This window comes from Pseudomonas abietaniphila, assembly GCF_039697315.1.
GTDB lineage: Bacteria > Pseudomonadota > Gammaproteobacteria > Pseudomonadales > Pseudomonadaceae > Aquipseudomonas > Aquipseudomonas abietaniphila_B.
In genome coordinates, this window is sequence record NZ_CP155619.1 from 1323943 (window position 1) to 1554628 (window position 230686).

Consider the following 230686-nt stretch of genomic DNA (forward strand, 5'->3'; position numbering starts at 1 on the left):
AAATCCCTGCCGCTGACCGCTACGTCCTGACCTGCGGCAGCAGCAAACTGGCGCGGCTGGCCGTGCCTGAAGTCGAGGCCCTTACCGGTAAACCGGTGTTTCTGCTCCGCGACGGCACCGCCAGCTGGATCGCGGCCGGTTTTGAACAGGAAAGCGGCGAAACCCACCTCGCCTCCCCGCGCATCGACCGCTACCGACGTCCGTATGAAGGCACCGAGGCGCCCCGCGAAGCCATGCAGGCTTACCTGGACTGGGAGTTTGGTCTGGTCGAGCAACTGGGACGCGACGGGACACATGGGTTTCATGTGATCTGAGCAGCGCGCCGTCGACAGAAACACTCATCAGAACGCTAAAGAATCTGAAGGAATGACGTCCGGCGCAGGACCCTGCGCCGGACAGTCCCCCTCGTTAAACGCATGGAGCCTCGTGTCATGTCAGCCTCAATCACCCCACGGCTACGCGCCAAATCACTGCTGCTCGGCACACTGCTGGCGCTTTCCCTTAGCCACAATACCCACGCGGCCGAAGCGCTGCAGCCTTTGCTCGTCGCCAATCAGAAATCGGCACTGAAAACATTGCTGGAGGTCTCCGGCGAATTGAAAGACGTGCCTTACGAGATCAAGTTTTCCGAATTCCCTTCCGCATCTCCCCTCGGCGAAGCGCTCAATGCCGGCGCCGTAGACGTCGGTGCGTTAGGTGACGCGCCTTACGTGTTCGCGCTGGGGGCCGGCGCGTCGTTGAAGGTCATCAGCATCACCCACGTCAACGGTCGCTACACCACCGCGTTGATCGTGCGCAACGATTCGCCGATCAAGTCCGTGGCCGACCTCAAGGGCAAACGCATCGTCACCGGGCGCGGTTCCATTGGCCATTACCTGGCGATTCGGGCGCTCAATGAAGCGGGTCTGAAGACCAGCGATGTCAGCTTCGTGTATCTCCTGCCGAGCGAGTCGCGGCTCATCCTCGACAACGGGGATGCCGACGCCTGGGCGACCTGGGCGCCCTATACCACGGTCGCGACGCAAAGTGGTGCGCGGATTCTGCCCAACGGGCCGGACCTGTTGACCAATCACTCCTACGTCGCTGCCACCAGCAAGGCCATCGCCGAAAAACGCGTGCAGCTGGATGATTTTGTCGTGCGACTCGATCGCGCCTATCGCTGGGTCAACGCCCATCCGAAGGAGTACGCCGCCGCACAAACCAAGGTCACCGGTTTGCCACTCGAGGTGCATCTGGCGGTCAACCAGGACACCAAAATGGAACGCGTAAGCATTGATGACAGCGTCATCAAGGGCCTGCAGAACACCGCTGATATCTATGAGCGCGAGGGCATCCTGAACAAGCATGTCGACGTGTCCCATGGCTTCGATCCGGGTTTCAATGCCATTCGCCTGGCCGCTGAGCAAGCCGCCGAGCAGACCAACCCACAAGCGGTGCGCTAAGCGAGCGATTCAGGAGAGCCATCGGATGAGCCCAGCGTTTCAACCCCCAGTCAGCGTTTTCGCTGTGAAGGTCCCGACATGAATGCAGGACTGAATCGACAACCGGCCGAATTCGCCGTTATCGAGCCCGCCCGCGCGAGCGTCAATGAGCCCAGTGAAGCCTTCCTCGCGCGTTTGCAGGGCATCACGGAGCGCCTCGCCCAGACCGCCCAGCGCTATGACGACAGCGGCGAATTCCCACACGATAATTTCCGTCTGCTGCATGAACACGGCCTGCTCGGCATGACCGTTCCTCGGGCGCTGGGCGGCGGCGAAGCGGACCTTGCTCAGGCACAGCAGGTCATCAGCGCCGTGGCCCGTGGCGAGCCGTCCACTGCGCTGATCCTGGTGATGCAATACCTGCAGCACGCGCGCCTGGCCCTGACGCCGAACTGGCCCGAACACCTGCGTCGGCAAGTGGGGCTGGATGCGGTAAACCACGGCGCCCTGCTCAACGCACTGCGTGTCGAACCCGACCTAGGCTCGCCTTCTCGTGGCGGGCTGCCTGCCACAACGGCTCGCCGCACCGCCGAAGGGTGGCGGATCAACGGGCGGAAGATTTATTCGACTGGCAGCCATGGCCTCACCTGGTTCAACGTCTGGGCCCGCAGCGACGATGACGATCCGCTCGTGGGCGTGTGGCTGGTGCGCAAAGACAGTCCCGGCGTGCGCATTGTCGAGGACTGGGACCATCTGGGCATGCGTGCAACGTGCAGTCACGAGGTCGTGTTCGACGAGGTGCTGGTGCCGCTGGATCACGCGGTCAACGTCGGCCCCTCGAGCGCGGCACAGCCAGAGCTGGACGCGTCGGGCCTGCTGTGGATGTCAGTGCTGCTGTCGTCGGTCTATGACGGCATTGCGCACTCCGCCCGCGACTGGCTGGTGCAGTTCCTTGAGACACGCACACCGTCGAATCTCGGCGCCTCGCTGTCGACCTTGCCGCGTTTTCAGGAAGCGGTCGGGCACATCGACACGCTGTTGTTCGCCAACCGCACACTGATCGAGTCCGCCACCCACGGCCTCACGCCCGCCAGCCATGCGGCGCAGATCAAATACCTGGTCACGTCCAATGCCATTCGTGCCGTCGAGCTCGCGATTGAAGCGACCGGCAATCCTGGCCTGTCGCGCAGCAACCCCTTGCAACGGCATTACCGCAACGTGCTCTGCGGACGCGTACACACTCCGCAAAATGATGTGGTGTTGCAGGGCGTGGGCAAGGCCGTGTTCGCGGCGCGCAGTAAGGCTTGAGTGAAAACGCTCCACGCTGCGAGAGTGGGCTTGGTCTGGGCGGCGTTCGACGGAGGCGGTGGGTCAGCAGCATCCTCGGTGAATGAAACACCGCGTTCGCTGCCGTCGTAACCTCCGACGTCTCCCACAGGGACCGCGTCCACCCCTGAAGCCGTAGTGTTGTAGCGTGTCGGCAATGCGTATTTACGGCGCGCAGTAAGGCTTGAGTGAAAACGCTCAACCCTGTGGGAGTGAGCTTGCTCACGAAGGCGGTGGATCAACCGATGAAGATCTGTCGGATGCATCGACGTCTTCGTGAGCAAGCTCACTCCCACAGGTCACCAGGCATCGTCCCATCCGGCGATCAACCCACCTATACGCCAGGCGCCCGACTGAGACAATCCGGGGGTGTCCGGCTAAACCAGCATCTCCGGCGGCACAAAAGCGGTGATTGGCGGTAACGCTCCCAGCCACTTTTCGACTTCGACCGACGCTGTCTGTGCCGAGCAGCCTTGGGACAGTCGAGATGAACCCATGTCCTCTGTCACCACGTTGGGATTACCGTGTTTTTCGAGGCTGTGCGGTTGCCCTTTGACCAGTGGGTCGAACCAGGCGCCTGTCGCGATCTGTGCGACGCCCGGCCGGATGTTGTCGGACACGATGACACCGGCCAGGAAGGCCCCTCTCGCGTTGAACACCTTGACCACATCGCCATGGGCAATGCCCCGCTCCTCTGCGTCCTGTCGATTGAGCGTCAAAGGCTCACGTCCCTGGATTTTCGATGCCTGACTGTAGGCGCCATGATCGTATTGACTGTGCAGACGCGTTTTCGGCTGATTCGACAGCAAATGCAGTGGGAATGCCGTCGGCGATCTGTCCAGCCAGACCGGATGCCCCGGGCAATCGGCGTACCCGAAACCGGCAATCCGCTCGCTGAAAATTTCGATCTTGCCCGAGGGCGTCGGCAATGGATGAGCCTGCGGATCGTCGCGGAATGATTTGAGCAGGACATTATCCTGCGCCGGATACTCGATCTCGAAAACGCCGTCGCGCCAGAACGCCTCGAAGTCAGGCAACGCAATGTGAAATCCGTCAGCGCGCGGTCGCGACTCTTCATAGAGAAACTGCAGCCACTGCGCCACGTCACGACCTTCGGTGAAGGTGTCTTCAAATGCCAGACGCCGCGCCAGATCCGCCAGAATCGAATAGTCGTCCCGGGACTCGCCAATGGGCTCGATCGCCTTCTTCATGGCGATCATGTAGCGGTCTGACGCAGCGCTGCCAATGTCGTCGCGCTCCAGCGCCGTGGTCGCCGGCAGCACGATGTCTGCGTATTTGGCCTGGGCGGTCCAGTATTGCTCGTGAACCACAATGGCTTCCGGTCGCTGCCACGCCTCCAGCAGGCGATTGAGGTCCTGGTGGTGATGAAGGATGTTGCCGCCGGCCCAATACACCAGCCGAATGTCCGGGTAGCGCAACTGCTGACCGTTGTAATCGAAAGAAGCGCCGGGGTTGAGCAACATGTCGCAGACCCGCGCCACCGGAATGAACGCCTTGACCGGGTTCACGCCTTGTGTCAGGCGTGGGCCGGAGAACGCCTTGCGACCGCTGCCGGTGTTGTTCATGCAGCCATACCCCAGGCCGAAGCCACCGCCCGGCAGGCCGATCTGGCCCAGCATGGCCGCCAACGTGACGGTCATCCAGAACGGCTGTTCGCCATGCACCGAGCGCTGAAGCGAATAGGCCACGTTGATCATCGTCCGCTTGCTGGCCATCTCCCTGGCAAGGCGGATGATCCGCTCGGCCGGCAGGTCGGTCAGCGCAGCCGCCCAGGCCGGCGTTTTGGCAACGCCGTCGGGCAGACCCCGCAGGTACTCGACGAATCGCTCGTGGCCCACGGTGTAGCGGCGCAGGAAATCCTCGTTGCAAAGGCCCTCTTCCACCAACACCCAACACAACGCCATCATCAGCGCCGTGTCGCTGCCAGGCCGTATCGCCAGCCACTCGTTATGCACAGGACCTTGCAGGTCATCGCGCAGCGGGCTGACATTGACGAACTGCACGCCGGCCTGCGACATCCGTTCAATAGCGCCCGGCACCAGATGATCGCTCGCGCCGCCCGGACTGCACTGGGCGTTTTTAAGCGGCAACCCGCCAAACGCCACAAACATCTCACAGTGTTCTGCCAGGTTTTGCCAGGACGTGTGAGCCGCCAGCAGCCAGTCCATATTGCCGACGATGTGCGGCATCAACACGCGCCCGGCGCCGAGGCTGTAGCTGTCGACACTGGAGACATAGCCGCCGAATCCATTGAGGAACCGATGCAGTTGGCTCTGCGCATGATGAAAACGCCCCGCACTGCCCCAGCCGTAACTGCCGCCGAAAATCGCGGTGTTGCCGTGCTCGCCTTTGACGCGGGCCAGTTCACTGGCGACCAGATCGAGCGCCGTGTCCCAGGACACCTCGACAAAGGCCTCCTGCCCACGCAGGTGCGGGTTTCTCAGTGCCGGATGATCGGCAAAGCGCTCCAGAAAACTGCGGCGAATGGCCGGGCGGCGGATGCGCGTCGGTGAGTCGATGGCGCCTGGAATCGAATCGCCGATGGGCGACGGATCGGCGTCCCAGGCAACCGGCTCCATTGCCTCCAGCCGCCCCTCCACCACCCGTGGGCGATAAGCACCCCAATGCAACGACGTGAAGCCCATGATCCAATCACTCCCGAGTCTCATGGCAGAGGGCCGCAGCAATCACAACACTGCCACCGACCCGCCGCCCAACTGCCGTTACCGACGTCGCAGCATCAACGCTGTGCCTGCGCTGCCCGCTTGTCTTCAGCGCCCAGCACCGCGCTGAACGAGTCGTCGAATACAGTGGCAGCCGGATAGGATTTAGTCAGCCCCTCCTTGTTGAAAAAATCGATGGTCTGTTGCGCCTGGGTAATGGCCTCAGGGGAAATGGGCTGCACGACCGTGGCAGAGCGTTCGAACCAGCCCCGCGCCACGTCGGCATCGGCCTTGCTCAACGCCGCCCAGGCGGTCGCGTACGCATCGGTATTCTGCTTGTTGGCCACCGACCAGGCGCGCGCCTTCTGCAGCCGCTGGATGAAATCCGTGATCTGCGCCCGTTTGTCCCTTATCGATTTATCGTTGGCGACGATGAAGCTCTGCGCCGGAATCAGCGTCTTCGCCGTGAGCAGCACCCGCGCACCCTGCCGCTCTTGCTGAATCACGTAGGGGTCCCACGTCGCGATGGCGTCCACCGAGCCGCCATCGAGTGCGTGTGACGCATCAAGCGCGGTGAGGTATCGGTACTCCACGGCGTCACGCGGCACACCCGCCTGGTCCAGCGCAGTCAGCATCAATTGCTGACTCCAGGAACCCTTCCAGATAGCCACGCGCTTGCCCTTGAGGTCAGCGACCGAGGTGATCGCCGAATCCTTGCCCACGACAATGGCCACGCCATCCAGCTTCTGCCGAGAGAGGCCAATCACCTTGATCGGCGCGCCCAAAGCACCCAGGAACAGCACAGGAGCGTCCCCCAGCAATCCCACATCAAGGGCACCCACGTTCAATGCCTCGGCCACCGGCGAGCCGGCAGTGAACTGTTTCCACTCCAGGGTATAAGGCAGATCGTTCAGCACGCCAGCCGCCTCCATCACCGTACGGGCACCGTAACTCTGATCGCCGACGGTCAGGTCAGCGGCATGGGCGCAAACCAGGAAAGAGGAGCAGAAAAACGCCGACAGGGTATTGCGTAACAGACGGGATTTGATCGACACGTGCGGTCTCCACACAGGTTCCGGCGGAACCGGTTCATTGATGAGTCCGGTCCGCCTGTGCGGTCGCCGATAAGGGATCGGCCGAAGACTACGGCGCGAAGGAATAGAACTCTATCACCTGAAAAACCATCAGCTAAATTCATTATTGTTATAAGCAAATATGCGTAACTTACAGCACGCGCCCTTGTAAAGGCGCACACATGGTCATCACAGCACGCTTGGCCTGTGCACCCATGCACCCCCTTAAGCTCGACCCGCGCCGGGAGGAAGTTCGACAAGTGCCGCCGTCTCGTGAAAAATGCGAGCTTTGCCTGAGGATGAGCCATCGCCTCCCGGGCGACCGCGTGTCCAATGAGGTCAAGAATGCTGTTCAGCGAACCCCAAACCCCTGATCACCTGCCCGATAACTGCATGAGGGTCTTGTTTGGATTAGTGACCTCGTTTCCCGGCAAGGGTAAGACGTCACTGCTCAAACTCCTGCGGCCGATGGGCGTTCAGGACTTCCATCACACGCTGGTGGATGCGCCTGCGCTGGCCGAGATGCTGGAGTGGCTGCAGCACGAAGAATGGGTCGTGCTGGTCCAGCAACCTGAGGGGCAATACTTCAGCGTCGCACCCGCACGCCGCAACCGCGTGTTGCTGGAGCTGTTGAACGCGCCGGACCGTGAACACTGGCTGGGCGAGATCATCTCCGGATTGCCTCAGCTCAGTGCCTGGCAGACGCCCACTCGACCACGCATATTGCAAGACCTCTGGCTCAGCCTGCTCATCGGCGATACGGGCACAATGGCGGAATCGATGCGACTGGCCACGTACGCTTTTGTCCATCCCAATAACGCCACTCCGCACCCCATGCACATGCTGCAGGGCGACAAGGAGGGCCTGGAGGTTTTCGCCCGACTCGATGACGCAACGCGAGCGGTGTTGCTGGAAGACCACCTCAATCTGCTCAACACACGCCTGGGTCCTGCCGGTCACACTTACGAACTGGCCCTGCGTGAGATGGAGGTCCAGCCTTCGCCGTCGCTGGCCATGGAGCTTTCGCTTCAGGCACTGTGGCGCGGCGACTGGGAGACACTCGAGTACCTGGGCGCGGACGAGCTGGAGCTGGTGCACCCGACCATCAACTTGATGATCCGAGGTCAGGTGACCGAGACACTGCTGCTCATGCGCAACTGGCTCACCGAAATGCGCAGGGTCCTCAAGAAACGCAAGATCGATCTGCCGCCCCTGCTCAACGCGTTTTATTGCCTGGCACTGTTCGCCGAGAACGATCCGAAACAACATGCGCAGCTCAAGCAAGCCATCACCTTAGGAAAGAAAGAGAATTACGGCGCGGCCTATGACGTTTTTGAATATCTGCTGGAACAGTTAAAAGGCGAAAAGTCGTCCATGTCGTCGTCGCATCTGCCTTCCACGTTGAATGGCCTGGATGGCCTGGTGGTGGCCCTCGCGCTGTATTGGCTGGACGCCCCCCAGGCGCGCAAGGACCAATGGCACACGACCCTGGAAGATTATCGCGATCAACTCGACCGGGAAGGCTATGCCTGGCTGGCAGCAGAGTTCGACGCGCTGATCGCCGTGCAATTCGGATCGCCCCGGCAATTCACCGATGTTCACCTGAGCGCCGATCTTCAGCCACTGGTGTCACTGCTCCACCGCCAGGAAGCCTGGCAGCACGCACTCAATGCCCTGAGTCAGCTGCGGCCCGGCAAGGTGACTGCGACCGCCACTGTTGAAGAAAAACCCACCCGTCTGGCCTGGATGATTACGTTCAGCACCTATCACGTACAGGTCGAGCCACGGGAGCAGAAGCGTAATGCCAAGGGCCAGTGGAGCAAGGGTCGCACCGTCGCGTTGAAGCGCCTGATGGACGACAGCGCCGTCATGGATTTCCTGTGCGAACAGGACCGCCAGGCCATCAGCGCAATTGTGGTCAGCCATTACCATTACAGCAGCGTTGATTACGAACTGCCCGCCGGCCTGGCCTTGCCCCGGTTGGTCGGTCACCCCGCGCTGTACTGGCAAGACGCGCCTGATGTGCGGATTGACCTGCAAGCAGGCCAGGCTTCACTGAACCTTCAGTCCCGTGGCGGACAGATTCATCTGAAGCTTGAGCCCCAGGGCATTGTCGGCGCAGAGGACGTCTACCTGCACAAAGAAACCCCGACCCGCCTTCTGGTGTATCCGATCAGCCGTGAATTGCGCAAAATCGCCGAGATCGTCGGCAAAGGCCTGAACGTGCCTACCGAGGCTAAGGCGCAACTGATTGAAGCCGTCAGCGCAATCGCCCCGCTGTTGCCGATTCACTCGGACATCCCGGAGCTCACCGGGCACCTCGATCAGGAACCCGCCGACACCCGCCTCTACGCCCACTTGCTGCCTCTGGCCGAAGGCGTACGTTTGCAACTGTTGGTGCGTCCACTGGCGGACGGCAGTTGGTTCCGCCCCGGCCAGGGCGCAGAAAATCTGTTAGGCGATCGGGATGGCAAGCCACTGCAGGTCATCAGGGATCTGGACGCTGAACGACAGGCCCTGCAGCAGGTGCTGCACGCGTGTCCGGGACTCGCCTATGCCGACACCGATGGCCAGGAATGGCAACTGGATCAACCTCAGCACGCCTTGCAACTGCTCAGCGAATTGCACGCGCTGGACGGCGAACAACTGCACTGCATCTGGCCCGAAGGCGAACGCATGCGCATCAAGGGCCGCTCCGGCCTGAGCCAGCTCAAACTGGGGCTTCGTCAACAGGGTGACTGGTTTGTCCTGCAAGGCAGCATTGCCCTGGACGACGGCCGCGTGCTCCAGCTCAAGCAGATACTGGAACTGCTCAAGGCCAGTCCCGGACGGTTCCTGAAACTCAACGAACATGACTGGCTGGCCTTGGATGACAGCCTGCGCAAGCGCCTCGACGAACTGGCTCACCTGGCTGACCGGGTCAACGATCAGGGACTGCGCCTCAGCATGCTGACGACCCCGCTGCTGGCCAGTCTGGCTCAGGAGGCCGGTGAGTTCGAAGCCGATGCGAGCTGGCAAACGCACCTCGACAGACTGGAATCCTTGCGCGACTACCTGCCCCAAGTGCCAGGCACCCTGCAGGCCGAATTGCGTGATTACCAGCACGATGGCTTCGTATGGCTGGCGCGTCTCGCACAATGGGGCGTGGGCGCCTGTCTGGCCGACGACATGGGTCTGGGCAAAACCGTGCAGACCCTGGCCCTGCTGCTGCAACGGGCAGGTTTGGGTCCGCAACTGGTCGTTGCGCCGACCTCCGTCACTCTGAACTGGCAAGCCGAAAGCGCCCGTTTCGCGCCCAGCTTGAAACTGCGGCTGTATCAGCAGCAGCGCAGTCTGGACGACCTTGGCCCCGGCGATCTGGTCGTCGTCAGTTATGGACTGCTGCAACAAGAGACCGCTGCCTTTACCGCGCAGCATTGGAGCAGCGTGGTGCTGGACGAAGCGCAAGCGATCAAGAACGCACAAACCAAGCGTTCTCAAACCGTCATGGCACTGGACGCCGATTTCCGCATGGTCGCCACCGGCACGCCGCTGGAAAACCACCTCGGCGAACTGTGGAACCTGTTCCGCTTCATCAACCCCGGCCTGCTGGGCAGCCAGGACAGTTTCGCCGGGCGCTTCGCAACGCCCATCGAACAGGGTGATGTCGCAGCACGACGAGCGCTCAAAGCACTCATCCAGCCATTTATTCTGCGTCGCCTGAAAAGCCAGGTGCTGGAAGAACTCCCGGCCCGCACCGAGATCACCTACAAAGTGCCGCTGTCGGACGAAGAAGCTCATCAGTACGAGGCTCTGCGTCAGCAAGCGGTCGACACGCTCTCGCGTATCGATCCGCAGGCGGTGAAATCCATGCAAGTGCTGGCGGAAATCACCCGTCTGCGGCGCTTCTGTTGCCACCCTTCTCTGGTCCTGCCGGGCTCGACGCTGCCAGGCAGCAAGTTGCAGGCCTTCAAGGAGATAGTCGAGGAGCTGCTGGAGAACCGTCACAAGGCGCTGGTGTTCAGCCAGTTCGTGGATCACTTGAGCATCGTGCGCGCCTGGCTCGACGAGCAGGGTATTGCCTATCAATACCTGGACGGCGCGACCCCGGCCAAGGAACGCCAGAAACGCGTCGAAGCCTTCCAGGCGGGCGTGGGTGAAATCTTTCTGATCAGTCTCAAAGCGGGTGGCAGCGGTCTCAACCTGACGGCGGCGGATTACGTGATTCACCTCGACCCTTGGTGGAACCCGGCCGTGGAAGATCAAGCCAGCGACCGCGCCCATCGCATGGGCCAGCAAAGGCCAGTGACGATCTATCGATTGGTGACCGAAAACAGCATCGAAGAACAGATCGTCGCCCTGCACGGGCGCAAACGCGATCTGGCGGACAGCCTGCTGGACGGTGGCGAGATCAGCGCGAAACTGGACGCCGATGCGCTGTTGAAGCTGCTTAAAGGCTGAATGCCATGGTGTGGGCCTGATGCGGTTGTCAGGCTCACATCGACCCCGCACGCTCGGGGCTGATGCAGAAGATAAAACGCGCACAAACAAAAACGCCGCTCTGGTGAGCGGCGTTTTTGTGAATTTGGAGCGGGAAACGAGACTCGAACTCGCGACCCCGACCTTGGCAAGGTCGTGCTCTACCAACTGAGCTATTCCCGCAATATGGCGTCCCCTAGGGGACTCGAACCCCTGTTACCGCCGTGAAAGGGCGGTGTCCTAGGCCACTAGACGAAGGGGACACTGCCTGAAACACCATGGTGTTGTGTTTCAGTTCCAGAAATCCATCCGAAGATGCTTCCTGGTTTCACTCAGCCTCGCTCAAGAGCGAAACTGCTTAAAATTGGAGCGGGAAACGAGACTCGAACTCGCGACCCCGACCTTGGCAAGGTCGTGCTCTACCAACTGAGCTATTCCCGCAATGGCGTCCCCTAGGGGACTCGAACCCCTGTTACCGCCGTGAAAGGGCGGTGTCCTAGGCCACTAGACGAAGGGGACACGCTACAACATTCACTCCCTGCCGCGCTTCGCTGTGTGCTTTACGCTGCAAGTGGCGCGCATTCTATGGATGGTTGGAGGGGTCGTCAACCCCCCAATGAAAATTTATTCAAATCAATGACTTCGCCCTCTATTTCGGTAATGGACGGCCGATACAGAGTTGTCAGTGGTCACTGCATTAATAAGCAGCTGACCATTACCCTTTCCGCGATAGTGCTTAGCCACTACACTCGGCGCAAATAACCTGACGTGAGGCTAGTACGGTGACACCACTCTTTATCACCCTGTTGGTTGTAGCAGGCATCGTACTCCTGATTGCTGTTGGCTATCTGAATCACGTAGCCGAAAACAAGAAGGTTGAACGCGCCCGCACACTGGTTGAGCTCAACGACCGCCTGCGTCGTTGCAGCGAACTGTCTGAAACCTTCCCCGGCCAATTGATGAGCCCGGCACTCAAGCTGTTGCTGGTGCGCCTGGAGCTGAACGTGGTCAAGCGCCTGATTGCTCTGGAAAGAAGAAACAACCCAGGCATTCAGGAACGCGAAACCGAGCTCGAAGCACTGGTTGCCCAAGGCGACGCCATCAAGGTGACCAACCCGGTCAGTCCGATTCAGACCGAAGCCAAAGCCAAGGACGTGCGCTTTCTTCTGGAAGCCATGCATGGTCAGGTCACACGCGCGGCCCATGACGGTGCCTTGCAGACCGCCGAAGCCAAGCACTGGATTCGTGAGATTCGCAACATGCTGGTCCTGCTGCATATCGAGTTCTTCAATAACCTGGGGCTGCAAGCCTTGAACCAGGAGCAGCCTGGCCAGGCGCGTCTTGCGTTTGAACGGGGCGTGCAATACCTGAAGAATCAGGCAGAACCTGCGCCGTGGAAAAACCACTTGCAGGCGATGGAGCGGCAACTGGCACGAGCCAACGCCATGGTGCTGGACAACATTGCACCGACCGAAGACGACCACAACGAACTCACCGAAGGCCTGAAAGCCGACGACGCCGATGCCGAATGGAAAAAGAAGGCGATCTACGACTGACGGTTCTGTGACTGTGGAGCGAAGCCTTCGCTCCACAGCCCAAAAACGCTCCTCAGCAGTCAGTGGCCTTGAGGAAAATCGCCGCCAACTGCTCGATACCCGCCTGATCCGCCTCGCTGAAACGCGCCAGACTCGGACTGTCCAGGTCCAGTACGCCAATCAACCGCCCTTCCTTGACCAACGGCACGACCAGCTCGCTGTTCGACGCGCTGTCGCAGGCGATGTGCCCCGGAAATTCGTGCACGTCCAGCACGCGTTGCGTCTCACGGCTTTGCGCCGCAGTACCACACACGCCCTTGCCGAATGGAATCCGTACACAGGCAATTTGCCCCTGGAACGGACCCAGCACCAGTTCCTCATCACGATTGAGGTAAAAGCCGGCCCAGTTCAAGTCATCGAGCTGGGTATAAAGGAAGGCGGAAAACTGCGCGGCATTGGCGATGAAGTCGCGCTCGTCCGCCAGCAGGGATTCCAGTTGCGCAGCCAACAGGCGATAGCCGTCGAGCCCCTCGCCCGCTGCATTCAAATCGATCATGGATGTTGCTCCAGCATTTTCAAACCAACCCAATAACGGGCGAACTGATACGCACAGCGGCCGTTACGGTTACCGCGCCCGGTCGCCCAACGCACGGCCAGGATGTCGAGCGCCTGGTCGCGCTGCCATTTCAGGCCGGCCTTGGCGGCCAGTTCGCCGACCCAGTGTTCCACCACGTCAAGAAAGTGTTCCTGCGTGAAGGGATAGAAGGACAGCCACAAACCGAAGCGGTCAGACAGGGCAATCTTGTCCTCCACCGCTTCGCTTGGGTGAATCTCGCCATCGTCGCCGCGCTGCCAGTGCGCATTGTCGCTTTCCTTTTCCGGCACCAGATGGCGACGGTTGGACGTGGCGTACAGCAAAACGTTGTCCGGCGCCTGCTCCAGCGATCCATCGAGCACGCTCTTGAGCACGCGATAGTCGCCTTCACCGGAATCGAAGGACAGGTCGTCGCAGAACAGCACGAAGCGTTGCGGCAGCTTCTGCAATTGCTCGACAACCCTCGGCAGGTCGCCCAGGTGATCGCGCTCGATTTCAATCAAACGTAAACCCGCCTTGGCGTGCTCAGCAAGGAGCGCGCGCACCAGCGAGGATTTGCCCGTACCGCGCGATCCCCACAGCAACGCGTGGTTGGCGGGCAGACCGTCGATGAACTGCTGGGTGTTGCGCCCCAGCTGTTCGCGCTGATGATCGACGCCGATCAAGTCGGACAGGCGCATGTCCAAGGTCACTTCAAGCGGCATCAGATAACCGACGCGACCTTCACGCACCCAGCGCGCAGCCAGTGCCTTATCCCAGTCCACCGGCTCGCGCACGGCCGGCAACAGAGGCTCGAGGCGCGCCAGGACCGATTCGGCGCGTTCCAGAAATGCGTTCAACCGAGAATCCACAATGTCTCCTTGATTTAACTGGTTAAAGCCAGTGTGCGATCAGCTATGCTTGGCCGCGAAGGACGCATGACGTGCAAGTGCCCTCTGGATCAAATGCCCATATGGATATACCCGTCACACACCGATTGTCGTTCAAACAGGCCCGCTTGACGGTTCTGATCGGTTTCTTGTTGGGAACCCTGCTCAGCCTGGTCCAGATTGCGATCGATTATGCCAGCGAAGATGCCTCCATCGATCGTGAAATTCGCTCTTTGCTGCAAATCAGTCACAACCCCGCCTCCCGCATCGCCTACAACATCGACGCCGAACTCGCGCAAGAGCTGACCATGGGCCTGCTGCATTCGCCCGCCGTGGTCGGTGTACGCCTGATCGACAACAACGACGTGACCCTCGCTGCCGTGTCGCGCCCACCGGCGGAAAGCCCCTACCGCATGCTCAGCGATCGCCTGTTCGGTAAACACCGTCAGTTCGAAGACGTGCTGCATCTGGACCATATGCCAAATGAGGCGATCGGCACGCTGTACCTGGATGTCGACACCTTCGAATTCGGCAGCCACTTTTTGCAACGGGCGGAAATCACGCTGCTCAACGGCTTCGTTCGCAGCCTCCTGTTCGCGGCCATCCTGATGGGACTGTTTTACCTGACCCTGACCAAGCCGCTGACCGGCGTGATCCGGGCCCTGGCCGACCGGGATTCACGCAGCGCCAGGCAGGTCCCGCTGCCCTGCCCGCCCGGGCATGAAAACGACGAAATCGGTGTCCTGGTGCAGGTCGCCAACCAGCAGTTCGACAATGTCGCCTCTGAATTCGGCCGCCGGCTGGACGCCGAAAATCGCCTTACCGATCACCTGAACGAGCTTGAGGACATCGTTTCGGCGCGCACGCTGGAGCTCAAGTCCAGCAACGCACGGCTGAGCCAGTCCAACGAAGAGCTGCAGATCGCGCGCAGCACCGCGCTTGACATGGCCCATGCGCGCTCGGCGTTTCTGGCGAACATGAGCCATGAGATTCGCACGCCACTGAACGGCCTGCTGGGCATGCTGGCGTTGTCGCTGGATGGACCGCTCAGCGCTGAACAACGCCAACAACTGTCGATTGCCCATGACTCGGGCAAGGTGCTGGTCGAGTTGCTGAACGACATCCTCGACCTGTCGAAATTCGACGCAGGGCAGCTTGAGCTGGAGCGCATTCCCTTTGACCTCGCGACGCTGATCGAAGACACCGCCAACCTGCTGTCACAGAATGCCGCGCCGAGCGTCGAGCTCACCTGCCTGATCGATCCTCGCTTCCCGGCGTTGGTCCTCGGTGATCCGACACGGGTTCGCCAGATCGTCAGCAACCTGCTGTCGAACGCGCTCAAATTTACCCGCGAGGGTCGCGTTGACGTGCGGTTGAGTCAACATGAGGACAAGGTCCGCATCGAAGTCTGCGACACCGGTATCGGCATCGCACAGGACGCGCAGGCGAAAATCTTCCAGCCGTTCACCCAGGCCGAAGCAGCGATCACCCGTCAGTATGGCGGCACGGGCCTGGGTCTGACCTTGACCCACAACCTGTGCGACGCCATGAACGGTCAGTTGAATATCGAATCCACGGCGGGCGTCGGCAGCCGCTTTTACGCCGATCTGCCCCTCCCTGCACACACCCCGGCACCCATCTGGCCCGGGCTTAACGGGCGAGTGGTGGTGGTCAGCCCGGCGGACAGCGGCCTGGTTGAGATGTTGAGTCGACTGCTCCCGGACTGGGGCATCGAATACCGGCATTTCTCGGCCGTCGACCCACACCCGGACGTGCAACCGGATTTGCTGATCACCGACTGTCCCGAATGCCTGATCGGTATTCGTCCGGCCACAAAGATTCCCATTCTGCTGGTCACCGCGTATGGCAACTTCATGCCTGGCCAGCAAGTGGTGTCACTGGCGCCACTGCAGCAACAGGCACGGCCGTTGTCCCGCAGCGTTCTGCATCAGGCGCTCAAGCGTGTTCTGCTCGTGGACGAACAACAGGCCGGCGATCGGCTCGCCAGCGGTCTACCCGCGGCGCACCGTACGCGCATCCTGCTGGTGGAAGACAATCCGGTGAACCAGTTGGTGGCCAAAGGCATGCTGGGCAAGCTCGGTTGCGAGGTTGTCGTCAGCAGTCACGGGGGCGAGGCGTTGCAGCAGTTGGAACGCAGCCGTTTCGATCTGGTGCTGATGGATTGCAACATGCCGGTGATGGATGGCTATGAGGCTACGCGCCTGATACGCCAGAGCGGGAAGTGGCCTGACCTGCCGATCATCGCCCTGACCGCCAACGCGATGCCGGAAGAGCGCGAGCACTGCAAGAACGCGGGGATGAACGATTACCTTGCCAAACCGTTTCATCGCGAAGAACTGGTGAATCTGCTGGATCAGTGGATCACGGCGCCAACCCTCAAGCCGCACACTACAGGTTAAAGTGCGCGCAGTGACCTGCAGCTTGAGGCTTGTGACCGCTTCTATTTCAGCAACGCTTCGATGTCGGACTTCAGCTCTTCAGGCTTGGTCAACGGCGCGTAACGCTTGACCAGTTTGCCGTCTCTTCCGATCAGGAATTTGGTGAAGTTCCACTTGATGCGCTCAGACCCCAGCAGACCGGGCGCCTCTTTCTTCAACTGCACGAACAGCGGATGGGCATCGCCGCCGTTGACGTCGATCTTCTTGAACAACGGAAAGCTCACGCCGTAGTTCAACTCGCAGAACTCGGAAATCGCGCCCTCGTTGCCCGGCTCCTGCTTGCCGAACTGATTGCACGGGAAGCCCAACACCACCAGCCCCCGGTCCTTGTAGGTCTGCCACAGCTCCTCAAGGCCTTTGTACTGAGGCGTGAAACCGCATTTGCTTGCAGTGTTCACCACCAGCACCGCTTTGCCAGCGTAATCGGCAAGCGTCTTCTGCTCGCCCTTGATGGTCTGCACCGGAATGTTCAGCAACGTCTCGCTCATGGCGATGCCTCGAATAGGATCCAGCGGCCAAATTAGCGCGCCATTGGTTGGCGCGCTATTTAATTATCGACGGTGATACCGGGCCATACATTCCGGGCACGACAGTCCGGGCTTAGGGTCAGGCTTCGCGGGGCACCAGGTCCAGGCACACCGAGTTGATGCAATAACGCAGGCCTGTCGGCGGCGGACCGTCCGGGAATACATGCCCCAGATGCGCATCGCATTTGGCGCAAACCACTTCGGTACGGATCATGCCGTGGCTGACGTCCCGCACTTCCACCACTGCACTGCCCTCGATCGGCGCGTAAAAGCTCGGCCAGCCGCAGCCGGAATCGAACTTGGTGGTGGAGTCGAACAGCGCTTCGTTGCAGCAGATGCAATGGTAGACGCCGTCGGTCTTGGTGCTGTTGTACTTGCCACTGAAAGGCCGCTCGGTACCTTTCAGACGACAGACGTTGTATTGCTCTGGATCGAGCATCTGTTTCCATTCTTCGAGGGTTTTTTCCAGCTTTTCCACGGGTACACCTCCACAACTGAAAAAGCCCGATCTGCGTCTTTTCCACGGATCGGGTGGCACGTATGATTGCGCCTTCGTTAGACGCCAGTCTGTCACCCGCGTTTCTCGCATACAAACCCATTTTGATGGCGTTGTGCTCAGCGGTCCGCCTTCTTCGTCTGCAGCGGACCGCCATTTTCGGGATCAATCACCATGCAGTTCAGCAAATCGAACAAGCTCGCCAACGTCTGCTACGACATTCGCGGGCCCGTGCTCAAGCACGCCAAGCGCCTGGAAGAGGAAGGTCATCGCATCCTCAAGCTGAACATCGGCAACCCGGCGCCGTTTGGTTTCGAGGCGCCGGACGAAATCCTGCAGGACGTGATCCGCAACCTGCCGACCGCGCAAGGCTACAGCGACTCCAAAGGCCTGTTCAGCGCGCGCAAGGCGGTGATGCAGTATTACCAGCAAAAGCAGGTCGAAGGTGTCGGCATCGAAGACATCTACCTGGGCAACGGCGTCTCCGAGCTGATCGTGATGTCGATGCAGGCCTTGCTGAACAACGGCGACGAAGTGCTGGTTCCGGCACCTGACTATCCATTGTGGACAGCGGCCGTTGCCCTGTCCGGCGGCAACCCGGTGCATTACCTGTGCGACGAGCAAGCCAACTGGTGGCCCGATCTGGACGACATCAAGGCCAAGATCACGCCCAACACCAAGGCCATGGTGATCATCAACCCGAACAACCCGACCGGCGCCGTGTATTCGAAAGAGGTGCTGCTGGGCATGCTGGAAATCGCTCGCCAGCACAATCTGGTGGTGTTCTCCGATGAGATCTACGACAAGATCCTGTATGACGACGCCGTGCACATCTGCACCGCCTCGCTGGCGCCGGACCTGCTCTGCCTGACCTTCAACGGCTTGTCCAAATCCTATCGGGTCGCCGGTTTCCGTTCGGGCTGGATCGCGATTTCCGGCCCCAAGCACAATGCTCAGAGCTACATCGAAGGCATCGACATCCTGGCGAACATGCGCCTGTGCGCCAACGTGCCGAGCCAGCATGCCATCCAGACGGCGCTGGGCGGTTATCAGAGCATCAACGACCTGATCCTGCCGCCGGGCCGTCTGCTGGAACAGCGCAACCGCACCTGGGAACTGCTCAACGATATTCCCGGTGTCAGCTGCGTGAAGCCGATGGGCGCGCTGTACGCCTTCCCGCGCATCGACCCGAAGGTCTGCCCGATCCACAACGACGAAAAATTCGCGCTGGATCTGCTGCTCTCGGAAAAACTGCTGATCGTTCAGGGCACCGCGTTCAACTGGCCATGGCCGGACCATTTCCGTGTGGTGACACTGCCGCGTGTGGATGACCTGGAGCAGGCGATCGGCCGAATCGGCAATTTCCTGAAGTCGTACAAGCAGTAATGCTGCTCGTTTAGGAGCGCGCTTGCCCGCGATAGCGGTTTGTCTGTGAAGTATTGATCGCCTGACAAAGCGCAATCGCGGGCAAGCGCGCGCCTACAATCCATGTCGTCACAGTCGATCACGCAACAAACGCTTTACCTCCAGCCTCTCGCCAAGGGTCCATAATTGCCTTGGTGATGCCAAACGACACAGTTTGAAATAGTCGCCCGGTTGAATACGCACCGACATCACCTTATATACCCCGCAACACGTTACACATTCTTCACGAGGAGAAATTCCACACCATGATGCGCATCTTGCTGTTTTTGGCCACTAACCTTGCGGTCGTGCTGATTGCCAGCATCACCCTGAGCCTATTTGGCTTCAACGGGTTCATGGCGGCCAACGGGGTTGATCTCAACCTCAATCAGCTGCTGATCTTCTGCGCCGTATTTGGTTTCGCCGGCTCGCTGTTCTCGCTTTTCATCTCCAAGTGGATGGCGAAGATGAGCACCGGGACCCAGATCATTACCCAACCCCGCACCCGTCACGAACAGTGGCTGATGCAAACCGTAGAGCAACTGGCTCGCGAAGCGGGCATCAAGATGCCGGAAGTCGGGATCTTCCCGGCGTACGAGGCCAACGCCTTCGCCACGGGCTGGAACAAGAATGACGCGCTGGTCGCAGTCAGCCAGGGCTTGCTGGAACGCTTTTCCCCGGATGAAGTGAAAGCTGTGCTGGCCCACGAAATCGGCCACGTCGCCAACGGTGACATGGTCACGCTGGCGCTGGTGCAAGGCGTGGTGAACACCTTTGTGATGTTCTTCGCCCGGATCATCGGCAACTTCGTCGACAAAGTCATTTTCAAGAACGAAGAAGGCCAGGGCATCGCTTACTACATCGCGACCATCTTCGCCGAGATCGTACTGGGCTTCCTGGCCAGCGCCATCGTCATGTGGTTCTCGCGCAAGCGTGAATACCGTGCCGACGATGCCGGTGCCCGCCTGGCCGGTACGGGCGCGATGATCAGCGCCCTGCAGCGTCTGCGCTCGGAACAGGGCGTTCCGGTGCAAATGCCTGACAGCCTGACCGCGTTCGGCATCAACGGCGGCCTCAAGCACGGCCTTGCTGGCCTGTTCATGAGCCACCCGGCGCTGGAAGACCGCATTGAAGCACTGCGCCGTCGCGGTTGATTGACCTGCAATAACGAGAAAGGGCGACGCGAGTCGCCCTTTTCTTTTGCCTGAAACTAACGCCGGAACATCCGGTATGCCGACTCGATCAGCCGGCTGGCACCGGCATCCAGGAACTTGCGGCTTTTTTGCAGCACGTCCTCGTCGGCAATCAGCTTCACCCGCCACTCGGGTGACAGCAGTTGCATCACCTCGTCGTCTGGAACCGAGAACGGTGGGCCTTCGATCTCCGACTGCTCGTAATCCAGAGAAATCAGGAGGCCGCGACAATCGGCGGGCAGGATACGGTTGAGGTGCTCAACGTAGCGCCAGCGCATGTCAGGCGGCAGTGCGATCAAGGCGGCGCGGTCGTACAGCGCCGAACAATTGCCGATGTCTTTGGCTTTAAGCGCAAAGAAATCACCGCACCAGATCTCGCAAGCCCCATGGCTGTACACCTTGAACCTGCCCTTCTCTTCCAGCCCCGGCTCGACCCGGGCCTCGCTGAAAAAGTCCTGAACCGCCTTCTCGGAAAGCTCGACACCCACCACGTGAAGGCCTTGCTGGCTTAGCCAGTGCAGGTCGATGCTTTTGCCGCACAAGGGCACGAGCACTCGCTCGCCGGGTTTGAGGTTCAATTCCGGCCAGAACTTCTGAAGGTATGGATTCACCTCTGACTGATTGAACCCAATCTGATTGATCGCCCAGCGCTCATGCCAAAACTGCGGCTCCATAAATGCTCCTGATAATTCGATCAAACGGCACTAAAACTTATATTAGATTTAGATCAATGATCTGCCTGATCATGCGGCTTATCTTATACGCTCAGGAGGCCCGACATGTTCCCCAGCCTGTTCATTTCTCACGGCTCACCCATGCTCGCGCTGGAACCCGGCGAGAGCGGCCCGGCGTTGAAGCGTCTGGCGGCCGAACTGCCCCGGCCCAAGGCCATCGTCATCGTGTCGGCCCATTGGGAGAGCGACGAGTTACGGGTCAATGGTAATCCGCAGCCGGAAACCTGGCATGATTTCGGCGGATTCCCGGCCGCCCTGTTCGCCGTGCAATACCCAGCGCCCGGCCTTCCGACAATGACCCGCCACGTGATGGACCTGCTCGCTGCGGCGGATTTGCCCGCGCAGGTGGACACACGTCGCCCGTTTGACCATGGCGTCTGGGTGCCGCTGTCGCTGATGTACCCACAGGCCGACATCCCGATCGTTCAGGTGTCGCTGCCTTCTCGCATGGGCCCTGCGCTGCAAACACGCGTGGGTCAGGCATTAAACCGCCTGCGCGAGGAAGAGGTTCTGGTCATTGGTTCGGGCAGCATCACCCACAACCTGCGCGAACTGGACTGGCACGCCGGACCGGAGAGCGTTGAGCCGTGGGCACTGACGTTTCGGGACTGGATGGTCGAGAAACTGGCCACCAACGACGAAGAGGCGCTGCACGACTATCGCCGCCAGGCACCGAATGCCGTACGCAATCACCCGACAGACGAGCACCTGCTGCCGCTCTACTTCGCACGCGGCGCGGGCGGTGCATTCAGCATCGCGCACCAAGGCTTCACCATGGGCGCGTTGGGGATGGATATTTACAGGTTCGGATGAGCCGTCAACTTGCGCCGAGGCGATTACCATCTTTGGGGGATTCTGTGGTTCTCAAACCAATGATGTGGGTGCGTTTCTTGAGCGTCGTAAAGCCTGACAACATGCGCCACATTCTGGATGACGCAGAGCGTCATGGACTGTATTACCACGCGGAGCGTGGGAACCATCAGCTTGCTCGCGATGGGATTCTGCCAGTTTCCTCAAAGGTGAATGACACACCGTATTCGTCAGCAAGCTAACTCCCACAGGTTTTGTGTTCAGCCTGCCAGCGTTGTATAGAACCCAAAAAACCTGTGGGAGCGAGCAAGCTAACTCCTACAGTTTTTATGTTCATTCAACGATTGAGATGTTGAATCTCACAGCGCAAAGCGCGCTCTGGCTTTTGATCTTCATACCGCAGCAGGCCAGACACCACAAAACGCGACTTGGGTGCAGGCTGAACGTAGGCGGCGCGGAGTGGGTCGAGCGGCATGGATGCCGCGAGAGCGCTGCTAGGACATGGATGTCCGTTCAGCGCGGGCCCACGGAGCGTCGCCGGAGTGAGGGAACGACGACGAAGGAGTCGCCAAACCAGGAGCCAGGACATGAACTGCCTCCCGAAAGTTGGACAAAATTATTGACTCATTACCTGCTTTCGAAATTGCACCGGACTGAGGCCGTTGAGCGTCATGCTGATCCGCTCGTGGTTGTAGTAATGGATGTACTCGTCGAGCCCGGCCTCTAATTGCTCAACGGTGTCGAAGCGCTCAAGGTAAAAAAACTCGCTCTTCAGGGTACCGAAGAAGCGCTCCATCACAGCGTTGTCGTAGCAGTTCCCTTTGCGAGACATGCTTTGTTGAAGGCCTATTTGGGCCAGCCGATGCCGGTAGTTGAGCTGACGATACTGCCACCCTTGGTCCGAGTGCAGCAACGGAGTCTGTCCTGGACCCAGTCGTGCCACAGCTTTTTCCAGCATTTTTGACACCAGTTCAAACACCGGCCGCCTGCTGGTCTGGTAAGCCACGATCTCTCGGGTACAAAGATCCAGCACGGGCGACAGGTACAGCTTTTGCCCGTTGACCTTGAACTCGGTGACATCGGTTACCCATTTCTGGTCGGGAAGGTCGGCCTTGAATTGGCGCGCCAACCGATTAGGCGCCGTCTCGCCCTCAGGACCTTTGTAGGAGCGATATTTCTTGATCCTGACCAACGATTTGAGCCCCATCATCTGCATCAACCGCTGTACCGTCTTGTGATTGGCATGTTCGCCTATCTGTCCCAGGACCGCAGTGATACGGCGATAGCCGTAGCGTCCCTTGTGCTCTTCATAAATGCGTCGCACGTGAGCCTTGAGCCCGGCGTATTTATCGCGGGCAACTGCCTTGGCCTGATAGTAGAACGTGCTTCGGGCCAGGCCAGCAGCACGCAACAGCCATTGCATCGAATGCTCATGCCTCAACCCCTGGATTATTTGCGCTTTTTGGCTCGCGCTGCATTCTGCTCCCGGATCAAGGCATCGAGCTTTTTTAAGTAGGCATTCTCCGCTCGCAGGTAACCCAGCTCATCGAGCAGTTCCTGACGAGTACGCTCGTCATCGTCAGGGCAGGACTGTAGAGGTGTTTCAGGCGGTTTTTGAGGCATGGCAGGTTCTCTCTCGCGATGCGGTTTCAGCGCATTGATCCCTGCGGCATGGTACAGCCTCTTCCATTCCCCGATGCTGTTTTGCCCGCGGATGCCAAAGAGAATGGCGGCTTGCTGGTCCGACAATCCATCCTGATCAATGCGCCGTAAAACATTGAGTTTGAACTGGGCGTCATAGCGGCTGTATTGCTTGGCAAGGCCGGGCAGACCGTGTTGCTGATAGCTGCGCACCCAGCGCTGCAGGATGGAGTGACCGATACCATTTCTAACTGCAACCCTATTGGTGCTGTTGCCGGCCAGGCATTGTTTAACCAGCTTGAGCTTGAAGGCTGGATTGTACTTCGTCATGACTGTCCCCTCGGTTGGACTGGGTGTCCAACTTTTGGGGGTCAGTTCAGACACTTGGTTACTTGGTGTCTTTTCAAGTAACCCGCCGAAGGCGGAACAGTTTGGACGTTAGGACAAACCAAACCATCAGCGTCACCCGAAATAGTGGAAATGCACACCATACAAGCAAGCTCGCTCCCACATAAACCTTCAGACAAAAAAAATCCCCGAACCAGTCGGGGATTTTTTGTTCAGACGATCAGCTCAGCGCTAATCAGTCTTCGCGATAACGACGCAGTTTCAGCTGCTTGCCGGCAACGCGGGTGTCTTTCAGCTTGGCCAGCAGACGCTCGAGGCCATCTTCTGGCAGCTCGACGAGGCTGAAGCTGTCACGCACCTGGATGCGACCGATCGCTTCGCGAGCCAGACCACCTTCGTTGAGGATGGCGCCCAGCAGGTTTTTGGCAGCGATACCGTCACGCGCGCCCAGCGCGGTACGGCAACGTGCACGGCCTTCAGCCAGCGGCATTGGCGCACGACGTTCACGATCACCACGATCAGGACGGTCACCCGATGGGCGCTCAGCACGATCGCCACGCGGCGCGCTGTTCGGCACCAGTGGACGTTCTTTCTCGATGGCCGCCAGGGTCAGCGCCTGACCGTTGGTGGCCTTGCGCAGCAGCGCAGCAGCCAGTGCACGCGGGGTGCAACCGATGTCGGCGGTCAGACGGTCCAGCAGATCACCGTGGCTGGCTTCAGCGTCGGCAACCAGCGGCGCCAGGCTGTTGGTCAGCTTCTTGATGCGGGCATCGAGAACGGCTTGCGAGTCTGGCAGGCGAACTTCGGCAACTTTCTGACCGGTCACACGCTCGATCACTTGCAGCATGCGGCGCTCACGTGGAGTCACCAGCAGCAGCGCACGGCCTTCGCGACCGGCACGGCCAGTACGGCCGATACGGTGAACGTAGGATTCCGGGTCGTACGGCATGTCGACGTTGAACACGTGAGTGATGCGCGGAACGTCCAGACCACGGGCAGCCACGTCGGTCGCGACAACGATGTCCAGACGGCCATCTTTGAGCGAGTCGATGACGCGCTCACGCTGGTTCTGGGCGATGTCGCCGTTCAGCGCAGCGGCCTTGTAGCCTTTGGCTTCCAGGGCGCTGGCCAGATCCAGGGTGGCTTGCTTGGTGCGTACGAACATGATCAGGGCGTCGAAATCTTCGACTTCCAGCAGGCTCAGGACGGCAGAGGTCTTCTGGTCAGCGTGAACCAGCAGGTGAGCCTGCTCGATCGCGGTAACGGTCTGGGTCTTGGTCTGGATCTTGACGTGCTGCGGATCACGCAGATGGCGCTCGGCGATGGCACGGATCGACTGCGGCAAGGTGGCCGAGAACAAAACGGTCTGACGGGTTGCCGGCAGCGACTTGAAGATGACTTCCAGGTCGTCCATGAAGCCGAGTTTTAGCATTTCGTCGGCTTCGTCGAGAACCAGGTGGTTCACGGTCGCCAGGACTTTTTCGTCACGACGCAGGTGGTCGCACAGACGACCTGGGGTGGCGACGACAATTTGAGCGCCGTTACGGATAGCTTTCAACTGTGGGCCCATCGGCGCGCCGCCGTAGACAGCCACAACAGTCACGCCCGGCATCTGCTTGGCGTAGGTTTCGAAAGCGGTTGCTACTTGCAGCGCCAACTCACGGGTGGGCGCCAGAATCAGGGCTTGCGGTTCGCGCTTGGCAGGATCGATGCGATGCAGGATTGGCAGGGCGAATGCGGCAGTTTTACCTGTACCGGTCTGCGCCTGGCCGATCATGTCCTGGCCGGCCATGATGATCGGGATCGATTGCTGCTGAATGGCCGAAGGCTCTTCGTAGCCAGTCGCGGCGACGGCTGCAAGAATATTCGGATTAAGATTAAAAGCGGCGAAGCCGCAGGTTTCCTGGGTCATGGGTCTGCCTCTGAGTGCATCCGCAAAGACCCATGCTTCAAAGCTGCGCGTGCCGTGTAAGACCCTAGAGTCACCCTGGCTGCTTTGTCGGCGGGGATTTGCGAAAACGTATTGATGAATGGATCGTCAAGGATAGTTCGTTACCGAACCAGCTTGCGAAGATGGCTTCGCAAACCCATACCGTGACGAGGGCCCTATGAAAGGCCGGCGCGCACTATACCGGAATTGCTGAAAAAAGTGAGGATTTTTTTCAGAGAAAGAACACCTTGCGTCCAACTGTCACAGGCTTTGCGCAAACCTGTGTCAGTGTCTATTTTTCAAGAGCCCGGTATTACTGGCGGCGGGGGCTTAAACGATTCACCTCATCAGTCAGGCAGCCCACCCTCCACTTCTCCTCTGCACGCAGGAATTCGGACATGACCTCTTCGATCAAAGGCCACGTCAGCCGGGAACAGCGTGGCGCCATCATGCTTATCGGGCTGGACCGAGTCGCCAAGCGCAACGCCTTCGACATGGAAATGCTCAACCAGCTCAGCCTCGCCTATGGTGAGTTCGAGCGCAACGATCAGGCCCGGGTGGCGGTGGTGTTCGCCCACGGCGATCATTTCACCGGGGGACTGGATCTCGCCGAGGCAGGTCCCTCGCTCAGAGAAGGCTGGAAAGTGCCACCGGGAGGCTGCGATCCCTGGGGGTTGTTTGTCGGTCCCAGGGTCAGCAAGCCGGTGATCGTCGCTGCCCAAGGTTACTGCCTGACGCTGGGTATCGAACTGATGCTCGCCGCCGACATCAACCTGTGCGCCAGCAATTCGCGCTTCGCCCATCTGGAAGTCCAGCGCGGCATTTTCGCGTTCGGCGGTGCGACGCTGCGTCTGCATCAGATCGCCGGCTGGGGCAATGCCATGCGCTGGCTGTTGACCGGCGATGAATTCGACGCGCACGAGGCCTGCCGCATGGGGCTGGTGCAGGAAGTGATGGCACCCGAAGAACTGCTGCCTTCAGCTCTGCGGCTGGCCCAGCATATTGCCGATCGGGCCCCGCTGGGCATTCGCGCCACGCTGGAGTCGGCGCGCCAGGCGCTGCTCGAAGGCGAGGAAGCGGCGGCGCGAACCCTGCCGATGCTGGTCAAGCGGGTGATCGACAGCGACGACGCTAGAGAAGGCCTGAACGCTCTGCTGGAAGACCGTAGCCCGGTTTTCACCGGACATTGATCAGGTCGCCGGGCGCAGGGTCTTGATCAGCGGCAACAACGAGTAACCCAGTTGCGGCGCCAGACGTTCGGCGCGCTCGATCAGCGCATCCATGTCCAGGTTCTGTTCCAGATCGGCGGGCACGATGAGAATCACGTTGCCTTCCTTCACGGGCAGCTCCCAGTAATGGCGATGGTAAAGGCCACGCAAGAGCGCCGCGCCCAGCGGCTTGCCGTCGTCCGAGGCCCATTGGTTGATGATCAACCAGCCACCAGGGTGCAGGCGTTGCTGGCACTTTTCCAGAAAGCCCCACGCGAGATGCCCTACTGCCGGCCCAGTGTCGGTGTAGAGATCGACGAAAATCAGGTCGGCGCTTTCCGCCGTCGGCAGCAGCTCCAGAGCATCGCCGATGCGCACGTAAAGCCGGGGATCGTCTTCTAGGCCCATGTACTCCATCGCCAGACGGGGCACGTCCGGGCGCAGTTCAATGGCCTCGACGTCTTCCAGCGGCAGGAATTTCAGGCAAGCCTGGGTCAGCGTTCCTGCGCCGAGCCCCATGAACAGTGCGCTCTCCGGCGACTCATGGCACAACGCGCCGATCAGCATTGCACGGGTGTAATCGTACTCCAGCCACGCCGGATCGGCTGTGAACGTGCAGCTCTGCTCGATGGCATCGCCAAACTCCAGGAAGCGGTAATCGTCCACTTCCAGCACGCGAATCATGCCGAAGTCGTCATGAACTTCAGCCAGCACGCGCTCTACACGCTCCTCGGTCATTGCTGCTCTCTTGCCAAAAGTTTTGGGGATTAACCCTGTGGGAGCGAATTCATTCGCGATACGGTGGCCCAGCCAATACAGATGTGTAGGCTGAACGGCTGTCTCGCGAATGAATTCGCTCCCACAGATTCCAGACCGCCGCGCGCGCTGTTAAAGCGATCAGAGCGCGGGAAAGCGCGGATTGTCAGGCATGCAGCCCCGGCAGGTCACGCAAATTATCGGGATGAACTGCTACCATGGCCGTCCGATCGCATGGAATTCGAGTTCATCATGAGCCAACCCTGGAGCCCCGACAGCTGGCGGGCGCTGCCTATTCAGCAGCAACCTCAGTACCCCGACGCCGATCACGTGCTGCGTGTCGAGCAGACCCTGGCCAGTTACCCGCCGTTGGTGTTCGCCGGTGAAGCGCGCGAGCTGCGCCGACAGTTTGCCGAGGTCACCGAGGGTCGCGCGTTTCTGCTGCAAGGTGGCGACTGCGCCGAGAGCTTCTTCGAATTCTCCGCGGCGAAAATCCGCGACACCTTCAAGGTGTTGCTGCAAATGGCGATCGTCATGACCTTTGCGGCGGGCTGCCCGGTGGTCAAGGTCGGGCGCATGGCGGGCCAGTTCGCCAAACCGCGCTCTTCCAACGACGAAACCGTGGATGGCGTGACGCTGCCGGCCTATCGCGGCGACATCGTCAACGGCATCGGCTTCGATGAAAAAAGCCGCGTCCCGGACCCGGATCGCCTGTTGCAGGCCTATCACCAGTCCACCGCGACCCTGAACCTGTTGCGTGCGTTCGCCCAGGGCGGCTTTGCCGACCTGCATCAGGTGCATCAGTGGAACCTGGACTTTATCGCCAACTCGGCGCTGTCGGACAAGTACAGTCAGTTGGCCAACCGCATCGATGAAACCCTGGCCTTCATGCGCGCCTGTGGCATGGACACGTCGCCGCAATTGCGCGAAACCAGCTTCTTCACCGCGCACGAAGCACTGCTGCTGAATTACGAAGAAGCCTTCGTGCGTCGCGACAGCCTGACCAACGATTTCTACGACTGCTCGGCCCACATGCTGTGGATCGGCGACCGCACCCGTCAGCTGGACGGCGCGCACGTCGAGTTCCTGCGCGGCGTGAAGAACCCCATCGGGGTGAAAGTCGGCCCGAGCATGAACACCGACGATCTGATTCGCCTGATCGACATTCTCAATCCGGACAACGATCCCGGTCGCCTGAACCTGATTGCGCGAATGGGCGCCAACAAGGTCGGCGATCACCTGCCGGGGCTGATCCGTGCGGTCGAGCGCGAAGGCAAGAAGGTGCTGTGGAGTTCGGACCCGATGCACGGCAACACGATCAAGGCGAGCAGCGGCTACAAGACCCGTGACTTCGCGCAGATCCTGGGCGAGGTGAAGCAGTTCTTCCAGGTGCATCAGGCGGAGGGCACGTATGCCGGCGGGATTCACATCGAGATGACCGGGCAGAACGTCACCGAATGCATCGGTGGCGCGCGTCCGATTACCGAAGACGGCTTGTCGGACCGCTACCACACCCATTGCGATCCGCGGATGAACGCCGATCAGTCGCTGGAGTTGGCGTTTCTGATTGCCGAGACGTTGAAGCAGGTGCGCCGGTAACAACACTCAGCCCTGTAAAGCGCGTTTGGTATGAGCCGAGTTCGTACGATCTGCCGGGCACCGGCAGCAACGTTGCAAATGCGGTGTGACTGACACACCGCATTCAACCGGTTTACTGCCGCTTCGCGCCAGATCGCGGGACAAGCCACGCTCCTACAGGAACCACGCAAACCTCCAACGGTTATAGATGCCGTGATCCCTGGGCGAGAAACGCCACCCGCAAGCGCGCCGCACTGGCGCGCTGGCAGTTAATCAACACGTCCCGCAACCCTAACCAGTCCGCCAGTTGCCTCAGATTCGCCGCCAAGGCGTGCATGCCCTCCTCGTCCAGTCCTGGCTCCTCTTCATGCACGGCGTGCACCGCCAACCGTCCCGCCGCTCTTTCCGCACGCAGGTCTATGCGCGCGGCGATGCGTTCGTGGTGCAGAAACGGCAGCACGTAGTAGCCGTACACGCGCTTGTGCGCAGGGGTGTAGATCTCGAGTCGGTAATGAAAATCGAACAATCGCTCCGTGCGGGCCCGCTCCCAGATCAGTGAATCGAAGGGCGAAAGCAGCGCGCTTGCAGTGACTTTTCTTGGCACTTTGAGTCCCGGCAGCACATACGCCGGTTGCTTCCAGCCTTGCACCTGAACCGGCTCGATCGCCCGCTCTTCCAGTAATTCAGCAAGCCTCGCCTTCGCCGGTGCAGGGTCCTGACGAAAATAATCGCGGATGTCTTTTTCGGTTCCAACGCCCAATGCCGTGATCGCCCGCAGCAATAGCCCGCGTTGCGCATCGGCCTCACTGATCGGCGGGTGATTGAGGATGGAAAACGGCAGCACCCGCTCAGGCAAATCGTAGAGCCGCTCGAAGCCGCGACGGCCTGAAACGGTGACCTCGCCCGCGGCAAACAACCATTCCAGCGCGTGTTTTTCTGCGCTCCAGTCCCACCAGGGGCCTGCACGCTCCTGACGTGTGCTGAGGCTGCCCGCCCCCAACGGGCCCTGATCGCGGACGGCTTGCAGCACCCTGGCGATGGTCGCCTGTTCTTCGCGTCCGAATTTGGCGAGTTGCTGATAAATGCCCTCGCCCTGAGACGCGCGTTGCATGCGCCAGCGCATCAAGGGGTACAGCTCGACCGGCAGCAACGAAGCCTCGTGCCCCCAGTATTCGAAGAGTTTGCGTTGACGGCCCTGACTCCATGCGGCCTGATCCAGCAGCTTTTGCGGGTAGTTGCCCAGTCGTGAATACAGCGGCAGGTAATGCGAGCGCACCAGCGCGTTCACCGAGTCGATCTGCAGGACGCCGAGGCGCTCGATCAGTTGCATGACATGGCTGGACTTAATTGTCGTCGGCGCCTGGCGGCCATTAAAAGCTTGGGCCGCCAGCGCCACACGTCGAGCTTGTTTGAGGGACAGTTGAATTTGGGTCGGCAGTTCTGCGGGCATTCAGACCTCCTGATCGATTCGCAAAGCTACCCGATCCCCCCTGCCCTGTCAGTGCTTCATCGGGTCATCCCAGAACGGACGATCAATTTCCTCATAGACATCGGCGCGGCTCAAGCCGATGTCCTTGAGCGCGTCGTCACTCAGGCTGGCCAACTCGATGCGTTCGCGGTGCAGCTTACGCCAGCGGGCGATCTGCGACGTCGCGGCATGCCAGGCGCGCTCGATGGCCGAATCGTGGGACAGGGTTTTCAGTACCAGTACATAACCTTTTTGACCTTTCATCGTCTTGCCCTCCAAGTGGGGATGGCTAGATTTTCTGCCCAGGCTTAAGATCAATCCAACGAATGTTTCTGATGCACTGCATCTGGGAGATTGATGCAATGGCCACCTATCCAAGTATCGACAGTGAACTGCTGAGGACCTTCGTCGCCATCGCTGACCAAGGCGGCTTCACCAAGGCGGGCGAGGTGGTCAATCGCACCCAGTCCGCGGTGAGCATGCAGATGAAGCGGCTGGAAGACGACGTCGTTCAGCGGCCGCTGTTCCAGAAAGACGGCCGGGCCCTGAACCTGACGGCCGAAGGGCAGGTGCTGCTGGGCTACGCCCGGCGCATCCTCAAATTGCACAGCGAAGTGTTCAATACCCTGCGCGAACCGCACATGATCGGCACCGTGAAGATCGGCACGCCGGACGACTACGTCATGCGTTTTTTGCCAGGCATTCTGTCGCGCTTCGCGCAGGCGTATCCGCTGATTCAAGTGGAGGTGCATTGCGAATCATCGTCGCAGCTGCTGCAACGTCAGGACCTGGACCTGAGCATCGTGACCCGCGAGCCGGGCAAGGAGATCGGCCAGATTCTGCGTCAGGAGCGTTTCGTCTGGGCCGAGGCCGCAGGGTTCTGCCCGCACGAGCAAACGCCGATCCCGCTGGCGATGTTCAACAGTGACTGTTTCTGCCGTCTGTGGGCGAGCAACGCGCTGGATGCGGCAGGTCGGGAATATCGCGTGGCGTATACCAGCGCCAGCCTGTCGGCGATCATGGCGGTGGTCAGCGCCGGGCTGGCGGTGACGGCCCAATTGCAGAGTCTGATCACCTCGGACCTGCGCGTTCTTGGGGAAGCCGAAGGGCTGCCACAGCTGCCCTCGGCGAGCATTGTCCTGCTGCGCAACCCCAATAACCCTTCGCCGATCACCGAGTGCCTGGCCGATCACATCGCTGAAGGCTTCAAGCTGTAGCCTGCGTCAAACCCTGAAGCACAGCATGATTGCGCAGATCACCAGGAACACGCAGAACAGCGAACGCAGCAACCGCTCCGGCAGACTGTGGGCCAGCGCCACGCCCCAACTGATGCTCGCCAGCCCGCCGACCGCCAGCGGGATGCCCATCAGCCAGTCGACATGACCGTGCACCGCATAGGTCGTCAGGGTGATCACTGTGGCAGGTGCGGCCAGCGCGAGCGCAAGGCCCTGAGCGACCACTTGGGTGGCGCCGAAAATGCCCGTCAGAATCGGCGTCGCAATCACCCCGCCCCCGACACCGAACATCCCCGCTGTCACGCCGGAACCCACGCCCAGCAACCACAGCCATTTGCGATGACGTAATTCAAGGCCTGCATCGCCTTTTCGCCAGTACATCTGAATCAGGTTGAAGAGCGTCAATACCATGAGGAACGCAACGAAGCCGATGCGCATGCTCTGCGCCTCGACCCGTACCGCCCAGAGCGACGTCAGCCATGAGACGAAAAAACTGGGACCAATCAGCATCATGGCGTTGCGCACCGAAATCCGGTTGCGCTGGTTGTAGCGCCACAATGCGAGCAGCACGTTGGGCAGCACCATCAACAATGCCGTGCCTTGCGCCAATTGCTGATCAAGTCCGAACAGCACGCCCAATGCAGGGATGGCAACAAGCCCGCCTCCAATGCCAAACAGCCCGCCTAAAGTGCCCATGGCAGCGCCCAACAGCAGGTACATCACAACATCGACAATCACGCGCGGTCCTCAATTTAATCCTGCGCGCATGCTACGCAGTCGAGCGAAGCGGGGAAATCCGCAGACAAACATTACGCTCAACGAAACGTGATCAGTCGGTTCACGATTCGTGTTTCAACGTCTCCAGAATCAAGCCCTGGCATTACGATAGAGAAACACCGCACCACCGATTACCGAAATTATCTGGTGCAATAAAGATCATGGCACTAAATTAGTGATCACTACCGATCAACCGAGGAACACCCGATGAACGCCGACGAGAGCTCCACCACGGCGGGCGCTGGCAGTTGCGACGATTTGCTGCTGGATAACCAGCTGTGTTTTGCCTTGTACTCCACGTCACTGATGATGACCAAGGTGTACAAGCCACTGCTTCAAGAACTGAATCTGACCTATCCGCAATACCTGGCGATGCTGGTGCTGTGGGAGCGGGATGGTTTGACGGTGGGCGAAGTCAGCACGCGGCTGCTGACCGACCCGGGATCGCTGACCCCTTTGCTCAAACGACTGGAATCCGAAGGCTTGATCAGTCGTACGCGCAGCAAGGAGGACGAACGCGTCGTGCTGCTCACGCTAACCGAACAGGGCAAGGCACTGCACACCAAAGCGCAGAGCATTCCGCAATGCATCCTGGCGGCCAGCGGCATCAGCGTTCAGCAACTGCAAGCGTTACAAAAAGATTTGCTGGGGTTGCGCGGTAACCTGCACGCCAGCATCTGATTACCTTCTCCTCCACCTTAGGGCCAGCCTTATTGCTGGCCTTTTTCATTTCAGCCAAACCTTGCCACAGATCTCTGTAGGAGCGCGCTTGCCCGCGAAGCGTCCCCCCAGATAACGCGAGGGCGCCTGCATGAATGCCTTCGCGGGCAAGCGCGCTCCTAGAAGTTGGGCGGTGATAGCGCGGTAGCAACACGGTCTGGTGGCGGCAGCGGACCCAAGAACGTTTCAGCCGCAAGCAGGACTGCTAAAGACCTCGACGTCGCGCCGAAAATCTTATTTAAAATAAATCTTTATTTATCAACCAGTTACATCAGTGACAGCCCACGGAGCACGATTTTTTTGAAAAACCTCAAAAATTTATCTTGCGCACTAAACATTAGCGCAGTACATTTCATCTCACTTGCTTAGCGCACAAACTTTTAGCGCTAAGCACAACCGGCCTAAACCAACATCGTTAAGTGAGGAAATATCATGCAAGCTCTCTATACCGCAGTCGCAACCGCAACCGGTGGCCGTGATGGCCGTGCTGTTTCCAGCGACAAGATCCTGGACGTGAAACTGGCCACCCCGAAAGAACTGGGCGGCGCCGGTGGTGAAGCCACCAACCCTGAGCAACTGTTCGCAGCCGGCTACTCGGCCTGCTTCATCGGCGCACTGAAATTCGTTGCCGGTCAAAGCAAACGCAGCATCCCGGCCGACGCCTCGATCACTGCCCACGTCGGCATCGGCCAGATCCCTGGCGGTTTCGGTCTGGACATCGACCTGAACATCAACCTGCCAGGTCTGGAACAGGCTGACGCTCAAGCGCTGGTTGACGCGGCTCACCAGGTTTGCCCTTACTCCAACGCCACTCGCGGCAACGTTGACGTACGTCTGCACGTAACCGTCTAACTCACCCGACCCCGTAGGAGATAAACATGAACACTTTCGGCAAGATTCTGGCTGGCTCGCTCCTCGCCCTGTCGGTCGGCAACGCTTTCGCAGCGACCGACACTGGTGTCGAGCACAACACGCAGGCATTCCTCGATGCGCTGAATTCCGGTGGTGGCAAGCCGATCGAACAGCTTTCGCCCAAGGATGCACGTGCGGTACTCACCGGTGCTCAGGCCGGGGTCAAGCTGACCCTGCCCAAAGCCGATGTCAGCCAGAAGACCATTTCGGTCGATGGCCAGAACATCAGCCTGACCATCGTGCGTCCAGCGGGCGTGAAAGGCACCTTGCCCGTGTTCATGTACTTCCACGGCGGCGGCTGGGTGCTGGGTGACTACCCGACGCACGAGCGCCTGGTGCGGGATCTGGTAGAGGGTTCTGGTGCGGTGGCGGTCTTCGTCAACTACACGCCTTCCCCTGAAGCGCACTACCCGACCGCGATCAACCAGGCCTATGCGGCGACCAAATGGGTGGCTGAGCACGGCAAAGAAATCAACGTTGATGGCAAGCGTCTTGCCGTCGCGGGCAACAGTGTCGGTGGCAACATGGCGGCGGTCGTCAGCCTGATGGCCAAAGACAAAGGCACCCCTGCGATCAAGTATCAGGTGCTGCTGTGGCCGGTGACCGACGCCAACTTCGATACCGGTTCGTATGACCAGTTCGCCGAGGGTCACTTCCTCACCCGCAACATGATGAAGTGGTTCTGGGACAACTACACCACCGATCCAAAACAACGCGCGGAGATCTATGCCTCACCGCTGCGCGCCACGCTGGATCAGTTGAAAGGCCTGCCGCCTGCACTGGTGCAGACCGCCGGTGCCGACGTCCTGCGTGACGAAGGCGAAGCGTACGCTCGCAAGCTGGATCAGGCCGGCGTGCCGGTCACCGCAGTGCGCTACAACGGCATGATTCACGACTACGGTCTGCTGAACGTGGTCAGCCAGGTGCCGGAAGTGCGGTCTGCGATGTTGCAGGCTTCGCAAGAGCTGAAGGTTCATCTAAAGTAAAAACGATGTCGGCCGGATGCGGCCGGTATGTTCGAAAACGATTCAGGACCCAGGGACGAACACCATGAATTGGTAATCGAACACACCCCCCACAAAAAAGCCCGACTCAATGGTCGGGCTTTTTCGTATCCGGCGTTACGAAAGCAATGCTTATTTAGCACGGCCTTTGTAGGAACCGCCTTCACGGGTATCGATCTCGATCTTGTCACCGATTTCGATGAAGTCAGCCACTTGCAGCTCGGTACCGTTGCTCAGCTTGGCAGGCTTCATGACCTTGCCCGACGTGTCGCCACGAGCCGAACCTTCGGTGTAGTCAACGACGCGAACGATGGTGGTCGGCAGTTCTACGGAAACCAGACGGCCTTCGAAGAATACGGCTTCGCAGACGTCGGTCATGCCTTCTTCGATGAAAGGCAGAACGCTTTCGATGTCTTCGGCGTTCAGTTCGTACATGGTGTAGTCAGTGGTGTCCATGAACGTGTAGGAATCACCGCTGATGAAAGACAGGGTGGCTTCTTTACGGTCCAGGATCACGTCGTCCAGCTTGTCGTCGGCGCTATAGACGGTTTCAGTCTTGTAGCCGGTCAGCAGGTTCTTCAGCTTGGTCTTCATGATCGCGCTGTTACGGCCCGACTTGGTGAATTCAGCTTTCTGAACCAGCCAAGGATCGTTGTCGATACGGATCACGGTGCCGGGTTTAAGCTCTTTACCAGTTTTCATTACGAGTATCCGAATTTGGATTGAAGTTCTTTCTAAGCCCTGTACGAAAAGCCACTTTTCGTACAGGGCTTAATACAAGGCCGCGTATCATATCCAATTTCGGTAAAACGTTACCAGCGCAGTCGTCAGATCGTCTTGCAAGGCCTGTTCCAGACACCACCGCTCAGCGTGCGCGACCAGCTCGCCACGGTGCTTTTCCAGGGTATTCCAGCTTTGCGTCATGGTCTGACCCGCGTTCCAGTGACGCCAGACCTCGGTCAGCGCCTGCCCTGCCTCTGTGGATAACCCTGCCAGATACAGCTCGAGGAACGCGTCCAGCTTCGCCCAGTGGGCATCGTCGTCCTGCTCGTAGATGTGCCAGATCAGCGGGCGACCTGCCCATTGCGCGCGAACAAACGAATCTTCGCCACGCACGACATTGAACTCGCAACACCACAGCAGCCGGTCGTAATCTTCCTGGCGCACGAACGGCAACACTTGAATCGTAAGGGCGTTGCGCTGATTCAAATCACCCGCTTTCAAGGCATCAACGCCCAGCCAGCGCTCCAAGTCTCCCAAGATCCGCCCTTCCGGCACCAGCAAATGGGTTTTGCGATCATCGAACGCCAGACAGTCGAGCCACGAACCCAATCCTGCGTGTTCGTAGGCGAACAGCGAAATCAGCCGGGTCGGACCCTGTCCAGCGTCTGCCTGTGGATAAATGCCCAGGCTGGCTAAAAACGCCTGCTTCGCGGCAGGGTCCTGTTCGAAGGCGTGCCGGCGTTCGATCAGCCCGGCTTCGCGCAGCAAACCCCCGGTGCTGGTCCGGAAACCCGGAAAGAAAAAGAATTTCTGGATGCCGCTGGACTGCAACGACGGCAAACCATGGCAGCCGGTGACCCATTCTTCGGCGCTCAGGTATTCAAGGTTCAGCCACAGCGGGCGCGGATTGCGGGCCTTCATGGCGTCGATGTAAGCGGCAGGTAGATGGCAGGCAAAGGCCTCAATGACCACGTCGGCAGGCTCGGCCGGTTGCCAGTCCTTCGCCCAGAAGCAGACGTTGACGCCGTCATGCCACTGCTGCAATGCCTGCGCGTCGGCACCGGGACAGAGGCGCGCAAACGCCGACAGGTCGTCGACCCACAGGCGCACGTCCATCCCGTGCTCGGCGACCAGTTGCCGGGCCAGACGAAACGTCACGCCGACATCGCCGAAGTTATCCACAACGGTGCAGAAAATATCCCAAGAGGCTTTCATCCGGGCTCCCTGAGGATGTTCAAAAAAGCGGATTGTCCTTCATAACAGCGCAGAATCACCAGCCCCGGTCGTGCGACAATCGGCGCCAACGTCATACAAGTAGGGAGTCTGCTATGTACGTCAACCATCGCCAATTGTCCGTTACGCTCCAACCGCTGAAGCTGATTCTGTCCATTGCCGCCGGCATCTGGCTGGGTTTCCTGGCCGTGGCACTCACGGGCTGGCTGATCTACAAAGCGCTGCCCGCCGAACAGACCCAGGCCCTGAGCAATGCGGCCACGCAATTGACCAGCCCGCCCGCCGCCAAAGCCAAGCCTGAAAGCGACAACCCGATGTTTGACCAGTACCGGCAGATTTTGCGCGACAGCGAGGCCCGTCAGACGCAGGAGGCCGAGCAGGCTGAACGCCAGCGCAACTTCAATGGCCCCAAATGCCAGTTCTGGATGCAGCAGAATCAGACCGCACCCAGCGAGAAGAGCCGCGCCGCGATCTACCAGTTCTGCGGTTGATTCCTTACACGAGACAAGCAGCACTCATGAACAAGCAACAGGTCCTGCAACGGATCATTGAAAAACTCGAGGTCGATCTGGACATCGCCATTCGTGCCGCGCAAACCGCGTACGAAACCGCGACCCATGAAGAGAACATCGCCGAAAACAAGTACGACACGCTGGGCCTGGAGGCCTCGTACCTGGCGGCCGGACAGGCGCGTCGCGTGGAGGAGATTCGCCAGTCGCTGACGCTGTACCAGAACCTCGTGCTCAGGCCTTTCGACGACAGACGTGGCATTCAATCGGGCGACCTCATCGTTCTGGAATCCGTGAGCGGCGTCACGCAGCACCTGTTCCTGGGGCCGGATGCGGCAGGCTTGAAAATCAGCGTCGATGACACGCTGATCACCGTCATCACCGCCAAAGCACCACTGGGCCAGAACCTCCTGGGCAAGTTCGATGGCGATGAGGTGGAGATCAGCGTGAATGGCAGCCGGCAATCGTTCGAGATCACGCACGTCGTGTGATCCATTGATCATTTGCAGGGTTGAAGGGTCTGACTTTTTGTGGGTAAGGTGCGCAGTCGCACGACAAACGGTGAACCCGGAAGATGGAGCCGGGCACACGGATTTAACCAAGGAGATTTTTCATGACGAACGTCATCACTTTCCCTGACGCCCATGAACGTGATCGCCTCAAGTCCAGTGACCACCAAGGGTTGAGATACCTGAACAAGAAAGAGCGACAACTGATCGACCGCCTGCGCATGACCAGCCATGCAGGCCGCCAATACGTGTACGACTACGCCAACATCATGTCGCGGTCCAAGCCGTTGCACCCCGATCCCGTGGATTGACGTTCAGGTCGTTACCGAACCTGTGGGAGCGAGTTTGCTCGCCAGACGCCAGCGCAGCGAACGCCGGTGCGGTGTAAATGATGACATTTGCCAGCGCGCGCTCTACGGCCGTCACACGCGGCGCCAAAGTCGGGTGATCCGGGCCTATAGTGGGCAGATGTTTTTTGCCTTCAGGAAACTGTCATGCCCGTTGCCACGCCCGACCCCGTCACCACAGACGTACCTTCCGCCGCCCCGGCGAAAGTCGATCACCTGCGCTTTCACAAAGCTCACGCGCACCTGACGCCCACATTTGGTAACGACGCCTTTGCACTGAAGGCAGAAGCGTTTGCGCGTTTCTTCGGGACGCCAGCGTTCCTCGGCGCACAGACACTGATCGTGCTGCTGTGGGTGGGCGCCAACATGAGCGGCCTGGTGACGTTCGACCTGTACCCTTTCATCCTGCTCAACCTGGCCTTCAGCCTTCAGTCGGCCTATGCCGCGCCGCTGATCCTGCTCGCGCAGACCCGCCAGTCGGCGCGTGATAAAGCCAATGCCGATGCCGACGCGCAGCACCGGGAAGCCCTGGCCGTGGCCAACGAAGAACGCATGGCCCGCGCGGCGGAGCACACCGCGCAGATGCTTGAATTGCTGGAGCAGAACACCCGCCTGACCGAAATGACCAAAGTGCTGACCGAACGGGTCGAAGCGCTGACCGCCGATATGCACAAGCATTTTGTGAAGAAGGACGGGCACGCTTGATCAGGGCTTGGCTTCGTGCATCTCCTTGAAGCCCGCCGCGGCCTGCTGCACTTCCGGCGCGAAATCCTCGAAGCCCATGACCTTGCGCACTTCCACGGTCTCGTTGTCCCCGGCCGGGCAGCGTTTGGCCCATTCAATCGCCTCATCGAGCGAGCCCAGTTCGAGCATCCAGTAACCGCCAACGACTTCGCTGACACCGGGAAACGGCGCCTGGATCACTTTCGCCTGCCCCTCGCTGAACGTCACCCTCGCCCCCACGCTCGGCGGGTGCAAGCCATCGAGCGAGAGCAACACGCCCGCCTGTTGAAGCGCTTCGTTGTACTTCATCATTCGTTCGACCGCTGCGGCGTCCGGTTGAGTGCCGGGGGCGGCGGTTTCATATCCCTTGGGGATCATCAACATCATGAATCGCATGGCAGGCTTCCTTCTGTAGACGGCTTCTGACAAGGCTCCTGGACACCATAGTCCAGGGTTTCGAACAGTAGTCGAACGGCGCCAGGCCAAATCGACAGCCCTTATCCCTCCTTATTCAGAAAATCCGTGGGCAGCCCAGTCGGCTAACGTTGAACAGCGGATTGAGCGCTTTGGCCACTGCTGGACATTTATGATATTGCGGTTGTCATGGAACAGCGGGATTATGACCGTAATTTTTCCCCACTGAACAACTCGATGCTTCCCCGGAGCGAACGCCATGCAGACCACCCCTCGTGAAGAAACCCTGGCCCTTTGGCTCGCTCAGGAGCAAGACATGCGCGCCCGGCTGGGCAAGGCCGGCAGCATGAGCCTGATGGACGTGGCGCAGCTCACGCCGCAGGAATTTTTCGACGGGATCGGCAATGGCCAATATCCGCATCCGCCGATCGGCGAGCTGATGGATTTCGTGCCCATCGAGTGGACGCCCGGTCGGTTCGTCTTTCAAGGCACACCCGGTCCACAGCACTACAACCCGCTCGGCAGCGTTCACGGCGGCTATGCCGCCACCCTCCTCGACTCGTGCATGGGTTGCTCGATCCACACCCGGCTGAACAAAGGCCAGGGCTACACCACCCTCGACCTGCGCATCAGCTACATCCGGGCGCTGACCAACAAGACGGGTCCGATACGCGCCGAAGGCACGGTGGTGCACCTGGGCCGTTCCACCGCGCTGGCTGAAGGCAGGATCTATGACGCCGAAGGCCGTCTGTACGCGACCGGCACCACCACCTGCATGATCCTCGACATGAACCGCTGATCGTAACCGACTGCCCACGACCACCTGGAGAATCGCCATGCAACCCGCCACTGCCTCGATCGTCATTGCCGGCTATGCCCGGTCGCCGTTTCACTTCGCCAAAAAAGGCGGCCTGATCAACCTGCGTCCCGACGACCTCGCTGCGCAAGTGCTCAAAGGCCTGGTCGACAAGCTGGACCTTGACCCCGCCGCGCTTGAGGACGTCATCATGGGCTGCGCCTATCCCGAAGCCGAACAGGGCATGAACATCGCCCGCATCGCCAGCTTCCGCGCAGGCTTTCCCGAGACGCTGGGTGGCGCGACCATCAACCGCTTCTGCGGCTCTTCGATGAGTTCGGTGCATTACGCAGCCGGGCAAATCATGCTCGGCGCGGGGGATGCGTTTCTCTGTGCGGGCGTCGAATCCATGACCCGCGTGCCCATGGGCGGCTTCAACATTTCACCCAATCCAACCCTGATGCAGGACATGCCGCAGGTGTACATGCCCATGGGTCTGACCGCCGAAGAAGTCGCCAAGCGCTTCGACATCAGCCGCAGCGAACAGGAAGCCATGGCCGTTGACTCCCACGCCAAAGCAGCCAATGCCCGTGAGCGAAGCTTCTTCGTCGATGAAATCGTACCGGTGACGACACCCGACGGCGTGGTCGGCGAAGACGGCTGCATCCGACCCGGCACCAGCCTGGAAGGTCTTGCGGGGCTGAAGCCTGCCTTCGGCGGCACGGTCACGGCGGGCACGGCTTCACCCTTGACCGACGGCAGTGCGGCGGTGCTCGTCTGCACCGAGGACTTCGCGCGCACGCATGGCCTGGAGATTCTGGCGCGCATCAAAGGCGTCGCGGTGGCTGGTTGCCCACCTGAAATCATGGGCATGGGCCCGGTTTACGCCACTCGCAAACTGCTGCAGCGCGCCGGTTTGAGCATTGCCGACATCGATCTGGTGGAGATCAACGAAGCCTTCGCCAGCCAGTCCATTGCGTGTGTGCGGGAGCTGGGTCTGGACATGGCGAAGGTCAATCTGGACGGTGGCGCGATGGCGATGGGTCACCCGCTGGGCGCGACAGGCGCACGGATCACGGGCAAGGCGGCGTCGTTGCTCAAGCGCCAGGGTGGCCGTTATGCGGTGGCGACCCAGTGCATCGCGGGTGGTCAGGGCATTGCGACGTTGCTTGAGGCGGTTTGATGTTTTCCGTCAGGTCGATTGTCTGCGCCTGATAACTCTTTCGCGGGCAAGCGCGCTCCTACAGCTGATCGCATTCTCCGGTGGGAGTGAGCTTGCTCGCGATGACGGCGGAACATCCCCCGCTTAACCCGACTGAACGAACCCGACTGATAGCTGCCCCAATCTCCACTGCATTCATGATTCCCGGTCAAAACTCCCTTTCCGATCCCCCGGTTTTTCCGCAGGGATCGAATCGGGATACTGGGCTTCAGATTTCTACCCTTCGCAATGGAGAACCCCATGACTGTTCCTGCATTTGGCCTTGGCACCTTCCGATTGAAAGACCAGGTCGTCATCGACTCGGTCAGCAACGGCCTGGACCTGGGTTATCGCGTTATCGACACTGCGCAGATCTATGGCAACGAGGCCGAAGTCGGCCAGGCCATCGCCCAAAGCGGTATTGCGCGAGACCAGTTGTACATCACGACCAAGATCTGGACTGATCACTACGCCGCCGACAAGCTGATCCCGAGCCTGAAGGAAAGTCTGGCGAAGCTGAAAACCGACTACGTCGACCTGACGCTGATTCACTGGCCATCGCCGCAAGGCAAGGTGCCGGTCGCCGAGTTCATGGGCGCGCTGTTGGAGGCGAAGAAGCAAGGCCTGACGCGCGAAATCGGCATCTCCAACTTCACCGTGGCATTGATGAAAGAAGCGATCGAAGCGGTTGGCGCCGAGAACATCGCCACCAACCAGATCGAACTGCACCCGTACCTGCAAAACCGCACCGTGGCAGAGTTTGCCCAGCAACATGGGATCAAGATCACCTCGTACATGACCTTGGCGTATGGCGAAGTGCTGAAAGACCCGGTGATCCAGCAGATCGCCCAGCGCCATCAAGCCACCCCGGCACAGGTGACACTCGCCTGGGCGATGCAGTTGGGTTACGCGGTGATCCCATCCTCAACCAAACGCGCCAATCTGGAGAGCAACCTCAAGGCAGTGGACCTGAAACTGACCGACGAAGACATGGCGCAGATCGCCGGCCTGGATCGCGGCCATCGCCTGACCAGCCCGGCCAGTCTGGCGCCGCATTGGGATTGATCGAGCAACTTCGCCACTCTTGATACTGCTCGGGTGACCGTGACTCGGAGGCGTCTGACCCGCACGGTCACCTCGGCAACCCATCTCGCTCATGCGCCCCGTAACAATGCACCCGAACCATAATCAGGCACTTGCGTAACATCCTCAAAAAATTGGTTCGCCCACTCCCGAACCAATGTCACGTCATCCGCTGAACCAACGTTCCGAACCTTTGACGATTGGCCCAGAACCTCACGCCACCTGACATCCTGACGTCCTCATCGTGCTTTCAAACAGTGAACCAATTTCCATTGGCATCGCTATTGCACTCATCCCTGCATCGTTGCTTGCGGCTCTCGCTGCCAGCGGCCCTCTGTTTTCATCCTGTCACGAGAGACCAAGATGGAAAGGTTCGAGACTGATGCGCTCCACGACAACTCGTCGAAAATGGCCCTGGATGCGCTGCGTCAGATGGTGGCGCAACACGCGGCATTTCCCCAGCGTGCACTGCCGACCGAGCGTGAACTGGCGGTGGATTTCGGTGTAAGCCGCCGAGCGATTCGCCGGGCGCTGGCGGTGCTGGAGGCTGAAGGGCAGATCTGGCGCCGGCAAGGCAAAGGCACGTTTGTCGGTCCGACGCCACCCAGTGCGTCGATGAGTTTTGCCAAGCTGTCGAGCCGGACCAATTTCAGCGAGGTCATGGAAGCGCGCCTCTATCTGGAGCCTGCGCTGGCATCCCTGGCCGCGCTGCGCGCCAACGGCGAACAGATGGCAATCCTGCGTCGCCTGGCCGAACGCACCGAGCGCCAGCAGCACGCGACCGAAATCGACGCCGAAGGCATCGAACTGTGGGACAGCGCGCTGCATCGCGGGATCGCCGAAGCGGCAGGCAATCGACTGATGCTCGACATCTTCGAAATGCTCGACGCCATTCGCCTCGACCCCGCCTGGCGAGACCTGCGTCAGCGCGCACGCAATGCCGATCGCCTGGACACCTACAGCCACGATCACGACGACATCGTCAGCGCCATCGAAACCCGTGACCCGATCAAGGCCGCCACCGCCATGCGCGGGCATCTGCGTGCGCTGCAGCAGGCGCTGAACAACGTCATCCAACAAGACCTTGAGGCCAGCGTATGAGCAGCAATCCGATACTCGGCGTCAGCGACCTCACCGTGCGTTTCAACGAGGCGCCGGCCAACGTGGTCGATGGCGTTTCCTTCTCCATACAACCCGGCAAGACCTTGGCCATCGTCGGCGAGTCCGGTTGCGGCAAGAGCGTAACGTCGATGGCGTTGATGGGCCTGCTGCCCGACACCGCCACCGTCACCGCCAGCGCTTCCACCCTGCTCGACGAGCCTTTGCTCGGCATGTCCGATGAACGTTTGCTGGACGTGCGCGGCAACCGCATGGCGATGATTTTCCAGGAGCCGATGACCTCGCTCAACCCGGTGTTCACCATCGGCGATCAGATCGCTGAAAGTGTCATCCGTCATCAAGGCTTGTCTGCCAGCGCCGCCCGGCAGCGCGCACTGGAGATGCTGGAAAAGGTCCGAGTGCCCGACGCTGCTCAGCGCCTGAACGCCTATCCCCATGAACTCTCTGGCGGCATGCGTCAGCGCGCGATGATCGCGATGGCGCTGGCCAACGATCCGGCGTTGATTATCGCCGACGAGCCCACCACCGCGCTGGACGTCACCATTCAGGCGCAGATCCTTTCTCTGGTCGCCAGCCTGCAAGCGGAGACCGGTACCTCGATGATCCTCATCACTCACGACCTCGGGGTGGTCGCCGAAGTCGCCGACGAGGTGATGGTGATGTACGCCGGTCGCGTCGTCGAAAGCGGCTCGGTGAAGACGCTGTTCGACGATCCGCAGCACCCGTACACCATCGGCCTGATGGGCTCGATGCCGTCGGTCGGGCCTCGCGAGGGACGTCTGGCGACGATTCACGGCCGCGTTCCCACGCCCGCGGAAATGCCCAGCGGTTGCCGCTTTGCCAGCCGCTGCCCGTTCGTGATTCCAGCCTGTCGCGAAGCCCGTCCGCCGCTGCTGGAAATCTCGGAAGGTCATTTCGCCGCCTGCATTCGTGCGCCACTTGAACAGCACCTGGGAGTCAGCGCATGAACCCGTCGCAGAACGAAATCCTCGACGCTGCATCGCCGGAAAAACCGATTCTGGAAAGCATCGCGGTCAGCAAACATTTCCACAGTGAAACCGGCTTGTTTCAACGCAAGAAACCGCCTGTGCAAGCCGTCAACGAAGTCTCGCTGGCCGTGCGCCGTGGCGAAACGCTGGCGTTGGTAGGCGAGTCCGGTTCAGGCAAATCGACGTTGGGCCGTGTGCTGTTGAACCTGCTCAAACCCACGGCCGGGGACGTGATCTACGAGGGTCGCAATCTGGGAAATCTGCCCGCCGACAAACTGCGCCAGGTGCGTCGCGACCTGCAGATCATTTTTCAGGACCCGTTCGCTTCCCTGAACCCGCGCATGAACGTCGAATCGATCATCGGCGAGCCGATCTGGCTGCACCGCGACGACAGCCGCAGTGCGCGTCAGGACAAGGTCGCCGAGCTGCTGCGCACGGTCGGGTTGGCACCTGAACACGGCACTCGTTTTCCTCACGAGTTTTCCGGCGGCCAGCGGCAGCGCATCGGCATCGCGCGTGCCCTGGCGTCCGAGCCACGTCTGATCCTCGGCGACGAACCGGTGTCGGCGCTGGACGTGTCGGTGCAGGCGCAAGTGGTCAACCTGCTCGAAGACCTCAAGCATCAGTTCGGCCTGACCTTGCTGATCGTCGCCCACGGTCTGGCGGTGATTCGCCACATGAGCGACCGGGTCGCGGTGATGTACCTCGGGGAAATCGTCGAGCTGGCGCCGGTGAACGCGCTGTTCGAAACGCCTTTTCATCCCTACACCCAGGCGCTGATGGCCGCTGTGCCCGTCAGCCACCCTGACTTGCGCCGCCCTCGCCCGCTGCTCGGCGGCGACATGCCAAGCCCGAGCAAGCCGCCGTCCGGTTGCCGTTTTCATACCCGTTGCCCCCACGCCAGGCCGCTGTGCCGTGAGCTCAAACCGGCATTCGAAACCGTCGAAGCGGGACGTCAGGTCGCCTGCCATTACTGGCGCGAGATCGCCAACGCTGGCGCCGGTTCGCTGATCGTACCGACGCCCAGCGCCGCCTACAGCCAACGCCTGAATTTGTTCAAAAGCCATCAAGCCCTTTCTCTGGAGAGTCAGCCATGAAGTTCGCCCACCTGATGACAACCACGTTGTTGCTGCTCGCTGCGAATGCGGCTGTCGCCGACACCACGCTGCGCATCGGCATTCAGGACGACCCTGACGTGCTCGACCCGCATCGCTCGCGCACCTATTCCGGCCGCCTGGTGTACACCGCGCTGTGCGACAAGCTGGTGGACATCAGCCCGGACCTGACCTACGTGCCGCAACTGGCGACCGCTTGGAACTGGAGCGAAGATGGCAAGACCCTGACCATGACCCTGCGCGACGGTGTGACCTTCCAGGACGGCGAAGTGTTCGACGCGGCCGCCGTGAAGTTCAACCTGGACCGCGCACGCACCCTGCCCGACTCCTTGCGCAAGAGCGAACTGTCGTCGGTGGAAAGCGTTGACGTGATCGACGCAAAAACCGTGGCGATCAAGGTCAGGCAACCCGACGCCACGCTGATTTCGCAGCTGTCAGACCGCGCCGGAATGATGCTGGCGCCCAAAGCGTCGGCGACCGATGTCGGCTCAAAACCGGTGTGCTCAGGCCCCTACAAATTCGTCCAGCGGGTGCAGCAGGACCGCATCGTGCTGGAGCGTTTCGACAACTACTGGAACAAGCAGGCGTACCACTTCGACAAGGTGATTTTCCTGCCGATTCCTGACACTTCCGTACGCCTGGCCAACTTGCGTTCGGGGGATCTGGACATCATCGAACGCGTCGCTCCGACCGACGTGAAGACCGCCAAGGCCGACAGCCACGTGCAAGTGTTCAGCACACCGGGGCTGGGTTACATGCAGCTGATGTACAACACCAACAACGGCGACAAGGCCAACAACCCGCTGGGCAAGGACAAGCGCGTACGAAAGGCGTTCGAGCTGGCCATCGACCGCGATGCGATCAATCAGGTGGTGTTCGAAGGCCTGTACGCGCCCAGCGCGCAGCCGTTTCCGAAAAGCAGTCCTTACTACGACAAGGACCTGCCGATCCCAGCCCGCGATGTCGAGGCCAGCAAGAAACTGCTGACTGAAGCTGGCGTGAAAACACCGGTCAATGTCGAGCTGAAAGTCGCCAACAACCCGATCGCACAGCAGGTCGGCCAGATCATTCAGGCCATGGCCGAAGAGGCCGGTTTCAAGGTCAATCTGATCGCCACCGAATACGCGACATTGCTCAGCGAACAGCAGGCCGGCAACTTCCAGATCGGCATGAGTGCCTGGTCCGGCCGTCCCGATCCGGATGGCGACATCCATCAGTTCGTGACCTGCAAGGGCGGCCAGAACGACGGCCATTTCTGCGACCCGAAACTCGACGAATTGCTGAACAAGGCCCGCACCGTGAACGACCAGGTGCAGCGTCAGGCGCTGTACTTCGAAGCCCTGCGCCTGCTCGCCGAGGACGTGCCGACCAGCTACCTGTACTTCGATCCGCGCATCATCGCCATGCGCAGCAACCTGACCGGTTTCGTGCCGAACCCCGATGGCCTGATCCGCCTGAACAACGTCGCCTTCAAATGATCACGGCCCCTGTGGATAACCGCTTCGGCCGCGAGGAATCGCCATGCTGATTTTCATTCTGCGACGCTTGCTCAGCGCCATTCCGACGCTGATCCTGGTCTCGCTGTTCGTCTTCACCCTGCAAAAGCTGCTGCCGGGCGATCCGGTGCAAGCCATGGCGGGCGAAGAGCGCGACCCGGCGGTGATGGAATACCTGCGTGAAAAATACCGGCTCAACGACCCGGTTCCGCTGCAGTACGTTCACTGGGTCGGCAACGTGCTGCAAGGAGATTTCGGCACGTCGCTGCGCACCGAACAGCCGGTGACCACGCTGCTCGCGTCCAAGCTACCGGTGACCCTCGAGCTCGCGGTGCTGGCGTTGATCATCGCGCTGCTGATCGGCATTCCCACCGGGGTGATCTCTGCGGTGCGCAAAGGCACTGCGACGGATTACGCGGCCAACGTGTTTGCCTTGTCGGGGATCTCCATTCCGCACTTCTGGCTGGGGATTCTGTTGATCATGATCTTCGCCGTGAAGCTGCAATGGCTGCCCGCCTCGGGCTTCGTGCCGCTGGGTGAAGACCTTGGGCAGAACCTCAAGACCCTGATCCTGCCCGCCTTCGTGCTCGGCGCCGGATTGTCTGGCGTGCTGATGCGCCACACCCGAAGCGCCATGCTCGAAGTGCTGCGCGCCGATTACGTCCGTACGGCGCGGGCCAAGGGTCTGTTCCCGCGCACGGTGATTCTCAAGCACGCGTTGCGCAATGCATTGATGCCCATCGTCACCCTGACCACCCTGCTGTTTGGCGAGTTGCTCGGCGGCGCGGTGCTGACCGAACAAGTGTTCAGCATCCCGGGCTTCGGCAAGATGATTGTCGATGCCGTGTTCAACCGCGACTACGCCGTGGTGCAAGGCGTGGTGCTGTGCGTGGCCATCGGTTTCCTGTTGCTGAACCTGCTGGCCGACGTGCTGTACCGCCTGATCAATCCACGTCTGAGGACGGCCTGATGACCTCGATTGCCGTTAATCCTGCAGTGCCCCACAAAGAACCGTTGAAGCCACGCACACGCTCGCCGTTCGTAAAGAAATTCCTCGCCAACAAGGGCGCGGTGATCGGCGCGGCGGTGTTGATCGTCTTCATCCTCGCCGCCCTGCTGGCGCCCTGGATTTCGCCCTTCGATCCTCTGAAAGCCAACTTCCTCGCGGTGCGAAAAGCGCCGTCGATGATGCACTGGCTGGGCACCGATGAACTGGGCCGCGACCTGTTTTCCCGCCTGCTGTGGGGCGCGCGCAGTTCACTGCTGGCCGGCGGTGTTTCCGTCGCCATCGCCATGATCATCGGCGTGCCGCTGGGTCTGCTGGCGGGCTACTTCGGCGGCAAGCTGGACGCCGTGATATCTCGCATCATGGAAGCGCTGTTGTCCTGCCCGTTTCTGGTGTTGGCGATTGCGCTGGGCGCGTTTCTCGGCCCGAGCCTGACCAACGCGATGATCGCCATCGGCCTGTCGGCAATGCCGATTTTTTCCCGCCTGACCCGTGGTCAGGTGCTGGCGATCCGTCACGAGGATTACCTCGAAGGCGCGCGCGCCATCGGCCTGCCGGACCGCTGGATCATCCTGCGATACGTACTGCCCAACGTGCTCTCGCCCTTGGTGGTGCAGGCGACGCTGACCATTGCGTCGGCGATTCTGGCCGAAGCCAGTCTGTCGTTCCTCGGCCTGGGCCAACAACCGCCCTCGCCGTCCTGGGGCTCGATGCTCAATACCGCGAAAAACTTCATGGAGCAGGCACCGTGGATGTCGATTGCGCCCGGCGTGGCGATCTACATCACGGTGCTGTGCTTCAACCTGCTGGGCGACGGGCTGCGTGACGCACTCGACCCGAAAAGCTGATCAACTGCCGAAGAGAGTCATTCATGTTCGATGATCTGGATTACAGCCAACCTTACGCGTCCGCCCGCTCGCCGGTGATGGGCAACAACATGGTCGCCTGCTCGCAACCACTCGCCGCCCAGGCGGGCCTGGACATGCTGCGCCGTGGCGGTAACGCCGTAGACGCCGCCATCGCCGCCGCCATGGTCCTGACCGTGGTCGAACCGACCGGCTGCGGCATTGGCAGCGACGCCTTTGCCATCGTCTGGGACGGAAAAAACCTGCAGGGCCTGAATGCCTCCGGTCGCGCGCCGCAGGGCTGGACGCCGGAACACTTCGCCGGGCAGTCAGAGATGCCGCAGCGCGGCTGGGAATCCGTGACAGTGCCAGGCGCCGTCTCCGCCTGGGTCGCGTTGTCCGAGCGCTACGGCAAACTGCCGTTCGCGACCCTCGCCGGCCCGGCGATTGGTTATGCGCGCAACGGTTATCAGGTCACGCCGATCATTGCCGAACTATGGCGTCGCGGCGGCGCATTGCTGAAGGATCAACCGGGCTTCGCCGAGTGTTTCCTGCCCGGCGGCAAGGCACCGGCCGCGGGCGAAAAAATCACCCTGAAAGACCACGCCAACACGCTGGAGCTGATCGCCGAAACCAAGGGCGAGTCGTTCTATCGGGGTGAGCTGGCACAGGCCATCGTCGCCCATGCCAACGCCAATGGCAGTGTCATGAGCCTCGACGATCTGGCGAACCACAGCGTCGACTGGATCGACACGATATCGGTGCCATACGCCGGCGCGGTCGTCCACGAACTGCCACCGAACGGCCAAGGCATCGCCACACTGGCGGGCCTGACCATGCTCGAAGCCCTCGGCGTGGGCGAACACCCGGTGGACAGCGTCGAGACCGTTCACCCGGTACTGGAAGCGATGAAACTGGCCCTCGCCGACCTCAATCACCACGTCGCCGACTTCGACCACATGCGCGTGGCATCCGAACACCTGCTGGACTCTGCCTACCTGATGGAGCGCGCTTCGCAGGTATCCGAACAGGCCGCCGACCCGCAACACGGCTCGCCCAAGGCCGGCGGCACGGTGTACCTGTCCGCCGCCGACGAGAGCGGGATGATGGTCTCGTTCATCCAGTCGAACTACATGGGCTTCGGTTCCGGCGTCGTGGTGCCGGGCACCGGGATCAGCCTGCAAAACCGTGGCGCCGGGTTTAGTCTCGACCCCGAACACGTGAACATCGTCGCGCCCGGCAAGCGCCCTTTCCACACCATCATTCCCGGTTTCGTGATGAACGCCGACGGCACGCCATTGATGTCTTTCGGCTTGATGGGCGGCCCGATGCAGGCACAGGGTCATCTGCAAATGATGATGCGCATCCTGCGCTACAAACAGAACCCACAAGCCGCCGCCGATGCACCCCGCTGGAGGATCGAAGCGGGACTGAAAGTCGCCGTTGAGCGCTCGTACGATCGTCTGGTGGTCGAAGAGCTGCGCGCCAAAGGCCATGAAGTGGAAATCGAAGACCCAAGCGGCGTGTTCGCCTTTGGCGGCGCACAGATCATCCAGCGCACCGCCCATGGGTACGTGGGTGGGACCGATCCGAGGAAGGATGGGCTGGTGGCGGCGTATTGAGGCAACTGGCACGGACCAGACCGATGCAAGGACTGTGGGAGTGAGCTTGCCCGCAAGGACTCAGCCTCATGGGCCGAAGATGCAGAGAGTGCATCGGTTCCCTGGTGTGATGGCGGGTCTGGGCAGGCTTACTTCAACGGGACCGGTATCGGGATGAAAATGCTTGAAGGACCGCGCGGCCTACAGGGCCTCGCGGTCTTTCAACATCACACTAAAGACACATCCAACTGCCTAGGCACTAATAAAAGCCACAAGCTGGTTTTCAAACATTTGAAAAAGTTACCAAAAAAGCTTTCTAAACCATCTTTTTTCGGTAGTTTGTCCAGAAGAGGCATTGCGCTCACGGGGGTGAATCAGATCTCCGGGATAATGCTCCAAGCCCAAACAAAGCGAGTCATCGATACTGAACGCCTTCACTACGCCAACCGCCTCAGTGCACCACCGCCCAAAGTAACTACCCATGGATAAAGGATTTTTCGCAGGGTCACCAAAGCTGTACCAGTACGGTTCAATCATCCCGGACTTACTTTTTTGCTGTTGGGGGCGCTTCAAACCTTTATACCAATTTTCGACAAACAACTTTAATAAGCCAGGTTGGACGTCAGGATCGGCATCAACACAATCCAGTAACTTAGTATAAGGGACGGGGTGAAGTATAGCCTCACCGATGCGCCTGCTAGTATCACGAGAGCCTATCACTTTATCCAGCAGCACATCTTCTCCTTCACCGCCCACCAGTTTCACCAACCTATCCCACAAAGAACTTTGGATATTGAGCGCTAGCGCTAGCCCAATCAACCTGAAGCACCAATTGTAGTGATTTAAATTATCTAACCTGAACACCCAATCCCTGCAGCTTTGAATGCTTTCTTTTTCGCAGACCTCAGTTGCTTTTTGATTTGAGCGCTCCCATGCTTCGATAAGATCTGGAAAATTCCGACCTATATTGGCAACTTGATCCCCTCTGGAATACTGTCTCATCATAAGCCGTAGATGACGCTCGGCGAGATCGAAAAGATACTGTGGTTCGTATACAGGATTAGCAACGGGCATAGAGAGACGCTGGTTACTGTTAGCGATTGAAGCTAAATCAGCTTCTATTCGACTCGACCAGTAGGCTTTATCTCCCATCGTGTCTCTAATCATGGCTTTGCTATTACCTCAGAAAATAACCGCCCTACAGCTATATAATGATATGTTAAATCAGTGCATCAAACCCAGCCAAAACTTCTTGTACAGGTACAACCCATTCCGATATGCGAGCTCCGTCTTCATTGTGCGTTTCCCTCTGCCCGATATAGCTATTGACACTGTTCGGATTAAACTCACCACCATAGTCCTGGAGAAATAAAATCTTATTCTGCACAAAGCACTCTAAGCCGCCATGGTAAAATATCCATACAGGTATAAAATTGGCGTTTTGGGGATCCCGCATTGATGTGATTATGGCTGTATGCTGCCCTATTTTTAATCCAGCGTTTATAGAACACCTCCAGCTCTCCAGGTACTGCCCTCTACTCCAATACGAAAGTGCTAGTGAAAATTTTTCGTGACTTCCCGACAGATCAAACGAGCCTTCTATTACAGGCTCATTGTACTGATGAGACACATCATCACTCAAAACCACAATAAAACTCATCAGCTTTCCATCCGAAACACCTTAAAATCGGACCTTTTAACCATGACTCCATGGTCAAATTTTACATCTCAAAACTCAGGCCTAACCACATCTGGCATGTCATCATACCCATTGACTACACACTGAAATGGTGACGATACAGCTCCCAAGTTCCAATATACAATCTTCAGCCAAGTCATTGCGCGAATATACTGCCCTTTACTCAACCACTCTCGATCAAGATGAGACTTTAGGACCCTCCTGCCGACAGCAATAAAATCCACCTCCAGAAACTCGCCATGTGCTTCGCGCAAACATAACGCATAACCTAAGTCCCGAGGATACCTTATCGCTTTTACAGTTAGATCCTTTACTCCATGATATTTTCGATACGCAGCGATGCCAGCATCGTATTCGCCAGCCAGATAGCAAAAAGCTAAATGATCGTCTAAATATTTTGTGGCCATCTGCTTAGGAGACCACCCCGCATAAATTGTCTGTTGTTTATCGTCGTACGATTTGACAATCCTCCACGTTTCCGTAGCGTTGATATTTTCTCTTGCCCAAATCGCAAGCCCTTGACCCCACAAAATATCAGCATTGTAGAGATGTTCATGCTCACCAAAATTCTCTGAACGCTTTATCGCCAGATCGATCCATTCAATAGCTCTTGGAAAGATATGAGAATACATTTTCTCCAATCCTGCAAACCACGCAGCAAACACATCAGAAACCATCGACTTGGCAATCTTCCCCATGGGCAATTCAGGCTGATACTGAATGCTTGATAGCCTTTTTAATCCATTACTCGCTAAATACTCAACACGTTCTCTGTAATCGTACATATCACTACCCACAGATCCTAAAATTGCATATTTTAGTTTGAATCGAATTTTTTGCCAATCCAGCACCTGCAGTATTCGCAATATAGTTTACTTACCAAATTTAATCAGTATCTTATCTTTCAAGTCAGCATCTATTCCGCCTCTTTGAAGCCCCGCCGTCAGATCACCGATGGCTTCGTTACCGATCGCCACACCGAGATCGATGCCCTCGCCATAGTGGTCAGCTGCTGGTACACACTGGTATTGCCAAGTGGCATATCAGTAAGACCTATCATTTTAATGCTAAGCCCGACCGCAGGATCCAACGCACACCACAATACAGCTTTAATCATCCTACAAGCACGATTGACAACTTCTCCTCCACTAAAATATCCTTTGGTATTTCGTCATAAATATAAAATTCGTCGCCCAAGTTTAAAATTGAAAATCCTCTTCCATCAAAATTGATAACAACCCCTATAGTTGCCTCCTCACGATTCGATATAACTACTGCTACAGAACTAATTTTTTTGATATAAACTGTGAAAAAGGATGACTCTGACTAAGCTCCAAACGAACCATCCGCCCAAACTCTTGCATATCCACCTCAGACATGCATTGCTCTGACATACGTATTGAAACGCCGTCCCCGCCCCCAAAAAGCTTGAATGGTTGGAGAGTATCAACCACGAAACAAAACTGCTGCGCCCGACGATCTCGGTCAGCTTCATACTCGTGAAACAATCCCATAACTTACTGCAGCCGCTTCCCCTGGATACTTCTCAACCAAACTTCCATCATGACGATACCTCAAAGTCATTTCGCCGCATTCAAAGCAGCCTTAACTGAAGGTTATTGATACCATCCTTCATGATCGTGACGAACACTCCGTTTGGCTTAGTCATTACCACATCATCACCCCTGACTCGAAATATAACCTCTCCACGAGTGCCATTAACCCCTTGTCCTGCAAATGTTCCGTTCACAACCCTGTCTGGGCTGGTGGCAATATCATTAATTTTGTCGATGACGAATTGACGATCTGCTGGATTTGAAGGATCAAGCCCGAAATCTTCCACGTGCTTTCCAAGTTTCTTCCCAATCTGCTGCGAATTAAAGGAAATCTCACTGGCGACGTCACCCTCTCCAGCAATTGCGTCGCTAGTGCCTGTGCCGATATCAACCAAGGAGCCGCCAGACACGCCCGATCCAGCAACGGCTGCCTCATCTGCTGGCACACTGAACATTCCAAAAACGCTTGGAAAATTGCGAGAAAGGAAGCCGCCCAGCCCCGCAGCTAGCTCCTCCGTCCACAAGCCAGAGATCAGCCCGAGCAAGAGTAAAGAGCCTTTTACTCTCGGATCCTCAGGTTTTTCCGCGATCGGTAGTTCATCGTCATCGAATGAATTGGTCGGATCGAGATGGAAGCCTTGGTCAACAATCGGGAAGGACGGTTAAACCCCGTAGGAACCTGCGACGTAATCAGCCGCCTACTTCCACGGCGGTTGGAGGATCGAACCAAAACACGAAGGCGCCTTTGTGTTCGCTGCTCGCTTACGCCACAACAGGAATCATCGGGTCAGCCGCCGCCAGTGCCGCTGCCCGCTCGGCCACGGGTGGGTAGATCCATACTGAGTTGATCTGCTGTTTGAGTTGCTTGGCTTCTTCCTTGATCAGCTTGACCTGACGGTCCCAGCCTTCGGTGTACACCGCGCCCCAGGCGCCGAGGTCCAGGCAGGTGACGTATTTGACCTGGCTGTAGGGGATTGGCGTCTCGCCCAACAGGTCGGCGGCCACGTTGTTGCCGGCCGAACGGCCCAGCGCGATGGCGTGCTGGCAGGTCATGAGGGCGTAGTGGCCTTCGTCGTCGGTGGCCGCGTATGCCGTGTCGCCAGTGGCGAAGATGTCGTTCTGGCCGATGACTTTCAGGTTGCGGTCTACGTGCAGACGGCCGTAAGCATCACGCTCGCCCGGAATCTGCTCGGTCAGCGAGCTGGCCCGCACACCGACAGTCCAGACCACGGTGCTGGCGTCGATACGACGACCGTCGGCCAAGGTCACGCCGTTGGCATCCACGGCAGCAACCGATGCATTGACGACCCACTCCACGCCCAGCGCCTCGGTGGCTTCGATGATCGACGGGCTGATGTTCTGGCCCAAGGCCGCGCCGACTTTCTCGCCGCGATCCACGATGATCACCTTAATAGTGGCGTCCGTACCCAAGGCAGCCCGCAGACGCGCTGGCATTTCAGTCGCGGTTTCGATACCGGTGAACCCGCCACCGGCGACGACCACGGTGTTGCGCATCGCCGACTCTGGCTGTTGCGCCAGCGACTTGATGTGCTGTTCAAGGCGGGTGGCTTCTGCCATGAGGTCAACGTCGAATGCATGCTCGACACCCGGCACTGACGCAGGACGAACGACGCGGCTGCCGGTGGCCAGAACCAGTTTGTCGTAGTTGATCGAGGCTTGTACGCCGTGAGCGTCGGTGTAGCTGACCGTTTTGCCTGCGACGTCGATGGTTTGCGCCATGCCTTTAATGAAAGTCACGCCGACCGCATTGAACAACGGCCCCAATGGCGACTGCATCTGATGCACTTCCTGCTCGTAGTAACGCGGGCGAACACCCAGCACGGCTTCAGGGGCCAGCACGGTGACGTCGACGTCGTTGCGACCGTGCATGTCCAGTAAACGCGTAGAACTCAGTGCGCTCCACATCCCGCCAAAACCCGCGCCGACGATCAGGATTTGCTTTTTCATTGTGTGCTCCAAAGAAGAAAAAAGTCGTTTTCACATTGAGTACGTCATGGGCAGGCTCAGGTAAACGCTGTAGCGCCCCCTGCCGGTGCGTCCAGGTCGGAGTTCCCGACCCACCCAACATAACTACGACTCTATTGATCGTAGTTAATTTCGGCAAGCCGTTTTTCACTCAACTTTTCCTCCCAGCTTCAGACCGATCAATAAAATCCCTTAATTTCAATCAGATAAACGCTATTACCGGCCGTCTACTGATTGATTCGTGCTAATAACGGTCATTGCCGCCGGTCATCAAAACTTGCCGCTCCTTGCGGCCAACGCGTCAAATTGTTAGGTTTCGCACGATCAACTCAGTCGGAGATCGACATGTCTCTCTATAGCGCGGGGGTCGAATACGGCATTCACTGTCTGCTTTATCTGGTGGATGAGCGTGGCGACAGCCGCGAAGCCAGCGTGCGCGACCTGGCCGAACTGCAAGGCGTGCCTCAGGAATACCTGGCGAAGGTGTTCACCAAGCTGGCGAAAGCCAGGCTGGTGGTGGCGACCGAGGGTGTGCGGGGCGGGTTCAAACTGGGCCGGCCTTCGGACGAAATCACCCTGCTCGACATCGTCACGGCCATCGACGGGCGCAAGCTGATTTTCGATTGCCGGGACATTCGCGGCCGTTGTGCGGTGTTCGACGGGTGCGCGCCGGAATGGGCGACCGAAGGGATCTGCGGCATCAACGCTGCGATGCTGACCGCGCAGAAGCGTATGGAAGAAGCGCTGGACCAGCAGACCATCCTCGACCTTGCGCGGCGCACCGGGCGCAAAGCGCCGCCTGAATTCTCCGGTCAGATCAGCAGCTGGCTGAGCGAGCGCAAGGAAAGTCGCGCCGCGGGCGCGGACAGTCAGCACATTGCGGTGACGCAGGTAGACGAATAAACGGCGGTAATGCCAAACCTTTGGGAGCCGGCTTGGTGCGGGTCGCGTTCGGACGAATGCAGTGTGTCAGTCACCATGGAGGTTAGCGACTCATAGCATTCGCCAGCAAGCCGGCTCCCACGGCCTTCGGCCAGAAACGTATCGTGGTACGACGAGAAGTGGAGGTCACCGTCGTGAGGCATTACAGCCGAAAAGTCCGAAGTGTTGGGAAACGCGGCCCGTTTATCCGCACGGGGAAATCGCGTGTACTGGTCTCAAGCGCCCCGAACGCGAAAGTCCTCACGGCTTTCGGCACGGGCAACGGTTTTTCTTTTTGCACTTGCGACCGAGGCAATCATGTCCACACTTCATTCTCCCGTTAACGTAGGCCCTTTCACGTTTGCTCACCGCGTCGTGCTGGCTCCCCTGACCCGCATGCGTGCCGAAGAAGGCGCTCGCCCGGGTCCACTGATGGCCGAGTACTACGCTCAGCGCACCTCCGAAGGCGGTTTCCTGATCGGCGAAGCCACCATCGCTGCGCCCAACGGTAATGGTTACCTCGGCGCACCGGGCCTGTTTGATGACAGCCAGATCGCGGGCTGGAAACAGGTCACCGACGCGGTACACGCTAAAGGCGGCAAGATTTTCCTGCAGCTCTACCACGCCGGTCGTCAATCCAACGTCGATGTGCAACCTGAAGGCAGCCTCCCGGTTGGCCCGTCCGAAGTGCCGCACGGCGGCGTGGCGTACACCACTGAAGGCTGGGTGCCGAACACACCCAACCGCGCACTGACCGTCGAAGAAATCGCAGACCTGGTTGAAAGCTTCCGCACCGCAGCCGAGCGTGGCGTCAAAGCCGGTTTTGATGGCGTGGAGTTGCACGGCGCCAACGGTTATCTGGTCGACCAGTTTCTGCAGGACAACAGCAACAAGCGCACCGACAGCTACGGCGGCTCGTTTGAAAACCGCACGCGCTTTTTGCTGGAAGTGACCCAGGCACTGATTTCAGTCTGGGGCAGTGAACGGGTTGCGGTGCGCATTGGCCCAAGCGGCACGTGGGGTGACATGGGCGACAGCGACCCGGAAGGCCTCTTTACTTACGTCGCGCAGCAGTTGGCACCGCTGAACCTGGCGTACCTGCACCTGATCGAGCCGCGTATTCTGGGCAACATCGAAGATGAAAATGCCGACCCGGCGCCGGTGGCGGCTCAGTTGATCCGCAAGCACTATAAAGGCGTGATCATCGCGGCGGGCGGGTTCGACGGCGAAAGCGCAGAAGCCATTCTTCAGGCGGGCGACGCCGATCTGGTTGCCTTCGGTCGCCACTTCATCGCCAACCCTGATCTGCCAGCGCGCCTGCGCCATCACCTGCCGCTGAACGCGTACGACCGCCCGACGTTCTTCGGCGGCACGGAAGTGGGTTACACCGACTATGCGTTCTATAAAGAAGAGGCGACGGCGTAAACCACCTTCCAATGGCGTTAAGGTGGTGATTGAACAATCACCACCGCTGTACACACCGAATGCGAAACAACCGGTGGGAGCGAATTCATTCGCGAGAAATCAATGTGGACGACAGCGCTTCATCGCCTGAAATAACGCCTCGCGAATGAATTCGCTCCCACCGTTTTTTCAGCGTACGACCAGGATATTTGCCATCAAGCAGACACCACCGCATAAATCCCCACCACGCTCAGCACCATCACCGTTGCGCCCAACACCACCACCTCACGCAGCGGCGCCGGGATGCGCTCGTTCTTCAGACCGCGGGCACTCTTGCGGTAGCGGGAATTAAGGGCGATCTGGATCAGCAGGCTGGCCGCCAGCGACACAATGATCGGCAGCAAGGCAACCAGACCGAAATGAGGAATCCAGCGAAGGAAGATCGTGCAGACGACGATCAGCGTCAGCAGCGTGCGCCGCCACGCCAGCAGCGTGCGTTCCGGCTGTAAACCCGGATCGTCGTGCCCCAGAGAGACCGGACCTCGGCGACTCACGACGCGCCATATATAAGGAAGACGATCAACCCCGCCGCCACCAACGCCCCACCCAGCGACAGAATCGGCACCAACACCGGCAACGGCAGCGGTTTGCGCTGACGCATCGCGCGCTCGACTTTCAGCCAACGGATGCAGGCGCTGGCGCTGACCAGCATCGCCAGCAACAGCAGCGACAATGCCACCGCGCGACGCAGGCCCGGGCTGAACACGTCGCCGGTGAACGCCTCGACGGCAATCCCGCCCGCCAGGAATGCCAGCGCCGTGCGAATCCAGGCCAAGAAGGTCCGTTCGTTTGCCAGGGTAAAACGCGGGTCGGGCTCGCAACCGCCGCCCAGCAATGACGCGGAGAGGCGATCACGGTCTGGAGCGGGAATTTTGCCAGGATCCGGAGAATTCATGTCACACCGAGGTCGGGTAGATGATCCCGATCATACCGGTCATCACCGCGAAAGGCCCGTATCGGCAGCGACATTGGTGTGTCTGTGGCCGTAACTCATTTGTAGGAGCGCGCTTGCCCGCGAAAGCCGACTTCCAGGCGATACATCTCTGTCGGACGTTCTTACGTCTTCGCGGGCAAGCGCGCTCCTACAAAGGTCATGCCTGGTGACGTTGCGCCAGATCCACCCATACCGGCCCGTTCGGGTACTCATAGCGCTCCAGCGTTTCGGCGGTCATTTCGATGCTGTAACCGGGACGTTGGGGCGGCATGTAGCGGCCACGGCGAATTACCACCGGGTCGAGAAAGTGTTCGTGCAGGTGATCGACGTACTCCAGCACGCGATTGTCCAGCGAACCTGACACCGCGATGTAGTCGAACATCGAGATGTTCTGCACGTATTCGCACAACCCCACGCCGCCGCCGTGCGGGCACACCGGCACATTGAACTTGGCAGCCATGAGCAAGACGATCAGCACCTCGTTCAGGCCACCGAGACGCGCCGCATCCAGCTGGCAGAAATCCAGAGCCTCGGCCTGGAACATCTGCTTGAACATCACGCGGTTGTGGCAATGCTCACCCGTTGCGACGCCAATGGGTTTGATGCGCTGGCGAATGGTCGCATGGCCGAGAATGTCGTCCGGGTTGGTCGGCTCCTCGATCCACCACGGTTCGAACGCCGCCAACCGACGCATGTTGCTGATCGACTCTTCGACGCTCCAGACCTGGTTGGCATCCATCATCAGCGTGCGGTCCCAGCCGAGCTCATCGCGCAGAATCGCGGCGCGACGCAGGTCTTCTTCAATGTCCGAGCCAATTTTCTGTTTGATGTGGGTCCAGCCGTCGGCGATGGCTTCGCGGGCCAGACGACGCATTTTCTCTTCGGAGTACCCCAGCCAGCCGGGCGCGGTGGTGTATCCCGGATAGCCTTCTTCAAGCAGGTGCGATTCACGTTCGGCTTTGCCGGGCACTTGCCGACGCAGCAACGCGATGGCTTCTTCCGGCGTGATCGCATCGGTGACGTAGCTGAAATCCAGGCATTTCACCAACTGCTCGGGCGTCATGTCGGTGAGCAGTTTCCAGACCGGTTTGCCTTCGACCTTCGCCCACAAATCCCAGACCGCGTTCACCAACGCTGCCGTGGCCAGGTGGATCACGCCCTTCTCCGGCCCCAGCCAGCGCAACTGGCTGTCGCCGGCGGTGACGTCGTGCCAGAACGCGCCCATGTCAGCGGTGATCTCTTCCAGGCTCAACCCGACGATACGCGGCGCCAGCGACTGGATCGCCGCCACACAGATCTCGTTGCCCCGGCCGATGGTGAACGTCAGGCCGTGCCCTTCCAGACCGTCGCGGGAATCGGTGTGCAGAACGACGTAGGCGGCCGAATAGTCCGGCGCGCTGTTCATGGCGTCGGAGCCGTCGAGGGACAGTGAGGTGGGGAAACGGATGTCGCGGATGGAGACGGAGGTGATGATCAGCGTCATGGATAGCTCTCTTGTTGTTCTGAAAGATCGATGCGTCCGTATCGCCGTCATCGCGAATGAATTCGCTCCCACAGGAGATTCGCGTTAATCCTGTGGGAGCGAATTCATTCGCGATAATCGTCGGCAGGCGATGCTGTGACTGTAGACCCATCACCGATACAGGCATAATCGCGAAATCCTAATCATCGATATCAAATCCGGTATGTCAGACCTGCCTGAAAAATTTGCCACGCTGAAGATCTCCAGCCGCCAGATCGCACTGCTCAACGCGTTGGGCGAACTGGGCAACCTGCGCAAGGCGGCGTCGGCGATTCACACGACGCAACCCGCCGCGAGTCTGTTGTTGCAGCAGCTGGAAGAGCGCCTGGGCGTGCAACTGTTCGAGCGACTGCCCAGAGGCATGCAGCCGACGCTGTTCGGGGACGTGATGATCCGTTACGCCCAGGGCGCGCTGCATGAGTTCGAGTACGCCGAAGCGCAGATCGCTGAACTGGCGCGCGGCGCGGCAGGGATGGTCCGCATCGGCACGGTGATGGGCCCAGTGCCGACCTTGCTGACCCGCGGTGTGCTGGCGTTCAAGGCTCAACACCCAAAAGTGCGGGTGGCGATCGAGGTCGGCACCAGCGACACGCTGCTGCCGGCGTTGATTCGTGGGGATTTTGACCTGGTATTGGGCCGGCTGCCGGATCAGCTGGACAGTCAGGGGCTGGACATTCAGTTGTTTGAACAGGGCGAACGCATGCGCATCATTGCTCGCCCCAGCCATCCATTCGCCAACAGGCCCGACACGGGTCTGGCAGACCTGGCGCCACTGACCTGGATCCTGCACCCGATCGACAGTCCGATGAGGCGGCAGGTGGAAAACGCGTTGAAAGCCGCGCAGTTGATCCAGCCGCTGGACATCATCGAAACCAGCTCGATCCTCGCCACAACGGCCATGCTGGAGTCGTCCGACATGATCGCCGTGGTGCCCAACGACGTGGCCGAGCACTACGCCCGCTATGGAATGATCACCATGCTGCCGGTGGAACTGCCGCTGGCCATGGCTAATCTGGGCTTGCTGACCTCGAAGGCCAGGCCGATGTCGGCGGCGGTGAAAGAGTTGTTGGGCTATCTGAAAAAGACCGACGAACTGCAGGCGCAAGGACCTTCGCCATGAAAAACGAACCGTTTTCATGTTTTTTTGATAACCACCCGTTATCGATCAATCGAAACCTTTCATTGGGAAATTATCAAAACGCTTCATAGAGTGATTCACAACGGGGGCCGGGCTGTGCCTGCGCCAGTCCGCCCAATACGAACAACAAGAACTTTGGCCGCCTGTAACGGCGTCGTTCCCTGTCCGGGAGCCGTTGTGCTGCGTCGTCGCGACTTGTCACGACGCAGACGCAGGGGGTAACCGTCCTGAGAGGCCGCATGGAACTCATCGCCAAAACGCCAGCGTTCGACAGTAGCGCCCTGGTCATCCGCCTCAACCCCCTCGACAACGTGCTGGTTGCCAGGCAAGCGCTGAGCGCAGGCACGCGCCTCGAAGAAGAAGGCATCACCGTGCTGCAGGACATACCGTCCGGGCACAAGGTGGCGACGATCCGCGTCGAACAGGGCCAGGCGCTGCGCAGGTACGGGCAGATCATCGGTTTTGCGTCGCAACCGATCGAGGCCGGTCAGCACGTGCATGTGCAGAACGTCGAGATGTCGGATTTCTCTCGCGACTACGCCTTTGGCGTAGACGTCCACGAGACGCCGAAAACCGAGGCGTTCTTTCAAGGCATCGTGCGCGCCGACGGTCGGGTCGCCACGCGTAACTACATCGGCATTCTCACGTCGGTGAACTGCTCGGCCACCGTGGCCCGGGCGATTGCCGACCAGTTTCGTCGCGACATCCATCCCGAGGCCCTCGCCGACTACCCCAACATCGACGGCGTTGTCGCACTGACCCACGGTTCAGGCTGCGCCATCGACTCCAAGGGCGAAGCCATCGATCTGCTGCGCCGCACGCTCGCGGGTTATGCCGTGCACCCTAATTTCGCTGCGGTGCTGGTGGTGGGGCTGGGCTGCGAAACCAATCAGATTCAGGACCTGCTCGACAGTCAGGGGCTCAAGGCCTCGGACCAATTGCGCGCGTTCACCATCCAGGGCACGGGTGGCACGTCGAAGACCATCGCCAGCGGCATTGAGCAGGTGAAGTCGCTGCTGCCGCAGGCCAATCAGATCAAGCGTGAAACGGTCAGCGCCCGGCACCTGATCGTCGGCCTGCAATGTGGCGGCTCGGACGGTTATTCGGGCATCACCGCCAACCCGGCACTGGGCAACGCGGTGGATCGGCTGGTCGCGGCGGGCGGCACCGCGATTTTGTCGGAAACCCCGGAAATCTATGGCGCCGAGCACTTGCTGACACGTCGGGCAGTGAGCCGCGCGGTGGGTGAAAAGCTCGTTCAGCGGATTCATTGGTGGGAAGACTACTGCAAGCGGATGAACGCCGAACTGAACAACAACCCGTCCGCCGGCAACAAGGCAGGCGGTCTGACGACCATTTTGGAGAAGTCGCTCGGCGCCGTGGCCAAAGCCGGTTCGACCAACCTGATGGGCGTCTATGAGTACGCCGAAGCGGTGCATGCGCAAGGTCTGGTGTTCATGGACACGCCGGGATACGACCCGGTTTCGGCGACGGGTCAGGTCGCAGGCGGTGCCAACCTGATTGCCTTCACCACCGGCCGTGGCTCGGCGTATGGCTGCGCGCCGACGCCGTCGATCAAGCTGGCGACCAACAACCGCGTGTTCGAATTCCAGCAGGAAGACATGGACGTCAACTGCGGCGGCATCGCCGATGGCAGCACCACGATTGAAGAACGCGGCGCGTACATCTTCCAGATGATGCTGGACATTGCTTCCGGCACACGCAGCAAAAGCGAGCAACACGGCTACGGGCAGAACGAGTTCGTGCCGTGGCAGATCGGCGCAATCACCTGATTCACGTACACCCGGGCGACACAGGGTAAAAATCCGCGGCGGCCTCGTGATCCGGGTCCGCCGCCAGCAACCTTAACAACAATAAAAAAGGTGCCTATGAAAAGCCTCAAGACCTACCAGACGATCACGATCGTCTTTCTGATGCTGTTCGGGATCGTCAATTATCTCGACCGCAGCGCCCTCTCCATCGCCAACACCACCATCCAGAAAGACATGCTGATCAGCCCTTCCGAGATGGGCATTCTGTTGTCGGCGTTTTCACTGGCCTACGCGTTCGCACAGCTGCCGATGGGCATGATCATCGACAAGCTGGGCAGCAAGATTGCGCTGGGCGGCGCGCTGTTGGTGTGGTCGGTGGCGCAAACGGCATCAGGCTTCATCAACAGCTTCAGCGGCTTCTTCGCGCTGCGGGTGTTGCTGGGGATTGGCGAGGCGCCGATGTTTCCTTCGGCGGCGAAAACCCTCAATGAATGGTTCGAAGAACACGAGCGCGGTACCCCGACAGGGATCGTCTGGTCGGCGACCTGCATCGGACCGTGCCTGGCACCACCGATCCTGACGCTGTTCATGGTCAACTTCAGCTGGCGCGGCATGTTTATCATCACCGGCGTGCTCGGCATCGTCCTGGCGCTGTGCTGGCTGATGTTCTACAAGAGTCGTGCGCAATACCTCAAGGAGCTGGAAGCACGCGGCGAACAGCCGGTCACTGCGGCACGCGAACCCGTGGTGGTCGACGCGGCGCCCCAAGGATCATTCTTCGCGGGCTGGCTCGACCTGTTCAAACATCGCAGCACCTGGGGCACCTTCCTCGGTTTCATGGGCGTGATCTACATGCTCTGGCTGCACCTGACCTGGCTGCCGGGTTACTTCCAGCGCGAGCATGGTCTTGATCCGTACTCGACGGCCTGGGTGGTGTCCTTCGCCTACGTGTTCGGCGCCATCGGCACCATCGCCGCCGGCCGGATCTGCGACCGTCTGGTGAAACGCGGCGTCGGCGTGCTCAACAGCCGCAAGTACACGGTGATTGGCGGTCTGGTGTTCGCGGCCGTGTTCACCCTGCCACTGACCTTCGTCACGAGTCTGGGCGGCTGCATCGCCCTGCTCTGCCTGGCGCTGTTCGGTATCAATCTGTCCAGCGCCACGGCGTGGATGGTGGTCAACACGGTGGTCGACACCAAGCGCGTGGCCTCACTGGGTTCGATCCAGAACTTCGGCGGCTACATCGCCGGCTCCGTGGCACCGATCGTGACGGGGTTCAGCGTGCAGTACTCCGGCACCTTCGCCACCGCATTTGCCGTCAGCGCCATCGTCGCACTGCTCTCGGCCGTGGCGTACTTCGTCCTGCTCAAGGCACCGATTCCGGTGCACACCACCCACACGGGGCAGAAGAACTGGCAGCCGAAGGTCGATGAGGTGCCAGGACGGCAGGTTTAAGGCGCGACTCGTTCTTGAACGTTGAATGAGCTGGACGGCCCCAAAAAATTGGATGGGTGTCCAACTTCTTGAGGCAGTTCAACGTGTGGGAGCAATCGGAGGTTACGACGGTCGCGAATGCGGTGTGTCAGTCGACATTGAGGCAACTGACCCACCGCGCGGGCAAGCCGCTCATCACGTGCTGTGCCATTCGATTTCCACGCAGAGCGTGGGCGGATGCATTCCCACGCGGAGCGTGCGGAACGATCATTGGCTTGAGTTCCGTGTCTGCCACAGGTCTGCGGATCAACAAAAAACCTGGGCTCCCAGAAAACTGGATGGGTGTCCCACTTCTTGGGGCAGTCCAGCGGGTCTTCACACCTCCGCCACAGTGTCTTCTGCCGAAGTCTCACCTTCGGCACACTTTTTCCTTCAAAATCCCCGACTTGTCCTACTCTCTGTGTCAGACGGTCGCTGTTGCGATACCGTGTGCCACGAATGAGGGAGCGTTCGTCACACGGTGGGTCTGAAATCGTGGGCGTCAGTGGGGGCGGGGATTGAGACAAGTAGAAGGAACGGTCTTCGACGCCAGGAACAGGCGCCTGAAGCGCATGCCTGTGTTGTGGCTGGCGGGATTCTTTACCGTGCTGGTGTGCCTTTCCATCACCAGCATCACGTTGTGGCAATTGCGTCAGACGCGCAGCCATGAACTGGATATCGCCAACACCACGGTGGCCAACCTTTCGCGTTCGATGGCGCAGCAGGCCGACGACACCTTCGATCAGGCGGACATTCCGGTGGCCGGAATCGTCGAGCGTCTCTCCTACGACGGCTTTGGCGCCGCCACCAGTTCGCGCATGCACGAATACCTGCGCGCCACCGCCGCCGGCGTCGAGCAAATTCAGGGCCTGTTCATCTACGACAAGGACGGCAATTGGGCCGCTACCTCGCTGAGTCATGCGCCGCCAAACGCCAATAACGCCGACCGCGAATATTTCCAGTTCCATAAAGCCATCGACAGCAATCTGCCGCACATCGGCCAGGCCATTCGCAGCCGCACCACCAACGACTGGATCATACCGGTCTCGCGACGGGTCAACGACTCCGAAGGTCGTTTCGCTGGCGTGGTACTGGCAACCATAGAGCTTGCGTATTTCGATCGTTTCTTCGACCGCTTCGACATTGGCAAGCGAGGGGTGATTACCTTGACGATGGCCGACGGCACCGTCCTGGCGCGTCGTCCGACCATGGAAAACGTGCGCGGCGCCTCCATCGCCGACGGTGAACTGTTTCGCAAATACCTCAAGGAACACTACGAAGGCACGGCGACGGTGCAGTCGATCCTCGACCACGAAATCCGGCTGTACGGCTACAAACGTCTGGACCGCTACCCGCTGGTGGTCCTGGCGGGCCTGTCCGAATACGAGGTGCTCGACGAGTGGCGCCAGTACGCATGGCGCTCGCTGGCAATCATCGTGTGCGTGGTGGTCGCCAACCTGCTGTTCGGTGTGCTGCTGTTTCAGCAGATTCGTTACGGGCTGAACGCTGAATCTCAACTCAGAATCGCCAGTCACTCACTGGAAAAACTGGCCTTGCAAGACAGCCTCACCGGGCTTGCGAATCGGCGTCACTTCCATGAAATCCTCGGGCTCGAGTTCTCCAAAGGCCAGCCCAACCTGCACCCGTTGAGCCTGATCATGATCGATATCGACTTCTTCAAGAGCTACAACGACAACTACGGGCACGTCGCGGGCGACAAATGCATCGTCGCCGTAGCCGAGTGCATCCGCGGCAACCTCAACCGGACAGGCGACCTGGCCGTGCGCTACGGCGGAGAAGAGATGGCTGTGTTCCTGCCGTACAGTGAAGCGCCAGGCGCCTTTCTGCTTGCGGAGAAAATTCGTCAGGCGGTGCTGACACGCGCCATCGAACACCAGGGCAACCCGAGCGGCATCGTCAGCATCAGCCTGGGCGTCTACGGCTGTCAGGCGCAGGAATGCTCCACCATGGAAACCTTCGTGGAACGTGCGGACGCCGCGCTGTACGTCGCCAAGCATGAAGGACGCAACCGAACCGAAATCTGGCAAGGCACGACGACGATTTAGCGCAAATGCCGGTCAGGCACCCGGCTGCGCGTTGACGATCTGCGCGACCTTGCCGCGAAACAGTTCCAGCCGGTCCGTCGGCGCATCGTGCTCGACCACCAAGGCGCCCACTTCCTCGCACGGCGCGACCTGATAGTGGGCGATGCTCGACAGTTTCTCGTTGATCACCGCCACCACCACCTGCCCGCTGCGCGCCACCACTGCTCGCTTGAACTCGGCGACGTCCATGTCGAACGCCGTCACGCCCTTGACGGCGTCCAGCGCGCAAGCGCCCAGGAAACACAGGTCGAAATTGAAGTGGGTCAACTGCTGAATCGTCGTGAAGCCGTACGTGCTTCCCGCAATCGGGCTAAGGCGACCGCCCAGCAGAATCACTTCCACCGACGGCAACTTCATCAGCTCAACGGCCAGCACAGGTGAATTGGTAGTCACGGTCAGCGCCATCTGCGGATCGATGGCTCTCACAATCGCCAGATTGGTCGAGCCGCCGTCGATGAACACATGTTGCCCGGCGCTGATCAGCCCCGCCGCCGCCACGCCCAGCGTGCGTTTGCGGTTGGGTTCCTGCTCGATGCGCGCAGTCAGCGGCCCGTCCGACGCCAGCGAAATCGCCCCGCCATACACCCGCTTGCACAACCTCGCTGCGGCCAGCGCGCCAAGGTCACGGCGAATCGAATGCTCGGACACATTGAACTCAGCCGCCAGATCGGCGGCAATCACCCGACCGTGCACGGCCAGACGCTCCGTGATCAGACGCTGACGCTCGCCAGGAAAGGCTTCGGGGTTGGCAGACATAAAAGACCTCGACAACATGCTGAACCGATCATAAACGAGCAGGATCATGCGGTTGCGGCGGCGAAAAAGTCAAACAGGCCTACAGGACATCAGGGGCGAGACCTCTGTCAGCCATTGAGAAGCACCTTGCGATAGAGAAGGTTCTCATGGGCCTCGCCCTGAAACTCATACATCGGCGATCCGATGTGGGCATAACCCTGCCGAGGATAGAACTGCAACGCGCGCTCATTCCCCACCCAAACGGTCGCCCACAGCATGGAAGCGCCCTGTGAAGCGGCTTCCGTTTCTCCCCGACGCAACAACTGCCAGCCAATCCCGAAGCCCGTGAAGCGTTCCTGCACGTACAGACGCTTCAGTTCGGCTGCCTGAGGATCACCGATCATGGGATGGGAGGTGTGAGTGGTCAGGTGAGCAAAGCCGACCAAATGATCGTTGACCTCGGCGACAATGAACGTGGTGTCGGCACGAGCGATCAACGCTGAGATGGCGGTGACAGAAAACGATTCGAGCACCTCGCGCGCAATGGCATCACGAATACCGTCGGTGGCATAGGTGTCGAGAAAAACCTGCATGCCCAAGACGGCGATACACAGCGCATCGGCCGTCGTGGCGCTGCGAAACGTGACGTCGAGTGTTTTCCGGTCACCCATTGCAGTGCGTCCTTGAAGAAAGCTGAAGTTTCGATATTGAGTACGGCCGTAGCCCGGCAGTTTAAGAGCAGAGCCTTCTGGCGAACAGGGTGGATATGTCGCGTCGTATCGAAGATTGCAGACGCTGCCTGATCGTTTCGCACGCTCCGCGTGGGGATGCATCTGCGGACGCTCTGTGTCGAAATCGAATGACGCAGCGCTTCATGGGCGGCTTGATCACGCGGAGGGTCAGTTGCCTCAATGTCGACCGACGCTCCGCATTCGCGACCGTTGATCGTTCCTCACGCTCCGCGTGGGAATCTGCCGACGCTCTGCGTCGAAATCGAATGGCGCAGCACGTGATGAGCGGTTTTACCCTGCAGTGGGTCAGTTGCACCAATGTCGCTGACATAAAGCATTCGCGGCCGTCGTAACCTCCGACTGCTCCCACACGTTGAACTGCCCCCAAGAAGTGGGACGGCCATCCAATTTTGGGGGGCAGTCCAGGTTGTGTGTTGATCCGCAGAATCGTGACGAGCCCGAACACCGAGGGACTGAGGGACTGAGCTTGCTCACGAATGCCTTGTTGATCGTTCCACACGCTCCGCGTGGGAATGCATCCGCCGACGCTCTGCGTCGAAATCGAATGAAGCAGCGCGTCATGAGCGGCTTGCCTGCGCGGTGACTCAGCTGCGTCAATGTCGCTGACAGACAGCATTCGCGACAGTCGTAACCTCCGATTGCTCCCACAGGTTGGACTGCGCCCCTAGAAGTGGGGCACCCATCCAATTTTCGGGGCAGTCCAGGTTTCGTGTTGATCCGCAGACCTGGGGCAGACACGGAACCCAAGCCGATTCCAGCACTCCATCTTTCTTTCGACCATAACGGAGACATCCGACATGAAAATCGATCTGACCGGTAAAACCGCTCTCGTAACGGGTTCCACGCTGGGCATCGGGTATGCGATTGCCAAAGGCCTGGCTGAAGCGGGGGCTGAGGTGATCGTCAATGGTCGTAAGCAGGAGGCGGTCGACGCCGCAGTAGCTCGGCTGAAGCAGGATGTCCCCGGCGCGACACTGCGGGGTGTGGCGACTGACGTCGGCACCGCTGCTGGCTGTGAAGCGTTGGTCAAGACGGTGCCGCAGGTGGACATCCTGATCAACAACGTCGGGATCTACGGCCCGCAGGATTTCTTCGAAACGCCGGATGACGTCTGGCAGCGCTTCTTCGACGTCAACGTCATGTCGGGTGTGCGGCTGTCCCGCGCCTATGCGGACGACATGGCCAAGCGCGGCTGGGGACGCATTGTCTTCATCTCGTCCGAATCGGCCCTGAATATCCCGGCCGACATGATCCATTACGGTTTCACCAAGACGTCCAACCTGTCGATCTCGCGCGGTCTGGCCAAACGCATGGCCGGCACTGGCGTGACGGTAAACGCCGTGCTACCGGGTCCGACCCTGTCCGAAGGGGTGGCGGACATGCTCCAGGAGGAAGTCAAGAAAACCGGCAAGTCGCTGGAAGAAGCCGGCGCGGCGTTTGTCATGGAACATCGCCCCAGCTCGATCATTCAGCGCGCGGCCACCATCGACGAAGTGGCGAACATGGTGGTCTACGTGTCATCGAAACAGGCGTCGGCGACCACCGGCGCGGCACTGCGCGTGGACGGCGGCGTGGTCGACACGATCGCGTGATGCGTTCGGGGAGGGGTTGCAAGAAAGGACGGAGAATGTGACGCGGGAGACCAGAGGCGCACGACAGTGACACCTCTGGTCTTTCTCGGCGGTATCAAGGTGTCTATTCCTCCTCTTCTTCCTCGTCGTCCACCAACGTGAACCAGGGTTTCAGTTCGCTCAGCTCGAAATTGTCTGACTCCGCTCTGGCCCTCCCGATCCGGGGAAAGTCAGTAGGTTTAAATGACACGGACGAGTCGAAGATCTCCGCGCTCGCCAATACAACGGATTTGTCAGCCATGTTTGAGCCTCCCTGTCCAAAGATGCGCGTAAGAACGCTGGGAAACTATAGACCAGCTTTGTGAACCGCTCGTCGATTCACGACCCGCTGGTCATGAAGTGAAAGCTCTCCCCTCAGAACTCAGCGTATTCCGCACGCATGCGCCCGTTGCGTTTGACGTGGTACAGCAGGCCATCCACTTTTTCGATGAACGAAACAACGTTTTCCCCAGCCGAGGGAACCAGGGTGCCGACGCCCAGACTGAGCGTCAGCAGCGGAGACACTTCTGACTTTTCATGGGGAATCTGCTGCTGACGAACCAGCTGCATGCACTTCTCCGCCACCCTGCGTGCCTGCTCCTGCGTGGTCTCGGGCAGCAGCCAGACGAACTCTTCGCCACCGATACGGGCGATAAAATCACGCGGGTTATTAGCGGCCTGCGACAACGTCTTCGCGACCGTGCGCAACGCCTCATCGCCCTTGATGTGGCCGTAGTGGTCGTTGTACTGCTTGAAGTAGTCGATATCCATCATGATCAGCGACATTGACTTCCCGGTTTCCTGAGCACTGGTCCACTCACGCTCAAGCACGGTATCGAACATCCGCCGGTTGGCAATGCCCGTCAGGCCGTCCTGATAGGAAAACGCCTCCAGTTGTTTCTGCAGGCGCACCAGATGCTCTTCTGTCTTTTTGCGCTCGCTGATGTCGAACATGAAGCCGACCAACGCCTCGACTTCGCCGTTCTTGCGGACAACGTGCACCACGTCGCGGATCCAGACGTATTCGCCGTCCTTGGTCAACGCGCGGTAATCGGCTTCGTGATCGACACCGGCCTCGGATTGCGACACGCAAAAGTTGACCACGTAATCCCGATCATCCGGGTGCATGCGCTCGACCCAGTCATTGATGCCGACCCAACTGCCCTGCTCCCAGCCCAGCAATTGTTCGATCTGCGGACCGATGTAGCTGAACGTCATGCTCTGCCAGTCGATCCGCCACGGGATGGCCTTTGTCGATTCAAGCAGGGTTCTGTAGACATCGCTGTCAGTGCCTGAGGGCAGAGATTCGTCACTCATGGTCGACCGGTTTCCAGAGAACAAGAAGGTGGCGACATCATGTTGCCACCATCCATGCCGCGCAAGCGGGGACCGTGCAGCGGATCGTGTTTCCAGACGGTCGGTGAAGCAGGCTGTGATGGCTTGGCTCATGCCGCGAGCAAGACACGCGCACCCTTTAGAGAGGCGCACGCTACGCTGCTACAAAGATGAACAGGCAAACAACGAGAAGAGGCGGGCCGTGCAGACATTCAGGGTGCTCATCATTGGCAGCGGGTTTGGCGGTCAATGCGCAGCAATCAACCTGCTCCAAGCCGGAATCACCGACTTCCGTCTGCTGGAACGACGCGATTTCTTCGGGGGGACCTGGTGCCAGAACACATACCCCGGTGCAGCAGTGGATGTCCCCTCGCCGCTCTATTCGCTGTCGTCAGCGCCTTACCCGTGGACGCAGATGTACGCCGAACAGGACGAGTTGCATCGCTATACCCGGCACGTCGTCGACAGCTTCGGGCTGGAGGAAAAGATCGAACTGGGCGCCGATGTCCAGTCGATGTCCTGGGATGACGCGTCGCGGCAGTGGGTGGTTCAAACCGCGAAAGGCGTGTTTCAGGGTCAGTTCGTGATCAACGCGTCCGGCCCCTTGAGCCAGCCGAAACTCCCCTCGTTCGAGGGAATGCACCTGTTCGAGGGTAAAAGCTTTCACAGTAATCGCTGGGAACACGATTTCGATTACCGACGGAAACGGGTGGCGATTGTCGGGAACGGCGCGAGTGCGGCGCAGATCATTCCAGCGATCGCACCGCAGGTCTCGCACTTGCACGTCTTTCAACGGACCGCGCACTGGGTGCTGCCCAGGCCCGATCACCGGTTCAAATCCTTTGAGAGCAGACTGCTCAGGTGGCCGCTGTTCTACCGACTGTTGCGCAGCCTGATCTACCTGAAGCTGGAGAGCCGCTTCATCGGTTTAAAGTATTCAAAAGCAGGGATCGCCGTGTTTGAGCGGATGGCCCGACGTCACCTTGAGCGGCAGGTCAAAGACCCCGAGCTGCGCCGCCAGTTAACTCCCGACTTCACCTTGGGCTGCAAACGCGTGGTGCTGTCCAGCGAGTTATACCCCACGCTGTGCCGGGACAATGTGACCCTGCACACGGAAGGCATCGAGCGTCTCGACGCGTCCGGGATCGTGACGTCGCAAGGCCAACCTGTCGACGTGGACCTGATCGTCTGGGCCACGGGTTTCAATGCCACAGACGACGCCATCCCTTACCCCGTCATCGGTCAGAACGGCAGATCGTTAAACGATGCCTGGCAGCCGTTCCCCCGCGCCTATCTGGGCACCAGCGTGCCGGGCTTTCCCAACCTGTTCGTGCTCGCAGGGCCGAATACCGGCAGCGGTCATACCTCGGCGCTGTTCATGCTCGAAGCACAGATGCGTTACGTGATGGCCTGCATCAACGCCGTCAACGATCAAGGCATGCGAAGCGTCGAGGTGCGCGAAGAAGCCGAAGCCGCGTACACCTCCCGCGTGCACCGCGAGATGACCAAGACCGTCTGGTCATGGGGAGGATGCCGCAGCTGGTATCAGAACAGCAGCGGCAAAGTGGTGGCGATGTTTCCGGGGTTCAGTTGCAGTTTCTATTGGCTGACCCGAAAGATGAAACGCAACGATCACCGCTTGCGCAAGTGAGATGTTCGACTCGTCACCTGCAGGAGAAGTCCGAGATTACGAGGGCAGAGAATGCGGAGTGTCATGCGGCTTCAATGTTGTTGATCCATCGCATTCGTCAGCAAGCTAACTCCCACAGTATCCGCGTCGTCCCCGAGTCTTTGGAACGACGCGCACCCTGTAGGAGCAATCGGAGGTTACGACGGTCGCGAACGCGGTGTGTCATGCGGCTTCAATGTTGTTGACCCATCGCATTCGTCAGAAGCTAACTCCCACAGTATCAGCGTCGTCCCCGAGTCTTTGGAACGACGCGGACCCTGTAGGAGCAATCGGAGGTTACGACGGTCGCGAACGCGGTGGGTCATGCGGCTTCAATGTTGTTCACCCATCGCATTCGTCAGCAAGCTAACTCCCACAGTATCAGCGTCGTCCCCGAGTCTTTGGAATGACGCGGACCCTGTAGGAGCAATCGGAGGTTACGACGGTCGCGAACGCGGTGGGTCAGCCAATACATCAAATGCCTGACACACCGCATTCGTCAGCAAGCTAACTCCCACGAGTTTGAGGTCTGAGCACACGTTTGCGCATCGACCCGTTCCCCTGTAGGAGACGTCCGAGGTTACGAGGGCAGCGAATGCAGTGTGTCATGCAGCATCAATGCAGCTGAACCACCGCACCAATCCCCTACCCCACCGTTACGGCAGCAACGAATAAACCAGCGCCGAGATCGACACCAGACCCACCGCCACCACGAACACGTTGGACAGTTTGCCAGCGTACTGACGCATGGCCGGCACCTTGCGCACGGCGTACATCGGCATTAGGAATAGCAGCGCCGCGATGACCGGGCCGCCGAGGGTTTCGATCATGCCGAGGATGCTTGGGTTAAGCGTTGCCACCAGCCAGCAGACCACCAGCATGAACGCTGCCGTCAGGCGATCCAATGTGCGTGGCGACGGACGACGCCCGCTCTTCACCACCAGGCCTTTCAAACCTTCGCTGGCACCGATGTAGTGACCCAGGAACGATTTGGTAATTGCCACGAACGCGATCAACGGCGCGGCGAACGCAATGGTCGGGTTGCTGAAGTGGTTGGCCAGATACGACAGGATCGACAGGTTCTGTGACTTGGCCTCGGCCAGTTGCTCAGGCGACAGGGTCAGCACGCAACTGAAGACGAAGAACAGCACCATGACGACCATCAAACCGTGGGCGCGAGCGAGGATCTGCGAACTGCGCTGCTCTGCCTGCTCGCCGTACTGACGCTTTTGATCGACCGCGAACGCGGAAATGATCGGCGAGTGGTTGAAGGAAAACACCATCACCGGAATCGCCAGCCACAACGTGCGCAAAAAGGCCGAAGGCGCAGGGACGCTGGAGGCGGTGGAAAGGATGCCGCCGGTCCAGTGCGGGATCAGGAACACCGCCAGGAACAGCAGCGCGACGATGAACGGATAGACCATCAGGCTCATCGCCTTGACGATGAGTCGCTCGCCGCACCGCACCACGGCCAGAAGGCCCAGGATCAGCAGGAACGCCAGCACGGCGCGTGGCGGCGGCTGAACGTGAAGTTGATGTTCGAGGAAGCTGGTGACGGTGTTGGTCAGCGCCACGCTGTAGATCAGCAGAATCGGGAACACGGCGAAGAAATACAGCAATGTGATCAGCGCGCCGGCGTTCTTGCCGAAGTGCTGCTCGACGACCTCGGTGATGTCGGCACTCGCGCGCCCGGACAGCACGAAACGGGTCAGCCCGCGGTGCGCGTAAAACGTCATGGGGAATGCGAGCAAGGCGAGAATCAGCAGCGGCCAGAAACCTCCGATGCCTGCGTTGATCGGCAGAAACAATGTGCCGGCACCGATGGCGGTGCCAAACAACCCGAGCATCCAGGTGGTGTCGTGGCGGCTCCATGCGGTCAATTCCGTCGTCACGCTCGCGGGCGCGGCGTCGATGCGTTGTTCGACGCTGTTGGCCTGATCATTCATCCGGTCGATTTCTCCGTTGCCGGTGATAGCTACAAGGTCAAAAGCGCGTCGAAAAGCTCGGCAGTCAGCGCCCCTGACCGGTTCTCTACAGGGAAAGGGGCGCGATTGTCCGGGATTAGGGAACAGAATCAAAGGGTTGTCGGAGGGATGGTCGTCGTTTCGGAGGTTTCGCACGGGGAACTGCGACAAGATTACCGACGGGTTTCACCAGGGTTTGGGCTTTTTTCACGATCTTATGGAACGGTTTCCAGCCCCGCTGATGCATAGCGGGTGAGCAGGCTAACAAACGTCCGGCGCTATTCGCCTCCTCAGGATAGTGAACAAAACCTTCCCCCCCGGTCCCCTTGGATGTCGCTAAAGGTTAACGCTGTTCAGCCGACAATCTGACGTGCTGACACAGGACGCTGCGCGCGTGCATTCGTTGCCCTGGTTGTATAACTGCAGTTGATACAGGTTCATGTAAATGCGTATGACATGGATGTTGAAGAAATTAACCCCGAGTTCAATCGGCGTATTTACCCGGTCCAGATTTACTGATGCGTTGGCATCTTTGGCTCTGGTCTGTACATGCTTGCTATTGGGTACTCCATCCGCGTACGCGCTGTCGTCTGCCTGCTCGACCCTCAACGCGCAGAGTGGCGTGAGCGCTAGCTATTCTCATTCTTTTCCAGCCGCATCGTTCGACTCCGGCGAGAGTGTGAACGTTACGTTTAACGATAACGGCAATAACGCGGGCAATAGCAACCCGGCTGGCGCGGACTCCGTGATCCTGCGCAACCCCACCACTTTCGCTGCGTACTATGACTACCGAAGTAACACGGGTAGCGCAGGCAATCACACGGGCAGTGCATCCTCCGCGCAACTGAGCGCAGGCCTGTTCATCAGCGTCAAGGCAGGGACTTATCTTGGCCCTGTAACGATTTCCTGCAGTTCGGCAGCGTCCAGCGACGCAACGCTATCGAGCCTGATCCCTTCAACCGGGACGCTTTCGCCGACATTCTCATCCGGAACCGACAGCTACAACGTCGCTGTTCCTAACAGCGTGGCGACAATCGCGTTCACCCCGACAGCCCGTGACAGCAACGCCACGATCACAGTCAATGGCAACACTGTTGCTTCGGGTGCAGCATCCCCTGCCATCAGCTTGAGCGAAGGCGCCAACGCCGTCAGCGTGGTGGGCACGGCACAAGACAACACCACTCACACCTACAGCATTACGGTGACCAGAGCTGTCAGCCCGCCGATCGCCAATGCGGTTTCGTCCACAGTCGCGGCAAACAGCTCAAGCAATCCCATCACGCTTTCCACCTCAGGAGGCAGTCCGGTGTCGGTCGCGATTGCATCCGGTCCGGTACACGGCACGGCTTCAGCCAGCGGCACATCGATTTCCTATACACCGATGGCAGGTTACTCGGGGACCGACAGTTTTACTTACACCGCCAGTAATGGTTCTGGTACATCCAGCGCTGCCACCATCTCGATCACTGTAACAGCCCCTGTGTTAGTGATGACCCCTGCGTCCGGCACACTGTCTGCAGGCCAGGTGGGAACCGCCTATAACCAATCTTTCGCAGCCGCTGGGGGTACTGCCCCCTATGGATATGTGGGCTCTGTCGTTCCTGCCGGCTTGAGTCTTGATTCGGCGACCGGGTCGCTCAGTGGGGTACCGACCAGCGCCGGCACCTATAGCTTTTCAGTCACAGCCACTGACAGTCATGGCGCTACAGGAAGTGCGAATTACACGCTCACTGTTGCTGCCGGTGCATTACCCGTCGCAAACCCGGTTTCGCTAACCGTAGCCGCCAATAGCAGCAACGCCGTATCACTGTCGCTGTCCGGTGGGACGGCGACCTCGGTAGCAGTGTCCTCAGCTCCGACACACGGCACCGCAGTGGCGAGCGGCACTTCAATTACCTACACGCCAACGGCTGGCTATTCAGGTGCAGACAGTTTCACCTACACCGCCAGTAACGCATCCGGCACCTCTTCCCCCGCGACAGTCATGCTGACAGTCACGGCGCCTACTCTGACCTTGGCGCCAAGTGCGGGAGCACTACCCGCCGGGCAAGTTGGCAGCGCGTATAATCAGTCGTTCCACGCCTCCGGCGGCAACGCCCCCTATCGCTACGTCAGTGCTGGATACCCGACGGGAATGACTTTCGATTCCTCCACCGGAGCACTGAGCGGTACGCCGAGTAGTCCAGGCACCTTCACCCTTTCGGTCACGGTCACGGATAACCACGGCGCCACGGGCAACGCGACCTATACGCTGAACGTCGCCAGCGCACAGGCCCCAGTGGCAGGCCCGGTTTCCGCCACCGTTTCCGCGGACAGTGCCAGCCCTCTCACGCTGTCGCTTTCAGGAGCAGCCGCTACCTCAGTAGCAGTGGCTTCTGCACCGGCACATGGCAGCGCGGTGGCAAGCGGCACTTCGATTATCTACACGCCCACAGCGGGTTATTCGGGTACGGACAGTTTTACCTACACAGCCAGCAATGCGACGGGTACATCATCCGCTGCAACGGTGAACATCACCGTGACAGCCCCAACGCTCAGCGTGCTACCGGCTTCAGGTGCGCTGCCAGCCGCCTCAATAGGTGCTAGTTATAGCCAGTCAGTGAACGTCTCTGGCGGAACGGCTCCTTACCATTTCACTGCCACAGGCCTGCCCGCAGGACTCAACATCGATCCATCCACAGGGACGATTTCCGGTACGCCCTCGGCAGCCAGTTCGGCCTCTATCTCTGTAGCGGTGACTGACGCTTTCGGTGTTTCGGCAACGATGAGTTACAGCCTCGTGATCGGCGGATCTACCCCAAGCGGCGCCGATCGCAGCGCTTCGCTTCTCGCTGGACAGTCCGTCACGGTAAACCTGAGCGATGCAGTCAACGGTGGTCCGTTCACGAGCGCGGCACTGGTAAACACTCCACCCAGGTCCGTGGGCCAGACCACACTCAATGGGTTGAACCTCACCTTCCTCGCTTCGGCTCAGGCATCCGGTGCAGTTGTCATCCGATACACAGTGAGCAATCGCTGGGGCACTTCGCAACCCATTAGTCTTACCTTACAGGTAACCGGCCGGTCAGACCCCAGCAAGGATCAGGAAGTGATCGGGATGCTCGCTGCCCAGGCGCAGAGCGCAACACGATTTGCTCGCGCCCAGATCGACAACTTCAATGATCGCCTTGAGCAACTTCACGACAATGACAGCCGGCGCAACAGGAGTTTCAATCTGCAGCTGGGCTTGCCGCAGTCCCGTCAGTCCCGCACGGACAGCACAAGTGCCGCGCAGATGTACCAAGCGCTGTCTACTCTAAAGGCCTCCAGTGCGCCAGCAACGCCGCAACAGGCTTCCTCAGAAAAGGACGCCGATTGGTTTGGCGACGGGAACATTTCGGTATGGAGTGGCGGCTACGTCAACGTCAGCGACGCGCACCGTGACGATGTAAAACTCGACAGCACCATGGTGGGCATCAGCGTCGGTGCTGACTATCTGTTCCTGGACTCTTTTACCGCTGGCATCGGATTCGGATACGGCAGAGACTCCAGTGATATCGGCTCCCAGAATAGTCGCAGCAAGGGCGACTCGTTCAGCACGGCTCTTTACGGGAGCTTCCACCCGGGTCAGATTTTTGTTGACGGGTTGCTGGGCTACAGCAGCTTGTCGTTCGACAGTCGACGCTATGTGACTGACACCGGTGGCTATGCCAGAGGATCGAGAGACGGGGACCAATATTTTGCCTCTCTAAGTTCCGGGTATGAGTTCCGAGACGCTTCCTGGCGACTGGCCCCCTACGGAAGAATGGACGTGTCTTCGACAGAGCTGGATGGCTTCCGCGAAACCGGCAGCGGCAGCTTTGATCTAGCCTATGCCGACCAGCGCCTGACGGTACTTTCGGGTGTTGGCGGCCTGCGCGGGCAGTACGGCATACCGTTAGCGCATGCCGCGATGACACTGCGCGGACGTGTCGAGTACAGCCATACCTTTAGCGGGGACAGCACGGCACGGGTCGGGTACGCCGACATCAGCGACTCGACCTACTCGATCTCGACTATTGGGCAGAGCGAGAACACGATGACGTTGGCGATGGGGGTCGACTTCGCTTTGAAGTCAGGTGTGACGACCGGAGTGACCTACCAAGGCTCCTACGGGATGGGTGACGATTCCAGATCAAATGCGCTGATGTTCAGGGTAGGCACCCATTTCTAAAACGTCGTTTCTCCACAATGATCTCGCCAACAAATGTCAGGCGAGCGCTGGACAGATACCCGGAAATCCAGAGGGACCTCGCTCGCAGCTTAAAAATGGTGCATCCGTAGTTGCGACGCACACGATCGCCGAGAGAGTCTCTGCAGACAAGCTTGAGTCAGCCAAAGTCGCGTGACGCCATGCATCGTGAGTGAATTCGCACCACCGTTCAGTCCGCATGCCCATGGATCACTGCACTCTTCGCAGCGGCACGCTCAACTCAACCCGCAACCCGTCGCTGCGGCTGTCGAACTTCAACGAGCATGCGCAGCGCTGGACGATGGCCTGAACGATCGCCAAGCCGAGCCCGGCGCCAGGGCTTTTGCCATTTCGCCAGAAGCGCTGGGTCAGCTTGTCCAGATCGGGTTCGGGAATGCCGGGGCCGTAATCGCGCACCCGGAAATGTGCCTGGCCGTCGAACGTTTCCAGGCTCAACTCCACCCGTGCGCCGGGTTGCGTGTGGCGCAGCGCGTTGTCCAGCAAGTTACGCAAGGCCGCGACGGCCAGCGCTGCCGGCATTTCCACGGGCGCTGTGGATAACTGCGACGGCAGAATCAGTTCGATGCGCTCATCATCGCCGTGGTTGGCGTCGTGAATCGCCAGCCGCGCGACGTTCTCGGCATCGCACTGCACGCCATCATCGAACGACAGACTGCCCTCCACCCGCGCCAGCAACAGAAGCTGCTCAAGGGTGCGGTGCATGCGATCGGCGCCCTCTTCGGCGTGTGCAAGCGCCCTGTCGCGCTTCTCGCCCTCGGTCATGCGCGCCACTTGCAGGTGGGTCTTGATCGCGGTCAACGGGCTGCGCAACTCGTGCGCCGCATCGCCGGTCAGCCGGCGCTCGCGCTCCAGTGTCTGGGCGATGCGTTGGAACAGCTGGTTCTGGCTCTTGAGCAGCGGCTGCAACTCGCTCGGCAGGTTGGGCACATCCAGCGGCTCGACCGAGTCCGCGCTGTGGCGGTTCAAGGCGTCACGCATTCGGTTGAGCGGCGCGAGCCCGCGACCAATGCCGAACCAGACCAGAATCAGGCTGCCGAACAACGCCACCAGCACCGGCACCGAGGCGGCCAGCAACACCGAGTGGCCCAGCACGTCGCGCTCGATCTGCCGGTCCGCGGTGCTTACCCGTACGTTGCCGTGCATCATGGTGTACACGCGCCAGTGTTCGTTGTTGATCATCTGGTCGTGGAACCCGCTGGAATCCGCTTTCAACGGCTCAGCGGGCGAGCTGTCGGTCCTTGCCAGGACCTGTCCGCGCAACGAGCTGAGCTGACAGGCCATGCCGTTGGGAATGCTCAACTCACCGGCTCGCAGCGAACGGCCTTCGGCGTCGGCGGGCATCTGAATCTGTTCAAGCAGCCCGGCGACCATGCGCGCCGACGCTTCGAGGCGCTGATCCAGTGACTCCATCATCTGCGTGCGCAAGTCACGCAGCATCCAGGCTGCGGCCAGCACCCAGATCACGATGAACGCCGAGCCGAGGATCAGGCTCAGGCGTGTTCTCAAGCTCATCATCCGTGATGCTCCGGGGGTTCACCGGCGGGGCCAAGTCGATAACCCAGGCCGCGAACGGTTTCGATGATGCCGCCGCCCAGCTTGCGTCGCAGGTGGTGAATATGAACGTTGAGGGCGTTGCTTTCGACCTCGTCGCCAAAACCGTAGACGCAGTCTTTGAGTTGTTCGCTGGACAGCACCCGCCCGTGGTTGTTGAGCAACGCCTGAAGCAACGCCTGCTCGCGCCGCGACAGGTCCACGGGCTGGCCGGCGAGACGGGTTTCACGACTGCTCGGGTCGTAGGTCAAGGCGCCATGCTCGATCACGTTGACGCTGCGCCCGGCCATGCGCCGGACCAGAGTGTGCAGGCGGGCACTGAGCTCGCGCAGATCGAACGGTTTGAGCAGGTAGTCGTCGGCACCGGCCTGCAGACCATCGACCCGATCGGTGACGGTGTCGCGCGCGGTGAGGATCAGGACCGGAATGTCGGTGCCCTGATGGCGTAATTGGCGCAGCAGCTTGAGCCCGTCTTCGTCGGGCAAGCCGAGGTCCAGGACCATGACGTCGAAATGCGCTGCCGCCAGCATGGCGCGCGCCGCAGAGGCGGTCGCCACACGGTCCACGGTCAGGCCTTGGGCATCGAGCCCGGCCACGATGCCGCTGGCAATCAGGTCGTCGTCTTCACAGAGCAATACGTGCATGAAGCGGCCTCGAAAAAAAGGCGATTGAAACAGTCCGGGATTAACGGCGGATTATGCAGCAGCCAGGAAATATCTGCTGTTGATCGTTCGACGCGGAGCGTCGGCGGAGGCATTACCACGCGGAGCGTGGGAACGATCAGACTCAGGCACCTGCAAAGGGGCCGACACGCCGTTAATCGGCCCTTAATCACCGCCCGTCACCCTCGCTTCATTCATGATCTGCCGGGTGTGTGCATGCGCAAGTTGTTGGTACTGATGCTGATGTTGTTTCCGTTGCTGGCGAACGCGCTGCCCGGCGGGGACCTGTTCAAGAAGCCGGAATTCCTGGAGGTCGGACAGGCCTTCATGTTCAGTTCGGAACGCCTGGAGTCCGGCGAAACCCGGCTGTACTGGCAAATTGCTGATGGCTATTACCTTTACCAGAAGCGCCTGAAATTCGAGGGCCTGAGCGCCAATCAGCAACCCGCGCTACCGGTTGGCGAAGACCATAACGACGAATATTTCGGGCGACAACAGGTGTACCGCCAAGGCCTCGAACTGGTGATTCCGGCATCTGCCCACGGTCAGGTCAAGGTCGGTTGGCAGGGATGCGCCGATGCCGGTTTGTGTTATCCGCCGCAAAGCCAAGTGATCGATCTGGGCGACGCCGCCGTGAAGGTCGTTAACGGCCAGGCGCAGGACCAGGCACTGGCGAGTACGCTTCAGGAGCGTTCGCTGGGCTGGAGCCTGTTGATCTTCTTCGGATTGGGACTGCTGCTGGCGTTCACCCCGTGCTCGTTGCCGATGCTGCCGATCCTGGCGGGCGTCGTCGTCGGGAGCGGTGCCGGGCCGCGCAGAGGGTTGGCCTTGGCGGGCGTGTACGTGCTGAGCATGGCGATGATCTACGCGGGCCTCGGTGTGATCGCGGCGCTGCTGGGCGGCAATCTGCAATCGACCCTTCAACAGCCGTGGCTGCTGGGCAGTTTTGCGGGGCTGTTCGTCATTCTTTCGCTGCCGATGTTCGGCTTCTTCGAGCTGCAACTGCCTGGTTTCCTGCGCGATCGCCTGGAGACCGCCGGTCGCCAGCGTCAGGGCGGCAGTTTGCTCGGCGCGGGTATGTTGGGCGCGTTGTCGGGGCTGATGGTCGGTCCGTGCATGACAGCGCCTCTGGCGGGCACCCTGCTCTACATTGCGCAAAGCGGAAACGCCCTGCACGGCGGCCTCATACTCTTTGTGCTGGGGCTGGGCATCGGCTTACCGCTCTTGCTGGTCGTCACCGTTGGCAACCGTTTCCTGCCCAAACCGGGCGCGTGGATGGACCTGGTCAAAGGCGTCTTCGGCTTCTTGTTGCTGGGCACTGCGCTGTTCATGATCCGGCCATTGCTGGCTGAGCCCCACTGGTTGGCGCTGTTCGGCGTGTTGTTGCTGATCGTTGCCTACAGCGCGATCGTTCAGACGCGAGCGCTCAAGCGCGCCGCACAGATTTGCGCCCCGTTCGGTCTGGCGGTTGGCCTGTGGGGCGCAATGATGCTGATTGGCGCAGGCGCTGGCGGCGACGATCCGTGGCAGCCGTTGAAGATCTACAGTGGTTCACGTTCGCAGGGCGACAGCGAACGGCACGATGCTTTTCTGACGATCAAGGATCCCGCCGTACTGGACCGCGAGCTCGCCTCCGCGCAGGCTGAAGGTCAGTGGGTGCTCGTGGACTATTACGCCGACTGGTGCGTATCCTGCAAGATCATGGAGAAGAACGTCTTCGGTAAAGGCGATGTGATTCAGGCATTGAACGGCGTGCGTTTGCTGCGACTGGACGTGACCGTCGATAACGATGCCAGCCGAGCCCTGCTCAAACGCTATCAAGTGCCCGGACCGCCCACGATGCTGTGGCTGGGCCCTGATGGAAGCGAGCGGCGCGAGCGACGCATCACCGGCGAAGTAGACGACACGCAATTTGTCGAGCAATGGCAGACCACTCGGGAGCGCGGCTGATGCTCAGCTTCTCCCTCGGCCCCTTTGCCCTGGCAATGAACCACCTGCTACTGCTCGTCGCCCTGGCGCTGGCGACCGTGGTGGGCTGGATCAGCGGGCGCCGACAACGCATCAATCCTGAACGCGAGCTGTTCGGTCTTTTTGTGCTCGGGTTGGTGGTGGCCAGACTTGCTTTCGTGATTGCCTACTGGTCGCAGTACCGAAGCAGTCTGCTGAGCGTCTTCGACATCCGTGATGGCGGTTTTTGGGTCTGGCCCGGCGTGATTGCCGTCCTGACCGGCGCCGTGCTGCGAGCCTGGAAGCAACCTGCATTGCGAATCCCGATGGGCCTGGGCGTGGCGAGTGGGTTGCTGTTCTGGTGGCTGGCCAATCTGGGCCTGAGCGCCCAACACCAGGACGCGCACCTCCCGGGCCTGACCTTGCGCAATGCCGCCGGTGAACCCGTGCTCCTGAGCGACTATCGGGGCAGACCGCTGGTCATCAACCTCTGGGCCACGTGGTGCCCGCCCTGCCGGCGCGAGATGCCCGTGTTGCAGGCTGCGCAACAGGCCAATCCTGACGTGACGTTCCTCTTCGTCAATCAGGCAGAAAGCCCTCGCGAGGTCGCGACTTTCTTCACGAGCCAAGGTCTGCATCTGGACAACGTCTTGTTCGACGGCCATGGCGAACTGGCGCAACAGGTCGGTTCGGCCGCGTTGCCCACCACCCTTTTCTACCGTCCTGACGGCCGCCTGCTCGGCAGCCATCTGGGCGAACTTTCCAACGCCAGCCTGAAGCGTTCTCTGGACAGCCTCGGTGAAACGGCAACACCTGTTTCCTCCTCAAGGAGCCCTCTATGAAGGCGCAATTCACTCGACGTTTGAATCTCTCCATTCTGGCCGCCGCCAGCCTGCTTGCGCTGCAAAGTCCGCTTCTGCAAGCCGAAGAACTGCCCGGCCCGATCAAGGCGCTGGAGGCCAAGGGCGCGACCATCAAAGGGAGTTTCGACGCGCCGGGCGGCCTCAGAGGGTTTGCCGCCGAATATCAGAAACAAGGCATGGCGCTGTACCTGACGCCCGACGGCAAACATGTGCTGGCCGGAAATTTGTTCGACGAGAACGGCCAGGACCTGAGCGAAGCCCCGCTGCAGAAACTGGTGTATGAGCCCATGACCAAGGCGATGTGGACTCAGATGGAGAGCAGCACCTGGATCGCCGACGGGGCCAAGACCGCGCCCAAGGTGATCTATCTGTTCAGCGACGCCAACTGCCCCTACTGCAACATGTTTTGGGAACAGGCACGGCCGTGGGTCAAGTCGGGCAAAGTGCAGTTGCGCCACATCATGGTCGGGGTCATTCGTGAAGACAGCGCCGCCAAGGCCGCGGCCCTGATGTCCGATGCCAACCCTGAAGTCGCGCTGCAAAAGCATGAGCAGGCCGGCAGTAGCAGCACGCTCAAGGCACTGGATAAAATCCCGAAAGACATCCAGGCCAAGCTCGATGCCAACATGAAATTGATGGAAGACATGGGCCTTTCGGCTACGCCATCGATTTTCTACAAGGATGAGAACGGCAACGTGCAGCAGCAACAGGGCGCGCCACGACCCGAGGTGCTGGCCAAAATGATGGGGCCCAAATAAGCCTTTGAACCTGTGACCTTCTGACCAATGGCAACCTGGCCCGAAAAGTGGATACTGCACCGACATGTCATACGTGTAAAAATGTCGATCACCATTTCAAGAGCCATAGTCAGGAGGCTCGTTCAATGCGTTACGCCGAAGATCACAAAGCCCAAACCCATCAGCGCATCCTCCACGAAGCCGCGTCACGCTTTCGTCGCGACGGCATCGGCGCAACCGGTTTGCAGCCACTGATGAAGGCATTGGGCCTGACCCATGGCGGTTTTTATGCCCATTTCAAATCCAAGGATGACCTGGTCGAGAAGGCCCTGCGTTGCGCTGTGGATCAGCTGAACGAGTCGCGGGAAGCCAAGTTGGCCGGTGACCATTCCGCAGAGGCCTTCATCGACCTCTACCTTTCGCCTCAGCATCGCAGCGAACCTGAGCGTGGGTGCCCGTTGCCCACCATGTCATCGGAACTGGGCCAGCGCGGTCAGCCGAGCGAAATCACCGACGAGCTGATCGGCCGCATGCTGGCGACACTCGAAGCGGGCCTGCCCCCCGGGAAGGAGAACAGCGACAAGAGCGTGATGATGATGTCGAGCCTGGTCGGTGCACTGGTGCTCGCTCGCAGTGCGAAAGATCCGGCATTGGCCGAGCGGATCCTGCAAACCACGCGCGAACAGCTCAAGCAGCAAATCAACGAAGCCTGAAATAAAAAAGCCCCTGCCGTCACCGACAGGGGCTTTCTGTTTTACAGGTTCACGCCTGATAGCGACGGAACAGCACGCTCGCGTTGACGCCGCCGAATCCGAACCCGTTCGACAGCGCGTACTCGATCTTCATCGGACGGGCCTTGCCATGGACGATGTCGATGCCGGCAGCCGCTTCATCCGGGTTGTCGAGATTCAGCGTCATCGGTGCGATCTGGTCACGTATCGCCAACGCGGTGAAGATGGCTTCGATACCGCCTGCCGCACCCAACAAGTGCCCGGTGGCCGATTTGGTTGACGTCACCGCCACTCCGTTCTGATCCCCGAACACCGTCTTGATCGCCGCCATCTCGCCTTTGTCACCGACCGGGGTCGACGTGGCATGCGCATTCAAGTGCTGAATGTCCGACGCCTTGATGCCAGCCTGACGAATCGCCGCCTGCATCGCGCGCCGCGCTCCGCTGCCGTCCTCAGGTCCGGCCGTGAGGTGATAGGCGTCGGCACTGGTGCCGTACCCGACCAGCTCGACGATCGGCTTGGCGCCACGCGCCAATGCGTGTTCCAGCGTTTCGATGACGACAATGCCGGCACCCTCGCCCATCACGAAACCGTCGCGATCACGATCGAACGGGCGCGAGGCACGTTCCGGGGTGTCGTTAAAGCCGCTCGACAGCGCACGGGCTGCGGCGAAACCGCCCAAGGCCACGCGGTCGATACAGGCCTCGGCACCGCCCGCGATCGCAATATCAGCCTCACCGGCCTGAATCATCCGCGCAGCATCGCCAATCGCTTGTACACCGGCCGCACAGGCCGTCACGGGTGCGCCAAGCGGACCTTTGAAACCGTGCTGAATCGACACATGCCCGGCCGCCAGGTTGACCAGAAACGATGGGATGGTGAACGGCGACAAGCGACGTGGCCCACGCGTATCACTCGTACGTACCGCGTCTGCAATCGAGACGAAACCGCCGACGCCAGAACCGATAATGGTCGCCGTGCGCTCGCGCTCTTCATCGGTCGATGGTGACCATCCTGCTTGCGCCACGGCCTGCTGAGCAGCTCCAAGGGCGAACAGGATGAAGCGGTCCATCTTCTTCTGTTCTTTGGGCGGCGCCGCGGCGTCGGCGTCAAATCCCGCTTCGGGATCGTCGGCCATCATCGGCACGAGTCCGCCGACCTTTCCCGGCAAATCGGCCACGGTTTCGTCAGGCAACTGTACGATGCCGGAGCGGCCCTCGAGCAACCGGCGCCAGACAGCTTCGACACCGGTTCCCAAAGGCGTAACCAGCCCCATCCCCGTCACTACGATGCGACGTTCGCTCATGCGCTCACCTTTTCAACATTCAGGACATTCACAGGTGCGGACTCAAGCACCTGGCGTTTTGTAGCGGGCTGCCGCGTGCTGCAACGACAGATTCGGACCCAAGGCCAGACGAGCATTCACAAACGCATCCCAGTCTGCGGCGTTGGACAGCGATGGAATGGTCACAAGTTCCTTTTGATCGAAGCCGGCCAGTGCAGCGTCGACCATTTCGTTGACGTCCATCACCATTTCAGGCGGAAAGGCACTGAGGTCCATGCCTGCGCGCTCCCAGATCTCGGTACGCGTCGCGCCCGGCATCACGGCCTGAACTTGAACACCCTTCTCACCGATCTCCGCGTTCAGCGATTGCGTCAAGCTCAGCACATACGCTTTGCTTGCGGTGTACACCGCGTTGAAGCGCTCTGGAATCATCGGCACCACCGACGCAATGTTCACGATCGCACCGCGACCACGGGTGACAAAGCCCGCAGCGGCAGCAGACGCCAAATGAGTCAAGGCGACGATGTTCAACTGAATCAGACGATCAACCTCGCCCATGTCAGCCTCAGCCAGGGCACTGTTCGACGCGACCCCCGCGTTGTTCAACAGCAGCGTGATCGACGCGTCGGTGCGCAAGCGTTGCTCAAGCTTGGAAACGTCCGACGCGTCAGTCAGATCAGCCTTAAGCACCTCGACCTTGGCCGACGTCTTTGTGCGCAACTCGGCGGCAAGCGCCTCCAGACGCGCTTGATCCCGTGCGACCAGGAGCAGATCGAAACCGCGCTTGGCCAAACGATCAGCGTAGGTGGCGCCGATGCCTGACGAAGCGCCGGTGATCAGGGCTGTACCTTGAGTGTTAGTAGTGCTCATGAGCATTTCTCCGTGGACATTGAGAGTAGCAACCGGAACATATTACGCCCGTAATTTTACAGATTATATGGTAGGTGTCATTTTTATTGTCAAGCACCCGAATCCCGGACTGCTTTTCTGCCGCCAAACGACAGGCAAAAAAAGACCGATCATTGATCGGTCTTTCTGTGCCATGGGCGGGTCAATCGATGGCGAGCTTCTCGCGATTCTTGTCCAGCAAGGCTTTACCGATGCCCTTGACCTCAATCAATTCATCCACCGAGGTAAACGCCCCGTTTTCATCGCGATACGCGACGATCGCCGCTGCTTTACCTGCGCCAATACCGGACAACTCCTTTTGCAACGTGTCTGCACCGGCCGTATTGATATTGACCTTGGCGCCCACCTCGGCGGATGCCGATGCGACAACGGGTTGAGCAGCGTTCGCGGGCGCAGCGGGTGCGGCCGTGACGGCTATCGAGGTGCTGGTGAGCAGGGCGAAGAGCAGAGAGGAAAGATAGGTTCTACGCATGAGTAATGCTCCATGACATCGTGAGTGGGTAGCAGCTTTTCCTGAGCTGCCACCCAAACCTAGACGATGCTCAAGGAGCGTCAATGCCGGGAAAGGTGACGAGATGTTTGGTGCGCTGCGCCCCTGTAAAACCAGGGGTCAGGGCCAATGAACGAGCGAGACGGGTGCGTTAGCAAAGATTTCGCAGGCTTAAAGCTTCACGGTTCGTTACGACGTTGCTGATGAATCCAGTCCACGATATCGCCCTCGGGCGCATACCCGCTGACCGTATCGCTCAGTATCTGACGGACCCTGTTGTAGTCGTCTTCATCCAGTGCCTTGAGCAAATGCGACAAGCTCTGCTTGAACGCATCCCACGACAGGTAATCTTCCTGGGCACTCATGATCATCGGATGGCTGGTGACCGCCACGTTATCGCCAATCAGTAACTCTTCGTAGAGCTTCTCGCCGGGCCGCAGGCCGGTGAACTCAATGGAAATGTCGCCATGGGGGTTCTTCTCGGAGCGAATGCTCAAGCCGGACAGATGAACCATTTTCTCAGCCAGTTCGATAATCCGCACAGGCTCGCCCATGTCGAGCACGAACACATCGCCGCCCTGCCCCATGGAGCCGGCCTGGATCACCAACTGAGCCGCTTCCGGAATGGTCATGAAATAACGAGTGATCTTGGGGTGCGTCACCGTCAACGGCCCACCGGACTTGATCTGCTGGTGGAACAACGGGATCACCGACCCGGACGAACCCAGCACATTGCCAAAGCGCACCATGATGAACCGCGTCTTGTTAACCTGATGCACGTTTGCACGGTCACCGAACATCACCGGAGCCGCTTCTCGGCTCAAGGCTTGAAGAATCAGTTCAGCCAGGCGCTTCGTGCTGCCCATGATGTTGGTAGGCCGCACCGCCTTGTCGGTAGAGATCAGCACAAAGTTGGCAACGCCTGCCTGGAGCGCTGCCTGCGCCGCGTTCAGCGTGCCGACAACGTTATTCATAACGCCCTCGGCGATATTGTGCTCGACCATCGGCACATGCTTATAAGCGGCTGCGTGGTAGACCGTGTTGACACGCCAGGTCTTCATGACATCCAGCAACTTGGAATGGTTGCGCACGGAGCCAAGGATCGGCAGGACCTTCACCTTGAGCGATTCACGCTCGATGCGGCGCTCCAACTCGGAAAGGATGGTGTAGAGATTGAATTCGCTGTGGTCCAGCAGCAGCAGCGTCGTGGGCTTGAGCATGACGATCTGTCGACACAACTCCGAACCGATCGAGCCGCCCGCCCCTGTCACCAGCACGCATTGGTTCTTGATGCAGTGCTCCAGCAGCTCTTCCTGCGCGGGAACCGAGTCGCGACCCAGCAGGTCCGCGATGTCCACTTCCTGCAGATCGTCCACTTTGACCCGGCCGGCGGCCAGGTCCGAGAAGTTCGGGACACTGCGCACATGCAGCGGAAAGCCTTCCAGAAACCCGAGGATTTCCCGGCGACGCGTTCTCGCGGAAGACGGAATCGCCAACAGGATTTCCTGCGCGCCGGTCACATCGATCATTTGCTGGATGTGCTTGGGTTTGTAAACCTGCAGGCCGGAGATCACCCGATTGGAAATCGAGTCATCGTCATCGATGAAGGCCACCGGGCGCATTGAACGGCCCATTCTGAGGGCGGCCACCAGCTGGTTGCCCGCCGCCCCGGCCCCATAAATGGCCACTCTGGGCAGACCGTCATCTCGGCTGGTGAACGGCATGTGCTGCGCGGCAGCAAACCAGTCACCCATAAAATACTGGCGCATGGCGAGACGCAGACCGCCAATCATGATCAGGCTCAGCCACCAGTAGTTGAACATCACCGAGCGAGGTACGACGTGCTGGTGATTGCTGTAGAGATAAACGACGACGCCCAGGATCAACGCGGAAAGACTGACCGCCTTGATGATTGCAACCAGCGCGTCATTGCCGAAGTAGCGCATGACGGCGCGGTACATGCCAATCCGGACGAAGAGAGGGATTGCGATGACGGGAGCACTGATAAATAACCACGTATGGATTTCAAGCGGGTTGATGAGGTCATCAATCCCTAGTCGAACCACAAAGGCCATCCATAGTGCAAACCACACCAGACAGATGTCGGTGGCAACCTGGATTATGCGCTTCTTACGACGGGGCAATCCCACCAGCAAAACGCGTACTCTCTCCATGCTTCCCTCAAACAAGAGTTCAAACTCCTTCCTATCGACCCACACGCCGACTGTTGATTCCTGGCACGGTCAAACAATCTGACCGAATGACGACGACGCTGCATCCCTTCAATTGGCTTCCAGCGTGCCAGCTTTGAACCTGATGGCCAAAATGACGAGCGGGATGTACGCAATAATCAGGCCCAAAGCACCGTCCAGCCCGAATTGGGTGACGCACAATGCCATGGGCAATAGCCAAACCAGATTGATTACACCGACTGCGGACGTCACAGGTAGATGCCGACCAAACCGCCGTGAAGCGAACTGATAAGCGTGACTTCTGTGAGCCTCATAGATCTTGTCGCCTCGGACGAGCCGACGAATGAGGGTAACTGTAGCGTCTACGATGAAAACCCCAAGCAGGATAAGCCATGCCCACAGTAACTGCGAGGAAATCCAGGCGGCCTGCAGCGATAAAATACCCAGAATGATGCCCAGAAAGCCGCTGCCAGCATCGCCCATGAAGATTCTGGCGGGCGGAAAATTCCAGAAAAGAAACCCCGCCACCGCGCATCCGAGCAACACCGGTAGGCCGATCAGACCGGAAAACCCGCTCAACGCGTAAATTAGCACCGCGCCCAGGCACACGGTGATGGCCTCTACACTGGCGATACCATCAATGCCATCCATGAAGTTGTAGAGGTTAAGCAGCCAGACCAGATAGAACGCCGCAAGCACATCGCCGATTAAACCCAGATCGAACTCGTTACCGAATAGATGAACCGGGGGAAGTCCACCCAGCCAGAACAGCCCCCAGGCTGCCGCCACAAAATGCCCCAGAAGACGCCAGCGGGCGGCGATATGGCCGTGATCATCCAGAAAGCCAAGGGCGGCTATGAATAGACCTGCACCCAGCAGCGCGATGAACGAGGATAAATCCAGCAGATCTCCGCTGTAGACATACACCAACGCAGCCAGGTAACTCATTACAATCGCGACCCCACCTCCACGTGGCGTAGGGACTGTGTGTGAGCTTCGGCCATTGGGGATATCAAGCAAACTCTTATGCAAGGCATACCGCCGCAGACAGTAAGTCAGCAAATAAGAGATTCCGATAACGGCAATTGCCAACCACCAATGATTCATTGTTGTCCTGCTGTAAAAAGGCCGGCCGCAGGTCAGTGCCCTGATATCCATGATATTCGGAGGACAGGAGTGACCAACAGAAATGAGTTAGCGCCGCTTGCCCCGCGGAGTTTGCTTAGAGCGTTGGCGAAGGGCCGGAAAAACGCGCGAAAGATACCACGGACGGGCCTCAAAACAACGCTGCCCTGGAGGGTTTACCCAACGAAGTGCCTGTCGCCTCCGGTGTTGACCAAAGGCGACAGGCGATGAATCAGGAAGCTTTCAACAAGCCCTCGATCTCCTTGACCTTGGCGTCCACCAAGTGCGGATCGCGACGACTTTCCACGTTCAACCGCAACAGAGGCTCCGTGTTCGAACCCCGCAGATTGAAACGCCACTCGGCAAACTCAAGACTGATGCCATCCGTTTTATCGATGTTCGAACACAGTGGGGAATAGTGCTCCAGCACCTTGTTCAGCACTGTCTTGACGTCATCGACCTTGTAGTTGATTTCTCCACTGCAGGGGTATGCCGCCATGCGCTCATCAACCAACTGAGAAAACGACTTCCCGGAGACGGACATCAGCGCAGTCACCAGCAGCCACGGAATCATTCCGCTGTCGCAATAGGCGAAATCACGGAAATAATGGTGCGCACTCATTTCGCCGCCATACACCGCATCTTCCTTGCGCATGCGCTCTTTGATAAACGCATGGCCGGTCTTGCACAGCACCGGTGTTCCCCCTGCCAACTGAACCTGGTCGATCGTGTTCCAGGTCAGGCGAGGGTCGTGAATGATCTTTGAGCCAGGGTGTTGCTTAAGCAGCATCTCAGCCAGCAGCCCCACCAGGTAATAACCTTCGACAAAGCGGCCTTGCTCATCGAAGAAGAAGCAACGGTCAAAATCGCCGTCCCACGCCAGCCCCAGGTCACAACCGTGCTTGAGCAAGGCGTCCCGGGTGATACTCCGGTTCTCTGGAAGGAGTGGGTTGGGCACCCCGTTGGGGAAGTTGCCATCCGGCTCTGCGTTGATGATGACCCAGTCGAATGGAAGATGCGTTCTGATCGCCTCCAGCGCAGGACCTACCGCGCCGTTGCCGGGATCAGCCAGAATTTTCAAGGGGCGCAGCTCTGCGCCTTCCACATAACCCAAAAGGTGTTTGATGTAGGCGGATTTATCCGGAGCGGACGTGGTGCTGCCGCGTTGTGACGCGACTTCGCCGAAATCACCGGCATCGACCCGTTGCCGGATAGCATCCAGGCCGGTGTCGCCACTGATCGGACGAGACTCGCGCTGGACCAGCTTCATGCCGTTGTAGCCTTTCGGATTGTGGCTAGCCGTTACCATAACTCCGCCATCTGCGGCGTAGTGACTGGTTGCAAAGTAGACCTCTTCGGTTCCACAAAGCCCGATGTCGATCACATCGGCACCCGCTTCAAGGATACCGCTCATCAGTGCCTGAGCCAGGGCTGGGCTTTCGAGACGCATGTCCCTGCCGACTACGATATTTTTGGCACCCAGTTCCACCACCATGGAGCGCCCAATCCGATAGGCGATATCAGCATCCAGGTCATTAGGGACCTGACCACGAATATCGTAGGCTTTAAAGCAACGGGTCTGAATAACGGGATAGTCGGGATTCATGTGTAAAAAACCTATGCGACGAAAAAACCCGAAGGTTCCTCTGTTCAGTATGAAGCAGCCCGGCGCGCGGACTGCACGCTACCCTCGCGCATAACAGCTTGAGGCGAGGGTTAGGCAGTCAAAAAGACGATTAGTTATATGGAGGGAACATAATTATCTTTAAGCGGTTGCGCTGACTCATTGCCTAGCGCGTGATGATATCGGATCAGGGCACATTCCGCCCGCAGCCTGGCGAGGATGACACTCAAAAGGTTAACTGTCGGTCATGCTGATCAAGCCAGCGTAACGCTGCGCTGCTTTGCTTCCAGCATCAGCCTGAGCCGCCTTTTGGCCTGCTCTTCGCCATGCACCAGCTTGATCTCGGAAGGCCACACCGGCATACCCGCTACGAAATCTACCAGCCCTCGCTGATCCGCATGCGCCGAATACCCTCCGATCGTCTCGATGCCTGCCTTGATCTCATAGCGTTCACGGTTGAGCTCGACGTAACCGCCCTTCGGACCATGCTGTTGAATCGCGGCGCCGGGCGTGCCTTTCGCCTGGTAGCCGACGAACACCACGTTGTGACGCGGATCGCCCAGCATGGCTTTCAGATAATTGACGATGCGCCCGCCTGCGCACATGCCGTGCCCGGCAATGACGATCGCCGGACGTCCGGTGCTGGCGAGATAGTTGACGGTTTGATGGTGTTGGGTGGCTGTGTCGATGGTGATCAACTGCTCAAAGCGCAGTGGCTGGCGCCCGCTTTCTTGTCGGGCACGGGCGTCGTCGTCCCAGATGTCATCGAAGGACTGGTAAACCTCAGTCAGCCGGCTGGCCAGAGGCGAATCAAGAATGACGGGCAACTGTGGCCAGTTGACCGGCAGCGAGGCATCCGTAGCGTCGCTGCCTTCGGCTGAACGCGACAGCGACCTGCGGTGAAGGATATCTTCGATTTCATACAGCAGTTCCTGAGTTCGCCCCAGGCTGAAGGCGGGGATCAGCACCGTGCCGTGATCGGCCAACGCTCTGTCGATGACGGCTTCAAGTCGTGCTTGTCGGGTGGCTCGATCCTCGTGCAGACGATCACCGTACGTGCTCTCCAGCACCAGTACATCCGCACGCTCCGGAGACTTCGGACCGGGAAGGATGGGCGTATGGGAGGCACCGAGATCACCGGAAAACACCACGCGTTTACTGCGCTGTTCCAATGGATATTCGACGTCTACCTCGACATAAGCCGACCCAAGGATATGGCCAGCGCGCTGTAAGCGGATTCGACCCTGGAGTGCGGGCGTACTCACCACGTTGAACCAGGTATCGTATGGCAGGGCAATGACGCGCTCCATCACCTGAGTGAGATAGCGTTCAATCTGACGCTCGTCACGACCATGTTCAAGCCTGAACGCATCTTCCAGCACCAACGGCAGCAGCTTGGCGGAAGGTTCACTACAGAGGATTGGACCTTTGAAGCCCGCTGCGAGCAGTTGGGGAATACGCCCGACATGGTCCGCGTGTACGTGCGTCACGATCAGCATCTTGATCGTTGCCAGGGAGAAGTCGATTGCCGAGGCAGATTCGCCGAAGCGTTCCTTGAGATCAGCATCGCGCCCCTGAAACAACCCGCAGTCAACCAGCAGGCCGTGCTTGGCATCCATCTGCAATTGATGACACGAGCCGGTGACACCCTCGCCCGCACCCTGATGGATGATGTCTGGATAATTCATGAAGCTCCCTTTCGATCCGCACACTAAAAGTCGCGCAGCTTAGTCGCACTGAGCGCCAGGTTCAGCCGATAAGGTTTTGCGGGATTTTTCGGAAACACTGGGAACAGGTTTCGACATTGGATCGAATAAAGAGAAGCGCCACGCCAGACAGAGGCCGTCGGTGCCGCAGCATGGCCTGAGAAACAGGCACACGATGAAAAACATCAGTGGGGTGCCGCCAGCCTTCAGGCCATGCGAGACGGCTTGTTTCTTTTACGCAATCGGGCAATTGAAAACAGGACTGGCCCGATCACCATACCCACCAGCAACGCCAGGATGACCGGCACGGCAATTGACATCTCAGGTGCCGACCAACCAAAGAACACCAGCGCAACGGACTGCTGGTTTTCCAAGACGAACACGACCGTCGTCGCCACGATCAGCAGGACGGCCACAAAAAAAATCAGGCGTTTGATATTGCGCATCGAGTACTCCTTTGACGGCTATTGGAGCTCGTGCTCCTCCTCTTCGTTCACCCGATCACGCAACTCTTTTCCGGGTTTGAAGTGGGGGACAAATTTTCCGTCAAGGCTGACGGACTGCCCGGTTTTTGGGTTGCGGCCTACGCGAGGCGCGCGATAGTGCAAGGAAAAGCTGCCAAAGCCCCGTATTTCGATACGGTCGCCTGTGGCAAGACATTGCGACATCTGCTCAAGCATGGTCTTGATGGCCAGCTCCACATCTTTGGATGAGAGCAGTCCTTGATGGGTGACAATTCGTTCGATCAACTCCGACTTCGTCATATTTTTCCCTTCTTTTTCAAGCAGCTAGGTAAAGCGCTTTGAAGGTTTTAGCATGACCAAGCGAATTTGAACAGCCCATGTTTCGAGTTATGTGAACACGGATTCCAGGCAACAGGCCATTACGTCGCGAAGCCCTTGCGAATCGGGGCCTAGAGGGATTGCGCAATCGTGAACCTCAGCAACATTAGGAGCGTGCTGGTCGCGATTGGGTTGTGTCAGACACAGATAGATCGACGGAAACGACGAAATCGCGGGCAAGCGCGCTCCTCACAGCCTGCGCGCTAGGCGTGGGACAACGCCCTTGAAAAACCCGCGCCCACAAAAAAGGGCGACCGAAGTCGCCCTTTTTCAATGGTCAGACAGAACTCAGTTCTGTTTTTCCATTTGAGCACGCAGCAGGTCGCCCAGAGTGGTCGGACCTGTGTTTTCTGCGGTTTCAGGCTTGCTACGCAGGCTCTGAATCGCTTCTTTCTCGTCTTCAACGTCTTTCGACTTGATGGACAAGCTGATCACGCGGCTCTTGCGGTCAACGCTGATGATCTTGGCTTCGATCTCTTCGCCTTCTTTCAGAACGTTACGCGCGTCTTCAACGCGGTCACGGCTGATTTCGGAGGCTTTCAGAGTAGCTTCGATGTCGTCGGCCAGAGTGATGATGGCGCCTTTCGCGTCAACTTCTTTAACGGTACCGCGAACGATAGCGCCTTTGTCATTGACAGTGACGTACTCGGAGAACGGATCGCTTTCCAGCTGCTTGATACCCAGCGAGATGCGCTCACGCTCTGGATCAACAGACAGGATCACGGTGTCGAGTTCGTCGCCCTTCTTGAAGCGACGTACGGCTTCTTCGCCCACTTCGTTCCAGGAGATGTCGGACAGGTGAACCAGGCCGTCGATGCCGCCGTCCAGACCAATGAAGATACCGAAATCGGTGATCGACTTGATGGTGCCGGAGATCTTGTCGCCCTTGTTGAACTGGCCAGAGAAATCTTCCCACGGGTTAGATTTGCACTGCTTGATGCCCAGGGAGATACGACGACGCTCTTCGTCGATGTCCAGAACCATGACTTCCACTTCATCGCCAACCTGAACGACTTTAGATGGGTGGATGTTCTTGTTGGTCCAGTCCATTTCGGAAACGTGTACCAGGCCTTCCACGCCTTCTTCCAGCTCTGCGAAGCAGCCGTAGTCGGTCAGGTTGGTAACACGCGCGGTCACGCGAGTGCCTTCTGGGTAACGTGCCTTGATAGCAACCCATGGGTCTTCGCCCAGTTGCTTCAGGCCCAGGGAAACACGATTGCGCTCGCGATCGTACTTCAGGACTTTTACATCGATCTCATCGCCAACGTTGACGATTTCCGATGGATGCTTGATGCGCTTCCAGGCCATGTCGGTGATGTGCAGCAGGCCATCGACGCCACCCAGATCGACGAATGCGCCGTAATCGGTGAGGTTCTTGACGATACCCTTGACCTGTTGGCCTTCCTGCAGCGATTCCAGCAGAGCTTCGCGCTCGGCGCTGTTTTCGGCTTCCAGGACACTGCGACGGGAAACGACAACGTTGTTGCGCTTCTGGTCCAGCTTGATGACCTTGAATTCCAGCTCTTTGCCTTCCAGGTGCGTGGTGTCGCGCACTGGACGGACGTCAACCAGAGAACCTGGCAGGAACGCACGGATGCCGTTAACGTCGACAGTGAAGCCGCCTTTAACCTTACCGTTGATAACGCCCTTAACCACTTCTTCAGCTGCGAAAGCCGCTTCCAGAACGATCCAGCACTCTGCACGCTTGGCTTTTTCGCGGGACAGCTTGGTTTCGCCAAAGCCGTCTTCGACCGCGTCCAGCGCAACGTGGACTTCGTCGCCGATCTTGATGGTCAGCTCGCCAGCATCGTTGTGGAACTGCTCCAGCGGGATGAGGCCTTCAGACTTCAGACCAGCGTGAACGGTGACCCAACCAGCCTGGTAATCGATATCGACGATGATCGCGGTGATGATCGAACCGGCCTGAAGGTTAAGAGTCTTTAGGCTTTCTTCGAAAAGTTCAGCAAAGCTTTCGCTCATTTTAATTCCTGTTGATAAGGGCGAAGAATACGCCCATCTGCCACGCTCCAGACAACGTGGGTTTCGTTCATATGAAAGAAAGCCTGCGGGACTATGACTGGTCTCCCACATGGCTTCCTGATCATCCGGCGAGATCGCGAAGTGCGACTTCACTCAGGATGCGTTCAAGCACCTGCTCGATAGACAATTCGGTGGAATCCAGCTGAATGGCGTCATGCGCCGGCTTGAGCGGGGCTACCGCTCGCTGGGTGTCTCGCTCGTCGCGAACACGTATCTCATCTAGCAGACTCGACAGACTAACATCGTCACCCTTGGCCTTCAACTGCAAATATCGGCGACGAGCACGCTCTTCGGCACTGGCGGTCAGAAAAACCTTCAACGGCGCGGCCGGGAACACCACGGTTCCCATGTCTCGGCCGTCGGCAATGAGACCTGGAAACTCCTGAAATGCCCGCTGGCGCTGCAGCAATGCTTCGCGCACCGCGGGTAAGGACGCCACTTGCGACGCACCACTGCCGATCTGCTCGTTGCGGATCGCCAGCGTCACGTCTTCGCCCTCAAGAATGATGCGTTGACCGTGATCGTCCGTGGCCGCTTCGAATTGAACGTCCAGATGCGCGGCCAGAAGCTTCAACGCCTCCTCATTCGTCAGGTCGACACCGTGGTTGCGGGCGGCGAACGCCAGCAAACGGTAGAGCGCGCCGGAATCCAGCAGGCACCATCCCAGACGTTTGGCCAACAAGCCAGCCACTGTCCCTTTCCCGGAACCGCTGGGTCCATCGATCGTAATGACCGGAGCTTGAGCTTTCACGATTGCCCCTCTTGCGCTACACGAATACCCACCTGGCTGCACAGCGCCAGGAAATTGGGGAATGAAGTCGCCACGTTGGCGCAGTCCCGAATACGAATCGGAGCTGCCGCGCGCAACGACGCGATACTGAATGCCATGGCGATGCGATGATCGCCCTGCCCGTCGACGTCACCGCCACCGATCTGACCCCCTTCAATAATGAGGCCGTCTGCGGTCGGTTCAACCTCGATGCCGAGGACAGTCAGACCGTCGGCCATGACCTGGATACGGTCGGACTCCTTGACGCGCAGTTCCTGCGCCCCTCGCAACACCGTCCGACCTTCAGCGCAGGCTGCTGCGATGAACAGCACTGGAAACTCGTCGATCGCCAGCGGCACAAGCGCCTCTGGAATCACGATGCCCTTGAGCCTTGCGTGGCGAACGCGCAGGTCAGCCACGGGCTCACCGCCCACTTCACGCAGGTTCTGCACGGAAATGTCAGCGCCCATCAGGCGCAAGATGTCGATCACACCGGTGCGCGTCGGGTTCACGCCGACGTGTTCAAGCAGCAGGTCGGAGCCTTCGGCAATCGACGCGGCCACCAGAAAAAAAGCGGCCGAAGAGATGTCCGCCGGGACTTCAATGCGCGTCGCCGTGAGCGTGCCTCCCGAGACCACCGACGCTGTCGCACCGTTGCCGGCTACGGGATACCCAAAGCCCCGCAACATTCGCTCGGTGTGGTCCCGCGTCGGTGCGGGCGCAGTGACGGTCGTGGTGCCATCGGCGTACATCCCGGCAAGCAGCAGGCAGGATTTGACCTGAGCGCTGGCCATCGGCATGACGTAGCTGATGCCGGTCAGCAGTTTGCCGCCGCGAATGGTCAAGGGAGGCCGACCTTCGGCCGCGGTCTCGATAACAGCGCCCATCTGGCGCAGTGGCTCGGCAACGCGGGCCATCGGACGCCTGGACAACGAGGCGTCGCCGGTCAACACGCTGTCGAAACGCTGCGCCGCCAACAGCCCGCACAGCAGACGCATGGACGTGCCGGAGTTGCCCAGATAGATCGCACCGGGCGCAGGCTTGAGGCCATTGAGCCCCACACCGTGAATGGTCAGACGCCCATGGTGCGGACCTTCGATGACCACGCCCATGTCGCGAAACGCCTGCAACGTCGCCAGGGCGTCTTCGCCTTCAAGAAAGCCTTCTACTTCAGTGACGCCATCCGCCAGCGAGCCGAGCATGATCGAGCGGTGGGAAATCGATTTGTCGCCCGGCACGCGAATCTGCCCACGGACACTGCCGCCGGGCTGCGCGACGAAGGACAGCTCCTCTGCCGCCGCTTTTTCGACGTAAGCGCGACGGGCGAGAATTTTGCCGAAATGCTCACGCGCTACCCGGGCACGGGTGAACACGCCCAGCAACTGATGACCGTCTCCGGCATCCACCGCATCGCGCAACGCATCGAGATCACTGCGGAACGTGTCCAGCGTGCGCAGCACCGCGTCGCGGTTGGCCAGAAAGATGTCATGCCACATGACCGGATCGCTGCCGGCGATACGCGTGAAATCACGAAAACCGCCCGCGGCGTAACGGAAAATCTCGAGGTTTTCGTTGCGCTTGGCCAACGAATCCACCAGACCGAACGCCAGCAAATGCGGCAGGTGACTGGTGGCCGCCAAGACCTCGTCGTGACGCTCGACGTCCATGTGCTCGACGTCGGCGCCCAGCGCCGACCACAGGCGATCCACGAGGGCCAGGGCCGCAGGATCGGTCTCAGCCAGCGGGGTGAGAATCACTTTATGGCGACGGAACAGCTGAGCGTTGGAGGCCTCTACCCCGCTCTGCTCAGAGCCGGCGATCGGATGCCCTGGCACGAAACGCGCCGGCATGGCGCCAAACGCCTCACGCGCCGCGCGGACGACGTTGCCTTTGGCGCTGCCGACGTCCGTCAGCACAGCGTCTCCAAGGTCGAGACCGGCGAGCACGCCCAGCAGTTTTTCCATGGCCAGGATCGGCACGGCCAATTGAATGACATCCGCACCGACGCAAGCTGTCGCAAGATTGTCTTCACAGCGATCGACGACACCCAGTTCGACGGCCAGCTTACGTGATTGCGGGTCAAGATCGACGCCGACCACTTCGCGGCACAGGCCACTTTCCTTCAAACCCTTGGCGAACGAACCTCCGATCAAACCGAGGCCGACCACCACCAGGCGGCCGATAATAGGCGCAGTCGATTGCACTGCCGTGACATCAGCCATGACATCAACCACGCGCCAGAACCTTGCTCAGGGCTTCCAGGAAGCGGCTGTTTTCAGCGGGCAAGCCAATGCTCACGCGCAGGTGATTCGGCATGCCGTAACCGGCGACCGGGCGCACGATCACACCTTCACGCAACAGACCTTCGTAGACCGAAGCGCCTTCACGCCCCAGATCCACGGCAATGAAGTTGGCCTTCGACGGGATCCAGCTCAGACCCAGTTCGCGCAAGCCGTCTTCCATCTGTTGCATGCCGGCCTCGTTGAGGCGACGGCTCTGTGCAACGTACTCGGCATCGTCCAGTGCCGCACAGGCGGCCGCCAGGGCGAGGCTGTTGACGTTGAACGGCTGACGCACGCGATTCAGCACGTCCGCCACGACCGGCGACGACAGCGCGTAACCGACGCGCAAGGACGCCAGACCAAAGGCTTTGGAGAAGGTCCGCGACACCAGCAGGTTCGGGTGATCGGCCAGGAATTTCAGGCCATCTGGCAGTTCAGCGCCTTCGGCATACTCGATGTACGCCTCGTCGAGCACGACGAGCACGTCTTTCGGCACATCGGCAAGGAAGTCAGCCAGCGCATCTGGCCCGAACCAGGTACCGGTCGGGTTATTCGGGTTGGCGATGAAAACCACCCGGGTGTTGCTGTCGATGGCCGCCAGCATGGCAGGGAGGTCGTGCCCCCAATCCTTTGCCTTGGCAACGCGAGCGTCAGCACCGACCGCCTGCGTGACGATCGGGTAGATGGCGAACGCGTGCTCGCTGAACACTGCGTTCAACCCCGGCGCCAGATAGGCACGGGCGACGATCTCAAGGATGTCATTGGAGCCATTGCCCAGCGTCACTTGATTCGCATTGACGCCATAACGTTCAGACAGGCGCTGCTTGAGGTCGAAGCCGTTGCCATCGGGGTAACGGGTCAGCTCGGCCAGGGCATCACGAATCGCCGACAACGCCTTTGGACTGGCGCCCATCGGGTTCTCGTTGCTGGCCAGCTTGATGATGCGAGCCGGATCGATATCCAGCTCACGCGCCAGTTCGTCCACCGGCTTGCCGGGAACGTAAGGCGATAGTTTTTGCACGCCGGCCTGCGCCAGCGCGAGGAAGTCGCCGCTCATGTAACGCTGTACCTCTTCAGAGAACCGCTTTCGGGTAGGAACCGAGCACTTTCAGTGCCACGGCTTCCTGACTGATCCGCTCCAGCACCGCCTTGATCAGCGGATCACGGTGGTGACCGACGAAGTCGATAAAGAACACGTAGGTCCATTTACCGCTGCGTGAAGGTCGCGTCTCGATACGGGTCAGGTCGATTCCGTTCTCATGGAAAGGCACCAAGAGTTCATGCAAGGCGCCAGGCTTGTTGCTCATCGACACGATGATCGACGTCTTGTCATCACCGGTCGGTGGCACTTCCTGGTTGCCGATCATCAGAAAGCGCGTCGAGTTGTCGGGACGGTCTTCGATCTTTTCGGCGATGCGCGACAGGCCATACAGGCCTGCCGCCATGTCGCCGGCAATCGCTGCCGAGTTCCACTCGCCCTTGACCCGCTTGGCAGCCTCGGCATTGCTCGACACGGCCACGCGCTCGACATTGGGGTAATGCGCGTCCAGCCACTTGCGGCACTGGGCCAGCGACTGGGCGTGGGAGTAGATACGGCTGATGCTGTCGGTCTTGGTGTTCTCGCCCACCAGCAAGTGGTGATGAATACGCAGCTCGACTTCGCCACAGATGACCATGTCGTGTTCGAGGAAGCTGTCCAGCGTGTGGTTAACGGCACCTTCGGTGGAGTTCTCCACCGGAACCACACCGAAGTTGACCGCACCGGCGGCCACTTCACGGAACACTTCGTCGATCGCCGCCATGGGCTTGCTGATCACCGCGTGGCCGAAATGCTTCAGCGCCGCGGCCTGGGTAAAGGTGCCTTCAGGGCCCAGATAAGCGACCTTGAGCGGCTGCTCCAGCGCCAGGCACGACGACATGATTTCGCGGAACAGACGCGCCATCTCTTCGTTGCTCAGCGGACCACGGTTGCGTTCCATGACGCGCTTGAGCACCGCAGCCTCACGCTCGGGACGATAGAACACCGGCTCTTCACCCTCGGCGAGGCTGGCCATCTTGACCCGCGCCACTTCCTGGGCGCAGCGTGCCCGCTCGCTGATCAGTTCCAGGACTTTCTCGTCCAGGCTGTCGATGCGGACGCGCAGCGCTTTGAGCTCTTGTTCAGACATTAGCCGTGTTCCTTCTCGAATTCGGCCATGTAGGCCACCAGCGCTTCGACGGCGTCCAGACCCAACGCGTTGTAGATCGAGGCGCGCATGCCGCCCACCGAACGGTGGCCTTTGAGGTTGAGCAACGCACGCTCATCGGCACCGGCCAGGAACGCTTTGTCCAGACGCTCGTCGGCCAGGCGGAACGGCACGTTCATCCACGAACGGGCGTTGTGGCTGATCGGGTTGGTGTAGAAATCGCTGTTGTCGATGAAGCCGTAGAGGCGCTCTTTCTTGGCGCGGTTCCGCTTCTCCATGGCCTCGACACCGCCCTGCTCCTTGAGCCATTCGAACACGAGGCCCGAGAGGTACCAGGAATAGGTCGCCGGGGTGTTGTACATCGAACCGTTATCGGCCGAGACCTTGTAGTCGAGCATGGTCGGGCAGCTGCTGCGAGCGCGGCCGAGCAGGTCTTCACGAACGATCACCACCACCAGGCCGCTTGGGCCGATGTTTTTCTGCGCGCCTGCGTAGATCAGGCCGAACTGCGAGACGTCGATCGGACGCGACAGAATGTCGGAAGACATGTCGACCACGAGCGGCACGTCACCGGTCTCCGGCACCCAGTCGAACTGCAGACCACCGATGGTTTCGTTAGACGCGTAGTGAACGTAGGCGGCGTTTTTGCTGAGGTTCCAGTCGTTCTGACCAGGAATGGCCAGGTAGTCGAGGGGTTTGGCGCTCGCGGCGACGTTGACGTTGCCAAAGCGACGCGCTTCCTCGATGGCCTTCTTCGACCAGATACCGGTCTCGATGTAGTCGGCCGTGCCGTTTTCCGGCAACAGGTTAAGCGGGATCTCTGCAAACTGCTGGCTGGCGCCACCTTGCAGGAACAGAATCTTGTAGTTGGAGGGAACGGACAGCAGCTCGCGCAGATCCTGCTCGGCTTTCTCGGCGACGGCGGTGTAATCCTCGCTGCGATGACTCATCTCCATCACTGACAAGCCCTTGCCGTGCCAGTCCAGCATCTCGGCCTGGGCGCGCAACAGAACAGCATCAGGAAGCGCGGCAGGGCCGGCGCAGAAGTTAAAGGCTCGCTTGCTCATATCCACTCTCATCAACTCGTTGAATTCGAAACGGCTGCTGCAGCCAACGGGCGGGGCTGCAGTTCTGCCAAAAGCCAAGAGGGCCCGCGAAGGGCCCTCAAATACAACGTCTATCAGTCCTGCGATTCTTCTTCGTCAGCGCCGTCAGCCTGCAGGTCGCTCGGGGATTCGTCGGCATCGGAGAGGTTTGCAACCTCGCCCTCCACCTCTTCACCGTCGAACGCCTCGCCTTCCAGCTCTTCGCCTTCCACTTCCGAAGGCTCCTGAACGCGTTCAAGACCGACCAGTTTCTCGTCCTTGGCCAGCTTGATCAGGGTCACACCCTGGGTGTTACGGCCCAGACTCGACACTTCGTCGACACGGGTACGAACCAGCGTGCCCTGGTCGGAGATCAGCATGATCTCTTCACCGTCCTGCACCTGAACGGCGCCGACCAGGCGGCCGTTGCGCTCGTTGCTGACCATGGCGATCACGCCCTGACCGCCACGTTTGTACTCAGGGAACTCGGTGATCGCGGTGCGCTTGCCGTAACCGCGCTCGGAAGCGGTGAGAATCTCGCTGCCTTCTTCCGGAATCAGCATGGAGATCAGCTTCTGCCCTTCTGGCAGACGCATGCCACGCACACCGCGAGCGGTACGGCCCATGGCGCGGACTTCGGATTCCTTGAAGCGGGTGACTTTGCCGCCATCGGAGAACAGCATGATTTCCTGCTCGCCATCGGTGATCGCGGCGGAAATCAGGATGTCGCCTTCGTCCAGCTCCAGCGCGATCAGACCGACGCTGCGCTGACGGCTGAAGGCCACGAGCGGGGTCTTCTTGACGGTACCGTTGGCGGTCGACATGAAGATGAACGGCGCCTTCTTCTTGTCTGCAGCCTTGATACGCGCTTTGCGCTCTTCTTCGGTTTCGTTGGCGTTCTCGATGTCTTCGACATCGGACTCGACACCTTCAGCCTCTTCCTCGTCTGCCTGCTTGCGCATGGCTTCCAGGTCGACCGGCAGCATGGTGGTGATGTATTCGCCTTCGCTCAACGGCAACAGGTTGACCAGCGGACGACCACGGGCCGCGCGGGACGCTTCCGGAATCTCGTAGGTCTTGAGCCAGTACACCTTGCCCTTGCTGGAGAACATCAGCAGCGTGGTGTGGCTGTTGGCGACCAGCAGGTGAGCGATGTAGTCCTCGTCCTTGACGCCTGTCGCCGACTTGCCTTTACCACCGCGACGCTGAGCCTGATACACGGCCAGCGGCTGGGTCTTGGCATAACCACCGTGGGAGATGGTCACGACGCGCTCTTCTTCCGGGATCATGTCACCCAGGGTCAGGTCCAGACGCGCATCGAGAATCTCGGTGCGGCGCACGTCGCCGTATTCGGCACGAATCAGTTCCAGCTCTTCGCGGATGACTTCCATCAGGCGCACGGAGCTGTTGAGGATGCGGATCAGCTCGCCGATCTGGGTCAGGATTTCCTGATACTCGGTCAGCAGCTTTTCGTGTTCCAGACCGGTCAGGCGGTGCAGACGCAGTTCAAGGATCGCCTGAGCCTGTTCCGGCGACAGGAAATACTTGCCATCACGCAGACCGTATTGCGGATCGAGGTTTTCCGGACGGGACGACTCGGCGCCTGCGCGCTCTACCATCTCGACCACGGCACTCGATTCCCACGGCGTGTTGATCAGGCCTTCTTTCGCTTCGGCCGGTGTCGGCGACGCTTTGATCAGCGCGATGACCGGGTCGATGTTCGACAGGGCGACCGCCTGACCTTCCAGAATGTGGCCGCGCTCGCGCGCCTTGCGCAGTTCGAACACGGTACGGCGGGTGACGACTTCGCGACGGTGGCGAATGAAGGCTTCCAGCAGGTCCTTGAGGTTGAGGATCCGCGGGCGGCCGTCGATCAGCGCAACGATGTTGATGCCGAAAACGCTTTGCAGCTGGGTCTGGGCGTACAGGTTGTTGAGGATGACCTCAGGGACTTCGCCGCGACGCAGCTCGATGACCACGCGCATACCGTCCTTGTCGGACTCGTCGCGCAGTTCGGTGATGCCTTCCAGCTTCTTCTCTTTGACCAGCTCGGCGATCTTCTCGATCAGACGCGCCTTGTTCAACTGGTACGGCAGCTCGGTGATGACGATCTGCTGACGGCCACCTACCTTGTCGATGTCTTCGACAATGGAACGTGCGCGCATGTAAATGCGGCCACGGCCGGTCTTGTAGGCTTCGACGATACCGGCGCGACCGTTGATGATCGCGGCTGTCGGGAAGTCGGGGCCAGGGATGTACTGCATCAACTCGTCGACGGTCAGGTCGCTGTTGTCGATGAGGGCCAGGCAACCGTCGATGACTTCACCGAGGTTGTGCGGCGGGATGTTGGTCGCCATGCCCACGGCGATACCGCTGGAACCGTTGACCAGCAGGTTCGGGATACGGGTCGGCATGACCGCCGGGATCTGCTCGGTGCCGTCGTAGTTCGGGACCCAGTCCACGGTCTCTTTGTGCAGGTCCGCGAGCAGTTCGTGGGCCAGCTTGGTCATGCGCACTTCGGTGTATCGCATGGCCGCGGCGTTGTCGCCGTCCACCGAACCGAAGTTACCCTGGCCATCTACCAGCAGGTAGCGCAGGGAGAAGGGTTGAGCCATACGTACGATGGTGTCGTAGACAGCCGTGTCGCCGTGCGGGTGGTACTTACCGATAACGTCACCGACCACACGAGCGGATTTCTTGTACGGCTTGTTCCAGTCGTTACCCAGTTCGCTCATTGCGAACAGTACACGCCGGTGCACGGGCTTCAAGCCGTCGCGCGCATCGGGCAGAGCTCGTCCGACGATGACGCTCATCGCGTAGTCGAGGTAGGACTGCTTCAGCTCGTCTTCGATATTGACCGGGAGGATTTCTTTGGCCAGTTCGCCCATGAGAAGCCTGATTCCTTTTTCTGGTGAAACCTCGTACATCCATCCGGGATGAACGAAGCTCGCCGCTGCCGACGATTGCCTGGCAACGACTTACGACAAATCAGCGAGTTATGCCATGGATTTGCGCAGTAAAGAGGGCCGCATTGCGCCCCCTTGGAAACCGCCGGATGTTACCACAATCGCCGTCAGGCACGAAGCCTTTGAGAGCGCTGAAAACGAGCCATTTCGCCAGCAGGCCCCTGAGAAGCGCTTACAGGGCCTGCCAGCGCTTTCCCGGCAGGCGGTATTGCTGACGATGGAGGGATCAATGCAGGCGCTTACGGCACATGAGTTGCGCCATTTTCACCGTATCAGGGCGTTCGACGATGCCTTTTTCAGTCACGATGGCGTCGATCAGGTCGGCAGGCGTCACGTCGAAGACCGGGTTGAAGGCATCGACCTCGGCGCCAACGCGCTGGCCACCGACTTCAAGAAGCTCTTTGCCATCACGTTCTTCGATGGGGATGTCTTCACCGCTGGCCAGGTTCATGTCGATGGTCGAGCTGGGCGCCACGACCATGAAGCGCACGCCATGGTGCATGGCAGCGACCGCCAGCTGATAGGTGCCGATCTTGTTGGCGACATCACCATTCGCCGTGATGCGATCAGCCCCGACGATGACCCAGGTGATGCCTTTGGTCTTCATCAGGTGCGCGGCGGCGGAGTCCGCATTCAGCGTGACCGGAATGCCTTCGTTGACCAGTTCCCACGCTGTGAGTCGCGAGCCTTGCAGCCAAGGGCGGGTTTCGTCGGCGTAGACGCGCTCGATCATGCCTTCTATATAGGCGGCGCGAATCACCCCCAGCGCCGTGCCAAATCCGCCCGTCGCCAGTGCGCCGGTGTTGCAGTGGGTCAGAACGGTCTGCAGATTGCCCTGATGCTTGCGGATCAGTTCGGCGCCCAGTTGTGCCATGGTCAGGTTGGCTTCGCGGTCGCTGAGGTGAATGGCGACGGCTTCGGCTTCCATGACCTTGCGCGGATCTTCGTGATCCTTGAGGCGATACAGGCGCTCGCGCATGCGGTTCAGCGCCCAGAACAGGTTAACCGCCGTCGGGCGGGAGTTGGCCAGAAGGTCGAAGTCTTCTTCAAGGGCCATCTGCCAGTCGCCGCCGGCCTCATAACGGTCAACCACCGCGAGCACAATGCCGTACGCCGCACTGATACCGATGGCGGGCGCGCCACGCACGACCATCGTGCGAATGGCGTCGGCCACGCCGGCAGCAGACTGATAGGGATGCCAGGTTTCTTCGAACGGCAGGATTCGCTGATCCAGCAGATACAACGTGCCGTCCCGCCAATCGATGGCCTTCACCTTCTCCGCAGCCAGTAATCGATCGCGCATTGCACACCCCACATGATGAATTGTTGAAGACCTGAGGAACCGGTGCGCGCGCCACATTACAGAGCGCCATCACGTCGGCAATCGCGAGCAGCCTCACGCCTGCAGGGCCGCATGGCCAAGAATCAGATAGCCAGCAGCTGAAAAAGCGGCCGATTATAGCGAGCCGACCGCCAAGACGCTCGGGTATACTTCGCCGTCCCCGTAATAAGCCATTGGATGCCCGCACCATGCCCGACGCCGCTGCCCCGCTCGACCTCCTGCTTCTGCCGGACTGGCTGGTACCGGTCGAGCCCGCTGGCGTCGTCCTGCAACAGCACGGGATCGGCATTCGCGACGGCGTCATTGCCTACATCGGTCCTAAGGCCGAAGCCCTGCGCCAGCACGCCAGGGAAGTCCGCGAACTGCCCGGCATGCTGCTCAGCCCCGGCCTGATCAACGCCCATGGTCACGCGGCAATGACCCTGTTCCGAGGTCTGGCGGACGACCTGCCATTGATGACCTGGCTGCAGGACCACATCTGGCCAGCCGAGGGCAAATGGGTCGATGAGGACTTCGTTCGCGACGGCACGGATATCGCCATCGCCGAACAGCTCAAGGGCGGCATCACCTGTTTCTCTGACATGTATTTCTTTCCAAAGGTCGCCTGCGAACGGGTCCACAACAGTGGCATTCGGGCACAGATCACGGTCCCGGTGCTGGATTTCCCGATACCCGGTGCTCGTAACGCTGACGAAGCGCTGCACATCGGTGTCGAACTGTTCAACGATCTGGCGCATCACGACCGCATCAAGATCGCCATGGGCCCGCACGCGCCGTACACGGTCAGCGATGAAAACCTGGAGAAGATCCGCGTCATTGCCGACGAGCTCGACGCGATGATTCACATGCATGTCCACGAAACCGCCTTTGAAGTGCATGAAGCGGTCCAACAGCGCCAGGAACGCCCGCTGGCCCGCCTGCAACGCCTGGGCCTGCTGGGCCCACGCTTCCAGGCGGTGCACATGACCCAGATCAGCGATGAAGACCTGGCCATGCTGGTCGAAAGCAACTCCAGCGTGATCCACTGCCCCGAGTCGAACCTGAAACTGGCCAGCGGCTTCTGCCCGGTCGAGCGCCTGTGGCAGGCCGGCGTCAATGTCGCGGTCGGAACCGACGGTGCGGCGAGCAATAATGACCTGGACTTGCTGGGCGAAACCCGTACCGCCGCATTGCTGGCCAAAGCGGTCGCCGGCTCGGCGACCGCGCTGGACGCCCACCGCGCCTTGCGCATGGCAACACTGAACGGCGCGCGCGCCATGGGCATCGAAGGCATCACCGGGTCGCTGGAGATCGGCAAAGCTGCCGACATGGTTGCCTTCGACCTGTCGGGTCTGGCGCAACAGCCGATTTACGATCCCGTCTCGCAGCTTATTTATGCCAGCGGCCGCGACTGCGTCAGCCACGTATGGGTCGCGGGCAAACAATTACTTCAGGACAAACGTCTGACACGCATGGACGAAGAAGCGCTGACCCGAACGGCCAGGGCATGGGGCAATCGCATCGCCGCCGCAGACTGATTTTTTAGCGTTGTCATGGCGACAGGCCGTGACCGAATACCGCATTCAAGCTTTAGAGGGATCACACATGAGCAACGTCGACCACGCCGAAATCGCTAAATTCGAAGCCTTGGCCCATCGCTGGTGGGATCGCAACAGCGAGTTCAAACCGCTGCACGACATCAACCCGTTGCGCGTGAACTGGATCGACGAGCGCGTCAGTCTGGCGGGCAAGAAGGTGCTGGACGTCGGATGTGGCGGCGGCATTCTCAGCGAAGCCATGGCGTTGCGCGGCGCGACGGTGACCGGCATCGACATGGGCGAGGCGCCCTTGGCGGTCGCCCAGCTGCATCAGCTCGAGTCAGGAGTCAGCGTTGAATACCGGCAGATCACGGCGGAAGCGCTGGCCGAAGAAATGCCGGAGCAGTTCGACGTTGTGACCTGCCTCGAAATGCTGGAGCACGTGCCCGATCCGTCCTCGGTCATCCGTGCCTGTTACAAGATGGTCAAGCCTGGCGGTCAGGTGTTCTTCTCTACGATCAACCGCAACCCGAAGGCGTACCTGTTCGCCATCATCGGCGCGGAATACATCATGAACCTGCTGCCGCGCGGCACCCATGATTTCAAGAAATTCATCCGCCCCTCCGAGCTGGGCGCCTGGAGCCGCAGTGCAGGCCTTGAGGTCAAGGACATCATTGGTCTGACCTACAACCCGCTGACCAAGCATTACAAGCTGGCCTCCGATGTCGACGTCAACTACATGATCCAGACGCTGAAGGGGGCCTGACCCATGCGCTTGAGAGCAGTTCTTTTCGACATGGACGGCACCCTGCTCGATACCGCTCCGGACTTCATCGCGATCTGTCAGGCCATGCTGGCCGAGCGTGGTTTTGCGCCGGTCGACGACAAACTGATTCGCGATGAAATCTCCGGGGGCGCCAAAGCGATGGTCTCCGCCGCCTTCGCGATGTCGCCGAACGAGCCGCAGTTCGAGGCGCTGCGCCTTGAGTTTCTGGAGCGCTATCAGAAGGACTGCGCGGTCCACAGCAAACTGTTCGACGGCATGGCGGAACTGTTGGCCGATATCGAGAAGGCAAAACTGATCTGGGGCGTGGTCACCAACAAGCCGGTGCGCTTCGCTCAGCCAATCATGGAACAACTGGGGCTGTCGGAGCGTTCGGCGGTGCTGATCTGTCCCGATCACGTGACCAAAAGCAAGCCGGATCCTGAGCCGCTGCTGCTGGCCTGCAAGATGCTGGACCTGGACCCGGCCAGTGTCTTGTTCGTCGGCGACGACCTGCGGGATATCGAATCCGGTCGGGATGCAGGCACCAAGACCGCGGCCGTGCGTTACGGCTACATTCATCCGCACGACAACCCGGATCACTGGGGCGCGGATGTGGTGGTGAATCACCCGCTGGAATTGCGCCGCGTGCTGGATAATGCGCTCTGCGGTTGTTGAGATCGCGTCTAAACACGAAACCTTGTAGGAGCGTGGCTTGTCCCGCGATCTGCCGCGAAGCGGCAGTAAAATCAGTCGCCCGCGTCTTGCCAGGTACACCGTATTCGCCGGGTCTGCTGCCGCTGCGCGGCAGATCGCGGGACAAGCCACGCTCCTACGCCTTCGGCAGAAACAGATATATGCCGACCGTGCGTTTAGGGAGAACTGAAAGGAGGCCCCATGTTCAACTACTCTGCCCGCCCCGAACTGCTCAAGGACCGCGTCATTCTGGTCACCGGCGCTGGCCGCGGAATTGGCGCTGCGGCCGCGAAAACCTATGCGGCCCACGGCGCGACCGTTCTGCTGCTGGGCAAGACAGAATCGAACCTCACGGCGGTCTACGACGAGATCGAAGCTGCAGGTCATCCACAGCCTGTCGTCATACCCTTCAATCTGGAAACCGCCCTGCCCCATCAGTACGACGAACTGGCGGCCATGATCGAGGCCGAGTTCGGGCGCCTCGACGGCTTGTTGCACAACGCGTCGATCATCGGCCCGCGTACGCCGATCGAGCAGTTGTCCGGCGAGCACTTCATGCGCGTGATGCACATCAACGTCAACGCGACGTTCATGCTCACCGCCACTCTCTTGCCGCTGCTGAAGCTGTCGCAAGACGCCTCGGTGGTCTTCACCTCCAGCAGCGTGGGGCGCAAAGGCCGTGCGTACTGGGGCGCTTATGGCGTGTCCAAGTTCGCCACTGAAGGCCTAATGCAAACGCTGGCCGACGAGGTCGACGGCGTCGCATCGGTTCGCGCCAACAGCATCAACCCCGGCGCCACCCGCACCGACATGCGCGCCCAGGCGTACCCGGCAGAGAACCCGCTGAACAACCCGACACCTGAAGAGATCATGCCGGTCTACCTTTACCTGATGGGCCCGGACAGCACCGGCATCAACGGCCAGGCGTTCGACGCGCAGAAGAAATGATGTCCTCTCAGACGCACGACCTGTGGGAGCGAATTCATTCGCGAGGGGCGAGTACATCCAATAGAGCATCACCGGCTGTATAACCGTCTCGCGAATGAATTCGCTCCCACAGGAGACCCGGAACCTCACCGCCCTTTATCCACTCGGCGGTTTTCCGTCGCCTCTTTGTAGTCCATTCGCGTGTAAACCGGTACGTTAGTCAATCCAAAGGCGCGGACACCCCGGGTTTTCGCGAGCGCATGTGCTAACCCTTTGATTTATTTGACGATCTACTCCGGAGAACGAATTGGCACGAGTTTCGCTCTACCGACATCAGGCCCGATGAGAGGCGCAGGAGCGAAAACATGAGTTTTCCGACAAGTACCAACGCCATTGATTTTGACAGCGCGAGGCTTCAACGCTTTGGCTTCGCGCCTGCGCACGGGTTCGCGCATCAACCACTGGACTATGAACAGCTGCAGCGCAGGCTTGAATTGCAACTGCAAACCAGCCTGGAAGCGGACAAGATTCTGGCGATGTTCTTTCAGAGCGTGCAGCAGTTCATTCCTCTTAAGGCGCTGAACTACAAGCACGTGGGAACAGACTTGCGTCTGGAATTTGGGGAGCGTTCGCGGCATAACGCCAGCTACTGCATCACCCATGACGGCGAACAGATGGGGGAACTGGCGTTTCAACGAGACAGACGCTTCGCCGAGCAAGAACTGACGCAGCTGGAAGCCCTGCTCGCGACCCTGCTCTACCCGCTGCGTAACGCTCTGCTGTACCGCAACGCGAACCTGAGCGCCCTGCGTGATCCATTGACCGGCGCGGGCAATCGCATTGCCATGGAACAGTCGCTGACGCGGGAAGCTGAAATTGCCCGACGCCAACAGCAGCCTCTGTCGGTGCTGATGCTGGATATCGACCATTTCAAAGGGATCAACGATACCCACGGGCATGCCACGGGCGATGTTGTGCTGAGGGGCGTTGTGGACGCGATCAAGGATCGTCTGCGCAACATCGATCAGGTGTTCAGGTTTGGCGGGGAGGAGTTTTTGATCGTGCTGACCAATACCGGTCGTGAGTCAGCTGCGCTGGTAGGCGAACGCCTGCGCAACGCCGCACTGCAACTCACGTATCCGGTCAATGGAAGGCCGGTGGAACTGACGGTCAGCCTGGGCTGCTCGACGCTGCTGCCGGGGGAATCCCCCGACAGCTTGTTGCGCCGCGCCGACACCGCCCTGTATGCCGCCAAACGTCAGGGCCGTAACCGGCTGGAAATGGCAGGTTAAGAGCGGCTCAGGCGCGAACCGCAAACCGGCGCTCGCGCATCGGCGCGTTTGCCTCCTGCGGCTGCTCCAGGACCATGCACCGTTCCAGAAACAGGTACATGTACTCGTAACTCTTGCACACTGCCATTCTCAGGTCCGCCTGCAACTGCTCGCTGGGATTGTTACCGGCCAGCGTGCAGATGATCTCCAGGGCTTCCCAAGGGTGGGAGTCGTCGTACTGCGCATGCATCTTCAACCACTTCATGGCGCGCTTTCGCAGATCCGGCGGGAACATATCTGCGTATGTCTCTTGCGAACATACGACAGCAGACCATTCGCCGGTCGCGCCTTCAATGGCGTAGTTAGTGGCTGCGATCGCGACAACCAACGGCTCCGATGAACAGCTGTGCCAGCACCAGTGATTGAGTGCGTGCAACTCTGACGGAACGCGTTGCGCTTGCAGGTCCTCCAGCGTGACCCCGTGGGCCGCGCTCCAGTTCACCCAGTAATCGGCATGATTGAGCTCCACCCGAATATTGCGCATCAGCCAGCGACGCGCCATGTCTTCGCCCGGATGACGGGCAAAACGGGTTTTGGTCAGGTTATGCGCCATGTAGACCGCAAACTGTTCAACAACAGGCCATCCACCAATCAGGTACTGGCGCATGGTTCTCGAACTGAGCCGCCCATCTCTCATACGTTGATAAAGTTCATGCCCTACCACGCGTGCCTTGGCTTCGCTGCAATCCTTGATCAACTGCTGCGCCCAAGCGGGGTAACTGCTGGCATCCATCAGCGGACCGGTTCTTATGAACATATCGATCACTGTGTAGCTCCTTATGTTGTGTTGCATCGAGGTTATTCAGCGAAAAGTCCCGGGTGCGCTGAACAACATTGGGGTCTGCCTCGCGGGCCGTGCGTGCAGACATTCACAGGTGAATAATTGCGGTCGCTCGATAACGTACCCCTGAGCGTAGTCCACACCGATTTCCAATAACGCCTGCTCTATCTGTGGGCTTTCAACGAACTCAGCGATCGTCTGTTTGCCCATTACGTGCCCGATATGGTTGATCACTTCCACCATCGCCCGGTTGACCGGATCGTCGAGCATGTCTTTTACGAAGCTGCCATCAATCTTCAAATAATCCACAGGCAAGTGCTTCAAGTATGCGAATGACGACATGCCTGCACAGAAGTCATCCAGTGAAAAACGGCATCCCAGACTTTTGAGTTCGTTAATGAACCGAATAGCACTGCCCAAATTGGCGATCGCACTGGTTTCGGTGATTTCGAAACAGATAAGTTCAGGAGGTATTGCGTAGATTTGGAACTGCTGTCGCAAATATTCGAGAAAAGCGTCGTCACCGATGCTGGTGCCGGACAGATTGATTGCGCAGGTGGCCATGGGCCCGGTTCGGTGGTTGTCCATCAGGCAATCGGCAATGATCTTGAAGACGTTTTGCACCACCCAACGATCCAGCGTGGTCATCATCCCGTAGCGCTCGGCGGCCGGGATGAAGCTGTCCGGCAGGATCATGCGCCCTGACTCGTCGCGCAGCCGCAGCAGGATCTCTACGTGGCCGTTGCTGTGGGCCGCGTCGCGACTCAACGCCGCGATCTCCTGTGAGTACAGGCAGAAGCGATTGTCTTCCAGCGCCATGTGCAGGCGTTGAATCCAGGCCATTTCGCCGAAACGGGTGGACAATTCCGAGTCGTCGTCGTGATAGACCTGTACCCGGTTGCGACCTTTTTCCTTCGCCATGTAGCACGCCATGTCAGCCGCACGCAGCGAAGCTTCCAGGGTGGTAGGCGCGTCAGACACATGAACCAGGCCGACGCTGACGGTCGTCATGAACGGTCGCCCCTTCCAGACAAAATGCAGGCTCTCGACCGTCTGACGCAGGCCTTCGGCGATCTTCTCGGCAGCCTCCGGTGAACAATGCTCGAGCAGAATGCCGAACTCGTCGCCGCCCAGACGCGCCAGTGTGTCTCCCTCCCGAATGCCCTGTTGCAGCAATGCACAGATGTGCCTGAGCAGCTCATCGCCCGCCGCGTGGCCGCTGGTGTCGTTGACCAGCTTGAACTGATCCAGGTCCAGGAACATTACCGCGTGGCGTCCCGGCAGGTGAGTCAGTCCATTCAGCGCCAATTCCAGTCGGTATTCAAATTCGCGACGGTTGGCCAAGCCCGTCAGGGCATCGTGGGTTGCCTGCCACGACAGATTGGCGATGTACTGCCGCTCCTGGGTCATGTCGTGCAGCACCAGGACGGCGCCGCTGACCTTGCCTTCGGTGCGAATGGGCGAGCCGACCAGCGCCACCGACACCGTACTGCCGTCAAGCCGCTGAATCAGTTTTGAGTTTTCACTGCCACCGCCCAACTTGCCGCCGAGAATGTGCTCGATCAGGGTGGAGCTGTCTTTCTGGTCGTTCTCATCGAGCAGGTTGAACAGCGCCGCCAGGGGAAGTCCGACCGCCTGGTCGGTTTTCCAGTGCGTCATCTGCTCGGCCGCCGGGTTCATGTACGCGATGGCGCCATCGACATCGGTGGTGATCACGCCGTCGCCAATAGACTCCAGCGTGATTTGCGCCCGCTCCTTCTCCATCTGCAACGCCGTGGCAAAGGCATGGCGCTGCTCAAGCAGTTTGTGGGTGCGCAGCAGCGCCAGGATAATCAGCAGCACCGCCGTGGCGAGGTTCACCGCCAGCAGGATTCGCAAAATGACGCGCGACCCCTCGCCCAGCGCGTTGCTGAAGGCCATGGCCGCGGGCGTCACGCCCTCGTTGATCGCGTTGATCCGCTGCCGCCAGGCCAGCACGTCGCCGTTGGTGGCGGTGCCTTCGAGAATGCGGCCGTGCATTTCGCGGGCGACTTCATCGAGTTGAACGAGGTAGTTGTCACCGATCTTCCAACGATCGATGGCCTTCTCCAGATAGCTGAAATGCCGGAAATTGAGATAGAGCCAGATGATGCCCTGCGCATCGTCAGGATGGTTACCACCCTGCAGGATGCCTGCAGTCGCGCGTGCTATGTCGGGAACCGGTTGATCCATCGCCACTCGCAGGTCGTGTCCGCCCTGGGGGATGGCGATGGCCTGCTGGTATTTCAGGTAGTTGATCTCGTCGCGACTGTTGGCATAGAGATTCAAATAATAGATAGCGTCCTTCTGGCCCTTGGACCAAAGGCTTTCCCCGCCAACATAACTGCGCACAGCCGACATCATGTACAGGCTGACGCAGCCGAGCAGCGCCTGCAGCAGCACCACCGCGATAAATGGCCAAACGATACCGAGAAGACGAGGCTTCTCCAGGATCCGCTTTTGCTTCATGGTGTCCCTTTCATCAGCACTGCCAGTACTCACTCCCTTCGTTCAGGCGACCTTCCTGACCAGACAAGGGACTCGGCTAATTTCCACGATGCAGCGGGGTAATACTCACATCTCGTACAAGACCTTAGGCGTTAACCTGGACCGGAGAGACGTAAATATGACGCTTTTCACACTTTCCTGAAATACACGGGTCAAGCATAGCCTAAGAATTGACGTGTTCCACTGGCGATACGCCATTTAGGACTCGTTATGCAAAAAACCGACAAGATGTATCAGAGCTGTTGCAGGTGTCCGTAGAGACGTGCATACAGCCCGCCGTCAGCAATCAGTTGTTGATGGTCGCCATCCTCGGCGATGCTGCCGCCATCGAACACCAGGACCCGGTCTGCTTGCTTCACCGCCGACAGGCGATGCGCAATGATCAGCGTGGTCCGGCCACTGAGAAAGCGATTCAACGCTTGATGCAGGTTGTACTCGGTCGCGGCGTCCAGTGCCGAGGTCGCCTCGTCGAGGATCACCACCTTGGGATCGGCGAGCACCATGCGAGCGATCGCCAGGCGCTGACGCTGGCCGCCGGACAGCCGCACCCCGGAACGCCCGACGACACTGTCCAGCCCCTGCGGAAGCGCGCGAATGGTCGCGTCCAGCTGAGCGATTTCCAGCGCCTGCCAGCACGCCTCATCGCTGCGCTCGCGACCCATCGCCAGGTTGGCCCTGACGGTGTCGTTGAACAATGCAGGGTGCTGCAACACGACCGCCACGTGCTCTCTAACGGTTTCAAGCCCGATGTCCTGCAGGGTAGCGCCACCGAAACGGATGGTCCCGGCCTTGGGGCTGTAGAGGCCCAGCAGCAATTGCACCAGGGTGCTCTTGCCCCCGCCGCTGGCGCCAACGATTGCCACTTTCTCACCGGGTGTGATCGACAGGTCCAGATGATCGAGGACCAGCTCCTCGTTGTAGCCGAAGCACAGGCCACTCACGTCGATGCTGACAGTCTCACGCCCCACGAAGGGATTGAGCTTCCCTTCGTACTGAGGCTCGTCGGCGCGCGCCAGCAGTTCGTTAATGCGCGTCAGCGCGCCGCCCGCCGCATAGAACGCGTATTGCAGATTCAGCAATTGCTCAACGGGACCGATCATGAACCACAGGTAGCTGAAGACAGCGAGCATGTGTCCAATGGACAGGTCGGAAAACAGCACGGTGAGCATTGCCGCTGCGCGAAAGATATCGATGCCGAACTGGAACAACAGGCCACTGGCACGGCCCGACGCATCGCTCTTCCACTGCGAGGCGACGGCAAAATCGCGCACTTCTCTGGCCCGCAAGTCCAGACGGCCGAGGAAATAACCCTGCCGGTTGCCGGCACGGATTTCCTGAATGGCGTCCAGGGTTTCGGTCAGCGCCTGGGTAAAACGCGAGGTGCTGTCGTTCTCCAGCTTTTTGAGGTGTTTGACGCGCTTGCCCAGCTTGACCGTGGCGTAAATCACCAAGGGGTTGAAGAGCAGGATCAACAGCGCCAGCTGCCAGTGCATCCAGACCAGAATCGCCGCGGTGCCGGTCAATGTCAGCATGGCGACGAGGAATTTGCTGAGGGTTTCGCCGACGAACTTGTCCACCGTATCCAGATCGGTGACCAGATGGGCGGTGACGGTCCCGCTGCCCAGACTTTCGTACTCGCCCAGCGAGATACGCTTGAGTCGTTCGATCAGTCGGATGCGGATGCGATAAACGATGTCTTTGGCCAGCCCGGCGAACAGGCGCGCCTGAATCACGTTGAACAGCAACGCACCGAGCCGCAGACATAGCGTCGTGACCAGCATCAAGCCAATGTAGCCCACGGGCTTGTGGAGGCTGGCGGGCAGGAACTGGTTCATGAAAATCAGCGCGGTGTCGCCCTTCCCCAGCAACACCTCGTCCACCAGTAACGGCAGGAGCAAAGGAATCGGCACCGAGCAGAGCACCGCCAGTACGGCGACTCCGTTAGCGATCCATAGCGCTTTTTTGTGCCGGAGGGCAAGACGACGAATCTGCTGCCAATCCAGGCGATCCGTCTGGACAGCATCTGCGGTGTGAGCGGAGCTTTCTATCTCGTGGGAATCACGCACTGGCTGCGCGCTCCAGCCAACGGCTGAGCATGGGCGCCAGTTCTTCCAGCGATTGGTAACCGTTGGTCAGCAGAGCCAATTGGCCGTTACGTTCGGCCAGCAAGGTGGGGAAACCGGCGATGCCGAGGTCCTGCACCCAAGAGAAATCGGATGCCGTGGCGGCATGCTGTTCCGCGCTGTCGAAGGCATCGGCGAACTCGATGCGTGGCAAACCGGCTTTTTCCGCCAACTCCGCCAGCACCGACGCCTTGGTGACATCACGCCCCTCAAGGTAAAACGCGTGCTGAATCTCCTTGACCAGTTTCCAGGCGACGTCTGGCGCCAGACTGCGCGCCGCGACGATGGCACGGCACGCGGGTTCGGTGTCATAAACGAAGCCATCGGGCAACGCGCCCTCGAACTGAAACGCCTGGCCGGTGGTGTCGTGCACCGCCTGCCAGTGCTCAAGGATGTAACGACGGGTGTTCGGTTCAAGTGCCGCCCCGCTGCCGGTGCGCAAGCCGCCCACCACCAGATGCAACGGCAGGCCCGCCGCCTTCGCCTGTTCGACCAATGCGTCCGCCAAGGGTGCAAACCCCCAGCACCACGAACACATCGGGTCCATCACGTAGAGCAGGCGGGCGTGCATGGGTCAGGCCTCGTTGGTCTGTTTTTCGTGGGTCTGTGCTTCGTTGCCATCCAGCAGACGATAATTACGGCCGATCGGGTGCGGCTGGTTACGCGCCTTCGCCAGTTCGATCTGCTTTTGCCGGTCGATGGCGCTGCGGCGGGTTTTCTCGCTCAGCGTATCCCAGCAATGGGGGCAACTGACACCGGGCGAGTAGTGTTCACTGGCCCGGTCTTCAGCACTGATCGGCGTGCGGCAGGCATGACATTGATCGTAGTCGCCTTCGGTCAGGTCATGACGTACGGTCACGCGGTTGTCGAACACGAAGCAGTCGCCCCGCCACCGGCTTTCTTCCTGCGGCACTTCTTCCAGGTATTTCAGGATGCCGCCCTTGAGGTGATACACCTCTTCGAAGCCTTCGCCAAGCATGTAGCTCGAGGCTTTTTCACAGCGGATCCCGCCGGTGCAGAACATTGCGACTTTCTTGTGCCTGGCCGGATCGAAGTTGGCTTTGATGTATTCGGGGAACTCACGGAACGTGGTGGTTTTCGGGTCAATGGCGCCCTCGAACGTCCCGATGGACACTTCGTAATCGTTACGGGTGTCGATCAGCAGCACTTCCGGATCGGCGATCAGGTCGTTCCAGTCCTGCGGCTCGACGTAGGTGCCGACCGCTTTGTTCGGGTCTACGCCTTCGACGCCCAGGGTGACGATTTCTTTCTTGAGTTTGACTTTGGTGCGATAGAACGGCTGCTCGTCGCAATACGACTCTTTGTGATCGATGTCGTCCATGCGCGGATCGTTCTTCAGCCAGGCCATCAGCCCGTCGATGCCTTCGCGGCTGCCGGAAACGGTGCCATTGATGCCCTCTTCGGCAATCAGCAGCGTGCCTTTGATGCCGTTGTCGACCATCGCCTTGAGCAACGGCTCGCGCAGCTCGACGTAGTCCGAAAGGGTGACGAATTTGTACAGCGCCGCGACGACGATGGGTGCGGTTTGGGTCATGTTGCGTCTCCAGGTGGTGACCCTCGCAAAGGGCCTACCGGATGAAAATTCAGGTGAAAGCGTGCCGACCCGGCAACGCGGCGCGGATTCTAGCAAAAATCGGAGGGAAGCAGACAGAGAGGTGGATCAGCGGAGAATGATGCAGGTCAACAGAAGTGCCTCAGGCGTGCAGCTTGCCTGTGGGAGCGAATTCATTCGCGAAAAACAGAGCAGGCGACGCGGATGCATGGACTGGAACACTGTCTCGCGAATGAATTCGCTCCCACAGGGAAACGCATTCATCCACGAAGACGGGCCGAAACCGGGTTACGTACCCCGCTCAGTCATGTCCACCGGCGCAGGTCGGCGAAGCCGGCGCAGCGCCGAGCTTCGACCATTCTTCCGGGGTGTAGGTGTGCAGCGCCAGCGCATGGAACTCACCCATCAAACCGCCCAGCAGGCCGTAGACCTTCTGGTGACGCTTGACGGCGTTGAGGCCAGCGAACTGCTCGCTGACCACCACCGCTTTATAGTGAGTGTCCGAGCCACGACTGTGCATGTGGCTTTCGTTGAGCACCTGAAGGTACTCGGGCTGAAAGACCGCCAACGCGGATTCGATTCGCTGTTGCATGCTCATGTCGTGATTTCGCTTATGGCTTCTTGGCAGGGGCAGCCGGTGCGGTGCCTTTGGCGCCAGCAGGTACCAGCTCTTTGGTCATGGACTCCAGCAGACCGGTCACCACAGGCACTGCAGGCTGCAGTTTTTCCTGGGTCATCTGGAACGATTGCTGGCTGATCTGTGGCATCTTGGCCTGGACTTTCTTGCCCAGCGGCGACTGATAGAAGGCAACCAGGTCTTTCAGCTCGGATTCGGTGAAGTTATCGGTGTACAGCTTGACCATGTCAGGCTGCAGTTTGTCCCAGCCAATGGCTTTGTCCAACGCAGCATTGGCCTTGGCCTGATAGCTTTCCAGCACCGCTTTCTTGGAATCAGGGGCTTTGGTTTCGGCGAAACGCTGGGCGAACATTTGCTGCGCTTGCATGTAAATCGGCGCACCCAACTGATCGGCATGGGCCAGTTTGAGGAACGCTACAGCGCTGGCTTCATGGCTGGCGGTGGCGGCGAGAACCTGGCCGCTGGCGCATGCCAGAGCGACCGCAGCACAGATGGCGCGAAGACGGGTCATCGAGTTTCCTTATCTAGCAGGCGAGGCTGAACCCCAAGGCCGAGCATTCTGCGCCCCTTTTCGCCTTGCGCTCAACCCCCGGTGCTACGAGCGGTTAAATAGCCGCCACATGGCACGGGCTTGCCATGAAGGTTTCACGCGACCAGATCTTGCGTTTTGTCGCACACTAGAGGCTCATGTTCTTACCGCGCAGCCCGTACCGGGAACCGAACCCGCTCCGCGGGTACTAAACTGCGCTAACGATCTTAAGGAGTGAGTCCAGTGAGCCGTACCGAAACCGACAGCATAGGTCCGATCGAAGTCCCCGAAGACGCTTACTGGGGGGCACAAACTCAACGATCCCTGATCAACTTCGCCATCGGCCAGGAACGCATGCCGTTGCCGGTGCTTCACGCCCTGGCGCTGATCAAGAAAGCGGCGGCCCGCGTCAACGACCGCAATGGCGACCTGCCTGCCGACATTGCCCGCCTGATCGAACAGTCCGCCGATGAGGTGCTTGGTGGCAAGCTCGACGACCAGTTCCCGCTCGTGGTCTGGCAGACCGGCAGTGGTACGCAGAGCAACATGAACGTCAACGAGGTCATCGCCGGACGGGCCAACGAGCTGGCTGGCAACGGTCGCGGCGGCAAGTCGCCGGTCCATCCGAACGATCACGTCAACCGCTCTCAGAGCTCCAACGATTGCTTCCCGACCGCCATGCACATCGCGGCGGCGCAAGCGGTAAAAGAGCAGTTGCTGCCCGCCATCGCCGAGCTCTCCTCGGGGATCGCCGAACAGTCGTCGCGCTACATGACCCTGGTGAAAACCGGCCGTACGCACATGATGGACGCGACCCCGATCACCTTCGGTCAGGAGCTGTCGGCCTACGTGGCACAGCTCGACTATGCCGAAAAGAGCATTCGTGCGGCCCTCCCCGCTGTCTGCGAACTGGCTCAGGGCGGCACCGCCGTCGGCACCGGCCTCAATTCTCCGCATGGTTTTGCCGAAGCGGTGGCCGCTGAACTGGCGGCTTTGTCGGGGTTGCCGTTTGTCACAGCACCCAACAAATTCGCCGCGCTGGCAGGTCACGAGCCGTTGACCGCACTGTCCGGCGCACTGAAAACCCTGGCCGTGACGTTGATGAAAATTGCCAACGACCTGCGCCTGCTGGGTTCGGGCCCGCGTGCCGGTCTGGCAGAAGTCAAATTGCCCGCCAACGAACCTGGCAGCTCGATCATGCCTGGCAAGGTCAACCCGACGCAGTGCGAAGCACTGTCGATGCTGGCGTGCCAGGTCATGGGCAATGACACCACGATTACCTTCGCGGCCAGTCAGGGTCACCTGCAACTGAACGTGTTCAAACCGGTGATCATTCACAACCTGTTGCAATCGATCCGGTTGCTGGGCGACGGCTGCCGCAACTTCAACGAACACTGCATCGCGGGCATGGAGCCTGACGCCGGGAAGATGGCTGAGCACCTGGAGCGCGGCCTGATGTTGGTCACGGCGCTGAACCCACATATCGGTTACGACAAATCCGCGCAAATCGCCAAGAAAGCCTACAGCGAAGGGCTGACCCTGCGCGAAGCTGCGCTGCAACTGGGCTTCCTCACGGACGCCGAGTTCGACGCCTGGGTCCGTCCGGAGAAGATGCTCGAGGCCGGTAGCAATGGCTGAGCCGATCAGCGGCGCCACCCCACTGGAAGGGTATGGCAAACGCATCCTGATGGTCATCGGTACGCCGAAGACCATCAGCCTGGGTCACGCGCTGGGTGAGGCTTATGCCCAAGGCGCGCGGAGTCAGGGTCATGTGGTGCGCGTGCTGAAGCTGGAAGAACTGGATTTTGACCCGGTGCTGCGTGGCGGCTATGAATCAAGTCAGACGCTGGAGCATGATCTGCTGGAGGCTCAGCGAGAGATTCATTGGGCCCAGCATCTGGTGTTCGTTTATCCGGTCTGGTGGGGCGGGCTCCCCAGCCTGCTCAGTGGATTCTTCGACCGGGTGTTCATGCCCGGTTTCGCCTTCAAGGCCCACGGCCGTCATCATCCGTCGAACGAGCTGCTCAAGGGCCGGACCGCCGAGTTGCTGGTGACGCTGGACACGCCTTCACGCTACTTTCGCTGGGTGCTCAAAGCCCCGGCGCATCGGCAGATGACGAAGGCGATTCTGGAGTTCTGCGGGATCAAAACCACCCGCCTAACGGAATTTTCCCCGGTTCGCACGTCGACCGAGGAACAGCGGCAGCAGTGGATTCATCAGGCTGAAGCGCTGGGTAAACGCTGACCCCTCATCGTGTGAAAGCCAGTCATCCTCACAACACCGCAATACCTGTAGGAGACGTCCGAGGTTACGAGGGCAGCGAATGCGGTGAATCAGTCGACATCCTCATCACTGACCCACCGAATTCGTCCGAACGCGGCCCGCAGCAAGCCGGCTTATATGGTGTGTATTTCCACCATTTGAGGTGATGCTGAGGGTTGGGTTTGTCCTAACGTCCAAACTGTTCCGCCTTCGGCGGGTTACTTGATAACTCCAAGTAACCAAGGTTCTGGACTGACACCATTGGTTTGAGAACCATAGAATTTCCCAAAGACGGTGTAAAAGCCGCAAATCCCCATCACACCGCAGTCCCTGTAGGAGACGTCCGAGGTTACGAGGGCAGCGAAAGCGGTGTATCAGCCAACATCTTTATCGCTGACGTACTGCATTCGTCCAACCGCAGTCCACAGCAAACCTGTTCCTGGCGTGTGACCGTGCATTTCATTGAACCGAGCTCACCGCCCTGCATCCAACGCCTGCAGTTCGGAGTAAAGTGTCATTCGGCCAGCCGATTTTTCCGTCTCACGCTGTGGAGAAATCGTTGGGCAGCCGGACACAGGTTTAGCCGTCCTGAATCGTTTTTCAACCATCCTCCCCAGCGCGGAGAAGGCTATGTTAAGCAAGCGTGAGCAAGATCCCGAGACCGCCGTGCACTTTCGCAGCGACCGCGTCTCTCGCGTCAACGGCCTGTATTTTTTCAGCACCCGGGAAAACACCCTGGAAGGCCCTTTTTTCAGCAAAGAGGACGCCGCGCGGGAGACGGAAGCGTATATCCGACGCATGCAGGGCGCGCGACTTTCACAGGCTGAGCACCCTTCGTCCTCCCTTAATGGCTGACCCTCAGGAATGATTGCGGCGAAACGTCTGCTCCCCCATCGCCGCAATCTGTCCTTCGATCAACGCATCGAACGGCGTTAGCAGCGGCTCGAACGAACGATCCGGTTCCAGCGTGCGCAGCGCGTGGGTAATCGCTTCCAGGGTGGACAACGCCTCAGCGCCCGGTGCCTTGCGCAACCGGTAACGCGAGGGCGGTGGATTGTCCAGCGTCACTCGCGGCAAAGCAGCCAAGAGTGGATTGAGGTGCAGCAGTTTGCGGGCCTTGCGCCAGGTGCCGTCGGGAATCACCAGCAACACGGGTTCCGCCTCGTCCGCTTGCGCGATGAGGGTCGTCGCGCCCTCCCCCGGAAATAACAGCCTGGCCTGATAACCCGGCACGTCGAGCAGCGTCTCAAGATCGTCGAACACCTCGCCCACGACCAACTCGGCATTGTTCAAGCCCAGCACCGCAAGGCGCGCCGTGTTCAAGGCGTGATTGACCTCGCTGGGGTGCTGCAGGATCAGCACGCGGGTGCGACTGTCGAGGGCGGGAATCAGTGCGCACAAGCAATGATTCTCGGGACGCAGGCAACGCTCACAGCGAGCACGGGACATGGGCAGGGCCTCTTAAAGCGGGTTGAGCTGCGCTTTGAGCAGGTCGCGGAAGGTCTGAATCAGAGGCTCGCGGCTCCGTCCCCGGCGCAGGATCATCGAGAATGGCGCCTGGTAGCCGAACGTCGCTGGCAACAGCACACGCAGATGCCCGGAGTCGACCCAGGACTGTGCGTAATGCTCTGGCAGATAACCGATGTACGCACCGGAAAGCACCAGAATCAGTTGCGCCTCCATACTCTCCACAGTGGCAGCACTGTGTTTGAAACCGTGCCGGGCCAGTTCCGCCTGACTCCAGTAACCACGACCGACCATGCGCTGCTGAGTGATCACCGGCTCCGGGATCCGCCGTTCGGCAAACAACGGGTGGCGGCTACTGCAATACAGCCAGTGCTGTTCGCGGTAGAGCGGCTGATAGAGCAGACCGTTCATGCGCGTGGAAAAAGAACCGATGGCCAGGTCCAGCCGGTTATCCAGCACACCCAGCTGCAGTTCATAAGGGCTCATCACCGAGAGGTGCAAATGCACGGCCGGGTGCTCTTCGCTGTACGCGCCGATCACCTCTGCAAACGGCAGCGCCCGATCACTGACCGTCGAGTCCAGCACCCCAAGGTTCAACGTTCCGCGCAGCTCGCCCTTGAGCGCTGCCGCATAGAGCTCGAAACCCTCAAGCTCACCCAGCAGGCGCAAGGTTTCCTGATGGAACAACTCGCCCTTGCTGGTCAGACTGAAACCGCCCCGACCACGGTGGCACAAGACGATACCCAGCGCCGACTCGAGCTGACTCATGTACGTGCTGATCGCCGACGTCGACAGATTGAGTTCCTGTTGCGCGCTGGCAAAGCCCTGATGGCGCACCACACAGACGAAGATACGCAGCAGTTTCAGATCGGGTAGTGCGTTGGCCATGATGGTTCCGGGACAGGTTGTCGCTGTAGCAATTCGCGCAGCTTACCCGATACTTCAGAAATCTCTGAACTAAGTATTTTGCCTCAGCGATTGTTCGCAGCCCGCGCGGTTCGCAGAATCGGCACAGCTTCTGCAACGCACGACGTGCTTCCAACAATTATTAATCACCCACCGATGAGGCAATCCCGTGGACAAGATTTTCCACCAACCACTGGGCGGCAACGAAATGCCGCGCTTCGCCGGCATCGCCACCATGATGCGTCTGCCACACCTGCAATCGGCCGAGGGCCTTGATGCCGCCTTTATTGGCGTGCCATTGGACATCGGCACGTCGCTGCGGGCGGGCACCCGCTTCGGACCTCGCGAAATCCGCGCCGAATCGGTGATGATCCGTCCGTACAACATGGCCACGGGCGCTGCGCCTTTCGATTCCCTTTCCGTTGCCGACATCGGCGACGTGGCGATCAACACCTTCAATCTGCTGGACGCCGTTCGCATCATCGAAGAAGCCTACGACGGCTTTCTCGAACACGGCATCATCCCGCTGACGCTGGGTGGCGACCACACCATCACCCTGCCGATCCTGCGTGCCATCCACAAGAAACACGGCAAGGTCGGCCTGGTCCACATCGACGCCCATGCTGACGTCAACGACCACATGTTCGGCGAGAAGATTGCCCACGGCACAACGTTCCGCCGCGCAGTGGAAGAAGGCCTGCTCGATTGCGACCGTGTGGTGCAGATCGGTCTGCGCGCTCAGGGTTACACCGCGGAAGACTTTAACTGGAGCCGCAAACAGGGCTTCCGCGTGGTGCAGGCTGAAGAGTGCTGGCACAAGTCGCTGGCGCCATTGATGGCTGAAGTGCGCGAGAAAGTCGGCGGAGGCCCGGTGTACCTGAGCTTCGACATCGACGGCATCGACCCGGCTTGGGCGCCAGGCACCGGCACGCCGGAAATTGGCGGTCTGACCACCATTCAAGCCATCGAAATCATCCGTGGCTGTCAGGGCCTCGACCTGATCGGTTGCGATCTGGTAGAAGTCTCGCCGCCTTACGACACCACCGGTAACACCTCGCTGCTGGGTGCCAACCTGCTGTACGAAATGCTCTGCGTGCTGCCGGGTGTGGCGCACCGCTGAAAGATTGAGGTCCGTCGCTGGCCCAAGGCCTCAATGAGGGATGGCTGGCGAACCCGAATCCGGTGGGAGCGAATTCATTCGCGAAAAATGGTTCAGGCGATGGAAATGAATTGCCCTACCGGCCCTTCGCGAATGAATTCGCTCCCACGGGTTCAACTCAGCGCAGACCTGCGAACCAGACTGAATAAAAATTCACCCGCTGACTGCCCGCGCCGTCTCAGCCGGATGAAGTGCGATTCACTATAAAAACAATGATCGGAGACACCCCATGGCTTTAGATATTTTTGTCGTGCTGATTTACGCAGCCGGCATGCTGGTGTTGGGCTGGTATGGCATGCGCAAAGCCAAGACCCATGAAGATTATCTGGTTGCCGGTCGCAACCTCGGCCCCAGCCTCTATATGGGCACCATGGCCGCCACCGTTCTGGGCGGCGCTTCCACCGTCGGCACCGTTCGCCTGGGTTACGTGCATGGCATTTCCGGTTTCTGGCTCTGTGCCGCACTGGGCCTGGGCATCATCGCGCTTAACCTGTTCCTCGCCAAACCGCTGCTCAAGCTGCGTATCTTCACCGTCACCCAGATCCTCGAAAAGCGCTACAACCCGATGGCCCGTCAAGCCAGCGCCGTGATCATGCTCGCCTACGCGCTGATGATCGGCGTGACCTCCATCCTCGCCATTGGCACCGTCATGCAGGTGCTGTTCGATCTCCCGTTCTGGCTGTCGGTCGTGTTGGGCGGTGGCGTGGTCGTCGTGTATTCGACTATCGGCGGCATGTGGTCGCTGACCCTGACCGACATTGTCCAGTTCGTGATCAAGACCGTCGGCTTGATGTTCATCCTTTTGCCGATCTGCCTGTACCGCGTGGGCGGCTGGGACGAGCTGGTCGCCAAGCTGCCCGCGTCGAGCTTCAGCTGGACCACCATCGGCTGGGACACCATCATCACCTACTTCCTGATCTACTTTTTCGGCATCCTGATCGGTCAGGACATCTGGCAGCGCGTGTTCACTGCCCGTACCGAAAAAGTCGCCCAATACGCCGGTTCCGTGGCCGGCATTTACTGCATCGTCTACGGCCTGGTCTGCGCCCTGATCGGCATGGCGGCGCACGTCTTGCTGCCTGACTTGAGCAACGTCAACACCGCATTCGCCGCGATCGTCAAAGCTGCCCTGCCAGACGGCATCCGCGGCCTGGTCATCGCCGCCGCGCTCGCCGCCATGATGTCCACCGCCAGCGCGGGCCTGCTGGCAGCGTCCACCACGCTCACCGAAGACCTGCTGCCGAAACTGCGTGGCGGCAAGCAATCGAGCCTGGGCATCAACCGTCTTTTCACGGCCCTGACCGGCCTGGTTGTGCTGGCGATTGCGCTGGTGGTCAATGACGTCATCAGCGCGCTGACGCTGGCGTACAACCTGCTGGTGGGCGGCATGCTGATCCCGTTGATCGGCGCGATCTACTGGAAACGCGCCACCACGGCGGGTGCGATCACCAGCATGACCCTGGGTTTTATCACGGCACTGGTATTCATGTTCAAGGATGGCCTGGACGCCAACACACCGATCTACTACAGCCTGGCGGTAGGTCTGGTGAGCTTTGTACTGGTGAGCCTGGTATCGCCACGCCCGGTCGCGTTGCCCCGTACAGCGTGATTGCGCAATCGCCTCAGGCGTAACGCGTCTGAAACACATCAGGGTGCCTTCGGGCACCCTTTTTTATTCGCCGTTACAAAAAATCGGCACGAACGAAGCAATCCCATCCCCGAAAGTTGGACTAGCCTTGATCAGGACAGCACGATGGCAAGGGGCCGTAACAGTGCGTTAATAAGGGAGAAGTGACCGTTCAGGCTGTCCCGCGACAACCCTCTGTTTTTGAAGTCGGGGTGATTTTCGAATACGTCAAACCAGAGGATTGCCATGAACCGTACCGAGGTCAAACAGCACGTTATCGATACACTCGGAAAAATCCTTGTCGACAAGTCCCTGATCCAGGAGAAAGACGACGCTCTGTTGAGTGAGCTGGTGCTGGACGAGGAAGATTTCACCGAGTTCTTCACCAGTCTGCAGGCCGACTTCAACATCGTTCTGCCGCATCGGATCAAGGCCGATATCTCCCACCTTCCCGAACATTCGGCTTACAGCCAATTGACGCTTCAAGGTCTGGTCGACTTGATACTGACGCAAATGAAAGGCAGGAAACATCATTGAACGCAGATGCGTTCGATTCCGGTATGAGTGGAGTGTGCGAGGAAACGTCGCCGACTCAATCCGTGGCGAATCGTCTGACTACCCAAGCGGGGAGCCTTGGCGGGCTATCGGGCGATAGCACCGCTGTCAGTTACGTTGAGATCTGACCTGAGATCAGCGGCGCGGACGACGACGCTCTTCATCATCGCTACGCACAGGAATGGGCTGCAATTTTGGCCGCTCTATCAAACCCAATGCGACACCCACGTCGTGAAGCCATTCTTGCAATTTACTGTTCATATAACGCCCCCTTCAGGGAAATACCCGGCAGCCAACTTCTGATCCACCTAAGCAGATCATAGTGCTAAGTCGCACTTTACGCCTGCTACCGAGTGTCGCGGCAGGAAATTTTCCCTTTCTTTACGTTAAGACATTTCAGAGCCAGGAAAACCGACGCCGTGCGACCCGCGGCGGCGGTCCATCGAAAACGTTTCAGCCAGCCACCGCCGTGGACATCGTCACCCCTTCATGGGCCTGGCTGTATCGGGCAAACAGGAAGAACAAGCCGCCGCCGAGAAAGCAGCCCGTGAACCAGGCGAAGTTCGCCATTGGCTGCAGCGCCGGGATGAAGGTGATTGCGATGCCTGCCAGTGTCGCCAGAATCAGCGCCTTGACGGCGGTGTAGTTAACGCCGCCGTTGTACCAGTACCGGCCGGTCGGACCGTCGTTGAACAGGGCATCCACGTCGATTTGTTGTTTCTTGATGAGGTAGTAGTCCACCAGCAGAATGCCGAACAGCGGGCCGATGAACGCCGCCAGGACGTCGAGCGTGTAGTGGATCACTTGCGGGTTATTGAACAGGTTCCACGGTGTGATGAAGATCGACGCCACGGCCGCGATCATGCCACCCACTCGCCAGCTGATCTTGCTGGGTGCGACGTTGGCGAAGTCAAACGCCGGGGATACAAAGTTGGCGACAATGTTGATACCGATGGTGGCCGTCACGAAGGCGAAAGCGCCCAGCAATACCGCCACGTTGTTGTCGATCCGCGCCACGGTGGCGATCGGGTCGTGCAGCATTTCGCCGAACACCGGTAACGTGCCTGAAACGATGACCACCGTTACCAGCGAGAACGCCAGGAAATTCACCGGCAAGCCCCAGAAATTGCCCCGGCGTACCTCAGACATGCTGCGGCAATAGCGACTGAAGTCGCCGAAGTTGAGCGTCGGGCCGGAGAAGTAGGACACCACCAGCGCGGTGGCCATGATCACTTGCGAAAACGCTTCCCAGCCCGTCAGCGACTTCTCGGACAGCGTGAAGCTGATGTTCGCCCAACCGGCTTTCCAGACGATCCATCCTGCCAGCAGGAACATCACGGCGTATACCACGGGGCCGGCCCAATCGATGAAGCGACGAATCGAGTCCATGCCCGTCCAGAAGACTGCGGCCTGCACCACCCACAAGGCCAGGAAACCGAACCATCCCAGGTAGGAAAGCCCCGCGAACTGGGATTCAGCGTAAACCGACATCTGCGGGAAAAAACGCAGCACCACAATGATCAACGCACTGGACGCCAGGTAAGTCTGAACGCCGTACCACGCGACCGCGATCAGGCCACGAATCACGGCCGGAATGTTTGCACCGAACACGCCGAACGCCAGTCGGCAAATCACCGGGTACGGCACGGCCGCTTGCTGGCTTGGTTTGGCGAGCAGATTGGCGATCACCTGAATAATGCAGATGCCGACCAGCAGCGCGATCAGCACTTGCCAACTGGCCAGTCCCAGCGCGAACAGGCTGGCGGCAAATACATAACCGCCGACGCTGTGCACGTCACTCATCCAGAACGCAAAAATGTTGTACCAGGTCCACTTCTGCGGCAGTGGCCCCAGGTCCTGGTTGTACAAGCGGGGGCTGTAACCTTTGGGCATTGGCTCGGTCATCGCAATTCTCCCTGTGAGGACGAACGGGCTCCCGGAACAGCACTGCCGACACACTGCGTACGGGAGCGCGTGTGGGTTGTATACGAATCAATAGGCAGAATGCGTGCCATGGCGTTTTTTTGAACGCCAAATTATTTCTAAATAGCGGTTTTCAAAGCGCTGACAGGGTGTGAATGAGCGTACAGCCGACATTGGGACGGACACCGTGGCGCACGTTCGCAGTGCAGCCGTGCCTGATGGCGGTGCGAAATTGGGAATAATTTCCGAACCACCCAAAGGTTGTATACAAAGATCTATTTAATTGTCTGAATCAAAGCCGGAGTTTCATTTCACATCGACGGTGGCGATGGTGAATCGCCCCGTTCGGTCAAGCCAATGCCTTAACAGCAGATTCAATCCGGCAACTGCACCAGTCCGTCTTCATCGGTCATCGCGCGTTCAAGCAAATCGGCTGGCAGATTCTTGCTCGCCCGAGCGCCCAAGAGCTTCAGTTGCTCGCTACGACTGACAAGGTTGCCGCGTCCTTCGACCAGCTTGTTCCGCGCTGCACCGTAGGCTTTGTCCAGCTGCTGCAAGCGACTGCCGACCTCGTCCAGATCCTGGATGAACAGCACGAACTTGTCATACAGCCAGCCCGCTCGTTCGGCGATCTCTCGTGCATTCTGACTCTGACGCTCCTGTTTCCACAGGCTGTCGATGACACGAAGCGTGGCCAGCAGGGTGGTCGGGCTGACAATGACGATGTTGCGATCAAAGGCATCCTGAAACATGGTCGGTTCGGCCTGCAGCGCCGCCGAAAAAGCTGCTTCAATGGGTACGAACAGCAAGACGAAGTCCAGGCTGTGCAAACCTTCCAGCCGTTTATAGTCTTTACCGGACAACCCTTTGACGTGATTACGCAGTGACAGGACGTGCTGCTTCAGCGCGGCCTGCGCGATCACGTCGTCGTCGGCCGAGACATACTGCTGATAAGCCGTCAGGCTGACCTTGGCGTCCACAACGACCTGTTTGTCGCCTGGCAGCATGATCAGCACATCGGGTTGGAAGCGCTCGCCATCCGGACCTTTCAGACTGACCTGCGTCTGGTACTCGCGGCCCTTCTCAAGGCCGGCGTGTTCAAGCACCCGTTCAAGAATCAATTCTCCCCAGTTACCCTGGGTTTTCTGGCCCTTAAGGGCGCGGGTGAGGTTGGTTGCCTCATCGCTCAAGCGCTGATTGAGCTGTTGCAGGCGCTCCAGTTCCTTGCCGAGGGAGAACCGCTCGCGTGCTTCCTGTTGATAGCTCTCTTCCACACGTTTCTCGAACGACTGGATGCGCTCTTTAAGCGGGTTGAGCAACTGCCCCAACTGCTGCTGGCTGGTCTCCGCGAAACGCTGCTCACGCTCATCGAAAATTTTCCCTGCCAACTCGGCAAACTGCGCGCGAAGTTCATCCCGCGAGCCCTGCAGGTCATTCAGGCGTTGCTGGTGGCTCTCTTGCTGCTCACGCAGTTCGGCGTTGAGTGACGCGCACTGCGAATCCAGGCGACGTAATTCGACTTCCTTGTTGCTGCGCTCCTGCGCCCAGTCTGCCTGTGCCTGACGCGCCGCGTCATGTTGCTGGCGCAGCAACTCCACCTCACGGCGCAACGCTGCAAGATCCGCCTGTTTGACGGCATTGGCCTGGCCCAGATCGCTGATTTCATCGCGGCAAGCATCGAGCTGCGCGTTAAGCCCGTCCTGAGCCATCTGCGCGTTGCTCAAGCGCTCGTCGAGCAACGCCGACTCTGCCTCTTGCAACGTCACGCGGCGCTGCAGTTGCCACGCCAGCGCCAGCAGCGGCACCGCCGCCGCACCCAATCCCAGCAACAGGCTGGTGAGGTCCAAAGCCATCAACATTTCCCGACTCCACAATTCATGCTGGCGGCATTATGCGCAGAAGCGGACATGAATTCAGATTCCGATTCAGTGATCGAGGCGTGAAAGCAATGAGAAATGAGCGGCGAGAAAGAAAGCGTCGTTCAGCTTCGCAAAGGCGCGGACTAGAGCAACCCAATGGGACAATCCACAGAACCTGTGGATAACTCAGTGGACAACGCCCCTTTAACCCCCGCAAACGCAGGTAGAATGGGGCCTGCGTTCAAACTGACGATTTTTTCACCAACAAAAAAAAGCGATGCTTTTCATTGACTTAATAAATCGTTGCCTGAAATCAGCCTCTTACGAGCGAATATGACAGTAAGATGGCAGCTAAACGCGTTAATGTGCACAAGTCAATTCCCCATCGCTATAAGCGACGCTTCGAGCAGCGTCAGTCGTATCTTAACCCTCGAAAATGCGGCAAATAGCCACCTAAGCACTGCGCATCGCGACGCTTTTTTTAACAGCGCCCTTCCCTTCGGCTGTCAAATCCGTTAGCATCGCCGCCGTTAGTACCAAGCTGAAAGTCAATTCTGATCGAACAAATCCCCCAGCCATGATTTGCTGCTGAGCAATCAGACTGAAAAAAGGGATCGATCACCTCGATGGTTTCCAGACATGAACTTGCACAGCCTGACGAATAGTCGCAGGTGTGAAAAAGCGTTCATGGCCTGCTCAAACCAGCCTGCAAATTGATCAGGATCTTCACCCCGAGCATCGAACCTTTGCTCCTGTTGTGTCGCCTGCCCTCCTAAGTACCTACCAGTCAGCCCAGCGCCACATGATAACCGCGCTTCAACTGGCTGCTTTTGTTCCAGACAGGTTCTGCGCCCTACCCTGACTCGCATTCGAGCATCGGTCCGCGTTTACTGGAACGTTTTTATTTTGCACGCCTCTTATTGCGTGTCGATTCAGGAAACACCATTACATGACTACTCATATTCAGACTCAAAACGCTATTCGTACCCTTACAAACGCCTTCGCACCGATGGACTGCCTGATCATGGCGGCCCGTAAAGGCTGCTTCAGCTTCACCATCGTCAACGAACACGGTATCGCGCGCCACAGCGAGCGCCTGTATCCCGATCAGTACTCCAGCGCCGAACCGCTGCAGGCCGTGATCGAGCGCACGCGTCAGGCACTGACAGCCTGATACCGTTCGTCGGCTGAAAAAATCGGGCACCCGAGCCTCACCCTTAAACGGTGGGGCTTTTTTGTGTCTGTTTTCCTTATGGAAAAGTGTGCAGCCTAATCGCTGGGCGACCTATGGCGCGCGATGCAAATCGGGAAATATTTTAAAAACAGCCCTTTACACCGTAAATATGACACTACACTTCAAGTCAAGCGGTCTGAGCCGCTTCCGGTGGGCCCAACCCAGATCACCGCTGCCAAGCACCAGGGCCCACCGGCTCATTCACTTCCCGAGGGTGTTATGGGAATCGCCGCCAGTGACCTGTGCCGTCATGTGATCCGCCCTACGCTGATCTATCTCGGCCGCCATCATCCCAGAGCAGAATCATTCCTGCTTGCGGTTGCCGCCAGCCAGTCCGCACTGGGCGCAGAACTCGACACCCAGCGGGGGCACGGCCTCTACAGCATCTCCGACACCCTTCACCACAAAGTCTGGGACGAATACCTGGCGAAGGACCCCGACCTCGCCAGCCTGGTCAGAGGGCTGGCCAGCCAGCACGCCTTTCTGAGTGGTCCGGACCTGGAACTCACCGTCAACCTGCGTTACTCCACCGCGATTGCCTGGCTGATGGTCGAGGCCAGCCATCTCTCGTTGCCTGCCGAAGATGATTTGCTGGGGATGGCCCGAATTTGGCGCCGGATATTTCAGCCCCAGGGTCGCCTCCAGGATTTCACGACGGCTTGGCAAACTACAGTTCGCCCCCTGTTTCAGGCCGAACCGGCCATTTTGTGACTTTGCGGTTTCGCTGACGTTCGCAGCAATTCTTCCGGATTGTCCTACAAGAACTGCTCTATCTCGGGTGATCCAGCCTATAGCGCGTTATGAAAAATATTGGTAATTTCCGCGCGGTGATCAACAAGGAGTTCTAACAATGAAAAAAACAATGATCAAATCCAGCCTCAGTCTCGCCATTACACTCGCCTCCACCCAGATTTTCGCATCCGGTTTCGCCCTTAACGAACAAAGCATCAGTGGTATGGGGACCGGCTATGCGGGCCGTTCCTCCTCGGCCGATGATGCCAGCACCGTTTACGGCAACCCGGCCGGCATGTCGCGCCTCAAACGCCAGCAAGTGACTGTGGGCGTTGCCGCGATCGACGCCAAGACTGACATCTCCGATACAAGCGGCAGAAGCAGCGGCACCAACAAAGGCGACATGGTTCCGTTCATCGCTGTGCCAATGGGTTTCTACGTTAACCCTGTCGATGAACACTGGGCCTTCGGCCTGGGCGTTTACGCCCCGTTCGGTCTGGTCACCGACTACGAAAGCAGCTTCCAGGGCCGTAACTTCGGCAGCAAGAGCATCGTTAAAGTCGTCACCTTCCAGCCAACGATCAGCTACGCGTTCAACGACAAGGTGTCGATCGGTTTTGGTCCGACCATCAACCGCATCTCCGGTGCTCTGGAATCGAACCCGAACCTGAGCGGCATCACCGCTCCAATCACCGGTCGTCCAGCGGGCGACGGTCGCGTTCAGGTCAAAGGCGACGACGTCGGCTATGGCTTCAACGCCGGTATCCTCGTGCAGGCGACCGACACTACGAGCGTGGGCCTGACGTATCACTCGAAAGTCACCTACAAGCTTGATGGCCACACTGAGGTCACTCCCGGTGCAGGCGTTCCTCCAGCGCTGCTGAGTGCAGGGCGTTATGACGCCAAGCTCAGCCTGGACACGCCAGAGTCGGTCGACTTCTCGGTCACGCAGTCGATGAACGATGCGTGGAAGGTCTATGCGGGCGCGACCTGGACTCGCTGGAGTCGTCTGGAAGACATCACCGTCAAGAACTCCGGCGTGAGCGGTGGTGCTCTGGCACCTCGTCTGTTCGGCACCATCACTGAGGAGCAAAACTGGCACGACACCTGGGCTTACGCCATCGGTACCTCTTACCAGTTGAATAAGCAGTGGGTGCTGCGTACCGGCCTGTCGTTCGACCAGTCGCCTACCAACAACGAGAACCGCTCGCCACGTATCCCGAGTGGCGATCGTACAATCTTCAGCCTGGGCGCCGGCTACAACCTGTCTGACGACCTCACGATCGATGTTGCTTACTCCTACCTGAAAGAAGAAGACGTCAAGGTTCGCAACGTCAGCCCACTGGGTCAGACGTACAACGCCAAGTATGAAAACAGCGCCAACGGCTTCGGCCTGGGCCTGACTTACCGCTTCTGATGCAGTCGGCGGGACCGGCAGATCACCGGTTCGCCAGACAGAAAACCCCGCAGCCAGCAATGGCTGCGGGGTTTTTCGTTATGGAGGGGACAAACCTGTCGCTTGAGAATCAGGGCCTGGACGCGATCGCTTTCTCGATTGCCGAAATCAGCTGCGGATCGTCCGGCGTGGTTGTGCTCGGAAAACTGGCGACGACGTTGCCTTTGCGGTCCACCACATACTTGTAGAAATTCCAGCGCGGCGCATTGCTCTGTTCTGCGAGCACCTTGAACAGATTGATCGCATCGGATCCCCGAACCGGCTGGGGCTCGGTCATGGTGAACGTCACACCATAATTGACATAGCAGACCTTGGCGGTTTCAGCGGCGTCGTTGGACTCCTGCTTGAAGTCGTCAGAAGGCACGCCGAGCACCTCCAGCCCTTGGCCCTTGAAGCGTTGATTGAGGGCTTCCAGGCCTTTGAACTGCGGCGCGAAGCCACAGAAACTCGCGGTATTGACCACCACCATCGGTTTGCCGGCGAATTGTTTACACAGGTCGATATCCTGCTTCGCCCGCAGCTTGGGCAAGTCACCTTGCAACAACGGCGGGCAGTCGGCCGCCATCGCAGCGCCGCTGATGGCGAACATTAGAAGAGGAAGGCAGATCCAGCGAGTTCTCATGGTGGCGTCCATTCAAGGCAGGAAGTTCGTCCCACGCTACTCCCTGCCATCGCGGCTGCCTAGCCGGTCGTATGATTTACACGACACACCGACCTGTGACCTCCCTGCAGGAGCGACTCGCGCCTAGAGGCATTGCATTGAGCAGAATCCAGATCAAACCGACAACGCCAACACCACCAGAACCAGCACCTCAAGCAGCTCCAGCGTCGCGCCGGCGGTATCTCCGGTGCTGCCGCCCAGACGCCTGAGCATCAGTCGCCGCAGCCAGAAAAAGCCAGCGGTCGCCGCCAGCACTGCTGCAACACCTGCCCAGCCGGCGATCAGCACACACGCGGTGGCAGTGATCCCCAACACCTTGAAACCCAGCGGCCGCGGCAGGTGCTCGGCCAATGCCTGGCCCAGCCCGCCCGCGCGCACGTAAGGCGTGTTGAGGAACAATCCCAGCATCGCCGCCCGGCCGATGACCGGCGCCAGCAGCAATCCCACACTGTGACGACTCTCGATCAACGCTAGCAGCGCCGTGAATTTCAACAGCAGCACGATCACCAGCGTCACCACCGCGATCGGCCCGCTGCGAGGGTCTTTCATGATCGTCAGGGTCCGCTCTCGGTCGCCGAATCCACCGAGCCAGGCGTCGGCACTGTCCGCTAGCCCATCCAGGTGTAGACCGCCGCTCAACAACACCCAGGCAGCCAGCAACAAGGCAGCGTGCAGAAACAGGGGTGCGCCGTGGAGCAGCAGATTCAGCGCCATCAGCATGGAACCGAATAGCACGCCCACGGCGGGATAGAACAGGAGTGATCGGCCCAGCTCTTGGGGCGTTGGCATGCCCGGCAAACGAATCGGCAAGCTGCTGAGGAATTGCAAGGCGATCCAGAACGGCAGCATCTAGACCTCCGTCAACGAGCCGTCAGCTGCAACATTCAAGCTGAACAACCCACCATGACCCACGATCACTTGCAGCAGCTGTTCACGAGGCAACCCTCGGGCCTGAGCCAGCAACAGGCGCATCACCCCGCCGTGACTGACCACCAGAAGGCGCTCGCCCTCATGGCTGCGCTGCAACCGCTCCACCGAACCCAGAACCCGTTCGGAAAAGGCCAACACGGGTTCGCCATTGGGCGGCGTGAAGGTGTAGGGATTTTCCCAAAAACGGCCGAGCCCCTCGGCGTCTGTCTCCATCAATTGCGCGGTGCCAATCCCTTCCCAGTCGCCAAAATGCAGCTCCTGCAGATCGCTTTCCAGATGCAAAGGCAACGACAGCCGCGCCGACAGCTCTTCAGCAAACCGCGCGCAACGTTGCAGTGGCGAACTCACGATACGATCCCAGGGCCCCGCCTCGCTCACTGCGGCACGCATCTGCTGCCAGCCGAGGTCGGTCAGGGCATCATCGAGACTGCCACGCAGACCGCCGCCGAGCACGGTTTCGCCGTGACGAAGCAGGTCAAGACGCAAGGTCATGCCGGACGGTCCGCCACGGCCGCTTCAGCGAAGGTCGCCATGCCGTTGTGCAGCTCGCAGGCCAGTCGCAGCAACGGCACGGCCAGCGCAGCGCCACTGCCCTCGCCCAGGCGCAAACCCAGTTCCAGCAGCGGCTCGGCCTGCAACGTTTCAAGCACGTGGCGATGGCCTGGCTCGGCGCCACGGTGACCGAAGAACAACCACTGACGACACGAAGGATTGATACGCACCGCCACCAGCGCGGCCACCGTGCAGATAAAACCGTCCACCAGCACGGCAATGCCTTCCTGCGCGCACGCCAGATACGCGCCCACCAGCGCCGCCATTTCGAAGCCGCCCAACGCGCGCAGGCTGCCCAGCGCGTCACCGGCCTGTTCGGCGTGCAGTTGGAGCGCCTGCTCGATCACCTTCGCCTTGTGATGGATGCCCTGCGCATCAAGCCCTGTACCCGGCCCGACCAGCAACGGGGCCGGGCAATTGAGCAGCGAGCACGCCACCGCGCTGGCCGCCGTGGTGTTGCCGATGCCCATTTCGCCGCCGATGAACAACTCGGTGCCGGCCGCCTTGGCGCGAAGTACGCTGTCGCGACCGCCCGCCAGCGCGGCCTCCAGTTGCGCCTGGGTCATCGCCGGTCCTTTGGCGAAATTGGCGGTGCCCGCTCCCAGATTGAGATGGCGGACACCCGGCAGGTTCAGCGGCGACACCGTGCCGAGATCCACCACATCCAGTTGCGCGGACAGTTGCCGGGCCAGCACGCTGATCGCCGCGCCGCCCATGATGAAGTTGTGCAGCATTTGCCCGGTGACGGCTTGGGGATAGGCCGAAACACCTTCAGCAACCACGCCATGATCCCCGGCAAAAATGGCGATCCAGACGTTGCCGACGCTCGGTTTCACTCGACCTTGCAGACCGGCCAGTTGCACGGCCACCGCTTCCAGCTGGCCCAGTGAACCGGTCGGTTTGGTCAATTGCTGCTGTCGGGCCAGCGCCTGCTCGCGGCTGTGTTCGTCGACTTCTCGTGCGGGGGCGAGCCACCAGGCATTACTCATAGTGCGGATCCTTTCAGGGTCATGGGCAGTCCGGCGACGGTGAATACCACGCGCTGGCAATGCTCGGCCAACGCCTGATGCAACCCGCCGGCTTCATCGACATAACGACGGGTCAGCTTACCGAGAGGCACGACGCCCAGCCCGGTTTCGTTGCTGACGAAAATGATTTCGCCGGGCAATTCAGCCAGGCAATCGAGTAGAGATTCGCGCTCCTGCGCCAGTCGCTGCGGATCATCCAGCATCAGCAGATTGGTCAGCCACAGGGTCAGACAGTCCACCAACAGGCAACGGTCAGGCCCCGCGCTTTCCTTTAATACACGTGCCAGCTCAACCGGTTCTTCGATCAGCCCCCAGTGGTCCGGACGGCGCTGACGGTGCAGCGCCACGCGTTGGTTCATTTCACCGTCCAGCGGTTGACTGGTGGCGATGTACATCACCTCAAGTCCGCTGTCGCTGGCGAGTTTTTCCGCCAGCCGACTCTTGCCGGATCGCGCCCCACCCAGAATCAATTGCAGCATCAGGCTGGCTCCAGTCCGCAGAGTTCACGCAGCAACGGGCCATCCAGGTGCTTCTCCACCAGGTCGGCCAATCGGTCGATGTCGCGCTCGCGCAAGGCGTGGTAGTCCACCGTCTGAACGTTCTGCAGACCGGCCCAGCGCAGCAGCGCACTGCTCGACGCCGGGTTTTCGAACAGTCCGTGTAGATAGGTGCCCAGTACCTGGCCATCGGCACTGCGTGCGCCGTCGCAACGACCATCGCCGAGCTGCACCAGCGGGTTCTCCAGCGCAGGCCCTGTCGTCACGCCCGCATGAATTTCATAACCGCTGACGTCCGCGTCTTCCAGCGTCAGACGGCCGCGCACGTTGCACAGTTGTTTTTCCTGCTCCAACACCGTACTCATGGCCAGCAATCCCAGACCGGGGCTTGACCCCGCTGCGCCCTCGAGGCCCAGCGGATCGTGCAGTTCCTCACCCAGCATCTGCAGCCCGCCGCAAATGCCCAGCACTTTGCCGCCGTAACGCAAGTGACGGCTGATCGCCGTGTCCCACCCGTTATTACGCAAGTAGGTCAGGTCGCTGCGCACGCTCTTGGAACCCGGCAGGATGATCAGGTCCGCCGCCGGAATCGGCTGGCCGGGCCCGACAAATTGCAGGTTCACTTGCGGGTGCAGGCGCAGCGGGTCGAAATCGGTGTGATTGCTGATGCGCGGCAGGACGGGCACGACGACGTTGAGCACCTGTTCGGCCTTGTCGGTCTGGCGCTGATCCAGACCGTCTTCAGCCTCAAGGTGCAAATCCATCACGTACGGCAACACACCCACCACCGGTTTGCCGGTGCGCTGTTCCAGCCAGTCGAGGCCCGGTTGCAATAACGCGATGTCCCCGCGGAAACGGTTGATGACGAAGCCTTTCACCCGCGCCTGCTCGCTGGGCGACAGCAGCTCCAGCGTGCCGACCAGATGGGCGAAGACGCCACCGCGATTGATGTCGGCCACCAGCAGGACCGGACAATCCACAGCTTCGGCGAAGCCCATGTTGGCGATGTCACCCGCACGCAGATTGATTTCGGCCGGCGAGCCCGCGCCCTCCACCATCACCACCGGCCACTGTTCGCTCAGCCGTTGATGCGACGCCAGCACCGCTTTCATCGCGATTGCTTTGTAATCGTGATACGCCACGGCGTTCATGGTGGTCACCGCGCGACCGTGAATGATCACTTGTGCGCCGGTGTCGCTGTTGGGTTTGAGCAGGACCGGGTTCATGTCGGTGTGCGGTTCAAGGTGACAGGCCTGGGCCTGCACGGCTTGGGCACGCCCGATCTCGCCGCCGTCTGCGGTGACCGCGCTGTTGAGCGCCATGTTCTGCGGCTTGAACGGCACGGTGCGCACACCCTGACGCGTCAGCCAGCGGCACAGCGCGGTCACCAGCGTGCTCTTGCCGGCATCCGACGTGGTGCCCTGCACCATCAGGGTCTTGCCGGTTTTCGGAGTGTTCATGCACGCTCCCGGGAAAATTCGCTCAAGGCCTTTTCCAGTCGCAGCCAGTCGGCCTCGTCCCGGGGCAGGCCAAACCGCAGGCTGCTGTTGTGCGGCCCGGCGTTCAGAAAGATGCGCAGCAAAATGCCGCGTTGCGCACAGAACTCATGCAGCTCGGCGGCCAGCGGCGTGATCAGCCATTGAAACAGCGCGCAGCCGCCTTGCGGTGCAAAACCGTGATGCGCCAGCAATGCTGCCAGCCTTTGACTGGCCTGCTCCGTTCGCTCGCGCTGCACGCGATGCCCTTTGACGTCGTCCAGACACGCCTGGCCGAGCATCCGCGTCGGCCCGCTGACCGACCATGGGCCGATCTGCCTGGCCAGCACTTTGAGAAAGCGTGACTCGGCAAGCACGAAACCGAGACGCACACCCGCCAGGCCGAAAAATTTACCGAACGAACGCAGCACGATCAGCCCGGGGCGCTGGGTTTCAGCCGCCAGACTCAACTGTGGCGTGTTGTCCATGAACGCTTCGTCCACCACCAGCCAGCCGCCGCGCTGCGCCAGCTTTGCGTGCCATTCCAGCAAACGCTCCGGTGTCAGGCTCAGGCCCGTGGGGTTGTTCGGGTTGACGACCACCAGCACGTCGAGGGCGTCAATGAAACGCTCGACCTCATGCTCCAGCACCTCGCGCACCAGAAAGCCGTTGCTGCGCCACGCTTCGGCGTGTTCGGCATAGCACGGCGACAACACACCGACCTTGCCCGCCTGACGCAGACGCGGCAGCGCCTGGATAGCCGCTTGAGAACCCGCGACCGGCAGCAGATCGGGTGCGCCGTAATACAGACGCGCTGCGCTCTCCAGACCGTCATCGGTTTCCGGGAGACGCGCCCACGCCGAGGCGGGGATCGGCGGAATCGGCCAGGCCCACGGAGAGATGCCGCTGGACAGGTCGAGCCAGCCGCCCTCGGCGATGCCGTACTTCGCTACCGCGCCGCGCAGCCGGCCGCCATGCTCAAGCATAGAATTCAGTCCCCAGACAGAGGATCAGCAGCCACAGCCAGACGCCGCGCTGCACCAGTTGCCAACCACGATCAATGGAAGTCGCGTCGGCGGGTGCGCCTTCGCCCAATTGCGGACGCTGATGCAGTTCACCGTGGTAGATCGCCGCACCGCCCAACTCCACACCCAATGCACCGGCGCCCGCCGCCATCACGGGACCGGCGTTCGGGCTGTCCCATTTCGGCGCTTGGGTCCGCCAACAGCGCAAGGCGAGCCGGGTCTTGCCCAATAGCGCGTAGGTCAACGCCACCAGACGCGCAGGAATGTAGTTAAGCAGATCGTCGATCCTGGCCGAGGCCCAGCCGAAACGCTCGAAGCGCTCGTTGCGATAACCCCACATCGCGTCCAGCGTGTTGCTCAGGCGATAGAGGACGACGCCCGGCGCGCCAAGGACCACAAACCAGAAAATGGCTGCGAATACCGCGTCGCTGCCGTTCTCCAGCACCGACTCGGTGGCGGCACGGGCGACTTCGGTGGCGTCCAGTTCAGAGGTCTGGCGACTGACCAGGTAACCCACACGACGGCGGGCTTCTTCCAGATCGTCGCCGCGCAGCGCCTGAGCCACCGGCTCGACATGCTCGCCCAGACTTCTCAAGCCGAGCGCGCAATACAGCGCCGCCACCTCCACCAGCCAGCCGATGTAGGGCAGCCAGCTGAAAAAGGTGATCACCACCGTCAGCGGCACGACGGCGATGAACCAGGCCGTCACACCATGGCTGCGCCAACCGCGACCGCCTGCGTTGAAACGTTGCTCGATGCGCTCGGCATAGCGCCCGAACGCCACCAGCGGGTGGTTTCGTTTTGGCTCACCGAGCAGCGCATCCAGCGCAACCCCGGCGACGCTCAACAACGCCACACTCATGGACTCACTCCCCATTTGTTCTCGTAAACCAGATCCTGCAACGGACGCGCCTGCGCCCAACCTTCCAATACCAGCATCGGCGCCGGATAGAATTCCTTGACCGGCCCCAGGCACAGAATCGCCAAGGTTTTTGAACCACTTGGCATCTCCAGCAATTGGCCGAGGGAAACCGGGTCGAACAGCGACACCCAGCCCATCCCCAGACCCTCGGCCCGGGCTGCCAGCCACAGGTTCTGGATCGCGCAGGACAACGACGCCATGTCCATTTCCGGCAACGTGCGCCGACCGAAAATGTGCTTCTCGCGGTCATCCATCAATGCAGCGACCAGCACTTCGGCGCAATCATTGATGCCTTCGACCTTGAGCCTCATGAAGTCATCGGAGCGCTCGCCCAGTGCCTCGGCGGTTCGAATCCGTTCTTGCTCGACCTGCGCCTGAATGCGGGAACGCAGTTGACGGTCAGTGATGCGGATGAAGCGCCACGGCTGCATCAAACCGACACTAGGGGCCTGATGGGCCGCTTCCAGCAGCCGCGCCAGCAACTCGGGGGCCACCGAGCCACCGCTGAAATGACGCATGTCCCGACGCTCGGCGATGGCCCGGTAAACAGCAGCGCGTTCTTCGTCGCTGAAGGCGTGGTCAGTCATGGCGGCAATCTCGGCCAGTTGGCCCACCGCGGAAATCTGATCTGTGTGAATAACCTGTGGGAGCGAATTCATTCGCGAGAAGTCGGTACAGCCGATACAGAGCCGTAGCCTGTAACACCGTATCGCGAATGAATTCGCTCCCACAGGGCACAGCGTTCCTACACCCAGACCGCGTAAGGGTGGCGATGGAAAGTGTCAGAGCGCTATTCATGGCCGTAAGAGCGCCGCCATCGCCTTAGGATTGGACGGAAAATAAAAATGCACGTACGAGGCCGTCATTCTGCCGTCCCGATACACCGCTTCGGCGCCGCGACCGCCGTTGGGGCTGACGCCTCGGGCGATGGGGGTCAGCTCGGTGCTGGTCAGCGAATGGTGATAGGTGTGGCCGCGCAGCGTGCCTTCCGGCAACTCCACCGCTTGCAACGCCAAGGCAGCCAGACGCTTCTGCATCACAGCCTCGCCGTCGAGCAAACCCACCAGCTCAGCCCGTTGACCGTCGACATCGGTCAGCGCATTCAGCAGGTACAGCATGCCACCACACTCGGCGAGCAATGGCTTGCCTGCGGCGTGATGAGCGCGAATCGCGTTGAGCATCGAGACGTTCTGCCCGAGCGCCACATGATGCAATTCGGGGTATCCGCCAGGCAGATACAGGCTGTCCGCGTCAGGGATCTGCGTGTCCCGAATCGGCGAAAAAAACGACAGTTCAGCGCCCATCGCCCGCAGCACATCCAGGCTCGCGCCATAGGTGAACGCGAAGGCTTCGTCATGGGCGATGGCGATGCGCACGCCCGCCAGCAAGGGCTCGGCCGGCACGAAATCAGGCGCCGAGAATGTCACGGCCGGCGGCAGCGTTGCATCGCAGGTGCTGGCCAACGCATCGGCGGCAGCGTCCAGACGCACGTCCAGATCGTTCAGTTCACTGGCTTGCACCAAGCCCAGATGGCGGCTCGGCAGTTCGATACCGGTTTCCCGCGACAGGGCGCCATACCAACGCAGGCCTTCGGTCAGACTGCCTTCGAGCAATTGGGCATGACGCACCGTGCCGACCCGGTTGGCCAGCACACCGGCGAACGGCAAATCCGGTTGATAACGCGCCAACCCCAAGGCGAGTGCACCAAACGTCTGCGCCATGGCCGTGCCGTCGATGACGCCCAGGACCGGCACGCCAAAATGCCTCGCCAGGTCGGCGCTGGACGGCGTGCCGTCAAACAACCCCATGACCCCTTCAATGAGAATCAGGTCAGCGTCGGCGGCCGCTTCCCACAGCAGACGACGGCTCTCGTCCTCGCCCACCATCCACATGTCCAGTTGGTACACCGGGTTGCCGCTGGCGCGTTCGAGAATCATCGGGTCAAGAAAATCCGGCCCGCATTTGAACACACGGACCTTGCGACCCTGATTGCGATGCAGGCGTGCCAACGCGGCGGTGACGGTGGTCTTGCCCTGACCGGACGCGGGCGCGGCGATCAACACCGCCGGGCATTGCCGAGGCTGACGCTCACTCACAATTCGATGCCCTTCTGCGCCTTGATACCGGCCTGGAATGCATGCTTCACCACGCCGATGTCAGACACGGTGTCGGACAGGTCGATCAACTCCTGCTTGGCGCCACGCCCGGTGATCACAACGTGCTGCATGGGCGGGCGCGCCTGCAGATCGCTGAGCACGCGCTCCAGATCGAGGTAACCGTGCTTGAGGGCGATGTTGAGTTCATCGAGGACCACCAGACCGATGCTCGGGTCGTTGAGCAGTTGCTGCGTGACGGCCCAGGCGGCTTCGGCAGCGGCGATGTCGCGCTGGCGATCCTGAGTTTCCCAGGTAAAGCCTTCGCCCATCACGTGATAGCGCACCTGTTCCGGGAAGCGGCGGAAGAACAGTTCTTCGCCCGTGGCATTGCGGCCCTTGATGAACTGCACCACGCCGCACTGCATGCCGTGGCCCATGGCTCGCGCCAGCATGCCGAAGGCGGAACTGCTTTTGCCCTTGCCGTTGCCGGTCAACACCAGCAGCAGGCCGCATTCATTCGGGGCGCTGGCAATGCGCTCGTCCATCACCGCCTTTTTGCGCAGCATGCGCGCCAGGTGGCGTTCGTCACGTTCAGGGGATTCGCTCATCTCAGCTCTCCGCTTGAGGGCAGGTGTGGCAAACGGAAGGCACAGGCAAAGACTGACAGCAGGCGCCGGGAGCTGAAAACCCGAGCCTGCGCAGAGCATCGCCCTCCGTGATGCTGTTTGAATGGATCAGGCCGGTCTCCGGACTCATGAGTTGAAACACAAGCCACGCGCCTTCCCATGCTCCATGAACACAGTGGCATCGTGCGTGACCTTGACTCATTTACCGTTGCGGAGGCAGCGCCGGGATTGAGCGTGAAATGCGCGCACCGGCTTCCCTGTTTCACCCTGTTGAACGACCGTGGTCGCGGGCACCTGAAACAATCGGCGAAGGTTAGAGGGTTGACTCCAGAGCGTCAATCAAAGCGGCACGCCATGCAGCAATTGAACGAGCGGTTGAACCCACCGCTCAGCCACGTCTCTATTCCTGTACATGCCTTTGCATGACTGCCAGATGCCTCACTGCGAGCAAGCGGAGATCGATCATGTTCAAACTCAGACCCCAGATGGTGGTTTTACTGTTGGTCGCCGGAGGGCTCGCGGCCTGCGGCGAGTCATCCAGGTTGCAGGTTTCGGACGGCACCGGCCCGTCACCCAAGCTTCCCGAACCGAACAAGACCCTTATCCCCACCGTGAACATCGCCCCGGCTGTTGGCTGGGCGGCGGGCGCAAAACCCATCGCCGCACCCGGCACACAAGTCGCGGCGTTCGCGGAGAACCTCGATCACCCTCGTTGGCTGTATGTGTTGCCCAACGGTGACGTACTGGTGGCGGAGACCAACGCGCCGCCCAAGCCTGACGATGGCAAAGGCATTCGCGGCTGGGTCATGAAAAAAGTCATGGGACGGGCGGGCGCAGGCGTTCCCAGCGCCAACCGCATTACGCTGCTGCGTGACAAAGATCACGACGGCGTCGCCGAAACCCGCACCGTGTTCATCGATCACCTCAATTCGCCGTTTGGCATGACCCTGGTCGGCAACAACTTTTATGTCGCCGACACTGACCGCCTGTTGCGCTTCAACTACGAACCGGGCGAGACATCGATCAAGGGCGAACCGCTGAAAGTCACGGACTTGCCGGGCGGCACGATCAATCATCACTGGACCAAGAACGTCATCGCCAGCAAAGACGGCAGCAAGCTGTACGTCACGGTGGGCTCAAACAGCAATGTCGGTGAAAACGGCCTCGACGCGGAAGAAGGCCGCGCAGCAATATGGGAAGTGGACGCTGCCACCGGCAACCACCGCATCTTCGCCTCAGGCCTGCGCAATCCCAACGGCATGGATTGGGACCCGCGCACCGGCAAGTTATGGACCGCCGTCAACGAGCGAGACGAGATCGGCAGCGATCTGGTGCCCGACTACGTAACCTCCGTTCAGGATGGTGCTTTCTATGGCTGGCCCTTCAGTTATTACGGCCAGCACGTGGACATTCGGGTTTCGCCACAGAATCCGGAACTCGTGCAGAAGGCCATTGCGCCTGACTTTGCGGTAGGTCCCCACACCGCCTCGCTGGGCCTGGCCTTCGCGGACGGCAAGTCGTTGCCGGCACCGTTCAACGAAGGCTTGTTCGTCGGCCAGCACGGCTCGTGGAACCGCAAACCTCACAGTGGCTACAAGGTGCTTTTCGTGCCCTTCAAGGACGGCAAGCCAAGCGGAACGCCGGTTGACCTGTTGACCGGCTTCCTCTCCCCCGACGAAAAAGCGCAAGGTCGCCCGGTGGGCGTGGTGAATGACAACAAAGGCGGGGTGTTGGTGGCCGATGACGTCGGCAACAAGATCTGGCGCGTGACGGCGGCACGGACGGTGCAGGCGTCGAACTCAGCGCCATGAGCCGAGAGCGGGTCTGCGTGGCTCATTCCAGGTGTGGGAGCGCCACTTGGGCCAAACCTGTTCTTGCGGAGGTTGAGATCCAGGATCGTTCCAACGCTCTGCGTGGGAATGCCTGCCAGGACGCTCCGCGTCGACGTTGACGCAGAGCGCCAGCCCCTGCGTTACCACGCGGAGCGTGGGAACGATCAGCAAACCTGAGATTTACTGCCGCGCCAGATTCGACGGCGTAATCACACGCTTGGCATTCAGCCAGGCCTTCTGCCAATACGGCTTGTCCAGACTGTCGAGTTTGACAGTGCCACCCGTGGCCGGCGCATGCACGAAGCGCCCTTCTCCCACATAGATCCCGGCATGACTGACGTTCGACCCGCCACCCGTGGCGAAGAACACCAGATCCCCGGTCTGCAACTGGCTGCGATCGATGTCAGGACCACGCAGGTTGATCATGTCGCGGGTCGAGCGCGGCAGCGTAATGCCCGCTGCGCCCTGATACACGTAACCGATCAGACCACTGCAATCAAACCCCGAATCCGGCGTATTGCCGCCCCAGCGATAGGGTGTGCCGACCAGCCCGATGGCACGCAAAAGCACGTCATCCGCGACCGGAGAGGAAAATTGAGAAGGAGCGGATACCACAGGCCTGGAAACGACCTTGGGAGGGGCTGGCGGTGGAGTGCTGGAACAGGCGGCCAGCAATACAGCCAGTGAAGCAACAACCAGGCGAACCGTAAACGACATAAACACAACAACCTTTGCGGGATGCGGCTTACTCTGCCGGGAGCTGGGACTGCGTGCAATCAGGGTTTCCCCGGTTGCACGCCCGGTATTAACGGTGTTGGCGCTTGAGTGTAGTCGAGGTCATCGCGGTTGTGGTTTCCGGAACCTTGGAAGGTGCCATGGCCAGCGCGCGCTTGGCTTCGATGAACGTACGGGCCCAGTAAGCGTCGTCGAGACTGTCGACACGAACGCCACCGCTGCGACGGCTGCTGGAGTGGATGAACTGATCATCGCCCAGGTAGATGCCGGCATGGCTGACGCGACCGCGGCCTGCGGTGCTGAAGAACAGCAGATCGCCCGGCTTGAGGTCGTTACGCTTGACCAGAGGTGCGTCGATGTTGATCATTTCGCGGGAAGAACGCGGCAGGCTCATGCCAGCCTCTTCACGGAACAGGTAACCGATGAAACCGCTGCAATCAAAACCGGACGTGGTCGACGTGCCGCCGAAACGATAGCGGGTACCTATCAACGACTTGCCACGTTCCAGGATGCTGTCTGCCAGTACCGGTAACTGGTAGGGCTTGTTGTCAGCAAACTGAGCCAGTTCGTCTTCGGTGGCGATTTCGTCATCCAGTACGGAAGCCGAATAATCAGCGCGTTTGGCAGCGGTTTGCGCGGTGACAGAATCCTTGAACTGAGGGTTCTGCGACTGCTGTTGCGACGCTGGCATCTGGGCCGCGCAGCCGAACAGCAGCGAAACGAGTGCGAGAGGCACGAGGGGTGCGAAGCGATTTAGCATGGGCACGACCGTGGCTAAGGTGTAAAGAAGCCGAGACTATGCCTTCTATCGTCATCATTTGCAAATTCAATCGAATCAAATGTGACTTACCAGGTCCTCCATCACATCTAAGGCTCTACACCTCAGGAACGCGTCCATGTGAATGGAGTGATCTGTCGACGATGGATTTATCTCGGCGGTAAAGCCTCCCGCGACCCGCGTGCGCAGCATCGGCTCGTGGATATAGGGGAAGCCGGCGGTGGTTCCGATGCTGAGCACAGCGTCAAAGCCTTTCGCCATTTCCTCATACAGCACGTTCAATGCCAGCTCTGGCAGCATCTCTTCGAACAAGACGACCGGCGGTCGCAATACGCCGTGGCAGCGTGCGCATAACGGCGGCAGCGGCCGTTGCAGATGTTCGCTCAACTGCGGATCTTCAGCGCCACACGACTGGCAGTAGAGCGGCGCCAGTTGCCCGTGAATCTCGATCAGCCGTTCTGGCGGACTGCCTGCCGCGCGATGGTAGCCGTCCACGTTCTGCGTCAACACCCAGCACTCAGGCTTGCGCCGTTGCAATTCGGCGATCGCATAATGCGCCGCATTGGGCTGTCCGCCCAGGCAAGCGCTGCCTAACTGTGCAATGTATTTCCAGCACAGCGCAGGATCGCGACGCAGCATCGGACCGGACAACGCCATTTCAATGGGCAGTCCGTCGTCGGTATGACCGTTATAGAGGCCGCCGACGCCACGGTACGTCGGCAATCCGGAATCAGCAGACAGGCCTGCGCCGGTGATGATCAGAATGCGGTTGGCGTGGCGCAGGGCCGCTGCCGTCTGCCGCACCAGGGCGGGGTCGACGACAGACTGCTTCACTGGCCGCTCCCCACTACCAACCCAGCGTTTCTTTAAGGAAGGGGATGGTCAGCTTGCGCTGTGCCTGAAGCGACGCCTGATCAAGCTGCTCCAGCAGATCGAACAGTGCGCTCATGCTGCGTTTGCCACGGGTCAAGATGAAATGACCGACCTCGTCGGTCAGGTGCAATCCGCGGCGCGAGGCGCGCAATTGCAGGGCACGGAGTTTTTCTTCGTCGGAGAGCAGGCGCATCTGGAATACCAGCGCCATGGTGAGTCGCGATTTCAGGTCGGCCAGCTTGACCGGCAGCTCGCGAGGCGAACAGGACGCTGCAATGAGCAAGCGACGACCGCTGTCACGCAGTCGGTTGAACAGGTGAAACAGGGCTTCTTCCCATTCCGGCTTGCCGACCACCGCCTGCAAGTCGTCCAGACAGACCAGTTCGTACTGTTCCAGGTGATCGAACAGCTCGACGCCTTCATCGATGACTTCGGCCATGGGCAAATAAACGGCAGGCTCGCCCATCTGCTCGAAACGCAGACACGCCGCCTGGAGAAGGTGCGTGCGCCCCACTCCCTGCTTGCCCCACAGATAGATCAGGCTTTCGGTCCAGCCGGCCTCGGCTTCGCACAGCCGCTCGACATAGCCGAGTGCAGCGGCATTGGCGCCTGGATAGTAATTGATGAAGGTGGCGTCATCACGCAGACGCACACTCAGGGGCAGCTGAACTGGTTTCATGCTGGCTGAACGGTTCGGTGACAAACCGCCAAGGGGCCTCTGTGTAAAGTGTGCAAAGTTTATACCCGCAAGCCGGGGCGCACAATGCGCCAGACCACCTGCAAAATCAAAGGGTTGCGTCTACACCGGGCCAGGCCGCGGATTACCGGTAAAAGAAAGGCGTTAAATAGTGAAGACAAGGCCACGCTCTCTGACCAGCCGGACCCAAAAACCTGTGGGAGTGATCGTGCTCCCACAAAGGTCTTGAGCGCTCACTCGGCTATTTACAGATCCGGGTCTTCCATCCCGCCATAAATGTCCGAGTCCTTGTAAAGGTCATGGACGTGACGCACCAGCACCATGATCACCGCCGCCACTGGCAGCGCCAGCAAGATGCCGGTGAAGCCGAACAGCTCGCCGCCGGCCAGAATCGCGAAGATCACCGCCACCGGATGCAGTCCGATGCGATCGCCGACCAGCAGCGGTGTCAGCACCATGCCTTCCAGCGCCTGACCGACCATGAACACCGCCACAATACCCAGCATCGGATACAGGTCGCCGCCAAACTGAAAGAAGCCCGCCAGAATGGCCGAGCCGATGCCGATCACGAAGCCCATGTACGGCACGATCGCCGCCAGTCCCGCGATGACCCCGATCAGCAGCCCCAACTCAAGGCCGACCAGCATCAGACCCGCCGCATAGATCACACCCAGCGCCACCATCACCAGCAACTGTCCGCGAATGAACGCGCCGAGCACTTCGTGACACTCGTCGGCCAGTGCAACGATCTTCTTCTCTTGATGACGCGGCAACAGGCTGCGCACCTTCGCCATCATCACGTCCCAGTCGCGCAGCAAGTAGAAGCAGACCACCGGAATCAGCACCAGGTTGGTCAACCAGCCGATCAGCGCCAGCGTGGACGTCGTGGCTTGCGCCAGCACGATGCCAACGATATCGCCGGTCTGGCCCATGTGCTCGGAAATCGCCGCCTTGACCTTGTCAAACTTCCAGAACCCGTCCGCCAGCCCCAGCTTGGCCTGCGTCCAAGGCAATGCCGTGTGCTGCAACCAGTCGAGAATCTGCGGCGCCAGTTCGTACAAGCGATACAACTGCTTGGCGAGCATCGGCACCAGTACCAGCAGCAAGCCCATGAAGATCAGCGTGAACAGGACAAACACCGTCACCACGCTGAGCGTGCGCGACATCTTCAGTTTTTCCAGCCGATCCGCCAGGGGATCGCCCATGTACGCCAGCAACAGCGCCACCAGAAACGGCGTCAGGATGGCGTGCAGCAACCAGACGAACAGGCACAGCAGAATGACTCCGCCCAGCCAGAACCAACGACGCGTATCAGTCATTACTGCCCCTTAACCCAGGATGATTGGCTTCGTGCAACGTCGCTATGAACACATTCACCAGCGGAAGTGCAGTGTCTGTGCAGCAGGTTGTTGCGGCGCAGGCGCGGGAGCCGTGCCTGGCGCAACGCCCGGAGCAGGCACTTGTCCGGCGTCGACCGGCGCACTGGCGACTTCACCGGCCGGCACTTCCTGCAACTTGGCCAGCGACAATTGCGAACGTAGCTGATCCGGACTGCCGCTCACATCGAACACCACACGGTCCGCGTCCACTGATTTCAAACGACCCCCGAAAGGCTCCAGCAAGCGACCCAGTTGAGCGTAACGCTCCAGGTTCATGCCCTGAACTTCCAGCGCCATGCTCGACGACGCCCCCGGCTTGACCACAAACCGTGGCGCCAGACGCTGACTCACGGACAGCAGGACGGCATCGGCAAGCTCAGCCGAACTGGCGCCGGTCGCACTGCCTTGCTCCATCTTGTCGCCCAGCCACAAGTGCCATTTACCCTGCCATTGCCCGCCGTTTTCCTGCGCATGAACGGCCAGAATCGCATCGGAGCCATAACGCTCGGACGCTTGCTTCAGCGCAGTGACGTCATTGCCATCCAGGGTCTTGGCGTTGCCGATCCCTTGCTCACCCAGATCAGCCAGAGGCAGACGCAGAGGCAAGCCACGGTGCTGCGCGGCTCGGCGCAGCGGCTCGGCCGAAGCCTGACCGTCGCCGACCAGGTTCGCACCGTCGGTTGCATCGTTCAGCCACCACGCCATGATCACCGGGCGGTTGGAGCCCCAGAGCGACAACCCTGCCTGACGCAAGGCGCGATCGGTGCTCGCCGGGTCGAAATCCACCTGCAGCGACTCGGGCGGCCCTGCGTCATAACCGTACTGACTGATGATTTGCTGTGGATCCTTGCGCACTGCAGCAAGGCCCGGACCTTGAGCGGCCTTCGGGTCACCGGTCAGACGACCGACCAGCGTTTCAAGCGCGGCCTGCGTCGCCCGGGTTTTCTCGTCCGGGGTCTGTCCGCTGACGGGCTCGCGCACCTGATAGAGGTTGTTCACCGTTTCGGCCAGGGCCGGCAGACTCATGAGGGACAGACAGCCTACGAACAGGCAGTTTTTCAGGCGCATAGAAGATTCCCAAACGAAGCGTATTAATAGCTGCATAAATGTGACTGGCTCGACTCAGACCGCACGGCGGCACAAATCGCTCACTCTGGCGATGAAGTTACACCTTTTATAGCTGCCGACGAACGGCGAAACCCTGAACAGGCGCGTTATTTTTTCTTCATGATGGCCCTGCCCGTCGGCCCAAGGATGGCCGCTTTGGCCCAACCCTGATAAAATCGCGCGCCTTCGCAGACCGGCGATGACATGGCCCCGCGCCGTTCCAACTCGGTCGTTACCCCGAATCCCCCCTAAAGGCCTGGATAATGAGCAAGCAACCCTCCCTGAGCTACAAAGACGCCGGTGTAGACATCGACGCCGGTGAAGCATTGGTCGAACGCATCAAGAGCGTCGCCAAGCGCACCAAGCGCCCGGAAGTGATGGGCGGCCTGGGGGGCTTCGGCGCTCTGTGCGAAATCCCGGCCGGCTACAAGCAGCCTGTCCTGGTGTCCGGCACTGACGGCGTTGGCACCAAGCTGCGTCTGGCGCTGAACCTGAACAAGCACGACAGCATCGGCATCGACCTGGTCGCCATGTGCGTCAACGATCTGGTGGTCTGCGGCGCTGAGCCGCTGTTCTTCCTGGACTACTACGCCACCGGCAAACTGAACGTCGACACCGCCGCTCAGGTCGTGACCGGTATTGGCGCGGGCTGCGAACTGGCCGGTTGCTCGCTGGTCGGCGGCGAAACCGCTGAAATGCCAGGCATGTACGAAGGCGAAGACTACGACCTGGCCGGCTTCTGCGTCGGCGTCGTGGAAAAATCCGAAATCATCGACGGCTCGAAAGTCGTGGCGGGCGACGCCCTGATCGCCCTGCCCTCTTCCGGTCCGCACTCCAACGGCTACTCGCTGATCCGCAAGATCATCGAAGTCTCCGGTGCCGACATCGAAACCATCCAGCTGGACGGCAAACCACTGACCGACCTGCTGATGGCGCCGACCCGCATCTACGTCAAGCAACTGCTCAAGCTGATCAAGGACACGGGCGCGGTCAAGGCCATGGCCCACATCACTGGCGGCGGTCTGCTGGACAACATCCCGCGCGTCCTGCCTGAAGGCGCACAAGCGGTGGTCGACGTGGCCAGCTGGACGCGCCCGGCCGTGTTCGACTGGCTGCAGGAAAAAGGCAACGTCGACGAGCATGAGATGCACCGCGTCCTGAACTGCGGCGTCGGCATGGTCATCTGCGTCGCCCAGGAACACGTCGAAGCCTCGCTCAACGCCCTGCGTGAAGCCGGCGAGCAGCCTTGGGTCATCGGCCAGATCGGCGTTGCAGCCGAAGGCGCCGCGCAAGTCGAGCTGAAGAACGTCAAGGCACACTGATGCCCGACGTTGCGATGCCTGACACACCTCAAACGTGTGATGTCGTGGTGCTGCTGTCCGGCACCGGCGGTAACCTGCAAGCGATGATCGACAGCTTTCAGGACAGTTCGAGCCCGGCTCGCATTCGCGCGGTGATTTCCAACCGCGCCGATGCCTACGGGCTGGAGCGCGCCAGGAACGCGGGCATCGAAACCCGCGTTCTCGAACACACTGCCTACGAGGGTCGAGACGCCTTCGATACGGCGCTGATCGAGCTGATCGACTCATTCGCACCGAAGCTGGTGGTACTCGCCGGTTTCATGCGCATTCTCACGCCGGGCTTCGTGCGTCACTACCACGGTCGCCTGCTGAACATTCACCCTTCCCTGCTTCCAGCGTATAAAGGCTTGCACACGCACCAACGCGTGCTTGAGGCGGGCGACACCGTTCACGGCTGCAGCGTGCACTTCGTCACCGAGGAACTCGATGGAGGGCCTCTGGTCGTACAAGCAGTTATTTCGGTAGAGTTGCACGACACGCCTGCCACACTGGCGCAAAGGGTTCACACCCAGGAGCACCTGATTTACCCGCTGGCGATCCGCTGGTTCGCCGAAGGCCGATTGGCCCTGAGCGAACACGGCGCTTCACTGAACGGCCAGCCACTGGGGCCTGGCGGTCATTTGATCCAGGCCACTTAATTTAGCTCTTTCGTCCAAAGACAGGAGATTCTATGCGTCGCGCTTTGCTCTTCGCTTTCGCTCTGTTCGCAATCCCTGCGGTCAATGCGGCAGACCTTCAACCCTTCTCCGCCAGTTACACCGCTGATTTCAAGCAACTCCCGGTCGGTGGCGGCAGCGCCACCCGCAGCCTGGAAAAAAACGCCAACGGCACCTGGACCCTGAGTTTCAAGGCATCGATGATGATCGCCAGCCTGACCGAGGTCAGCACCCTGAAATCCGAAAAGGACACACTGCTGCCGCAGACCTATCACTTTGAACGCGGCGGCCTGGGCAAGAGCAAGACAGTCGACCTGGTGTTCGACTGGCCGACCAAGTTCATCACCGGCACCGACCGTGGCGACGCGGTCAAGATCCCGCTGAACACGGGCATTCTGGACAAGTCCACGTACCAGCTGGCGCTGCAGCACGATGTCGCGGCGGGCAAGAAGAGCATGACGTATCAGGTGGTCGATGGTGACGAGGTCGACACCTATGACTTCCGCGTGCTGGGGACCGAGAAGGTCAACACCAAAGTAGGATCGGTCGATGCCATCAAGGTCGAGCGCGTGCGTGATCCAACGCAGAACAAGCGCATCACCGTGATGTGGTTCGCCAAGGATTACGATTACCTGCTGGTTCGTTTGCAGCAAGTTGAGACCGATGGCAAGGAGTACAACATCATGCTGCAGGATGGCACGGTGAATGGTAAGGCTGTGAAAGGCAGCTGATCCGGATTGTATTGAGTGCTCTGAGAACCCCGCTGATTGGCGGGGTTTTTTATTGGGGTTGGGGTTGGGGTTGGTGATCGCTAGCACGCTCTGCGGGGGAATGCAGGGCAAGACGCTCTGCGTTCAGGTCGACGCGGAACGTCAATTAATGCGTTACCACGCGGAGCGTGGGAACGATCAGAAACCCTCCTCGCTTTTTTTCGTGCATTTACCTTCCGCACGCCGCTCTCACCTCCCGTACGCCGCTCTTAACTGTAGGAGCGTGGCTTGTCCCGCGATCTGCCGGGAACCGGCAGCAAGACCTGTGCATGCGGCGTATCAGGCACAATTGAGTCGCCTGGTTTTGCTACCGCTGCGCGGTAGATCGCGGGCAAGCGCGCTCGTACACGTACCTCGTCAACCTCCCTGATCGTTACCATGCGGAGCGTGGGAATGTAGGGCAAGACGCTCTGCGTTCAGGTCGACGCGGAGCGTCAATTAATGCGTTACCACGCGGAGCGTGGGAACGATCAGAAACGCTCCTCGCTTTTTTTCGTGCATTTACCTTCCGCACGCCGCTCTCACCTCCCGCACGCCGCTCTTAACTGTAGGAGCGTGGCTTGTCCCGCGATCTGCCGGGAACCGGCAGCAAGACCTGTGCATGCGGCGTGTCAGGCACAATTGAGTCGCCTGGTTTTGCTACCGCTGCGCGGTAGATCGCGGGACAAGCCACGCTCCTACACGGGCTGCGTCAACCTGCATGATCAGGCCCACGCTCTGCGGGGGAATGCAGGGCAAGACGCTCTGCGTCCAGGTCGACGCGGAGCGTCAATCAGTGCGTTACCACGCGGAGCGTGGGAACGATCAGAAGAGCTCCTCGCTTTTTTTCGTGCATTTACCTTCCTCACGCCGCTTTCGACTTCCGCACGCCGCTCTTAACTGTAGGAGCGTGGCTTGTCCCGCGATCTGCCGGGAACCGGCAGCAAGACCTGTGCATGCGGCGTATCAGGCACAATTGAATCGCCTGGTTTTGCTACCGCTGCGCGGTAGATCGTCCGGATGCGGCCCAGACACAAGCCACGCTCCTACACGGGATGCGTCAACCTGCATGATCGTTACCACGCGGAGCGTGGGAATGCAGGGCAAGACGCTCTGCGTTCAGGTCGACGCGGAGCGTCAATCAAGTAACCCGCCGCAGGCGGAACAGTTTGGCCGTTAGGCCAAACCTAAAACGTGAGCATCACAGCGATTGAATGAACATACGGATAAAGCATCCCTGCTCACTTCACCTGACAAACGAAAACCGCCAGTTTTGCGGCACCGAACCCTCCCCAAACGAACATGAAACTTTCTTCACCCCCTCCAAACGAGTGCGACAACTCGCCGCATCTCCCTTTAAAACAACCCCTTAGCGATTCTTTCCAAATCAGAAAATAACCTTTACCAAAATCGTCGGTTTACTTAGCAAGCTACCAAAACCTATAAAGGAACCACTGCGACGTCCTGCCGCAGATTTCAAAGAGTCAGGAGTTTTCAATATGACGGTAACTGTTACTGAACGCGACGACGCCCATATCTCTCACGAAAGCATCGCGGATGGCATTCAGATCTGGGATGTTCGCCAGCAAGACCAACTGGTAGGGATGTTTCACCACGAATCGGACGCACAGCGTTACGCAGCAGAGCTCGCAGAGCTGGAAGCCAAGAAGGCAGCGAGCAACTCGCAATAACGGAATCGCGACAAAACAAAACCCGCCTAGGCGGGTTTTGTTGTACTGGGGTTTACCACATCAGATCGTCAGGGATCTTGTACGCAGCGTACGGATCGTCGCCATCCGGCTCCTCCGTCGGCTCACTGAGCAACACGATGCGGCGAGGGTCGCGCTCCTGCACTTTCAGCGCTGCTTCGCGAGGGATCACTTCATACGTGCCACCGTGGTGCACGATCGCCAGCGAGCCGTTACTCAGCTTGCTGCGCATCAGCGCGTTGACCGACAGGCGCTTGACCTTCTTGTCGTCGACGAAGTTGTAGTAATCCTCGGTGGTCAGCTTCGGCAGACGGGTCGCTTCGATCAACTGCTTGACCTGCGCGGCACGGGCTTTTTGCTCGGCCTTTTCTTGCTGCTGCCGGTTCAGTTCCTGGTCACGCCTGGCCTTCTCGGCCATAGCTTCCTGGGCGGCGCGCTGGCTGGCGTCGTCGGCGACAGCCTGGCCTTTGTGCACCAGACGCTGTTCTTTCTGCTTGGTTTTGGCGACCTGTTTGGCCTGCTTTTCGTTGACCAGACCTGCCTTGAGCAACTGGTCACGAAGGGAAATACCCGCCATTTATCTTCTCTCTCTAAATAGTCAACTCAACCGCAGTTGGGCGTGTTCTTTTCCTGACGCTTGGCTTCGCCCCAGAGCGCATCCATCTCTTCGAGGCTGCAATCTTCGATGGGGCGAGCGCTGTCGCGCAAGGCCTGTTCGATAAAACGGAAGCGCCGCTCGAATTTGCCGTTGGCGGCGCGCAAGGCATTTTCCGGATCGACCTTGAGGTGACGGGCCAGATTGACCACGACGAACAGCAGGTCGCCAATCTCTTCCTGGATGCCCTCACTGTCGTTGTCGGCCATCGCTTCGAGGACCTCATCGAGCTCCTCGCGCACCTTGTCGATCACGGGCAACGCGTCTGGCCAGTCAAAACCGACCTGGGCTGCGCGTTTCTGTAACTTGGCCGCCCGCGACAAGGCAGGCAGCACGTTCGGTACATCGTCCAGCAAAGACAACTGCTGCGGAACGCGCGCCTTCTCGGCACGCTCCTCGGCTTTGATCTCTTCCCAGCGGTGCTTGACCTGATCTTCGCTCAGGCGCGGCGTTTCCAGCGGCGCGTACAGATCACCCGTGGGAAACACGTGGGGATGACGGCGAATCAGCTTGCGGGTGATGCCGTCGACCACGCTCTCGAACTCGAACCGCCCTTCTTCCCGCGCCAGCTGGCAGTAATACACCACTTGAAACAGCAGGTCGCCCAGCTCGCCGCGCAGGTCATCGAAGTCCCCGCGCTCGATGGCGTCGGCGACTTCGTAGGCCTCTTCGAGGGTGTGCGGCACGATGGTCGCGTAATTCTGCTTCACGTCCCATGGACAGCCGAATTGCGGGTCGCGCAAGCGGGCCATGAGGTTTAGCAGATCCTGGAGCTTATACATGGGGTTCAACTCATGTCATGCGGCGCTAAAACCAACGTCATCGCGAATGAATTCGCTCCCACAGGAGAAATCCGATCACCTGTGGGAGCGAATTCATTCGCGATGCGCCCGTGCAGACGCCATAAATCGTCAAGGCGTACGATTACGCCGCGTCTCGATGATGTTCGGCAACTGCGAAATCCGCCCCAACAACCGCCCCAGCGCGTCCAGCCCCGGAATCTCGATGGTCAGCGACATGAGTGCGGTGTTGTCTTCCTTGTTCGAGCGGGTGTTGACGGCCAGCACGTTGATGCGTTCGTTGAGCAGCACCTGGGACACGTCACGCAACAGACCGGAACGGTCGTAAGCACGAATAATGATGTCCACCGGATAGGTGAGCACCGGCACCGGGCCCCAGCTGACCTGGATGATCCGCTCGGGCTCACGCCCGCCCAGTTGCAACACCGACGCACAGTCCTGACGGTGAATGCTCACGCCGCGGCCCTGGGTGATGTAACCGACGATGGCATCGCCCGGCAGCGGCTGGCAGCAGCCGGCCATCTGGGTCATCAGGTTGCCGACGCCTTGAATCTGAATATCGCCCCGCTTGCCCGGCTTGTAACCGGAAGCCTTGCGCGGAATCAGTTCCAGTTGCTCGTTGCCACGCTCAGGCTCAACCAGTTGCTGCGCCAGATTGACCAGTTGCGCCAGGCGCAGGTCGCCGGCACCGAGGGCCGCGAACATGTCTTCGGCGGTCTTCATGTTGGCTTTGTCCGCCAACTTGTCGAAGTCCACCTGCGGCAGCGCCAGACGCGCCAGTTCGCGCTCGAGCAAGACTTTGCCGGCCGCGACGTTCTGATCGCGCGCCTGCAGCTTGAACCAGTGGACGATCTTCGCCCGCGCCCGCGAGGTGGTGATGTAACCCAGGTTCGAGTTCAGCCAGTCGCGGCTCGGCGTGCCGTGTTTGCTGGTGATGATCTCGACCTGTTCACCGGTCTGCAGGCTGTAGTTGAGCGGTACGATACGGCCGTTGATCTTCGCGCCACGGCAGTTATGGCCGATTTCGGTGTGTACGCGATAGGCGAAGTCCAGCGGGGTCGCGCCTTTGGGCAGGTCGATGGCGTGGCCGTCCGGGGTAAATACGTAGACCCGGTCAGGCTCGATGTCGACGCGCAGCTGCTCGGCCAGACCGCCGATGTCGCCCAGCTCCTCATGCCACTCCAGCACCTGACGCAGCCACGAGATTTTCTCTTCGTAATGGTTGGAGCTGGATTTGACGTCGGTGCCTTTGTATTTCCAGTGGGCACACACGCCGAGCTCGGCTTCTTCGTGCATGGCGTGGGTGCGGATCTGCACTTCCAGCACCTTGCCCTCCGGGCCGATCACGGCCGTGTGCAGCGAGCGGTAGCCGTTTTCCTTGGGGTTGGCGATGTAGTCGTCAAACTCCTTGGGAATGTGCCGCCACAAGGTGTGGACGATCCCGAGCGCGGTGTAGCAGTCACGCATTTCAGGAACCAGCACCCGCACGGCGCGAACGTCGTAGATCTGGCTGAATTCCAGACCCTTGCGCTGCATTTTGCGCCAGATCGAGTAGATGTGTTTGGCCCGGCCACTGATGTCGGCGGTCACGCCGGTGGCCAACAGTTCGTTTTCAAGCTGACACATCACGTCAGTAATGAAGCGCTCGCGATCAAGGCGACGCTCATGCAGCAGCTTGGCGATCTGCTTGTACTGCTCAGGTTCCAGGTAACGGAAGGACAGGTCCTCCAGTTCCCATTTGATATGACCGATGCCGAGGCGATGCGCGAGTGGCGCATAGATGTCGAAGACTTCCCGGGCCACACGGTTGCGCTTCTCGTCGTCGGTGTTCTTCACGGCGCGGATCGCGCAAGTACGCTCGGCCAGCTTGATCAGCGCGACGCGAACGTCGTCCACCATCGCGACCAGCATTTTGCGCAGGTTTTCGACCTGCGCCTGAGTGCCCAAGACCAGCGATTGACGGGGACTGAGACTGGCGCTGATGGCGGCCATGCGCAGCACGCCGTCGATCAGCTTGGCTACCGTGGGCCCGAAACGCTGGCTGACATCCGGCAATGGAATCTTGCCTTCACGCACGCCCCGATAAATCACGGCCGCAATGAGCGAGTCCTGATCGAGCTTGAGATCGGCCAGAATTTCCGCGATTTCCAGGCCCGTCTGAAAACTCGACGTGCCTTCCGCCCAGAGGTTCTTGGCGGCGTTGTCCTGTTGCTCGGCTTGCCGGGCAAATTCACAGGCTTCTTTCAACGCCTGTCGGTCCACTGCGAGGTCGACGCTGACCACATGATCAAGCCACGCGTCGAGATTGATACTGCCGTCTGTGTTTATCGGCTGGTGTGCTCTCACCTGTACCATGTTGCTTACCTTCCCTACGGCGCGATGAAATGCGCCATCAGTCGCCAGCCTTCTTCAGCGCACACACCTTGCGGGCCATGCAAGATCGCGTGCGCGGGCCAGTCGGATTAAACGAGAATCCCTGTAAGGCACCGGTCCGTTTCCTTGAACCGCACCGCCTCACTTACTCGCTTCAAATAACGCCATCGCCTCGACATGCGCTGTCTGCGGGAACATATCGAGGATTCCGGCACGTTTTAATCGGTAGCCCTGCTTGATCAATTCGACCGTGTCGCGCGCCAAAGTTGCCGGATTGCACGACACATAAAGTAACCGTTCAGCACCCAACGACTTGAGCTTGCCGACCACTTCAAACGCCCCGTCTCGCGGAGGATCGAGCAGCACTGCGCGGAAACCTTCCGCCACCCAAGGCGCCTTGTCCAGCGGCTGCGACAGATCCGCCTGAAAAAACTTCACATTGTGCAAATCATTACTGATTGCGTTGTCGGTTGCACGCTGGACCATGGTCTCAACGCCCTCCACCGCCACCACCTCGCGCGCAATCTGCGCCAGTGGTAGAGCGAAGTTACCAAGCCCGCAGAACAAGTCCAGTACTCGTTCGTCCGGACGCGGTGCGAGCCACTCCAGTGCCTGTCGGATCATCGCGGTATTGACCTGCGCGTTGACCTGCACGAAGTCGCCCGGCCGGTAGGCCAGCTCCAGATTCCAGGGTTCAAGACGAAAACCCAGCTGCGCCGAAGCGTCCACAGGCTGCGGGCCACTTTCGCCGTGCAACCACAGTTGCGCGTCGTGGGTGTCGCAGAAGGCCTTGAGAATGTCGAGGTCCTTGTCGGCCAGCGGCGCGGTATGCCGCAGCAGCACGGCGTTGGCCGAACCGCTGAACAACTCGACGTGCCCCAAGGCTTGTGGCTTGCTCAAACGCCTCAGCATTTCAGGTAACGCAGTCATGATCGGTTGCAAGGCCTGTACCAGCACCGGGCATTGGTCGATGGCGATGATGTCCTGACTGGACGCGGCACGAAATCCGACATCGAGGCGTTTGCCTCTGGCGTCCCAGCGAACGGCGACGCGGGCACGCCGACGGTAGGCGAACTCGTCTCCGGTCAGGGGCGCGGCCCACTCGTCGGGCTCGACACCGGCCACGCGGCTGTACTGCTCCGCGAGCATGCGCTGTTTCAGGGCAAGCTGTTCGTCGTGGGGCATCTGCTGCACGCTGCAACCGCCACAGCGGCCGAAGTGCGGGCACGGTGCCGGACGGCGCAAAGGGCTGGCGGTGAACACACGCTCGGTGCGCGCCTCGACCACTTTGCCGTGGGCGCCAAGCACACGGGCTTCCACCTCTTCGCCGGCCAGAGAGCCCGCCACGAACCAGGTGCGACCCTCGACAAAACCGATGCCGCGGCCGTCGTTGGACAGCCGCTCGATGGTCAGACGTTGTTTTTTACCGGTAGGAACCTGCGTTGTCCGGGTGCCACCGCTGGGCTGGAAACGCAGGCTTTTATCACGCTTGGCCATCAGTTGGGCGCATCGTAGACACCGGTCGACAGGTAACGGTCGCCACGGTCACAGATGATCGCGACCATGACCGCATTCTCGACTTCCCGGGACAGACGCAACATGCCAGCGACGGAACCGCCAGACGACACGCCACAGAAGATGCCTTCTTCACGGGCCAGACGCCGCATGACGTCTTCGGCTTCGCTCTGAGCCATGTCCATGATCCGGTCGACGCGCTCGGCCTGATAGATCTTCGGCAGGTATTCCTGCGGCCAGCGACGAATGCCGGGAATCGCCGAGCCGTCCATGGGCTGCAGGCCGACGATCTGGATGTTCGGGTTTTGTTCCTTCAGGTAACGCGAGGTGCCCATGATGGTGCCGGTGGTGCCCATGGAACTCACGAAGTGAGTGATGGTGCCGCCGGTCTGCCGCCAGATTTCCGGGCCGGTGCCGACGTAGTGAGCTTCCGGATTGTCGCCATTGGCAAACTGATCCAGCACCTTGCCACGGCCTTCGGCCTGCATGCGCTCTGCGAGGTCACGCGCGCCTTCCATGCCCTCTTCCTTGCTGACGAGAATCAGCTCGGCGCCATAGGCGGTCATCGCCGCCTTGCGCTCGGCACTGGAGTTGTCGGGCATGATCAGGACCATGCGATAACCCTTGATCGCCGCAGCCATGGCCAGGGCGATGCCGGTGTTTCCGGAGGTGGCTTCGATCAGGGTATCGCCCGGATGGATCTGTCCACGCAGTTCGGCGCGGGTGATCATCGACAGTGCCGGGCGATCCTTCACGGAGCCGGCCGGGTTATTGCCTTCAAGCTTGAGCAGCAACGTGTTGCTGGTGTTCCCGGCCATGCGTTGCAGACGCACCAGCGGGGTGTTGCCGACGCAATCGGCGATGGTTTGATACTGCAGGGTCATGGCGTGTTCGCGATCCAGACGTGCGGGGGTCGCCTATCATACCGGCAATCGCTCCAAGCCCATATCACGCAAAGTGAGTTGGATATGGCGAAAAGGAATAAGGGTGCTGAAATCTCAAGCCGCGCGCACGTCCCACAGAATCGGGGTACAACCCCGACTCAAACAACCGCTTCGAACTCGCGCGCCGGTAGTCGCATGATCATCCGCAACCCGTGCGCCGTGTTCTCGGCCCACAAGTCGCCGCCCTGAAGCCGCAGCGAGTTGCGCGCGATGCTCAGGCCCAGTCCGAAGCCGCCGTCACCCGGTCGAGCGCCATCAAGGCGAATGAAGGGTGCAAAGATCCGTTCCAGGTCGCTGTCGTCGACACCACCGCCCTGGTCTTCCAGCCACAGCAGCCAGTCGTCACCGTCACGCCGCCCGCCAAGACGCACGATGCCTTCGGGCGGTGAGTGACGTATGGCGTTGCGCAGAATGTTTTCCAGCGCCTGTGCCAAGGTGTTGAGATGGCCGCGCACCCAGCATTGGCTGTCCAGGTCGCACACCAACTGACGAGAAGGCCAGCAGCTTTCGAAACAGGCGTTGTCCACCAGCATGTCCCACAAGGCCAGGACCTCGATGTCCTCATCCGGCAGTTTCTCCCGCTCAGCGTCCAGCCAGGCCAAGTGCAAGGTGTCATCCACCAGCCGACGCATGCCTTCGACTTCACGGCTCAAACGTTCGCGCAACTCAGGGAGGCTTTGTTCGCTGTCACACGCCACACGGAGCCGACTCAGGGGAGTGCGCAACTCGTGGGACAGGTCGCGCAGCAACTGTTGCTGAATCTGCACGGTGGACTGCAAGCGGCTGGCCATGTGATCGAATGCCCGGTTGAGCTCGCCCAGTTCGTCCTGACGCGATGTCATTTGCGCTGACAAGCGGTTGGAGAGGCGGTCGGCACGCCAGGCGTTGGCTTGTTCGCGCAGTTGATTGAGCGGACGAATCAGCAAGCGGTACAGCCCCACGCACAACAGCAGGGTGAACAACGCCGGGATCACCACGCTGGTCAGCATCTGCCAGACCAACGCATATCGCCCCGGCTTGAAGCGCTCGGGCAATTCGATGACCAGACTGCCCGCGCTGGGCAGGTCAGGGAATGGAATCTTCAGCCAGGGCATGGTTTTTTGACGCCTGCTCATGGGCCAGTCGACGCCGCGCATGAACGTCAGACGCTGCATCTGACTGTCATCCAGGGGCACGCTGCTCAGCGAATGCAAGTCACGGCCGATCACCCCGACCCAACCCGGTTCCTGAAGACGGATCTCTTGCAGCCAACGGTCTACTCCGCGCTGGCCGCCTGCACGCCAGGCTTGCTCAGCCTCGGCGGCATAACCGTTGAGCACCTGACGGGCATCCGCCGTCAGGTAGGCGTTCTGGGTTTCGACGTAACGGCCCCAGTACCAACTGAGCCCGATCATCAGCAAGCAGAACCCCACCAGCAGGAAGGCCAGTTTCCAGAACAGCGAGTGCCTGCCCGGCAGGCGTGAACGCTGCTCACGCATCCGGTTCGGCTTCCGTCAGCACATAGCCTTTGCCCCACACCGTGCGCACCTGATGCGCTTCGTAGCCGATGGCCTTGAGTTTGCGACGAATCTGGCTGATGTGCATGTCCAGGCTTCGGTCATGCTGCGCGTAGCCACGCTGCAGGACATGCTGATAAAGGAAGGGCTTGCTGAGCACGTCCTCCGGATTGCGCCACAGGGTTTCCAGCAATCGGTATTCGCTGGGCGTCAGCTGCGCAGCCTTGCGACCGAAGCTGACATCGCACAGGCCCTCGTCGAACCGCAGTTCATCCGGGCGTGGCGCGGCGGCTGCAGCGACCGGGGTGTGAAAGCGACGCTCAAGCTCCACCCGACGCAAGATCGCTTCGATACGGACCCGCAATTCATCGACGCTGAAGGGTTTGGGCAGATAATCGTCCGCCCCGTTGCGAAAACCGGTGATGCGATCGGCTTCGGCCCCAAGCGCGGACATCAGAATGATCGGCATCGTATGGCGACGACGCAGGCGGGACAAAATGTCCAGGCCGTTCATGCCCGGCAGCAGGATGTCCATCAGGATCACGTCGAAGGGCTCACGCTGGGCACGTTCCAGTCCTTCCGCACCGTTCTGGCACCAGGTGACGTGGAAACCGCAACGGCCCAGCGAGTCGTGTACAAACGCACCGAGCACGGGATCGTCCTCGATGGCGAGTATGCTGGGGCGGTGAATGATGGCGGGATTCATTGGCGTCTGCGACTGATTCTCAGGACGCGATTATTCAAGATTGCGCGGCTACCGGCAATGGTGACTGATCGACAAGCGTTGTCAGTGTATTCGCTGACCACCATTTAGCCGGGATTAGCCGCGCGCAAGTGGCTACACTGCGCACATCACCAAAGGCGCTTTGCAGCGAAGAACAGGCAACCATGGCGCAGGTCTTGCTAAACGCCCTGTGTACGTGACTCAAGATTGCCGGAGAAAACAGTGTGCTGACCAAACTGGGCATTAAAGGCCGCGTATTGCTGCTGACCCTGCTCCCGGCCTGCCTCATGGCGGCGCTGCTGGGCGGTTATTTCACCTGGATGCAACTTTCGGAGTTGCAGACCCAGTTGCTCAAGCGCGGCGAAATGATCGCCAACGAGCTGGCCCCGCTCTCTGCCACCGCCCTGGCCAGCAGCGACAAGGCGATGCTCGAACGCATCGCAGGCCAGGTGCTGGAACAGGCCGATGTGCGCGCGGTGTCCTTCCTCGACGCTGACCGCAACCCGCTCGCCCACGCGGGTCCGACCATGATCAATCAGCCGCCGGTCGGCAACAGCACGCACATGCTGCAACGCTCCGACAACGACGCCACGCGCTACCTGATGCCCGTGTTCGGGCGCAATCGCCACCTGACCGGCGACGTCGTTCCGGCCGAGGCCGACCGTTTGCTGGGCTGGGTGGAACTGGAACTGTCCCACAGCGGCACGCTGCTGCGCGGCTATCGCAGCCTGTTTGCCAGCCTGATACTGATCGTTGTCGGGCTAGGCCTGACCGCCAGCCTGGCCTTGCGCATGAGCCGCACCATCAACGGCCCCATTGCGCAGATCAAACAGGTCGTGGCCCAACTGAAGGACGGCAATCTGGAAGCCCGCTTGCCGCCGATGGGCAGCAACGAACTGGACGAACTCGCCTCCGGCATCAACCGCATGGCCGCAACCCTGCAGAATGCGCAGGAAGAACTGCAGCACAACATCGAGCAGGCCACCGAAGACGTTCGCCAGAATCTGGAAACCATCGAGATCCAGAACATCGAGCTGGACCTGGCGCGCAAAGAAGCACTGGAAGCCAGCCGGATCAAGTCCGAATTCCTGGCCAACATGAGTCACGAGATTCGCACGCCGCTCAACGGGATTCTTGGCTTCACTCACCTTTTGCAGAAGAGCGAACTGACGCCGCGCCAGCACGACTACCTGGGCACCATCGAAAAATCCGCCGACAGCCTGCTGAGCATCATCAACGAGATCCTCGACTTTTCGAAGATCGAGGCCGGCAAACTGGTGCTCGACGCGATCCCGTTCAACCTGCGCGACCTGCTGCAAGACACCCTGACCATTCTTGCTCCCGCGGCCCACGCCAAGCAGCTGGAGCTGGTGAGCCTGGTCTATCGCGACACGCCGTTGTCGCTGGTGGGCGACCCGCTGCGACTCAAGCAGATCCTCACCAACCTGGTGAGCAATGCCATCAAATTTACCCGTGAAGGCACCATCGTCGCGCGGGCCATGCTCGAAGACGAGCAGGACGACAAGGTCCAGCTGCGCATCAGCGTGCAGGACACCGGCATCGGCCTGTCCAGCCAGGACGTGCGTGCCCTGTTTCAGGCGTTCAGTCAGGCGGACAATTCGCTGTCGCGTCATTCCGGCGGCACCGGCCTGGGGCTGGTGATTTCCAAGCGGCTGATCGAGCAGATGGGTGGCGAGATCGGCGTGGAAAGCACCCCCGGCGAAGGCTCGGAATTCTGGATCAGCGTGACCTTGCCGAAAACCCGCGACGATCTCGAAGACCTGCCTGCCCCTCCGTTGATGGGTCGCCGCGTGGCGGTACTGGAACATCACGACCTGGCGCGTCAGGCACTGGAACACCAACTGGAAGATTGCGGCCTGCAGCCGATGGTGTTCAACAACCTGGAAAACCTGATCAATGGCGTGACCGTGGTGCATCAGACGCCGCACGCCATCGACATGGCCGTGCTGGGTGTCACTGCCCACGAACTGCCACCCGAGCGTCTGCGTCAGCAGATCTGGGACCTTGAGAACCTGGACTGCAAAGTGCTGGTGCTGTGCCCGACGACGGAGCAGGCGCTCTATCAAGTCTCGGTGCCGGACGCTTACAGCCAGTTGCAGGCCAAGCCGGCGTGTACGCGTAAATTGCGCCGCGCGCTGTCGGAACTGATCAACCCCAAGCAGCTGCGCAACGAGGTGCCCGAACCCCTGTCGAGCCGACCGCCGCGGATTCTCTGTGTCGACGACAACCCGGCCAACCTGTTGCTGGTGCAAACGCTGCTCGAAGACATGGGCGCCAAAGTGCTCGCGGTGGACAGCGGCTATGCCGCCGTTCAGGCGGTGCAGGAAGACACCTTCGATCTGGTGTTGATGGACGTGCAGATGCCCGGCATGGACGGGCGCCAGGCCACCGAGGCGATTCGCAGCTGGGAACTGGAACGTCAGGCGACCTCGCTGCCGATCGTCGCCCTCACCGCCCACGCCATGGCCAACGAGAAGCGTGCGCTGCTGCAGAGCGGCATGGACGACTACCTGACCAAGCCGATCAGCGAGCGTCAGCTGGCACAAGTCGTACTGAAATGGACCGGTCTTGCGCTGCGCAATCAGGCGCCGGAGCGCCACCCTGAAATCAGTCAGGGCAGCGTCAATCTTCAAGTGCTGGATCACGAGGAAGGTTTGCGTCTGGCCGCCGGCAAGGCCGATCTGGCCGCCGACATGCTGGCGATGCTGCTGGCGTCACTGGAAACCGACCGCGAGGCCATTCAGGCCGCACGCGAGGCGGGTGATCATGTGGCCCTGATCGAGCGGGTCCATCGCCTGCACGGCGCGACCCGCTACTGTGGCGTGCCACAACTGCGCGCCGCCTGCCAGCGCAGCGAAACCCTGCTCAAACAGGACTCGCCGGACAGCGACAAAGCGCTCAATGATCTGGAGAAAGCGATCACGCGGCTGGAGATCGAGGCGCGGGTGAGTGCGTGATGTGGGTCAGTGCGCCGTCGAGTCGAAATGGATGAATATCCCGTAAGCGCGCTAGCCCGCGATTCGGTGGTGAATCCAAAACATGTGCGTCAGATGTACCGGCCATTCGCGGGCAAGCGCCTGCAACAGTGATGGGTTGACTGCGAGACTTCTAGAAAGGAACCACGATGCGCACCCTCCTCTACAGCAGCCAGACCTACGACCGTGACAGCTTCCTCTCGGCCGATGCGCCCGCTGACATCGAGTTGCACTTCCAGCCTGCACGGCTGACGCTGGACACGGTCGCCCTTGCGGACCAATACCCGGTGGTCTGCGCGTTTATCAATGACGACCTGAGCGCGCCCGTGCTTGAACGCCTGGCGGCGGGCGGCACGAAACTGATCGCGTTGCGCTCGGCGGGTTTTAACCATGTCGACCTGCCGACCGCCCAACGCCTGGGCCTAAGCGTCGTTCGCGTCCCGGCGTACTCACCCCATGCCGTCGCCGAACACGCCGTGGCCTTGATCCTGTCGCTCAATCGCCACCTGCACCGCGCCTACAACCGCACCCGCGATGGGGATTTCACTCTGCACGGGCTGACCGGGTTCGACCTGGTCGGCAAGACCGTGGGTGTGGTCGGCACCGGGCAGATCGGCGCGACCTTCGCGCGGATCATGTCCGGCTTCGGCTGTCAGTTGCTGGCGTATGACCCCTTCCCCAACCCCCAGGTCGAAGCGCTGGGCGCACGGTATCTGCCGCTGGATCAACTGCTGGCCGAGGCGCAGATCGTCAGCCTGCATTGCCCGCTCAACGAGCACACCCGCCATCTGATCAATCAGACGTCGCTGCAGCGCATGCAACGCGGTGCCATGCTGATCAACACCGGTCGCGGCGCGCTGGTCGATACGCCCGCGCTGATCGAGGCGCTGAAGAGCGGGCAATTGGGTTATCTCGGGCTGGACGTGTACGAGGAAGAAGCGCAACTGTTCTTCGAAGATCGCTCGGACCTGCCGTTGCAGGACGACGTGCTCGCACGCCTGCTGACATTTCCCAACGTGGTGGTGACGGCGCATCAGGCCTTCCTGACCAAAGAAGCACTGGGTGCGATTGCGCAGACGACGCTGGATAACATCATGGGTTGGGCAGCGGGGACTCCGCAAAACAGTGTCTGAACCACTGCTCACCCCAACGAACAACCTTCTGTGAACACGGCACCTGTAGGAGCGAATTCATTCGCGAAACATCTTTCAGGCGACGGTAATGTGTCGACTGTACGGACGTCTCGCGAATGAATTCGCTCCCACAGGCGTTCGTATTTAACCTCACGATGCCAACCGGGCCGCCCACCGGCAGCGGGCATCGGCGATCTAAAGTGTTAGCATGCGCGCCTATTTGGAGACCCCCATGGCAGAACACGATTTTCGCTACAGCATGCTCACCCCGCAACACACCCTGATCGAATGCCGCAGCCTGGCCATCGGCCGCTATCAAGTGACCGGCAACGGCGGCTCGATCAAGCACGACGATGTGCTGCTGGTCACCGTCAAAGGCAGCAAAGACCTGTACATGCGCCTGAACGTGGAAAAAGTCCGTCACCTGATCAACCCACCCGGGCAATGGGTGGCCGTCGCCAATGGTCCGGCGTTCACCGAGCTGGCGATCCATCAGTGGAAGGTCAACTGCAACGGGTGCGGCAAAGAGCAGGACATCGAGTTCATGGTCGACGGCAAGGACGGCAAGAAAGCCTTGAAACCTGCCGCCACCGCGCGCATTGCCGAACTGGGCTGGAAAACCGTCGGTGAGCACCACCTGTGCCCGGCCTGCGCGAAAAAAGCCGCATGAAATCGCGTGTGCTGACCGTGCTCGCGGCCGCCGCGCTGGCGGGTTGTGCAACCGACACCGACGCGCTCAAGCGTGATCACGGTTATGTGCTGGAGTGGATTGGCGAACGTCCGCTGATCGACAACAGCCACTTGACGATGACCCTGGGCAACGATGGCCGCGCCTACGGCAATGCGGGGTGTAACCACTGGTTCGCGTCGTACCGGCTGGAAGGCGACAGCCTTAGCTTCGGCCCGGTGGGCAGCACCCGCAAGCTTTGCGCACCGGCATTGATGGAACAGGAACACCGCTTCCTGGACGCCATGGGCCAGGTTCAGCGGTGGGATGTGTCAGAGGTTGAGCAGCTGCAGCTGTGGCCTGCGCAAGGGTTGCCGCTGCGGTTCTGGCCGGAAGAAGACTAAGCCACGTCACTACGCACACTGTAGGAGCGTGGCTGGTGTCTGGGCCGCATCCGGACGATTGCGGCGGATCAGCCGCTCATCTATCGCCTGACACACCGCAATCGCGGGACAAGCCACGCTCCTACAGTTGAAATACGTGGCCAGCCAGCTCAGCCCTTCCCTTTCAACTCCGCCAGTTTCTGGGCGACGCCTGCGGCGGTCTGTTCGCCCATCAACTGCTCACGGACCTTGCCCTTGTCGTCGATGATGTACGTCACCGGCAGCGCCTCGCTCTTGGGCAGGTCGTATTGCTCGGCCGGGTCCTGCGCCAGCACGGTGAACTTGATGCCCAGCGCATTGCTGGCGGTTTTCAGGTCTTCACCCTGCAGGTTGTCGAAATTGACCCCGAACACGCTGACCTTCTGGCCGCTCATCTGCTCGGAGAGTTTGTTCAGTTCCGGGATTTCCGTGCGGCACGGGCCACACCATTCCGCCCAGTAGTTGACCACCAGCCAATGCTTGTCGACGCGGTCGCTGGCGACCTTCTGACCGTTCTGGTCAGTCCCCAGATCCACGCCACACCCGCTGAGCAATACACTCCCGATAAGCGCTAACGCCGCTGCCAACCGCCTTGCCATGATGCTTGTTCCTTTTAGAGAGACGCGACGCAGACCTGATGTTCGTCCGGGTCGTCACCTATGTAGAATAGCCGCCACCTCACGCAAGATGCGACCTGCAAATGACCGATCTGACGCTTTATCACAACCCGCGCTGCTCCAAATCACGTGGCGCGCTGGAATTGCTTGAAGCCCGTGGCCTGACGCCGACTGTCGTGCGTTATCTCGAAACCCCGCCCAATGCTGCCCAATTGCGTGACCTGCTGGGCAAGCTGGGCATCGGTGCGCGCGATCTGCTGCGCACCGGCGAAGACGAATACAAAACCCTGAACCTGGCAGACGCCAGCCTGAGCGACGATGACGTGATCGCCGCCATGGCCGCGCACCCCAAGCTGATCGAGCGCCCGATCCTGGTCGCAAGCAACAACGCCATGATCGGCCGTCCACCGGAGAAGATCCTGGAGATCCTGCCGTGAGCACGCCCTACATTCTGGTTTTGTTCTACAGCCGCAACGGTTCGACCAGTGAAATGGCCCGCCAGATTGCCCGTGGCGTCGAGATGGGCGGCTTGGAAGCGCGCTTGCGCACGGTGCCGGCGATCTCCACCGAGTGCGAAGCGGTGGCGCCGAGCATTCCGGAAACGGGCGCGTTGTACGCCACGCTCGATGATCTGAAGAACTGCTCCGGCCTGGCGCTGGGCAGTCCGACCCGTTTCGGCAACATGGCGGCGCCGCTCAAGTACTTCCTCGACGGCACCAGCAACCTGTGGCTGACGGGTGCCCTGGTCGGTAAACCGGCCAGCGTATTCACCTCAACCGCCAGCCTGCACGGCGGCCAGGAAACCACGCTGATGTCGATGCTGCTGCCGTTGTTGCACCACGGGATGCTGGTTACCGGCCTGCCTTACAGCGAATCGGCATTGATCGAAACCAGCGGCGGCGGCACGCCGTATGGCGCCAGTCATCACGCAGGCGCCGACGGCAAGCGTCCGCTGGATCAGCACGAAACCACGTTGTGCCGCGCGCTGGGTCAGCGTCTGGCCAAGACCGCGTTGCTGCTGGAGCCGTCGCGTGGCTAAACAGCCCAAGGTACTGCCCGCGCTGGAATGGCTGGAACCTCGCGTCCGCTGGAGCCGGGTCGCTGCCTTGCTGTGCTTTTTCGGGCTGATCGCGCTGCTCGCGGTGTATTACCTCGGGTTCGCCGACCTGCACGGCGCCCGTCCCTGGGTGATCCTGTCGATTGAACTGGTGCCGCTTTTGTTGCTCTCACCGGGGATGATCACCGGCAGCGCACGCGGGCATTCGTGGACCTGTTTCGTGGTGAACCTGTACTTCATCAAGGGTGCGCTGGCGGCCTATGACCCGAACCGCGCGTGGTTTGGCGTGCTGGAAATGCTGGCGAGCCTGGCGGTATTCACCAGCGCGCTGCTGTACGTGCGCTGGCGGTTTCAGTATAACCGCAAGCTGGCCGGCGAAGGCGCCTGACACGTAGCTCTCAACTGTATCGCCGCCCCCCTGTGGGAGCGAGCTTGCTCGCGAAAGGGCCGTGTCTGGCAAAGAAAATGTAATGGGTGCAAGGCCGTCTTCGCGAGCAAGCTCGCTCCCACAGGTCGTGTGTTGCACCTGAAATCTGTTTTTGGAGAGGGCATGCAAGACTACAAATGGCTCAATGAATACTGTTTGAATCGCTTTGGTTCCGCCGCCGCCCTCGAGGCGCATCTGCCGACTCCCGCCACGTCAAAACAGCTCAAGGCCCTGAGCGACGACCGTTATCTGTCGACCATGGCCCTGCGGGTGTTTCGTGCAGGGCTGAAGCACAGCCTGGTGGACGCCAAGTGGCCGGCCTTCGAGCAGGTGTTCTTTGGCTTCGATCCGGAAAAGGTCGTGCTCATGGGCGCCGATCATCTGGAGCGTCTGATGCAGGACGCACGAATCATTCGTCATCTGGGCAAACTCAAGAGCGTGCCGCGCAACGCGCAGTTGATCCTCGACATCGCTCATGAACACGGCAGCTTCGGCAACTTCATCGCCGACTGGCCGGTGACCGACATCGTCGGGCTGTGGCGTTATCTGTTCAAACACGGCAATCAGATGGGCGGACTCTCGGCCGCGCGCTTCCTGCGCATGGTCGGCAAAGACACGTTTATCCCCAGCTACGATGTCGTGGCAGCCCTCAACGCGCAGAACATCGTCGATAAAGTGCCGAGCAGCCAACGAGATCAGGCAGCCGTGCAAGCCGCATTCAACCAGTGGCACGCCGAAAGCGGCCGCCCGTTGTGCCAGATTTCGATGATGCTGTCGTACACGGTCAACCACTGATCTTTTTTTCGTCAGGCAGCGGCGACATCAGATGTAACAAATCGAAGGTCGTATACAATATCCGCTATTCGTCCCTTGCCTGAGTCGCTCGCGTGCCCTTTCTTCTTCCTGACGCCCCCAACCTTGGTGTCGCACCGTCTGCGTCCGAGGTGATTTCAAAGTACCTGCGTGAGTCGATCATTTCCGGCCAGTTCGCCGAAGATGAGCCGATTCGCCAGGACGACATCGCCCGTGTATTCAACGTCAGCAAGATCCCTGTGCGTGAAGCTTTGAAGCGCCTGGAGGCCGAAGGGCTGGTGCAGTTCCAGCGCAACAAGGGTGCAGTGGTCACGCGGATCTCCGAACCGGAACTGGCGCAGATCTTCGAAGTGCGCGTGTTGCTGGAGGTTCAGGCCATTCGGCTGGCCGTGCCGCGGATGACCCAGGCGCAGATCGATCAGGCCACGGCCATCTGCGACGAGTTCGTCGGTGATGACGACATCGGACGCTGGGCAGAGCTGAACTGGGCGTTTCACACCTGCCTCTACGAAGCGGCGCAACGGCCGTTTCTGCTGAACATGATTCGCTCGATCCACGACAAGGTCGAACGTTACCTGCGCGTGCAGATGAGCTTCGACGAGGGCAAGGAACGCGCAGACCAGGAACACCGCGAGATCCTCAACGCCTGTGCCGATCGTGACGTGGACAAAGCCGCGGAACTGATCGAACACCACATCATCGGCGTCTGCCGCGCGCTCTACGCGCACCTTCCCAACGCGGCGCTCAGCGAAATCTGAGTCAGCCGCGACTGTGCCGATTTCGTCATTTTCACCGGCGAAATCGGTCAAGACCCTGCCGTGCTTTAGCGCCAATCTGGATGCCAGTCCTCATCACTCTCCGGGACTCGACGGGCAACACATAACCTGTGGGAGTCAGCTTGCTGACGAATGCGGTGTGTCATTCAACATTGATGTTCCTGATCCACTGCATTCGTCAGCAAGCTGACTCCCACAGGTACACGATCTGCCAGGCAACCGGGGCCATTTCCTCAGCACGCAGGGTGAACCATGAAGCGCATCCAGATCCTCGACTCCCACACCGGCGGCGAACCCACGCGTCTGGTGCTCGACGGTTTTCCTGATCTTGGCAACGGCAGCATGGCGGAACGTCGCCAGCTGCTGGCGAATGAATTCGATGACTGGCGTGCGGCCACGGTGCTGGAACCCCGCGGCAGCGATGTGCTGGTCGGCGCGCTGCTGTGCACGCCGGTGGACCCTGAAGCCTGCGCCGGGGTGATCTTCTTCAACAACACGGGCTATCTGGGCATGTGCGGTCACGGCACCATCGGGCTGGTGGTGTCGCTGGCGCACCTGGGCAAGATCGGCCCCGGCGTTCACCGCATCGAAACCCCGGTCGGGACGGTGCAAGCCACCCTGCATGAAGATCGCTCGGTCAGCGTCAACAACGTGCCGTCGTATCGCTGTCGCAAAAACTTCATCGTCGATGTCCCGGGGATCGGTAACGTCACCGGCGACATCGCCTGGGGCGGCAACTGGTTCTTCCTGATTGCCGATCACGGGTTGAGCGTCACCGGCGACAACCTCGACGCACTCACCGACTACACCTGGAAAGTCCGTCAGGCGCTGGACAGCCAGGGCATCCGTGGCGAAGACGGCGGCCTGATCGACCATATCGAATTGTTTGCCGACGATGACGTGGCCGACAGCCGCAACTTCGTCCTGTGCCCCGGCAAAGCCTACGACCGCTCGCCGTGCGGCACAGGCACCAGCGCCAAACTGGCGTGTCTGGCGGCGGACGGCAAACTGGAACCGGGCGCGATCTGGCAGCAAGCCAGCGTGATCGGCAGCCAGTTCGAGGGCAGCTTCGAATGGCAGCACGGCGAACGCCAGATGGGTGACCGCATCGTGCCGACCATCCGCGGTCGCGCCTACATCAGTGCCGAAGCGACCTTGTTGCTGGACGAGGAAGACCCGTTCGCCTGGGGCATTCGTCCTTGATTCAGGGCGCCAGCATTCAAGGCCAGGCCGCCGATGTGATCATCATCGGCGGCGGCATCATTGGTGCTGCCTGTGCCGATGAACTGGCCAGCCAGGGCCTGCACGTGTGCGTGCTCGATTGCCAGCGACCGGCTGCCACCGCCGCCGGCATGGGCCATCTCGTGGTGCTGGACCACAGCCCCGCCGAGTTGGCGCTGGGCGAGTACTCGGTGCGACTGTGGCGCGAACTGGCGCCGCAGATGCCCGAGAACTGCGCCATGCGCAACAACGGCACGCTGTGGCTGGCCTGCAACGAAGAAGAAATGGCCGAGGCCGAACGCAAGCAGGCCGCGCTGAGTGAGTTCGGTCTGGCGTGCGAATTGATGTCAGGCGCCGCACTGGCAGAGGCCGAGCCTTCGCTGCGTTCCGGCTTGCTGGGCGCCTTGAGAGTGACCGGCGACGGGATTCTGTATGCGCCCAATGCCGCGCGCTGGCTGTTGCAGCGTCAGCCCGAGCGCGTGCATCAGCAGCACGCCGAGGTGGTGGAGGTCCAGGGCAACCGCGTGAAGCTGGCCGATGGTCAGTGGTTGCAGGCCAGCGCCGTGGTCCTTGCCAATGGCATCCATGCCCGCGACTTGTGCCCGGACTTGCCGCTGCAAGCCAAGAAAGGCCATCTGCTGATCACCGACCGCTACCCGATCCAGATCACCCACACGTTGGTCGAACTGGGTTATGTCACCAGCGCGCACAAGGGCAACGGCCCTTCCGTGGCGTTCAACGTGCAACAACGCCCGACCGGTCAGTTGTTCATCGGCTCGTCCCGGCAGTTCGACAATGAAGACCCGGCCATCGACGCCGCGATGCTCGGTCGCATGTTGCGCCGGGCCATGGATTTTCTGCCTGATCTCGGCCAACTGAACGGCATTCGCAGCTGGACCGGGTTTCGCTCGGCGAGCCCTGACGGCCAACCGCTGATTGGCGAGCACCCCGAGCAACCGGGTTTGTGGCTGGCCGTGGGGCATGAAGGTCTGGGCGTCACCACCGCCACCGGCACCGCGAAACTGTTGGCCGCGCAACTGCTGCGCACACCTGCGCCGCTCGACCTCGACGCGTTCCTGCCACAGCGTTTTATCGGAGCCCATGCCCATGCTTGAGTTGAGCATCGACGGTCAGCCGTTGCGCGTTGCCCCAGGCACCACCGTCGCGGCGGCCTTGATGGCCAGCGGCGACCATTGCAGTCGCACGTCGGTCAACGGCCAGCGCCGGGCGCCGTTGTGTGGCATGGGCATCTGCCAGGAATGCCGGGTGACCATCGACGGCCTGCGCCGTCTTGCATGCCAGACCCTTTGCCGCGACGGCATGCACGTAGAGACCCAGCCATGAACCGACCTGTGGACCTGTTGATCATCGGTGCAGGCCCTGCCGGTATGGCGGCCGCTTTAGCGGCGGCACCGAGCGGCATCAGCATCGTCCTGCTCGACGACAACCCGCTGCCTGGCGGACAGATCTGGCGTGACGGCCCGAATGCGCAACTGCCGACCCTGGCGACCGATGTGCGCGCGCAGCTGCAGCACTACAGCAATATTCATCTGCACAGCGGCACCAAGGTGGTCGCACTTGCCGGCCCCAAACGGCTGCTGCTGGAAGACGCCGAACGGGGCTGGGTGCTGGCATACGACAAGCTGATTCTGTGCACGGGCGCTCGCGAGCTGTTGCTGCCCTTTCCTGGCTGGACCTTGCCCGGTGTCACCGGCGCCGGTGGGTTGCAGGCGCTGATCAAGGGCGGCTTGCCAGTGTCGGGTGAACGCATCGTGATCGCGGGCAGCGGGCCCTTGTTGCTGGCTTCGGCTGCGACCGCAAAGAAGAACGGTGCCAAGGTCGTGCGCATCGCCGAGCAGGCGGGACGCCGTGCGGTCAGCGGCTTTGCGATGGGGTTATGGCGATGGCCGAGCAAAGCCCTTCAAGCCCTGACGCTGGCCAGCGGCGCCTATCGACTGTCAGCGCACGTGATTGAAGCCTTGGGCTCGGATCGGCTGGAAGCGGTCCGCGTCCAGACAGGCTCGCGCATTGAAGACATCGCCTGCGACCGGCTCGCGTGTGGTTTCAGTCTGGTGCCAAACACCGAGATGGGCAGCGCACTGGGTTGCGAGGTGCGCAATCGCGCGATCGCGGTGAACGAGTGGCAAGCCACTGGCCTTACCGATCATTACGCGGCCGGAGAATGCACCGGGTTTGGCGGCAGCGAACTGGCGCAGGTCGAAGGCAGGATCGCCGGGCTGGTGGCCGTCGGCAAACAGGACGAAGCGCGGGCACTGTGGCCGGAGCGCCAGCGTTGGCAGCGGTTTGCCGACCGGTTAAATCAGGCGTTCGCCCTAAATCCTGCGCTGAAAAAACTGGCGAAGGCCGACACGCTGATCTGTCGCTGCGAAGACGTGCCCTACGCCGAACTCGCCGACCACAGCGGCTGGAACACCGCCAAACTCAACACCCGCTGCGGCATGGGCGCGTGCCAGGGCCGTATCTGCGCCACCGCCGCGCAAACCCTGTTCGGCTGGGAACCACCCCACCTGCGCCCGCCCTTCAGTCCGGCGCGCATCGCGACGTTGGCGGGTCTGGATGATGCGGGCACAGCGATATAACCCTTGTAGGAGCCGGCTTGGTGCGGGCCGCGTTCGGACGAATACGTGGGGCAGTGGCGAAGGTGTCACCCGACCCGCCGCATTCGCCACCGTCGTAACCTCCGGCAGCTCCCACAGTTGCAGTGCTGGGCTTCGGATTTGCGGCTGCCTCTTCGTCTGTAGTAGCGGTTTGTTGCGGGCTGGCGCCTACAGTGAGTCTCTAGCGCTCCCAATATCGGAACGCATGCCGCATTATCGACCTCGTCCTCCGCTCTGGCCGACCCGCTGTGAACATGATTGACCTGCTCCCCGCCTCTCCTCTGCGTAACCTCGATCAGCTGTTGACCAGCCTGGAAACGGTCGCGCCGCTGTTCGATGCAATCCCGGGAGTGGTGTTTTTCGTCAAGGACGCGCAGGCGCGGTATGCGCTGGTCAACCAGACGCTGGTGCAGCGCTGCGGCCTCAAAGAGAAAAGCCAGGTCGTCGGGCGCACGGCGGAAGACGTCTTTCCGGCGCGCTTCGGGCCGTTGTACACCGCGCAGGATCGACGGGTACTGGCCGATGGCCGACAGCTCAGCGATCAGCTCGAACTGCACCTGTATTACGGCAACCAGCCCATCTGGTGCCTGACCCACAAGATCGCCCTGCGCGATGCCCATGGCACCATCATTGGCCTGGCCGGCATTTCCCGCGACCTGCAAGTGCTGCAATCGCACCCGGCGTATCAGAAGCTGGCCGAGGTCGACGCCCACATCCGCGAGCACTTCGCGCGCCCCATCACCCTCCAGGAACTGACCTCCCTTGCTGGATTGTCGATTGCGCAACTGGAACGTCACTGCAAACGCATCTTTCAGCTCACGCCGAGACAGATGATTCACAAGGCTCGGCTGGGCGAAGCTTCGCGGTTGCTGCGTGAAGACCTGTCGATCACCGAGGTCGCCCTTCGCTGCGGCTACACTGATCACAGCGCGTTCAGTCGGCAGTTCAAGGCATTGACCGGCGTCTCGCCGAGTGAATACCGGGAATCGCAAGGTTGAACTTCGCGCAGTCCGTTATAAGGGTTGAACGTGCATCAATGAAGCACCGCCCCCGGTTTTGCTCCTTTATGTAACACCGTCGTCGTCCCGCACACGCGGGCAACTCCCGCAAGCCGCCGATCCAAAGCCCTTCAGCCATAGTGGCAAAACGGGCACGCACCGTGCATATAAAATATCGTATACGAAATTACTTATCCGGCCGTTCCATTACTTGCATCCACCGAGGCTTCTATGAAAAAGCATGCTGTTGCCGTAGCCCTCCTCGCTGTAATGAGCTCCTCCTTTATCAATGCCGCCTTCGCCGACAAGCTCGATGACATCATCGACTCCGGCAAGCTGCGTTGCGCCGTGACCCTCGATTTCCCGCCGATGGGTTCACGGGACGAGAAGAACAACCCGGTCGGATTTGACGTCGATTACTGCAACGATCTGGCGAAGGTGCTGGGCGTCACGGCTGAAGTGGTCGAAACCCCCTTCCCTGACCGCATCCCTGCACTGGTGTCCGGGCGCGCCGACGTGATCGTCGCCTCCACCTCCGACACGCTGGAACGTGCCAAGACCGTGGCGATGACCATTCCGTACTTCGCCTTCCAGATGGTAGTGCTGACCCGCGACAACACCGGCATCACCAAGTACGAGGACCTCAAAGGCAAGAACGTGGGTAACACCAGCGGCACCTATGAAGCCATCGCGCTGGAAAAAGACCAGAAAGCCTGGGGCAGCGGCACCTTCCGCGCTTACCAGACCCAGAACGACACCATCCTCGCCGTCGCACAGGGCCATATCGATGCAACCGTGGTCACCAACACCGTGGCCGCCGCAACCCTCAAGTCGGGCAAATACAAAGGCCTGAAAGTCGCGGGTAACGCACCGTACGTCATCGACTACGTGTCGCTGGCGGCCAAACGTAATGAATACGGCCTGATCCATTACCTGAACCTGTTCGTCAACCAACAAGTGCGCACCGGCCGTTACGACGAGCTGTGGAAGAAGTGGGTCGGTGATGAAATCAAGCCTGCGAACCTGACCGTGCCGGGGGTTTATTACTGAGGTTCGGGTTGCGCTGAGTGGCGGGATTGGCATTTAACCTGTAGGAGCGTGGCTTGTCCCGCGATTGAGGTGCGTCAGTTTTGATCGTTACCACGCAGAGCGTGGGAACGATCAACAACCTGTGGGAGCGAATTCATTCGCGATATGCCCGTACATTCGACACATGACCGTCGCCTGAAAGATTTTTCGCGAATGAATTCGCTCCCACAGGATCTTCATTGGCCGCAATAACGCGAGTGGCCCCACCCCAATCAAGGAGCCCACGATGTCTGAAGTTTCGTTAAACGGCCGTAGCCTGGTCCCTGGCAGCGCTCAGGGCGAGTTGCTGTATGCCGACGTGGCCTTGAGTTTCTGGGGCGGGGTCGAGCCGTTTACCGGTGAGGTGATCGACCGTCACCACCCTCTCAGCGGCCAGATCATCACCGGCCGCGTGCTGGCGATCCCGAGCGGGCGCGGATCGTGCACCGGCAGCAGCGTGTTGCTGGAACTGATCCTCAATGGCCATGCACCCGCTGCCCTGGTGTTCGAACGGGTCGAAGACATCCTGACCCTCGGCGTGCTGATCGCCGAACAGATGTTCGGGCATTCGATTCCGGTCATCAGTCTCGGTGAAGCCGGTTTTGCGGCGCTGCGCGAGGTGAAATTCGTGCGGGTGGAGGACGCCCAGGTCACCTGTTTCGACAGCCCGCCGCCTGCGCTGCCTGCCGCTCGATCTCCCCGCGCTGCCCACCGTGTCAGCACCCACATCACACTGACCGAACTGGATCAGGGCTTTCTCGACGGCGCCTACGGCAAGGCTGGACAAGTGGCAATGGGCATCATCCTGCGCATGGCCGAACTGCAAGGCGCGACCGAGCTGCTGGACATTACCCAGGCGCATATCGACGGCTGCATTTATACCGGCCCGGCGAGCCTTCGGTTTGCCCGCCAACTGGTTGACTGGGACGCCAAGGTGCGTGTGCCCACCACCCTCAACTCCATCTCCGTAGACAAACGCCGCTGGCGCGAACTGGGCGTCGACCCGGCGCTGGGCGAACCCGCCAGTCAGCTGGGCGATGCCTACCTGGACATGGGCGCGCGCGTCAGTTTTACCTGCGCGCCCTACCTGCTGGACAGCGCACCGGAATTGGGCGAACAGATCGTCTGGGCCGAATCCAACGCGGTGGTCTACGCCAACAGTGTGATCGGCGCGCGCACCCTGAAATACCCCGACTACCTCGACATCTGCATCGCCCTGACCGGCCGTGCGCCGAAAATCGGCTGTCACCTGACGCAACAACGCCTGGCGACGCTGCGCATCGACATCCCCGAGCTGGGCACTCTGGATGACAGTTTCTACCCACTGCTGGGCTATCACGTCGGCCTGCTCTGCGGTGCTGACATTCCTGTGGTCTGCGGGCTGGAACACAAGGCGCCCACGCTCGACGACCTGAAAGCCTTCGGCGCGGCGTTCGCGACCACCTCCGCCGCCCCGATGTTCCACATTGCCGGCGTCACGCCGGAAGCCACCACCGTTGAACTCGCGTTGGGCGGACACGCGCCCGCCAGAACGCTGAACGTCAGCGCTGTCGATTTGCTGAGCAGTTGGCGCGAACTGAACAGCGCACAGAGCCCGGAAGTCGATGCCGTCACACTGGGCAACCCGCATTTTTCGTACAGCGAATGCGCCACCCTCGCCCGTCTGTGCCACGGCCTGCGCAAGCTCGATAGCGTGGCGATCGTGGTCACCTGCGGCCGCGCCACGCTGGAACGGGCGCAGCAGGCCGGGTACGTGACGACGCTGGAAAACTTCGGCGTGCAGTTCGTCACCGACACCTGCTGGTGCATGCTCGGCGAGCCGGTGATTCCGCCCACCGCGCGCAACCTGATGACCAATTCCGGCAAGTACGCGCACTACGCACCCGGCCTGGTGGGCCGTCGAGTGCACTTCGCCAGTTTGGCCGAATGTGTCGAAAGCGCTTGCACCGGCCTTGCCAGCGGACGTTTGCCGGTCTGGCTGCAGGCCGCCGAAAAGGCGGAGGCGCTGACGCATGTTTGATTACAACTTTCACTGGCGGGCCGCGTTCAAAGCCTTGCCGGACATGCTCAACGGCGCGATGGTCACCTTCGAAACCGCGGCCCTGTCGATGATCCTCGGGGTCACCATCGCCCTGTTTCTGGTGTTCATGCGCCAGGGCAAGAACCGGCTGTTTCGCGGTTTTGCCGCCACCTGGATCTCCATCGCCCGTAACACCCCTTCGCTGTTTCAGGTGTACATCCTGTACTTCGGCCTGGGCTCGTTCGGGCTGCATATCAGTTCATGGGCTGCCCTGCTCGCAGGCATCACCATCAACAACGCGGGCTATCTGGCGGAAAACTTTCGTGGCGGGCTCAAGGCTGTGCCGGACACCCAGTTGCGTGCAGCGCGCTCTCTGGGCATGAGCGCACCACAGGCCTATCGGCTGATTGTGATCCCGCAACTGCTGCGCATCGTGTTCTACCCGCTGACCAACCAGATGGTCTGGGCCGTGTTGATGACCTCAATGGGCGTGATCGTCGGCCTCAATAACGACCTCACTGGCGTCACTCAGGACTACAACGTCAAGACGTTCCGGACCTTCGAGTTCTTCGCCATCGCAGCCGTGCTTTATTACCTGATCGCCAAGCTGATCGTGGCCGTCGCCCGACTGTTGTCCTGGCGGCTGTTCCGGTACTGAGGAATTGACCATGTTCAATAGCAGTTTCAGCTGGAGCGACATGCAATTCATGCTGCAGGGCGCGTGGGTCACGATCCTGCTCACGATCATCTCGATGATCATCGGCACGCTGGCCGGCGTGGTCTGCGGCATGGCGCGGGCCCTGTTGCCGCGCAGCACCATCCCGCTGGCGTGGTTGCTGGACGTGTTTCGCAGCGTGCCGTTGCTGATCCAGTTCGTGCTGTTCAACGCCCTGAAAAGCATCGTCGGCCTGAACTGGAGCGCCTTCGCCGTGGCGTGCGTGGTGCTTGGGCTGTACGTCACCGCGTACTGCACGGAAATCGTTCGCAGCGGCGTGTTGTCGGTGCCGCTCACCTTGCGCCGCGCCAGCCGTTCGCTCGGCCTGACCTACTGGCAGGACCTGCGTCAGATCGTCATGCCGATGGCGACCCGCGTCGCGTTCCCGGGCTGGGTCAACCTGTTGCTCTCCGTGATGAAGGACACCGCGCTGGTGATGTGGATCGGCATCGTCGAACTGCTGCGCGCCTCGCAGACCATCGTCACGCGTATTCAAGAACCGCTGCTGGTGCTGTGCATCGCAGGCCTCATTTACTACGTCATGAGTCTGGTGATCGCCCGTCTGGGTGCGCGCCTGGAAACGAGGTGGCAGGAAAATGATTGAGATCGACAACGTACACAAATCATTTGGCGAGCTTGAAGTGATCAAGGGCGTGAGCCTGCAAGTGCAGAAAGGCGAAGTGGTGTCGATCATCGGCGGCTCGGGCTCGGGCAAGTCCACGCTGCTGATGTGCATCAACGGTCTTGAGTCGATCAAGAGCGGCAGCATCCGCGTGGACGGCACCGAGGTGCACGCCAAAAGCACGGACATCAACAAGCTGAGGCAGCGGATCGGCATCGTCTTTCAGCAGTGGAACGCCTTTCCACACCTGACGGTGCTTGAAAACGTGATGCTCGCGCCGCGCACCGTTCTGGGCAAAAGCAAGGCCGAAGCCGAGGCGCTGGCGGTCAAGCAACTGACCCACGTGGGCCTGGGCGACAAGCTCAAGGTGTTTCCCGGCAAGCTGTCGGGCGGTCAGCAACAGCGCATGGCGATTGCCCGCGCCCTGGCGATGTCGCCGGATTACATGCTGTTTGACGAAGCGACTTCAGCACTCGACCCGCAGCTGGTGGGCGAGGTACTGGACACCATGCGCATGCTTGCCGAAGACGGCATGACCATGATTCTGGTGACCCACGAGATTCGTTTCGCCCGTGATGTGTCGGACCGCGTGGCGTTTTTCCGCAATGGCCTGGTGCATGAGATCGGTACGCCCGATCAAGTCATCGGCAACCCGCAGCGGCCGGAGACGGCTGACTTCTTGCGGTCGATCAATTAAAGGATCTGAGGCCCGGCTGGGATGTCCAGGCGTGTGGAGATTGAAACTGTGGGAGCGAATTCATTCGCGAGAGGCCGGTACAGCCGACACAGATACGTCGCCTCTGCCATTTTTCGCGAATGAATTCGCTCCCACAGGGGCCAGGCTGTTTCGTCAGATCAATCGAGTTCAACAGGAGGGCTTTAACGCATGCGCTCATCGAAAGTGATTCACGTGGTCAGTTGTCACGCCGAGGGTGAAGTCGGCGATGTGATCGTCGGCGGTGTCGCGCCGCCGCCGGGCGATACGATCTGGGAGCAGTCACGCTGGATCGAGAAGGACAACGTGCTGCGCAACTTCATGCTCAATGAGCCACGGGGCGGCGTGTTCCGCCACGTCAACCTGCTGGTCCCGCCGAAGAACCCGAAGGCGCAGATGGGCTGGATCATCATGGAGCCCGCCGACGTGCCGCCGATGTCCGGCTCCAACTCCCTGTGCGTGGCCACCGTGTTGCTGGACAGCGGGATCCTGCCGATGACCGAACCGGAAACCCGCCTGGTCCTCGAAGCGCCGGGCGGCCTGATCGAAGCCATCGCCCAGTGCCGTGACGGCAAGGTGCAAAGCGTCGAAGTGCACAACCATCCTTCGTTTGCCGATCAACTGGACGTGTGGATCGAGGTGCCGGGGTTGGGTTCGATTCAAGTCGACACGGCGTACGGCGGCGACAGTTTTGCCATCGTCGACTCGGTGAAGCTTGGCTTCTCGCTGACCGCTGATGAAGCCAAGGACCTGGTGGAGACCGGCCTCAAGATCACTAAAGCGGCTAACGAGCAACTGGGGTTCACCCACCCGCTGAACAAAGACTGGAACCACATTTCGTTCTGCCAGATCGCAGCGCCCATCAACTATGACGGCGGCGTCGCGAATGCCGCCAACGCCGTGGTCATTCGTCCCGGCAAGATCGACCGCTCACCTTGCGGCACCGGCTGCTCGGCGCGTCTGGCGGTGTTGCATGCCAAGGGTCAGTTGAAGGTGGGTGACCGGTTCATCGGGCGCTCGATCATCGGCTCGGAGTTCCACTGCAAGATTCAGAGCGAGACCGAGATTGCCGGGCGTAAAGCGATTGTGCCAAGCCTGTCGGGCCGGGCGTGGATCACCGGCACGCACCAACACATGCTGGACCCGAGCGATCCGTGGCCGGAGGGGTACAAGCTGACAGATACCTGGCCGGTTGGGTTGAAGCTATGAACACGAGGTGATTCGGGCCGAAGGCCGTGGGAGCCGGCTTGCTGGCGAATGCATTTGACCGGTCGTATTGGCATCGACTGACACTCTGCCTTCGCCAGCAAGCCGGCTCCTACGGGCTGCGCCCAGAAACAGATAGGCGTCACTAAGAATTTGAGGCATGCAGAAACAGATTTTCAAACCGGGCCTGATACGCCCAAACAAAAACGTATACGAAATACCTTAATCCGAAAAAGGAGTCACTCATGAGCCAGTCCGTATCCTGGAGCGGTGTTTTCCCCGCAGTTACCACCCAATTCAACGATGATTTCTCCCTGAATCTGGAGGCGACGCACAAGGTCATTTCCAATCTGGTGCGCGACGGCGTATCGGGTCTGGTGATCTGCGGTACCGTCGGTGAGAACACCTCGTTGAGCGTGGCCGAGAAAATCAGCTTGGTTGAGGTTGCTAAAGATGCCTCGGCCGGGCGCGTGCCGGTGATTTCCGGGATCGCCGAATTCACCAGCGCCAACGCCAGCGCTGTCGCCAAGGACGTCCAGAAAGCAGGCGCCGACGGGATCATGCTGATGCCGGCACTGGTCTATTCGTCCAAACCCTTCGAGACCGCCGCGCACTTCCGCACCGTGGCGGCGGCCACCGACCTGCCGATGATGGTCTACAACAACCCACCGATTTATAAGAACGACGTCACCCCGGACATCCTGATTTCCCTGGCCGACTGCGACAACATCGTCTGCTTCAAGGATTCGTCGGGCAACACCAACCGCTTCATCGACGTGCGCAACGAAGTCGGCGACCGTTTCGTGCTGTTCGCCGGACTCGACGACGTGCTGGTGGAAAGCGTGGCCGTGGGCGCGGTGGGCTGGGTGTCGGGCATGTCCAACGCCTTCCCGAAAGAGGGTGAAACCCTGTTCCGTCTGGCCAAGGCAGGACGTTTCGCTGAGGCGATGGCGCTTTACGAGTGGTTCATGCCGCTGCTGCACCTCGATGCGCGTCCGGACCTGGTGCAGTGCATCAAGCTGTGCGAAGCGATCATGGAACGCGGCAGCGCCCTCACCCGCCCACCGCGCCTGGCGCTGCCGGACAGCGACCGTGAATACGTCGAGAAACTGATGAAAACCGCGCTGGCGAACAAGCCGGTGTTGCCGGATGTGGGGTTGTAAAGCACGTCCAGAGGACTAGCGCATCATTCTTTCTTACGCAGATCCCTTGTAGGAGCGCGCTTGGCCTGGGTCGCATGCAAAATTGCGTGTGACCCAAGGCGCTTAGAGATTCACTACATTCACAAACCGCGACGCCGCAGTCTCGTCGATCTTCAGGCTGGTGAAGTCGAACAGGTTGCGGTCCGCCAGTTGCGACGGCACGACGTTCTGCAGGCTGCGAAAGATCATTTCGGAACGGCCCGGGGTCTTGCGGTCCCATTCCTGGAGCATGTCCTTGACCACCTGGCGCTGCAGGTTTTCCTGCGAGCCGCAGAGGTTGCACGGGATGATCGGGAACTGCTTCATGTCCGAATACGCCTGGATGTCCTTCTCGGCGCAGTAGGCCAATGGACGAATCACCACGTTGCGGCCGTCATCGGCGCGCAGCTTCGGCGGCATCGCTTTGATCGTCCCGTTGAAGAACATGTTCAGGAAGAACGTCTCGACGATGTCGTCACGGTGGTGACCGAGGGCCATCTTGGTCGCGCCGATTTCGTCGGCGAAGGTGTACAGCGTGCCTCGACGCAGCCGCGAACACAGCGAGCAGGTGGTCTTGCCTTCCGGAATCAGCTCCTTGACCACCGAGTAGGTGTCTTTCTCGACGATGTGATACTCGACGCCTAGCTCTTTCAGGTACGCCGGCAGGACGTGCTCGGGGAAGCCCGGCTGTTTCTGGTCCATGTTCACGGCGACGATGTCGAACTTGATCGGGGCGACCTTTTGCAGATGGATCAGCACATCGAGCATGGTGTAGCTGTCCTTGCCGCCGGACAGGCAGACCATGACCTTGTCACCCTCTTCAATCATGTTGAAATCGGCCACCGCTTCGCCTGCTAGCCGACGCAGACGCTTCTGCAGTTTGTTCTGGTTGACTGAAAGGGTGCCCATGGCGCTGATATCCGCTCGCTGTGACTCTGGAAAGGGTCGGCATTTTACGCATAAACGGGGCGGCTGGTAATGCCTGCGTGGGTGCCACACAACCCTGTGGGCGCTGCCGGAGGTTACGACGGTGGCGAAAGCGATATGACTGAAACGCCCCATTCGCCACTGTCGTAACCTCCAGCAGTTCCCACAGGTCGAAGCGCCTGAAGAATACCGTTCATCCGCCCATATTCTTCTGCTGATCACCATCGGCTATTAACAGCCTCGGGATAGTCCCAATTACTCTAAAGGCCACGGTTTTCGTGGCTTCCAGCTTTCTATACTGCCATTAAGGTCGCAGCCGTTCCCCTGTAGAGATTGTGACCTTGCCCTGACGGCATCTGGCCGGTCAGGTGCGACGGCACTTCATCAGGAGTAACGGGCATGATCCATCACGTTTTGGGGCTGTTCACGCACCCCGATCAAGAATGGCAACAGATACGTGGCGAAGAAGAAGAAAGCATCAGCCACATGTACCTCACCCACACGTTGATTCTGGCGGCGATACCTGCAGTGTCCGCCTACATCGGCACGACCCAGGTGGGTTGGGTCATCGGCAGCCGCGCGCCGGTCATGCTGACCAGCGAAAGCGCGATCTGGATGACCCTCATGTCCTACATCGCCATGCTCGCCGGGGTCGGTGTCATGGGCGGGTTCATTCACTGGATGGCACGCACGTACGACGCAAGCCCGAGCCTGGCGCGTTGTGTGGCGTTTGCCACCTACACCGCAACGCCTTTGTTCATCGGCGGCCTGGCGGCGCTTTACCCGCACATGTGGCTGGGCATGATGGTGGGCCTCGCAGCCGTCTGCTACACGGTTTACCTGCTGTACGTCGGGCTGCCGGTGTTCATGAACATCCACCCGGACGAAGGGTTCATGTTCTCCAGCTCGGTGCTGGCGGTGGGCCTGGTGGTGCTGGTGGCGATCATGGCCTTTACCGTGGTGCTGTGGGGCATTGGGGTCGGGCCTGAATATACGAATTGATGCCTGTAAATGAATGCGAATCTAATGTAGGAGCGGCAGATTTAAGACCATTCGGCAGCTCATGTTTTCGACAAGGACGCGCTTTACGGCATACTGGCTTCATCTGGAGACCGATGAAGCATGCTCGAACCACTCAATACCCGTGTCGAATCCTGTTACCAACAAGCCGAAGCCTTTTTCAAACGCCCTTTCAAACGCCCTGTCGTCAGCCTCAAATTGCGAGGCCAGAAGGCCGGTGTCGCGCATCTGCACGAAAACATGCTGCGCTTCAATCCGCAGCTGTACCGCGAAAACAGCGAAGACTTCCTGCGCCAGACCGTGGCTCATGAGGTTGCGCACCTGGTCGCCCACCAATTGTTCGGTGACACCATTGCCCCCCATGGCGAAGAGTGGCAACTGATCATGCGCGGCGTGTACGAGCTGCCGCCCAACCGCTGCCACAATTATGAAATCCAGCGCCGCCGCGTGACCCGCTACATCTACCGCTGCCCCTGCCCGGAAAGCGATTTCCCGTTCTCCGTGCAGCGGCACAAGCTGGTGCGCAAGGGACGGCGGTATCTGTGCCGTCGCTGCCGGGAGATTTTGGTGTTCAGTGGTGAGACGCGGGTGGAGTAAACGTCACCCCACCGCTCCCGACTCCCGCAACGCTGCAATTTGATCTGCACTGAAGCCCGCCTCCCGCAACACCTGTTCACTGTGGGCGCCCGCCGCGACACCGATATGCCGGGGTGGCGGCAAGCCATCTGAGAATTTCAGTGGGCAGGCCATCTGCGGCTGCGCGCTGCCGTCGCCTCTTGGCACTTGGGTCACCACCGCCCGGGCCCGTAGTTGCGGATGCTCGACGGCTTCCGAAAAGTTCAACAACGGCTCGACACAGGCGTCTATCTTCGCGAAACAGGCTTCAAGTTCCTCAAAGCTGCGGCGTTCGAACTCGATGATCAGTTCCTGCTTCAAGGCCATCTGGTCCACCGATGCCAGGGACAGCCCCTGCTTGGCCAATTCAGGCCGATCCAGTGCCTCGCACAGCGCCTGCATGAACGCCGGTTCAAGGCTACCCACCGAGAACCAGCGTCCGTCGCGACTGCGGTAGTAGTCATAAAAGCTGCCGCCGTTGAGCATCTGGCCTTCGGGTTGCGGCTCGACGCCTGCGGCCAGCCAGCCTGCCCCCGACAAGGCATTCAGGCTGAACGCGCAATCGGTCATGCTGACATCGACGTACTGACCCAGCCCGGTCTGATTGCGCGCCACCACGGCCGCCAGCAGACCGATCACGCCATGCAGCGAACCGCCCGCCACGTCGGCAACCTGCACACCCAATGGCAACGGCCCGCTGTCCTTGCGCCCGGTGTGACTGGCCAGCCCCGCCAGCGCCAGGTAATTGATGTCATGCCCGGCGCGCTCGCGGTACGGACCTGTCTGCCCGTAGCCGGTGATCGCCACGTAGATAAGCCTTGGATTGATCGCCTTCAGCGCTTCATAACCGATCCCCAGACGGTCCATCACGCCGGGACGGAACTGCTCCAGCACGATGTCGTATTCCGCGACCAGCCTTTTGACCACCTCAATCGCCTGAGGCTGCTTGAGGTCCAGCGCCAGACTGCGCTTGTTGCGGTTGAGGTAGGCGTGGCTGGCTGAGACGCCTCGGTCATGGGGAGGGAGCACGCGAAGGAGATCCAGTCGGGTCGTTGATTCAATGCGCAACACCTCGGCGCCCATGTCCGCAAGCAACAGGGAAGCGAACGGGCCAGGCAACAGCGTGGAGAAATCGAGGACTTTGAGCGAAGACAGCGGACCTTGCATGCGGCGGCTTCCCTGATGAACGGCGACTGGGATCAGAGTAGGCAGTGGCGCGGGATGCGGCAATGACACAACACGCCATCCGCTTTGACGCCGATGAGGATAATCGCGGGCAAGCGCGCGCCTGCATGGGATTGCGGGCATCTGTAGGCGCCCGCTTGCCCGCGAGACGTCGGCTCAGGCGCCAGAGATTCCTGCCAACAAAAAGCCCGCCCAAGGTTTCCCTTGGGCGGGCTTTTCACATCAGCCTGAAGCTAATCGATTATGAACGACCCACCGGTGCAGGGCCTTCGGCCACGCCCAGATCATCTTCATAACGGGTTTCTTCAATGGCACGACCGCCAGACGCCAGCTCGGCCTGCATTTGCGGAACGTCCAGCTCTTTCACCCACTTGGCGACAACCAGCGTCGCCACGGCGTTACCGACCAGGTTGGTCAGCGCGCGGGCTTCCGACATGAAGCGGTCGATACCCAGGATCAGCGCCAGACCGGCCACCGGCAGGTGACCTACGGCCGACAGGGTGGCCGCCAGCACGATGAAGCCCGAACCGGTCACGCCCGCAGCGCCTTTGGAGGACAGCAGCAGCACCAGCAGCAGGGTGATCTGGTGGGTAATGTCCATGTGGGTGTTGGTCGCCTGAGCGATGAACACCGCCGCCATGGTCAGGTAGATCGAGGTGCCGTCCAGGTTGAACGAGTAACCGGTCGGGATCACCAGACCCACGACGGATTTCTTCGCGCCCAGGCGCTCCATCTTGATCAGCATGCGTGGCAGCGCCGATTCAGACGACGAGGTACCCAGCACGATCAGCAGCTCTTCGCGGATGTACTTGATCAGTTTCAGGATGCTGAAACCGTGCGCGCGGGCGATGCTGCCCAGTACCAGCAGCACGAACAGCAGGCAGGTGATGTAGAAGCACAGCATCAACTGACCCAGTTGCACCAGCGAGCTCACGCCGTAAGCACCGATGGTGAAGGCCATGGCACCCAGCGCACCCAGCGGCGCCAGTTTCATGATCATGTTGATGATGTTGAACATCACGTGGGCGAAGCGATCGATGAAATCCAGGATCGGCTTGCCGTAGGCACCCAGGCGATGCAGGGCGAAACCGAAGATCACCGAGAACATCAGCACTTGCAGGATGTCGCCGTTGGCGAACGCGCCGACGATGGTGTTCGGGATCACGTTCAGGATGAAACCGATCACGCTCTGGTCTTTACCGGCGGTGACGTAGGCAGCGACCTTGGAGGCGTCCAGGGTCGATACGTCGATGTTCATGCCGGCGCCCGGCTGAACCACGTTAACAACGATCAAACCGATGATCAGCGAGATGGTCGAAACGATTTCGAAGTAGAGCAGCGCGTAACCGCCAGTCTTGCCCACGGATTTCATGCTCTGCATGCCAGCGATGCCGCTGACCACGGTGCAGAAGATGATGGGGGCGATGACCATTTTGATCAGTTTGATGAACCCGTCACCCAAGGGTTTGAGCGTTACGGCAGTGTCGGGATACCAGTGACCGAGTGCGATACCGATGATGATTGCAACGATCACCTGGGCATACAGGGATTTGTAGATTGGCTGACGAGTCGTCATTGCAGTTTCCTCAAGAGCATCGGTTACATCATTCCTGATGCCACGACGCCTAAAGTGCGAACCCTCCTGCTCGGAGGGATTTGTTTTTGTCGAGCTGCGCGGAGCAGACCTCTGCGTCTTCTATCGCAAGCGCCGTGCCATTTATTGAAATCCCCCTGCAAGCCCCGAACGGCATGGACCGCTCAGTTAACACTAGCTAAAAAACCGCAGTCTCGATGGCGGATTTCCGCCCAATCTCGACAAATAATCCCTTCCATTGGCGGGTATCCGCCTTGCCGCTGCGTCCGGCCACTGCCTACCATTCGTCTACGCAACCGCATCGAAGCACCCAACGAGCCCTCCATGCGCCATCGAACCATCGCCAGCCATTTCGCGCGCGCCGTCCTGCACGGCGCGGCGCGTTATGGCCTCGACTGCCAGCCGATTCTGGCGCAGGTCGGCCTGCAGCCGGAGCTGTTGAACGAGCCCAAGGCCCGTATCGCGCCAGAGCAGTTCGCGCAGTTGATTCAAATGGTGTGGCGGGCGCTGGACGATGAGTACATGGGGTTCGGGCTGGCGCCGAGCAAGCGCGGGACCTTCGCCATGATGTGCCACGCGCTGATCCACTGCCGCACGCTGGAGAAGGCCCTGCAGCGAGGCTTCCTGTTTTACGGGCTGTTTCCCGGCTCGCCACGGCTGAGCCTGGAACGTGATGGCGAGTGGGTGCGCCTGTGCCTGGACGACTCAAGCCTGCGCGACCCGATGCATTTTCTGAGCGAGTCGCTGCTGGTGATCTGGCACCGCCTCGCCAGTTGGCTGATCGGTCAGCGCATTCGTCTGGAGCAGGCGACGTTCGCTTACGCCAAACCTGCCCACAGCGCCGAGTACGATTTGCTGTTCGATTGCCCGATGCAGTTCGAGGCTCCACAGACCGCGCTGACGTTTCACTCGCGTTATCTGCACCTGCCGCTATTGCAGGACGAACGCACGCTCAAGCGCTTCCTCGAACGCTCCCCCGCTGACCTGCTGGCCCGCCCGGATGACGGCGACAGCCTGAGCAGCCAGTTGCGTCGGCTGCTCAGTCGCGATTGCAACCAATGGCCTGACCTGGAAACCGTCGCCGACCATCTGCACGTCAGCCCACAAACCCTGCGCCGTCATTTGCGCGACGAGGGCACGAGTTTTCAGGGGCTGAAGGATGAACTGCGGCGGGACATGGCGATTTATCACCTGGGGCAGGCGAACCTGTCGTTGCAGGAGATTGCCGAGCAGCTGGGGTTTTCAGAGCCGTCGGCGTTTCATCGGGCGTTCAAGAAGTGGACGGGGCTGACGCCGGGGGCGTATAGGGCGCAGGAGGTGTAATGCGACGCGCTCCTACAGGGCCGGTGGACGGGCGCTTCAAGACACCCTCAAATCGCAAACTGAATCCTGAACGCCGCGCCGCCCAGTTCCGAATCGCCCAAGGTCAGCTGCGCGCCGTAGCTTTCGATGATGTCCTTGACCACCGCCAGCCCGATGCCCTGCCCCGGATTCTTTTGATCCAGCCGCTCGCCGCGCTCCAGAATCCGCGCGCGTTGGTCGTGCGGCACGCCGGGGCCGTCGTCTTCGATGCACAATTCGTCGCCCATGATCGACGGCTGCCAGCGGACACGCACTTCACTCAGGCACAGGCGGTAGGCGTTTTCCAGCAAGTTGCCGAGCATTTCCAGCAAGGCGCCCTCTTCCATCTGCACCTGACAATCGTCCGGTAGATCGAGCACGACGTTCACCTGTTTGTCGCGGTAGACCTTTTCCAGCGTGTTGCACAGGCTCTCCACCACCGGCTTCAACGCCACGTGATGCCGCACCAGACCGCTCTTGCGCAGGCTCGCCCGCTGCAATTGATAGCCGATTTGCTGACTCATGCGTTCGATCTGCGATTGCAGAATACGCGCCTGCTCCAGGTCTTCGGGGCGTTTGGCGATCGTCTCGCTGACGCCCTGCAACACCGCCAGCGGGGTTTTCAGGCTGTGCGCCAGGTCGCCCAGCGAATCGCGATACCGAATGCGCTGTTCACGCTCGCTGCGCAACAGCCGGTTGAGCGAGCCGGTCAGGCGCAGCAGTTCGCTGGGGTGTTCCTCACTAAGCCCTTCCCGGGACCCGGCTTCCACCTGGTCCAGCTCCTGACTCATGCCCTTGAGCGCACGCAAACCCCAGGTCAGGCCGACCCACAGCAGAATCAACAGCACCAGCAACGCGCCGCCGAAGCCCAGATAAAGCTTCTCGCGCAAACCTGAAATGGTTTCCTGGTACTCACGCACCGGCTGCAAGGCCACGATGCTGTACGCCGCGTTGCGCCCGCCAAGGAGCTTGATCTCCACGTCGTACACGAAAAACTCTTCGCCGTTGGGTTGGCGAATCTTGGCGAATTCAGTACCACGGCCGTCATAACGAGGCTGGTAATCGATGGCTTCGTCCTCGGTCGCCCGAGAACGCCACACCAGCTTGCCGGCGCGGTTATAGATGTAGCCGAGCAAACGGCTGTCAGGGAGGCTGAATTGTTCGCCGGGGAGCAGCGTCGGCATCAGCAGCCGGTCGTCTTCGACCCGCGCGGCGGAAATCAGCGTGGTCACGTCCGAGGCCAGACGTTTTTCGATGGAGCTTTCAAGCGCCAGACTGAAGGCGCTTTGCAAGGCAGGCAGCATCAACAACATGAAAATGACCGCCAGGGTGGCGGCGGCCAGCATCAACCGTACGCGAAGCGAACGAATCATCGACAGCGCTCAGTGAACAGGTACCCCAGACCGCGCACGGTATCGATCGGCTTGAAGCCGTCCGGACCTTCCAGCTTGCGGCGCAAGCGGCCGACCAGCACCTCGATCACGTTCGGATCGCGCTCGTCGTCATCCGGGTACAACTGTTCCATCAAGCGCTCTTTGGGCACCACTTGCTGATGGTGACGCATCAGGTATTCCAGAATCCGGTACTCATAGGCCGTCAACGCCAGCGGCTGTTCATCCAGCGACGCCTGCTTGCGGTTGAGGTCCAGTAACAGAGGACCGGCCACGATCGTCGACTGGGTGAAACCGCTGGAACGACGCAGCAAGGCGTTCATGCGCGCTTCGAGCTCTTCGAACTGAAACGGCTTGACCACGTAATCGTCGGCACCGGCGGCCAGGCCTTCGACCTTGTCCTGCCAGTTGCCACGGGCGGTCAGGATCAGAATCGGGAACGCCTTGTTCTGCGCCCGCAGCTGACGAATCAAGTCCAGACCACCCATGCCTGGCAAGCCCAGATCAATGACCGCCAGATCGTGATTGAACTGGCCGGCTTGATACAACGCCTCCTCGGCATTGCCCACCGCTTCGACCACATGACCGCTTTCGGTCAGGCGGGTCTGCAAGTGATGACGCAACAGGGCTTCATCTTCGACAACCAGCAGTTTCATGACGCTCTCCCAGGCACAGGCATAACTCTCGATGGGTGATCCTTGGACGCTGACGACTTACAACCGGTGGTAAACGGGCAAATAGCTGTCGGGGCTTTCAGTCAGGCTCGTCGACGGTGAAGCATATGCCGCGCTCATCGCTGGCGCCGCGTCGGACAGTTTAGCCGTGCTTGCCATCATTATTCCTGTCAGTTTTTTATGGCTTCTGGCGACGTCGGTGCGCGACACGTCGACATTGCCATCCGCCGCCTGCGCAGCAGCGCTGCCGCCCAGAAACGCCAGGGCCAGGAAAAACTTGTTGAAATTCAGCATGTGCAGGTCCTCCGGCGCCAGGCGCCTTGTCAGGTACGGAACCGAGAATACGCAGCCAGCGCTGAACCCCTCCTGAACGCGGTCTGAACCGGCGCTGAACATCCGGGCAATGGGCGAGTCGGAACCTGAACGGCACCATCGTCTAGGCTGAATGCCAGACGCGCCCCTCAACAGAAGGAGAACACCATGCGGCTGCTGATAGCGTTCACCCTCATCTGCCTTGCGAGCCTGGCTCAGGCCGAGGTAAAAACCCGCACCATCGATTACCAGAGCGCCGACGGCACCAAGCTGGTCGGCTATTACGCCTACGACGACGCGATCAAGGGCCCGAGACCCGGCATTGTGGTGGTTCACGAGTGGTGGGGCTTGAACGACTATGCCAAGCGCCGCGCCCGCGATCTGGCCGCTTTGGGTTACAGCGCCATGGCCATCGACATGTACGGCGAAGGCAAGAACACCGAGCACCCGAAAGACGCCATGGCGTTCATGCAGGCCGCAACGGCCGACGCGGGCGCCTCGAAGAAGCGTTTCGATGCCGGGCTTGAGCAGTTGAAAAAGCAGCCCGAGACCAATCCACAGAAACTGGCTGCCATCGGCTACTGCTTTGGCGGCGGCGTGGTACTGGATGCCGCACGACGGGGCGAACCGCTGGATGCCGTCGTGAGTTTCCACGGCGCGCTGACCACCAAGACCCCGGCCAAGGAAGGGGTGACCAAAACGCCGATGCTGATCGAGCACGGCAATGGCGACACCATGGTGACCGCCCAGAACGTCGCCGACTTCAAGAAAGAAATGGACGCCGCCAAGGCTGACTACAAGTTCGTCGGCATCGACGGCGCCAAACACGGCTTCACCAACCCGGACGCCGACAAACTGAGCCACGGCGACCATGGCGGGCCGGACATTGGCTACAACCAGGCGGCCGACATGAGCTCGTGGGCTGACATGAAAGCGTTTCTGAAAGAGCAGTTTGCGAAGAACTCGACGATGTAATGGCTAAAGTCCTTTATAGGAGCGTGGCTTGGTGCGGGTCGCGTTTGGATGAATGCGGTGTGTCATTCAACCCAGATGTTTCTTGATCCACCGCATTCGCTGCCCTCGTAACCTCGGACGTCTCCCACAGGGACCGAGTTGATGCATAAATCTGTGTACCGACCTCTGACCGGTGGGAGCCGGCTTGGTGCGGGCCGCGTTCGGACGAATGCGGTGGGTCTGCAGCATCAATTTTGGCTGACACACTGCATTCGCGGCCCTCGTAACCTCGGATGTCTCCCACAGGTATTGGCGGTGTTCCGGAAATCTGAGGCAGGCATCGAGCCGGTGGGAGCCGGCGGGGTGCGGGTCGCGTTCGGACGAATGCGGTGCACGCGGTCGTTGATGATCACCCCGTTCCCCCGGCAAAATGCCGCCCATGACTCATTCTAGCGACCTCCCGCCCTGCTGCCCCGTCCTCACTGCGCACTGGCCACTGCCCAAGGCGCTGGACCGTGTGGTGCTGGTCAGCAGCCCGTTCGATCCGCAGAAACTTGCCGATGGCGATTTCCAGCGGTGCCTGATCGAACCGCCCGCGAGCATTCAGCGCTCGGTTGCCAAACGTCAGACGGAGTTTCTGGCCGGTCGTCTGTGTGCTCGTGAGGCGATGCGCCTGCTCGACGGCCGGCTGCATGTGCCGCTGATCGGCGACGACCGTGCGCCGGTCTGGCCGCAAGACCTGTGCGGCTCGATCACCCACAGCACCGGCTGGGCCGCCGCCGTCGTGGCCAGCAAGCAGCATTGGCGCGGGCTGGGCATGGATGTGGAACAGGTGATGAGCAGCGAACGCGCTTCACGGCTGGCGGGTGAAATCCTCACGGCCGATGAAATGCAACGCATGGCAGACGGGCCTGAGCATGAGGTTGCGCTGCGGGTCACCCTGACCTTCTCGCTGAAAGAGGCGCTGTTCAAGGCGCTGTACCCCGTCGTGCTCAAACGGTTCTATTTCGAAGACGCCGAGGTGCTGGAGTGGTCGGAAACCGGCCATGCACGGCTGCGTTTGAAGATCGACCTGTCAGAGGAATGGCACAGCGGCAAGGTGCTGGAGGCGCAGTTCAGTGTGCGGGATGGGCAGTTGTTGAGTCTGGTGGCGATCGCGAACTGATCCAATGCCGAAGGCCACCGGAGATCTCCTGTGGGAGCGACCTTGGTCTGCGCTGCATCCGAACGAATGCTACGCGCCAGACCCATCACGGCTGAATGACACTCCGCATTCGTCAGCAAGCTAACGCCCACCGTTTGATGTACAGCCAGCCGTGGATGCATTGCACTCAGATCTGTGGGAGCGAATTCATGCGCGATTGGCCGGCAGGGTCGACACATGCAGGTCGTCTGCCAGATGCTTCGCGAATGAATTCGCTCCCACAGATTTACTCCCATGGTCCGACCCCGCGATCCTGATCGTTCCCACGCTCGGCGTGGTAACGCAGTGGTTGACGCTCTGCGTCAACTTGCACGTAGAGCGGCCCGACAGGCAATTTCACTCAGAGCGTGGGAACGATCGTAGCGCGCTCCTGCAGGTCAGCGTGACAACGGACAATGCTCACACCGCCCCACCCACTCAACCCGATGACTCAAGCAGCAACTGCGCCGCTGCCTGAGCGACTGCCCGTCGTTCCCTTCTATATAGGTAATCGCGTTGAACAGCGGATTACGCGTGCCATCCGGCTTTAGTCTTTCGCGCAACAACCCGTAACCGGGTGCCAGCGACACGTCGCTGACCGCCGCTAACTCACGCAGACAGGTTTCCAGATAATCTCCGGCATTGCCCCACAGCACGCCGGGCGCGACGCTGCCGTAGGCGCTCAAGCGGTCAATCACTTGCTGCAGGTTGTCGAGCAGCGGCGCGAAACGCTCGAACGGATCACCCGAGTTCGACGCGTCAAACAGAGCCCCTTCAAAACGCACGCCATCGAGAAAACCTCGCTCATGCAGTGCGAACGACAGTTGATCAACAGCTAACGGCCAACTCACGCCATGCACCAGACTCGCCACCATTACCGGCGGAATCAGCTGCATCGCGTAGTACTTCATCCATTGCGACACCAGCACCGGTTGCTGGTCAGGCATCAATTCCGGACCGTACACCTGCAATAGCAGGCGATCCAGCGTCTCCCGGCGCAGCAACTCAGCCAAGGGCACAACCGGGCGCGCCTCGTCGAGCACCAGGGTTTTCGCAAAGCCGGCCAAGGCCCCTTCAAACACATCGCGCCTCACGCATCACCTTGCTGACGCGGCCAGGCCAGGCTGAAACACGCCCCGCCCAATGCCTGGCTGCGCCCGATCAGCGCGCGCCCGGCGTGCCAATAAATGATGCGTCGCACGATCGACAACCCGAGACCATGCCCGCCCGACGCCCGCGTGCGGCTGTCGTCCAGGCGCATGAACGGGGTGAAGATACGGTCCCACGCGCTTTCCGGCACGCCGGGGCCGTCGTCTTCGACATCAATGCGGCAGCGTTCCTGACTCAATTGATAACCCACCCGCACCTCGGATTCGGCATGACGCATCGCATTGCTGACCAGATTCTGTAACGCCCGATGCAAGTAACGCGGCTCCGCTTCCACCCAGGCCTCATTTCCTGACGAGGCATCGTCGCTGACAGAGATGCACTGCCCGCGCGTCACCGTCACATTGGCCCGCAGCGGCGACAGTTCGGCGATGACCTGATTGATCAAGGCGTCGAGGTCGATGCGCTGGAAGTTCAGGGTCGGCGAGCCCTGCTCCAGCCGCGCGTAGGTCAGCATCTCGTCCACCAGCTTGTCGAGGTCCTGAATGTCGTTGTCCATGCCGACCATGTACTTGTGCCGCGCCTCCGGGGTGCTGGCGTCGGCGATCATCTCCAGCCCGAAACGCAGACGCGCCACCGGCGTGCGCAGTTCGTGGGACACCGCGCGCACCAGTTCACGCTGAATCGTCAGGGAACGCTGCAAATGCTCGGCCATGCCGTTGAAAGCTTGCGCGAGTCGCCCCACCGAGTCCGTGCCCGTGGTCGGCACGCGGGTTTCCAGGCTGCCCTGGGCGATCTGCGTCGCGGCCGCTTCAAGGCCGCGCAGGCGATGCTCCAGACGGCGCACCAGCAAATACACCACCAACCCGATCAGGCACAGGCCGAGAAAGGCAATCAGCACCAGTAATTCAGGTGGATAAGGGTTGAACTGGTACAGCGGGCCTATCTCCAGCACCCATGGGGTTTCGCCGACACCAGACAGCACGCGGATCGCGTCGCCGCCCTTGCCCAGCGCCATCACCGTGTCGCCTTCATCGAGACGCCGACGCTGGTCATCATCGACATCGACCTTATCCAGCTTGATCAGGTGCATGTCGAACCCGAAACCCTTGCTCAGACGCAGGGTTTCCAGCCTCACCGGCTGCTCATCGACGGGATAGCGCACTAGTTCGTCGAGCAGCAGGAAAATCGTCGCGCGAGCCAGTTGCTCGCTGATCTGTTGCACTTCGCCGGTCAATAACACCGCGCTGCCCGGCTTGCCGGACACGGCAGCCTCGACTTCACGGAACACCCGCGCGGCGTGAGGGCCGGTCTGTTCCACCACCACCTGGCCGCGACTCAGGCGATTGCGCGCGCCGCCGTCCAGATGCGCCTGTTCGGCGGTTTCCAGCACCAGCGGAATGCCCAGCAAACGTTCCCACACCGCCAGCGCCCGCGTGCGCTCGATGTTGTCCATCAACTTAAGGTTGTCGGCCATCAGCGTGAAGGTGCCTTGAGCCAGATGCTCGCGGTACTGCTCCCCGCGCACCTTGTTCGCCAGGTGCAACGTGAGCACGCCGAGCAGCGCCACCAGCACCAGGACGCCGAGCATGCCGCCATAGATACGCAGGAAGATGGAATGCATGGGTCAGCCGTTGAGCATGAAGTTGTTCATGTCCCTGGCGGCTTCCGGCACGAACAGATACCCCTTGCTGCGCACGGTCTTGATCAGGCGCGGATGAATCGGGTCATCGCCGATTCGGGGGCGGATTTTCGAGATGCGCACATCGATGGAGCGGTCCTGACCGTCGTAGCCAACGCCTCTGAGCGCGGTGAAGATTTCCTCGCGGGACAGAATCCTGCCGGCGTTGGCGACCAACAGCCACAACAGGTCGAATTCGGCGCTGGTCAAGTCGATGCTTTTTTCATTGAGCCACGCTTCGCGCAACGCGTTATCCACCACCAGCGGACCGAAGACCAATCGACGCTGCTCCCGGGTCGGCGCCTCGGCCGCTTCGCTGCGCCTCAACAGCGCATGAATACGCGCCAGCAGCACACGCGGGTGAACGGGTTTGCAGACGAAATCATCGGCCCCCATGTCCAGCCCCTGAACCTGATCGCTGTCGTCGGTGCGCGCAGTGAGCATGAGGATCGGGCCGTCGTATCGATTACGCACCTTGCGGCAAATGCTCAGACCGTCCTCGCCCGGCAGCATGAGGTCGAGAATCACCAGATCCGGCTGCTCCTCGATAATCCGCTGCGCCGCCTGCGCGCCATCGCTCTCCACACCGACACGCAGGCCGTTGCTCTCAAGGTAATCGCGGGTCAGCTCGGCGAGTCGTTGATCGTCCTCGACGATCAGCACCTGCCAGGGTTCTTGCTGCACGGTCCGTATCTCCTGGTGTTTGTTCTTATTAATAGCGCCGCGATATATCCATTGTAGGAGCGTGGCTTGTCCCGCGATCGGCCGGGAACCGGCCGTAAAATCGGACAACGCTTTTTGTCTGAAACATGCATTTGCTGGATGGACTGTCGCTGCGCAACAGATCGCGGGACAAGCCACGCTCCTACAGAACGGTGTTGATCCGACGCAATAGTACCCACTCACCCAACATGACACACGACATGCCAAACCACCCGTCCGTCGTCCTTGCCAACCCCATATTTTGTGATAGGGTTCGCGCCCGCAAAAAACCGGGAAATTGATTTTCACCCTCGAAAAATCACGCGTCGGCGGCTCATCCCAGTCCCCATGCGGCCTACACGCGACTTCGTCGTTTCGCACACAAATTACACACAGCTTTATCCACAGGTTAAGCCTGTCAGGAACGTTGCAATTGGTGTCCGAAACGCATTATCTTGTACCCCGTCGCTCGTGGAGACCCTACATGTAGGGGTTGGCTCGAAAAACCAAACACAAGTGACCGAGAGATTTCAAGCACTTTTTCTCGCATCAAACGGGTTGAAATGCCCCGGTTTTACCGCCTGACCGCTCACACGCGAATGGCAGACACTCAGGCTTCATGATCTGCGCGTAACGGTACAAGTGTTGCAACATTAAGTGTGCATTCTGCATCGAATTTTTACAGGGCGACGGACTCAGAACCGCGCCCTTTTGGACTTCAAAGCCAGGGTCGGCCTCCTTCAGCCTTCCCATCCGTTTTGAAGTCATTGGACTGGCGTTTGTCAGTCAACTGCCTCAAGACGGAACGGTGGACGCCTACAGCGTCCAAATAAACATAGAGAACGTGGAGACACCCATGCAAACAGACACAACTCGCGAGAATCCTCAGGCCATTGCGCCGCAGACAGGTGCGACCCAGCAGGACCTGTCCGCGACCGCACCGGGTCAGCTGCGCGTGATCAAGCGTAACGGCACCGTTGTTCCGTACACCGATGACAAGATCACCGTCGCCATCACCAAGGCTTTCCTCGCAGTTGAAGGCGGTACCGCCGCCGCGTCGTCGCGTATCCACGACACCGTTGCACGCCTGACCGAACAAGTCACCGCGACCTTCAAGCGTCGCATGCCGTCGGGCGGCACCATCCACATCGAAGAAATTCAGGATCAGGTAGAACTGGCGCTGATGCGCGCCGGCGAGCAAAAAGTGGCTCGCGACTACGTGATCTACCGCAACGAACGCTCCAAAGAGCGCGCCGGTCGTGGCGGCGAAGCCCCTGTACAGGCTCACCCGTCGATCCGTATCACCACCAAGGACGGCAGCCTCGCGCCGCTGGACATGGGCCGCCTGAACACCATCATCACCGAAGCGTGTGAAGGCCTGGCCGAGGTTGATGCCAACCTGATCCAGAATGAAACCCTGAAAAACCTGTACGACGGCGTTGCGCTGACCGACGTCAACACCGCCCTGGTGATGACCGCGCGTACCCTCGTAGAGCGTGAGCCGAACTACTCGTTCGTGACCGCGCGCCTGCTGATGGACACCCTGCGTGCCGAAGGCCTGGGCTTCCTGAACGTTGCGGATAGCGCCACTCACCACGAAATGGCCGACCTGTACGCCAAGGCCCTGCCGGCTTACGTCGCCAAAGGTATCGAGTTCGAACTGCTGAACCCTGTTCTGGCCGAATTCGACCTGGAAAAACTGGGCAAGGCGATCAACCACGAGCGCGACCAGCAGTTCACCTACCTGGGCCTGCAGACCCTGTACGACCGTTACTTCATCCACAAGGACGGCGTGCGTTTCGAACTGCCGCAGATCTTCTTCATGCGCGTGGCCATGGGCCTGGCAATCGAAGAGAAAGCCCGTGAAGACCGCGCCATCGAGTTCTACAACCTGTTGTCGTCCTTCGACTACATGGCCTCGACCCCGACACTGTTCAACGCCGGCACCCTGCGGCCACAGCTGTCGAGCTGCTACCTGACCACCGTTCCGGATGACCTGTCGGGCATTTACCACGCCATCCACGACAACGCGATGCTGTCCAAATTCGCAGGCGGTCTGGGCAACGACTGGACACCGGTTCGCGCGCTGGGCTCGTACATCAAGGGCACCAACGGCAAATCCCAAGGCGTCGTGCCATTCCTGAAAGTGGTCAACGACACCGCTGTGGCAGTGAACCAGGGCGGCAAGCGCAAAGGCGCTGTCTGTGCCTACCTGGAAACCTGGCACATGGACATCGAAGAGTTCATCGAGCTGCGCAAGAACACCGGTGATGATCGTCGTCGTACCCACGACATGAACACCGCCAACTGGATCCCTGACCTGTTCATGAAGCGTGTCTTCGACGACGGCAAATGGACCCTGTTCTCGCCATCCGAAGTCCCTGATCTGCACGACCTGACCGGTAAAGCCTTCGAAGAGCGCTACGAGTACTACGAAGCGCTGACCGAGTACCCAGGCAAGGTCAAGCTGTTCAAGACCATCCAGGCCAAAGACCTGTGGCGCAAAATGCTGTCCATGCTGTTTGAAACCGGCCACCCTTGGCTGACCTTCAAAGACCCGTGCAACCTGCGTTCGCCGCAGCAGCACGTGGGCGTGGTCCACAGCTCGAACCTGTGCACCGAGATCACCCTGAACACCAACAAGGACGAGATCGCGGTCTGCAACCTGGGCTCGATCAACCTGCCGAACCACATCGTCAACGGCAAGCTGGACACCGACAAGCTCAAGCGCACCATCGACGTAGCCGTTCGCATGCTCGATAACGTCATCGACATCAATTACTACTCCGTGCCGCAAGCCAGGAACTCCAACTTCCGTCACCGTCCGGTCGGTCTGGGCATCATGGGCTTCCAGGACGCGCTGTACCTGCAGCACATCCCTTACGGTTCCGACGCTGCCGTGCAGTTCGCCGACCGTTCGATGGAAGCCGTCAGCTACTACGCGATCCAGGCTTCCTGTGACCTGGCGGATGAGCGCGGTGCCTACGAGACGTTCCAGGGTTCGCTGTGGTCCAAAGGCATCCTGCCGCTGGATTCGCAACAGATCCTGATCGAAGCCCGTGGCCAGAAGTACATCGACGTTGACCTGGAAGAGACCCTGGACTGGGCGCCAGTGCGTGCTCGCGTTCAGAAAGGCATTCGTAACTCGAACATCATGGCCATCGCACCGACCGCAACCATCGCCAACATCACCGGCGTGTCGCAGTCGATCGAACCGACCTACCAGAACCTGTACGTGAAATCGAACCTCTCGGGCGAATTCACCGTGATCAACCCGTACCTGGTTCGCGACCTCAAGGCACGCGATCTGTGGGACTCGGTCATGATCAACGACCTCAAGTACTACGACGGTTCGGTACAACAGATCGAGCGCATCCCGCAGGAACTCAAAGACCTGTACGCCACCGCGTTCGAAGTGGACACCAAGTGGATCGTTGACGCCGCCAGCCGTCGTCAGAAGTGGATAGACCAGGCTCAGTCCCTGAACCTGTACATCGCTGGCGCTTCGGGCAAGAAACTGGACGTGACCTACCGCATGGCCTGGTACCGTGGTCTGAAAACCACCTACTACCTCCGTGCCCTGGCCGCGACCAGCACCGAGAAGTCGACCATCAACACCGGCAAGCTCAACGCCGTTTCCAGCGGCGGCCACGGCCCGGACGACTCGGCGATCACCGCCCCGCGTCCAGCCGAAGCAGCGCCAGCCGGTCCAGCGCCAGTGCCTAAAGCCTGCGCGATCGACGAGCCGGATTGCGAAGCCTGCCAGTAAACAGAATGGCGCTACGCAAGTAGCGCCGTCATGGCCAACGCGCTTCTGTAGAAGCGCGTTGGGTCTGGGCCGTAACCGGACGAAGAGGCCGTCACCTCCAACCTCTTTGCCTCAGCCCTACCGAGATACCGTCTACCCCACATGACCTGTGGGAGTGAGCTTGCTCACGAAGAGGTCCGCACAATCACCAAAGATTGCCGCCAAAGCCTCCCACCGAAGCCCCCCTCACCTCTTCATGTGCTTTGCTCACGACACCCCGCGACACCCTCCCCGCATCGAATCCGCTACAATTGCCTCATCGCGAAACGAGGCCTGTTTATGCCAACTCCCTCTCTCGAAGCCAAAAAGGCCTATTGCGCCAAAACGCGCAAATCCAACTACGCTGCCAGCCTGCGCCTGGAAGGTTTCCCCAGCACACCCGCTGATGCTGAACGTCCTCTCCTCACTCGAGAAGAACTGTTGAAAATCTACAGTGGCAAAAAGGCGTGACGCTCGACAAATACGGCACCGGCCAAGATCCCTATTGCTTTCCCGATACAGCGATCCTGCGTAACCGTTTCGGAATCCATGACGAACAGATCCTGGCTGAAGCTGAACGCGCGCTTTCCGAAGTAGCAGCCGATTCCATCGACTTTGCACCGCCGCCCTACGATCTCGCCTACCTCCAGCAAATCCATCACAGGCTATTTTCAGACTTGTACGATTGGGCAGGCCAACTGCGCATCGTCGACATTTCCAGGAATGACACCCACTTTTGCGTCACCAGCCGCATCGAGCCCGAAGCCAACAAACTGTTCAAGATGCTTGCCGACGCCAACGGTTTTCAGGGCCTGGACCGCGTCAATCTGATCAACGCCTGCGCGGAACTGTTCGGCGACCTGAACGTGGTTCATCCCTTCCGCGAAGGCAATGGCCGTGCACAACGGATCCTGTTCGAACACATCATCGTCAACGCAGGGTATGAAATCAGTTGGTGGCCGGTCCAGCCCGCCGAATGGATACAAGCCAATATCGACGCCGTGGGATGTGATTATGAGGGGCTGGTGAGGGTGTTCGAGCAGTGTGTGGGTCAGGCAATCCGTAGCTGAATATTCGCCGATTAGTCCTGACGGCCGACATCGCCTGATAGGGGCCACTCGTCGATTACGTCACAATTTGGCTCTTCATTTCCAATGGGTATCCAATACTGATTTTCGAGTCCTGTCCCCTGCACGCCTCTGGATACGCAACCTCAGCGCATTATCAAAAGCCTTGATCCCAATCAGCACGGATGAATTCGTCGAAATCCGATCTGATCCGCTGATTGCCGATGGCCAGGACACACTATATGATGTGTCTCGCTTCAGCGTTAAACACTAGATACGTGATTAACCTCTAATCTCAACGTGTTGTTCTTCAAGCACGGCTTGGCGAAGGATGCGGAGGAAAATGAAGGCAATTCGACCCTCAAATTCCGTCAGGGACGAACCCGCGCAGGGCAAAATCTGTATAATCCCGCGCTCACCCAGGGTACTCAAAATGACCGTTTGCACATTGCAAAGCTGGCACTCTGAAAACAGCCCCGTTGACCCGCTTCGCCGGCCTGCCACAGGTGGCCTTCGCAGCACGTTCGCCGATCGATCCGAAATGACGATTCTCGTCTTCGTTGATCAGTCACAGTAAGACCCTGAGCTACACCCAATCTATTCCCGTTGCCAGCCTATGCGACATGCACCGCTGGCAACGCCGACTTTAAAATCCAATCGACCGCCAACGCGGTCCTCAAGCAGGAGCCTCACCACCATGCTGAGCTGGGACGAATTCGACAAAGAAGACGCCGCTGAACCCGCCAAAGGCGCCAACGCCGGCCACGCTTCTGAAGCTGCCATGGACAAACTCGACAGCGCCGGTGGTGCTGCCGCGCTGGAAGCACGCGCTGCCAACGCCAACGACTCTGCCGCCGTGGCCCGCGCCAAGGCTGCCCTGAACAAACTCGACATCGCCGAAGGTCTGGCCGAACTCGAAGGCTCCGCTGCCCGCGTTGCCGTCGACGAAAAGCGCATGATCAACTGCCGCGCCGACCTCAACCAACTCGTGCCTTTCAAGTACGACTGGGCCTGGCAGAAATACCTGGACGGCTGCGCAAACCACTGGATGCCGCAAGAAGTCAACATGACCGCCGACATCGCCGTATGGCGTAACCCGGAAGGCCTGACCGACGACGAACGCCGTATCGTCATGCGCAACCTCGGCTTCTTCTCCACCGCCGACTCCCTGGTTGCCAACAACCTCGCGCTGGCCGTGTATCGCCTCATCACCAACCCTGAATGCCGCCAGTACATCCTGCGCCAGGCCTTCGAGGAAGCGATCCACACCCACGCCTACCAGTACTGCATCGAATCGCTGGGCATGGACGAAGGCGAGATCTTCAACATGTACCACGAGATCCCGTCGGTCGCTAAAAAAGCGGCCTGGGGCCTCAAATACACCCGCGCCATCTCCGACCCGGAATTCAACACCGGCACCGTCGAGACCGACAAAGAACTGCTGCGCAACCTGATCGCCTACTACTGCGTTCTGGAAGGCATCTTCTTCTACTGCGGCTTCACCCAGATCCTCTCCATGGGCCGCCGCAACAAAATGACCGGCGTCGCAGAACAGTTCCAATACATCCTGCGCGACGAGTCCATGCACCTGAACTTCGGCATCGACGTGATCAACCAGATCAAAATCGAAAACCCACACCTGTGGGACGCCGAACTGAAGGAAGAAGCCAGCCAGATGATTCTGCAAGGCACCCAGCTCGAGATCGAATACGCCCGCGACACCATGCCTCGCGGCGTACTGGGCATGAACGCAGCGATGATGGAGGACTACCTCAAATTCATCGCCAACCGTCGCCTGTCGCAGATCGGTCTGAAGGAAGAGTACCCAGGGACCACCAACCCGTTCCCATGGATGAGCGAGATCATGGACTTGAAGAAAGAGAAGAACTTCTTTGAGACGCGCGTGATTGAGTATCAGACAGGTGGGGCTTTGAGCTGGGATTGATTTGATCCTGGGTTAACTGCTTCAAGCGAAAGGGCTGCCAGCGATGGTGGCCTTTTTTTGTTTCGTGCACCTCATTCTCAAACGCTTTATAAGGAACAGGGGTCCGGCCTCCTTGCTTCCGGAGTTTGGTATCGAAGAAAATCGGACACACGAAATAACCACCTGATGGTTGTAAGTTAAGAGGTAGAGCCAGCAACAGCTCGCCCAGAAAATAAAGAATGGAGAGTGACGATGGGTTTCCATCCCGAATGGAGCGAGATTTCTACACTGGTCAATGAGAGCAAGAGCATCTTCATCAAGAAGCTGTCTCGCAATGATACCTCGTGGGCCGACGACCCAAAGAATGGTCATCAGAATGGTTTTTTCATCCCTCGCGCTACGGCAGAATCTGATTTCTTTCCGGTGCTAACAAGCTCAAACCCTGAAAAACCGCACATCTTCGACATTAAATATCCGACGTTTTGGCCAGCCTCAGGAGAGCTGAAGACGTCCACAATCAAGCACTTCTCGAAACGTCACCCTGGCGACATAGAGAAGGAAAGGCCAAGATATGAGTGGCAGCACACAGGTGTTCCCCGTGAGCAATTCCAGTCACTCAACCCGGCATCGTTACTTCTTGTTGGAAAGCTGAAGGAAACAAAAGCCGGGGCTGAATACTGGGTCATCGTCGTGGATTCTGTGAGCGAAGAAGCGGAGATAATCGAGACTGTATTCAAACTCGAGTCCGACTTTCATTTCGGCACGTTCGACCCGGCCCTGCTTATAGAACCTGCGTCAGACACCGATCTGCTCATCGCAGAACTGACGCAGGCGATCCACGATAGAACTCTGGAGCAATTCATCAAGCAGCAGACGCTGCCTTCCCCGGAATTGCTGGCAGGACAGGCACAGGCCAAATGGCTGGCAGATAATAAATTCGATGACATGAATCCGTTTTCCCTTCCCGAGCCTGGTAACGCAGTCATGCGTATCAGCCGAGATATCGAGTACTCCATCTATAAACAGGCTGAATTGCGAATCAGGACGGCGCAAGTTGCCAAGCTACTGCTTCACGGCGTCGGCGATCCTGTGACCAACCTGGTGCGAGGTTTTTCCGAACTGGATTCAATTTTTCTCAGCGCAGCCCAGACACGAAAAAGCAGAGCTGGCCTATCGTTTGAACATCACGTGGGCAGGCTTTTCAGGGATGGCCGGATTCGCCATGAAGCTCAGGTGGTCTTCGGTGGCCGCCGTCCGGATTTCGTACTGCCGGGAGTCAAAGCGCTGAACACCAATGGTGATGCAATCATCGTCTCGTTGAAGACTACCTTGCGCGAACGGTGGAAACAGCTGGCATTGGAGAAACCACTCGGAGCAATTTTCCTGGCCACAGTCGACGACAGAATATCAGGCGAGGCCATCGACGAAATGGAACGAAATTCCATTCACCTCGTTGTGCCTGAGTCCCTTAAGAAAGCTAAAGAGAAAGAAACTGCCTACTCGGCATACGAGAACGTAATCACTTTCAAGCAGTTCTTCGACATTGAGGTAAATCTGAAACGCCCCTCGTTGGTCCTCCCGCTGTAGCCTGGCTGCTGACAAACAGCGATTGCGCGTAGCACCTCCACCCCACCGAGGCGCTGCGCCAAGGTCAGCGCCCGACCGCTCTGTTCATGGCTTGAGCCTTAACGGTGCAGCCAACTCGATGTGCAAAGCACCCGACTCCAAGCCATCCTCGTCCATCTGGAAGTATTCACATTTGCTGGTAAGCCATTCCGCTATGAGGTCGACCAGCGCCGTACTCTTTTGCTTTTTCATTGACCGCACGGCACATTCCCAGATCACAAGGACCCTCCAGCCGGAAGCGCGCAAGGTCGCGATCTGCTGATCATCTCGCATACGATTTTTGCCGATCTTCTCAAGCCAGAAATCAGACCGTGTCTGAGGGACCTTGAAGAAGCGGCAACGATGTCCGTGCCAAAAGCACCCGTGAACGAAGACCGCTGCCTTGTGTTTGGGCAGCACAAGATCGGGCTTTCCGGGGAGCTCATCAGCATGAATTCGAAAGCGAAAACCTCTGCCGTGCAAAGCTTTACGAATGAGGATTTCGGGAGAGGTGTTTTTGCCTTTTATACCGGACATCATCCGGGAGCGGGTTGCCGCATCTACTACGTCGGTCAAGAGAACCTCCACTCCGGAGCGCAATGCTCCGGGTTAGAAAATAATCTATTTGGACCTTAGGCAGGCAGGGCAAATTCCAGCTGAGGACGATGCTCTTCGTTTTTGGCCTTGGCGCGAAGGATTCGGTCCTTCATCAATCTAGCCACGGCCTCAAAAACCGGAACCGCAACCGAGTTACCAAATTGCCGATAGGCTTGGGTATCCGAAACGGGGATGACGAATTTGCTCTCACCCGGTTTGTCGAACCCCATCAGCCGGGAGCATTCATGCGGGGTAAGCCTGCGCGGCCGGTTCTGCTGATTCAACTCGCTGTTGAAGTCCTGATCTTCCGAGAACCCACGGTCCACCAGAATTTCTGAACCGTCTTTGTGATAACGAGCGGACAGCGTACGTGCAACATCGTGAGCCCGGGTCAAGCCGAAGCCAAAGCCGTTACCCTTCTGCCGATGCTTCTCGGCGTACCTGTAAAGGTAATCCCACAGCTTCGGCGTGAGGATGTATTTGTCGTCCACTTCTTTGTCCAGCAGATCACCGAAGGTAGGTCGCTGCCTGGGAATGAGCTTGTCGATATCTTTTAATGTGAAACCGCCATGGACATTCAGATCACGGCGAAAGCCGACCAAGACAATTCGTTCACGATGCTGCGGCAAGAAATGCCTTGCGTCGATGACCTTAGGGTCTGCCCCCTTGGGTGCGTTGACGTCCGCAACCTCATAGCCAAGCTCGTCTAACGCCTCGCAGATAATGCGGAAAGTGTTGCCTTTATCATGGCTTTTCAAGTTTTTGACGTTTTCCAGTAAAAACGCGGCGGGTTTTTTGGCGGCGATAATTCTCGCTACGTCGAAAAACAGAGTGCCTTGCGTCTCGCACTCAAAACCATGCTTGCGACCGAGAGAATTCTTTTTGGACACGCCTGCCAAAGAAAACGGCTGACAAGGAAAACCAGCGAGCAGAACATCGTGATCAGGAATTTCCCGATCGATGTTGTGATAGGCCTCGTCCTCACTAACGTCAGGTCGATCAGACAGAGTCACTGTGCGGATATCTTGGTTGAATCGATGATGGACCGGGTCGCAATAGTGATTTGCTTTATAGGTTCTCACAGCGAACGGGTTCCACTCAGAGGTGAAAACACACTCACCACCAATCGCCTCAAAACCTTTGCGAATGCCACCTATTCCCGCGAACAGATCGATAAACGTAAACGAGGTTTTGGTCGTTGGCTTCTCAGGCAACAGCGATTCAAGGTGCTTGAATTCCCGGTGCGACAGCCGAGGCGACGCTTTCCCCTTGACCCAGCGATTTATGGTTTCACGGCAATGAGAGGAACCGATCTCATGGAGTTTTGCTGCCAACTGGCCTTGATCGTAAATTTCCAGCAGTTTGTGAAGAAGCGCCATGTCTTCGGCAGGATGTGGATCAGGTGACGGAGCGGAATGGCCCAATGAGTGAAAATCTGTGGGTATCGTTTCAAAAAGATTCATGGGCCAAGCTATCCTCTGGGTCAAAGCTGTGACGAGCGGTCACCATTCTATCCCTATGCAGCGAGATGTAAATTCTTCATTTGCCCTGATAAGCAAAATCACTCGCGAGCTTGGATAGATAAGGGGTGGCTCAATACTGTATATAAAAACAGTACACATTAAGCCCTGCCTCTGTCTACTCCGCTATCAGACAACCTACTTTTCAGAAATGCCCTACAGCTTTGTTCCTTGTCCGCTCGACCAGACCTCTCTACCCTTGCACCGCGCCTAAGAAACGCACCAGAGAAATCTACAGCAGCGGCCAGACCGCTTCCGATATCATGCGGCTTTTTTCGAACCTGCAGCCTTTGCCTGTGCGTCTGAAAACTCTGTTATGTCGGGAGTGGACCAATACAAGACCCGTAAGGGGAATACGTCCGGCCTCTCTGCTGTAGGTTTCTTAGCTCCCGACACCTTGCTCAACCAAGAGAACAGCAGTGATAACAACATGCAGTTTCTATTTCTTCCATGCTCTGCCCCCGACTGACTCCCACTGGGGTTTGGAGGTCGCAAATGAGTAATTCACTAACCCCTACCACCTTCCACCGCCACAATCGCCCTCTGCGCACCCTTCTCCTCGAATCCCAAGTCTGGTTCTGTGCCCGCGACATGGGTCGCCTCATGGGCTGGCCCTTGAACGATCGTACGACGCGCAAGCTGGATGCGGATCAACGCCGGTTCGTCACGCTAGTGGATGCGTGTGGCGAGGAAAACGAGTTGATGATCAGCGAATCAGGCGTCTACACGATGTTGGTGCATCACTATCACGCCGAGAATCGCGCTTTGCGGCAGTGGATTACCAATGAGGTGGTACCGTGTCTGCGGGATGAAGGGATAGCGCCGGACGCGATCAGCCCTTGTTTGAGCTATTTGCAGTGGCCTGGGCTGTCGGTGAGCCTGTTGCACTGGCGCAGCGAGCCGTGGATTCGGTTGCGGGATATGCCGAAGGTGTTGACGGTGGATGAGAGGCGGGGTCATGAGGTGGCGCTTGAATCGCGCGCGTCTTGGTGGCGGCTGGCAGTGCAGGTTTTGCGATTGGGGTGATCCTTATCAGAAGTATCGGGGCGTCCGGCCGTTTTTTTGCGGCGATGGCAGTGAGGTGAATGCCAGTTTTATCGATGTCAGCGTCTGATAAGACCGAGGCGGACGGATTGGCTGGAAACCCGCATGACGAGGCGCTCAGCCCTTGCGGTCTAGAAGGGGACTTGATCAAAGCGTTGGGGCATAGCCAGCGGCCTGACCAACAGGAATTACCTAACCTACGACGCCCTTGGGATACCTCTACCCTTTGTGCGGTCATCAGGGCCGGCCATTGACATTGCAAATGTGCAGCCGCTCTTGAGTCGCGGCGTCTCCGCGGAAAGTGGGAACAGCTTGGTGATGCTGTGGTTGGTTACCGGCACAAGAACGTTGCGATGCCACGTCCGCACCTGTACTGCGACCGTTACCGCATTCAGTCGCTGAGCCGCAGTCACATAAGCTTAAACTCAAGCTGGGACTACTTAAGCAGTTTGGTCGTTTGGAATACTGACAGCTGGAAATCATTAGGGCGAATGTTTAAGTGGCCGGAACGTCGAAGGATTTGAACCCGCCAAGTCAATCTCACTAGAAGTTTTAGCACCACGGCTGCGCTAGTTTGCAAGCTTCAGTCTCGCCCCTTAGAGCATTCATGAACTCCCTGCACTGCTTGAGTCACGGCAAGTGCAGAAGGATCAATACTTTCAACTTTGGGAATTACCAAAGATTGATTACAAGCGCTCTGAATATATATTGCAGTCAGCATTCCTTTTTTGCGATCTATGAAGTCATTACTGGTAACTGCAGTCCGATTTAAACTTCAGAAAACAGACTCTATATAATTTTTCAGCTGCATTCGCAATGCGACACGATCCCTGCTGTGATGTTGCTGGCGGTGGCAATGAGGGCAAAGAGCTGCAACATTATCGAGGCTGTCTAGGCCTTTTTCGCTTAGAGGAATAATATGGTGCGCTTCAAGATATGAACTTCCGTCATCTCTTTCAAAAAGCTTTGCGACGCAACCAGGCATTTCGCAGGTGTTCTGGGCCCTATGGAGAGCTGCCGCAACAACGTATGGGTTACGAGCAAACTCACTCCTAATAACGTCTTTCCGTACAGGCCCTGCTGCTGCTTCTAAGGCGAGCGCCAAAACCATAGAGTGTGGTGATCTGCGAGCGATCTCTTGCATAACTTCCGCGGTTGTCATGTTCTCGACCGAGTCGATCTTGATTGCATAAAGCGTTTGCCCGATGTTGCCGATAAGCACGGCGTCATTCACCTGTAGCCAAACTCTAATGAGCTCGCGGCCCATCCGCGGTTCCGGCTCCCTGCTCGCCTTGGCTGATCTTTTAGCGTTATAGAAAGAGCTGATGACGGTCTGTCGGTAAGGGCTCAGTGGTGTCACCACTGTGATGGGAGTAGCTGGCCGCTCCAGAGAGGGTGCAATATCTGCATCAATAACCGCTGCGTGCTGTTCCGCAGACAGGACATATGCTTGCTTGCTTTTGTCGGTCGGGGCTACGCTTTTGATACCCCAATTGTCGAAGATTAGATTCCAATCGACAGCAGTCATTTCTGACGCCCCCCTGTCTAAAATATACCGCAGCATAGATGGCAACGTGCCACTTGTCCACGCCGACAGTTTACAGGTATTCTCTTGGCTCATCTCCTCTGGCAGCCGGAACTTTACCGGACGAAACTTCGCCAAGGCGTCGCAGCCAACTATCTGTCGACCGTTGATGCAGCACCTCGGCAAATCACAGAGGGGTAGGCTCCAACGATTTCGTGCAGATCTTTCGTAATCCGGGTAAAAGGCGGATCCGGAGGAAGCATTTCTAGTACGCAGGAGCCTGCAATAAGTATTCATCAAACGTGCGAGATGGAAGCTCAAGGGATGGCGCTGGTCGGGCGTGCGCAGCACCACAATTCCAATACCACTCCCCAGGGGTCCTAACTTTAGAACCTCTGCTCCTAGATTGCGCTTATAAGTGCCAACTTCATGAGGTGCCGTGAATGATGACGCCGCTGGGAGCTCTAGCGTCGCTTGACCTGACAGATCCCAATACCTGCTTCAATGTTCTCTCCCACGACAAGCATCAGGTTGCTGAAGGCATGGTCGTGGAAAGTCTTTTCGACCAGATAATCGAGCGGATTCCTGCCGCGGTGGGAGGCGAGAACGTGCACATTCTGGACGTGGACACATTCGTTGTGCGTCATCCGAGCTCATTCAAACAGAGCTATGCCTTCGTTCTGTCGTGGAAGGAACGGAAGCAGACCGGCCTGAAGCGGTATCTAATAGCGCTCGGCAAAGTCTTTACTACCTACCAAGTTGAGTACATAGGTGGGACGGGATTTAGGGCGAGACTTGTAAGGGAGGGCAGACCTGCAAGCAACTGGGAGGTACTGGAAGACCTGTTGGGAACGCTGAGTGTCAGGAGTACCAAGGTCTACGCGGTCGATAATAGTGTTCGCAAGCCCGACCGCCAGTTGGCCTCCTTCTGGGGCTATCTTCGCGAGACCTACGGCAATCGGTTGGCGGAAAAGGTTGCAGTTCCGCGGCTGCTGGTCAACTGGGGTATACAGCCATGGTTTCGCTCGGTCTGGAATATTGACCGGGTCTTGCTGGTGGGGGATTTGCTCTGGGTGCTGGAGGCAAAGCACAAGTTTCCCTACGAGCATTCGGGAAGATTGCAGTTCGGACTCAACAACGGCGAGGCATACCTCATTCGGGACTTGGTCAGTTGTGGGATAAACGTCATCCACACTATCGTGGTGAAGCCATACTGGGACATGGATGTCGGCTCTTCGTACCTGATAAGTAGCTACAACGCAAGGCAGAGCGCAATCGTTGTTGGCCGAACAGTCGGAAAAGCAGAAATTGAGCAAATAATAGGATCTGCAACCGCCTGTTCTCCCGGACATACCACCATGACCGGGGACGGAAAGCTGAAGTACAAGCCAATGACCGCAAGCGATTTCGGCCTGCTGTCGAATCTGGCTGATCCGGACGCAGTCGCCCGTGGCATCGCGCAGCTGCTGGAAGGCAGCATGGAAAATTACTGCAGGGACGAAAATCTGAGGGCTGCTCGCATCGCTTGCCCCGTTCGGCGAGAGAGGGAGCAGCCTGAGGTTTGACTTTGCCGTAGGCCACCGCTTATTCCTAATGAAAATACCTGTCTTCGCTTCTCGGTAGTCGGGTGCTGCGCACTCTGTTCGGGCGCAACAAAATTGTTCACGTAGGGCTAGGTTCACCATGGTTAAATTCGGGCAAACGAGCCAAGCCACTCAGTTTTTTACTTGATAAAAGGATGTATTAAGAATGCACGGATCGCCCCCCACGAGACGAGCTGATGCCACACCCCATGCAGCTTCTCTTGTCGAGGGTCTGAGGGACATTGGGTATTCACTGGAGACCGCTATATCCGACATCATCGACAACTCCATCACGGCGGGTGCTAATCGGGTTCGGATCATAACCGAAGTACATAACGAAGAACCCCTGATGGCGGTAGTGGATGACGGCAAAGGGATGACCGAAGACGAGCTCATTGCAGCAATGCGACCGGGAAGCCGTAATCCTCTTGCAGCCCGTGATGAGCCAGACCTTGGAAGGTTTGGACTTGGCTTGAAGAGTGCGAGTTTCTCGCAATGCCGACGTATGACAGTTGTGTCTCGGAAGGACGGCAGGACTTCCGCTGCCGTCTGGGATCTCGATGAAGTTGCGGAGCGGAACGAATGGGCGGTGCAACTACCTGATCACGTTGAAGAGATTCCAGGATTGGACCAGCTTGGCACCACGGGGACGTTGGTTCTGTGGCAAAAGCTTGATCGGTTGAGTGGGGGCCTTTCACATAACACCGCACGACGCTCAGAAATCATCAACCGGAGAATTGCCGAAACCGAACGACATTTGCGTCTGGTGTTTCACCGCTTTATGCAAGGCACGAAGTCACTCCGAATTTTCTTGAACGGCCGTCAGCTTCAGGCACTCGATCCTTTTGTAAAAAATCATCCAGCGACGATAGTCGATCCAGAAGAAAGGCTTGCTCTGGCGGGCGGTGTGGTCGAGATCCAAGGTTTCACTCTCCCTCACCACAAGCAGATGACCAAGTCAGAATGGGATGATATCGCCGGCCCTGAGGGGCATCTGAAATCGCAGGGCTTCTACCTCTACCGAGGTGGGCGCCTTATCGTATATGGAACTTGGTTCGGCCTCTGCCGGCAGTCCGAGCTGACCAAGCTTTCACGGGTAAGGATCGATATCCCTAACAGTATGGATGCTGACTGGAAGATTGACGTTAAGAAATCCTCTGCCCAGCTGCCGCCTGCCGTCCGTGACCGCCTCCGGCAGGTGATAGAGCGCATTCAGAGCGCGTCGAAGCGGACCTATATCAAGCGCGGTCAGAAGCTCGTCGACCAAGAGCGGCTCCCCATGTGGAATCGCATTCAGGCTAACGGGCAAATCCGGTATCGACCGAATATCGATCATCCCGCATTTTCGGATTTTGCCGATAACCTTTCACCTGCACTGCAGCGCGGGTTCTTCAACTGTATAGCCTTGGTAGGCGCTTCGTTACCCCTAGAAGCCCTCTATGCCGACATGGCTGGCACGGCCGAGCAGATAGTTGCTGATCATGTCGATGAAGCCACGCTGGCCCAAGCTGTTAAAGCTACGCTCCAGGTACTTATGGGAGCCGGGAAGGAGATCAACGAAATCATATCGCTGATGAAGGATGTCGACCCCTTCCGTTCGGCTTGGCTTGACACTAATCGCATCATCGAATCAACGTTAGAGATGAAGGAACACAAATGACTCCCTTCCTGAGCAGCCTTGAAGGCATGGCAACGATGTACATGGCGTCACAACAAGGGCCCCACACTGCGCAGTCAATCCGCGACATTATCCGGCAGTTGCGCGACACGCCGATGTTTGCGGGGAAGATCGAAGACGACGATGCGGAGAAGCTCGCTCGGCTCATTGAGGAGAAGCACGGCATTAGCATGGGCCTTGGCGCCGTAGTGGATGCGGAGGATTTCCGCCCGTGGCTGCATGATGCGCGTATCAAAGGCGAAGTTGGGGATTTCTACTGGAGCCGCTATCGGAAACTCCTCAACCTCAAAGGGCTGCCGAAATCAGTGATCGATGGAACTTACGAAGTGACCGATCGCATTCTAGACCGCCTCGGTGATCCGAAGAACATGACTCCGTGGAGCCGCCGTGGCATGGTCGTCGGGCATGTCCAGAGTGGCAAGACGGCGAACTACACTGGCTTGATATGCAAGGCTGCCGACGCAGGCTATCGTCTGATCGTAGTGATTGCCGGCATCCACAACAATCTGCGCAACCAGACGCAGGCCCGAATCGACGAAGGATTCATTGGTCGTGATACAGGGCGGCTTGCTCATGCCGACAGGGCTCAACGCCAGAAGATCATCGGTGTCGGCCAGTTCGACCAGCGCGAATTCCCGGTTGCACTGACCAATACCCTGCGCGACTTCAACAAGGCCACGGCCAGCACTAACACCAGCCAGATCGGGCAATACAATGTCCCGGTCGTGCTGGTGATCAAGAAAAATTCCAGTACTCTGAGAAACCTGCTGGAGTGGCTGAAGGAACACTCCGTTCATCAGGGCACGCAGATGGTCAGCCAGCCGATGCTTCTGATCGACGACGAGGCTGACAATGCCTCGATCAATACCGCATATTCCCGCGACGAGGTCACCCGTATCAACGGTCAGATCCGCGAACTGCTCTCACTTTTCCACCGCAGCTGTTACGTCGGATACACGGCCACACCCTTTGCCAACATCTTCATCGACCCTGATACCGATGACGCGGCACTGAAGCAGGATCTTTTCCCCCGTCATTTCATCATCGGCCTAGACGCGCCGTCGAACTATTTTGGCGCTCAGAAGGTTTTCCTCGATGCCAGCAGCAGGCACGTTCGCCTGATCGACGACAACGAGGACATTCTGCCGATGAGACACAAGATCAATCAATCGATCGATGTGTTGCCAGACAGCCTAATACGGGCTGTGCGTTCCTTCATCGTCGCGCGTGCTATCCGCAATGTACGAGGTCAACAGGCGTCGCATGCCTCAATGCTGATCAATGCCTCGCGCTTCACTGATGTCCAAGGACGACTCCGATCGAAGGTGGCCGATGTGGTCAGCCTGATTAGGGAGGCGGTTGCCGTTGACGGCGGCAAGGGCCGTGCCGCTTTGCAGAATTCGCAGATCGCGGCCCTCCATACGGTCTGGAAAGAAGAGTACGCAGACGCGGAGGGCGCCGAATGGGCTGCGGTTCAGGCCAGACTGCACGAGGCTCTGGTTGCGGCAAGAGTTGTCGAGGTCAATGCATCGAAACGGTCTCAACGACTCGACTATGACCAAGGTGGCGAACATGGCGTGACTGTCATTGCTGTCGGTGGCTTCTCCTTGTCGCGCGGGTTGACGTTAGAAGGGCTGACGGTCAGCTACTTTCTGCGGAACTCGATGATGTATGACACGCTTATGCAGATGGGACGATGGTTCGGCTACCGCCCCGGATATGAAGACCTCTGCCGCGTGTGGATACCTGCGGATGGCGTGGGCTGGTATGCACACATCCACGAGGCGATGGACGATCTACAGGCCCAGTTGAAGCGCATGGAGTTGGCGAATGCCACGCCGGAACAGTTTGGGCTGGCAGTTCGCAGCCACCCGGAATCACTCATAGTGACCGCACGAAACAAGATTGGAACCGGCCGAGAGTTCCCCATGAAGGTCGGTCTGGCAGGCAGACTTATCGAGACTACGCGGATTCGAATTGACAGCGTTCAGTTGGAGCGTAACCGGAAGGCCGGGCAGGACCTAGCGGTGGCCATAATGGCTCTTGGGATCGTGGTGGATCATTCTTCGAAGGGCACCCTTTATCGATCGGTTCCCGTCGATCTGGTGCGAGACTTCCTGCGGGTGTTCCGTGCCGATGCAGCCGATCCATTGACGGATCCGCGGCTCATGAGCGACTACATTGACGCCCGCGCTGATGGCGAGTTGAGGGAATGGGACGTCCTGTTTGCCAGCGCCCATAATGCAGATGCGCCGGATGAGCTGGCGGACGGCCTCAGGATGAGAGCCTTCACCCGATCGGTTGGCGAGCCCGATATGCGCCAAGGAGTGCTTGCGATCAGCGGCACAAGCAGGCGGGTAGGCTCGCCCGGTGACGAGCGCGTCGGCCTCAAGGAAGAACAGATCGATACCGTGACCGCGGCTTTTAGCGATGAATGCAACCGCTTGGGCAAGGTAGTCCCTAAAACACTTCCTCCGCGCATCTTCTGCGAGGTGCCTGGTCGCCAACCTCTCATCATCCTTAGATTCGTGGCTCCCACAGTCTTAGACAAAGTGCTGATCGAAAAGCTGCCACGAGTTGTCCTTGCCTGGAGCATCTGTTTTCCACCGTCCAACATACAGGGCGGCACCGTCGAGTACGTCGTGAATACCATTCGCATGCGCGAGATGTTTGGCGAAGAGGAAGTCGAAGAGGAGGCGCACGGTGATGCTGAATGACACACCATGGTCCGGTCTCGAGGCAGGCAGGGTCGACACGCGACGGGTTTCTGCCTCCGCACGGTGGAACTGGTTCTGGGCGGTGATGCCAAGGACCGATGCTGCGCTTCTTCTGCAATTAGGAAGTCTGCCGGAACCGGGGCCGGATCTCCCAAAGCTGAGGAACATTGAGGTTCAGTTCCAAACCCTCATGGGTGGGCCGATCCTCTACATACGCCTCAAAGACACGTCACAACTCGAGCTCTTCGAGACGCTCTGCCGCGACGTCATGGCCTCGAGCGAGCTTGCGAGCACCGAGCCCGAAGCGCTTGAACGAGTGATTGGACGGACCTTCCGTTGGCACTACCTACTGCGAGGCGGGAGACCTGACGTGCTTTCGGAGGAGGCACAGAAGGGCCTGATCGGCGAAATTGAAGTTCTAAAGCTACTGATGGGAAGCTTGGGTGCGAAGGCAGCTCTTGCAGCATGGACTGGTCCATCTGGAGCCCCGAAGGACTTCGAGCTCAAGGTTGGCTGCATAGAGGTCAAGGCAAGGCGCGAAGCCTCACAGCCATTCGTAAGCATTGCCAATGAGCATCAGCTTGCTGACGTTCCGGGTCGTCATCTCTGGCTGGGAGTATTGTCGGTTGACAGGGCCCAGCTACCCCATGGTCTAACACTTGCGGACCACATAAAGGAGGTAACGGAACTCCTCGAACGGACAGAGCCATCGGCAAGAATGGACTGGGATCTACACCTAGCCGATGTGGGCTACGATTTAATGCACGACTACTCCCCTTGGCGCTGGGTCGTGTCGCATCCAGAGTTTCATCACGTCGTGGATGACTTTCCCCGTATTACCGCTCCCGTCCCGCTTGGAGTTTCGAACGTGAACTACACGCTTTCGCTGTCAGCCTGCGCTCCCTTCAAGACGGACTGGGATGCTGTGCGTTCTACTCTGGTACAGGAGATCCAGTCATGAGCGAGATTCAGGACTATTATCGAGGTCTTATGGCCGACATCCGCCGTGAAGCAGATACAAGCGGAGTGCTCATGGTGGAAGCGTTCTTCGATCAGATGACTGCCCGCTTGACAGAGGCCGGTGAAATCGAGACGGCCGACCGTGCCTTCTATAACTACGGTGAGGGCACTCAAAGGATCAGGATCGACGGTTACGCCGGCGACCCGCGAGACAGCGAGGGAGTCCTTGGTCTGATCGTCTGCGACTTCGTCGACGGTGACGAGCCGCTGACATTTGGCAAGGCCGACATTCCGCCCATTCTCAACCCTCTTATCCGCTTTTTGAAGAAGGCTCGGACCGAGACTTTTCGCGATGCTCTGAATGAGGTGAGCCCTGCATTTCAGGTCTCCGACTTGATCATCGCGACGTGGTCTCAGATCACCAAGGTCAAGCTTATTCTGATCTCAAACCGCCGGTACATCAGCCGCGATGACTCTGTAAAATTACAGGACCTAGATGATATTCCGGTAACTTGGTCTGTCTGGGATCTGGCCCGGTTTGAGCGATTCGACCGTTCCGGCCAAACACGCGAAGATATACTCATCGACTTTTCGGGTGACTTCGGCACTCCGCTTTCAGCGCTCAAGGCGTCGCAGACCGGTGCAGCTCTGGAAAGCTATCTTCTGATCATCCCCGGTCGGCTGCTCGCCGCAATCTATGATCGTTGGGGCTCTCGCCTTCTTGAGGCCAATGTCCGCACCTTTCTTCAGGCCAGAGCCAAGACCAACAAGGGTATCCAGAAGACCATTAGGGAGGAGCCGGAACTCTTCTTTCCCTATAACAATGGCCTGTCGGCAACGGCCGAGTATGTGCAATGCTCCTCGACGGACTCCGGCTTGGCGATCTCCTCGATCAGCAATCTTCAGATCGTAAACGGCGCGCAGACAACAGGCTCGATTCATGCGGCACTTAGAACCGCTCAAGAGCAGTTGGAAAGCGTCTTCGTACAGATGAAGCTGACGGTCGTGCCTCCGGATCACTCTGAGGAAATTGTGCCGAAGATCTCGGAATACGCGAACACCCAGAACAAGGTAAACGCCGCTGACTTCTTCTCGAATCACCCGTTCCACATCCAGATGGAAAAGTGCTCGCGAAACGTTTTTTTTGCCGCTCGCGAAGGGGAACGACATGAGAGCAAATGGTTTTACGAGCGTTCTCGTGGCCAATATATCAACGAACGTGGGCGACGTTCGGGCAGTAATCAGAAAAAGTTCGACCTTGAGTTTCCCAAGATGCAGCTTTTCAGCAAGACCGATCTGGCCAAGTACGAACAATCTGCGGGAGGGCAGCCTCATATTGTTTCGCGTGGCGCACAGAAGAACTTCGCGGCATTTTCCAAGGATATAGGTGAAAACTGGTCACGGCATCAGTCAAAGTACGATGAACTTTGGTATCGCAGATTAATTGCAAAGGCAATCATCTTTCGAAAGCTCGAAAATGAGATCCCAAAACAAATCTGGTACGAAGGGGGGTATCGCGCGAATATTGTAACTTACGCTATGGCAAAGATTTTTCACGATGCGAACAGGGCAAATGAAGTGCTGGATCTCGATATTATCGCGAAACGGCAACTGGTCTCCGACGAGCTTTCCGCTGCTCTTCTCATTGCAGCAAAAGAAGCCCATATAGTCATTACTCAGCCTGCTGCGGGCATGCGCAACTTCTCGGAGTGGGCGAAGCAACAGGCCTGTTGGAGCGAGCTTCAGTCGCGAAAAATCGTCTACGCATATGGATTTGAGCGGTGTCTGACGTCTAAGGAAACCGTAAAGAGGAACGAACACGATGCGAAGGAGCTTCAGCGCGAGATTGCGGGGATCCAAGACCAAACACAGGTAGTGAAGCTGGGGGCGGACTTCTGGCGTAGTGTGTGGGAGCAAGGCATGGCCACGGGTAAGCTGACAACGAAGGACGAGCAGATCCTGAGGCTCTGTGCTTACATGCCGCGACAAGTTCCCTCCGAAAAGCAGTCCAGGCATGCGCTCATGGTTTTGGAGCGACTAAAAGCTGTCTGTCCTGGGCTGCGTGGATGCTGACGTAAGGTGGATGCCCCGCTGGAAATGGTTATGATCCAAATCTAAGACCTGCTAAGGCTCTATTTCCTCTACTTAAATTCAATAGAGACGGCCCTCTAACCCACATACAATGTTAGTGATCGCCATCAGTACTCCACCTTTAATTGGGAGTGTGGATCTCATCGCGCGTAAGGACGGCGAGACGTACCTGGTGCAGTGCAAGCAATGGCGTTCGGTGCAGGTGGGTGTGCCGGTGGTGCGTGAGTTGTATGGGGCGATGGCGGCTGAGGGCGCTGTCGGTGGTTTCGTGGTGACGAGTGGGACGTTCACCCAACCGGCGCGGGCGTTCGCGTCGGGGCGCAATGTGCAGTTGGTGGATGGCGCGGTGTTGAAGCAGTGGATTGCGGAGACGAAGAAACCGGGTCCGGGGCCGACGGTTGAGGTGGTTGCGGAGCAGGTTGAGCCGGTGGTTGCGCCGATAGTGGAAGCCCCCGTGGTGAAGGAGATGGTTTCGCGGGCATTGCCTGAAGTGAAGGAGGAGCCCAAGGCGCCAGCATGTCCGTTCTGTAAAAAATCGATGGTGACCAAGCTGGCGCGAACCGGGAAGAATGCGGGCGGGCACTTTTGGGGCTGTGTGGATTATCCAAAGTGCCGAGGGATTAGGCCGATTTTTGCGGCGATGAAGGTGAAGTGAACGCCAACTGTGTTTTCGTCTGATAAAGCCGAGGTGTCCGGGTTTACTGCCGCTGCGCGGCAGATCGCTAGCAAGCTTGCTCCCACGGCCTTCGGCCAGAATCAAAAACGGATCGAGTCAGTCTGCAGTACAGCCGTTGAATGTGCGCCGCATCGGTTTACTGCCGCTGCGCGGCAGATCGCGAGCAAGCTTGCTCCCACGGCCTTCGGCCAGAATCAAAAGCGGATCGGGTAAGTCTGCAGTACAGCCGTTGAATGTGCGCCGCATCGGTTTACTGCCGCTGCGCAGCAGATCGCGAGCAAGCTTGCTCCCACGGCCTTCGGCCAGAATCAAAAAAGCCATCAATCAGAACCCGTCATCGCGGCTCCGGCCAGAATCGAAAGGAGAGAGGGTGTTCTGTGCTGTTAATTAATTCCCTGTCACCCACATAACATTTTCGCTAATCAATATTTACCCGGGTTTCATTTGATCCTGAGCCGCTGGATTCTTAAAGTGGCCTCACCTAATCGAACTTGCACGAGCAAGAAGGTTTATTCAAATGTTCAAATCCATTGGTATTGCCAGCGCTCTTGTTATTTCTTCTTTGTTGGCCGCGCCTTTTGCCATGGCGGAAGAGTCCTCAGCGTTCGTTGCCCGTAATGATGTGATTCATGCAAGCCTGGAGCAGCACGCGGAAGCCCTCACCGCCCAGGCGAAGGAGCCGAGCAAGAATCAGCAGGCCTCGACCTATAACCCTCAAGCGGAGAATGCCAAGCACACCTAACCTGTACGCCGTTTCAGCTTCTGTCCGTTTCACGTAGTTGTTTCAACCTGTTCCGCGTCGTTGCTCCCGGCGTGGGGCCTCAAAGCTCCAAACTTCAGCCGCTGTCCCCAGCGGCTTTTTTTTGATCGCGAGAAAGTTAGAACATCATTAACAAAAACAGGGCTTCTTTTATCAAGCCGCAGCCCATCGTCAATACAATCTGCGGAAAATATTTAACAGTGAACGACGCTTTCAACTACAACGCGTTATTCATTGCGATGACGGCGACGCTGTCGACGTCAGCGCAGAATCCGAACAGGGACAATCTGTAAGCCGTCCGGCGAACCGGGCTGCCACTGAGATGCACGGCGTCTGAATCTTGGGCATGAACCTATCTACGGCTTCTCTCCCTCAGGCAAAATGCCGACCCTCTGTAGGAATTGGCTTTTAACGAGGTAGGAATGCGCTCGCTCAATCTGAAAACTGTCGTGGTCTGCAGTGTTCTGGCTTTGTGCCTGGGCATGACGGGCGCGCAGGCGGCGACTGACACGCCGCAGCCGGCCACCTCGACCACACCCAAAACCACTCAGCCCTCCAAAACCTCGAAGACCTCAACCCCTTCGAAGACTGCCAAGAGCTCAAAGACGTCCACAACGTCGAAGACCGCCAAAAGCTCGAAAACCTCAAAAAGCTCAAAAACCGCCAAGACCTCCGCGACCTCCAAGACGTCGAAAACCACAAAAACATCGAAGACGACGAAGACGTCAAAGTCCGCCAAGACCGCGCCCAAGCCCGTCCCCGCGCCACCCGCGACACAGCAGGTCACGATGCTCGGCGGCAAGTACGTCTTCGCGCTGCCTAAGGATTACGTCGAAGGGCCGATGGAAGAGATCGACGACAAGGCCCGCGCCGCTGGCGTCACCGGTTCGCTGTACATGAACAAACCTGCGAAACGCGTGGTGATCGTGACCGAGACACCGTTGCCGGATGCGCAGAACGTCCCTTCCAACGACACCCAGACGCTCGACAACATCATCGCCGAGACCCTCGTCCAGCAGCAGTCCAGCTACAAGGACTTCAGCAAACTGGGCGAGAAAAAGATCGTCCGCCAAGGCCTCGACCTGCGCCAGCTCGACATCTCCGGGAGCGTCGAAGGTGGCAAGGTGCTGAGCACGACGATTGCCGCCGTGTCAGGCACTCGCACTGCGGTAGTCAACGTGATTTCCCTGGAAAAAGACGTGAAGGCACACGAGGCGCTGGTGAACAGTTTGACGGGCGGCAAGTGAGGATCGCTGCTTTTTTGGCAGCGATTGCAGCCTTAAAAGCAGCGAATAATCAAACGTCATTGGCTATTTTTTAGCCAGACTGTTATGTCATTCATGAGGGCTTGGGCTTGGCCTAGAGCGTCTTGGGCCATCGATTCGCTAACGGGATCGCCGGAGTAATCGCTGAGATTGCGCTGTTTACGCAGCCCATCCAGGGTAATCATCCGAGTCCTCTCCAAACCAATCGTCAACGGTAATGTCTGGATCATCGTCTGGTGATGCCCGGGTTTACTGGTTAACGTGCGAAAGCCGTTCGCCTGCAAGACAGCGTTGGCGGCTTGCATGATCGACTTGTACGCCATGTCGAACCGCCCTTCACAACTCATTCCCGGAAGCTGCGCGTCTTCAAGACTTCTCCTCGCGGCCGCTACGAGTCGCTCTACATTTCCAACATCGGTGGGAATGCTTTCCAAAGCCCTGCCAAGCAGGTTATCCAGTGTCATTGCTCACTCCTTGTGATGGGTCAGATCGTCCTCCGAACCGATGATGAACATCTTAGGCTTCGCCATCAGATCGCGCACGAAACCACCTTGCTCTGTTAACAATTGGAACCACTCTTGCTGTTGGTACTGCTTTGGATTGATCTCCCGCCCCACGCTGTCCTGCAATGAATACAGGTGGGTCAGCAGCTCGCTGAAACCGACGTCGCCGATTACCATCAGATCAATGTCACTTTCGGAGGTCGCTTTGCCGTTCGCCATCGAGCCGAACACGAATGCGCAGGCAATTCGATCTGACAACGGAGCGAGCGCTTGAGCCAAGGCTTCGGCCACACCGTCGGTCTTGCGCAAGATACTGACGAGCTCGGGGAAAATAGGGCATTGCTGGTTCGCCCGATACTGCACCTGGTTGCCGACACGCTCCTTGAGCAGCACCCCAACCTCTACCATTTTGCTCAGCTCGCGACTGAGCGTTCCTGACAGGGTGTCAGTCAGCCTTGCGATCTCTCGCAGGTGATATTGCGTCTCAGGGTGCAGCAATAGCAGTGCCAGCACTTTTCTGCGGTATTCAGAGAACAGAAATGTAGACAACACGTTAATCACCTGAATGCTGCTTTAAAGGCAGCAATTGAAGCCTTAAAAGCAGCACTTTTTCAAGCTTGGCACCATCACGCCTCACCTGCGCCCCTCCACCGCCATCCGTACCGCAAATCCAAACAGCACCGTCCCCATCAGGTAGCGCTGAACATTGGCCCAGGTCGGCTTGGTGGAGAGGAAGACCGCGATCGAGCCTGCGGCCATGGCGACCATCGCGTTCACGGTCAGGCTGACGCCGATCTGCACGCTGCCCAGCACCAGCGACTGGCTGAGGACGCTGGTGCCGTTGCCGACCGTGATGAACTGCGGCAGCAGTGACAGGTAAAGCACCGCGACTTTCGGATTGAACAGGTTGGTCATCAAGCCCATGAGGAACAATTGTCTGGGGCTGTCCTGTGGCAGGCTTTTGACCTGGAACGGCGAGCGGCCTCCCGGTTTGACGGCTTGCCACGCGAGGTAGAGCAGGTACAGGGCGCCAGCGATGCGCAAGGTGTCGTACGCGTAAGGCACCGCCATGACCAATCCGGTGATGCCGAACGCCGCGCAGAGCATATAAAAGATGAAGCCGATGCCCACGCCGCCTAGCGAGATCAGACCGGCCTTGCGACCTTGTGAGATGGATCGCGAGATCACGTACATCATGTTCGGCCCCGGTGTCAGGACCATTCCGAGTGAGATGAGGGCAAAGGCAATGAGGTTGGCGAGTTCGGGCATGACCACGTCCAGCGGCAGGTTTGGGGAGCCGGCGAACGGCGTTCGGCGGGTGGCGCCATTGCATCGCAGCGCCGGCAGCCAGAAAAGACACAGATCACGGAAAAATTGACCCTGACAGATGAGCAACCCGGTGGTGGATCGCCCCATCACGACTACGCTTGGCGCATCCGCCTGCGTGCGCTGGACTGTCAGGGCGACAGCCGGTGTCGTTTATTTGGCCAATAGTGGCAAATGGCTCTTCCCAGCATCCAGCAGGCAAGCGACACTCTGAATCGTTGGTGTGGCCGATGTATCAGTCGGGATGCTGC

Annotated in this window: 203 protein-coding genes, 4 tRNA genes and 1 riboswitch (1 of these 208 cut by a window edge); of the genes, 101 read left to right on the plus strand and 106 right to left on the minus strand. The window is 59.7% G+C overall.

Annotated features, from left to right (window positions below; all coding sequences use genetic code 11):
* The 3 genes from ABDX87_RS05855 to ABDX87_RS05865 form a co-directional block, all read left to right on the plus strand.
* Window positions 1-314 carry the 3' portion of a rhodanese-related sulfurtransferase gene (locus ABDX87_RS05855; protein ID WP_346832023.1) on the plus strand. It extends 1267 nt beyond the left edge of the window, so only the last 314 of its 1581 coding nucleotides appear in the window; the start codon falls outside the window, past its left edge; it ends in the stop codon at window positions 312-314.
* A gap of 117 nt (window positions 315-431) precedes the next feature.
* On the plus strand, window positions 432-1442 hold the full coding sequence (locus ABDX87_RS05860; RefSeq protein WP_346832024.1) for an ABC transporter substrate-binding protein: 1011 nt from the start codon (window positions 432-434) through the stop codon (window positions 1440-1442).
* 78 nt (window positions 1443-1520) lie between these two features.
* Window positions 1521-2729: an acyl-CoA dehydrogenase family protein gene (locus ABDX87_RS05865; RefSeq protein ID WP_346832025.1), complete on the plus strand. Its 1209-nt coding sequence runs from the start codon at window positions 1521-1523 to the stop codon at window positions 2727-2729.
* 395 nt (window positions 2730-3124) lie between these two features.
* Here ABDX87_RS05865 and ABDX87_RS05870 read toward each other — a convergent pair whose 3' ends face one another.
* Together ABDX87_RS05870 and ABDX87_RS05875 are read right to left on the minus strand one after the other, a co-directional pair.
* The gene (locus ABDX87_RS05870) at window positions 3125-5413 is read right to left on the minus strand and encodes a molybdopterin guanine dinucleotide-containing S/N-oxide reductase (RefSeq protein ID WP_346832026.1); all 2289 of its coding nucleotides are present in this window, start codon (window positions 5411-5413) and stop codon (window positions 3125-3127) included.
* A gap of 95 nt (window positions 5414-5508) precedes the next feature.
* Complete coding sequence (locus tag ABDX87_RS05875) at window positions 5509-6468, minus strand: ABC transporter substrate-binding protein (RefSeq protein ID WP_431061312.1); 960 nt, start codon at window positions 6466-6468, stop codon at window positions 5509-5511.
* A 381-nt stretch (window positions 6469-6849) separates the two neighbouring features.
* Here ABDX87_RS05875 and ABDX87_RS05880 point away from each other — a divergent pair, with 381 nt between their 5' ends.
* Window positions 6850-10944, plus strand: a complete 4095-nt coding sequence (locus ABDX87_RS05880) for a DEAD/DEAH box helicase (protein ID WP_346832027.1) — start codon at window positions 6850-6852, stop codon at window positions 10942-10944.
* A 125-nt stretch (window positions 10945-11069) separates the two neighbouring features.
* Here the strand turns inward: ABDX87_RS05880 and ABDX87_RS05885 are convergent.
* From ABDX87_RS05885 to ABDX87_RS05900, 4 genes are all read right to left on the minus strand, one after another.
* A tRNA-Gly gene (locus ABDX87_RS05885) sits at window positions 11070-11145 on the minus strand.
* 4 nt (window positions 11146-11149) lie between these two features.
* Window positions 11150-11225, minus strand: a tRNA-Glu gene (locus ABDX87_RS05890).
* 102 nt (window positions 11226-11327) lie between these two features.
* Window positions 11328-11403, minus strand: a tRNA-Gly gene (locus ABDX87_RS05895).
* Between the two features lie 2 nt (window positions 11404-11405).
* Window positions 11406-11481, minus strand: a tRNA-Glu gene (locus ABDX87_RS05900).
* 263 nt (window positions 11482-11744) lie between these two features.
* On the opposite strand from ABDX87_RS05900, the gene ABDX87_RS05905 reads away from it, so the two are divergent.
* Window positions 11745-12518: a hypothetical protein gene (locus ABDX87_RS05905; protein WP_346832028.1), complete on the plus strand. Its 774-nt coding sequence runs from the start codon at window positions 11745-11747 to the stop codon at window positions 12516-12518.
* Between the two features lie 52 nt (window positions 12519-12570).
* Here the strand turns inward: ABDX87_RS05905 and ABDX87_RS05910 are convergent, their stop codons facing one another.
* Both ABDX87_RS05910 and ABDX87_RS05915 read right to left on the minus strand, forming a co-directional pair.
* A complete protein-coding gene (locus ABDX87_RS05910; protein ID WP_346832029.1) occupies window positions 12571-13053 on the minus strand; it encodes a GAF domain-containing protein in 483 nt (160 codons plus the stop codon).
* Window positions 13050-13943, minus strand: a complete 894-nt coding sequence (locus ABDX87_RS05915; protein WP_346832030.1) for an ATP-binding protein — start codon at window positions 13941-13943, stop codon at window positions 13050-13052. Before ABDX87_RS05915 ends, ABDX87_RS05910 begins: the two co-directional genes overlap by 4 nt.
* Before the next feature lie 101 nt (window positions 13944-14044).
* Between ABDX87_RS05915 and ABDX87_RS05920 the strand changes: the two genes are divergently transcribed.
* Entirely contained in the window at window positions 14045-16381 is a 2337-nt protein-coding gene (locus ABDX87_RS05920) for a hybrid sensor histidine kinase/response regulator (protein WP_346832031.1), read from the plus strand.
* Window positions 16382-16422: 41 nt separating this feature from the next.
* On the opposite strand, the gene ABDX87_RS05925 is transcribed toward ABDX87_RS05920, so the two are convergent.
* Together ABDX87_RS05925 and msrB are read right to left on the minus strand one after the other, a co-directional pair.
* Window positions 16423-16908: a glutathione peroxidase gene (locus ABDX87_RS05925; protein ID WP_346832032.1), complete on the minus strand. Its 486-nt coding sequence runs from the start codon at window positions 16906-16908 to the stop codon at window positions 16423-16425.
* A gap of 118 nt (window positions 16909-17026) precedes the next feature.
* Complete coding sequence (gene msrB / locus ABDX87_RS05930) at window positions 17027-17425, minus strand: peptide-methionine (R)-S-oxide reductase MsrB (RefSeq protein ID WP_346832033.1); 399 nt, start codon at window positions 17423-17425, stop codon at window positions 17027-17029.
* 192 nt (window positions 17426-17617) lie between these two features.
* Here msrB and ABDX87_RS05935 point away from each other — a divergent pair, with 192 nt between their 5' ends.
* Window positions 17618-18829 carry a pyridoxal phosphate-dependent aminotransferase gene (locus ABDX87_RS05935; protein ID WP_074757687.1) on the plus strand — a complete coding sequence of 404 codons (1212 nt, stop codon included), beginning with the start codon at window positions 17618-17620 and terminating at the stop codon, window positions 18827-18829.
* 284 nt (window positions 18830-19113) lie between these two features.
* On the plus strand, window positions 19114-20001 hold the full coding sequence (gene htpX, locus ABDX87_RS05940) for a protease HtpX (RefSeq protein ID WP_062380349.1): 888 nt from the start codon (window positions 19114-19116) through the stop codon (window positions 19999-20001).
* Between the two features lie 56 nt (window positions 20002-20057).
* On the opposite strand, the gene ABDX87_RS05945 is transcribed toward htpX, so the two are convergent.
* Window positions 20058-20714, minus strand: coding sequence for a thiopurine S-methyltransferase (locus ABDX87_RS05945; protein ID WP_346832034.1), 657 nt, complete (start codon window positions 20712-20714; stop codon window positions 20058-20060).
* 105 nt (window positions 20715-20819) lie between these two features.
* Here ABDX87_RS05945 and ABDX87_RS05950 point away from each other — a divergent pair, with 105 nt between their 5' ends.
* Window positions 20820-21587 carry a DODA-type extradiol aromatic ring-opening family dioxygenase gene (locus tag ABDX87_RS05950; RefSeq protein WP_346832035.1) on the plus strand — a complete coding sequence of 256 codons (768 nt, stop codon included), beginning with the start codon at window positions 20820-20822 and terminating at the stop codon, window positions 21585-21587.
* A 613-nt stretch (window positions 21588-22200) separates the two neighbouring features.
* Here ABDX87_RS05950 and ABDX87_RS05955 read toward each other — a convergent pair.
* Together ABDX87_RS05955 and ABDX87_RS05960 are read right to left on the minus strand one after the other, a co-directional pair.
* Window positions 22201-23555, minus strand: a protein-coding gene (locus ABDX87_RS05955) for an IS3 family transposase (protein WP_346832036.1) whose coding sequence is annotated in 2 segments (ribosomal slippage) — window positions 22201-23096 and window positions 23096-23555 — 1356 coding nt in all. Because the reading frame shifts where the segments join, the coding sequence is not laid out codon by codon here.
* A 253-nt stretch (window positions 23556-23808) separates the two neighbouring features.
* Window positions 23809-25485, minus strand: a complete 1677-nt coding sequence (locus tag ABDX87_RS05960; protein WP_346832038.1) for a DEAD/DEAH box helicase — start codon at window positions 25483-25485, stop codon at window positions 23809-23811.
* A gap of 416 nt (window positions 25486-25901) precedes the next feature.
* On the opposite strand from ABDX87_RS05960, the gene ABDX87_RS05965 reads away from it, so the two are divergent.
* Window positions 25902-26693, plus strand: coding sequence for a crotonase/enoyl-CoA hydratase family protein (locus ABDX87_RS05965; protein WP_346832039.1), 792 nt, complete (start codon window positions 25902-25904; stop codon window positions 26691-26693).
* On the opposite strand, the gene ABDX87_RS05970 is transcribed toward ABDX87_RS05965, so the two are convergent.
* Window positions 26694-27449: a spermidine synthase gene (locus ABDX87_RS05970; RefSeq protein ID WP_346832040.1), complete on the minus strand. Its 756-nt coding sequence runs from the start codon at window positions 27447-27449 to the stop codon at window positions 26694-26696.
* Window positions 27450-27719: 270 nt separating this feature from the next.
* Here ABDX87_RS05970 and ABDX87_RS05975 point away from each other — a divergent pair, with 270 nt between their 5' ends.
* Window positions 27720-29066 carry a class II 3-deoxy-7-phosphoheptulonate synthase gene (locus ABDX87_RS05975; protein WP_346832041.1) on the plus strand — a complete coding sequence of 449 codons (1347 nt, stop codon included), beginning with the start codon at window positions 27720-27722 and terminating at the stop codon, window positions 29064-29066.
* Between the two features lie 181 nt (window positions 29067-29247).
* Here the strand turns inward: ABDX87_RS05975 and ABDX87_RS05980 are convergent, their stop codons facing one another.
* A complete protein-coding gene (locus ABDX87_RS05980; protein WP_431061210.1) occupies window positions 29248-30495 on the minus strand; it encodes a winged helix-turn-helix domain-containing protein in 1248 nt (415 codons plus the stop codon).
* A 48-nt stretch (window positions 30496-30543) separates the two neighbouring features.
* On the minus strand, window positions 30544-30777 hold the full coding sequence (locus ABDX87_RS05985) for a DUF1127 domain-containing protein (RefSeq protein ID WP_346832042.1): 234 nt from the start codon (window positions 30775-30777) through the stop codon (window positions 30544-30546).
* Window positions 30778-30875: 98 nt separating this feature from the next.
* On the opposite strand from ABDX87_RS05985, the gene ABDX87_RS05990 reads away from it, so the two are divergent.
* Window positions 30876-31730 (plus strand): LysR substrate-binding domain-containing protein, encoded by an 855-nt coding sequence (locus ABDX87_RS05990; RefSeq protein ID WP_346832043.1) that lies wholly within the window; start codon window positions 30876-30878, stop codon window positions 31728-31730.
* Window positions 31731-31736: 6 nt separating this feature from the next.
* Here ABDX87_RS05990 and ABDX87_RS05995 read toward each other — a convergent pair whose 3' ends face one another.
* A complete protein-coding gene (locus ABDX87_RS05995) occupies window positions 31737-32468 on the minus strand; it encodes a sulfite exporter TauE/SafE family protein (protein WP_431061313.1) in 732 nt (243 codons plus the stop codon).
* 264 nt (window positions 32469-32732) lie between these two features.
* Between ABDX87_RS05995 and ABDX87_RS06000 the strand changes: the two genes are divergently transcribed.
* The 3 genes from ABDX87_RS06000 (at window position 32733) to ABDX87_RS06010 (ending at window position 35143) form a co-directional block, all read left to right on the plus strand.
* Window positions 32733-33206, plus strand: a complete 474-nt coding sequence (locus ABDX87_RS06000; RefSeq protein ID WP_346832044.1) for a MarR family winged helix-turn-helix transcriptional regulator — start codon at window positions 32733-32735, stop codon at window positions 33204-33206.
* Between the two features lie 471 nt (window positions 33207-33677).
* A complete protein-coding gene (locus ABDX87_RS06005; RefSeq protein ID WP_062380296.1) occupies window positions 33678-34097 on the plus strand; it encodes an organic hydroperoxide resistance protein in 420 nt (139 codons plus the stop codon).
* A 26-nt stretch (window positions 34098-34123) separates the two neighbouring features.
* Window positions 34124-35143 (plus strand): alpha/beta hydrolase, encoded by a 1020-nt coding sequence (locus ABDX87_RS06010; RefSeq protein WP_083370773.1) that lies wholly within the window; start codon window positions 34124-34126, stop codon window positions 35141-35143.
* 150 nt (window positions 35144-35293) lie between these two features.
* Here ABDX87_RS06010 and efp read toward each other — a convergent pair whose 3' ends face one another.
* Together efp and earP are read right to left on the minus strand one after the other, a co-directional pair.
* Entirely contained in the window at window positions 35294-35863 is a 570-nt protein-coding gene (gene efp / locus ABDX87_RS06015) for an elongation factor P (RefSeq protein ID WP_346832046.1), read from the minus strand.
* Between the two features lie 87 nt (window positions 35864-35950).
* Window positions 35951-37099, minus strand: a complete 1149-nt coding sequence (earP, locus tag ABDX87_RS06020; RefSeq protein WP_346832047.1) for an elongation factor P maturation arginine rhamnosyltransferase EarP — start codon at window positions 37097-37099, stop codon at window positions 35951-35953.
* A gap of 113 nt (window positions 37100-37212) precedes the next feature.
* Between earP and ABDX87_RS06025 the strand changes: the two genes are divergently transcribed.
* The 4 genes from ABDX87_RS06025 to ABDX87_RS06040 all read left to right on the plus strand — a co-directional run bounded on the left by ABDX87_RS06025 (window position 37213) and on the right by ABDX87_RS06040 (window position 39187).
* On the plus strand, window positions 37213-37608 hold the full coding sequence (locus ABDX87_RS06025) for a hypothetical protein (protein ID WP_346832048.1): 396 nt from the start codon (window positions 37213-37215) through the stop codon (window positions 37606-37608).
* A gap of 26 nt (window positions 37609-37634) precedes the next feature.
* Window positions 37635-38117 carry a GreA/GreB family elongation factor gene (locus ABDX87_RS06030; RefSeq protein ID WP_346832050.1) on the plus strand — a complete coding sequence of 161 codons (483 nt, stop codon included), beginning with the start codon at window positions 37635-37637 and terminating at the stop codon, window positions 38115-38117.
* Between the two features lie 122 nt (window positions 38118-38239).
* A complete protein-coding gene (locus tag ABDX87_RS06035) occupies window positions 38240-38446 on the plus strand; it encodes a hypothetical protein (RefSeq protein WP_346832051.1) in 207 nt (68 codons plus the stop codon).
* 183 nt (window positions 38447-38629) lie between these two features.
* The gene (locus ABDX87_RS06040; RefSeq protein ID WP_346832052.1) at window positions 38630-39187 is read left to right on the plus strand and encodes a DUF1003 domain-containing protein; all 558 of its coding nucleotides are present in this window, start codon (window positions 38630-38632) and stop codon (window positions 39185-39187) included.
* Here ABDX87_RS06040 and ABDX87_RS06045 read toward each other — a convergent pair whose 3' ends face one another.
* The gene (locus tag ABDX87_RS06045; protein WP_346832053.1) at window positions 39188-39601 is read right to left on the minus strand and encodes a YciI family protein; all 414 of its coding nucleotides are present in this window, start codon (window positions 39599-39601) and stop codon (window positions 39188-39190) included. It abuts the gene before it with no gap.
* A gap of 277 nt (window positions 39602-39878) precedes the next feature.
* Here ABDX87_RS06045 and ABDX87_RS06050 point away from each other — a divergent pair, with 277 nt between their 5' ends.
* From ABDX87_RS06050 to ABDX87_RS06095, 10 genes are all read left to right on the plus strand, one after another.
* Complete coding sequence (locus ABDX87_RS06050) at window positions 39879-40418, plus strand: PaaI family thioesterase (protein ID WP_346832054.1); 540 nt, start codon at window positions 39879-39881, stop codon at window positions 40416-40418.
* 37 nt (window positions 40419-40455) lie between these two features.
* Window positions 40456-41598 (plus strand): thiolase family protein, encoded by a 1143-nt coding sequence (locus ABDX87_RS06055; RefSeq protein ID WP_346832055.1) that lies wholly within the window; start codon window positions 40456-40458, stop codon window positions 41596-41598.
* A 279-nt stretch (window positions 41599-41877) separates the two neighbouring features.
* Entirely contained in the window at window positions 41878-42681 is an 804-nt protein-coding gene (gene dkgB, locus ABDX87_RS06060) for a 2,5-didehydrogluconate reductase DkgB (RefSeq protein WP_346832056.1), read from the plus strand.
* A gap of 381 nt (window positions 42682-43062) precedes the next feature.
* Complete coding sequence (locus ABDX87_RS06065; protein WP_346832057.1) at window positions 43063-43800, plus strand: FadR/GntR family transcriptional regulator; 738 nt, start codon at window positions 43063-43065, stop codon at window positions 43798-43800.
* Window positions 43797-44786, plus strand: a complete 990-nt coding sequence (locus tag ABDX87_RS06070; protein WP_346832058.1) for an ABC transporter ATP-binding protein — start codon at window positions 43797-43799, stop codon at window positions 44784-44786. Before ABDX87_RS06065 ends, ABDX87_RS06070 begins: the two co-directional genes overlap by 4 nt.
* Window positions 44783-45904 (plus strand): ABC transporter ATP-binding protein, encoded by a 1122-nt coding sequence (locus ABDX87_RS06075; protein ID WP_346832059.1) that lies wholly within the window; start codon window positions 44783-44785, stop codon window positions 45902-45904. Before ABDX87_RS06070 ends, ABDX87_RS06075 begins: the two co-directional genes overlap by 4 nt.
* Window positions 45901-47400: an ABC transporter substrate-binding protein gene (locus tag ABDX87_RS06080; RefSeq protein ID WP_346832060.1), complete on the plus strand. Its 1500-nt coding sequence runs from the start codon at window positions 45901-45903 to the stop codon at window positions 47398-47400. The genes ABDX87_RS06075 and ABDX87_RS06080 overlap by 4 nt, the downstream gene beginning before the upstream one ends.
* A 43-nt stretch (window positions 47401-47443) precedes the next feature.
* Complete coding sequence (locus tag ABDX87_RS06085; RefSeq protein WP_092407040.1) at window positions 47444-48388, plus strand: ABC transporter permease; 945 nt, start codon at window positions 47444-47446, stop codon at window positions 48386-48388.
* Window positions 48388-49272 carry an ABC transporter permease gene (locus tag ABDX87_RS06090; protein ID WP_346832061.1) on the plus strand — a complete coding sequence of 295 codons (885 nt, stop codon included), beginning with the start codon at window positions 48388-48390 and terminating at the stop codon, window positions 49270-49272. The genes ABDX87_RS06085 and ABDX87_RS06090 overlap by 1 nt, the downstream gene beginning before the upstream one ends.
* A gap of 23 nt (window positions 49273-49295) precedes the next feature.
* Window positions 49296-50891 carry a gamma-glutamyltransferase family protein gene (locus ABDX87_RS06095; RefSeq protein ID WP_346832062.1) on the plus strand — a complete coding sequence of 532 codons (1596 nt, stop codon included), beginning with the start codon at window positions 49296-49298 and terminating at the stop codon, window positions 50889-50891.
* 279 nt (window positions 50892-51170) lie between these two features.
* Here ABDX87_RS06095 and ABDX87_RS06100 read toward each other — a convergent pair whose 3' ends face one another.
* The 5 genes from ABDX87_RS06100 to ABDX87_RS06120 form a co-directional block, all read right to left on the minus strand.
* Window positions 51171-52022 (minus strand): PoNe immunity protein domain-containing protein, encoded by an 852-nt coding sequence (locus tag ABDX87_RS06100; protein ID WP_346832063.1) that lies wholly within the window; start codon window positions 52020-52022, stop codon window positions 51171-51173.
* A gap of 67 nt (window positions 52023-52089) precedes the next feature.
* Window positions 52090-52530, minus strand: a complete 441-nt coding sequence (locus ABDX87_RS06105; RefSeq protein ID WP_346832064.1) for a hypothetical protein — start codon at window positions 52528-52530, stop codon at window positions 52090-52092.
* Window positions 52531-52598: 68 nt separating this feature from the next.
* Window positions 52599-53420, minus strand: coding sequence for a hypothetical protein (locus ABDX87_RS06110; protein WP_346832065.1), 822 nt, complete (start codon window positions 53418-53420; stop codon window positions 52599-52601).
* A 743-nt stretch (window positions 53421-54163) separates the two neighbouring features.
* Complete coding sequence (locus tag ABDX87_RS06115; RefSeq protein ID WP_346832066.1) at window positions 54164-54670, minus strand: hypothetical protein; 507 nt, start codon at window positions 54668-54670, stop codon at window positions 54164-54166.
* Between the two features lie 217 nt (window positions 54671-54887).
* Complete coding sequence (locus ABDX87_RS06120) at window positions 54888-56093, minus strand: NAD(P)/FAD-dependent oxidoreductase (protein WP_346832067.1); 1206 nt, start codon at window positions 56091-56093, stop codon at window positions 54888-54890.
* A 363-nt stretch (window positions 56094-56456) separates the two neighbouring features.
* Between ABDX87_RS06120 and ABDX87_RS06125 the strand changes: the two genes are divergently transcribed.
* Both ABDX87_RS06125 and ABDX87_RS06130 read left to right on the plus strand, forming a co-directional pair.
* Complete coding sequence (locus ABDX87_RS06125; RefSeq protein WP_346832068.1) at window positions 56457-57014, plus strand: RrF2 family transcriptional regulator; 558 nt, start codon at window positions 56457-56459, stop codon at window positions 57012-57014.
* A 336-nt stretch (window positions 57015-57350) separates the two neighbouring features.
* Window positions 57351-58457: an alkene reductase gene (locus ABDX87_RS06130; RefSeq protein ID WP_346832069.1), complete on the plus strand. Its 1107-nt coding sequence runs from the start codon at window positions 57351-57353 to the stop codon at window positions 58455-58457.
* Window positions 58458-58651: 194 nt separating this feature from the next.
* Here the strand turns inward: ABDX87_RS06130 and ABDX87_RS06135 are convergent, their stop codons facing one another.
* From ABDX87_RS06135 to ABDX87_RS06145, 3 genes are all read right to left on the minus strand, one after another.
* Window positions 58652-58990, minus strand: a complete 339-nt coding sequence (locus tag ABDX87_RS06135) for a DUF202 domain-containing protein (RefSeq protein ID WP_346832070.1) — start codon at window positions 58988-58990, stop codon at window positions 58652-58654.
* Window positions 58987-59391 carry a YidH family protein gene (locus tag ABDX87_RS06140; RefSeq protein ID WP_346832071.1) on the minus strand — a complete coding sequence of 135 codons (405 nt, stop codon included), beginning with the start codon at window positions 59389-59391 and terminating at the stop codon, window positions 58987-58989. The genes ABDX87_RS06135 and ABDX87_RS06140 overlap by 4 nt, the downstream gene beginning before the upstream one ends.
* A gap of 196 nt (window positions 59392-59587) precedes the next feature.
* Window positions 59588-60913 (minus strand): L-fuconate dehydratase, encoded by a 1326-nt coding sequence (locus tag ABDX87_RS06145; RefSeq protein WP_346832072.1) that lies wholly within the window; start codon window positions 60911-60913, stop codon window positions 59588-59590.
* A gap of 202 nt (window positions 60914-61115) precedes the next feature.
* On the opposite strand from ABDX87_RS06145, the gene ABDX87_RS06150 reads away from it, so the two are divergent.
* From ABDX87_RS06150 to ABDX87_RS06165, 4 genes are all read left to right on the plus strand, one after another.
* Entirely contained in the window at window positions 61116-62072 is a 957-nt protein-coding gene (locus ABDX87_RS06150; protein WP_346832073.1) for a LysR family transcriptional regulator, read from the plus strand.
* A 257-nt stretch (window positions 62073-62329) separates the two neighbouring features.
* Complete coding sequence (locus ABDX87_RS06155; RefSeq protein ID WP_346832074.1) at window positions 62330-63883, plus strand: UxaA family hydrolase; 1554 nt, start codon at window positions 62330-62332, stop codon at window positions 63881-63883.
* A gap of 96 nt (window positions 63884-63979) precedes the next feature.
* Window positions 63980-65317 (plus strand): MFS transporter, encoded by a 1338-nt coding sequence (locus tag ABDX87_RS06160; RefSeq protein ID WP_346832075.1) that lies wholly within the window; start codon window positions 63980-63982, stop codon window positions 65315-65317.
* 590 nt (window positions 65318-65907) lie between these two features.
* Entirely contained in the window at window positions 65908-67401 is a 1494-nt protein-coding gene (locus ABDX87_RS06165; RefSeq protein WP_346832076.1) for a sensor domain-containing diguanylate cyclase, read from the plus strand.
* Between the two features lie 12 nt (window positions 67402-67413).
* Here ABDX87_RS06165 and ABDX87_RS06170 read toward each other — a convergent pair whose 3' ends face one another.
* A complete protein-coding gene (locus ABDX87_RS06170; protein WP_346832077.1) occupies window positions 67414-68196 on the minus strand; it encodes a DeoR/GlpR family DNA-binding transcription regulator in 783 nt (260 codons plus the stop codon).
* A 107-nt stretch (window positions 68197-68303) separates the two neighbouring features.
* A complete protein-coding gene (locus ABDX87_RS06175; protein ID WP_346832078.1) occupies window positions 68304-68846 on the minus strand; it encodes a GNAT family N-acetyltransferase in 543 nt (180 codons plus the stop codon).
* An 878-nt stretch (window positions 68847-69724) separates the two neighbouring features.
* Here ABDX87_RS06175 and ABDX87_RS06180 point away from each other — a divergent pair.
* On the plus strand, window positions 69725-70519 hold the full coding sequence (locus ABDX87_RS06180) for an SDR family NAD(P)-dependent oxidoreductase (RefSeq protein ID WP_346832079.1): 795 nt from the start codon (window positions 69725-69727) through the stop codon (window positions 70517-70519).
* 103 nt (window positions 70520-70622) lie between these two features.
* Here ABDX87_RS06180 and ABDX87_RS06185 read toward each other — a convergent pair whose 3' ends face one another.
* Together ABDX87_RS06185 and ABDX87_RS06190 are read right to left on the minus strand one after the other, a co-directional pair.
* Window positions 70623-70799, minus strand: coding sequence for a hypothetical protein (locus ABDX87_RS06185; RefSeq protein WP_167362059.1), 177 nt, complete (start codon window positions 70797-70799; stop codon window positions 70623-70625).
* A gap of 113 nt (window positions 70800-70912) precedes the next feature.
* Window positions 70913-71854 (minus strand): sensor domain-containing diguanylate cyclase, encoded by a 942-nt coding sequence (locus ABDX87_RS06190; protein ID WP_346832080.1) that lies wholly within the window; start codon window positions 71852-71854, stop codon window positions 70913-70915.
* A gap of 220 nt (window positions 71855-72074) precedes the next feature.
* Between ABDX87_RS06190 and ABDX87_RS06195 the strand changes: the two genes are divergently transcribed.
* Window positions 72075-73523, plus strand: a complete 1449-nt coding sequence (locus ABDX87_RS06195; RefSeq protein ID WP_346832081.1) for a flavin-containing monooxygenase — start codon at window positions 72075-72077, stop codon at window positions 73521-73523.
* 674 nt (window positions 73524-74197) lie between these two features.
* On the opposite strand, the gene ABDX87_RS06200 is transcribed toward ABDX87_RS06195, so the two are convergent.
* Window positions 74198-75487: a serine/threonine transporter gene (locus tag ABDX87_RS06200; protein WP_346832083.1), complete on the minus strand. Its 1290-nt coding sequence runs from the start codon at window positions 75485-75487 to the stop codon at window positions 74198-74200.
* Window positions 75488-76184: 697 nt separating this feature from the next.
* Between ABDX87_RS06200 and ABDX87_RS06205 the strand changes: the two genes are divergently transcribed.
* Window positions 76185-79697, plus strand: a complete 3513-nt coding sequence (locus ABDX87_RS06205; RefSeq protein WP_346832084.1) for an autotransporter domain-containing protein — start codon at window positions 76185-76187, stop codon at window positions 79695-79697.
* Between the two features lie 228 nt (window positions 79698-79925).
* Here the strand turns inward: ABDX87_RS06205 and ABDX87_RS06210 are convergent, their stop codons facing one another.
* The gene (locus ABDX87_RS06210) at window positions 79926-81251 is read right to left on the minus strand and encodes an ATP-binding protein (RefSeq protein ID WP_346832085.1); all 1326 of its coding nucleotides are present in this window, start codon (window positions 81249-81251) and stop codon (window positions 79926-79928) included.
* Entirely contained in the window at window positions 81248-81931 is a 684-nt protein-coding gene (locus ABDX87_RS06215; protein ID WP_346832086.1) for a response regulator, read from the minus strand. The genes ABDX87_RS06210 and ABDX87_RS06215 overlap by 4 nt, the downstream gene beginning before the upstream one ends.
* A 234-nt stretch (window positions 81932-82165) precedes the next feature.
* Between ABDX87_RS06215 and dsbD the strand changes: the two genes are divergently transcribed.
* From dsbD to ABDX87_RS06235, 4 genes are all read left to right on the plus strand, one after another.
* Complete coding sequence (dsbD, locus tag ABDX87_RS06220; protein WP_346832087.1) at window positions 82166-83899, plus strand: protein-disulfide reductase DsbD; 1734 nt, start codon at window positions 82166-82168, stop codon at window positions 83897-83899.
* Window positions 83899-84738, plus strand: coding sequence for a TlpA disulfide reductase family protein (locus ABDX87_RS06225; protein ID WP_346832088.1), 840 nt, complete (start codon window positions 83899-83901; stop codon window positions 84736-84738). Before dsbD ends, ABDX87_RS06225 begins: the two co-directional genes overlap by 1 nt.
* Window positions 84739-84758: 20 nt before the next feature.
* Window positions 84759-85517 (plus strand): thiol:disulfide interchange protein DsbG, encoded by a 759-nt coding sequence (gene dsbG / locus ABDX87_RS06230; RefSeq protein WP_431061314.1) that lies wholly within the window; start codon window positions 84759-84761, stop codon window positions 85515-85517.
* A gap of 125 nt (window positions 85518-85642) precedes the next feature.
* On the plus strand, window positions 85643-86209 hold the full coding sequence (locus tag ABDX87_RS06235; RefSeq protein ID WP_346832090.1) for a TetR/AcrR family transcriptional regulator: 567 nt from the start codon (window positions 85643-85645) through the stop codon (window positions 86207-86209).
* 49 nt (window positions 86210-86258) lie between these two features.
* Here the strand turns inward: ABDX87_RS06235 and fabF are convergent, their stop codons facing one another.
* The 17 genes from fabF to mtnA all read right to left on the minus strand — a co-directional run bounded on the left by fabF (window position 86259) and on the right by mtnA (window position 109031).
* Window positions 86259-87533, minus strand: a complete 1275-nt coding sequence (gene fabF, locus ABDX87_RS06240) for a beta-ketoacyl-ACP synthase II (protein WP_346832091.1) — start codon at window positions 87531-87533, stop codon at window positions 86259-86261.
* A 42-nt stretch (window positions 87534-87575) separates the two neighbouring features.
* Entirely contained in the window at window positions 87576-88382 is an 807-nt protein-coding gene (locus ABDX87_RS06245) for an SDR family NAD(P)-dependent oxidoreductase (RefSeq protein WP_346832092.1), read from the minus strand.
* 181 nt (window positions 88383-88563) lie between these two features.
* A complete protein-coding gene (locus ABDX87_RS06250; protein WP_346832093.1) occupies window positions 88564-88893 on the minus strand; it encodes a ComEA family DNA-binding protein in 330 nt (109 codons plus the stop codon).
* A 197-nt stretch (window positions 88894-89090) separates the two neighbouring features.
* Window positions 89091-91085 (minus strand): polysaccharide biosynthesis protein, encoded by a 1995-nt coding sequence (locus tag ABDX87_RS06255; RefSeq protein ID WP_346832094.1) that lies wholly within the window; start codon window positions 91083-91085, stop codon window positions 89091-89093.
* A gap of 108 nt (window positions 91086-91193) precedes the next feature.
* Window positions 91194-92210 carry an MraY family glycosyltransferase gene (locus ABDX87_RS06260; protein WP_346832095.1) on the minus strand — a complete coding sequence of 339 codons (1017 nt, stop codon included), beginning with the start codon at window positions 92208-92210 and terminating at the stop codon, window positions 91194-91196.
* 250 nt (window positions 92211-92460) lie between these two features.
* Window positions 92461-93834 (minus strand): phosphomannomutase, encoded by a 1374-nt coding sequence (locus ABDX87_RS06265; RefSeq protein ID WP_346832096.1) that lies wholly within the window; start codon window positions 93832-93834, stop codon window positions 92461-92463.
* 272 nt (window positions 93835-94106) lie between these two features.
* Entirely contained in the window at window positions 94107-95540 is a 1434-nt protein-coding gene (locus ABDX87_RS06270; protein ID WP_346832097.1) for an MBL fold metallo-hydrolase, read from the minus strand.
* A gap of 224 nt (window positions 95541-95764) precedes the next feature.
* On the minus strand, window positions 95765-96004 hold the full coding sequence (locus ABDX87_RS06275) for a lipopolysaccharide assembly protein LapA domain-containing protein (RefSeq protein ID WP_346832098.1): 240 nt from the start codon (window positions 96002-96004) through the stop codon (window positions 95765-95767).
* Window positions 96005-96022: 18 nt separating this feature from the next.
* On the minus strand, window positions 96023-96322 hold the full coding sequence (ihfB, locus tag ABDX87_RS06280) for an integration host factor subunit beta (protein WP_037011901.1): 300 nt from the start codon (window positions 96320-96322) through the stop codon (window positions 96023-96025).
* A gap of 366 nt (window positions 96323-96688) precedes the next feature.
* Window positions 96689-98380, minus strand: a complete 1692-nt coding sequence (rpsA, locus tag ABDX87_RS06285) for a 30S ribosomal protein S1 (protein WP_346832099.1) — start codon at window positions 98378-98380, stop codon at window positions 96689-96691.
* Window positions 98381-98501: 121 nt separating this feature from the next.
* The gene (gene cmk / locus ABDX87_RS06290) at window positions 98502-99191 is read right to left on the minus strand and encodes a (d)CMP kinase (protein WP_346832100.1); all 690 of its coding nucleotides are present in this window, start codon (window positions 99189-99191) and stop codon (window positions 98502-98504) included.
* On the minus strand, window positions 99188-101395 hold the full coding sequence (locus ABDX87_RS06295; RefSeq protein WP_346833712.1) for a bifunctional prephenate dehydrogenase/3-phosphoshikimate 1-carboxyvinyltransferase: 2208 nt from the start codon (window positions 101393-101395) through the stop codon (window positions 99188-99190). Before ABDX87_RS06295 ends, cmk begins: the two co-directional genes overlap by 4 nt.
* Window positions 101396-101435: 40 nt before the next feature.
* Window positions 101436-102548, minus strand: coding sequence for a histidinol-phosphate transaminase (gene hisC / locus ABDX87_RS06300; protein WP_346832101.1), 1113 nt, complete (start codon window positions 102546-102548; stop codon window positions 101436-101438).
* 16 nt (window positions 102549-102564) lie between these two features.
* Window positions 102565-103659: a prephenate dehydratase gene (pheA, locus tag ABDX87_RS06305; protein ID WP_074752930.1), complete on the minus strand. Its 1095-nt coding sequence runs from the start codon at window positions 103657-103659 to the stop codon at window positions 102565-102567.
* Window positions 103659-104744 carry a 3-phosphoserine/phosphohydroxythreonine transaminase gene (gene serC / locus ABDX87_RS06310; RefSeq protein WP_346832102.1) on the minus strand — a complete coding sequence of 362 codons (1086 nt, stop codon included), beginning with the start codon at window positions 104742-104744 and terminating at the stop codon, window positions 103659-103661. Before serC ends, pheA begins: the two co-directional genes overlap by 1 nt.
* A 113-nt stretch (window positions 104745-104857) precedes the next feature.
* Entirely contained in the window at window positions 104858-107650 is a 2793-nt protein-coding gene (gyrA, locus tag ABDX87_RS06315; RefSeq protein ID WP_346832103.1) for a DNA gyrase subunit A, read from the minus strand.
* Between the two features lie 304 nt (window positions 107651-107954).
* Entirely contained in the window at window positions 107955-109031 is a 1077-nt protein-coding gene (gene mtnA, locus ABDX87_RS06320) for an S-methyl-5-thioribose-1-phosphate isomerase (protein ID WP_346832104.1), read from the minus strand.
* Between the two features lie 227 nt (window positions 109032-109258).
* On the opposite strand from mtnA, the gene ABDX87_RS06325 reads away from it, so the two are divergent.
* From ABDX87_RS06325 to ABDX87_RS06345, 5 genes are all read left to right on the plus strand, one after another.
* The gene (locus ABDX87_RS06325; protein ID WP_346832105.1) at window positions 109259-110587 is read left to right on the plus strand and encodes a TRZ/ATZ family hydrolase; all 1329 of its coding nucleotides are present in this window, start codon (window positions 109259-109261) and stop codon (window positions 110585-110587) included.
* A gap of 67 nt (window positions 110588-110654) precedes the next feature.
* Window positions 110655-111353 carry a bifunctional 2-polyprenyl-6-hydroxyphenol methylase/3-demethylubiquinol 3-O-methyltransferase UbiG gene (gene ubiG, locus ABDX87_RS06330; protein ID WP_346832106.1) on the plus strand — a complete coding sequence of 233 codons (699 nt, stop codon included), beginning with the start codon at window positions 110655-110657 and terminating at the stop codon, window positions 111351-111353.
* A gap of 3 nt (window positions 111354-111356) precedes the next feature.
* On the plus strand, window positions 111357-112028 hold the full coding sequence (gene mupP / locus ABDX87_RS06335; RefSeq protein ID WP_346832107.1) for an N-acetylmuramic acid 6-phosphate phosphatase MupP: 672 nt from the start codon (window positions 111357-111359) through the stop codon (window positions 112026-112028).
* Window positions 112029-112247: 219 nt separating this feature from the next.
* A complete protein-coding gene (locus ABDX87_RS06340) occupies window positions 112248-112994 on the plus strand; it encodes a YciK family oxidoreductase (protein WP_346832108.1) in 747 nt (248 codons plus the stop codon).
* A gap of 344 nt (window positions 112995-113338) precedes the next feature.
* The gene (locus tag ABDX87_RS06345) at window positions 113339-114265 is read left to right on the plus strand and encodes a GGDEF domain-containing protein (protein ID WP_346832109.1); all 927 of its coding nucleotides are present in this window, start codon (window positions 113339-113341) and stop codon (window positions 114263-114265) included.
* Window positions 114266-114272: 7 nt separating this feature from the next.
* On the opposite strand, the gene ABDX87_RS06350 is transcribed toward ABDX87_RS06345, so the two are convergent.
* The 7 genes from ABDX87_RS06350 to ABDX87_RS06380 form a co-directional block, all read right to left on the minus strand.
* Complete coding sequence (locus ABDX87_RS06350; protein ID WP_346832110.1) at window positions 114273-115070, minus strand: TenA family transcriptional regulator; 798 nt, start codon at window positions 115068-115070, stop codon at window positions 114273-114275.
* A 36-nt stretch (window positions 115071-115106) separates the two neighbouring features.
* Window positions 115107-117572 (minus strand): EAL domain-containing protein, encoded by a 2466-nt coding sequence (locus tag ABDX87_RS06355; RefSeq protein WP_346832111.1) that lies wholly within the window; start codon window positions 117570-117572, stop codon window positions 115107-115109.
* 272 nt (window positions 117573-117844) lie between these two features.
* On the minus strand, window positions 117845-119659 hold the full coding sequence (locus ABDX87_RS06360) for an ABC transporter ATP-binding protein (RefSeq protein ID WP_346833713.1): 1815 nt from the start codon (window positions 119657-119659) through the stop codon (window positions 117845-117847).
* 10 nt (window positions 119660-119669) lie between these two features.
* Window positions 119670-120272 carry a DsbA family protein gene (locus tag ABDX87_RS06365; protein ID WP_346833714.1) on the minus strand — a complete coding sequence of 201 codons (603 nt, stop codon included), beginning with the start codon at window positions 120270-120272 and terminating at the stop codon, window positions 119670-119672.
* A 36-nt stretch (window positions 120273-120308) separates the two neighbouring features.
* Complete coding sequence (locus tag ABDX87_RS06370; protein WP_346832112.1) at window positions 120309-121289, minus strand: rhodanese-related sulfurtransferase; 981 nt, start codon at window positions 121287-121289, stop codon at window positions 120309-120311.
* Window positions 121290-121608: 319 nt separating this feature from the next.
* Window positions 121609-121905, minus strand: coding sequence for a BolA family protein (locus ABDX87_RS06375; RefSeq protein WP_062380118.1), 297 nt, complete (start codon window positions 121903-121905; stop codon window positions 121609-121611).
* A gap of 13 nt (window positions 121906-121918) precedes the next feature.
* Window positions 121919-122455 (minus strand): DUF2059 domain-containing protein, encoded by a 537-nt coding sequence (locus ABDX87_RS06380; RefSeq protein WP_346832113.1) that lies wholly within the window; start codon window positions 122453-122455, stop codon window positions 121919-121921.
* 261 nt (window positions 122456-122716) lie between these two features.
* Between ABDX87_RS06380 and ABDX87_RS06385 the strand changes: the two genes are divergently transcribed.
* The 3 genes from ABDX87_RS06385 (at window position 122717) to ABDX87_RS06395 (ending at window position 125591) form a co-directional block, all read left to right on the plus strand.
* On the plus strand, window positions 122717-124111 hold the full coding sequence (locus tag ABDX87_RS06385; protein WP_346832114.1) for a class II fumarate hydratase: 1395 nt from the start codon (window positions 122717-122719) through the stop codon (window positions 124109-124111).
* Window positions 124104-124718: an NAD(P)H-dependent oxidoreductase gene (locus ABDX87_RS06390; RefSeq protein WP_346832115.1), complete on the plus strand. Its 615-nt coding sequence runs from the start codon at window positions 124104-124106 to the stop codon at window positions 124716-124718. The genes ABDX87_RS06385 and ABDX87_RS06390 overlap by 8 nt, the downstream gene beginning before the upstream one ends.
* Window positions 124719-125366: 648 nt before the next feature.
* Window positions 125367-125591 carry a DUF6316 family protein gene (locus tag ABDX87_RS06395; protein WP_346832116.1) on the plus strand — a complete coding sequence of 75 codons (225 nt, stop codon included), beginning with the start codon at window positions 125367-125369 and terminating at the stop codon, window positions 125589-125591.
* A gap of 3 nt (window positions 125592-125594) precedes the next feature.
* Here the strand turns inward: ABDX87_RS06395 and ABDX87_RS06400 are convergent, their stop codons facing one another.
* Complete coding sequence (locus tag ABDX87_RS06400; protein ID WP_346832117.1) at window positions 125595-126185, minus strand: tRNA-uridine aminocarboxypropyltransferase; 591 nt, start codon at window positions 126183-126185, stop codon at window positions 125595-125597.
* Window positions 126186-126197: 12 nt separating this feature from the next.
* Window positions 126198-127091 carry a LysR family transcriptional regulator gene (locus ABDX87_RS06405; RefSeq protein WP_081567565.1) on the minus strand — a complete coding sequence of 298 codons (894 nt, stop codon included), beginning with the start codon at window positions 127089-127091 and terminating at the stop codon, window positions 126198-126200.
* Window positions 127092-127278: 187 nt separating this feature from the next.
* On the opposite strand from ABDX87_RS06405, the gene speB reads away from it, so the two are divergent.
* The 3 genes from speB (at window position 127279) to ABDX87_RS06420 (ending at window position 130432) form a co-directional block, all read left to right on the plus strand.
* A complete protein-coding gene (speB, locus tag ABDX87_RS06410; RefSeq protein ID WP_346832118.1) occupies window positions 127279-128229 on the plus strand; it encodes an agmatinase in 951 nt (316 codons plus the stop codon).
* A gap of 268 nt (window positions 128230-128497) precedes the next feature.
* Complete coding sequence (locus ABDX87_RS06415) at window positions 128498-129877, plus strand: sodium:solute symporter (RefSeq protein WP_346832119.1); 1380 nt, start codon at window positions 128498-128500, stop codon at window positions 129875-129877.
* A gap of 264 nt (window positions 129878-130141) precedes the next feature.
* Window positions 130142-130432: a hypothetical protein gene (locus ABDX87_RS06420; RefSeq protein WP_346832120.1), complete on the plus strand. Its 291-nt coding sequence runs from the start codon at window positions 130142-130144 to the stop codon at window positions 130430-130432.
* Between the two features lie 153 nt (window positions 130433-130585).
* On the opposite strand, the gene ABDX87_RS06425 is transcribed toward ABDX87_RS06420, so the two are convergent.
* The 3 genes from ABDX87_RS06425 to rmuC all read right to left on the minus strand — a co-directional run bounded on the left by ABDX87_RS06425 (window position 130586) and on the right by rmuC (window position 134112).
* Window positions 130586-130711, minus strand: coding sequence for a PA1414 family protein (locus ABDX87_RS06425; protein WP_346832121.1), 126 nt, complete (start codon window positions 130709-130711; stop codon window positions 130586-130588).
* Window positions 130712-130903: 192 nt separating this feature from the next.
* On the minus strand, window positions 130904-132355 hold the full coding sequence (locus ABDX87_RS06430) for an NCS1 family nucleobase:cation symporter-1 (RefSeq protein WP_346832122.1): 1452 nt from the start codon (window positions 132353-132355) through the stop codon (window positions 130904-130906).
* A gap of 392 nt (window positions 132356-132747) precedes the next feature.
* Window positions 132748-134112, minus strand: coding sequence for a DNA recombination protein RmuC (rmuC, locus tag ABDX87_RS06435; protein WP_346833715.1), 1365 nt, complete (start codon window positions 134110-134112; stop codon window positions 132748-132750).
* Between the two features lie 1069 nt (window positions 134113-135181).
* On the opposite strand from rmuC, the gene ABDX87_RS06440 reads away from it, so the two are divergent.
* The 3 genes from ABDX87_RS06440 (at window position 135182) to ABDX87_RS06450 (ending at window position 137615) form a co-directional block, all read left to right on the plus strand.
* Window positions 135182-135406 (plus strand): hypothetical protein, encoded by a 225-nt coding sequence (locus tag ABDX87_RS06440; protein ID WP_346832123.1) that lies wholly within the window; start codon window positions 135182-135184, stop codon window positions 135404-135406.
* A 279-nt stretch (window positions 135407-135685) separates the two neighbouring features.
* Complete coding sequence (locus ABDX87_RS06445; RefSeq protein WP_346832124.1) at window positions 135686-136177, plus strand: hypothetical protein; 492 nt, start codon at window positions 135686-135688, stop codon at window positions 136175-136177.
* Between the two features lie 139 nt (window positions 136178-136316).
* Complete coding sequence (locus ABDX87_RS06450; RefSeq protein ID WP_346832125.1) at window positions 136317-137615, plus strand: OmpP1/FadL family transporter; 1299 nt, start codon at window positions 136317-136319, stop codon at window positions 137613-137615.
* 109 nt (window positions 137616-137724) lie between these two features.
* Here ABDX87_RS06450 and ABDX87_RS06455 read toward each other — a convergent pair whose 3' ends face one another.
* The 11 genes from ABDX87_RS06455 to cobO form a co-directional block, all read right to left on the minus strand.
* Window positions 137725-138276: a glutathione peroxidase gene (locus ABDX87_RS06455; RefSeq protein ID WP_346833716.1), complete on the minus strand. Its 552-nt coding sequence runs from the start codon at window positions 138274-138276 to the stop codon at window positions 137725-137727.
* Between the two features lie 153 nt (window positions 138277-138429).
* Complete coding sequence (locus ABDX87_RS06460) at window positions 138430-139164, minus strand: adenosylcobinamide-GDP ribazoletransferase (RefSeq protein WP_346832126.1); 735 nt, start codon at window positions 139162-139164, stop codon at window positions 138430-138432.
* Complete coding sequence (gene cobC / locus ABDX87_RS06465) at window positions 139165-139737, minus strand: alpha-ribazole phosphatase family protein (protein WP_346832127.1); 573 nt, start codon at window positions 139735-139737, stop codon at window positions 139165-139167. It lies immediately after the preceding gene.
* Window positions 139734-140786, minus strand: coding sequence for a nicotinate-nucleotide--dimethylbenzimidazole phosphoribosyltransferase (gene cobT / locus ABDX87_RS06470; protein WP_346832128.1), 1053 nt, complete (start codon window positions 140784-140786; stop codon window positions 139734-139736). The genes cobC and cobT overlap by 4 nt, the downstream gene beginning before the upstream one ends.
* Complete coding sequence (cobU, locus tag ABDX87_RS06475) at window positions 140783-141304, minus strand: bifunctional adenosylcobinamide kinase/adenosylcobinamide-phosphate guanylyltransferase (RefSeq protein ID WP_346832129.1); 522 nt, start codon at window positions 141302-141304, stop codon at window positions 140783-140785. Before cobU ends, cobT begins: the two co-directional genes overlap by 4 nt.
* On the minus strand, window positions 141304-142782 hold the full coding sequence (locus ABDX87_RS06480) for a cobyric acid synthase (protein ID WP_346832130.1): 1479 nt from the start codon (window positions 142780-142782) through the stop codon (window positions 141304-141306). Before ABDX87_RS06480 ends, cobU begins: the two co-directional genes overlap by 1 nt.
* Window positions 142779-143783, minus strand: coding sequence for a threonine-phosphate decarboxylase CobD (gene cobD / locus ABDX87_RS06485; RefSeq protein WP_346832131.1), 1005 nt, complete (start codon window positions 143781-143783; stop codon window positions 142779-142781). Before cobD ends, ABDX87_RS06480 begins: the two co-directional genes overlap by 4 nt.
* Complete coding sequence (gene cbiB / locus ABDX87_RS06490) at window positions 143776-144684, minus strand: adenosylcobinamide-phosphate synthase CbiB (RefSeq protein ID WP_346832132.1); 909 nt, start codon at window positions 144682-144684, stop codon at window positions 143776-143778. Before cbiB ends, cobD begins: the two co-directional genes overlap by 8 nt.
* The gene (gene bluB / locus ABDX87_RS06495; protein WP_346832133.1) at window positions 144681-145331 is read right to left on the minus strand and encodes a 5,6-dimethylbenzimidazole synthase; all 651 of its coding nucleotides are present in this window, start codon (window positions 145329-145331) and stop codon (window positions 144681-144683) included. The genes cbiB and bluB overlap by 4 nt, the downstream gene beginning before the upstream one ends.
* Window positions 145332-145538: 207 nt before the next feature.
* The gene (locus ABDX87_RS06500; protein WP_346832134.1) at window positions 145539-146840 is read right to left on the minus strand and encodes a cobyrinate a,c-diamide synthase; all 1302 of its coding nucleotides are present in this window, start codon (window positions 146838-146840) and stop codon (window positions 145539-145541) included.
* Window positions 146837-147448, minus strand: coding sequence for a cob(I)yrinic acid a,c-diamide adenosyltransferase (cobO, locus tag ABDX87_RS06505; protein WP_346832135.1), 612 nt, complete (start codon window positions 147446-147448; stop codon window positions 146837-146839). The genes ABDX87_RS06500 and cobO overlap by 4 nt, the downstream gene beginning before the upstream one ends.
* 112 nt (window positions 147449-147560) lie before the next feature.
* Window positions 147561-147779: riboswitch (cobalamin riboswitch) on the minus strand.
* Between the two features lie 151 nt (window positions 147780-147930).
* On the opposite strand from cobO, the gene ABDX87_RS06510 reads away from it, so the two are divergent.
* Window positions 147931-149277, plus strand: a complete 1347-nt coding sequence (locus ABDX87_RS06510; RefSeq protein WP_346832136.1) for a PQQ-dependent sugar dehydrogenase — start codon at window positions 147931-147933, stop codon at window positions 149275-149277.
* 201 nt (window positions 149278-149478) lie between these two features.
* On the opposite strand, the gene ABDX87_RS06515 is transcribed toward ABDX87_RS06510, so the two are convergent.
* From ABDX87_RS06515 to ABDX87_RS06540, 6 genes are all read right to left on the minus strand, one after another.
* Window positions 149479-150015: a C40 family peptidase gene (locus ABDX87_RS06515; protein ID WP_346832137.1), complete on the minus strand. Its 537-nt coding sequence runs from the start codon at window positions 150013-150015 to the stop codon at window positions 149479-149481.
* A gap of 88 nt (window positions 150016-150103) precedes the next feature.
* Window positions 150104-150793, minus strand: a complete 690-nt coding sequence (locus ABDX87_RS06520; RefSeq protein WP_346832138.1) for a C40 family peptidase — start codon at window positions 150791-150793, stop codon at window positions 150104-150106.
* Between the two features lie 75 nt (window positions 150794-150868).
* A complete protein-coding gene (locus ABDX87_RS06525; RefSeq protein WP_346832139.1) occupies window positions 150869-151645 on the minus strand; it encodes an NAD-dependent deacylase in 777 nt (258 codons plus the stop codon).
* Window positions 151646-151658: 13 nt separating this feature from the next.
* The gene (gene hda, locus ABDX87_RS06530) at window positions 151659-152363 is read right to left on the minus strand and encodes a DnaA regulatory inactivator Hda (RefSeq protein ID WP_062380066.1); all 705 of its coding nucleotides are present in this window, start codon (window positions 152361-152363) and stop codon (window positions 151659-151661) included.
* A 263-nt stretch (window positions 152364-152626) separates the two neighbouring features.
* Entirely contained in the window at window positions 152627-153700 is a 1074-nt protein-coding gene (locus ABDX87_RS06535; protein WP_346832140.1) for an AI-2E family transporter, read from the minus strand.
* A gap of 54 nt (window positions 153701-153754) precedes the next feature.
* Window positions 153755-154828, minus strand: a complete 1074-nt coding sequence (locus ABDX87_RS06540; RefSeq protein WP_346832141.1) for a DUF2066 domain-containing protein — start codon at window positions 154826-154828, stop codon at window positions 153755-153757.
* 302 nt (window positions 154829-155130) lie between these two features.
* Between ABDX87_RS06540 and purM the strand changes: the two genes are divergently transcribed.
* From purM to ABDX87_RS06560, 4 genes are all read left to right on the plus strand, one after another.
* Complete coding sequence (gene purM / locus ABDX87_RS06545) at window positions 155131-156189, plus strand: phosphoribosylformylglycinamidine cyclo-ligase (protein WP_074752973.1); 1059 nt, start codon at window positions 155131-155133, stop codon at window positions 156187-156189.
* Window positions 156190-156203: 14 nt separating this feature from the next.
* A complete protein-coding gene (gene purN / locus ABDX87_RS06550; protein ID WP_346833445.1) occupies window positions 156204-156866 on the plus strand; it encodes a phosphoribosylglycinamide formyltransferase in 663 nt (220 codons plus the stop codon).
* Between the two features lie 32 nt (window positions 156867-156898).
* Window positions 156899-157615 (plus strand): DUF3108 domain-containing protein, encoded by a 717-nt coding sequence (locus tag ABDX87_RS06555; RefSeq protein WP_346832142.1) that lies wholly within the window; start codon window positions 156899-156901, stop codon window positions 157613-157615.
* A 1517-nt stretch (window positions 157616-159132) separates the two neighbouring features.
* Complete coding sequence (locus ABDX87_RS06560) at window positions 159133-159324, plus strand: hypothetical protein (protein ID WP_062380056.1); 192 nt, start codon at window positions 159133-159135, stop codon at window positions 159322-159324.
* A gap of 52 nt (window positions 159325-159376) precedes the next feature.
* Here the strand turns inward: ABDX87_RS06560 and ABDX87_RS06565 are convergent, their stop codons facing one another.
* The 7 genes from ABDX87_RS06565 to ABDX87_RS06595 all read right to left on the minus strand — a co-directional run bounded on the left by ABDX87_RS06565 (window position 159377) and on the right by ABDX87_RS06595 (window position 167831).
* Window positions 159377-159919 (minus strand): DUF2058 domain-containing protein, encoded by a 543-nt coding sequence (locus ABDX87_RS06565; RefSeq protein WP_346832143.1) that lies wholly within the window; start codon window positions 159917-159919, stop codon window positions 159377-159379.
* Between the two features lie 26 nt (window positions 159920-159945).
* The gene (gene mazG / locus ABDX87_RS06570) at window positions 159946-160779 is read right to left on the minus strand and encodes a nucleoside triphosphate pyrophosphohydrolase (protein ID WP_346832144.1); all 834 of its coding nucleotides are present in this window, start codon (window positions 160777-160779) and stop codon (window positions 159946-159948) included.
* 129 nt (window positions 160780-160908) lie between these two features.
* A complete protein-coding gene (gene relA, locus ABDX87_RS06575) occupies window positions 160909-163152 on the minus strand; it encodes a GTP diphosphokinase (RefSeq protein ID WP_074752977.1) in 2244 nt (747 codons plus the stop codon).
* 159 nt (window positions 163153-163311) lie between these two features.
* The gene (gene rlmD, locus ABDX87_RS06580; RefSeq protein WP_346832145.1) at window positions 163312-164667 is read right to left on the minus strand and encodes a 23S rRNA (uracil(1939)-C(5))-methyltransferase RlmD; all 1356 of its coding nucleotides are present in this window, start codon (window positions 164665-164667) and stop codon (window positions 163312-163314) included.
* On the minus strand, window positions 164667-165569 hold the full coding sequence (gene cysM / locus ABDX87_RS06585; RefSeq protein ID WP_346832147.1) for a cysteine synthase CysM: 903 nt from the start codon (window positions 165567-165569) through the stop codon (window positions 164667-164669). The genes rlmD and cysM overlap by 1 nt, the downstream gene beginning before the upstream one ends.
* Before the next feature lie 158 nt (window positions 165570-165727).
* Window positions 165728-167107 carry a sensor histidine kinase gene (locus tag ABDX87_RS06590; protein WP_346832148.1) on the minus strand — a complete coding sequence of 460 codons (1380 nt, stop codon included), beginning with the start codon at window positions 167105-167107 and terminating at the stop codon, window positions 165728-165730.
* The gene (locus ABDX87_RS06595; protein WP_346832149.1) at window positions 167100-167831 is read right to left on the minus strand and encodes a response regulator transcription factor; all 732 of its coding nucleotides are present in this window, start codon (window positions 167829-167831) and stop codon (window positions 167100-167102) included. The genes ABDX87_RS06590 and ABDX87_RS06595 overlap by 8 nt, the downstream gene beginning before the upstream one ends.
* Before the next feature lie 242 nt (window positions 167832-168073).
* Here ABDX87_RS06595 and ABDX87_RS06600 point away from each other — a divergent pair, with 242 nt between their 5' ends.
* The 4 genes from ABDX87_RS06600 to ABDX87_RS06615 all read left to right on the plus strand — a co-directional run bounded on the left by ABDX87_RS06600 (window position 168074) and on the right by ABDX87_RS06615 (window position 173049).
* Window positions 168074-170827, plus strand: a complete 2754-nt coding sequence (locus ABDX87_RS06600; protein ID WP_346832150.1) for a response regulator — start codon at window positions 168074-168076, stop codon at window positions 170825-170827.
* Between the two features lie 167 nt (window positions 170828-170994).
* On the plus strand, window positions 170995-171978 hold the full coding sequence (locus ABDX87_RS06605) for a 2-hydroxyacid dehydrogenase (RefSeq protein WP_346832151.1): 984 nt from the start codon (window positions 170995-170997) through the stop codon (window positions 171976-171978).
* Between the two features lie 232 nt (window positions 171979-172210).
* On the plus strand, window positions 172211-172648 hold the full coding sequence (locus ABDX87_RS06610) for a hypothetical protein (RefSeq protein ID WP_346832152.1): 438 nt from the start codon (window positions 172211-172213) through the stop codon (window positions 172646-172648).
* Window positions 172645-173049, plus strand: coding sequence for an META domain-containing protein (locus ABDX87_RS06615; protein ID WP_346832153.1), 405 nt, complete (start codon window positions 172645-172647; stop codon window positions 173047-173049). The genes ABDX87_RS06610 and ABDX87_RS06615 overlap by 4 nt, the downstream gene beginning before the upstream one ends.
* A 149-nt stretch (window positions 173050-173198) precedes the next feature.
* On the opposite strand, the gene ABDX87_RS06620 is transcribed toward ABDX87_RS06615, so the two are convergent.
* Window positions 173199-173666: a TlpA family protein disulfide reductase gene (locus tag ABDX87_RS06620; RefSeq protein ID WP_346832154.1), complete on the minus strand. Its 468-nt coding sequence runs from the start codon at window positions 173664-173666 to the stop codon at window positions 173199-173201.
* A 101-nt stretch (window positions 173667-173767) separates the two neighbouring features.
* Between ABDX87_RS06620 and arsC the strand changes: the two genes are divergently transcribed.
* The 17 genes from arsC (at window position 173768) to ABDX87_RS06705 (ending at window position 189103) form a co-directional block, all read left to right on the plus strand.
* Window positions 173768-174121 (plus strand): arsenate reductase (glutaredoxin), encoded by a 354-nt coding sequence (gene arsC / locus ABDX87_RS06625; protein ID WP_346832155.1) that lies wholly within the window; start codon window positions 173768-173770, stop codon window positions 174119-174121.
* Window positions 174118-174723, plus strand: coding sequence for an NAD(P)H:quinone oxidoreductase (gene wrbA, locus ABDX87_RS06630; protein ID WP_346832156.1), 606 nt, complete (start codon window positions 174118-174120; stop codon window positions 174721-174723). Before arsC ends, wrbA begins: the two co-directional genes overlap by 4 nt.
* A complete protein-coding gene (locus tag ABDX87_RS06635; protein WP_346832157.1) occupies window positions 174716-175129 on the plus strand; it encodes a DUF2069 domain-containing protein in 414 nt (137 codons plus the stop codon). Before wrbA ends, ABDX87_RS06635 begins: the two co-directional genes overlap by 8 nt.
* Window positions 175130-175291: 162 nt before the next feature.
* Window positions 175292-175963, plus strand: a complete 672-nt coding sequence (locus ABDX87_RS06640; RefSeq protein ID WP_346832158.1) for a DNA-3-methyladenine glycosylase I — start codon at window positions 175292-175294, stop codon at window positions 175961-175963.
* 92 nt (window positions 175964-176055) lie between these two features.
* On the plus strand, window positions 176056-176739 hold the full coding sequence (locus ABDX87_RS06645; RefSeq protein ID WP_346832159.1) for a GntR family transcriptional regulator: 684 nt from the start codon (window positions 176056-176058) through the stop codon (window positions 176737-176739).
* 270 nt (window positions 176740-177009) lie between these two features.
* Window positions 177010-177960, plus strand: coding sequence for a 4-hydroxyproline epimerase (locus ABDX87_RS06650; protein WP_346832160.1), 951 nt, complete (start codon window positions 177010-177012; stop codon window positions 177958-177960).
* Window positions 177957-179093 (plus strand): NAD(P)/FAD-dependent oxidoreductase, encoded by a 1137-nt coding sequence (locus tag ABDX87_RS06655; protein WP_431061211.1) that lies wholly within the window; start codon window positions 177957-177959, stop codon window positions 179091-179093. Before ABDX87_RS06650 ends, ABDX87_RS06655 begins: the two co-directional genes overlap by 4 nt.
* Window positions 179086-179322: a (2Fe-2S)-binding protein gene (locus tag ABDX87_RS06660; RefSeq protein ID WP_346832161.1), complete on the plus strand. Its 237-nt coding sequence runs from the start codon at window positions 179086-179088 to the stop codon at window positions 179320-179322. Before ABDX87_RS06655 ends, ABDX87_RS06660 begins: the two co-directional genes overlap by 8 nt.
* Complete coding sequence (locus tag ABDX87_RS06665; protein ID WP_346832162.1) at window positions 179319-180578, plus strand: FAD/NAD(P)-binding oxidoreductase; 1260 nt, start codon at window positions 179319-179321, stop codon at window positions 180576-180578. Before ABDX87_RS06660 ends, ABDX87_RS06665 begins: the two co-directional genes overlap by 4 nt.
* Window positions 180579-180850: 272 nt before the next feature.
* Complete coding sequence (locus tag ABDX87_RS06670; RefSeq protein ID WP_346832163.1) at window positions 180851-181594, plus strand: AraC family transcriptional regulator; 744 nt, start codon at window positions 180851-180853, stop codon at window positions 181592-181594.
* A 231-nt stretch (window positions 181595-181825) separates the two neighbouring features.
* Complete coding sequence (locus ABDX87_RS06675; RefSeq protein WP_431061212.1) at window positions 181826-182644, plus strand: transporter substrate-binding domain-containing protein; 819 nt, start codon at window positions 181826-181828, stop codon at window positions 182642-182644.
* 265 nt (window positions 182645-182909) lie between these two features.
* Complete coding sequence (locus tag ABDX87_RS06680; RefSeq protein WP_346832164.1) at window positions 182910-184682, plus strand: aconitase X; 1773 nt, start codon at window positions 182910-182912, stop codon at window positions 184680-184682.
* Window positions 184675-185340 (plus strand): amino acid ABC transporter permease, encoded by a 666-nt coding sequence (locus ABDX87_RS06685; protein WP_346832165.1) that lies wholly within the window; start codon window positions 184675-184677, stop codon window positions 185338-185340. The genes ABDX87_RS06680 and ABDX87_RS06685 overlap by 8 nt, the downstream gene beginning before the upstream one ends.
* A 10-nt stretch (window positions 185341-185350) precedes the next feature.
* Window positions 185351-186001: an amino acid ABC transporter permease gene (locus ABDX87_RS06690; protein ID WP_346832166.1), complete on the plus strand. Its 651-nt coding sequence runs from the start codon at window positions 185351-185353 to the stop codon at window positions 185999-186001.
* On the plus strand, window positions 185994-186716 hold the full coding sequence (locus ABDX87_RS06695; protein ID WP_074752999.1) for an amino acid ABC transporter ATP-binding protein: 723 nt from the start codon (window positions 185994-185996) through the stop codon (window positions 186714-186716). Before ABDX87_RS06690 ends, ABDX87_RS06695 begins: the two co-directional genes overlap by 8 nt.
* 189 nt (window positions 186717-186905) lie before the next feature.
* Entirely contained in the window at window positions 186906-187943 is a 1038-nt protein-coding gene (locus tag ABDX87_RS06700) for a trans-3-hydroxy-L-proline dehydratase (protein ID WP_346832167.1), read from the plus strand.
* A gap of 242 nt (window positions 187944-188185) precedes the next feature.
* Entirely contained in the window at window positions 188186-189103 is a 918-nt protein-coding gene (locus tag ABDX87_RS06705; protein ID WP_062380006.1) for a dihydrodipicolinate synthase family protein, read from the plus strand.
* A gap of 102 nt (window positions 189104-189205) precedes the next feature.
* Here the strand turns inward: ABDX87_RS06705 and ttcA are convergent, their stop codons facing one another.
* Window positions 189206-190030, minus strand: a complete 825-nt coding sequence (gene ttcA, locus ABDX87_RS06710) for a tRNA 2-thiocytidine(32) synthetase TtcA (protein WP_346832168.1) — start codon at window positions 190028-190030, stop codon at window positions 189206-189208.
* Window positions 190031-190447: 417 nt separating this feature from the next.
* On the opposite strand from ttcA, the gene ABDX87_RS06715 reads away from it, so the two are divergent.
* On the plus strand, window positions 190448-191050 hold the full coding sequence (locus ABDX87_RS06715; RefSeq protein ID WP_346832169.1) for a Yip1 family protein: 603 nt from the start codon (window positions 190448-190450) through the stop codon (window positions 191048-191050).
* A gap of 120 nt (window positions 191051-191170) precedes the next feature.
* A complete protein-coding gene (locus tag ABDX87_RS06720; RefSeq protein ID WP_346832170.1) occupies window positions 191171-191665 on the plus strand; it encodes a SprT family zinc-dependent metalloprotease in 495 nt (164 codons plus the stop codon).
* Window positions 191666-191668: 3 nt separating this feature from the next.
* On the opposite strand, the gene ABDX87_RS06725 is transcribed toward ABDX87_RS06720, so the two are convergent.
* Both ABDX87_RS06725 and ABDX87_RS06730 read right to left on the minus strand, forming a co-directional pair.
* On the minus strand, window positions 191669-192850 hold the full coding sequence (locus ABDX87_RS06725) for a CaiB/BaiF CoA transferase family protein (protein ID WP_346832171.1): 1182 nt from the start codon (window positions 192848-192850) through the stop codon (window positions 191669-191671).
* 259 nt (window positions 192851-193109) lie between these two features.
* Window positions 193110-194444 carry a dicarboxylate/amino acid:cation symporter gene (locus tag ABDX87_RS06730; protein ID WP_346832172.1) on the minus strand — a complete coding sequence of 445 codons (1335 nt, stop codon included), beginning with the start codon at window positions 194442-194444 and terminating at the stop codon, window positions 193110-193112.
* 342 nt (window positions 194445-194786) lie between these two features.
* Here ABDX87_RS06730 and ABDX87_RS06735 point away from each other — a divergent pair, with 342 nt between their 5' ends.
* Window positions 194787-195785 carry an AraC family transcriptional regulator gene (locus ABDX87_RS06735; RefSeq protein WP_346832173.1) on the plus strand — a complete coding sequence of 333 codons (999 nt, stop codon included), beginning with the start codon at window positions 194787-194789 and terminating at the stop codon, window positions 195783-195785.
* 47 nt (window positions 195786-195832) lie between these two features.
* Here ABDX87_RS06735 and ABDX87_RS06740 read toward each other — a convergent pair whose 3' ends face one another.
* The 3 genes from ABDX87_RS06740 to ABDX87_RS06750 are packed head-to-tail and all read right to left on the minus strand — an operon-like array spanning window position 195833 to window position 198162.
* A complete protein-coding gene (locus ABDX87_RS06740) occupies window positions 195833-197176 on the minus strand; it encodes an ATP-binding protein (protein WP_346832174.1) in 1344 nt (447 codons plus the stop codon).
* Entirely contained in the window at window positions 197173-197850 is a 678-nt protein-coding gene (locus tag ABDX87_RS06745) for a response regulator transcription factor (protein ID WP_074753009.1), read from the minus strand. The genes ABDX87_RS06740 and ABDX87_RS06745 overlap by 4 nt, the downstream gene beginning before the upstream one ends.
* A 57-nt stretch (window positions 197851-197907) precedes the next feature.
* On the minus strand, window positions 197908-198162 hold the full coding sequence (locus ABDX87_RS06750; protein ID WP_346833720.1) for a hypothetical protein: 255 nt from the start codon (window positions 198160-198162) through the stop codon (window positions 197908-197910).
* Window positions 198163-198348: 186 nt separating this feature from the next.
* On the opposite strand from ABDX87_RS06750, the gene ABDX87_RS06755 reads away from it, so the two are divergent.
* The gene (locus tag ABDX87_RS06755; protein ID WP_346832175.1) at window positions 198349-199155 is read left to right on the plus strand and encodes a dienelactone hydrolase family protein; all 807 of its coding nucleotides are present in this window, start codon (window positions 198349-198351) and stop codon (window positions 199153-199155) included.
* 418 nt (window positions 199156-199573) lie between these two features.
* Window positions 199574-200299 carry a 4'-phosphopantetheinyl transferase family protein gene (locus ABDX87_RS06760; RefSeq protein ID WP_346832176.1) on the plus strand — a complete coding sequence of 242 codons (726 nt, stop codon included), beginning with the start codon at window positions 199574-199576 and terminating at the stop codon, window positions 200297-200299.
* A 416-nt stretch (window positions 200300-200715) separates the two neighbouring features.
* Here ABDX87_RS06760 and fhuF read toward each other — a convergent pair whose 3' ends face one another.
* From fhuF to ABDX87_RS06775, 3 genes are read right to left on the minus strand one after another with little or no spacing between them, the layout of a single operon-like run.
* Window positions 200716-201411: a siderophore-iron reductase FhuF gene (fhuF, locus tag ABDX87_RS06765; RefSeq protein WP_346832177.1), complete on the minus strand. Its 696-nt coding sequence runs from the start codon at window positions 201409-201411 to the stop codon at window positions 200716-200718.
* Window positions 201408-203048, minus strand: coding sequence for an ATP-binding protein (locus ABDX87_RS06770; protein WP_346832178.1), 1641 nt, complete (start codon window positions 203046-203048; stop codon window positions 201408-201410). The genes fhuF and ABDX87_RS06770 overlap by 4 nt, the downstream gene beginning before the upstream one ends.
* Before the next feature lie 3 nt (window positions 203049-203051).
* Window positions 203052-203789, minus strand: a complete 738-nt coding sequence (locus tag ABDX87_RS06775; RefSeq protein ID WP_346832179.1) for a response regulator — start codon at window positions 203787-203789, stop codon at window positions 203052-203054.
* Between the two features lie 874 nt (window positions 203790-204663).
* Between ABDX87_RS06775 and ABDX87_RS06780 the strand changes: the two genes are divergently transcribed.
* From ABDX87_RS06780 to ABDX87_RS06800, 5 genes are all read left to right on the plus strand, one after another.
* Entirely contained in the window at window positions 204664-207576 is a 2913-nt protein-coding gene (locus tag ABDX87_RS06780; protein WP_346832180.1) for a ribonucleoside-diphosphate reductase subunit alpha, read from the plus strand.
* 318 nt (window positions 207577-207894) lie between these two features.
* A complete protein-coding gene (locus tag ABDX87_RS06785) occupies window positions 207895-208065 on the plus strand; it encodes a YhfG family protein (protein ID WP_346832181.1) in 171 nt (56 codons plus the stop codon).
* Entirely contained in the window at window positions 208062-208664 is a 603-nt protein-coding gene (locus ABDX87_RS06790; RefSeq protein WP_346832182.1) for a putative adenosine monophosphate-protein transferase Fic, read from the plus strand. The genes ABDX87_RS06785 and ABDX87_RS06790 overlap by 4 nt, the downstream gene beginning before the upstream one ends.
* Before the next feature lie 694 nt (window positions 208665-209358).
* On the plus strand, window positions 209359-210606 hold the full coding sequence (locus ABDX87_RS06795) for a ribonucleotide-diphosphate reductase subunit beta (protein ID WP_062379979.1): 1248 nt from the start codon (window positions 209359-209361) through the stop codon (window positions 210604-210606).
* Window positions 210607-210837: 231 nt separating this feature from the next.
* Window positions 210838-212172 carry a type II restriction endonuclease gene (locus tag ABDX87_RS06800; protein WP_346832183.1) on the plus strand — a complete coding sequence of 445 codons (1335 nt, stop codon included), beginning with the start codon at window positions 210838-210840 and terminating at the stop codon, window positions 212170-212172.
* A gap of 84 nt (window positions 212173-212256) precedes the next feature.
* On the opposite strand, the gene ABDX87_RS06805 is transcribed toward ABDX87_RS06800, so the two are convergent.
* Together ABDX87_RS06805 and dcm are read right to left on the minus strand one after the other, a co-directional pair.
* Window positions 212257-212766, minus strand: coding sequence for a very short patch repair endonuclease (locus tag ABDX87_RS06805; RefSeq protein WP_346832184.1), 510 nt, complete (start codon window positions 212764-212766; stop codon window positions 212257-212259).
* A 56-nt stretch (window positions 212767-212822) separates the two neighbouring features.
* Window positions 212823-214250 carry a DNA (cytosine-5-)-methyltransferase gene (gene dcm / locus ABDX87_RS06810; protein WP_346832185.1) on the minus strand — a complete coding sequence of 476 codons (1428 nt, stop codon included), beginning with the start codon at window positions 214248-214250 and terminating at the stop codon, window positions 212823-212825.
* Window positions 214251-214802: 552 nt separating this feature from the next.
* On the opposite strand from dcm, the gene ABDX87_RS06815 reads away from it, so the two are divergent.
* Window positions 214803-215333 carry a BRO-N domain-containing protein gene (locus ABDX87_RS06815; RefSeq protein WP_346832186.1) on the plus strand — a complete coding sequence of 177 codons (531 nt, stop codon included), beginning with the start codon at window positions 214803-214805 and terminating at the stop codon, window positions 215331-215333.
* Window positions 215334-216126: 793 nt separating this feature from the next.
* On the opposite strand, the gene ABDX87_RS06820 is transcribed toward ABDX87_RS06815, so the two are convergent.
* Entirely contained in the window at window positions 216127-216879 is a 753-nt protein-coding gene (locus tag ABDX87_RS06820; RefSeq protein ID WP_346832187.1) for an HNH endonuclease, read from the minus strand.
* A gap of 440 nt (window positions 216880-217319) precedes the next feature.
* Here ABDX87_RS06820 and ABDX87_RS06825 point away from each other — a divergent pair, with 440 nt between their 5' ends.
* The 6 genes from ABDX87_RS06825 to ABDX87_RS06850 all read left to right on the plus strand — a co-directional run bounded on the left by ABDX87_RS06825 (window position 217320) and on the right by ABDX87_RS06850 (window position 226560).
* Window positions 217320-218441, plus strand: coding sequence for a hypothetical protein (locus ABDX87_RS06825; RefSeq protein WP_346832188.1), 1122 nt, complete (start codon window positions 217320-217322; stop codon window positions 218439-218441).
* Window positions 218442-218625: 184 nt separating this feature from the next.
* Window positions 218626-220119 carry an ATP-binding protein gene (locus ABDX87_RS06830; RefSeq protein WP_346832189.1) on the plus strand — a complete coding sequence of 498 codons (1494 nt, stop codon included), beginning with the start codon at window positions 218626-218628 and terminating at the stop codon, window positions 220117-220119.
* Entirely contained in the window at window positions 220116-222854 is a 2739-nt protein-coding gene (locus ABDX87_RS06835) for a Z1 domain-containing protein (protein ID WP_346832190.1), read from the plus strand. Before ABDX87_RS06830 ends, ABDX87_RS06835 begins: the two co-directional genes overlap by 4 nt.
* On the plus strand, window positions 222844-223815 hold the full coding sequence (locus ABDX87_RS06840) for a PD-(D/E)XK motif protein (protein ID WP_346833448.1): 972 nt from the start codon (window positions 222844-222846) through the stop codon (window positions 223813-223815). The genes ABDX87_RS06835 and ABDX87_RS06840 overlap by 11 nt, the downstream gene beginning before the upstream one ends.
* Entirely contained in the window at window positions 223812-225887 is a 2076-nt protein-coding gene (locus ABDX87_RS06845) for an AIPR family protein (RefSeq protein ID WP_346832191.1), read from the plus strand. Before ABDX87_RS06840 ends, ABDX87_RS06845 begins: the two co-directional genes overlap by 4 nt.
* A gap of 151 nt (window positions 225888-226038) precedes the next feature.
* Complete coding sequence (locus ABDX87_RS06850; protein WP_346832192.1) at window positions 226039-226560, plus strand: restriction endonuclease; 522 nt, start codon at window positions 226039-226041, stop codon at window positions 226558-226560.
* Between the two features lie 117 nt (window positions 226561-226677).
* Here ABDX87_RS06850 and ABDX87_RS06855 read toward each other — a convergent pair whose 3' ends face one another.
* Window positions 226678-226902, minus strand: a complete 225-nt coding sequence (locus tag ABDX87_RS06855; protein ID WP_346832193.1) for a hypothetical protein — start codon at window positions 226900-226902, stop codon at window positions 226678-226680.
* Between the two features lie 196 nt (window positions 226903-227098).
* Here ABDX87_RS06855 and ABDX87_RS06860 point away from each other — a divergent pair, with 196 nt between their 5' ends.
* On the plus strand, window positions 227099-227323 hold the full coding sequence (locus tag ABDX87_RS06860; protein ID WP_346832194.1) for a hypothetical protein: 225 nt from the start codon (window positions 227099-227101) through the stop codon (window positions 227321-227323).
* Between the two features lie 565 nt (window positions 227324-227888).
* Here the strand turns inward: ABDX87_RS06860 and ABDX87_RS06865 are convergent.
* A complete protein-coding gene (locus tag ABDX87_RS06865; protein ID WP_346832195.1) occupies window positions 227889-228143 on the minus strand; it encodes a hypothetical protein in 255 nt (84 codons plus the stop codon).
* On the opposite strand from ABDX87_RS06865, the gene ABDX87_RS06870 reads away from it, so the two are divergent.
* Window positions 228130-228588 (plus strand): polyribonucleotide nucleotidyltransferase, encoded by a 459-nt coding sequence (locus ABDX87_RS06870; RefSeq protein WP_346832196.1) that lies wholly within the window; start codon window positions 228130-228132, stop codon window positions 228586-228588. The genes ABDX87_RS06865 and ABDX87_RS06870 overlap by 14 nt on opposite strands.
* A 56-nt stretch (window positions 228589-228644) precedes the next feature.
* On the opposite strand, the gene ABDX87_RS06875 is transcribed toward ABDX87_RS06870, so the two are convergent.
* The 3 genes from ABDX87_RS06875 to ABDX87_RS06885 form a co-directional block, all read right to left on the minus strand.
* Complete coding sequence (locus ABDX87_RS06875; protein WP_346832197.1) at window positions 228645-229070, minus strand: DNA-binding protein; 426 nt, start codon at window positions 229068-229070, stop codon at window positions 228645-228647.
* A 3-nt stretch (window positions 229071-229073) separates the two neighbouring features.
* Window positions 229074-229670 carry a nucleotidyltransferase domain-containing protein gene (locus tag ABDX87_RS06880; protein WP_346832198.1) on the minus strand — a complete coding sequence of 199 codons (597 nt, stop codon included), beginning with the start codon at window positions 229668-229670 and terminating at the stop codon, window positions 229074-229076.
* A 72-nt stretch (window positions 229671-229742) separates the two neighbouring features.
* Window positions 229743-230378 carry a LysE family translocator gene (locus ABDX87_RS06885; protein WP_346832199.1) on the minus strand — a complete coding sequence of 212 codons (636 nt, stop codon included), beginning with the start codon at window positions 230376-230378 and terminating at the stop codon, window positions 229743-229745.
* Window positions 230379-230686: the final 308 nt, after the last annotated feature.

Excerpts from the sequence above, each read along its gene's own strand:
- purM (WP_074752973.1), top strand. The coding sequence starts at position 155,131 with ATGAGCAAGCAACCCTCCCTGAGCTACAAAGACGCCGGTGTAGACATC.
- ABDX87_RS06075 (WP_346832059.1), top strand. The coding sequence starts at position 44,783 with ATGAACCCGTCGCAGAACGAAATCCTCGACGCTGCATCGCCGGAAAAA.
- relA (WP_074752977.1), bottom strand. The coding sequence starts at position 163,152 with ATGGTACAGGTGAGAGCACACCAGCCGATAAACACAGACGGCAGTATC.
- ttcA (WP_346832168.1), bottom strand. The coding sequence starts at position 190,030 with ATGGGCACCCTTTCAGTCAACCAGAACAAACTGCAGAAGCGTCTGCGT.
- mupP (WP_346832107.1), top strand. The coding sequence starts at position 111,357 with ATGCGCTTGAGAGCAGTTCTTTTCGACATGGACGGCACCCTGCTCGAT.
- ABDX87_RS06670 (WP_346832163.1), top strand. The coding sequence starts at position 180,851 with ATGATTGACCTGCTCCCCGCCTCTCCTCTGCGTAACCTCGATCAGCTG.
- ABDX87_RS06175 (WP_346832078.1), bottom strand. The coding sequence starts at position 68,846 with ATGGGTGACCGGAAAACACTCGACGTCACGTTTCGCAGCGCCACGACG.
- ABDX87_RS06000 (WP_346832044.1), top strand. The coding sequence starts at position 32,733 with ATGAACGCCGACGAGAGCTCCACCACGGCGGGCGCTGGCAGTTGCGAC.
- ABDX87_RS06870 (WP_346832196.1), top strand. The coding sequence starts at position 228,130 with ATGCTCGGCGGCAAGTACGTCTTCGCGCTGCCTAAGGATTACGTCGAA.
- hda (WP_062380066.1), bottom strand. The coding sequence starts at position 152,363 with ATGAAACCAGTTCAGCTGCCCCTGAGTGTGCGTCTGCGTGATGACGCC.
- ABDX87_RS06155 (WP_346832074.1), top strand. The coding sequence starts at position 62,330 with ATGGAACTCATCGCCAAAACGCCAGCGTTCGACAGTAGCGCCCTGGTC.
- gyrA (WP_346832103.1), bottom strand. The coding sequence starts at position 107,650 with ATGGGCGAACTGGCCAAAGAAATCCTCCCGGTCAATATCGAAGACGAG.
- ABDX87_RS06085 (WP_092407040.1), top strand. The coding sequence starts at position 47,444 with ATGCTGATTTTCATTCTGCGACGCTTGCTCAGCGCCATTCCGACGCTG.
- ABDX87_RS06695 (WP_074752999.1), top strand. The coding sequence starts at position 185,994 with ATGATTGAGATCGACAACGTACACAAATCATTTGGCGAGCTTGAAGTG.
- ABDX87_RS06620 (WP_346832154.1), bottom strand. The coding sequence starts at position 173,666 with ATGGCAAGGCGGTTGGCAGCGGCGTTAGCGCTTATCGGGAGTGTATTG.
- earP (WP_346832047.1), bottom strand. The coding sequence starts at position 37,099 with ATGAAAGCCTCTTGGGATATTTTCTGCACCGTTGTGGATAACTTCGGC.
- cobU (WP_346832129.1), bottom strand. The coding sequence starts at position 141,304 with ATGCTGCAATTGATTCTGGGTGGGGCGCGATCCGGCAAGAGTCGGCTG.
- ABDX87_RS06740 (WP_346832174.1), bottom strand. The coding sequence starts at position 197,176 with ATGATTCGTTCGCTTCGCGTACGGTTGATGCTGGCCGCCGCCACCCTG.
- ABDX87_RS06325 (WP_346832105.1), top strand. The coding sequence starts at position 109,259 with ATGCCCGACGCCGCTGCCCCGCTCGACCTCCTGCTTCTGCCGGACTGG.
- ABDX87_RS06005 (WP_062380296.1), top strand. The coding sequence starts at position 33,678 with ATGCAAGCTCTCTATACCGCAGTCGCAACCGCAACCGGTGGCCGTGAT.
- ABDX87_RS05870 (WP_346832026.1), bottom strand. The coding sequence starts at position 5,413 with ATGGGCTTCACGTCGTTGCATTGGGGTGCTTATCGCCCACGGGTGGTG.
- ABDX87_RS06375 (WP_062380118.1), bottom strand. The coding sequence starts at position 121,905 with ATGAGCATGCAACAGCGAATCGAATCCGCGTTGGCGGTCTTTCAGCCC.
- ABDX87_RS06400 (WP_346832117.1), bottom strand. The coding sequence starts at position 126,185 with ATGTCCCGTGCTCGCTGTGAGCGTTGCCTGCGTCCCGAGAATCATTGC.
- rlmD (WP_346832145.1), bottom strand. The coding sequence starts at position 164,667 with ATGGCCAAGCGTGATAAAAGCCTGCGTTTCCAGCCCAGCGGTGGCACC.
- ABDX87_RS06640 (WP_346832158.1), top strand. The coding sequence starts at position 175,292 with ATGCAAGACTACAAATGGCTCAATGAATACTGTTTGAATCGCTTTGGT.
- ABDX87_RS06420 (WP_346832120.1), top strand. The coding sequence starts at position 130,142 with ATGAACCGTACCGAGGTCAAACAGCACGTTATCGATACACTCGGAAAA.
- ABDX87_RS06750 (WP_346833720.1), bottom strand. The coding sequence starts at position 198,162 with ATGCTGAATTTCAACAAGTTTTTCCTGGCCCTGGCGTTTCTGGGCGGC.
- ABDX87_RS05945 (WP_346832034.1), bottom strand. The coding sequence starts at position 20,714 with ATGGAGCCGCAGTTTTGGCATGAGCGCTGGGCGATCAATCAGATTGGG.
- ABDX87_RS06665 (WP_346832162.1), top strand. The coding sequence starts at position 179,319 with ATGAACCGACCTGTGGACCTGTTGATCATCGGTGCAGGCCCTGCCGGT.
- ABDX87_RS06045 (WP_346832053.1), bottom strand. The coding sequence starts at position 39,601 with ATGCGATTCATGATGTTGATGATCCCCAAGGGATATGAAACCGCCGCC.
- ABDX87_RS06540 (WP_346832141.1), bottom strand. The coding sequence starts at position 154,828 with ATGCGCCTGAAAAACTGCCTGTTCGTAGGCTGTCTGTCCCTCATGAGT.
- ABDX87_RS06125 (WP_346832068.1), top strand. The coding sequence starts at position 56,457 with ATGTCTCTCTATAGCGCGGGGGTCGAATACGGCATTCACTGTCTGCTT.
- ABDX87_RS06755 (WP_346832175.1), top strand. The coding sequence starts at position 198,349 with ATGCGGCTGCTGATAGCGTTCACCCTCATCTGCCTTGCGAGCCTGGCT.
- ABDX87_RS05995 (WP_431061313.1), bottom strand. The coding sequence starts at position 32,468 with ATGTACCTGCTGTTGGGCGCTGCCATGGGCACTTTAGGCGGGCTGTTT.
- ABDX87_RS06885 (WP_346832199.1), bottom strand. The coding sequence starts at position 230,378 with ATGCCCGAACTCGCCAACCTCATTGCCTTTGCCCTCATCTCACTCGGA.
- ABDX87_RS06105 (WP_346832064.1), bottom strand. The coding sequence starts at position 52,530 with ATGAGTTTTATTGTGGTTTTGAGTGATGATGTGTCTCATCAGTACAAT.
- ABDX87_RS06560 (WP_062380056.1), top strand. The coding sequence starts at position 159,133 with ATGACGGTAACTGTTACTGAACGCGACGACGCCCATATCTCTCACGAA.
- ABDX87_RS06835 (WP_346832190.1), top strand. The coding sequence starts at position 220,116 with ATGACTCCCTTCCTGAGCAGCCTTGAAGGCATGGCAACGATGTACATG.
- ABDX87_RS06445 (WP_346832124.1), top strand. The coding sequence starts at position 135,686 with ATGGGAATCGCCGCCAGTGACCTGTGCCGTCATGTGATCCGCCCTACG.
- ABDX87_RS06455 (WP_346833716.1), bottom strand. The coding sequence starts at position 138,276 with ATGAGAACTCGCTGGATCTGCCTTCCTCTTCTAATGTTCGCCATCAGC.
- bluB (WP_346832133.1), bottom strand. The coding sequence starts at position 145,331 with ATGACTGACCACGCCTTCAGCGACGAAGAACGCGCTGCTGTTTACCGG.
- ABDX87_RS06815 (WP_346832186.1), top strand. The coding sequence starts at position 214,803 with ATGAGTAATTCACTAACCCCTACCACCTTCCACCGCCACAATCGCCCT.
- ABDX87_RS06185 (WP_167362059.1), bottom strand. The coding sequence starts at position 70,799 with ATGGCTGACAAATCCGTTGTATTGGCGAGCGCGGAGATCTTCGACTCG.
- ABDX87_RS06510 (WP_346832136.1), top strand. The coding sequence starts at position 147,931 with ATGTTCAAACTCAGACCCCAGATGGTGGTTTTACTGTTGGTCGCCGGA.
- ABDX87_RS06610 (WP_346832152.1), top strand. The coding sequence starts at position 172,211 with ATGGCAGAACACGATTTTCGCTACAGCATGCTCACCCCGCAACACACC.
- serC (WP_346832102.1), bottom strand. The coding sequence starts at position 104,744 with ATGAGCAAGCGAGCCTTTAACTTCTGCGCCGGCCCTGCCGCGCTTCCT.
- ABDX87_RS06795 (WP_062379979.1), top strand. The coding sequence starts at position 209,359 with ATGCTGAGCTGGGACGAATTCGACAAAGAAGACGCCGCTGAACCCGCC.
- ABDX87_RS05910 (WP_346832029.1), bottom strand. The coding sequence starts at position 13,053 with ATGATCGATTTGAATGCAGCGGGCGAGGGGCTCGACGGCTATCGCCTG.
- ABDX87_RS06415 (WP_346832119.1), top strand. The coding sequence starts at position 128,498 with ATGGCTTTAGATATTTTTGTCGTGCTGATTTACGCAGCCGGCATGCTG.
- ABDX87_RS06370 (WP_346832112.1), bottom strand. The coding sequence starts at position 121,289 with ATGACCCAAACCGCACCCATCGTCGTCGCGGCGCTGTACAAATTCGTC.
- ABDX87_RS06460 (WP_346832126.1), bottom strand. The coding sequence starts at position 139,164 with ATGCTGCCGTTCTGGATCGCCTTGCAATTCCTCAGCAGCTTGCCGATT.
- ABDX87_RS06700 (WP_346832167.1), top strand. The coding sequence starts at position 186,906 with ATGCGCTCATCGAAAGTGATTCACGTGGTCAGTTGTCACGCCGAGGGT.
- ABDX87_RS06785 (WP_346832181.1), top strand. The coding sequence starts at position 207,895 with ATGCCAACTCCCTCTCTCGAAGCCAAAAAGGCCTATTGCGCCAAAACG.
- ABDX87_RS06235 (WP_346832090.1), top strand. The coding sequence starts at position 85,643 with ATGCGTTACGCCGAAGATCACAAAGCCCAAACCCATCAGCGCATCCTC.
- cobC (WP_346832127.1), bottom strand. The coding sequence starts at position 139,737 with ATGACCTTGCGTCTTGACCTGCTTCGTCACGGCGAAACCGTGCTCGGC.
- ABDX87_RS06675 (WP_431061212.1), top strand. The coding sequence starts at position 181,826 with ATGAAAAAGCATGCTGTTGCCGTAGCCCTCCTCGCTGTAATGAGCTCC.
- ABDX87_RS06425 (WP_346832121.1), bottom strand. The coding sequence starts at position 130,711 with ATGAACAGTAAATTGCAAGAATGGCTTCACGACGTGGGTGTCGCATTG.
- ABDX87_RS06605 (WP_346832151.1), top strand. The coding sequence starts at position 170,995 with ATGCGCACCCTCCTCTACAGCAGCCAGACCTACGACCGTGACAGCTTC.
- purN (WP_346833445.1), top strand. The coding sequence starts at position 156,204 with ATGCCTGACACACCTCAAACGTGTGATGTCGTGGTGCTGCTGTCCGGC.
- ABDX87_RS06820 (WP_346832187.1), bottom strand. The coding sequence starts at position 216,879 with ATGACTGCTGTCGATTGGAATCTAATCTTCGACAATTGGGGTATCAAA.
- ABDX87_RS06480 (WP_346832130.1), bottom strand. The coding sequence starts at position 142,782 with ATGAACACTCCGAAAACCGGCAAGACCCTGATGGTGCAGGGCACCACG.
- ABDX87_RS06830 (WP_346832189.1), top strand. The coding sequence starts at position 218,626 with ATGCACGGATCGCCCCCCACGAGACGAGCTGATGCCACACCCCATGCA.
- ABDX87_RS06770 (WP_346832178.1), bottom strand. The coding sequence starts at position 203,048 with ATGCATTCCATCTTCCTGCGTATCTATGGCGGCATGCTCGGCGTCCTG.
- ABDX87_RS06780 (WP_346832180.1), top strand. The coding sequence starts at position 204,664 with ATGCAAACAGACACAACTCGCGAGAATCCTCAGGCCATTGCGCCGCAG.
- ABDX87_RS06355 (WP_346832111.1), bottom strand. The coding sequence starts at position 117,572 with ATGAAGCAAAAGCGGATCCTGGAGAAGCCTCGTCTTCTCGGTATCGTT.
- ABDX87_RS06800 (WP_346832183.1), top strand. The coding sequence starts at position 210,838 with ATGGGTTTCCATCCCGAATGGAGCGAGATTTCTACACTGGTCAATGAG.
- ubiG (WP_346832106.1), top strand. The coding sequence starts at position 110,655 with ATGAGCAACGTCGACCACGCCGAAATCGCTAAATTCGAAGCCTTGGCC.
- cobO (WP_346832135.1), bottom strand. The coding sequence starts at position 147,448 with ATGAGCGAATCCCCTGAACGTGACGAACGCCACCTGGCGCGCATGCTG.
- ABDX87_RS06120 (WP_346832067.1), bottom strand. The coding sequence starts at position 56,093 with ATGAAAAAGCAAATCCTGATCGTCGGCGCGGGTTTTGGCGGGATGTGG.
- ABDX87_RS06760 (WP_346832176.1), top strand. The coding sequence starts at position 199,574 with ATGACTCATTCTAGCGACCTCCCGCCCTGCTGCCCCGTCCTCACTGCG.
- ABDX87_RS06715 (WP_346832169.1), top strand. The coding sequence starts at position 190,448 with ATGATCCATCACGTTTTGGGGCTGTTCACGCACCCCGATCAAGAATGG.
- ABDX87_RS06395 (WP_346832116.1), top strand. The coding sequence starts at position 125,367 with ATGTTAAGCAAGCGTGAGCAAGATCCCGAGACCGCCGTGCACTTTCGC.
- ABDX87_RS06050 (WP_346832054.1), top strand. The coding sequence starts at position 39,879 with ATGCAGACCACCCCTCGTGAAGAAACCCTGGCCCTTTGGCTCGCTCAG.
- ABDX87_RS06440 (WP_346832123.1), top strand. The coding sequence starts at position 135,182 with ATGACTACTCATATTCAGACTCAAAACGCTATTCGTACCCTTACAAAC.
- ABDX87_RS06875 (WP_346832197.1), bottom strand. The coding sequence starts at position 229,070 with ATGACACTGGATAACCTGCTTGGCAGGGCTTTGGAAAGCATTCCCACC.
- pheA (WP_074752930.1), bottom strand. The coding sequence starts at position 103,659 with ATGTCTGAACAAGAGCTCAAAGCGCTGCGCGTCCGCATCGACAGCCTG.
- ABDX87_RS06680 (WP_346832164.1), top strand. The coding sequence starts at position 182,910 with ATGTCTGAAGTTTCGTTAAACGGCCGTAGCCTGGTCCCTGGCAGCGCT.
- ABDX87_RS06745 (WP_074753009.1), bottom strand. The coding sequence starts at position 197,850 with ATGAAACTGCTGGTTGTCGAAGATGAAGCCCTGTTGCGTCATCACTTG.
- ABDX87_RS06190 (WP_346832080.1), bottom strand. The coding sequence starts at position 71,854 with ATGAGTGACGAATCTCTGCCCTCAGGCACTGACAGCGATGTCTACAGA.
- fabF (WP_346832091.1), bottom strand. The coding sequence starts at position 87,533 with ATGAGCGAACGTCGCATCGTAGTGACGGGGATGGGGCTGGTTACGCCT.
- ABDX87_RS06035 (WP_346832051.1), top strand. The coding sequence starts at position 38,240 with ATGACGAACGTCATCACTTTCCCTGACGCCCATGAACGTGATCGCCTC.
- ABDX87_RS06160 (WP_346832075.1), top strand. The coding sequence starts at position 63,980 with ATGAAAAGCCTCAAGACCTACCAGACGATCACGATCGTCTTTCTGATG.
- ABDX87_RS06245 (WP_346832092.1), bottom strand. The coding sequence starts at position 88,382 with ATGAGCACTACTAACACTCAAGGTACAGCCCTGATCACCGGCGCTTCG.
- ABDX87_RS06255 (WP_346832094.1), bottom strand. The coding sequence starts at position 91,085 with ATGGAGAGAGTACGCGTTTTGCTGGTGGGATTGCCCCGTCGTAAGAAG.
- ABDX87_RS05950 (WP_346832035.1), top strand. The coding sequence starts at position 20,820 with ATGTTCCCCAGCCTGTTCATTTCTCACGGCTCACCCATGCTCGCGCTG.
- ABDX87_RS06595 (WP_346832149.1), bottom strand. The coding sequence starts at position 167,831 with ATGAATCCCGCCATCATTCACCGCCCCAGCATACTCGCCATCGAGGAC.
- ABDX87_RS06265 (WP_346832096.1), bottom strand. The coding sequence starts at position 93,834 with ATGAATCCCGACTATCCCGTTATTCAGACCCGTTGCTTTAAAGCCTAC.
- ABDX87_RS06365 (WP_346833714.1), bottom strand. The coding sequence starts at position 120,272 with ATGTGTTCGTGGTGCTGGGGGTTTGCACCCTTGGCGGACGCATTGGTC.
- ABDX87_RS06080 (WP_346832060.1), top strand. The coding sequence starts at position 45,901 with ATGAAGTTCGCCCACCTGATGACAACCACGTTGTTGCTGCTCGCTGCG.
- ABDX87_RS05860 (WP_346832024.1), top strand. The coding sequence starts at position 432 with ATGTCAGCCTCAATCACCCCACGGCTACGCGCCAAATCACTGCTGCTC.
- ABDX87_RS06090 (WP_346832061.1), top strand. The coding sequence starts at position 48,388 with ATGACCTCGATTGCCGTTAATCCTGCAGTGCCCCACAAAGAACCGTTG.
- ABDX87_RS06825 (WP_346832188.1), top strand. The coding sequence starts at position 217,320 with ATGATGACGCCGCTGGGAGCTCTAGCGTCGCTTGACCTGACAGATCCC.
- ABDX87_RS06140 (WP_346832071.1), bottom strand. The coding sequence starts at position 59,391 with ATGAATTCTCCGGATCCTGGCAAAATTCCCGCTCCAGACCGTGATCGC.
- ABDX87_RS06860 (WP_346832194.1), top strand. The coding sequence starts at position 227,099 with ATGTTCAAATCCATTGGTATTGCCAGCGCTCTTGTTATTTCTTCTTTG.
- htpX (WP_062380349.1), top strand. The coding sequence starts at position 19,114 with ATGATGCGCATCTTGCTGTTTTTGGCCACTAACCTTGCGGTCGTGCTG.
- ABDX87_RS06210 (WP_346832085.1), bottom strand. The coding sequence starts at position 81,251 with ATGATGAGCTTGAGAACACGCCTGAGCCTGATCCTCGGCTCGGCGTTC.
- ABDX87_RS06165 (WP_346832076.1), top strand. The coding sequence starts at position 65,908 with ATGCCTGTGTTGTGGCTGGCGGGATTCTTTACCGTGCTGGTGTGCCTT.
- ABDX87_RS06070 (WP_346832058.1), top strand. The coding sequence starts at position 43,797 with ATGAGCAGCAATCCGATACTCGGCGTCAGCGACCTCACCGTGCGTTTC.
- ABDX87_RS06270 (WP_346832097.1), bottom strand. The coding sequence starts at position 95,540 with ATGAATTATCCAGACATCATCCATCAGGGTGCGGGCGAGGGTGTCACC.
- dsbD (WP_346832087.1), top strand. The coding sequence starts at position 82,166 with ATGCGCAAGTTGTTGGTACTGATGCTGATGTTGTTTCCGTTGCTGGCG.
- hisC (WP_346832101.1), bottom strand. The coding sequence starts at position 102,548 with ATGAGCGGCGACTTCCTCGCGCTGGCGCAGGCCGGCGTGCAAAAACTA.
- ABDX87_RS06660 (WP_346832161.1), top strand. The coding sequence starts at position 179,086 with ATGCTTGAGTTGAGCATCGACGGTCAGCCGTTGCGCGTTGCCCCAGGC.
- ABDX87_RS06250 (WP_346832093.1), bottom strand. The coding sequence starts at position 88,893 with ATGCGTAGAACCTATCTTTCCTCTCTGCTCTTCGCCCTGCTCACCAGC.
- ABDX87_RS06065 (WP_346832057.1), top strand. The coding sequence starts at position 43,063 with ATGGAAAGGTTCGAGACTGATGCGCTCCACGACAACTCGTCGAAAATG.
- ABDX87_RS05970 (WP_346832040.1), bottom strand. The coding sequence starts at position 27,449 with ATGACCGAGGAGCGTGTAGAGCGCGTGCTGGCTGAAGTTCATGACGAC.
- ABDX87_RS06705 (WP_062380006.1), top strand. The coding sequence starts at position 188,186 with ATGAGCCAGTCCGTATCCTGGAGCGGTGTTTTCCCCGCAGTTACCACC.
- ABDX87_RS05985 (WP_346832042.1), bottom strand. The coding sequence starts at position 30,777 with ATGAAAGGTCAAAAAGGTTATGTACTGGTACTGAAAACCCTGTCCCAC.
- dkgB (WP_346832056.1), top strand. The coding sequence starts at position 41,878 with ATGACTGTTCCTGCATTTGGCCTTGGCACCTTCCGATTGAAAGACCAG.
- ABDX87_RS05935 (WP_074757687.1), top strand. The coding sequence starts at position 17,618 with ATGCAGTTCAGCAAATCGAACAAGCTCGCCAACGTCTGCTACGACATT.
- ABDX87_RS05990 (WP_346832043.1), top strand. The coding sequence starts at position 30,876 with ATGGCCACCTATCCAAGTATCGACAGTGAACTGCTGAGGACCTTCGTC.
- ABDX87_RS06345 (WP_346832109.1), top strand. The coding sequence starts at position 113,339 with ATGAGTTTTCCGACAAGTACCAACGCCATTGATTTTGACAGCGCGAGG.
- ABDX87_RS06720 (WP_346832170.1), top strand. The coding sequence starts at position 191,171 with ATGCTCGAACCACTCAATACCCGTGTCGAATCCTGTTACCAACAAGCC.
- ABDX87_RS06095 (WP_346832062.1), top strand. The coding sequence starts at position 49,296 with ATGTTCGATGATCTGGATTACAGCCAACCTTACGCGTCCGCCCGCTCG.
- ABDX87_RS06520 (WP_346832138.1), bottom strand. The coding sequence starts at position 150,793 with ATGCTAAATCGCTTCGCACCCCTCGTGCCTCTCGCACTCGTTTCGCTG.
- ABDX87_RS06555 (WP_346832142.1), top strand. The coding sequence starts at position 156,899 with ATGCGTCGCGCTTTGCTCTTCGCTTTCGCTCTGTTCGCAATCCCTGCG.
- ABDX87_RS06340 (WP_346832108.1), top strand. The coding sequence starts at position 112,248 with ATGTTCAACTACTCTGCCCGCCCCGAACTGCTCAAGGACCGCGTCATT.
- ihfB (WP_037011901.1), bottom strand. The coding sequence starts at position 96,322 with ATGACGAAGTCGGAGTTGATCGAACGAATTGTCACCCATCAAGGACTG.
- cysM (WP_346832147.1), bottom strand. The coding sequence starts at position 165,569 with ATGACCCTGCAGTATCAAACCATCGCCGATTGCGTCGGCAACACCCCG.
- cobD (WP_346832131.1), bottom strand. The coding sequence starts at position 143,783 with ATGCTTGAGCATGGCGGCCGGCTGCGCGGCGCGGTAGCGAAGTACGGC.
- ABDX87_RS05925 (WP_346832032.1), bottom strand. The coding sequence starts at position 16,908 with ATGAGCGAGACGTTGCTGAACATTCCGGTGCAGACCATCAAGGGCGAG.
- ABDX87_RS06430 (WP_346832122.1), bottom strand. The coding sequence starts at position 132,355 with ATGACCGAGCCAATGCCCAAAGGTTACAGCCCCCGCTTGTACAACCAG.
- ABDX87_RS05920 (WP_346832031.1), top strand. The coding sequence starts at position 14,045 with ATGGATATACCCGTCACACACCGATTGTCGTTCAAACAGGCCCGCTTG.
- ABDX87_RS06855 (WP_346832193.1), bottom strand. The coding sequence starts at position 226,902 with ATGGCTTTTTTGATTCTGGCCGAAGGCCGTGGGAGCAAGCTTGCTCGC.
- ABDX87_RS06565 (WP_346832143.1), bottom strand. The coding sequence starts at position 159,919 with ATGGCGGGTATTTCCCTTCGTGACCAGTTGCTCAAGGCAGGTCTGGTC.
- ABDX87_RS06055 (WP_346832055.1), top strand. The coding sequence starts at position 40,456 with ATGCAACCCGCCACTGCCTCGATCGTCATTGCCGGCTATGCCCGGTCG.
- ABDX87_RS06200 (WP_346832083.1), bottom strand. The coding sequence starts at position 75,487 with ATGAATGATCAGGCCAACAGCGTCGAACAACGCATCGACGCCGCGCCC.
- ABDX87_RS06180 (WP_346832079.1), top strand. The coding sequence starts at position 69,725 with ATGAAAATCGATCTGACCGGTAAAACCGCTCTCGTAACGGGTTCCACG.
- ABDX87_RS06450 (WP_346832125.1), top strand. The coding sequence starts at position 136,317 with ATGAAAAAAACAATGATCAAATCCAGCCTCAGTCTCGCCATTACACTC.
- dcm (WP_346832185.1), bottom strand. The coding sequence starts at position 214,250 with ATGAATCTTTTTGAAACGATACCCACAGATTTTCACTCATTGGGCCAT.
- mazG (WP_346832144.1), bottom strand. The coding sequence starts at position 160,779 with ATGTATAAGCTCCAGGATCTGCTAAACCTCATGGCCCGCTTGCGCGAC.
- ABDX87_RS06735 (WP_346832173.1), top strand. The coding sequence starts at position 194,787 with ATGCGCCATCGAACCATCGCCAGCCATTTCGCGCGCGCCGTCCTGCAC.
- ABDX87_RS06535 (WP_346832140.1), bottom strand. The coding sequence starts at position 153,700 with ATGACTGATACGCGTCGTTGGTTCTGGCTGGGCGGAGTCATTCTGCTG.
- ABDX87_RS06100 (WP_346832063.1), bottom strand. The coding sequence starts at position 52,022 with ATGGGAGATAAAGCCTACTGGTCGAGTCGAATAGAAGCTGATTTAGCT.
- ABDX87_RS06390 (WP_346832115.1), top strand. The coding sequence starts at position 124,104 with ATGGCTGAGCCGATCAGCGGCGCCACCCCACTGGAAGGGTATGGCAAA.
- cbiB (WP_346832132.1), bottom strand. The coding sequence starts at position 144,684 with ATGAGTGTGGCGTTGTTGAGCGTCGCCGGGGTTGCGCTGGATGCGCTG.
- cobT (WP_346832128.1), bottom strand. The coding sequence starts at position 140,786 with ATGAGTAATGCCTGGTGGCTCGCCCCCGCACGAGAAGTCGACGAACAC.
- ABDX87_RS06515 (WP_346832137.1), bottom strand. The coding sequence starts at position 150,015 with ATGTCGTTTACGGTTCGCCTGGTTGTTGCTTCACTGGCTGTATTGCTG.
- ABDX87_RS05960 (WP_346832038.1), bottom strand. The coding sequence starts at position 25,485 with ATGACCCAGGAAACCTGCGGCTTCGCCGCTTTTAATCTTAATCCGAAT.
- ABDX87_RS06130 (WP_346832069.1), top strand. The coding sequence starts at position 57,351 with ATGTCCACACTTCATTCTCCCGTTAACGTAGGCCCTTTCACGTTTGCT.
- ABDX87_RS06590 (WP_346832148.1), bottom strand. The coding sequence starts at position 167,107 with ATGCGTGAGCAGCGTTCACGCCTGCCGGGCAGGCACTCGCTGTTCTGG.
- ABDX87_RS06650 (WP_346832160.1), top strand. The coding sequence starts at position 177,010 with ATGAAGCGCATCCAGATCCTCGACTCCCACACCGGCGGCGAACCCACG.
- rpsA (WP_346832099.1), bottom strand. The coding sequence starts at position 98,380 with ATGAGCGAAAGCTTTGCTGAACTTTTCGAAGAAAGCCTAAAGACTCTT.
- ABDX87_RS06010 (WP_083370773.1), top strand. The coding sequence starts at position 34,124 with ATGAACACTTTCGGCAAGATTCTGGCTGGCTCGCTCCTCGCCCTGTCG.
- ABDX87_RS05865 (WP_346832025.1), top strand. The coding sequence starts at position 1,521 with ATGAATGCAGGACTGAATCGACAACCGGCCGAATTCGCCGTTATCGAG.
- ABDX87_RS06380 (WP_346832113.1), bottom strand. The coding sequence starts at position 122,455 with ATGACCCGTCTTCGCGCCATCTGTGCTGCGGTCGCTCTGGCATGCGCC.
- ABDX87_RS06170 (WP_346832077.1), bottom strand. The coding sequence starts at position 68,196 with ATGTCTGCCAACCCCGAAGCCTTTCCTGGCGAGCGTCAGCGTCTGATC.
- ABDX87_RS06150 (WP_346832073.1), top strand. The coding sequence starts at position 61,116 with ATGTCAGACCTGCCTGAAAAATTTGCCACGCTGAAGATCTCCAGCCGC.
- ABDX87_RS06215 (WP_346832086.1), bottom strand. The coding sequence starts at position 81,931 with ATGCACGTATTGCTCTGTGAAGACGACGACCTGATTGCCAGCGGCATC.
- ABDX87_RS06275 (WP_346832098.1), bottom strand. The coding sequence starts at position 96,004 with ATGCGCAATATCAAACGCCTGATTTTTTTTGTGGCCGTCCTGCTGATC.
- ABDX87_RS05880 (WP_346832027.1), top strand. The coding sequence starts at position 6,850 with ATGCTGTTCAGCGAACCCCAAACCCCTGATCACCTGCCCGATAACTGC.
- arsC (WP_346832155.1), top strand. The coding sequence starts at position 173,768 with ATGACCGATCTGACGCTTTATCACAACCCGCGCTGCTCCAAATCACGT.
- ABDX87_RS06025 (WP_346832048.1), top strand. The coding sequence starts at position 37,213 with ATGTACGTCAACCATCGCCAATTGTCCGTTACGCTCCAACCGCTGAAG.
- ABDX87_RS06725 (WP_346832171.1), bottom strand. The coding sequence starts at position 192,850 with ATGCAAGGTCCGCTGTCTTCGCTCAAAGTCCTCGATTTCTCCACGCTG.
- ABDX87_RS06845 (WP_346832191.1), top strand. The coding sequence starts at position 223,812 with ATGAGCGAGATTCAGGACTATTATCGAGGTCTTATGGCCGACATCCGC.
- ABDX87_RS06730 (WP_346832172.1), bottom strand. The coding sequence starts at position 194,444 with ATGACGACTCGTCAGCCAATCTACAAATCCCTGTATGCCCAGGTGATC.
- ABDX87_RS05965 (WP_346832039.1), top strand. The coding sequence starts at position 25,902 with ATGACCTCTTCGATCAAAGGCCACGTCAGCCGGGAACAGCGTGGCGCC.
- ABDX87_RS06030 (WP_346832050.1), top strand. The coding sequence starts at position 37,635 with ATGAACAAGCAACAGGTCCTGCAACGGATCATTGAAAAACTCGAGGTC.
- ABDX87_RS06615 (WP_346832153.1), top strand. The coding sequence starts at position 172,645 with ATGAAATCGCGTGTGCTGACCGTGCTCGCGGCCGCCGCGCTGGCGGGT.
- ABDX87_RS05975 (WP_346832041.1), top strand. The coding sequence starts at position 27,720 with ATGAGCCAACCCTGGAGCCCCGACAGCTGGCGGGCGCTGCCTATTCAG.
- efp (WP_346832046.1), bottom strand. The coding sequence starts at position 35,863 with ATGAAAACTGGTAAAGAGCTTAAACCCGGCACCGTGATCCGTATCGAC.
- ABDX87_RS06225 (WP_346832088.1), top strand. The coding sequence starts at position 83,899 with ATGCTCAGCTTCTCCCTCGGCCCCTTTGCCCTGGCAATGAACCACCTG.
- mtnA (WP_346832104.1), bottom strand. The coding sequence starts at position 109,031 with ATGCGCGATCGATTACTGGCTGCGGAGAAGGTGAAGGCCATCGATTGG.
- ABDX87_RS06040 (WP_346832052.1), top strand. The coding sequence starts at position 38,630 with ATGCCCGTTGCCACGCCCGACCCCGTCACCACAGACGTACCTTCCGCC.
- ABDX87_RS06260 (WP_346832095.1), bottom strand. The coding sequence starts at position 92,210 with ATGAATCATTGGTGGTTGGCAATTGCCGTTATCGGAATCTCTTATTTG.
- ABDX87_RS06690 (WP_346832166.1), top strand. The coding sequence starts at position 185,351 with ATGTTCAATAGCAGTTTCAGCTGGAGCGACATGCAATTCATGCTGCAG.
- ABDX87_RS06145 (WP_346832072.1), bottom strand. The coding sequence starts at position 60,913 with ATGACGCTGATCATCACCTCCGTCTCCATCCGCGACATCCGTTTCCCC.
- ABDX87_RS06405 (WP_081567565.1), bottom strand. The coding sequence starts at position 127,091 with ATGGCCAACGCACTACCCGATCTGAAACTGCTGCGTATCTTCGTCTGT.
- ABDX87_RS06840 (WP_346833448.1), top strand. The coding sequence starts at position 222,844 with ATGCTGAATGACACACCATGGTCCGGTCTCGAGGCAGGCAGGGTCGAC.
- ABDX87_RS05980 (WP_431061210.1), bottom strand. The coding sequence starts at position 30,495 with ATGCCCGCAGAACTGCCGACCCAAATTCAACTGTCCCTCAAACAAGCT.
- ABDX87_RS06685 (WP_346832165.1), top strand. The coding sequence starts at position 184,675 with ATGTTTGATTACAACTTTCACTGGCGGGCCGCGTTCAAAGCCTTGCCG.